The sequence below is a fragment of the Streptomyces qaidamensis genome, assembly GCF_001611795.1.
GTDB classification, from domain to species: domain Bacteria; phylum Actinomycetota; class Actinomycetes; order Streptomycetales; family Streptomycetaceae; genus Streptomyces; species Streptomyces qaidamensis.
This window is the reverse complement of sequence record NZ_CP015098.1, coordinates 964,119-1,194,804: the sequence shown is the minus strand read 5'-3', so window position 1 is coordinate 1,194,804 and position 230,686 is coordinate 964,119. Positions and strand designations below refer to the sequence as shown.

Below are 230,686 nucleotides of genomic sequence, written 5' to 3'. Positions count from 1 at the left end.
CGCTCGCCGTCCCGCAGAACATCACCACCGAGGCGGCCCTGTCCTACCTGGGCGTCGGCGTCATCCCGCCCAACCCCGACTGGGGTGCCCTGCTGTCGGACGCCTCCCAGTTCTTCCTGCAGGACCCGATGTACCTCTTCGTGCCCGGCGTCCTGCTCCTCGTCCTGGTCCTGGCGCTCAACCTCCTGGGGGACGGCGTCCGGGACGCCCTGGACCCCCGCGCCCGACGCGGCTGACCCGAGCCACCCCCCCCGAGTATCGGCCAGGCGGCCCCACGAACGGCCGCCGAGCCCGTAGCAAGAAACGGAGTTTCCTCAATGACGCGCAGCACGCGCAGATCGCGCACGGTCGCTCTCACGGCCTCAGCCGTGATGATCGCCCTGGGGGCCACCGCATGCGGAGGGTCCTCCGGCAGCAGCGCCGGCGGCGCCCCCGGCAAGGGCGGCACGCTGACCATCCTCGACAAGGCGGACTTCGACCACCTCGACCCGCAACGCGTCTACACGACCGAGGGTTCGAGCATGGACGAGGAGATCGTCCGCACCCTCACCGGCTGGGACGAGACGGGATCGGCCCCGAAGCTGGTCGGCGACCTCGCGACCGACACGGGAACGCAGTCCAAGGACGCCACGGTGTGGACCTTCCACCTGCGGCACGGAGTGAAGTACCAGGACGGCACGGAGGTCACCGCGCCGGACGTGAAGTACGGCGTGGAGCGGTTCTTCTCCTCCGACATCAACGGAGGCCCGCCCTACGCGGCCCAGTGGCTCGTCGGCGGCTCCGACTACAAGGGCCCCTACAAGGGCAAGCAGCTGGCCTCCATCCAGACGCCGGACAAGTACACCATCGTCTTCCACCTGAACCAGCCGGTGGCCGACTTCAACGAGACCACCGCGATGCCCGGCTGGTCCGCCGTTCCCAAGGCCCATGACACCGGCTCGACGTACGACACCAAGGTGTGGTCCGACGGCCCGTACATGATCAAGTCGTACACGAAGAACAAGGAACTCGTCCTCACCCGGAACAAGTACTGGTCCCAGTCGACCGACCTCATCCGGCAGCAGAACGTCGACGGGATGGACGTCAAGTTCGGCCAGGACGAGTCGGCCATCGACCAGCAGATCAAGGCCGACGCGGGCACCGCCCAGACGTCGATCCAGCAGTGGCCGATCGCGGGCTCGGACCTGGCTCAGTTGGCCAACGACCCCTCACTGAAGAGCCGTTACTACAAGATCCCCGCCCCCGGTATCAACTACCTCGCCATCAACACCACCCGCGTCAAGAACCTGAAGGTCCGTCAGGCGATCGAGTACGCCGTCGACAAGACCACGGTCCGCGGCGCCTTCGGCGGCTCCGCGTACGGCGACTACGCCACCACCATGCTGAGCCCCGGCATCGGCGGCTACAAGAAGTTCAACCTGTACAGCGCCAACCCGGCGGGCAACCTGGCCAAGGCCAAGGAGCTGATGAAGCAGGCGGGCAACCCGAAGCCGACGATGTCGATCGCGGTGGAGAACACCCCCACCCACGAGCACTTCGCCGACGCGGTGAAGAACGCGCTGGAGCGCATCGGGATCCACGTCAACATCTCCCCGATCGACGCGTCGAGCTACTTCAGCACCGTCAACAACACGAAGAACCAGTACGACCTGACCTGGGGCGACTGGATCGCCGACTGGCCCAACGCCTCCACCGTGCTGCCCACCCTCTTCGACGGCCGGCTCATCAAGAAGAACCCGCAGGCCAACCAGGACCTGTCCTATCTGAACGACCCGAAGGTCAACGCGCTCATCGACAAGGCCGCCAAGATGACGGACGTCAAGCAGCGGAATGCCGCCTATGGGCAGATGGACCAGCAGATCCTCAAGGACGCCGCCGTGGTCCCGCTGACGTACATGAACTTCAGCGACATGTCCGGCTCCAAGGTCGGCGGGGTCATCCCCGACACGATCCTGGCCGAGCCGAGCCTGGTGCACGTCTACGTCAAGCACTGACGCCCCTCCTCTAGACCCCGCCGGCGGCCCCGGCCGCCGGCGGGTATCCCACTCACGTCAGGTCCCGGCACCCCATGTTTCGTTACCTCATCAGACGCCTGCTGGCAGCGGCCCTGATCATGCTGGTGATCACCACGATCACCTTCTTCATCTTCTTCGCGCTGCCGTCCGACCCCGCACTCCTGGCCTGCGGAAAGACCTGCTCGCCCTCGCGCCTCGCGGAGATCAAGCACTCGCTGGGCCTGGACCAGAGCTACCTGACCCAGTACTGGGAGTTCCTCAAGGGACTGTTCGCCGGCCGTGACTTCGGTGACCAGAGCGTGCGCATCCACTGCGGCGCGCCCTGTCTCGGCGTCTCCTTCCAGACCGACACCCCCGTCCTGACCACCCTCCTGTCCGACTTCCCGGCGGACCTCTCCCTCGGTCTCGGCGCCGCGGTGGCCTTCCTGGCCCTGGGCGTCGGCCTCGGCACCGTCGCCGCGGTGCGCCGGGGCAGGGCCGCCGACAAGGCGGCGGTGGGACTCGCCCTGTTCGGCGTGTCGGTGCAGATCTACTTCATCGGTCTGCTCCTGCTGTACCTCTTCGTCGACAAGTTCCAGATCCTGCCGACCTCCGGCTACACCTCGATCACCGAGGACCCGGCCGGCTGGTTCAAGGGCCTGATCCTGCCGTGGACCACCCTCGTCATCGTCTACCTCGCGATGTACACCCGGCTCACCCGCTCCTCCATGCTGGAGGTCTTCGCCGAGGACTACATGCGCACCGCCCGCGCCAAGGGCCTGCCGGCCGCCACCGTCGTCCTCAAACACGGCCTGCGGGCCGCCATCACCCCCATCATCACCATCTTCGGCATGGACGTCGGCTCCCTGATCGGCGGCTCCGCGGTCATCACCGAGTCGGTGTTCGGCATCAACGGCATCGGCAAGCTCGCGGTCGACTCCGTGCAGAACTCCGACCTGCCGGTCATCCTCGGCACCACGCTCTTCGCCGCGACGTTCGTCGTCCTCGCCAACGTCGTCGTCGACCTCGTGTACGGCCTCGTCGACCCGCGCGTGCGCCTCGCCTGAGCCCTTCTTCGTCCTTAGGAACACCCGTGTCCGTTCAGACCTCACCGCAGCCCGCGGACGTCGCACCCGCGCCCGCACCCTTCCTCGACGTACGCGACCTGAAGGTGCACTTCCCGACCGAGGACGGCCTCGTCAGGTCCGTCGACGGCGTCTCCTTCACCCTGGAGAAGGGCAGGACCCTCGGCATCGTCGGCGAGTCCGGCTCCGGCAAGTCGGTGACCTCACTGGCCCTGCTCGGACTGCACAAGGGCACCCGCGCCCAGGTCAGCGGCGAGATCTGGCTGGAGGGCAGGGAACTCGTCGCCCTGCCCGAGGCCCAGATGCGCGCCCTGCGCGGTCGCACGGTCTCCATGATCTTCCAGGACCCGCTCTCCGCGCTGCACCCCTTCTTCACCGTCGGCTCGCAGATCGCCGAGGCCTACCGGGTGCACCACAAGGCCTCCAGGAAAGAGGCCAGGGACCGCGCGGTGGAGATGCTGAAGCGCGTCGGCATCCCGCAGCCCGAGCGCCGGGCCGGGGACTACCCGCACCAGTTCTCCGGAGGCATGCGCCAACGCGCCATGATCGCCATGTCGCTGGTGTGCGACCCGGAGCTGCTCATCGCCGACGAGCCCACCACCGCCCTGGACGTCACCGTCCAGGCGCAGATCCTGGACCTGATCCGCGACCTCCAGGAGGAGTTCGGCTCCGCCGTCGTCATCATCACGCACGACCTCGGGGTGGTCGCCGACGTCGCCGACGACATCCTGGTGATGTACGGCGGCCGCCGCATCGAGTACGGCACGACCCGCGACGTCCTCAAGGACCCCCAGCACCCCTACACCTGGGGCCTGTTGCAGTCGATGCCGCACCTCAGCGGCGACGTCGGCGAACGGCTCAACCCGATCCCCGGCACCCCGCCGAGCCTGATCAACCTGCCGGACGGCTGCGCCTTCCACCCCCGCTGCGCCTACAAGGGCTGGGTGCATCAGGGCCGTTGCACGGCCGAGCGGCCCGAGCTGCGAGTCGTCCCCGGCAGCGATCGGCACCTCGCCGCGTGCCATCTCAGCGACGACGCCAAGCAGGAGATCCGCGGCGGGGACGGTCCGGACGACCGGGGCGCCGCAGCCGCACGGGCCGCGCAGTGACGGCGGCGGACGAAAGGGAACATGCCGTGAGCACCACCGAGCCCCGCACCGGGCAGAGCACCGACCGCCCTGCCGCCGAGAACACCGGCGAGAATCTGCTGGAGGTGCGCGGTCTGCAGAAGCACTTCCCCATCCGGCAGGGCATCATCTTCCAGCGTCAGGTCGGGGCCGTGCGGGCCGTCGACGGCATCGACTTCTCGGTCGGGCCCGGTGAGTCGCTGGGCCTGGTCGGCGAGTCCGGCTGCGGCAAGTCGACCACGGGCCGGCTGATCACCCGGCTGCTCGAACCGACCGGCGGCTCCGTCGTGTTCGACGGCGAGGACATCACGCACCGGTCGCCCGGGCGGATGCAGGAGGCCCGGCGCAACCTCCAGATGATCTTCCAGGACCCGTACTCGTCGCTGAACCCCCGGCACACCGTCGGCACCATCATCGAGACGCCGATGCGGCTCAACGGCATCAACCCGCCCCAGGGGCACAAGAAGCGCGCCCAGGAACTGCTGGAGACGGTGGGCCTCAACCCCGAGCACTACAACCGCTATCCGAACGAGTTCTCCGGCGGCCAGCGCCAGCGCATCGGCATCGCCCGCGCCCTCGCCCTGCGGCCGAAGCTGATCGTGGCCGACGAGCCGGTGTCGGCGCTGGACGTCTCCATCCAGGCGCAGGTCGTCAACCTGCTCCAGGACCTCCAGCGGGAGTTCGGCATCGCCTTCGTCTTCATCGCACATGACCTTGCCGTGGTACGGCACTTCTCCGAGCGGGTCGCCGTGATGTACCTCGGCAAGATCGTGGAGGTCGCCGGACGGGAGTCGCTCTACACCCGGCCACGGCACCCCTACACGCACGCGCTGCTGTCCGCCGTACCCGAGGCCGACCCGGACGCCGTGAAGCGGCGCGAACGCATCCGGCTGGCCGGGGACGTGCCGTCCCCCATCGACCCGCCCTCCGGCTGCCGCTTCCGCACCCGCTGCTGGAAGGCCCAGGACAGGTGCGCCACCGAGGAACCGCCCCTGGCCCGGGCCGAGGGCAGCCCCACGGGCCATCTCACCGCCTGCCACTTCCCCGAGGAGCCCACGGTCGCGGCGCGCGAGGAGGACATCGTCCTGGACCCGGCGCTCGGCTAGCCGCCGGTGCGGGCGAGGGCCTGGGTGCGTCCAGGTCGGACACCCCGGGCATCAGCGTGCCGTCCGCGGAGAAGGGCCCCCGTCCGAGGACGAGGGCCTTTCCGGCGAGGGCGGAGCGGTCAGCCGGCCGCGTAGTTGCGCAGGAACAGCGCCTCCGCCACCGACAGCCGCTCCAGCTCGTCGGGGGACACGCTCTCGTTCACCGCGTGGATCTGCGCCTCCGGCTCGCTCAGCCCGATGAGCAGGATCTCCGCACGCGGGTAGAGGGCGGCCAGCGTGTTGCACAGCGGAATGGAACCGCCCTGCCCCGCGTACTGCATCTCCTGGCCCGGGTAGGCGACGGCCATCGCCGTCGCCATGGCCTGGTACGCCGGGCTGCCGGTGTCGGCGCGGAACGCCTGGCCCTCACCGATCTGCTCGGTGCTCAGCCGCGCACCCCACGGCGTGTTCGCCTCCAGGTGCGCCTGGAGCAGCTTGGTCGCCTCGCCCGCGTCCACCCCCGGCGGCACCCGCAGACTGACCAGTGCCCGGGCACTCGCCTGCACGGACGGGGTGGCCCCGACGACCGGCGGGCAGTCGATGCCGATGACCGTGACGGCCGGGCGCGCCCAGATGCGGTCGGCGACCGTACCGGACCCGATCAGCTCCACACCGTCGAGCACCTTGGCGTCCTGCCGGAACTGCTCCTCCTCGTACTCCAGCCCCTCCCAGGCAGCGCCCCCGGAAAGCCCCTCGACGGTCGTCGAGCCGTCCTCGGCGCGCAGCGAGTCCAGGACCCGGATCAGCGCGGCCAGCGCGTCGGGCGCGGCGCCGCCGAACTGGCCCGAGTGCAGGTTGCCCGCGAGCGTGTCGATCCGTACGCGGACGAGGGTCATACCGCGCAGGGTGGAGGTCACCGTCGGCAGACCGGCGCGGAAGTTGCCCGCGTCGCCGATGACGATCGTGTCCGCCGCGAGCAGCTCAGGGCGGGCCTCGGCGTACCGCTCCAGACCGCCCGTGCCCATCTCCTCGGAGCCCTCGGCGATCACCTTGACGCCGACGGGGATCCCGCCGTTCGCCTTGAGCGCGCGCAGCGCCAGCAGGTGCATGATCAGACCGCCCTTGCAGTCGGCGGCCCCGCGCCCGTACCAGCGCCCGTCCCGCTCGGTCAGCTCGAACGGCGGCGTCGTCCAGGCGGCCTCGTCCAGCGGCGGCTGCACGTCGTAGTGGGCGTAGAGCAGGACGGTCTTCGCGCCGGCCGGGCCGGGCAGGTAGCCGTAGACCGACTGCGTGCCGTCGGGGGTGTCGAGCAGGGCCACGTCCTGGAAGCCCTCGGCGGTGAGCGCGTCCGCGACCCAGCGGGCTGCGCCCTCGCTCTCGCTCTTCGGGAACTGGTCGAAGTCCGCCACCGACCGGAAGGCCACCAGTTCGGTGAGCTCTTCCTTCGCCCTGGGCATCAGCGAGGCGACGGTCTCGGCGACCGGATTCGACGACATGGGCACGCTCCTCGTGGGTGCGACGTTGTACGGATGCGTACTTCTCGGTACGCGGTGATCGTGTGGTGTGGGCGCGGCCCGTGTACGGGCCACCCACGTCGCCGATCCTCCCACAGCGGCCTGCGGTGACCGCCGCCGTAGGATGCGGGAGACAGCGGCAGGCGGCTTGATCGGGAGCAGTAGACCATCGTGAGCAGCGAGAACTCTTCGGCGGACGACGTGCGGCAGGTGTGGGACGTCGTCGTGGTGGGCGCGGGACCCGCGGGCGCATCGGCCGCCTATGCGGCGGCAGTCGCCGGCAGACGCGTGCTGTTGCTGGAGAAGGCCGAACTGCCGCGGTACAAGACGTGCGGCGGCGGCATCATCGGCCCCTCGCGCGACGCCCTGCCGCCCGGCTTCGAGCTGCCGCTGAGGGACCGGGTGTACGCGGTGACGTTCTCCAACAACGGCCGGTTCACGCGCACGCGCCGCTCGAAGCAGATGCTGTTCGGGCTGATCAACCGGTCCGAGTTCGACCAGCAGCTGGTCGAGCACGCGCAGAAGGCGGGCGCCGAGCTGCGCACGGGCGTCACGGTCCAGCGGGTGGAGCAGCACGGCTCGGTGGTGCCGGACCGGCGCACGGTCGCCGTGGTCCTGCAGGGTGGCGACGTCGTGCTCGCGCGGGCCGTCGTCGGGGCGGACGGCAGTGCCAGCCGCATAGGGGCGCATGTCGGGGTCAAGCTCGGTCAGGTGGATCTCGGCCTGGAGGCGGAGATCCCGGTGCCGGAGACCGTCGCCGAGGACTGGAAGGGCCGGGTGCTCATCGACTGGGGCCCCATGCCCGGCAGCTACGGCTGGGTCTTCCCCAAGGGCGACACCCTGACGGTCGGGGTGATCTCGGCCCGCGGCGAAGGCGCCGCGACCAAGCGGTACTTGGAGGAGTTCATCGGGCGGCTCGGCCTCGCCGGCTTCGAACCGAGCATCTCGTCCGGGCACCTGACCCGCTGCCGCGCCGACGACTCGCCGCTCTCGCGCGGGCGGGTGCTGGTGTGCGGTGACGCCGCGGGGCTGCTGGAGCCGTGGACCCGTGAGGGCATCTCCTTCGCGCTGCGTTCCGGCCGGCTCGCGGGGGAGTGGGCGGTGCGGATCGCCGAGGCGCACGACGCCGTGGACACGCGCCGGCAGGCTCTCAACTACGCGTTCGCCGTCAAGGCCGGGCTCGGGGTGGAGATGAGCGTCGGCAAGCGGCTGCTGACGGTGTTCGAGCGCCGTCCCGGCCTGTTCCACGGGGCGCTGACGGGCTTGCGCCCGGCGTGGAGGGCGTTCAAGGAGATCACGCAGGGCTCGACGTCGCTGGGCGAGATCGTCCGCACGTATCCGGTGGCCCAGCGTGCCCTGGCCGCGCTGGACCGCCGTCCCGCCGCGGGCGGCGAGGTCAGTTCGCCGGAGTGATTTCGAAGACCGGGTGGTCGGGGGCGATGCGGCGCAGTTCGGCGTCCGGGGATTCGGGGCCGACTCCGTTGAAGAAGACCCCGACCTCCGCCTTCCAGCGCTTGAGGTAGGCGCGCAGGACCGGGGTCTTGTCGTCGTCGCCCACCTCGGCCGCGGTGAAGGTGTCCACGCGCTTGCCGAGGTGCAGTTCGCCGCCGCCCGCGGCGCGCATGTTGTGCGTCCACTGCACATGGCCGCGAGGGGCGACCAGGTACTGCTTGCCGTCGAGGGTCAGCAGGTTGACCGGGGTGGTGCGCCACTGGCCGCTCTTGCGGCCGCGGACGGCGAGGACACGGGAGCCCCAGACGCTGATGCCGCGGCGGGTCATCCAGGCCACGATGCGGTTGAAGACGTTGACGGTGAACCAGCCGGGCTTCTGGACGTGCGTGGACATGGGGCCCCCTCGGGTGGCGGCGAACCGGTGCTCTCTTCTGTGAGCACTGCTCTCGCACTCTCTGGCGCCAGTGTGCACGAGTTTGCCCTCTCCTTGCAAGAGCACTGCTCACATTTCAGTTCACTGCTCTGCTCTGTGTGCACTGCTCCGTTCTCATGGGAGACTGCCCGGCATGAGCACCGCACAGGGCGCCCGTGCCCGGGCCAGGATCGAAGTCACCGCGGCCATCAAGGACGAGGCCCGCAGACAGCTCGCGGCGGAGGGTGCCGCCCGGCTCTCCCTGCGGGCCGTGGCCCGTGAACTCGGCATGGTCTCCTCCGCGCTGTACCGCTACTTCCCCAGCCGTGACGACCTGCTGACCGCTCTCATCATCGACGCCTACGACTCCCTCGGGGAGAGCGCCGAGGCGGCCCACGAGACGGCGGCCCCGCCCTTCGAGCGCTGGATCTCGGTCTGCGAGGCGGTGCGGGGCTGGGCGCTGGACCATCCGCACGAGTACGCGCTGATCTACGGATCGCCCGTCCCCGGCTACACGGCCCCCGACGCCACCGTCCCGGCCGCCGCCCGCGTCGGCCTGCTGCTCATCGGCATCGCCCGCGACGCCCACCAGGGCCGGGCTCTCGGCCGGCCCGCTCTGGCGGACGACCTCCGCCCGGAGGCCGAGCGCCTGGCCGCCGACCTCGCCCCCGACCTCCCTCCGGAGGTCGTCACGGCCCTCGTCGCCTCCTGGGCCCAGCTGTACGGACTGGTCGGCTTCGAGCTGTTCGGCCAGTTCAACCGGGTCGTGGAGGACCGGGAGGCGTTCTTCCGGCACGCCGTGGGACAACTCGCACAGGGGGTGGGGCTGGTTCCCGGGCCCCGGTAGCCCACCGGGCCGTTGACCGGGCGTACTTCCCGGGGAGTACGCGTGACCACCTCGCCGGGGTGACGCGGCTGCGGCGGCGTGGCGTCTAGCGTGGCCGGTATGGACGAGCAGCGCGCGCGGAGCGGTCCGCCGCAGGGGTGGCGGCACGGGCCCCCGCCGTGGGACCGGTGGGAGCGGCCCGCGACGCGATGGCCCTGGCGCTCCACGGTCCTCGTGACCGTGTTCGTCCTGGTCGGTTCGGGCTTCGCCGCCCACGGACAGCAGGGCGAGCGGGCGGAACTGGATCTCTTCGCCCGGGTGCTGCTGCTGGTGGCCGCGGGGCTGCTGCTGTGGCGCAAGCGCTATCCGGTGGCGGTGGTGTTCGGCACGGCGGCCGCCGTCATGGTCTATCTGGGGGCCGGGTATCCCTACGGGCCGGTGCTCTTCACCGTCGCCCTGGCCTGCTTCAGCGCCGTCGTCGCCGGGCACCGCCGGGCGGCCTGGGCCGCGATGGGCATGCTCTGGGCCGGGCACGTCCTGGTGGCGCACTGGCTCTACCGGTGGCTGCCGCCGCCGGGCGACTCGGCCGTCTCCTGGGGCGAGGAGATCGTCGTCGCCACCTGGCTGGTGGCCATCGCGGCGGTGTCGGAGCTGTTCCGCGTCCGGCGCGAGCAGTGGGTCCGTGAACGGGCCGAGCGGGCCGAGGCCGCGCGGCGGCGGGCCGACGAGGAGCGGCTGCGGATCGCGCGGGAGCTGCACGATGTCCTCGCACACAGCATCTCGGTCATCAACGTGCAGGCGGGAGTCGGCCTCGCGCTCCTCGACACCGACCCCGAGCAGGCCCGCACGGCCCTCACCACCATCAAGGACCAGAGCAAGGAGGCGCTCGGCGAGGTGCGTCAGGTGCTCGACACCCTGCGCGCACCCGGTGACGCGCCGCGCACCCCCGCGCCCGGGCTCGACCGGCTGCCCGAACTGGTGGAACAGGCCGCGGGCGCGGGCCTCACGGTCGATGTCGAGGGGAAGCCGCCGCGCCTCGCCCCCGGCACGGACCTCGCCGCCTTCCGGATCGTCCAGGAGGCCCTGACCAACGTCGTACGGCACTCGGGTTCGCGGCACGCGCGCGTGCACCTGGCGCACGACGAGCGGGTGCTGCGGCTGCGCGTGGACGACGACGGGCCCGCGACCGGGGACGACGCGGGCGGCAGTGGCAACGGGCTCGCCGGGATGCGGGAGCGGGCCGCCGCCCTGGGTGGCACCATCGAGGCGGGCCCCCGCCCGGACGGCGGATTCCGGGTGCTCGCCGTACTGCCGCTCACGTCGTCCGCCCACACGTCTCCCGGACCGACACAGGAGGACCGGTGATCCGCGTACTGCTCGCCGACGATCAGTCACTGGTACGGGCGGGGTTCCGGGCGCTGCTCGACGCGCAGCCCGACATCGAGGTGGCCGCGGAGGCCGCCGACGGTGCTCAGGCCGTGCGCCGCATCCGCGAACTGCGGCCCGACGTGGTCCTGATGGACATCCGCATGCCCGCCCTCGACGGCCTCGCCGCGACCCGGCAGGTGACCGGCGACCCCGGGCTGAAGGACGTCAGGGTCGTCATGCTCACCACCTTCGAGCTCGACGAGTACGTCTTCGAGGCGATCCGGTCCGGCGCCTCCGGCTTCCTGGTCAAGGACACCGAGCCGGACGAACTCCTGCGCGCCGTAAGGGCGGTGGTCGCCGGTGATGCCCTGCTGTCGCCGGGCGTCACCCGGCGGCTGATCTCCGAGTTCGCCTCCCGCTCCAAGGAACCGGCGGCGGCCGGCGCCCTGGCCCGGCTCACCGAGCGGGAGCGGGAGGTGATGGCGCTGGTCGGGATCGGCCTGTCCAACGAGGAGATCGCCCGCCGCCTGGTCGTCAGCCCGCTCACCGCGAAGACCCACGTCAGCCGCACGATGGTGAAGCTCGGCGCCCGCGACCGGGCCCAACTGGTGGTGCTCGCCTACGAGTCGGGGCTGGTGCGGCCGGGCTGGCTGGGCTGACCGGCCTTCCGGAACCGGACCAGCACACTGACCACCCGGACGGCGAAGAGCGCCGGCGCGAGCACCAGACCGGCGAGCGGCAGCAGGCGCTCCGGCGTCTCCGGCAGGTCGAAGAGCAGCGCGGGCCCGGCCACGGCCCCGAACACCACCGCCGCAGCGAACGCCGCGCTGCACAGCGCGTACCCGATCTCGACGGTGATCGCATCCCGTTCGGCCTGACTGCGCCGTCCTCCGTGACTGGTCATACGGCGAGTGAAACAGGGGTGCGCCCGGCGGGCAAGGCAGCCCGCCGGGCGCACGGTCGGAGGCGTTCCCCCCGGTCGCGCTAGTCGCGGACGGCGACGCGCTCCGCCTCCTGGGCAGTGGACTTGGCGACCACCACGGACGGTCCGGAGGACGGGCGGCCCCGGCGGGGACGCAGACCTGTGAGGGTGATCAGCAGGCCCGCGAAGGCGACGAGCGTCACGACCACCAGGCCGGGCCGGTAGCTGTCGAGGACGGCCTGCGGGGAGGGGTTGCCACCCTCGGGGGAGTTCGCGGTGACCACGGCCGTCACCACGGCGAGGAAGATCGCACCACCGACCTGGACCGAGGTGTTGAGCAGCCCGGAGACCATGCCCTGCTCGTGCTCGTCGACGCCGTTGGTGGCCTGGACGTTGAGCGACGGGAAGGTCAGCGCGAAGCCGGAGCCGACCAGCAGCATCGTCGGCAGGATCACGGCCGCGTAGACCGGGTCGAGGTCGATGCGCAGGAACAGCACGTATCCGGTGACCATCAGCGCGAAGCCCAGCACCATCAACCGGGCCGTACCGAAGCGGTCGATGACGGCTCCGACCTTCGTGGCGGACAGCGCCACCAGCGCGCCCGCCGGCAGGAACGCCAGGGCCGTGTGCAGCGCGGACCAGCCGAGCAGCTGCTGCATGTACAGCGTGACCAGGAACTGGAAGCCGATGTAGCTGCCGACGAACGTCAACGCGCCCAGCTGGGCCCGCACTTGCGGCCCGGAGCGCAGCACGCCGAGCCGGACCAGCGGGCTGGGGCTGCGCCGCTCGACGGCGACGAAGGCCGCCAGGAGAACGGCCACCGTGGCGAAGGACAGGACGGTGCGGACCGAGCCCCAGCCCACCTCGGGCGCCTCGACGACGGTGAAGACGAGCAGCAGCATCGAGGCGGTGCCGAGGACGGCGCCGGGGACGTCGTAGCCGCCCTTGCCGCGCTCGCGCTCGGTGCGCGGCAGCAGCTTCATGCCCGCGAACAGGGCGATCAGCGCGACGGGGGCGGGCAGGAGCATGGTGAGCCGCCAGCTGGCCTCCGTGAGCAGGCCGGAGAAGACCAGGCCCATCGAGTAGCCGGTGGCGCCGCAGGTGGTGTAGATGGCCAGGGCGCGGTTGCGCAGGGGGCCTTCGGGAAACGTCGTGGTGATGATCGACAGGCCGGCGGGTGCCGTGAAGGCCGCACTCAGGCCCTTGACGAAGCGGCTGGCGATGAGCAGCGGCCCCGAGTCGACGAGACCGCCGAGCAGCGAGGCGAACGCGAAGACGCCGAGGGCCACCAGGAAGACCTGGCGCCGGCCCAGCAGGTCGGCGGCGCGGCCGCCGAGGAGCAGCAGACCGCCGTAGCCCAGGATGTAGCCGCTGACGATCCATTGCAGCGCCGATGTCGACAGGCCGAGGTCGGCACCGATCGACGGCAGGGCGACGCCGACCATGGACACGTCCAGGGCGTCCAGGAACATCGCGGCGCAGAGCACGAGCAGGGTGCCCCAGAGCCGTGGCGTCCAACGCCCTTCGGACGTGGGGGAGATGAGCGGAGAGGTCATATCGGGGACACTACATGCGTATGCATGAGATGCAAGCGCATTTAATTCAGGTGCAACAATCTTGGTTCTCTGCTACGGTGCGGCGCATGGCGGCTCAGCAGGCCGAGCAGGCGCTCGTGGAACAGTGGCGGGACATTCTGGCGCTGCATGCCCGTACGCAGTGCGAACTCGACCGTGCGCTGCACGGCCACGGTCTGTGCGCCAGCGACTTCGAGGTGCTCGACGTCCTCGCCGGGTGCCGCACCCCGAAGGGCACGCCGTCCTACCGCGTCCAGGAGATCTCCGAGCGGGTCCATCTGAGCCAGAGCGCGCTGTCGCGGCTGATCGCCCGGCTGGAGAAGGAGGGGCTCGTCGAGCGCGGCATGTGCCCCGAGGACCGGCGCGGGGTGAAGGTCTGCCTCACGGCGAAGGGGCGCGCGCTGCACGGCGAGGTGCTTCCCGTGCAGCGCGCGGTGCTGGCGCGGATGCTCACCGAGGGCTGATCGCCCGTCGGCGGCTGCTCAGATCGCCGATGCCTCCCGCCACAGCGCGGCGAGCGCCTGGTCGCCCGTGGCTTCCGTGAGCGGAGCCCGGTTCCACAGCGCCAGGTACAACTCCTCGGCCGGACCGGACAGTTCGCACTCGGCCTCGCCGGAGGCGTCCCGCGTCGTCACGGGCGGCTCCGGCGACAGCCGTACCGTCCACACCGCGCCGGTGTCCTTGGCGCGGACCCGCAGAACGCGCGGCTCGGGGGTGCGTACCCGGCTCCTGGAGCGGGCGTGGAAGCCGCGCAGCAGTTCGTCGATGCCGTCGGCGGCGAACTCGGGGGTGACGCCGGTCGGGCTGCCGCCGCGCGCGGACTCGGCGTCGACCCGGTGCACGGCCGTCTCGTGCGCCTGTCGACGGGCCCAGAAGGCCAGTGGTGACGGCGCGGGCAGGAAGGTGAAGCACTCCACGTCAGGCGAGGCGCCGGCCAGTGTGCCGACGAGGTGCCGGTGGCTGTCGCGGTACCAGGCCACGAGCTCCGCGCCGTCCAGGTCGGTGGGTTCGACCGGCGGACGGGGCTCGGTGAGCTGCTCCGCGACGAACGCGGCGGCCCAGCGGTGCACGGCGCCCGTGTGCCGCAACAGGTCGCGCACCTGCCACCCGGGGCACGTCGGCACCTTGGCGTCGGTCCCGGCCTCCTCGGCGGCCGCGGCCAGCAGCCTGCCTTCCGTCTGCAGTGCCTGAAGGAACTCGGCGGTCTCCATGGCGCCGAGTCTGCCGCATGAAGCGCTCTCGAAGCCCGGGTATTTGCGGCGGCTGCCCGGGGGCTACGGCAGCGGTGTCCCGCCCGTCGCGTTGACGATCTCGGCGGTGATGTAAGACGCCTCCTGAGATGCCAGGAAAACGTATGCGGGAGCCATCTCGGCAGGCTGGGCTGGCCGCCCGATGGGGGCCTGCTTGCCGAACGACTGGGTGTCCGGGAGGGTCGCCGGGATCAGCGGCGTCCACACCGGGCCCGGCGCCACCGCGTTGACGCGGATGCCCTTCTCGATCAGCATCTGCGCCAGCCCCTGTGTGAACGTGACGATCGCGCCCTTCGTCGTCGCGTAGTCCAGCAGATGCGGACTGGGCTTGTACGCCTGCACCGACGCGGAGTTGATGATGCTGCCGCCCTCCGGGATGTGCGGCAGGGCCAGCTTGCACAGCCAGAACATCCCGTACAGGTTGGTGCGCAGCACCCGGTCGAACTGCTCGGTGGTGATCGCCTCGATGCCGTCGGGCTGGGACATCTGGTACGCGGCGTTGTTCACGAGGACGTCGATCCGGCCGAACTCGTCCACGGCACGCTCGATCAGCGCCCGGCAGTTCTCCTCCTCCCGCACGTCGCACGAGACGGGCACCGCACGGCGGCCCGCCGCCTCGACGAGCCGGGCGGTCTCGGCGGCGTCGTCCTTCTCGTCATCCAGATGGGTGAAGAGCACGTCGGCTCCCTCACGGGCGAACGCGAGGGCGACCGCGCGGCCGATACCGGAGTCCCCACCGGTGATCACGGCCTTGCGGCCGGCCAGCCGGTCACTGCCCCGGTAGGACTCCTCTCCGTGGTCCGGAGGCGGGTCCATCGGCCCCGTCCAGCCGGGGTGCGGCTGGTCCTGGGAGGGAAACTCCGGGGTCGGGTGCTGTTCGCCGGGGTGCTGCTGTTCGGTCACGGGTCTGCCTCCTTGGGCACGTCGTACGGCCCGGTGATCACAACGGGCGTGGCCACGGGTACCCAGGATCACCGGCATCCCTCCTGGCAGCTTCGCCCCTTCAGCCTCCGGCCGCGCGCCGGGTGGCCACCCCCACCAGCGCCCCTACGACCGCCGCCACCGCCGCCAGCACCGCCACGCTGGTCAGCGCGACCGGCAGGGTGAACCAGTCCGCCATGAAGCCGATCGCGGGCGGCCCGAGGAGCATGCCCCCGTAGCCGAGCGTCGAGGCCGTGGCGACGCCGCCGGGGCCGGCGAGTGCGCCCGCGCGTTCGACGGCCACGGGGAAGAGGTTCGCGAGGCCGATGCCCGTGATCGCGTAGCCGAGGAGGGCCGCCCAGAGGGAGGGGGCGAGGGAGCCGAGCAGCATTCCGGCCGCCGCGGTGGTCCCGCCGGCGACGACGGTCCGGGTCCGCCCGAGGCGTTCCAGCAGCGTCGTGCCGGTCAGGCGCCCCACCGTCATGGCGAGCGCGAAGCAGGAGTAGCCCGCGGCCGCGGCCCCCGCCGAGGCGTTCAGGTCCTGTTCGAGGTGCAGCGCGCCCCAGTCGGCCAGCGCCCCCTCGCCGTACGCGGTGCACCCCGCGATCACGCCGAAGACGATCACCAGCCCCCGGGTGCGGCGGTCGAGGCGGCGCGGGGCGTCCTCGGCGGGCAGTTCCCGCTCCGGAGGCGCCGGCGGCTCGTGCCGCAGGAGCGTGGGGCCCGCCGCGGCGGTCACGACCAGGCCGACGAGGGTGAGCAGCAGCAGGTGCCGCGTGGGGGAGAGGACCCCCGCGACCAGACCGCCCAGCCCCGCTCCGACCATGCCGCCCAGACTGAACGCCGCGTGGAAGCTCGGCATGACCGGCCGCCGCAGCGCGGCCACGAGCTCGACCGCCGCACTGTTGAAGGCGACGTTGATCCCGCCGTACGCGGCCCCGAAGAGCAGCAGGACCAGGCCCAGCGCGAGCGCCGAATGGGTCAGCGGGGGCAGGGCGACGCTCAGGGAGAGCAGGACGGCGCAGACGACGGTGACCCGGTGGTTCCCGAAGCGGCGGCACAGGCGCCCCGTGAGGGTCATGGTGACGACCGCCCCGGCGGAGACGCCCAGGAGGGCGAGGCCGAGGGCGCTGGCGGAGGCGCCGGTCTGCGCCTTGATGGAGGGGATGCGCACGACCCAGCCGGCGAAGACGAAGCCGTCGAGGGCGAAGAAGACGGTGAGGGCGATCCGGAGCCGGGTGAGGGAGTTGCTGTGGCCCGGCACGTCATTGTGCGTTCGGGGTTTGTTTATTTGCGGCACAAACTCAGGCTAGGTGGGTGCGGTGTCGGGGACAAGGTGCGACTCTGGGACGAGACCATCCGCTGAGGTGCGGACGTATCCGCCCCAGGAGCGCGCAGGAGGGCACATGGGACGTGACGTGCCGGCCCTGGTGTTCACCCGGGAGGACCGTCGTCGCTACCGGGAGAAGATGCACACCGACCTCGAAGTGCTCGCCCGGATGCTCCACGAGTCGGGGTTCGAGAGCGAGCGCCCCCAGGTCGGGCTGGAGATAGAGCTCAACCTGGTCGACGACGCCGGACTGCCCGCGATGCGCAACACCGACGTGCTCCAGGCGATCGCCGACCCCGCCTGGTCGAGCGAGCTGGGCCGCTTCAACCTGGAGATCAACATCCCGCCCCGGCGGCTGACCGCCGGCGGCCCCGGCTCCTGGGAGCAGGCGATCCGGGACGCCCTCAACCACGCCGAGGATCGCGCCGCCGCGGTGGGCGCGCACCTGATCATGGTCGGCATCCTGCCGACCCTGGGCGAGTCGGACGTCAGCGAGTCCGCGCTCTCCGGCGACCCGCGCTACCGGCTCCTCAACGAGCAGATCTTCGCGGCCCGGGGCGAGGACCTGCGGATCAGGGTCGACGGCGTGGAGCGCTTGTCGACGTACGCCGACACGATCACTCCCGAGGCGGCCTGCACCAGCACCCAGTTCCATCTCCAGGTCGATCCGAAGGAGTTCCCGCACTACTGGAACGCGGCCCAGGCCATCGCGGGCGTGCAGATCGCCCTCGCGGCGAACTCGCCCTTCCTGTTCGGCAAGGAGCTGTGGCGCGAGACCCGCATCCCCCTGTTCGAGCAGGCCACCGACACCCGCCCCGAAGAGATCAAGGCCCAGGGCGTACGGCCCCGGGTGTGGTTCGGTGAGCGCTGGATCACCAGCGTCTTCGACCTCTTCGAGGAGAACGTGCGCTACTTCCCGGCCCTGCTGCCCCTGTGCGAGGACGAGGACCCACAGCAGCAGCTGGACAGCGGCGGCGTCCCCCAGCTGGGCGAACTGACCCTCCACAACGGCACGATCTACCGTTGGAACCGCCCCATCTACGCGGTCACCGACAGCGGCCCGCACCTGCGCATCGAGAACCGGGTACTGCCCGCCGGCCCCACCGTGGCCGACATCATCGCCAACGGCGCCTTCTACTACGGCCTGACCCGCGCCCTGGTCGACGAGGACCGGCCGGTGTGGACGCGGATGTCCTTCTCGGTCGCCGAGGAGAACCTGCACACCGCCGCCCGCGACGGCATCGACGCCCGCCTGTACTGGCCCGGCGTGGGCGAAGTGCCGGTCACGGAACTGGTGTTGCGGCGTCTGCTGCCCCTGGCCCACCGGGGACTGGAGCTGACCGGCATGGACGCCGCGTGGCGCGAACCCCTGCTGGGCATCATCGAGCAGCGCTGCGTCACCGGCCGCAACGGCGCCCTGTGGCAGGCGGAGATGGTGCACCACCTGGAGAAGGCCGGCATCTCCGACCGGCGGGAGGCACTGCGGCAGATGACGAGGACGTACATGGACTACATGCACATGAACGCGCCCGTGCACACCTGGCCCGTGGACTGACCTCACGCGGGCCGGCCGTGCCACTGCTCGGCACTCGTCAGCGGCACGGGTGCGGGCACCCGCGCCGAGGTCGTCAGCTCGATCCGGCGTCCCTCGGCCGCCGAACACAGCAGCGCGGTCATCGTCTCCAGTACGTGCAGGGCGAGTTCACCGTCGGCGCGCGGCGCCCGCGACGCGTCGGCGGTGAGGAAGTCGAGCAGACCGAGGCCGCGGGAGCCGTCCGCGTAGCCCGCGGACACCGGCAGGGCCCGCCACCTCGTGTCGCCGAGCGCGTGGAGGCGTACCTCGCCGTCGAAGCGGTTCGGGTCGGGCACCGACAGGGTGCCGCTCTCGCCGTGCACCTCGATCGGGGCGGCCGTGGTGGCCACGCCGTCGAAGCTCGTCGTGAGCGTCGTCAGCGTCCCGTTCACGTGCTCCAGCACTCCGGATACATGGCTGTCCACCTCGACCGGTATGTGCTCGCCCGCGCGCGGCCCGGAACCGATCACGCGCTCGGCGCGCAGCCGCCCGGCCGCCCCGGTCACGGCACGCACCGGCCCCAGCAGATGGACCAGGGACGACAGGTAGTACGGCCCCATGTCCAGCAGCGGGCCGCCGCCGGCCGTGTAGTAGAAGTCGGGGTGGGGATGCCAGCGTTCATGCCCCGGGGTGACCATCACGGCGGAGGCGAACTGGGGGCGTCCGATACTCCCCGCCTCCACGGCCGCCCGGGCGGTCTGAACTCCCGTGCCCAGGACGGTGTCCGGGGCACAGCCCACCCCGGTGCCCGCCCGCGCGGCGGCTTCCAGGACGGACCGGGCGTCCTCCAGGTCCGCCGCCAGCGGCTTCTCCCCGTAGACGTTCTTGCCGTGCCGGATCGCCCCGAGGGCTATCCCGGCGTGGGCCGCCGGGGTGGTCAGGTTCAGCACCGTGTCCACGTCCGGGCTGCTCAGCAGTTCCTCGACCGACAACGCCCGGGCGCCCGGCAGTTCGGCGGCGGCCGCGGCCGACCGGGAGGCATCGAGGTCGGCGACCGCGGTGACGCGCACCCCGGGATGGCCGGCGAGTGTGTCCAGGTACGCGCGGGAGATGACGCCGAGTCCTACGACCCCGACGCGGTGCGCGTCGCCCACAGCATGCCCCTCTCGATGATGGTGCGGACGTGGGGGTGCTCCAGCACGTCGACGCTGTGCCCCGGCGTGGTCACCACGATCCGCCCGGCCCCCCACCGGCGGGTCCAGACCGCCGGTGAGGTGACCGGCCGGTGCCAGGGCTGCCACGGCCGGGTGGGATGCGTGGTGGTGGCCAGGACGTCGATGAGGTCGTCGTGGAGCACCCAGTACTGCTCGGTGTCCAGGGCGAAGTCCTCGATGCCCGCGGTGACCGGGTGCGCGCGGCCGGCTTCGGTGAGCGTGATGGTGTGCGGCAGGAAGTTGTCGTCCGCCGCACCCCGGCGCTCGCACGGTTCCTTGCCGGGGTGCGTGGCGAACTGGCCGCCCACCAGGTGCAGATAGTCCGAGGAGGCGCGGAACGAGTCGGCGATGCCGCCGTGCCAGCCGGTGAAACCGGTGCCGGCCACGACCGCGGAGGTCAGCCCCGCCAGCTGCTCGCGCGTGATCTCCGACATCGTCACGCACTGCACGACCAGGTCGGTCGCGGCCAGTTCGACGGCGTCCGCGTAGATCTCGGTCGACTCCTCGACCCGGACGGCGTACCCGTTGCTGCGGAGGAAGGGCAGGAACAGTTCCGTGGCCTCGACCGGCTGGTGCCCTTCCCAGCCGCCCCGGACCACCAAGGCTCTCTTCTGCGTCATCGTGATCTCACTATGCGCCGGTCGCCGCCGCTCGGAAAAGAGGGCCGGACCTCACGAAAGTTTCGCGGTGGCGGCCCGGGCCGAGACCATCCAGCAGGCCGCGGTGTAGCGGACCTGGGCGCCCTGCACGAAGGGGTCGAAGGCCGGGCGGACCGCCTCGACGATCTCCGCCCGGGTCCGCTCGTCGGCCCCGGGCAGGACCACGCCGAGCGGACCGAGCCGCGTGAAGTAGGTGACGAGGTCCGTCTCGGGCAGGGCGCAGACCACGTCGACCGGCTGGATGTCGATCCCGGCCCAGCCGCTCCCGGCCAGGACGCGGTGGACGCGCTCCGGGTCCGCGAACGCGAACTGGCCCGGCTGGTCCGGCCGACGGGCGGGCAGGTCCGGCAGGAACGGGGCCGCGGCGCGTTCGGCCGTCGTCATGAACGGGTTCTCCTCGGGGCCCCGCCACACGACGCACCGCAGCCCGGCCCCGTCCCGCACCGTGCTCCGCAGATTGCCGAAGGCACGCACGGGGTCGCTGAAGAACATGACGCCGAAGCGCGACACGACGGCGTCGAAGGCTCCGGGTTCGAACGCGTACTCCTGCGCGTCGGCCTGGATGAAGGACGCCGTTACGCCCTCCCGCTCGGCGTGTGCCCGGGCCGCCTCGATCATCGGCCCCGAGATGTCCACACCGACGCAGTGACCTGCCCTGCGGGCGACGGCCCGGGTGACGCCGCCCGTGCCGCAGCCGACGTCGAGCACACTGCCCGCGTGTTCGGCGGCCACCGCCTCGACGAGCAGTTTCTCGAACGGCCTGAACATCTCGTCCAGCAGCTCCTGGAGATCCACCCATGCGCTGCCGGCGGGCCCGTTCCAGCGGGCGGCCTGCTCGTCGTCGGACCTGTGCGAGGCGTTCATCATGGTCTCTCCCTCTGCTTGCCTTCGTCGGGACGGGATGACAGCGTTCTACTTCAAGTCGACTTGAGGTCAAGACAATGACAGACCTGGACATCGCCGAAGTGGCGCACCGCGCCGGTGTGCCCGCCTCGACACTGCGCTTCTACGAGGAGAAGGGGCTGATCGTCTCGACCGGCCGCCGCGGGCTGCGGCGTCAGTACGACCCCGGAGTGCTGGAGCGGCTGGCGCTGATCGCGCTGGGGCGCACGGCCGGGTTCTCGCTCGACGAGATCGCGCAGATGTTCGCCCCGGACGGGCAGCCGCGGATCGACCGGCGGATGCTGTCCGCCAAGGCGGACGAACTGGACCGCAGGATCCGCGAACTGGGCGTCCTGCGGGACTCGCTGCGGCATGCCGCAGCCTGCCCCGCACCCAGCCATCTGGAGTGCGGCACCTTCCGCCGCCTGATCGACGCGGCGGCGTCCGGCGGTGTCGCCACGCCCGGACGGCAGGTGCCCGGCCGCCGTTGACGGATCGTCGTGATCTTGGCCCAAAACTGGCTCGTGCTTTGCCCGAATCCCGTCGCCGCGTCCCTAGCCTCGGCTGCGGACTTCGGGAGGCAATGGTGCTGAAAACCGTGACAGGGCAGGCCGCGGGTCTGACCAAGGACCAGCGCAACGCCTTCGTGGCCGCCTACCTCGGCTGGGCCATGGACGCGTTCGACTACTTCCTGGTCGTGCTCGTCTACAGCGAGATAGCGGACGACTTCCATGTCTCCCTCACCGACATGGCCTTCCTCACCACCGCGACGCTGGTGATGCGGCCGGTCGGCGCGCTGCTCTTCGGCATGTGGGCGGACCGCCGGGGCCGCCGCGTCCCGCTCATGGTCGACGTCGTCTTCTACTCGATCGTCGGCTTCGCCTGCGCCTTCGCGCCCGACTACACCGTGCTGCTGGTGCTGCGCCTGCTCTACGGCATCGGCATGGGCGGCGAATGGGGTCTGGGCGCGGCCCTGGCCATGGAGAAGATTCCCACCGAACGGCGCGGATTCTGGTCGGGCCTGCTGCAGAGCGGCTACTCGCTGGGGTATCTCCTGGCCGCCGTGGCGTTCTTCGTCATCGAGCCCGTCTTCGGCTGGCGCGGCCTGTTCGCGTTCAGCCTGCTGCCCGCCCTGGTCGCGCTGTGGGTGCGCAGCAGGGTGGAGGAGAGCGAGGTGTGGGAGAAGAGCGTCGCGCTCAACCGCACCCCCGCGCACCAGGTGTTCAGGAACCCCGCGGTGCTGCGGCGCTTCGTCTACCTGGTCGCGCTGATGACCGCCTTCAACTGGATGTCGCACGGCACTCAGGACATCTACCCGACCTTCGTGAAGAAGGGCCTCGACCTGTCGGCGAACACGTCGATCGCGATCGCGGTGGTCTACAACATCGGGGCCATGATCGGCGGAGTGGTGCTCGGTGCCTACTCCGAGCGGCTGGGCCGCCGCCGGACCATCATGATCGCGGCGGCCGCCGGCCTGGTCGTGGTGCCGTTCTTCGTGCTGTCCACCACCGTCGGCTGGCTGATGCTGTCGTCCTTCCTCATGCAGGTGTGCGTGCAGGGCGCGTGGGGCGTCATCCCGGCGCATCTGACCGAGATGAGCCCGGACGCCGTGCGGGGCTTCTACCCCGGCGTCACCTACCAGCTCGGCAATCTGATCGCCGCACTCAACCTGCCGATCCAGGAGGCCCTCGCCGAGCGCCACGGCTACCCGTCGGCCATGGCATGGACCATCGTGCCCACCCTGGCCGTGGTGATCCTGCTGAGCGCGCTCGGCAAGGAGGCCAAGGGGATCCGCTTCGGGGGCGGCTCGACGACGGCGCCGGGCGGTGCGGCGACCGGCACGGTGCACTCCTGACCGGAAGGGTTCTGCCCGGCCCGCGATTTGGATCAGTCCTTCTCCCGCGCTGCACGAGCGTTGTACGGGCGCTAACCGGCCCCCCACGAGAGTGGAATCACCGCTTCCCACCAGGGAGGGCGGCGACCGAAAGGGGACGGCCACATGGGTACCGCCAAGACACCGCAGCGCAGGGCCATACTCACCGGTGGGCTGGCTGCCGGCGCAGCGCTGCTCACCGCCTGCTCGTCGAAGGGCACCGCCGGCACGGGCAAGGCCGCGGCCGCGGCGGGCACGCCCTCGCCCTCTCCCGCGGCGGCCGCGCGACCGGACTCGCCCTGGTCCGCGTTCGCTCGGCTGATGGACGGCAACAAGCGCTGGGTGGACGGCACACTCCAGCACCCCGACCGCGATCCGCAGCGGCGCGAGTTCGTCGCCGAGGCGCAGGACCCGTACGGCGTGATCCTCTCCTGCATCGACTCCCGCGTGCCGCCGGAGCTCGTCTTCGACACGGGCCTCGGCGACCTGTTCGTGATGCGCACCGGCGGGCAGGTCGTCGGACCGGTCGTCGTCGGTTCGGTGGAGTACGGCCCGATGACGTCCGGCACGCCGCTCGTCGTGGTCCTCGGCCACCAGCGATGCGGCGCGGTCAAGGCGGCGTACGAAGCACTGAAGGACCACAAGCCGCTGCCCGGCAACCTCCGGTCGATCGCCGAAGCCCTGCGGCCGGCCTACCGGGAGACCGTCAAGCGGCAGCACGCCGACCCCGTCGACGCGATGGTCCGGATCCACGTCAAGCAGACCGCCGCCGACCTGCGGACCAACAAGGACCTCGCGCCACTGGTGAAGAAGGGCGAGCTGGCCGTCGTCAGCGCCTACTACTCGCTCGACACCGGCCGTGTGGAGGTCCTCACCGGCGCGCCCTCCGCCTGACCGGGGGCCCTGGGGGCCGGGCGGCCAAAACGTTCCACGTCCGGTCACGGTATACGTGCGGCGCCCATGAAGGCCATCGTCGTGCCTGGTCGCGCGGCCGCAACAGCGAGGGGGCGGACGCCGTTCCGGCACGCCCCGCCCGCATCCAGGACGTCGCAGCCGCCGCCGGTGTCTCGGTGTCCACGGTGTCGAACGTGCTCAACCGGCCCGAGCGGGTCACCGCGCAGACCGCCGAGCGCGTCCGCGTCGCCGCGCTCGACCAGTCCCCCACCCGGGAGCCGCCGGTCTGCGCACCGGTCACTCCTGCGCGATCGGGCTGGTCCTGCCCGACGTCACCAACTCCTTCTGCGCGCATCACGCGGGGCGCCGCCGACGCGGCCTGCGACCACGGCCACTCGCTCGTCCTGTGCCACAGCGGAGACGCCCCCGAGCGGGAGCAGGGCGACTTCAGCATGCTCGTCGAGCAACGGGCCGTCGGCGTCGTCGTACCGCTCAGCGCCGACCCGGGCCGGCTGGCCGGGCTGCGCGAGCGGGGCATCCCGCTGGTCCTGGCCGACCGCGCGATGCCCGGCCGGGAGGGCTGCTCGGCCTCCGTCGACGACATCGCCGGCGGCCGCATCGCCGTACAGCACCTCCTCGACAGCGGGGCCCGCGACATCCTCGTCGTCAACGGCGAGCGCGGCATACGCCAGTGCGCCGACCGCTGCCAGGGCGCCCGGCAGGCCGTCCGCAGTCGCCGCGAGGCCCGGCTCGGCCAGGTCGTCGCCGAGCGGATGACCGTCGCCTACGGCACGGAGATCGCCCGCGGGCTGTAGGACCCGCCCGACGGGGGTTCTGCACCCACGACTTCCTCGCCGCCGGCCTGTGCCGGGGGCTGACCGAACGCGGCGTGCGCATCCCCGAGGACGTGAACGCGGCGTGCGCATCCCCGAGGACGTGCAGGTCGTCGGCTACGGCGACCTCGACGTCGCGACCTTCGGGGCGACGACCCTGACGCTGGTCCGGCAGCCCGTCGAGGACCTCGGCCGCGCGGCGGTGGAGATGCTGCTCGACGAGATCGAGGCTCGCGCGGACCACCTCCACGAGACCCGCGTCTTCGCCCCCGGCCTGGTCCTGCGCGCCTCCACCCGGCCGCTCTCCGACGACTAGAGGGCCTGTCGTTCGGTTGACGCCAGGGGCCTTTTGCGGACACGACCCAGGCCTGCCCGGCGAGGGGAAGCCTTCACGTCTCGGCGCGGCGGAGCTTACGGTTTGTGGGTCACCCAGAGCAGTTCCGCCGGCCAGCGGTGTGCCCAGTCGGGTGGGTCGGTTTCGTTGTAGCCGTTGGGTGTTCCGAGTTCGGGCCGCGGCTCGATGAGGTCGTCGATGACGAGACCCGCGCCGCGCAGGACCTTGACCCAGTCGCCGTAGGTGAGCTGGTAGCTGGTCGCGCCGTCGTCCTCGGCGATGGTGTTCAGCCCGAAGTAGTCCTGCCGCAGCGTCGTGGTCACGCGGCCGGCGGCTTCGTCGTAGCACGCTTCGAACCATGGGCTGGCGACGTTGAACACCAGGCGCCCGCCTCGGCCCAGGACGCGTGCGGCCTCCGGGACGGCCAGGTGCGGGGGCGCCCAGCTGAGCCCACCGAAGTCGCAGAAGACCAGGTCGAAGCTGTCGGCGGCGAAGGGGAGTTGTTCGGCGGCACCTTGCACCAGCGGGTAGCGGGCCGCTCCCATCGCGCGGGCCGCTGCGGCGAGTTGGGCTTCGGACAGGTCGAGCCCGACCACGGTGGCGCCCTCGGCGGCGAGTGCCCTGGACCACTGGCCGGCGCCGCAGCCGAGTTCGAGGACGCGCTTGCCGGTGACGTCGCCCAGGGCGTGCAGGTGCGCGTCGGGGACGGAGTACATGCCCCACAGCCGGGGCGCGGCGCCGATTTGCGGGTCGTGCTTGTGCTGGTAGGCGCTGCTGATCCGGTTCCAGAGCCGCCGGTTGGCGGGGATGCTGTCCACGTGCCGACTCCAGCACTGCCTGCCGGGGGCGGTCAAGACGATCAGGGCACTGGCCGGCCCTCGCCTCGGTCCGCCCCTGGTTCGGCCCATGATCCGCCGGACGAGCCCTGACCCCCGGACGGAACCCGCAGCGTCACCGGCCCCCACAGCCCCGACGGCAGCTGCGACGGGAAAGCCCAGGCGGTTGGCGTGGCCTCCGCGAGGTACGGCGCCGGCGTGCCCCGGACCGTCGCCTCCAGCCGGACGGTCCGCCCCGCCGCACCGCGCAGCGGGAAGCGGTACGGCGCGCAGAACGCCTCCCCGGCGAACTCCCCGTCGACCGACACCTCCACACTGCCCCGAACCCGCCCCAGGTCCAGCACGGGGTCGGGCCCGGGCGGCACCTCCACCGCCCGTGCGTACGTCACGCCCCCCTCCAGCCGCCGAGCCGCTCCAGCCGCCGAGCCCCTGCTCGCGCCGGTCGCACAGTGCCAGCGGTGCCGGCACCGTCCGCACCCGGACCGGCCCGAGCCAGGCGGAGCCACCCCGCAGGACGGCCGTGGGCCCGGTGACCACCTCGACCCGGGTGGGTGCCGGGAGCGGCGCATGGAGCGTCGACCGGTCGCCCCTCTCCGAACACCCCCTTGTCGTCCCGGCGTTCATGAGGGTCGGCCACCGGGAAGAATGGGCATGGGGCCCGATGGCGTAAGCCGTTGGAGGAGGGAGAAGCTGAAGCCCTGGTGAGACAGCCGCGGCCGGCCGCACCGGCGCATCGGCAGCCCGTCTCCCTCCGCACCGCCGCAGGATCCGCCACCCCAAAACTTGTCATGATCTCGGCCGTGCCTGCCTCGAAGCGCTCGGGTTCCGGGAAGGAGAAGCCGTGCCCCCCTCCGAAGACCACCGCCTCGTCGATCTCGAAGCACGACTCGAGCAGGAGGACCCCCGGTTCACCCGGGCCATGAGATCCGGCCGCCCCGCCCGGCCCCGGGAGTACCGGCGTACCGGCGCCTGGTGGGGGCTGGCACTCGGCGTCGTCGTGCTGGCCTGCGGCATCGCCCTGGCTCAGGGGCTGCTCATCGCGGGCGGGCTGGTCCTCGTCGGCATGGCGGCCCAGCTGGCCGATCCGGACCCGGTCCGCATGGCGCACCGGGGCTTCGGACGGCGCTGACGGGGAGGGGTTTCCGAGTCCTTCCAGCGCCCCCGGAACACCGGGGCGTTCCGCCGTCGGAGTGCCGTCGTAACCCGTGTGTACGCCCTGGATGGTGGGGCTGTCCGGCATGAATGACCGTGGTTCACGTCGGGGCCGGGTCTCGTGAGCTGGCGAGGCGTCAGCTGCCCGGGTCGCGACGGAAGGACTCACCGATGCGCTCTGCCCGCATGCTGCTCGCGACGGCCACGGCCACGGCCGCCCTCGCGATCACCGCGCCCGCCGCCTACGCCGAGGCGATGGGTGACTGGGACAACGACTCCAGTTCCTACAGCAAGGAGCACCACAAGGACGGCAAGCACGACAAGCCACACGGCGGGATGCACACCGGTGGCGGAGCCCTGACCGCGGTGTCCTCGGACGACGAGTGGGACGGCGACAAGGGCGACCAGGAGGGCAAGGAAGAGGAGCACGGCAAGGAGAAGGGGCACGAGAAGGGCTCCTGGAAGGGCAAGCACGACAAGCCGCACGGCGGGATGCACACCGGTGGCGGAGCCCTGGCCGCGGTGTCCTCGGACGACGAGGGGGACGGCGACAAGGGCGACCAGGAGGGCAAGGAAGAGGAGCACGGCAAGGAGAAGGGGCACGAGAAGGGCTCCTGGAAGGGCAAGCACGACAAGCCGCACGGCGGGATGCACACCGGTGGCGGAGCCCTGGCCGCGGTGAACTCCGACGACTGGGACAACCCCAAGCACGACCCGGACACCTACAAGGAGGACGGCGACTGGGGCGGCAAGCACGGCGAGCACGACAAGGGCTCCTGGGAGGGCAAGCACGGCAAGCACGACAAGCCGCGCGGCGGCATGCACACCGGTGGCGGCGGGCTGGCCTCCGCGCCGGGCGTGACCGCGGGCGGGATGGCCGTGCTGGCGGTGGCCGGCACCGGTCTGTTCGCGCTGCGACGCCAGAAGGCCTCGCGCGGCACCGCGTGACCGGCGCCTGACCTCACAGCAGCCGTGGCCGCCGCACGTGCACATCGCGTCGCGGCGGCCCGGCTCGTCGTCCCGCGTGCCGTGCCCGAATGAGGTGGTCCTTGATGGCAGCCAGTCCCCCCGCTCTTCCCGACCCCGGCCCCGAACCGTCGAAGCGGCGGCTGCGCACCGTCGTGTCGGTGCTGTGGGCGGTGGTCGCCCTCGTCCTGACCGTGAGCCTGGTCGGCGGCCGCGGCGGGTCGTCCGACGCCGCCGGCCCGCCGCACGCTCCACCGGCCGTGGCCGCGAGCCCGGCCGTCCCCGACCAGCCCGGCACACCACCCGGGTCCGCCGCGCCGCGCCGGACCGCCGCGGCCGGCGCAGGCCCGCATCTACCGCGGTCCCGGCCGGTCCGCCTGCTCATCCCCAAGATCTCGGTCGACGCTCCCTTCACCGACCTCGCCATCGGCAGCTCGGGCCAGCTGGAGCCCCCGCCTGCGCACGACACCAACCTCGTCGGCTGGTACGCCAAGGGCCACACCCCCGGAGAGGCGGGTACCGCGATCATCGCGGGGCACGTGGACACCGCGACCTCCCCAGCCGTCTTCGCCGGGCTCAGCGAGCTGAGGAAGGGCGACCGGTTCCAGGTGGCGCGGGCCGACGGCGGCAAGGCGACCTTCGTCGTCTACGCCACGGAGTCGTTCGAGAAGGACGCCTTCCCCAGCGACCGCGTCTACAGCGACACACCGGACGCCCAGGTCCGGCTCATCACCTGCGCGGGTGCCTACGACCGTCGGGCCCGGGACTACACCGAGAACCTGGTCGTCTTCGCCCGTCTCGTCTGAGTTCCGGGGACCCGGCCTGACTTGGTGTTTTACAGTGACATCCAGTTCAGGCGACTGTGGACCTGTGAGGGATTCGCGAACCATGACGACCGAAACGTTTGAGTTCCAGGTAGAGGCGCGTCAGCTGCTCCAGCTGATGATCCACTCGGTCTACTCGAACAAGGATGTCTTCCTGCGGGAACTCGTCTCCAACGCCTCCGACGCGCTCGACAAGCTGCGTCTGGAGAAGCTGCGGGACGACGCGCTCGACGCCGATGTGTCGGACCTGCACATCGAGCTCGACATCGACAAGGAGGCCCGCACCCTCACGGTGCGGGACAACGGCATCGGCATGTCGTACGACGAGGTCGGCCGGCTCATCGGCACCATCGCCCATTCGGGTACGGCCGCGTTCCTGGAGGAGCTGCGTGAGGCCAAGGACGCGGCCGGGGCCGAGGGGCTCATCGGCCAGTTCGGCGTCGGCTTCTACTCCGGCTTCATGGCGGCGGACGAGGTGACGCTGGTGACCCGGCGTGCCGGGGAGGGCCAGGGGACCCGCTGGACGTCGCGCGGCGAGGCCACGTACACCCTGGAGAGGGTCGACGACGCGCCGCAGGGCACGTCCGTCACGCTCCACCTCAAGCCCGCCGACCCCGAGAACCAGCTGCACGACTACACCTCCGAGTGGACGATCCGGGAGATCGTCAAGCGCTACTCGGACTTCATCACCTGGCCGATCCGGATGGTCCCGGAGGCGAAGGACGGCGAGGGCGCGCCCGAGCCCGAGACGCTGAACTCCATGAAGGCCCTGTGGGCGCGTTCGCGCGACGAGGTGTCCGACGACGAGTACCACGAGCTGTACAAGCACATCAGCCACGACTGGCGCGAGCCCCTGGAGACGATCCGGCTCCAGGCCGAGGGCACCTTCGAGTACCAGGCCCTGCTCTTCGTCCCCTCCCACGCCCCGCACGACCTGTTCACGCGGGACTTCAAGCGCGGCGTCCAGCTGTACGTGAAGCGCGTCTTCATCATGGACGACTGCGAGGCGCTGCTGCCGCCCTACCTGCGCTTCGTCAAGGGCGTCGTCGACGCGCAGGACCTCTCGCTCAACGTCTCCCGCGAGATCCTGCAGCAGGACCGGCACATCCGGATGATGCAGCGCAGGCTGACGAAGAAGGTGCTGTCCACGGTCAAGGAGTTCCTCGCCAAGGACGCGGACCGCTACCGCACGTTCTGGCGCGAGTTCGGCACCGCCCTGAAGGAGGGTCTGGTCACCGACTCCGAGAACCGTGACGCGATCCTCGCCGTGTCCTCGTTCGCGACCACCCGCTCCGACGACGAGCCGACGACGCTCGCGCAGTACGTGGAGCGGATGAAGGACGGTCAGGACGACATCTGGTTCATCACCGGTGAGTCCCGGCAGAGCATCGAGAACTCCCCGCACATGGAGGCGTTCCGGGACAAGGGCATCGAGGTCCTGCTGCTCACCGACGCCGTCGACGAGGTCTGGGTCGACGCCGTCGGCGAGTACGAGGGCAAGAAGCTGCGGTCCGTCACCAAGGGCGAGATCGACCTCGACGGCGAGGGCGGGGAGAAGGCCGGCGAGGAGCGCGAGAAGCAGGCCGAGGAGTACGCCGGGCTGCTCGGCTGGATGCGCGAGCAGCTCGACGAGGACATCAAGGAGGTCCGCCTCTCCACGCGGCTCACGGTCTCCCCGGCGTGCGTCGTCTCGGACGCGCACGACCTGACCCCGGCCCTGGAGAACATGTACCGGGCGATGGGCCAGGAGGTGCCGCGCACCAAGCGGATCCTGGAGCTCAACCCCGGCCACCCGCTGGTGAAGGGCCTGCACGAGGCGTACGGGGCGAGCGAGGACCGTACGGAGCTCGCCGAGTCAGCCGAGCTGCTGCACACCCTGGCGGTGCTCGCGGAGGGTGGCCAGCCCAAGGACCCGGCGCGCTTCGTCAGGCTCGTGTCCGACCGCCTGGAGCGCACGCTGTAGACATGGGCGGATCAGGGGTGGTCCGGGGCGTCCGCCGCCCGGGCACCGGGCGGGGTCGTGCCGGTGCCCTGCGGGACGATCTCGCCCTGGACCACCCGCGGCGCGGGGGCCGTCCCGGCCTCCTCGTCCTTCGCCGCGCGGGCCTCGGCCTTGAGGATGCGGGCCGCCTTGCCGGCCGAGCGGGTCAGCTCGGGGAGCTTCTTCATCCCGATGACCGCTATGACGACGATGAGAATGATCGCGAACTCGCTCAGTCCGAACATGGTGTCCTGTCCTCTCTCGCCCGGGCCGGGCACGGCGAGAGCGTATCGGGCGGCGAGCACGGTGTGATCGCCGTATCGGGATGCGGCAGCAGGTGCCGGCGCAGGTGCGGCAGCATTCCGCGGTCGAGCAGCTCCTGCCGCCAGACCAGCCGGGCGTGCTCCGCCTGTTCGGCGGCCGGGGGCACGCCGCGCCCGCGCAGGGCCGTGTGCAGCAGGGCGGCCAGGGTTCCGAGGCCGGTCACGGCCGCCACGAGCGCCAGGGTCCAGCCGGCCGCGACGAGCGATCCGGGCAGCGGGCCGAGGGCGTCGGCGAGGTGCAGCAGGCCGCCGGTCAGGAGCAGCGCCGCGGCGGACGTGCCCGCCACGAGCGGTGTGAGCACCGCGAGGGCCGGCAGCAGGTCGCCCGTGCCGAGCAGGCGCCGCTGTTCCCGCCGGGCGGCCCTGCGCACGGCGAGGTAGGAGCGGTACGGCACCTCGGCCGCCGCGGCGATCTCGTCGGCGTGGGCGAGCGCGTGGGCGCGCAGGTGCGCGGCCGCCCGGCCGGCCGGGTCGGTGCCCAGGGCGCCACGGATCTCCGCGGTGCCCAGCGCGTGGTGCAGTACGGCTTCGAAGTCCGCGCGGTCGTCCGGGCGGAGGCGGGACGGGTCGGCCACATGGTCTCCCGGTCGGTTGCTGATGCGGGCGCCGGGCCCGGCCACACGCGGTCGGGCCCGGCGGCGCGGTGGTCCGTGTCAGACGTTGACGCCGAAGTCGGCGGCGATACCGGCGAGACCCGAGGCGTAGCCCTGGCCGACCGCACGGAACTTCCACTCGGTGCCGTGCCGGTAGAGCTCGCCGAAGACCATCGCGGTCTCGGTCGAGGCGTCCTCCGACAGGTCGTAGCGGGCGATCTCCTGGCCGCCCGCCTGGTTGACGACCCGGATGAAGGCGTTGCGGACCTGCCCGAAGCTCTGGCCGCGGTTCTCGGCGTCGTGGATGGACACCGGGAAGACGATCTTGTCGATCTCGGCCGGCACGGCGGCGAGGTTCACCTTGACGGACTCGTCGTCGCCCTCGCCCTCACCGGTGAGGTTGTCGCCGGTGTGCTCGACCGAACCGTCCGGGCTCTTGAGGTTGTTGTAGAAGACGAAGTGCTGGTCCGAGGGGACCTTGCCGGAGGCGTCGAGGAGCAGGGCGGAGGCGTCGAGGTCGTAGTCGGTGCCGGTGGTCGTGCGGACGTCCCAGCCCAGGCCGACCAGGACGGCGGTCAGGCCGGGCGCCTCCTTGCTGAGCGAGACGTTGCCGCCCTTGGACAGGGAAACTCCCACGGGGTACTCCTTCTTGAGCGTTGACGTGTGCGGTGTGATGCCACTGCGGATGTCACTGCGGATGTCACTGCGGATGTCACTCTGAATCTACAGCAATGTAGAAGCAGGCGGCATCGGTCCGGCGGATCTATACGATGTCCGCAAGGGCAACGCAGGGCGGTGAGAGGGAGGCGGGGCGGTGACGGGTCCTGGGCAGCGTCCCCGGCGGGGACAGGGCGAGCTGGAGGCGCTGGTGCTGTCGGCGCTGCGGGAGGCGGACGGCCCGGCCACGGCCGGCTGGGTGCAGGAACGCCTCGGCGGTGACCTGGCGTACACGACGGTGATCACGATCCTGACCCGGCTGCTGGGCAAGGGCGCGGTCACCCGGGAGCGGGTCGGCCGGTCCTTCGCCTGGACACCGGCCTCCGACCAGGCGGGCCTGGCCGCCCGCAAGATGCGCAAGGTGCTGGACGCCGAGAGCGACCGCGGGGCCGTGCTCGCCAGCTTCGTCACCGGCCTCGGCCCGGACGAGGAGCGGCTGCTGCGCGACCTGCTGGATCAGGCCCAGAGCGAAGGGGAAGACTGAAGCCTCATGGGGGTCTTCGTCTTTCTGCCACTGATCCTGCCGCTCACCGCCTGGCCGGTCGCCCGCCTCGCCGAACAGCATCTGCATCCGCGCACCGCGACCCGGCTGCTGACGGTGCTGGCCGTGGTGCTGTCCCTGTGCAGCACGGTCTGCCTGGCGCTGGTGATGGTGGTCGGCACCGCCCAACTGCCCGGCAACCCGCTGCCGGACGGCTGGTCCGACGCCGAGGTGCGGGCGGCGGTGCCGTACGACGAGGTCGTGGGCAAGGCCGCGATCCCCGCGCTGTGTGCGGTCGTCGTCGCCTGTGTCCGGACGGTGCGGCGGCACGGGCGGGTACGTCGTCAGGCGCATCGTGCCCTGGCCGGGCTGCGGGAGACGGAGGTGGCGGTGCTGCCCGACGCCGTGCCCTACGCGTACGCCCTGCCGCCCGGCGGGCGCCGGACCGGCGGTGGGGTGTCGAGCGCCGGTACCGGGCGGGGCCGTGTCGTGGTGACCACGGCCCTGCTGGACCGGCTCCGGCCGGCCGAGCGCCGGGCCTTGTTCGCCCACGAGCGGGCACACCTCGCCGCACGGCACGACCGCTACCTGCTCGCCGTGCAACTGGCGGCCCGCGCCAACCCGTTCCTGCGACCGCTGCGTACCGCCGTGGCGTACACGGCGGAGCGGTGGGCGGACGAGGAGGCGGCCCGGGTGATCGGCAGCCGCCGCACGGTGGCGAGGGCGATCGGCACCGCCGCGCTCGTCTCGCGGGGCACCCCGCTGCCCACCCTCGCGGGACTCGCGGCTCCCGGCCCGGTGCCGCGCCGGGTGGCGGCGCTGCTCGGCCCGGCCCCAGCCGTGCGCCCTTGGCCGCCGGCGTTCACGGCGGTCGGAGCGGCGGCGTGGGGCGCGGCCGCCGGGACGGCCATCTCGGCGATGTCGTCCGCGAACTCGGCGGTCACGATGGTCCTGATCCTGCACGCGGCGACGCCGCTCTGACCAGCGCGTCGGAGCGGTGGGGCGTGCTCTGAGGGGCGCGGGGGACTGCGCGACAAGCCGCAACGGCGCCGCACCCGGAGGGTGCGGGCGGAGGGGGTCGCGCCGCGCGTCCCCACGTGGCGGGATTGGCCGAAAAGGGATCACCCTCGACGCGACGGTGCCGCAGCCCGCCTCCACGGCGGACTGCGGCACCAGGGCCCGCTGACCTGGCGTCAGCAGTTGCGTCGCTCAGCCCACGACCCGGCCCAGCTCGATCCGGTCGATGTTCGGCGCCCAGGCGGTGGTGTTGCCGAACGTCACCTTGTTCGCGCCCTTCGCCAGATCGACCGGGACGCCGACCGTCCAGTAGTCGTCCCAGCTCCAGGTGTTCTTGAACGTGACCTTCTGCGGTGGGGCGCCCCCGACCCTGATGTCGGCCGTACGGGACATGATGTCCGTGTTGTAGGCGTGGCCGTTGTCCCGGCGGTCGTTGTGGGCGTAGTGGACGACCATCACATAGCGGCCGGACCTCGGCGCGGTCACCGTGAACTCGGCGGTGCTGGAGGGGCTGTTGCCGAGCCAGCCGATGTACGAGCCGGCGGACGCGTGCGGGCTGTCCACGAGCTTCGCGCCACCCGCGAGCGTGGCCGAGGCCCCCTCGTAGGAGAGGGTGCCGGACGTCGAGCCGTCGCCGGAGACGTCGAGGGAGCGGACGGCGGCGTGCCCCGACGTCATCGCGACCCGGTTGTTGCCCGCGACGAGGTACAGCCGCAGCGGGCGGCCGGGCGCCGCCGTGACCTTCTCGCCGTGCAGGGCGAGTCCCACCGCCGCCGAGGTTCGCGGGGTCACCGTGTAGTAGCCGTCGCGCGGGGCGTACACGTCGAAGACGGCCTTGTCTCCGGAGCGCAGCACCAGGGCACCCGTGCCCACACCGGCCGAGGACGAGTAGTCGTACGACGGCTTGCCGCTGATGTCCGCCAGGGTGGCCTCGTACGACGTCAAGGCCGCGCCGGTGTCGCTCGTCAGGTCGATCCGGTCGAGCGTGACCTCGGCGTCGCCCTTGGCCAGCACCAACTGGTGCGTCCCCGCCTTGAGTCGGACGCGTACGTCGCTCTTGGCGCGGTAGGTCCAGTTCTCGGTCGAGGGGTAGGTGACCGTTACCGGGTCGGCGCCGTCGACGGTCAGCTTCTGCGTGGCGGGACCGCCGGACTGGTTGCCGTACAGGACCGCGAGGTCGTATGTGCCGTCCTTCGGCACCTCCACCGTGAACGCGACCTTGCTGCCCGGCTGGTTGAGGGAGCCGACGTCCTTGGTGCCGGAGGCGGCGTAGCCGTTGGCGTTGCTCACCGTGCCCTGGGTGTAGACCTTGCCGTCGGTGATGGCGGCGTCCTCGGCCTCGTACGACGCCGACCACGGGACGGAGGCGGCAGCCGGGCTGCCCGAGCCGCCGGGGGTGAGGACGATCCGGTACGCCGACATCTTGTGCAGGCCGCGCAGCGGGACCGTCGCCGAGCCGTCGCCCGCGACCTTCACCTTGGTGCGCGCCAGGACCCGCGGAGCCGCGTGCTGCCCCTCGTAGCCGGACCAGGAGGCCTCGGCCACCGTCGCGGTGACCGTACGGCCGAACACCGAGCGCGGGACGTTCTTCACGACCACGTCCGAGTCGCCGTCCGCGCCTCCGAGCAGCACCTGGGCCTGGCGGCGGGAGGTGTCCAGGGAGGCGAGCCCCTGCAGGGTGTCGACGGTGTTCGGCTGCGGCGGCGTCACCTTCACGGTGTTCCCGGTCAGGCCCGCGTACCAGCGGAACAGCCACCAGCCGCCGTTGGGGATGTTGGAGCGCACCACATGGCCGCTGAGATTGCCGGCGGCGTCCCAGTACGCCATGTTGGCGAACACCTTGTTGCGTTCGAACATCGACACCCACTGCACGAGCTGCCCGGGCACGGACAGGTCGCGGCGGTTGGCGTACTCGTCGATGTTGATCTTCAGCGGGGCGATGCCCGCCTCGCGCTCCAGCTTGCGGTATTCGTCGTAGTGGGCCTGGAAGTCGCGCAGGGAGCCGGAGCCGAGCTCGTGCCAGGTCATCACCTGGGGCACGACGTTCTCCCGCTTGGTGAAGGCGAGGAAGTCCTTCAGCAGACGCGTGTGATAGGCGGCTTCGTTGGGTCCGGCGATGCGGGCGTCCGGGTCGATCGCGCGGATCCGCTGGTACACCGTCTTCCAGTCCTTGAAGAACCGGTCGCGGTTCTTCTCGTACTGGGCCTGGTCCTTTACGTCGAGCTTGTACCAGATCTGGTCGGGCTCGTTGAAGGGGATGTAGACGAAGCGGTCGCTGTTCTGGTCGGCCGATATCTCCTTGACGATCTTGTCGACCTTGGGGAGGTAGTCGTCGATGCCGAGGTCCTCGTAGGGCCACTTGGCGTAGATGTCCTGCATCATCACGTTGATCTCGCCGCCGCCGGTGCGGAAGAACGACTTCGAGACCGTGAGCGCGTCGCCGTTGGGGTGCTGGGCGCCGCCCTCCGGCTTCTGCGAGACGCTGGTGATCTTCAGGGGCTCCATCACGGCGTCGCTGGGCACCCCGTCGTCGCTGAGCCCGTAGAGGGAGCCGTTGGCGCCGAGCATCACCGGGCCCTCGGAGGCGTCGAGGTCGACGGTGAGGCGTTGCGGATCGGCTGCGGCTGCCGCGGGACCGGCCGCGGGAAGGGTGGCTGCCATGGCGGCTGCTCCAAGTAGTGCTGCGAACAGGGCGGTTCTGGTACGGGATCTCGTGCGGGTGGGGGTGATCACGCTGCTGGACCTCCAGTCACTTGACGGCTCCACTGGTGATTCCGGACACGATCTTTCGCTGGCCGACGAGGAACACGGCGACCATGGGCAGGCTCATCACCACGACGTACGCGAAGACGAGATGCCAGTTGTTGAGGTAGAGCTGGGCGCTGGCGACCTGGTAGAGGTTGAGCGGCAGGGTCGCCCGGTCTCCGCCGCCGAGGACGAAGAACGCGTAGAAGACGTCGCTCCAGGCATAGAGCATCACCATGATCGTCGCCGTGGCGATGACCGGCCGGAGCAGCGGCAGGACGATCCGCCAGAAGATCCGCGACGGTGTCGCCCCGTCCATCCGGGCCGCCTCCTCCAGTTCCGTGGGGATGGCGCGGATGAAGCCGGTCATGAAGAAGATCGACGTCGACAGATACATGCCGGTGTAGACGGCGATCATGCCGGGGCGGGTGCCGGCCAGGCCCAGCTGGCGCAGCTCCATCACGATGGTGATGACGGCGGGCGGCAGCAGCAGCCCGCTGATGCACAGCGCGTACGCCGCCGACACCAGCCTCGACTTCCGCCGCGCGAAGACCCAGGCGGCACCCGCGCCCAGGATCAGCACCAGGACCACGGAAGGCACCACGACCAGCAGGGAGTTGAGGAAGCCGCGCAGCATCTCGCCCTCGCCCAGGGCGTCCGCGTAGTTGGCGGCGGGCTGCCAGTGCCGGGGCAGGTCCAGGTTCGGCTTGATCGCCTCCGCCTGCGGCTTGGCCGAGGTGACGGCGACCAGCCACAGCGGCACGCCCACGGCCAGCCCGGCCAGCAGCAGGACCAGGGCGGGACGGCCGTAGCGCCACACCGGGGTCACAGCAGCTGCTCCCTTCGCCGGAGCCCCACGACCAGCGGGATCGCCACGGCGACCACGACCAGGAAGAGCACGAGACTCATCGCGGAGGCCTGCGCGTACAGGCCCTGCCCGAAGATCCGGAACATGTAGATGTTGAAGACCTCGGTGGAGGCCGCGGGCCCGCCGCCGGTCGTGGCCTGCACGATGTCGAAGGTGTTCATCGAACCGATCAGCGCCGTGGTGACGTTGAAGGTGACGGCCGGCGCGAGCATCGGCCAGCGCACCGACCAGAACGTCCGCCACGGCCCGGCCCCGTCGATCCGGGCGGCTTCGAGCATGTCGCCCGGGATGCCCTTCAGACCCGCCAGATAGATCAGCATGGCCAGGCCCATCCACTTCCAGCCGTGGATCAGGGTGACGATCACCAGCGTCCAGGTCGTCGAGCCCAGCCACGGGATGTCGGTGCCCAGCACGGAGTTGACGGCTCCGTCCTGGTCGAGGAGCGCCTGGAAGACGTACCCGGTCGCGAGGGCCGAGATCAACACGGGCAGGAAGAAGACGGCCCGGAAGAACCGGTTGAAGCGGCTGTCGTCCTCCAGCAGCAGCGCCAGCACCAGCCCGAAACCGTTCTGGAACAGCGCCGCCAGCAGCGCGTACACCAGCGTCGTGCGGATCGCGCGCAGCAGCGAACCGTCGTCGGCGATGGTCCGGAAGTTGTCCAGGCCCGTGAAGGCGATGTCCGCGTGGTACGACGACCAGTCGGTGAACGGGTAATAGAAGTTCAGCAGGTTGGGCACCAGGAAGAACCCCGCGAAGACGGCGATGGCGGGGAGCGCGAACCACCAGGGGTGGTGCACCGCGGCGCGCGGGAGCCGCCCCACGCTCCTCGGCGGGCCGGCTGCCGATGGCTGCTTGCGTGTCCGTACGACCGTGTCCGCCATCGTCAGAACCCGGGTGCGCCCTGGGCCTTGGCCACCTGCGCGAACTGGTCCTGGATCGCCTGCGCGACCTGCTGCGGGCTCTTCTTGCCGAAGATCATGTCGGCCAGGTAGAGGTGCGTGTCGGGGGCGACGATGGCCTTGGCCTGGAACACGCCGATGGCCTTCGGCAGGGCCGCGACCTGGGCCTTGGACGTCTCGGGCAGACCGCCGGGAGTGGGTACGGACGGCTGCACGGACGGGATCTTCATCGCCTTGATGTAGTCCGGGTAGTCCGGGCCGAGCCAGAAGGCGAGGAACTGCCGGGCCGCGTTCTGCCGCTTCTCGTCACCCGTCTTGAAGGCGACGACCCCGTTGGTCTGGTCGGGGGAGTACAGGCCGGTCGCGGAGGAGTTGGCGACCGGGAACCAGCCGATCCTCTTGTCGATCTCGGCGGTGGAGTACTTGGCCTGCAACTGGCTCTGGAAGGAGGTGACGTTGAGGACCATGCCGGCCTCGCCCTTCCACAGGGCGTCGGCCTGCCCGGTGAACGTACCCGTGCGGTAGTTCTTCTGGGCGAGCCCGGCGTCGAGCAGCTTGTCCTTGTACTTCTTGATCGCGCCGACCACGACCGGGTCGGTCCACTTCTTCTTGCCGGCGTTCAGGTCCGCCCACCACTGCTGGTCCAGATCGGTGAGCTGGACCTGCATCTGCCACTGGAGCGGCCACTTGTCGCCACCGGCCTCGTAGAAGGCGGCCGCGTCGGTCTTGTCGGTGACCTTGTGGCCGAGGGCGAGCAGTTCGTCGTAGGACCGGGGGAAGTCCTTTTCGGCGATGCCCGCCTGCCTGAAGACGTCCTTGTTGTAGTAGACGCCGAGCATGGCCGGGCTGGTGACGATCGCCGCGTAGCGCTTGCCGTCGATGACGCCGAGGGACTTCTCCGTGTCACCGAGCTCGGAGACCCAGGGCTCGGCGTCGAGCGTGAGGAGGTTCTGCTGCGGCTGGACGAACGGCAGGGTGGAGATGGACGGCTGCCAGAACATCAGGTCGGGGCGGTCGCCGGAGGCCAGTTTCGTCGGCACGTTCTGCTCGTAGAGGTCCGGGATCGCCTGGGTGTCGACCTCGGCTCCGGTGGCCTTCTCGAAGGCGTCGATGACCTGCTTGGGTGCGTTGACCGTGTTCTGCGCGGTCCACATGGTCAGCTTCACGCCCTCCAGCCGTGCGGTCGGGTTCACCGCCGTCTGCCCGGCGTCGTCCCCACCGGAGTCCCCGGCGGTGGGATCACTGCACGCGGTGGCGGCCAGTCCCGCGGCACATATCAGTGCCAGGGCGGGGAGAACTCTTCTGTTCATCACGTGCCTTTCCGAGCAGGGTTCGGTTCAGGAAGCGGGACTCACAACTGCGGTGTTCACGGGGGACGTTCAGGTCCCGGAGGGCGGAGGGCCCGAGCTCTCCCGCACCACCAGTTCCGGTACCGACACGGGGTGCGGGGCGACCGGCGCGGACTCCTCCAGCGCCCCGTGCAACAGGGCGAACGCGGCCCGGCCGAGGCCGGTGAAGTCGAGGCGCACGGTCGTCAGGGACGGGGTGAGGAAGGCGGAGTGCGGGGCGTCGTCGAATCCCGCCACGCTGACCTCGCCCGGCACCGCGCGGCCCGTCTCGTGCAGGGCGCGGAGCACGCCGAGCGCGAGGTCGTCGTTGCCGCACAGGATCGCGGTGACGGACGGGTCCCGCGCCAGCTTCAGCGCCGCCGCGTGACCGCCCGCAGGTCCCCAACTGCTCTGCACCGGGCGGGGTTCCGGGGCGCCCGACTCCTTCAGCGCCTGCCGCCAGCCGCTGGTGCGGGCGCTGGTGCGGCGGGTGCTGGAGGGGATGGCGACGTAGTGCACGGTCTCGTGGCCGAGGGAGAGCAGATGCCGGGTCGCCTGGTAGGCGGCCTCGCGGTCGTCGGTCCACACCCAGGGGCTCTCGCCGCCGGGCGGGCTCGCCGGGGTCTCGACCACGCCCACGACCGGCAGCCCGTCGGGCACCGCTCCCAGCGCCCGCACACCGGCCGGATCGTAGGCGATCACGACGATCCCGCCGCCGGCGTCCGTCGCGCGCTGCACTTCGGCGGCGACGGCCGCTGCCTCGGCGGATTCCAGTACGCCGATGCCGACCGCGTACGAAGCGGCCCGGGCGGACTCCTCGATGCCCTGGAGGATCGAGGCGTAGCCGTAGTGGGTGGTGTTCGCGGTGAGCACGGTCACGGTGCGGGTGCGTCCGCTGGCCAGGGCGAGGGCCGTGGCGTTGCGCCGGAAGCCCAGCTCCTCGATGGCGACCAGCACCCGCTCGCGGGTGGCCGGCCGGACGCTGGGATGGCCGTTGATCACCCGCGAGACCGTCTGGTACGAGACCCCGGCGGCCGTGGCGACGTCCCTGATGCTCGCCGGGCGCCTTGTGTGACCGGTCACATTCATGCGAGGATTGTGACCGGTCACACTTGGGTCGTCAAGAGACCGTAACGAGGGATTCACGCGGACCTCCGCTCCCCGGCAACGGGGCGGGGCCAGGAGGGGGAGCACCTTGACCGGCACGGCGGATGCGGCGCACATGGTCTCCAACCAGCGGCACGGCGAGTTCACTTGGGGGCACGAGACACTCGCTGCCCGGTTCGCCGTCGCCGCCGACGGGACCCTGCGACTGGTCCGGCTGGCGCACCCCGGCGACGACCGCGAAGCCGCCCCCCAGTGCGCGCTCCCGCTGGTGGAGCTCACCGCCCTCGGCCACGGCAGCGGCTGGTCCGGCCCCCGCTTCACCGGCACTGCCTTCGGCGCGCGGCTCGCCTACCGGAACCACCGGACCGGCCAACGCGACGGCTGGGAGTGGTGCACCGCCGAACTCCACGACCCGGCGACCGGGTTGACGGCCTTCGTCGAACTCACCTCACCGGCCGGCCTGCCCGTCCTGCGCTCCCGCGTCCGGCTCCGCAACGACGGCCGTGCCCCCTTGGTCGTCCAGTCCGTCAGCAGCCTCCTGCTCGGCGCACTGCCCGCCCCCGACGCCCTCGACGTGCACCGGGCCCGCAACGACTGGCTCGCCGAGTGCCGTTGGTACGCCGAGCCGCTGCGCGCGTCCGTCGCCGACATCAACACGGACGTCCACGAGCACGACAGCCGGGCAGCCCTCGCCCTCACCGGGCGCGGCAGCTGGCCCACCGACGGACATCTGGCCATGGGCGCGCTGACCGAGCGGGGCGGCGGCCGGGCCTGGGCATGGCAGGTCGAGTCCCCGGCCGGCTGGCGCTGGGACCTCGGCGAACGCGCGCACGGCACCTACCTGGCGCTCAACGGCCCCACGGACGCGGAGCACCAGTGGCGGATCCGCCTCGAACCGGGCGAGGAGTTCACCACCGTCCCCGGCGCCCTGGCCCTCGGCCCGGACCTCGACGCCGCGCTGGGCGCCCTCACCTCCTACCGCCGGGCGATCCGCCGCCCGCACCCCGACCACGCCGCCCTCCCCGTCGTCTTCAACGACTACATGAACACCCTCATGGGCGACCCGACCACGGCCAAGCTGCTGCCGCTGATCGACGCCGCCGCCGACGCGGGCGCCGAGTACTTCTGCATCGACTCCGGCTGGTACGACGACGACACCCGGGGCTGGTGGGACAGCGTCGGTGCGTGGCAGCCCTCGCCGCGTCGTTTCCCCGACGGCGGCATCCGGGCCGTCCTGGACCGGATCCGGGAGCGCGGCATGGTGCCCGGGCTGTGGCTGGAGCCGGAGGTCGTCGGGGTGCGCAGCCCCGTCGCGGCCGAGCTGCCGCCCGAGGCGTTCTTCCAGCGTGACGGTGTACGCCTCACCGAACAGGGCCGCCACCAACTGGACCTGCGGCACCCGGCGGCCCGCGCCCACCTCGACAAGACCGTCGACCGGATCGCCGGCGACTGGGGCGTGGGCTACCTGAAGCTCGACTACAACATCGTCGTCGACCCCGGCACCCAGGCCCCCGGCGACCTCGCACCGGGAGCGGGCCTGCTCGGGCACGCCCAGGCCTACCTGGACTGGCTCTCCGGAGTCCTGGACCGCCACCCCGGCCTCGTCGTCGAGAACTGCGCCTCCGGCGGCATGCGCATGGACGGCGCCACCCTCGCCGCCGTCCAGCTCCAGTCCACCAGCGACCAGCAGGACCCGCTGAGCTACCCGCCCATCGCCGCCTCGGCGCCCACCGCGGTCCCGCCCGAGCAGGGCGCCGTCTGGGCCTACCCGCAGCCCGAGTACGACGACGACCTGATCGCCTGGACCCTCGGCGGGGCCCTCCTCGGCCGCATCCACCTCTCCGGTCACCTGAACCGCATGTCGGACCACCAGCGCGCCCTCGTCCGGGACGCCGTCGACGTCTACAAGTCGATCCGCGGCGACCTCGCCCGGGCCCTGCCGTTCTGGCCGCTGAGCCTGCCCGGCTGGACGGACGAGTGGCTGGCCCTGGGGCTGCGGGTCCCCGGTGACGGCACGGCGTACCTCTCGGTCTGGCGGCGCGGCGGACCGGACGAACTCCACATCCCCGTCCGGCACCTGGCGGGCCGGATCGTCCGGGCGGAGATCCTGCATCCGTCGTCGCCGGCGGCGGGGGAGCGCGGGTTCGGCCGGGCCGTCTGGGACGGGGAAGGGGTGACGGTGTCCGTGCCGCGCACGCCCGGGGTGCTGCTGATCCGGCTAGGTCAGGAGCCGTGAGACGGTCCGCTCACGCGCGTACGGCGCTTTGCTCCCGCGCCCGACCGCCCGTGTTCCGGCGGAACGCCCACGCCATGTCGGGCTCCATCACCCAGCGGAAGACCCGTCGCACCGGCGGGGTGCACAGTGCGGTCACGAGCACCGCGGCGGCGACCGTCACGAGGATCTCGCCCAGGGGCCGGTGCACCCACGCCGGCTCGTACCAGCCCCAGAACTTGGACCCCTGTGCGACGAAACCGTGCAGCAGGTAGCCGTAGAGCGTGCCCGCGCCCAGCGCGGTGAACCAGGTGCGGCGGCCGGGCACCCAGGCGAGGAAGCAGGCGACCAGCGCCAGCGAGCAGCCGAAGGTCGTCAGCGTCATGACGGGCCCGTACCAGGAGGGGGCGGCCAGCTCCTCGGCGCTGTCGCGATGGTAGAACCAGGCGCCGCTCATCCGCGGCACCGCCCAGTAGGCCACCGCGAGCGCGCCGGCGAAGACCGGCACGGCCAGGATCCGCGCCGCGCGGCGCCGCACCCGGTGGAAGTGGTCGGGCCGCAGCAGCAGACCGAGGACGAAGTACGGCAGGAACTGCAGCGTGCGCTGCAGATCGAGGTCGTTGCCGATGGACGGCGAGAGCGTCGCCAGCATCGCGACGACCAGGGCGATCGGCAGCGGCCACCGCACAAGCTGCCAGATCGGTGTGGTCAGTCGCCAGATGAACAGGGCCGCCAGGAACCAGGTCAGGTAGAGGGGATCCAGCAGGCTGACCGGCCGGTCCGGCTCCTGGTCGGTCCACCGGGTGAACAGGGTGTAGGCCGTCTCGAAGACGACGTACGGCACGGCGAGCCCGGTGACCAGGCGCCTGATCCGCCCCGGGCCCGCGTCGAAGGAGCGCGAGAAGTAGCCGGAGATGACGATGAACGCCGGCATGTGGAAGGAGTACACCACCATGTAGAGCGCGTCGGCCGCCCGGCTGCCGTCCCGCAGCGGCTCCCAGGCGTGCCCGATCGCCACCAGCACGATCGCCAGGTACTTGGCGTTGTCGAAGAACGCGTCCCGTCGGCCGGCCGGTTCCGGCACGGGCTGCGGCGCTCTCCGTTCCGCTTCCCCGCCGGTCGTGACCGCGCGCATGCGCAGGGTGTCCTCGCTCATCACGCCTCCCGCGCGGGGTTCGGGGAGCCCGGACGGGTGCCTGCGCGTTGTGCCGGTGGTGCGGCGGTGGGGTGCCGGTGCGACATCCCCGCCGCCTGACCACTGCGGAGCGACGTAAACCGCCTTCCGTGCTGCTGTAGCGCGGATCACATTGATGGCGGTGCCGCCGTGCCCGGAGCACGACGGCACCTTCGCACACGCCCGCAGTCAGCTCACGGAGCAGTCGGCACCGTTGAGAGTGAAGGCCGTCGGGCTGGGGTTCGCGGCCGACCGGGTGGCCGTGAAGCCGAGGGTGACCGAGCCCGACGCGGGGATCGTCGCGGTGTACGAGGCGGCCGCGACGCTCACCTCGGAGCCGCTCTGGGACGCCGTACCGCCCCACAGGTTGGTGATGCGCTGGCTGTCCGGGAAGGTCCAGCGCAGCGTCCAGCCGTTGATCGCCGACGTGCCGGTGTTGCGGAGGACGATCTCGCCCTGGAAGCCGCCCTGCCAGCTGCCCGTCACCCGGTAGCCGACACCGCAGGCCGACGGTGAGCCGCCGGGGGAGGTCGTGACCGTCACCGTGCCCGAGCGGGGCGAGCGGTTGCCGGCGGCGTCGCGGGCGTAGACGGCGAAGGTGTGGGCGGTGGCGGGGGACAGGCCGGTGAGGGTGGCGGTGGTCCGGGTGCTGCTGGTGACGGCCGTCTCGGTGCCGCCGCTGATCCGTACGACGTCGTAGCCGGTGACGCCGGTCGCGTCGGAGGCGGCGGCCCAGGTCAGGGTGGCCGACGAGGAGGTCACCCCGGAGGCGGTCGGGGTGCCCGGAGCGGTCGGGGGAGTGGTGTCGCCGCCGTTGCCGGAGTAGACCGCGGCCTCCTTGGCGGTGGCGGCGATGCCGTTGACGCCGTTGAAGAGCCGCCGGCCCCAGCTGGTCAGCTGGTTCGGGTCGAAGTTCGTGACCATGTCCAGGTACTCGACCCCGCCGCCGTTGCCGCTCCACGACCAGCCGAGGTAGCCGAGGCGGAGCTGCTGGGCGACGGCCAGGATGGTGTCCTCGTCGGGGTTGCCGTCCGAGTGGTCATGGCCGAACTCGCCGACGACGATGGGAAGTTTGGCAGTGACGAAGCGGTTCAGGTAGTCGGTGATCTCGGCGGCGGTGTCGAAGACGCCGTACATGTGGATCGAGAAGACCGTGTTGGCGTCGGGGTCTGCGGCGAAGACCGAGGCGGCGTTGTCGCGCATCGTGAACGCCCAGTCCTGGCCCCAGTTGGGCGCGTCGACCATGATCGTGTGGTCGAACCCGGCGTTGCGGAGCTTCTGGATCGCGGCCTTGGTGTCGGCCGTCCACGCCGTGTAGTTGGTGTTGCCGTACGGCTCGTTGCCGATGTTGACGATGACGTAGTCCTCCTGGCCGGCCAGGGCGCTCTGCACGCTGATCCAGTAGTCGGCCGCGCGGGAGAGGGTGGTCGCTCCGCTCTGCTCGCCGTAGCCCGTGGTGTCGTGCACCTCCAGGACGCAGATCAGCCGGTTCTGCTTGCACTGGGAGATCACGTTCGTCACGTCGGCGGCGTCGTTGCGGGTCCAGCGGTCACCGTTGGAGAGGACCACGCGAACGGTGTTGGCGCCCTTGGCCTTGATGTGGGCGAGGGAACTGATCCGGTCCGGAAACCAGGTGTGGGCATGGTTGACGCCCCGCATCACGAAGTCGTTCCCGCCGGCCTCCAGCAGCCGGCCGTTCTGCACCCGGAAGCCGGTGGGGGCGGCCTGGGCCGGCGGGGTGAGGACGAGGAAGGACAGGAAGAGGGCGAGCAGGGTGGCGGCCACGGTGGCCAGGCGTGGCGGGGGGGGGGGGGGGCGGACTCTCATGACGGCTCCATCGGTGGGGGTCGGTCGGGGCACGTTGTCGGTCGCGCTGTCGTGCGCCGTGCTGAACGGGTCCTGCCGTCGGGCCCGTTGCGGAGAGGTGCGTCGCCGGGGCATCCGGCCCGGGACGGCTGTCATGCGGCCGGTGTCGTCCCTGTGCAGGTGACGGTCGCCGCAGGGTTGCCGGCCGTTGCCGGGGCGGTGGCGACGAAGCCGAAGGTGGCGCTCGCGCCGGGGGCGAGGGTGCCGTTCCACGCCGCGTTCCTGACGGTGGCCGTGCCGTTGGCGGCCGTGGTGAGGCTGCCGTTCCAGAGCTGGTCGAGACGCGCTCCGTTCGCCGGTACGACGGTCGCGGTCCAGCCGCTGACGGCGGAGGCCGATGTGTTCGTCACCGTCACCTCGCCCTGGTAACCGCCCTGCCAGGAGGAGACGGCGCGGAAACGCGCGGTGCAGGCCGCGGGGTCCCCGCCCGGGTCACCCGGATCGCCCGGGTCCTGCGGGACGCCGGCGTCGAGGACCGCCGACAGGGCCGGGAACCAGCGGGCGGCGATCTTGGCGTCACCGGAGGCGTTGGGGTGCACGCCGTCGTAGGTGTCGGCGGCCGTGCTGAAGCCGGTCCACTGGTCGACCACGGTGACCGGGGAGCGGTCGGTGCCGGTCGCCCGGGCCCAGCCGGGAATCCGCGCGTTGAAGTCGACGACCCGCTGCGCGCAGCCCGCGCAACTGCTCGGGTTCATGGGGATGAGCTGCGCGACGAGGATCCGCATGTCCGGGTTGGAGGCCCTCATCTGCGCCACGAGCTTGGTGTAGGCGGCGAGGATGCGGTCGGGGGCGATGCTGCTCCACACGTCGTTCGTGCCGAAGTGCATGACAACGATGTCCGGGCGGGTGGAGGCCAGCCTGCCCGGCAGCAGGTTCTGGTCCGCCACGTTGGTGACCAGTTCGCCGCCGTGCCCCTCGTTGTCCCCGTCGTGCGCCTGTCCGCAGCCCTGCGGGGGGAGGGTGCCGACGAAGTCGATGTCCTTGTATCCGCTGTCGACCAGCCGGTTCCACAGCACGGCCCGCCAGCAGCCCGGCGAGCCGGTGATCGAATCGCCGAGCGGCATGACGCGCACGGGGTCCGCCGTGGGCGCGGCCAGCGCGCCCGGGGCGAACGTCATGCCGAGGGGGAGGAGCAGGGCGGCCAGGAGGCCGAGAACCGACATGACGCGTAAGTGCGGGGACGAGTGGGGGGTTCTGTGCATGGTGGTCCCTTCCCTTGATGAGGTGGGAGCGCTCCCACCTCATCAAGCCACTGTTGTCATTGACGCGTCAAGGGGTGTGGCGTGCGAAGGGGTGGCCCGGGTCCCTGAAGGAGCTGCCGGTAGTGGCGCGGCGGTGAAGTCGGCGCAGATCAGGGGGGTGCCGGTCGTCTCCTCGTAGAAGTGCCGGGCTTCGCCGGGCCGTCCGCAGGTCAGGACCATGCGGTGCGGAGAACCCGCCAGGTGGGCGGGAGCCTCCAGCCGGGGAAGTGGTGCCGCTGCCAGAGGGAGAAGGTGTGCCCACCGGGTCGATCAGTGTCGCGATGCGGCCTTGGTCGCCCGCGTCGAAGGGAGGAATGGCGAGGCGAGCGCCCTGGGCAGTCGCCGCTTCGGCATGGCGATCGATGTCGTCGACCGCCAGGTAGTAGGCGATGTGGGCGAGTGTTCCCGGCGGATAGACCCGGTTCGCCAAGTCTCTGACACCACCGATCAGTTGGCCGTCGACGGTCATCTTGATGGCCTTGCGTCAGCCCTTCTCGTCCACGGCGAGGCGCCGGCCCGGCGTCCTGGACGGGAGGGCGGCGGCGCCGGCCGGGTCGCGGGTCTTGAGGTCCATCCAGCAGTACTCGTTCAGAACCCAGACGGGTCGTCATCCCGTGCTCCCTGTCGTCCCGATGCTGGACACCGCGTGCCCGGACGGCTCCACGAGGGGGTTTCAGCCGTGACGCGGACGTGCCGTCGGAGAACGCCCCGCCCGCTGGCCGGAAACCGTCAGGACTTTTGCCGGGCCATGAGGCATTCATGACCGGATGCCCAGAGAGTCGAGTCCATGATGGTCGGCGTCGGTAAGGCATGCCTTGGCTAACCCGCCTGTGCGGGGCCGGGCGTTGGGCCGGGAGGGCCGGTACATGTGGGACGACGCGTTTCCGAGCTTTCTGATCGGGCTGAGGGAAGGACTCGAAGCCGGGCTCATCGTCTCCGTGCTGGTCGCCACCCTCGTACGGGCCGGTGCCAGGTCGCGGCTGCCGCAGGTGTGGACCGGCGTGCTGGCGGCGATCGCGCTGTCGATGAGCTTCGGTGCCGTCCTGACCTTCACAGCGGCCTCCCTGTCCACCACAGCGCAGGAGGCCTTCGGCGGCACGCTGAGCATCGTCGCCGTCGCCTTCGTCACCGCGATGGTGTTCTGGATGCGGCGATCCGCCCGCGGCTTCGCGGGCGAGATCAAGGAGAAGGTCACCGGGGCCCTGGCCCTGGGCGCCGGTGTCCTGGTCCTCACCTCCTTCCTCGCGGTGGGGCGTGAAGGCCTGGAGACCGCGCTGTTCCTGTGGACCACGGCCCGCGCGGCGAACGAGTCGGCCGGGCCCCTGACCGGCGCCGGCATCGGTCTCGTCCTGGCCGCGGCCCTGTGCTGGGGGCTGTACCGGCGGGTCCTGCGCATCAACCTCACCCGCTTCTTCACCGCCACGGGCGTGGTGCTCATCGTCATCGCGGCCGGCGTACTCGGTTACGGGCTGCGCGACCTCCAGGAGGGCAGGGTCCTGCCCGGTGGGACGGCCTACGCCTTGGACCTGAGCGGCAGCGTCGACGCGGGAGCCTGGTACAGCACGCTGCTCCAGGGCGTTCTCAATCTGACCCCGACGATGACCTGGCTCCAAGTGGCCGGGTACGTCGGGTATCTCGCCGTGGTGATGACGCTGTTCGTGCGGGGAGTGCGGGAACAGTCGGGTGCGGGTTCGGGTTCGGGTGCCGCTGGTGCTGCCGCTGGTGCTGCCGCTGGTGCTGCCGCTGGTGCCGGTGCCGGTGCCGGTCAGGGTATGGGCGCCGGCGCCGGTGGGGCGATCGCGGCCGGGAAGCGTGCGGTCACCCCACCGGCCGCCTCACCGGCCGCCCCACCCTCCGCCACCGAGCCGCCGTCCACCCTCACCCCCGCACCCACCCGCCGCCGCCCCGACTGGCTGATTCCCGTCGCCGTGGTCGCCGTCCCGGCTCTCCTGGCCGGCCTCGTCGTCGCCCTGTCACACCCCAGGCCCGCCGCGGCCGAGACCGTCGCCGTCTCCGAAACGGCCTGCGGGCAGGGCTTCACCGCGCCCGAGCCCGGGCGGCAGGACTTCCTGATGCACAACACGGGGAACCAGACCTCCGAGGTGTATCTGATCGACCCGTCCTCGAACGCGGTCTACGGCGAGATCGAGGGGCTGGCCCCCGGCACCACCCGAGACCTGGTCGCCACTGTGGCGGGCGGGACATACGCCTGGCGCTGCGTGCCGGCCGACGGCAAGGCCGTCACCTCGAAGGCGGTCCGGGTCGTCGGCGCCGCCGGTGCCCACGCCGTCGTCCCCGTCTCCGAGCGGGATCTCGCCGCGCCGCTCAAGGCGTACCGGGCGTACGTGGACCGGGGGCTGGCGACGCTCGTCAGCCAGACCCGGAAGCTCAGTGAAGACATCCACGCCGGACACCTGGGCACCGCCCGCACCGACTGGCTGACGGCCCACCGCACCTACGCCTCCCTCGGGGCCGCCTACGGCACCTTCGAGGACTTCGACCAGAGGCTCGACGGACGTCCCGACGGTCTGCCGGACGGCGTGCACGACAAGGACTTCACCGGCTTCCTCCGCATCGAGTACGGGCTGTGGCACGGTGAGCCGGCGGCCGGACTCAAGGGCGTGGCACAGCAGTTGGCCGAGGACAGCGCCGGACTGCGAAAGGCCTTCCCGCAGCAGGACTTCGACGCCTCCGACCTGCCCCTGCGTGCCCACGAGATCCTGGAGAACACCCTCCAGTTCGAGCTGACCGGCGACACCGACCAGGGCAGCGGCACCTCACTGGCCACCGCCGACGCCAACCTCGCCGGCACACGCGAACTGCTCGCCGTACTCGAGCCGTTGATCACCACGCGCGCCCCGCGTCTGCTGCCCACCGTCGACGCGGACATCGCGCGACTGCAGAAGCTGCTCGACTCCGCACACCACGGGAGGGGCTGGACCCCCGTCGACCGGCTCGACCGCGCGGCGAAGGCCCGGCTCGACGGGGTTACGGGGCAGCTCCTGGAAGACCTCTCGCCGGTGCCGGACCTGCTCGAAGTCAGGAAGTCCGCATGAGAGCCCGGCGACGCAACCACCCCGCAGAAAACTCCGAAGGGAACCCCCTCATGCCGTCCGCCGACACGCCGCCCCCGGGCTGCCCCGCCCACGCCGGCCGCCGCTCCTTCGTGAAGGCGGCCCTGGGCGCCGGGGCGGCCGGTGCCGTCCTGGCCGGGGGCGGAATCGCACTCGCGGGGAGCGGCGGCGCGAGAGCCCATGCGGCCGAGCAGCAGAGCGCCGCCCCGGTGGCCTTCCACGGCACCCACCAGGCCGGGATCCTCACCCCCGCGCAGGCCGCGGCGGCCTTCGTCTCCTTCGACGTCATCGCCGACGGCCGCAAGGGCTTGACCGAACTGCTGCGGACGCTCACCGAACGGGCCCGCTTCCTCACCTCCGGCGGCCCGCCCGAGGACCTCGGCGTGGGTGCCCCGCCCTCGGACAACGGCATTCTCGGCCCGGTCGTCCCGGCAGACGCGCTCACCGTCACCGTGGGGGTCGGCGCCTCCCTGTTCGACGGCCGGTTCGGACTCGCCCGGGCCAAGCCACGCCGGCTCACGCCCATGCGGACCTTCCCCAACGACAACCTGAACCCCGCCGAGTGCCACGGCGACCTGTCCCTGCAGATCTGCGCGGCCCGCCAGGACACCGTGCTGCACGCGCTGCGCGACATCGCCAAGCACACCCGGGGCGCGCTCCAGATCCGGTGGCGCGTCGACGGGTTCCAGAACGTGCCCCGGCCCAGCGGCACCCAGCGCAACCTGCTGGGCTTCAAGGACGGCATCGTCAACCCGGACGTCGCGTCGGCCCGGGAGATGGACCACCTGGTGTGGGTCGGCGAGGGACAGGGCGAGCCCTCCTGGGCGGCCGGCGGCAGCTACCAGGTCGTCCGGATCATCCGGATGCTCGTGGAGTTCTGGGACCGGGTCTCGCTGTCCGAGCAGGAGCTGATGATCGGCCGGCGCAAGGACACCGGTGCCCCGCTCGACGGTGCCGAGGAGACCGACAGCCCCAACTACGCCAAGGACCCGCACGGCACGGCGATCCCGCTCGACGCGCACATCCGGCTCGCCAACCCGCGCACCGCGAAGACCGGCAACTCCCGGATCCTGCGCCGCGGCTACAACTACGACCGGAGCGTCGACAGCGTCGGCGACCTCGACATGGGGCTGGTCTTCTGCTGCTACCAGCAGGACGTGCGCCGCCAGTTCGAGGCCACGCAGACCCGGCTGATCGACGAGCCCCTCGTCGACTACATCTCGCCGACCGGCGGGGGTTACTTCTTCGCCCTGCCCGGCGTGCGGGACTCCTCCGACTGGCTCGGCAGGGGGCTGCTCTCGGCCTGACGCGTCAAGGCGCGGCCCGAAGTCCCGTCCGTGCCGGAGGTGTTGACCGCGCATTGAAAACGTTTTAGCTTCCCTTCACCGGACACGCCGACGTGAGGGGGAACCGTGGCAACTGGCTTACGGGAACGAGCAGGTGCGAAGGGGGTGAGTCACAACCGCCGCCCCTCCGGAGGGGGGAAGGGTGAGCGTAAAGGTTTTCAGAGCCGTCAGATCCGTCATAGCCGGACGCTTTTCCTGCTCATGCTCCCCGGTGTCGCCTACTTCCTGCTGTTCCACTACGGCGCGCTCGTGGGCAACGTCATCGCGTTCAAGGAGTACGTGCCGTTCGACGGCCTGTGGGGCAGCCCCTGGGTGGGGACCGGCAACTTCCGGCGCATGTTCGAGGACGAGGCCTTCTGGGACGCGGTCCTCAACACCCTCTGGATCGCCGTCCTCCAGCTGGTCTTCTACTTCCCGGTGCCGCTCGGCCTCGCCCTGCTGCTGCACACCCTCACCTGGAGCTCGGTGCGCCGGTTCGTGCAGTCGGTGGCGTATCTGCCGCACTTCATCTCGTGGGTGATCGTCGTCGCACTGTTCCAGCAGGTGCTCGGCGACACCGGCCTGCTCAACAGCGGCCTGAGCGGGGCCGGTCTGCACACCGTCGACATCATCGGCGACCCGGACGCCTTCAAGCCGCTCGTCGTCGCACAGGTCATCTGGAAGGACGCCGGCTGGGGCACGATCATCTTCCTCGCCGCCCTCGCCCAGGTCGACGAGCAGCAGTACGAGGCGGCCGCCATCGACGGCGCCGGGCCCTGGCGGCGCTTCTGGCACGTCACCCTGCCCGCCATCCGCCCGGTGATCGTGCTGCTGATCATCATGCGGCTCGGCGACATCCTCTCCGTCGGCTTCGAGCAGATGCTGCTGCAACGCGACGCGGTGGGCCCCGAGGCGGCCGAGGTCATCGACACCTTCGTCTACCACCAGGGCATCGTCGGCGGCGACTACGGATTCGCGGCGGCTGCGGGCCTGTTCAAGGGGCTCATCGGCGCCCTCCTCGTCTACGCGGCCAACAAGGTCGCCCACCGTCTCGGCGAACAGGGGGTCTATCGGTGAGCGCGTCCGTCCGGCCCGGCTGGATGGAGAAGCCGCGGCCCCTCACCCAGGCCGCCAAGGCCCTCGCCCTGACCGCGGTCGTGCTGCTGGTGTGCGTACCGTTCCTGGTGATCGTGTCGACCTCCCTGGCCTCCACCCAGGAGGTCGTCGACAACGGCGGCTGGGTGCTGTGGCCCAGCGAGCCCACGCTCGACGCCTACCGCGACATCTTCGACGGCGGCATCGTCACCCACGCCCTCGGCGTCAGCGCCGGCGTGACGATCGCGGGCACGCTGCTCAGCCTCGCCTGCACGGTGACCCTGGCCTACGCGCTGTCCCGGCCCGGCGTCTTCGGCGGCAAGCCCGTGCTGCTGCTGGTGCTGTTCACGTTCCTCTTCCCGCCCGGCATGATCCCGAGTTTCCTGCTGGTCAAGGAGCTCGGCCTGCTCGACTCCTACGCCTCACTGGTCCTGCCCGTCCTGGTCAACGTGTTCAACCTGGTCGTCCTGCGCGGCTTCTTCCAGTCGATCCCGGAGGAGCTGTACGAGGCGGCCCGGCTGGACGGGGCGGGGGACTGGCGGGTGCTGGTGTCGGTGGTGCTGCCGCTGTCCAAGGCCGCGCTCGCAGTCGTCGGCCTGTTCTACGCCGTCGCCTACTGGAACTCGTGGTTCTACGCGTCGCTGTACCTGGAGAGCGACCACTGGCCGCTCCAGCAGGTGCTGCGCACCTATGTGGTGGCCGGGGCCGGGCTCACCGACGCGACCACCGGCGAGGCCACCGTCACCGCACCGCAGACCGTGCAGATGGCGGTGCTCGTGATCGCCACCGTGCCGATCCTGCTGGTCTATCCCTTCCTGCAGAAGTACTTCACCAAGGGCGTGCTCACCGGCGCCATCAAGAGCTGACACGAGGTGGTTCATCCATGCCCAGCATGTCCCGACGCACCCTCCTGCGCTCCATGGCGGTGGGCGGCGCCGCCGTCTCCGTCCCCGGTCTGCTGACCGCGTGCTCCTCGGACTCCGGCGACGGCGACGTCTCCAACGCCGGGAAGAAGCTCGCGCCGTGGCCGGCCCACCGGCCCGCGACGGGCCCGAAACCCGATCTCGCCCCCACCGGCGCCGGAGTCCAGGCCGGCTACACCTCCTACCCCTCCGACCTGGTCAAGTCCGTCTCCCGCACCCCCGGCGACGGCTCCACCGTCCGCGTCATGACCGTCTCCTTCGGTACGCCGCCCAAGCCCGCCTCCGCGAACCGGTTCTGGGCGGCCGTCGAGAAGGCCCTCGGCGTGAAGATCGAGTACACGATCATCTCCCAGGCCGACTACCAGAAGAAGATGGCCACGGTGATGGCCGGCGACGCCGACGCCCTGCCCGACATCATCAACATGTTCGCCGGCTTCACCCTGCCCAGGGAGGCGCAGTTCGTGCAGCGCCGCGCCGAGGACCTCACGCCGTACCTGTCGGGCGACGCGATCAGCGACTACCCCAACCTCGCCAACATCCCCACCCACGCCTGGCGCGACATGGGCCGGATCGGCGGGCGCATCTACGGCATCCCGCTGGAACGCCCGCTGCCCGGATCGACCCTGTGGATCAACCAGGACATGTTCGCCGACTCGGGCATGAAGGAGGGCTGGAGCGCCGAGGACTTCACCGCCGTGGCGAGGAGGGGCACCCGCGGGAAGACGTACATGCTCGGTGCCGCCAACTTGTCGCTGTTCGGCAACGCCTTCCACTCCGCCGCCCACAACGCACCCCAGCGCTGGGCCGTCACCAAGGACGGCACCTTCCTGACGGCAGCGGCCGACGAACGCTACAAGGCATCGATCGCTTTCCAGGCACAGCTGCGCAAGAACGGCTCCTACCACCCCGACGCCACGTCCATCTCCCAGATCGACCTGACGACCCTCTACTACAACGGCACCGTCGGCTCCATGCAGGACGGGTTCGGCGCCTACCTGCCCAAGTACCGTGAGTCACGCGGCAAGATGAATCCGGCAGCCGCCCTTCCGTACAGCGTCGGCGGCGAGCCCGGCGGCGTCGTCGCCGCCCGCCGCTCCTTCGGCTACACGGTCCTGAAGAAGGCGAAGAAGGAACGCGTCCAGCTGCTCCTGCGCATCCTCGACTACCTCGCCGCGCCCTTCGGCAGCGAGGAATGGGAACTCGTCCACTACGGCGTCGAGGGCGTCCACTTCACCCGCGGCAAGGACGGCTCGCCCGAGCCCACCCCGCTCGGCGAGGTCGAGAACAACACCAACCTGCCGCTGAAGTACCTCGCCGAAGGCCCCCAGGTGCTGTTCGTGCCCGGCATGCCCGACGCCGTACGCGCCCTGCACACCTGGCAGCGCAAGGTCGTGCCGCACGCCATCCGCGACGCCTCCTTCGGGCTCCAGTCCGCGACGAACAACTCCCAGGGCGCCACCCTCAAGACCTTCCTCGACGACACCGTCACCGGGATCGTCGCCGGGCGCCTGCCGTTGTCCGAGTGGGACGCGGCGGTGAAGAAGTGGCGGAGCCGGGGCGGCGACAGAATGGCCGAAGAGTACGCGAAGGACTACGCGGCCAACACCTGAACAGCGGTGGGCCGAAGAGGAGACGCGGGGGATGGGGAACGACATGGGGTCCAAGGGGCGGGTCACGATCCGCGAGGTCGCCGAGCGGGCGGGCGTGTCCACGGCGACCGCCTCCCGCGCGCTCAGCGGCAACCACCCGGTGCCCCCCGCGACCCGGGCCCGGGTCCTGCGCGCCGCCCGCGACCTCGACTACGTCGCCAACGCGCACGCCCGCGCCCTGGTCGGCGGCGGCCGCAAGATGGCCGCCGTCGTGGTCCGCCAGGTCACCAGCCCCTTCTACGCCCAGGTCGCCGAGGGGGTGGAGGCCGAGGCCGCCGACCGCGGCTGGCTCTGCGTGGTCGGCGCCACCGGCGGCGACGCACAGCGCGAGATGGAGTTCGTGCAGCTCATGCGGGAGGAGGGCGCCCGACTGGTGATCCTGGTCGGCGGGGTCGTCGAGGACGACGCCTACCGCGAGCGCGTCGCCCACTACGCCCACGCCCTCGACTCCTCCGGAGCCCGGCTCGTGCTCTGCGGCCGGCCCGCACCCGGCCCCGAGATCCCCGCACTGGTCGTGGAGTTCGACAACGAGGCCGGAGCCCGCGCCGTCACCGGCCATCTGCTGTCGGCCGGGCACCGCGGGATCGTCTTCCTCGGCGGCCTGCCCGGCAACACCGCCCTCGACGCCCGCGTCACCGGCTACCGGGCCGCCCTCGCCGAGCACGGGCTGCCACCGGAGGCCGCGCAGGTCGTCGACTGCGGACTCGGCCGCGCCGCCGGCCACCGGGCGATGACCGATCTCCTCAAGACGACACGGGAGTTCACCGCGGTCTTCGCCGGGGACGACATGGTCGCCGCCGGTGCCCTGCGCGCCATCGCCGAGGCCGGGCTGAGCGTCCCCGGTGACATCTCCGTCGTCGGCTACAACGACATCCCGCTCGCCGAGGACTTCCACCCGCCGCTCACCACCGTCCGCACCCCCGCCGAGGAACTCGGGCGCGCCGCCGTGCGCATCGCCCTGCGCGACCCCGAGCACGCCGCCGGGGCCCACCACCTGCTCGGCACCCACATCGTCGTCCGCGACAGCGTCGGCCCGCCCCCGCCCGGGCGCGCCCTGTGACCAACGGAGGAACCGCACCCCCATGAGCGCGCCGCACGTGTCGCTCCCCGACCCGACGCACCTCCCCAACCTGCCCCGCCTGCCCCCCGCCGACCCGTTGACCTCGCCCGTCACCGGCTGGACCCGCGCCCACTGGGAGGCCGTCGCCGACCGCCTCCTGGACGCCCTGACGCCCTACGCCTCGCCGGGCCTGGCCCAGTACCGCCTGCCCGGGCGGCCCAGCCACTCCGGGGCCTGGTCGGACGGGCTGGAGGGCTTCGCCCGCTCCTTCCTGCTGGCCGCGTTCCGCATCGCCGGTTCGGCCGGGCGTCAGACGCCCGGCCTGATCGAGCGGTACGCGGCCGGGCTGGCGTCCGGCACCGACCCGCACAGCCCCGACCACTGGCCGCCCGTCACCGACCGGAGCCAGCCCATGGTCGAGGCGGCCTCCGTCGCGATCGCCCTGCACGAGACCCGCCCCTGGATCTGGGACCGGCTCGACGACCGCGTACGGCAGCGGACCGCCGACTGGCTCGGCGGCTTCCTCGGAGCGGTCGTCAACGACTCCAACTGGCGGCTGTTCCAGGTCATCACCGAGGAGTTCCTCGCCTCCGTCGGCGCCCCGCACCGCCGCGCCGAGATCGACGCCGGGCTGGCCCGCCTGGAGGACTGGTACCGGGGTGACGGCTGGTACACCGACGGCGACGGCCGCAAGTTCGACTACTACAACGCCTGGGCCCTGCACCTTTATCCGGTGCTCTGGGCCCGCATCGCCGGACCGCGCGCCGACTCCCGGCTGGTGGCGGAACACCGGGCGCGCCTGCGGTCGTTCCTCCACGACCACCAGCACTTCTTCGGCGGTGACGGCGCCCCGGTCCACCAGGGCCGCTCCCTCACCTACCGGTTCGGTACGACAGCGCCCCTGTGGGCGGGCGTCCTCGCCGACGCCACTCCGCTCCCGCCCGGCCGCACCCGCCGCCTCGCCTCCGGAGCGCTGAAGCACTTCGCCGAGCGGGGCGTGCCCGACGAGCGGGGGCTGCTCACGCTCGGCTGGTACCGGCCCTTCCTCCCCGTGACGCAGCGCTACTCGGGCCCCGCCTCCCCGTACTGGGCGAACAAGGCATTCCTCGGCCTGCTCCTGCCCGCCGACCACCCCGTGTGGACCGCGCATGAGGAACCAGGCCCGGTCGAGACGGGCGACGTCCGCCTCGCGTTACCCGCCCCGGGCTGGCTGCTGCACTCCACCGCGGCCGACGGGATCGTACGGCTGGTCAACCACGGCAGCGACCGCCTGCCGCCCCCGCCGGCGACACCGGACGACAGCCCGCACTACGCCCGCCTCGCCTACTCCAGCGCCACCGCCCCCGAGACACCACCGGCCCCGCGCCCCGGCCCCGACAACCACATCGCCCTGCTGGCCCCCGACGGCACACCCACCCGGCGCGGCCGGATCCACCCGCTCGCCGTCGAGGGCGCCCGTGCCGCCTCCTGGCACCGGGCCGTGTTCCCCGGCAGCGGCGAAGGGCATCGCATCGAGTCGGTCAGCGTGGTGCACGGCCCGTGGGAAGTACGCGTGCACCGCGTCGACGCGCCACCCGGCACGCCCGTCCGCGAAGGGGGATGGGCGATCGCCGACGACACCGGGCCCCCGCTCGGCAGGACCGGCCCGGGCCGGGCGCTCGCCCGGCGCGCGGACGGGCTGACCAGCACGATCGTGGGATTGCACGGGTGGCGGGACGCCGGGGCGGCGGTGGCCCAGGCGGCCGGCGCCAACGCCTACGGCCACCACTCCGCGACCCCGCACCTCACCCTGCCCGCCCACCCGGGCGGCACCCACCTCCTGGTCACCCTCGTCGTGCTGAGCGCCGATCCGAAGGTGAACGGCGACCTGAAGGCGAACGGCGACCCGGAGACGAACGGCGACCGTAAGACGAACGGCGACCCGTACGCGCGAGGTTCAGGAACGCGCGTACGGGTCGCCGTGTCCGGAGAGGTGGAGATCCGCTTCCCGGACGGCACCCGCGAGCGGGTGCCGCGATGACCGGGTCAGGCCGCCTCGGCGCGGCCCCGCGTCACCGCCTTCCTCAGCAGCGGCCACACCAGCAGCAGCACGATCACCGCGTACACGGTCACCGCGAACGGCGTGTTGACCAGCCCCGTGACACTGCCGTCGCTGATCTGCAGGGCACGCCGCAACTGCTGCTCGGCGTTCGGGCCGAGGATCACGCCGATCACGGCGGGCAGCACGGGCAGCCCGTAGCGGCGCATCCCGAAGCCGATCAGACCGATGATCAGCAGGATCACCAGGTCGATCACCTCACCGCCGACCGCGTACGCGCCGACCGCCGCGAAGAACATGATCCCGGCGTACAGGTAGGGCCGGGGGATGCGCAGCAGCTTCGCCCACACCGGCGCCAGCGGCAGGTTCAGCGCGAGCAGCAGCACCATGCCGACGAAGAGCGAGGCGATCAGGCCCCACACCAGGTCGGGTTCGCGCTCGAAGAGGAGCGGGCCGGGCTGGATGCCGTACTGCTGGAACGCGGCCAGCATCACGGCCGCGACGGCCGTGGTCGGCAGGCCCAGGGTCAGCATCGACACCAGGGTGCCCGCCGCCGAGGCCGACGCCGCCGACTCCGGGCCCGCGACGCCCTCGATGGCACCCTTGCCCCACTCGTCCTTGTGCTTCGACAGCCGCTTCTCCGTCACGTACGACAGGAAGGTCGGGATCTCCGCGCCGCCCGCCGGGATCGCGCCGAAGGGGAAACCGATGAACGGGCCGCGCAGCCACGACTTCCAGGTCCGGCTCACGTCGGAGCGCCCCAGCCACGGACGCCCCACCGGGATCGGCTCAGGCGGCCTGCGCCGCAGATGCGCCGCCACCCACAGGGCCTCGCCGATCGCGAAGAGACCGACCGCGACGATCACCACGTCGATGCCGTCGGCGAGTTGGAGCGAACCGAACGTCAGGCGCTGCTGGCCGGTCATCTGGTCCAGGCCCACCAGCCCCAGGGTGAGGCCGATCAGCAGGGAGGCGAGACCTCGGATGCGGGAGGAGCCCAGCACCGACGTCACCGCGATGAACGCCAGCACCATGATGGCGAAGTAGTCCGGCGCGCCGATGTCGACGGCCAGCTTCGCGACCGTCGGCGCCAGCGCCACCAGCAGCAGCGTGCCGATCAGGCCGCCCGCGAAGTGCCCGACGGCGGCCGCCGCCAGGGCCTGGGCCCCGCGCCCGGATTTGGCCATGGGGTTGCCCTCCATGGCCGCCACCACCGCCGCGCTCTCCCCGGGCGTGTTGAGCAGGATGGAGGTGGTCGAGCCGCCGAACATCGCGCCGTAGTAGATGCCGGCGAACATGATGAACGCGCCGATCGGGTCGAGCCCGTACGTCACCGGCAGCAGCAGTGCGACCGCCATCGCCGGGCCGATGCCCGGCAGTACACCGATCGCCGTGCCGAGCAGCACTCCGATGACGGCCCACAGGAGGTTGACCGGCGTGAGGGCCGTACCGAAGCCGTCCAGAAGGGAGTTGAAGGCATCCATGTCACAGCACTCCCATCAGCGGACCGCCGGGCAGGGGCACTCCGAGCAGGTTGTTGAAGACGGTGTAGGTGACGAGGGACAGCCCGGCCGCTATGAGCGGATCGCGGTCGATCCTGCGGCTGCCCAGCGCGAAGGCCGCACCCCAGAAGAGCAGCGCGCCCGCGATGGGGAAGCCGAGCGGCTCGATCAGCACGGCCGCGCCGAGGAACACCCCGGCGAGCAGCAGCACGGTGCGCCAGTCGGCGGGCTCGGACAGGTCGATGTCCTCACCGCCCTCGGCCTGGCCCCGGCCGCCCCGCAGCACGTCCAGGGCGAGCAGGGCGGCGATGACCAGCAGGCCGGCGCCGACCACGACCGGCACGGTCTTCGGGCCGACCGGGCCGCGCTGGGCGATGTCGACGTCCATGGTGAGCGCGTCGGTCAGGACGAGGACGCCCAGGGCCAGCAGCAGTACGCACACGCCGAGTTCGGAGTGCTCCCGCAGCCACGAGTGCCGTGTGCCGCCGCCCTCGGCGGGGGGAATGTCGGTCTGCGTCGTCACAGTCCCAGCTCCTTCAGCACCGAAACCACGCGCTTGTCCTCGGCGTCGAGGAACGCGCCGAACTTCTCGCCGGTGAGGAAGGCGTCGTCCCAGCCGTTCTGCTCCAGGGACCCCCGCCACTCGTCCGAGTCGTGGAGCTCCTCGACGAGCTTCACGAGCTTGTCGCGCTCCGCGTCGTTCAGGCCGGGCGGGGCGACGATGCCGCGCCAGTTGGTGAAGTTCACGTCGTAGCCCGCCTCCTTCAGCGTGGGCGCGTCGAGCCCGTCGACGCGCTTCGGGCCGGTGACCGCGAGGAGGCGCAGCTCGCCCGCCTTGATCTGGTCCAGGTACTCGCCGACCCCGGAGACACCGAAGGCGACCTTGTTGCCGAGGATCGAGGCGAGCAGTTCGCCGCCGCCGTCGAAGGGGATGTAGTTGACCTGCTTCGGGGAAATCCCGGCCGCCCTTGCCATCAGCATCGGCGCGAGGTGGTCGGGTCCGCCGGGCGACGAGCCGCCGCCCACCGGCAGCTTGCCGGGGTTCTCCTTCCAGGCGCCGATCAGGTCGTCGATCGTCTTGTACGGCGAGTCCTTCGCCACGACGACCACGTCCTGCTCCTCGGTGAGCCGGGCGATCGGCGTGGTGTCCCCGAGCGTCTTGGGCGCGTCGTTGGAACGGACGGCGCCCACGACTCCGAGACCCATGGACATGGCGAGCTTGCCGTTGCCGTGCTCGCTCACCAGCCGGCTCAAGCCCACCGTGCCGCCGGCACCGGGCAGGTTGAACACCTCGATGTTGTGGGTGAGTCCGGCGTCCTCGGCGTTCTTCGCGGCCGTGCGGGCCGTGATGTCGTAGCCGCCGCCGGGGGTGTTGGGGACCATGAAACGCAGGCCCGGGATCTGCGTGCCGGTCTCGGAGCCGCTGCCGGTGGTCAGCAGCGGCGGTCCGACGAGCACGAGCACGGCGGCCCCGAGCAGGGCGAGGGGAGTGCGCAGGCGCACGAGTGCCACCACCTGTCGGTACGTCGATGCGGGTAGGGATACGCCCTGTGGGGGAGGGTGACGTGGGCCACATGGTGCCCGGACCCCGGCGAGCTGTCTCCCTTGCGGAACCAACGGAGGTTTTGGTCTTTGCGGTCAGTGGGGCGTTCTCGCCGTGGCGAAGGCGCGCCGGGACAACCGGATGGCCCCGGCGCCGGCGCGCCAGGGCCATCACGTGCGTGGCGGTTCGCTGTCCCCTACGAGGTGTGGATCTCCAGGGCGGCCCGCACGGCGGACTCCAGGGCCCCCTCGATCCACGCCGGCTTGACGGACGTGTGATCACCGGCGAAGTGCAACGGCCCCTCATGCACGGGAATGGCCGGCAGCAGCTCCGTGTGCTGCCCGGGCAGGAGCACGGAGGCCTCCCCGTAGGCGTACGGGTCGCGCAGCCAGCTCTGTGTACGTCCCGCGCCGGTGTAGAAGACCTCGATGCGCTGGCCGTAGACCTGCTGGAGGCCGCACAGAGCGTGTGGGTACCGCGCGTCGTCGTCCAGGGAGTCCCAGCGCAGCGCGTCGTCCGCCCAGCTGTAGGAGGCCAGCACGACACCTCCCGCGCTGCCCGGAACCGGATGGGAGGGGTGGAACATGAACCGGTTGGCGTTGTCCGACACCGAGCCGCCGCCGAAGACGCCGGCCGCCTCGGGCTGGTCGCGTGCGCTCGCGCGGTTGGCGGCGTAGTGGGTGCGCTGACCGGCTGTGATGTGCCCGTCGGGCACCGAGGGGTGGGCGCCGAGGAGACTGCCGTCCCCGGCGGCGCGGCCGGTGCGGTACGCGTCGTACAGGCCCGGGTCGACGGCGTTCAGCTCGCGCTTCCAGTCGGCCTCGTCGAACTCCCACCAGCGGCGGCTGAACTCCAGCAGCACTTTGGTCGCGCTGTCGTAGTGCAGTTCGCAGACCGCGCGGCGCTTGCCGTAGGACAGGGGCGGGTCGATCTGTACGTGGCGCAGGCCGGAGAACGGCACCGTGACCACGGCGACGTCCGCGGTGAACTGCTCGCGCACGACCGGGCCGCCACGGCCCTCGGACACGGTGTCCACCCATACGTGCGGGCCCTTGCCCCGGACGTGCCCGCCGTCCGGCGCGGGGCGATCGGGGTGGTGGTACTCGATGCGCGTGACCCGGCGGTCGAACCGCACATCCTCGCGCACGCGTTCCAGCAGGGCGTCCGGCAGTACGGCCGTGCCGCCCTCCAGCTCGTAGAACGGGGTGTCGGGGCTGATGAGGGAGGAGCCGATGAAGCTGTGGATGAAGGACAGCGGGAGGCGTGAGGTGAGGTTCTCCAGGGTGCCGATCAGGTCGATGGTCCGCTCGTCCAGCCCGGCGTGCTCGGTGAGGAAGCGGAACATCGACCAGTCACCGAACCGCCGCATGACGCGGGCCCAGCCCCGCAGCCGCTCCGGGAGCGGCTTGTCGACCCGCTTGCCGTCGGCGTTGACGTAGCTGAACTCGTCGCGCACCGGGTCCAGCGCGGAGCGCAGGATGGCGGCGGCCGGGGTGTCCCAGCGGGCCTTCGGGACGCCGAAGGACCGGTTCACGCGCCGGGGCGCGCGGGCGTAGTCGGTGCGCCGCACACGGATGCCGTTGACATGGATCCAGGTGCGGCCGGCGGGACGCCCCTCGGCGTCGACGTCGACGTAGTGGAAGCGCCGCTTCTTGAGGTCGAACTGGTCGATCAGTTCCATCACCAGGGGGTGGCTGCCGGGGATGCGCATCGCGCCCGCCTCGGCGTACTGACGGGGGTCGGCGAAGGGCTGCGCGGCGTCCTCGTGGCCGCCGCTGCGGAAGGTCTTGATGCGTCCGCCCGCCCGGTTGCCGTTGGCCTCCAGAACCGTCACCCGGTGACCGGCCTTCTTGAGCAGCCAGGCGGCTACCAGGCCGGCAGGACCGGCGCCGATGACGAGGACGTTCCTGGGGCGTGTCCGGCGCTGAGCCGGCAGCCCCTTTTCGAGGACGCGCTGGTAACGGGGGACGAGGGGGCGGTCGGCGGAATCCAGTACGAGCAGTGCGCGGGCGACGGCGAGGCACCTGTCGAAGCCGGCGCCCCGCTTGTCCCCCGGGGCGGCCGGGGCAGCCGGTGCGGGCAGAGCTGTGGCGGCACCGCCGGTCAGAGCCGTCGCCACCGTGGCCGTGCCGGCCACCGCCGCGAAACTCCTCCGGGAGAAGCCGTCGTCCGAGCGCACCACCGCGTGATCTTCAGTCATGGCGGCCTTTGTACTGGCGCCCTCGCCCGGCCGCCGCTCTTCGTCCGGGCGTTGACCCGAAGGAGCGAAACCGGCTGGAAACCCTGACGTCAGAGCAGGTTCTCCGCCGTCGGTGCCCGCAGGCAACCCGAAGGAATGAATGCGGAGCGAACCGCGTCCGCCACCGCGATCGAGCCCGCACACTGCGACATGCGGATGCACATCCGTGCTCCCCGGCCGTCGCCGCACCCGGCGCATCGCGTGCGGGGCGCCGACCGGCCGCGCGAAGAGTGCGGGCGACGGAGGGGGGAAGGGTGGGGCAGCGGCGCGCTCCGTGGGGTGACCGGGCCCGTTACTGGTTCGACAGCACGCTGGCCCGCGGTGCCTCGGCGATCGTCGGCTGGATGGCGCTGCTGTGTCTGGCCGTCGTCGTCCCGGCCAGCGCGGTGGTGGTGTGGACCGACCCGGACGCGCCGGAGTCGCTGCCCGACCGGCTGGCGGCGGTGTGGCACCTCACCGGCGAGACCCTCCGGCTGGGCGGCGCGACGGGTGCGCCGCTGCGCGTGACGATGTCGGTGCTGCTCGCCCTGGTCGCCCTGCTGTACGTCTCGACGCTCGTCGGCCTGATCACGACGGCGCTCACGGAGCGGCTCACCGCGTTGCGACGGGGCCGCTCCACCGTGCTGGAACACGGGCACGTCGTGGTCCTGGGCTGGTCGGAGCAGGTCTTCACAGTGGTGAGCGAACTGGTGGCCGCCAACGCCAACCAGCGGCGCGCGGCGGTGGCAGTGCTGGCCGACCGGGACAAGACCGCCATGGAGGAGGCCCTGAGCACCAAGGTGGGCCCCGTCGGCCGTACGCGGCTGATCTGCCGCAGCGGCCCCACCACCGACCCGGCGGTGCTCACCCTGACCAGCCCTGCGACGGCAGGCGTTGTGCTGGTCCTGCCGCGTGACGAGCCGGACGCCGATGCCGAGGTGGTCAAGACGCTGCTGGCGCTGCGGGCTGCCCTGCCCGGGGAAGGCGTTCCCCCGCCCGTCGTGGCAGCCGTCCGGGACGACCGCTACCGGCTGGCCGCCTCACTCGCCGCCGGACCGGGCGGCATCGTGCTGGAGAGCGACACCGTCACCGCCCGGCTGATCGTCCAGGCCGCCCGCCGCCCCGGGCTCTCGCTCGTCCACCAGGAGCTCCTCGACTTCGCCGGCGACGAGTTCTACCTGGTCACCGAACCGACCCTGACCGGACGTCCGTTCGGGGACGCGCTGCTGTCCTACCCGACGTCGAGCGTCGTCGGGATCGTGCGCGGCGAGACCCCACTGCTCAACCCGCCGCCCCAGACGCCCCTCGCCGAGGACGACCTGCTCGTCGTCATCTCCCGGGACGACGACACGGTCTGGCCGGCCGACTGCGCGGACTCGGTCGAGAAGGCGGCGATGGCGTCCGGCCCCGTGACCCCGGCACGGCCCGAGCGGATCCTCCTGCTGGGCTGGAACCGCCGAGCTCCGCTCATGGTCGACCAGTTGCGCCGCCGGGCCCGGCCCGGATCGGCGGTCGACGTGGTGGCGGACGGCGGTGAGGAGACGGTCCGGGGGGTGAGCGAGGCCGACGCGCACCACGGCACCGACCTGCGCCTGACCCTGTACCCCGGCGACGTCACGAGTCCGGAGACCCTGCGGGGTCTGGACGTGCACTCCTACGACAGCGTGATCGTGCTCGGCCAGGACCCCGCTCCCGGGCAGCCGCCGGACGAGCCCGACAACCGCACGCTCGTCACCCTCCTGCTGCTGCGCCGGCTGGAGGAAGCCTCCGGACGCGAACTCCCCGTCGTCACGGAACTGGTCGACGACCGCAACCGGGCACTGGCACCCCTGGGCCCCGGAGCAGACGTGATCATCAGCGGCAAGCTCATCGGCCTGCTGATGGCGCAGATCTCCCAGAACCGGCACCTCGCAGCGGTGTTCGAGGAACTGTTCTCCGCCGACGGCACCGGCATCCGCCTGCGGCCGGCCGGCGACTACGTGCTGCCCGGCTGTGAGACGACCTTCGCCACGGTCGTGGCCGCGGCGCGGCAGCGCGGTGAGTGCGCCATCGGCTACCGGAGCCACGACGACGCGTCGACGAGTCCGGGTTATGGCGTGCGGATCAACCCGCCCAAAACCGGGCGACGCAGATGGACGGCCGACGACGAGGTGATCGTCGTGGGCAGGGACTGAGACGGCTCCTCCATGGTGCTGATCGCCTTGAGCACGCCCCCGGAGGCGCCGGGCCAAAAGTGTTCCAAGTGCCCGTGATCCATGTGAAGAAACATTGAAATTCGTCTGTGTGTTCGCTTACTGGCGGGGCAATCGGAGGAGCGGAGGTTGATAACTATGGTTCCCCTGCTTCTCGTCCTGCTGCTGGCCCTGGTCCTTTTCGGTGCGGGCTTCGCACTGAAGGCCCTGTGGTGGATCGCGGTAATCGTGCTGGTCCTGTGGCTGCTCGGCTTTGTGATGCGTACCGCGGACAGCGGTGGCCGTAAGGGCCGCTGGTATCGCTGGTAGACAGGCAGGCCGTCGCCTGTGGCGAGCAAAGCGTCAGGAATGGGGTAAACGAGAGTGGCCCGATTCTCTCCTAGGAAAGGCGTTCCTTTTCCATGGCCGACAAACAAGACGTCGTAGAACTCATTCTTCAGGACCACCGGCGCATGGAAGACCTCTTCCGGCGGATGCGCAGCGTCGAGGACGACCGGGCGGGTGCCTTGCGGGAGTTCGCGGACCTGCTGATCGCGCATGCGCAGGCCGAGGAGGCCGAGGTCTACCCGGCGCTGAAGCGGTACAAGAACATCGATGACGAAGAGGTCGAGCACGGCGAGCACGAGCACGACGAGGGCAACGAGGCCCTCCTGGAGCTCCTGCAGGTCGAGGAGGTCGGCTCCGAGGAGTGGGACTCCAAGCTCGAAGAGCTGGTGGAGGCCGTCACCCACCACGCCGACGAGGAGGAGCGCACCATCCTCAACGGCGCGCGGGAGAACGTGGCGATGGAGCGCCGGGAGGAGCTCGGCCGGGCGTTCGTGCAGGAGCGTGAGCGTCAGCTGAAGGCAGGCTGCGGCTCCGTGGAGAACGTGCGCAAGATCGTCGAGTCCTGACTCGACCATGCCGGCCCTGATGGCCACCGCTCGCGGGCGGTGACCATCAGGGCCGGTTGCCGTCGCGGACAGCACACTCAGCCGGTGCCGGCCGCCGCGCAGCCGATGTCCCGTGCGGGCAGCCGCCCCGTGGCGAGGTACGCGTTGACCGCGTCGTCGGTACACGGCGGCCCGCCGTCCGATCACTCCGACTGACAGCCGGTTCGTGGTGGGGCGGGCACCGGCGGCGAGGCGGGGGAATGCCGTTTCCGTGGTGGGGGCAGCAACCCGAAACTCCGCCCCAAGCTGGGACAATGCTCGGGAAGACCTTGTGCAGGTCGCCGCAGGGGGGTTGTCCAGACATTCTCTCGCGCCTAGGGTCCCTGCTGAGTGCAAGCGCTTTCCAAGCGCGTGTCCGCAGGCTGTCCGAGGAGCGCCGCATGTCGTTGTCCCCCACCCGCCGCCGCGTGGCCGTCGTCGGCACCGGAGCCATCGTCGGCGGCAGCCATCTGCCCGCGCTGCGAGCCCACTCCGACCGGGTGGAACTGGTGGCCGCCGTCGACGTGGACCAGGAGCGCCTCGACGCCTTCCGCGAGCTGGCCGGTGAGCAGGTCGCCGGGTACACCTCGATGGACGCGATGCTGGACGCCGTACGCCCCGACCTGGTCCTGATCGGGACGCCGCCCTCCCTGCACCGCGACCAGACGGTGGCCGCGCTGAAGGCGGGCGCCTGGGTGCTGTGCGAGAAGCCGCTGACCCTGTCGCTCGCCGAGTACGACGAGATCGCCGCGGCCGAGGAGGCCTCCGGCGCCTACGCGGCCGTCGTCTTCCAGCACCGCTACGGCTCCGGCGCCGTGCACGCCCGCGAGCTGATCACCAGAGGTGAGCTGGGCGCCCCGCTGGTCGCGCACTGCCAGACGACCTGGCACCGGGACGCCGCGTACTACGCGGTGCCGTGGCGCGGGAAGTGGGCCAGCGAGGGCGGCGGGCCGACCATGGGCCACGGCATCCACCAGTACGACCTCCTCCTGCACCTGCTCGGCGAGTGGGAGGAGATCCGGGCCATGGCCGCGCGCCTGGTCCACGACACCGAGAGCGAGGACGTCTCCACCGCCCTGGTGCGCTTCCGCAGCGGCGCCCTCGCGACCGTCGTCAACAGCGTGCTCTCCCCGGACGAGGTGAGCCGCATCCGCATCGACTGCGCGGACGCCACGGTCGAGCTCACCCACCTGTACGGCCACGGCAACGACAGCTGGGCCTACACGCCGGCCCCGCACGTGGCCTCCGAGCGCGCCACGGCCTGGCGCACCCCCGCGGCCGACGTGCCCAGCTCGCACACCGCCCAGCTGGGGACACTCCTCGACGCGTACGACAACGGCACCCGGCCCCCGGGCAGCGGCCGCGACGCCCGCGCCACCCTGGAGTTCGCCGCCGCCCTGTACAAGGCGGCGTTCACCGGCAGCTCCGTGCACGCGGGGGAGATCGGTCCCGGTGACCCCTTCTACGAGGCGATGCACGGCGAGTACCCCGACTGGGCCCCCAAGGAGCGCGCATGACCATCCGCGTCACCCACACGCACGGCGAGAACATCGCCGTCACCGCAGGCGGCACGGAGATCCTCCGCTACGTCTACCGCCCCGACCCGGACCCCTTCGAGTCGCGCAAGCCCTACGCCCACCCGGTGCGCACCCTCTCGGGCCGCACGGTCACCGGCTACCGCCCGAACGACCACCGCTGGCACAAGGGCCTGCAGATGACCGCGAGCCATCTGTCCGGCCAGAACTTCTGGGGCGGCAACTGCTACGTCCACGGCCAGGGTTACCTCCGCCTGCCCGAGCGCGTCGGCTCGATGCGGCACGACGGCTTCGCGGACTTCACCGTCGAGGACGACCGTCTCGCCTTCACCGAGAACCTCACCTGGATCGAGAACGGCGGCGAGGAGTGGGCGCGCGAGGTGCGCGGCCTGACCGTGCACTCGGTGGACGAGGAGGCCGGTTCGTGGGCCCTGGACTGGTCGATCCGCCTCACCAACACCCGTGCCGAACCGCTGGTCTTCGGCTCCCCGACGACAGCGGGCCGTGAGATGGCCGGCTACACCGGACTCCAGTGGCGCGGCCCGCGCGACTTCACCGGCGGCACGGTCTTCGCCCCGGGCACCGACGCCGACGCGGGCAAGCTGATGGGCACCCAGGGCCCGTGGCTCGCCGTCACCACCGAGCACGACGACGTCGACGGCCACTCCACCCTGGTCTTCGCGCACGCGCCCGAGAACCTCGACGAGGCCTCCCCGGTCCACGAGTCGCACTGGTTCGTCCGCTCCGAACCCTTCCCCACGGTCGCGTTCTCATGGGCCTTCTTCGAGGAGTTCGAGCTGCCGCCGGGCGAGTCCTTCGCCTACCGCTACCGGCTGGTGGTCGCCGACGGCGCCTGGGACCGCGACCGGGTCGGCACCCACCTGGAGGGCCTGGCATGGTGAGCGAACCCGGGCAGGCCGGCCCCCCGCACCCGCTGCCCGGCGCGATCGGCCTGTCGCACCTCAGCGCCTACGACTGGGAGGCCGCCGACGGCGTCTGCGGCGGCAGCCCGCACCTGCATCTGGTGTGCACGGAGGCGTACGTCGTCACCGGCGGCCGGGGCGCGGTCCAGACGCTGAGCCCCGACGGCTACCGGGACATCCCCCTCGAAGCAGGCTCGATCGCCTGGTTCACGCCGGGCACCGTGCACCGCATGGTGCAGGGCGGCGATCTGCGCATCACCGTGCTGATGCAGAACAGCGGCCTGCCCGAGGCCGGGGACGCCGTGTTCACCTTCCCGCCCGAGGTGCTCGCCGACCCCGACCGGTATGCCGCGGCGGCTGCCCTGCCGCCCGGCACCGGGCCGGAGACGGCGGCGGCCGCCCGGCGTCGCAGGGACCTCGCCGTCGAGGGCTACCTCGGGCTGCGCGAGGCTCTCGTGAACGGCGACAACGGTCCGTACCTGGAGTTCCAGCGGGCCGCCGCCCGGCTCGTGCGCGACAAGGTGCCCACTTGGCGCGCCCTGTGGCGGGCGGGCGCCCTGGCCACCGCCGAGCGGACCGGCGCCCAGCTCGACGCCCTCGCCGACGGCGAACCCGCCTACCTGGGCAAGGCCACCGCGTACGAGACCGTGCCCACCCGGCTCGGCGGCTTCGGCATGTGCGGCCGGCGTGACGAGTACGCGCTGCCGGGCACCACGCTGCCGCACCAGGAGGAGTAGCAGCAGGGGGCGCGAGGGGAGCGGAGACCCGAGGGGGATCCAAGGGGGATCCGCAGGGGGATCTGAGGGGGGCTCAACCGAAACTCCGTATCGAGGGGAGTGACCTCGGCATGCCCGGAAACAGGACAAAGGGGTTCTGCGCGTCGGCCGTCGCACTGGCACTGTGTGCCGTGCTGGCGGGCTGCGGAGGATCCGGGGAGTCCGCCGGCGGCGGCAAGGTCGTGCTGCGCTACACGTGGTGGGGCAACCCCGACCGCGCGGAACGCACCGAGCGGGCCGTCGCGCTGTTCGAGAAACAGCACCCGGACATCGACGTGGCGACGTCGTTCTCCGGCTACGACGCCTACAAGCAGAAGCTCGCCACCCAGGCCGCCGGCGGTGACGCCCCGGACGTGATGCAGCTGGACTACCGTCAGATCGACCAGTACGCCTCCGGCGGAGTCCTGCTCGACCTCACGCGACAGAAGTCCGTCCTGCGCACCTCCGAGATCGACCCGGGCCTGCTCGCCACCGGCCGCGTCGACGGTGTCCAGTACGCGATCCCGCAGGGCCGCGGCACCGAGACCGTCGCCTACGACGTCCGGACCTGGAAGAACTCGGGCGTCCCGCTGCCCGGCGAGAGCTGGACCTGGAGCCAGTGGGCCGACACCATGCGGGCCCTCGCGAAGAAGACCGGAAAGCCCGGGGCGACCGACCCCGGCCAGAGCGAGGACGCCTTCGAGGTCTGGCTGCGCGGCCAGGGCAAGACCCTCTACTCGAAGGACGGCGGGCTCGGCTTCACCACCGAGGACCTCACCCGCTGGTGGACCTTCACCGACGAGCTGCGTCGCGAGGGCGCCGTCTCGCCCGCCGAGCAGACCACCCAGCTCGACGGCTCCGTGGAGAACACCCCTCTGGGACGCGGAACGTCCGTCACCGACGCCAACTGGGACGCCCCCGCGAGCGGCTTCGTCGCCCTGATACCGACCGGCGTCGCCCTCGCGCCCATGCCGTCCGGCGAGGACGGCACGCCCGGCCAGTACTTCAAGCCGTCCATGTTCCTGGGCGTCTCGGCCGGCACCGGCCACCCCAAGGAGGCGGCTCAGCTCGTCGACTTCATGATCAACGACCGGGAGGCCGCGATGATCCTCGGCGCGAGCCGCGGCATCCCCGTCAACGAGACGATCCGTGCCGAGATCGGCCCGCGGCTCAAGGACTTCGACAAGACCATCGCCGCCTTCCAGGCGTCCCTGGAGGGCAAGCTCAAGGATCCGCCGCAGGCCCCGCCCTCGGGCGACAACGCCCTGCAGAGCACCTTCCAGCGCGACTACGACCAGGTGTCCTACGCGCGCATGTCGCCCCGCGAGGCGGCCGAGAACTACGTCACCGAGGCGAAGGCGGAGCTGAGGTCATGACCACCACCGCGATCCCAGCGGAGGCGAGGAGCGCCCCCGCGACCGCCCCGAAGCGCCGCCCCAAGCGCGAACGCGAGGGCGCCGCCTGGGTGTTCCTCTCACCATGGGTGCTCGGCGCGATCGTCCTGACACTGCTGCCGATGGCCGTGTCGCTGTACCTGTCGTTCACCGACTACGACCTGTTCAACCCGCCCAAGTGGGTGGGCCTGCGCAACTACGTGCAGATGTTCACCGAGGACCCGCGCTACTGGCGTTCGGTCGTGACGACCCTGACGTACGTTCTCGTCGCCGTGCCCCTGCAACTCGCCCTCGCCCTGGTCGTCGCCCTGGCCCTGAAGGGCATGAAGCGCGGCAAGGGCTTCTACCGCTCCGCGTTCTACGCACCGTCCCTGCTCGGCGCGTCGATGTCCATCGCGCTCGTCTGGCGGGCGGTCTTCAACGACGGCGGCACCGTGGACAACCTGCTCGGCACCGGCGGCTGGGTCAACAAGCCCGGCTGGGCACTGCTGGCCGTGGCCCTGCTGACGGTGTGGCAGTTCGGGGCGCCGATGGTCATCTTCCTCGCCGGGCTCCAGCAGATCCCCGCCGAGCTGTACGAGGCGGCGGCGGTCGACGGGGCCGGGAAGTGGCGGCAGTTCCTGTCCGTCACCGTGCCGATGCTGTCCCCGGTGCTCTTCTTCAACCTGGTCCTGCAGACCATCCAGGCCTTCCAGGTGTTCACCCCCGCCTTCGCCGTCAGCGCGGGCAAGGGCGGACCGGCCGACTCGACGCTCGTCTACACCATGTACCTCTACGACCGCGGCTTCGTCGCCTCCCACATGGGCTACGCCTCCGCCATGGCCTGGGTGCTGCTGCTCGTGATCGGCGTCGTCACGGCGGTGCTGTTCCGCACCTCGCGCTCCTGGGTCTTCTACGCCTCCGAGGGGGACCGATGACCTCAACCGCCGTTACGCACAAGCCCGTTCGCTGGGGCCGCGTCGCCCTGCACGTCGGCTGCCTGGCCGCCTTGCTCGTCATGCTGTACCCGCTGGCCTGGCTGCTGGCCACCTCCCTCAAACCGGCCGACGAGGTCATCGCGAGCCTCGACCTGATGCCCAGTCACCTGGAGTGGTCGAACTACAAGACCGCGCTGGACGGCGTCAACGACGTCTCCATCTGGCGGCTGCTCGGCAACTCCCTGCTGATCGCGGGCGGCGCGGTTCTCGGCAACGTCATCAGCTGCTCGCTCGCCGCCTACGCCTTCGCGCGGCTGCGGTTCCGCTTCCGCGGGCCGCTGTTCGCTTTCATGATCGCGACGATCATGCTGCCGCACCACGCGGTGCTGATCCCGCAGTACATCATCTTCAACCAGCTCGGTCTGGTGAACACCTACTGGCCGCTGATCCTGCCGAAGTTCCTCGCCACCGAGGCGTTCTTCGTCTTCCTCATCGTGCAGTTCATGCGCGGCCTGCCGCGCGAGCTGGAGGAGGCGGCCCGCATCGACGGCTGCGGACCCTTCCGCAGCTTCTTCCAGGTCGTCCTGCCGCTCACCCGGCCGGCCCTGATCACCACCGCCATCTTCACGTTCATCTGGACCTGGAACGACTTCTTCACCCAGCTCATCTACCTCTTCGACCCGGACAAGTTCACCCTCACCCTGGCGCTGCGCTCCTTCGTGGACGCCTCCAGCACCTCCGCGTTCGGCCCCATGTTCGCCCTGTCGGTGATCGCGCTGCTGCCGATCGTGCTGTTCTTCCTCGCCTTCCAGCGGTTCCTGGTGGAGGGCATGGCCAGCTCCGGGGTCAAGGGGTGAGCGGGATGCCCCCACGCGAGGCGGGCGAGGTGTTCGGCCCGCGCATGACCCTGTTCGCCGACGTGCTGAGCGTCGGACTCGCCACGGCCGCGGCCAGTCTGCCCCTGGTCACGGTCCCGGCCGCGCTGTCGACGGCGTGCGCCGTGCTGCGCGGGGCGGGACAGGGCCGGCCCGTCACGGCGGGGCGGTACTTCGCCCTGCTGCGGCGCCGGCTGCGCCCGGGCGACCTTGCGGCGGGAGCCGTCGCCCTGGCGGGCCTGCTGCTGCTCGCCGCCGACCTGGCGTTGGCCGGGGCCGGGCTGCCGGGGGCGCCGCTGTTCGCGGTGGCCGCCGCGGTGATCGGCGCGTGCGCGGTGGTGATCGGCCTGCGGGCCTGCGGGCGCCCCGAGTCGCTCACCGACTGGCGTGGGGCGGTGCGCGGGGCGGGCCGGGACGCCGTAACCGACATGGGCGGCAGCGGCCTGGTCCTGCTCGCCGTGGCGACGGCCGCGCTGTGCGCCTGGATGCTGCTGCCGCTGGCCTTCCTCGCCCCCGGGCCGCTGGCCCTGGCGCTCAGCGCCGTGGACGTGCGCCGGTCCACTGCCGGTCCGACTCACTGACCGGCGATTTCAGGGGCAGTTGGGGCTCCTCAAGGGCCGTGGGCACCTTCAGCGCCGACAAGTCCCGGCTCGACAGCGCCTTCTACGAGGACCTCCAGAGGGTCTGTGCTGCGTACAGCGGCGGTACCAAGACCTCCTGCGACGGCACGGCCTGGACGTACTACCAGGCTGTCAGGGCCTACGGCTCGTCCTTGCGGTGGGCGCCGGGCCCGGGGGTGAGTCCCCGCGCCCGGCCGGCCCGCGACTCACCGGCACAGAGCGCCGCCGATGCTGATCCGCGGCCAGGAACGGGCCGCCGTGAGAAGGGCCTGTGTCTTCGCCGAAGGGGTCGCCGCTGCCGCCGCCAGGGCCGCCGCAGCGCTCGCGATGCCCAGGACCGCGCCGGCAGCCACGTCGCCCGGGTAGTGCACGCCCGTGTGGACGCGCGAGTAGCCGACGGCGCTCGCCAGCGCCCCGAGCGGTACCGCCGCGGGCGGCAGGACCACGCCGACGGCGGTGGCGAACGCGACCGCCGACGCCGTGTGCCCCGAGGGGAACGAGGCCGAGGTCGGCATCTTGACGTGCCGGTCCACCGTCACCCGCGCGGCCTCACGGTCGGGCCGCGCCCGGCGCACCAGGCGCTTGCCGAGCAGATTGGCGGAGGCCGATGCCACGGCGATCGCGCCGACGCCGGCCAGGGCGGCCCTGCGTGGCCGCTTCCCGCTCAGGGCCAGGACCGTGGCGATGCCGAACGAGATCTTGGAGTGATCGGCCGCGTGGGACAGGTGGCGCAGCGTCCGGTCCAGAGTCGGCGTGGGAGTGGCGGCCACCGCCGCGTACAGGGCGCCGTCCACGGCCCTGAGATCGCCGAACACGGCGCTCAGGAGCCGGCCGGCTCCGCCGGCGGAGTCCCGGGCGTTCCGGAGCGGACGGGGGGCGTCCGCGTCTGTGATCGTCGGATCGGTCATGTGCTTCTCCCCGCAGTGGCCTTCCCCAGCAAGGTACCGGCTCACGCCCGGCGCACGCTCGGCGCCCCTGCGAGCCGGTACCTGCCGAGTGCCCGGACGGCCGACGGCCACCCCCGTGAGCCGCGACACTGAGCACATGTCACCTCTGCCCCGCCGGGTCCTGCGCGCGCTGGAGCGTTTTCACGCCGCCCGCCCCTGGGACCACAACGCCCACTTCCACCGCTGGATCCTGCGGCAGCTTCCCGGGCGGGCGGGCAGCGCCCTGGACGTGGGATGCGGCACCGGAGACCTGGCCCGGCTGCTGGCCCTGCGGGCGCGGCGGGTGCACGGCATCGACGCCGACCCGCAGATCACGGCCCGGGCGCGGGAGCTGACCTCGACGGCGGCCCCGGTGACGTACACGGCGGCCGACGCGCTGACCGGGCTCGGCGAGCGGTCGTACGACGTCATCACCTGCGTCGCCGCAGTCCACCATCTGCCCTTCGAACGGGCGCTCACGACCTTCCGTGACCATCTGGCCCCCGGCGGCACCCTGGTGATCGTCGGTGTGGCCCGGGAGCGGACGCCCGTCGACCATCTGCTCGGCATCGCGTCGATCCCGCTCAACGTCGTCATGGCGCTGCTGAAGAGCCGGGGCCGCCCCGTGCCCCGGCCGGTCTCGATGACTGCCCGCACCCGTCCGGCGGAGCTGACCTTCACCGAGATCGCGCGCGAGGCCCGGGCCGTCCTTCCCGGCGTCCGCCTGCGCCGCCGTCTGCTCTGGCGCTACACGCTGGTGTGGCGCCGCCGGTGACCCGCCGGCACCTCAGCCGGCGGCCCGGAAGGTGCGCAGTCGCAGCGAGTTGCCGACCACGAAGACCGACGAGAACGCCATGGCCGCCCCGGCGATCATCGGGGTGAGCAGGCCGGCCGCGGCCAGCGGCAGGGCCGCCACGTTGTAGGCGAAGGCCCAGAACAGGTTCGAGCGGATGGTGCCGAGCGTGCGGCGGGCGAGCCGGATGGCGTCCGCCGCGGCCCGCAGGTCGCCGCGGACGAGGGTCAGGTCACCGGCCTCGATCGCGGCGTCCGTGCCGGTGCCCATGGCCAGTCCGAGATCGGCCTGGGCGAGGGCCGCCGCGTCGTTGACGCCGTCGCCGACCATCGCCACCGACCGGCCCTCGGCCTGGAGCCGCTTGACGACGTCGACCTTGTCCTGCGGGAGCACCTCGGCGATGACCTCCTCGATACCCACCTCGCGGGCGACCGACCGGGCCACCGCCGCGTTGTCCCCGGTCAGCAGGATCGGCGTGAGCCCGAGCGCCCGCAGCCGGCCGACCGCCTCCGCGCTCGTGTCCTTCACCGCGTCGGCCACCTCCAGCACCGCACGCGCCGCACCGTCCCAGGCGACCGCGATGGCCGTGCGCCCGGCCTCCTCGGCCGCCGCCCCGGCCCGGGCCAACTCCTCGGGAAGCCCCATCGCCCAGTCGGCCAGCAGCCGCTCCCGGCCGACGAGCACCGCGTGGCCCTCGACGACGCCCTGCACACCGAGCCCGGGCACATTGGCGAAGTCCTCCGGCGCCGGCAGCTCACCCAGCTTCTCCAGCGCCCCGTCGGCGACGGCCCGGGCGATCGGGTGCTCGGAGGAATGCTCCAACGCCCCGGCCAGCCGCAGCACTTCGGCCTCGTCCGTGCCGTCGGCGGTGTGTACGGCCAGCAGGGTCATACGGCCGGTCGTGACCGTGCCGGTCTTGTCCAGCACGACGGTGTCGACCCGGCGCGTGGACTCCAGAACCTCCGGGCCCTTGATGAGGATGCCGAGCTGGGCGCCCCGCCCGGTTCCCACCATCAGCGCGGTCGGCGTGGCCAGCCCCAGGGCGCACGGGCAGGCGATGACGAGGACGGCGACCGCCGCGGTGAAGGCGGCCGTCAGTCCGACGCCGTTGCCCAGCCAGAAGCCCAGCGTGCCCAGCGCGAGGGCGATCACCACCGGCACGAACACGGCGGAGATACGGTCCGCGAGCCGCTGCGCCGCGGCCTTGCCGTTCTGCGCGTCCTCCACGAGCCGGGCCATCCGGGCCAGCTGCGTGTCGGCGCCCACCCGCGTGGCCCGCACGACGAGCCGTCCACCGACGTTGATCGTGGCACCGGTGACCGGGTCGCCCGAGCTCACCTCCACGGGCACGGACTCGCCGGTGAGCATCGAGGCGTCCACGGCGGAGGACCCCTCGATGACCGTCCCGTCCGTCGCGATCTTCTCGCCGGGCCGGACCAGGAAGTGGTCGCCGGCCTTCAAGTCGGTGACGGGAACGGTCTCTTCACGGCCGCCGTCCCGCAGCACCGTGACGTCCTTCGCGCCCAGTTCCAGCAGCGCCCGCAGCGCCGCGCCCGCCTTGCGCTTGGCACGGGCCTCGAAGTAGCGCCCGGCCAGGATGAAGGCGGTCACGCCCGCGGCGGCTTCCAGGTAGATGTTCCCGGCGCCGTCCGTGCGCTCGATGGTCAGCTCGAAGGGGTGCGTCATGCCCGGCGTGCCGGCGGTGCCGAAGAACAACGCCCACAGCGACCACAGGAACGCGGCCGAGGTGCCCACCGAGATCAGCGTGTCCATGGTGGCCGCGCCGTGCCGCGCGTTGGTGAACGCCGCCTTGTGGAAGGGCCACGCCGCGTACGTCACGACGGGCGCGGCCAGGGTGAGCGACAGCCACTGCCAGTACTCGAACTGCAACGCGGGGATCATGGCCATGGCCACGACGGGGACCGACAGCACCACGGCCGTGACCAGTCGCTCGCGCAGCGGCCGCAGCTCGTCCGACTCGGGAGCCTCGGCGGTCCGCTCCGCGGGAGGCGCGGGCTCCTGCGCGGTGTACCCGGTCGCCTCGACGGTGGCGATGAGGTCGCCGACGGAGACGCCGCCGGAGTAGCTGACCTTCGCCTTCTCGGTCGCGTAGTTGACGGTGGCGGTGACCCCGTCCATGCGGTTGAGCTTCTTCTCGACACGCGCCGCGCAGGAGGCGCAGGTCATGCCGCCGATGGAGAGCTCCACCTCGGCGTCCGTGCCGGTCGTCGTACCGGTGCTCATGGCTCAGATCCTCCCGGTCAGCTCGTAGCCGGCCTCGTCGACGGCCTCCGCTATCGCGGCGTCGTCGGGCTCGGCGGAACCGGTGACGGTGACATGGCCACTGCCGAGGTCGACCTCGACACCGCTGACGCCGTCCAGCTCGCCGATGACCTTGGTCAGCGTCGCCTTGCAGTGGCCGCAGGACATTCCGGAAACGGCGTAGGTGGTGGCGGGCATCGGGTGCCTCCTCTGGGTGAATCCAACAGATGCGGAGATACGGGGCGGGGGTATAGCCTCGCCGACTGCATGTATACCCCTGAGGGGTATATGGTGCAAGCGCGAGAATAACTTGACTTGATACCCCCTAGGGGTATGGTGAGCTGTATGAAGGCCCCGCATCCGAGCGGGAGGCCCGGTACCTGAAGGAGCCGAAGGCCATGAACACCGGACTGAGGATCACCACCTTCGCCGCCGCGCTGGCAGCGACCTTCGGCGCCGCCTACGGCGTCGGACAGGGCGTCGGCCCCGTCGTCGCCGACAACCCGCCGAAGCACGAGGGCGAACACACCCGGCCCGCGCCGGAAGGCAAGAAGGGCGGCGGTCACGCCGGCCACGACACACCCCCGGCCGGCGGGCTGCAGATCTCCGAGGGCGGCTACACCCTCGACCTCCAGACCCCGCGTGTCACCGCGGGCGAACAGGCCGACCTGCGCTTCACCGTCCGCGACGCCGGCGGCCGCGCGGTCACCGCCTACCAGCGCGAGCACGACAAGGAACTCCACCTCATCGTGGCCTCACGCGACCTGGCCACCTACCGCCATCTGCACCCCACCCGCGCCGCCGACGGAACCTGGAGCACCCCCGTGGACCTGCCCCGCGCGGGCGGCTACCGCGTCTTCGCCGACTTCACCCCGGCCGGGAAGGACGCCGAGAACCTCACCCTGGGCGCGGACCTCGCCGCCTCCGGCCCCTACCAGGCCCGGCAGCTGCCCCCGGAGAGCACCACGGCCCGGGTCGACGGCTACGAGGTGCGGCTGACCGGCGCCCTGCGCCCGGGCAAGGCGGGCGAACTGAAGCTGAAGGTCTCCCGCGACGGCAAGCCCGTCACCGACCTCCAGCCCTATCTCGGCGCGTACGGCCACCTGGTCGCCCTGCGCTCCGGCGACCTCGCCTACCTGCACGTCCACCCGAACGGCGAACCCGGCGACGGCACGACCAGGCCCGGACCGGACATCTCGTTCACCGCCACGGCACCCAGCTCCGGCTCCTACCGCCTCTTCCTCGACTTCCGGCACGACGGCAAGGTCCACACGGCGGCGTTCACCGCTCGCGCCGGGGGAGCGGCGCCCGAGTCCGCAACCCCCGAGGGGCATGCGGACGACGGTCACGGGCACTGAGCGTCAGCCGAGCGCCCGGTCCAGATTGAAGGCCGCGCTGATCAGCGCGAGGTGCGTGAACGCCTGCGGGAAGTTGCCCTGCTGCTCCCCGGTGTGGCTGATCTCCTCGGCGTACAGGCCGAGATGGTTGGCGTACGTCAGCATCTTCTCGAAGGCCAGGCGCGCCTCCTCGATCCGCCCGGCGTGCACCATCGCCTCGACGTACCAGAACGAGCAGATGGAGAACGTGCCTTCGTCGCCGCGCAGCCCGTCGGGGCTGGAGCGGGGGTCGTAGCGGTAGACCAGCGAGTCGGACACCAGCTCCTCGGTGAGCACGTCCAGCGTCGACAGCCACTTCGGATCGGTGGGGGCGATGAACTTGGTCAGCGGCATCATCAGCACCGCTGCGTCCAGCACGTCACCGTCCTCGTGCTGGACGAACGCCCCGCGCTCCTCGCACCAGCCCCGGCTCATGATCCGCCGGTAGATCGTGTCGCGGCACTCCCGCCAGCGTGGCAGGTCGGCGGGCAGGCCGCGCCGGTTGGCCATCCGGATGGCCCGCTCGATCGCCACCCAGCACATCAGCCGCGAGTACAGGAAGTTCCTGCGCCCGCCCCGCGTCTCCCAGATCCCCTCGTCGGGCTGGTCCCAGTGCGCGCACACCCAGTCCACCAGCGCGCACACGTCGTCCCAGTGGCCGCTGGAGATGGGCTTGGCCCACTTGTCGTAGAGGTAGATCGAGTCGATCAGCGCGCCGTAGATGTCCAGCTGGAGCTGGTCGGCCGCCGCGTTGCCGACCCGTACCGGCGCCGAGCCGTGGTGTCCCTCCAGATGGCCGAGGGTGCGCTCGGGCAACTCGGTGCGTCCGTCGATGCCGTACATGATCTGCAGCGGTCCGGAGGCCTTGCCGTCACCCGGGCTGATGTGCCGGGTCACGAAGTCCATGAACGCCTCGGCCTCCCCGGTGAATCCCAGCCGCAGCAGCGCGTAGACGCAGAAGGCCGCGTCGCGCACCCACACGTACCGGTAGTCCCAGTTGCGTTCCCCGCCGAGCTCCTCGGGCAGACTCGTCGTCGGCGCGGCCACGATCGCCCCGGTCGGCGCGTAGGTGAGCAGCTTCAGCGTCAGCGCCGAGCGGTGCACCATCTCCCGCCAGCGGCCCTTGTACCGGGACGCCGACAGCCAGCGCCGCCAGTACGCCACCGTCGCCCCGAACTGCTCCTCCGCCTCCGTGCGGGCACAGCGCCGGGGCGTCACATCGCCGCCGACCTTGTCCAGCGCGAACACCGCCGAGTCGCCCTCGAAGAGCTTGAAGTCGCCGCACACGTCCGGCCCGTCGGCCTCCAGAGGCACGGTCGCCGTCAGCGCGAGCGTCAGCCCCGCGGTCGTGAACTCCGCGGTGTCACCGGTCAGCCGGACGGTGTGCGGCAGGGAGCCGTAGTCGAACCGGGGTGCCACCCGCGTACGGAACGGGATCGAGCCGCGCACGCACACCACCCGCCGGATCAGCCGGTGCCGCTCCGCCTCGGCCGGCCCGCCGCCGACCGGCATGAAGTCCTGCACCTCGCCGACCCCGTCCTCGGTGAAGAACCGGGTGATCAGGACGTTGGTGTCGGGAAAGTAGAACTGCTTGGTCCGGGCCGGCACGGTCGCCGCCAGCTCGAAGCAGCCGCCGCGCTCCGCGTCCAGGATCGAGGCGAACACGCTCGGCGCGTCGAAGGCCGGACAGCAGTACCAGTCGATCGTGCCGTCGGTCCCCACCAGGGCGACGCTGCGCAGATCGCCGATCAGCCCGTGGTCGGCGATCGGTACGTACCGCCGGCCGCCCGGCACGCCCCGGTCCTGTGCCGTTCCGCCCATGACAGCCTCCCTGCCGGTAGGCGCCTCAGCCCCAGCCTAGAACCGCCGGCGGATCACCGCCGTCAGACGGTGACGACCCGCAGCCCGGCCTCCTCGAAGCGCCGCACCGCCTCCGGGTGGGCGGCCGTGTCCGTGACCAGGGTGTCCACCGCCTCGGCCGCGCAGATCCGGGCGAAGGCCCGCTGCCCCAGCTTGCTGGAGTCGGCCGCGACCACCACCCGTTCCGCCCGCTCGCACAGCAGCCGGTTGACCGCCGCCTCCGCCTCGTCGTGCGCCGCGGCGCCGTACGTCACGTCGAACGCGACGACACCGAGCACCGCCACGTCGACGGTGATCTGCCCGAGCACCCCGTCCGCGAGCGGCCCGACCAGCTCGTACGACTGGGCCCGCGCCCACCCTCCGGTCAGCACGATCTTGAACTGGGGCCGCACGACCAGCTCGTTCGCGATGTTCAGCGCGTTCGTCACCACGGTCAGCGCGGGCGCCCCGGACACCAGATCCCCGCGCACCGCCAGCGCTCGCGCCACCTCGGTCGTGGTGGTCCCCCCGGTCAGCCCGACCGCCTCGCCCGGCGCCACCAGATCCGCCACCGCCTTGGCGATGCGCTGCTTCTCGGAGGCGTGGCGGGCCGTCTTGTAGCGCAGCGGCAACTCGTACGACACGCCGTGCACGACCGCACCGCCCCGGGTGCGCACCAGCATCTGCTGCTCGGCGAGTCCGTCGAAGTCACGGCGGATCGTAGCCGCCGACACCCCGAGCTCGGCCGCCGCGTCCTCGACGTCCAGCCGGCCGCGCTCCACGAGCAGTTCCAGCAGCGCCTTCCAGCGGGCGTCGCGCGACATCCGCACCTCCACGTCCTCGATCTCCCGGCGACCCTAGCGCAACCGAAGCCGCCGAATGCTTGATGATGCTCGAATACTGGCACTATCTTGCAGGAACAATCAGAACGGAGGGTGCGGGATGACGCATGTCGAGGACGAGCTGACCAGCCAGCCCGAGTGCTGGGCACGCGCCGCGTCGCAGGCGGCCCACCACGCGAAAGTGCTGCCCGCTCCGGGAGAGCGGGTCGCGATCGTCGGCTGCGGCACCTCGTACTTCATGGCGCGGGCCGCCGCGGCCCTGCGCGAGGGCGCGGGCCAGGGCGAGACCGACGCCTTCGCCGCCTCGGAGTTCCCTCACGGCCGCCGCTACGACCGGGTCGTCGCCCTCACCCGCTCCGGCACCACGACCGAGATCCTGGACCTGCTGGGCCGGTTGAAGGACGCCACCCGCACCACCGCCATCACCGCCGACCCGGACACGCCCGTGCGGACGGCCGCCCGGGACCTCGCCGTCCTGGACTTCGCGGACGAACGCTCCGTCGTCCAGACCCGGTTCGCGACCACGGCCCTCACCCTGCTCCGCGCCCACCTCGGCCTCCACCCCGACGCGGCCGTCACCGACGGGCGCACCGCCCTGACGGAGCCGCTGCCCGAAGGACTGGTGGAGTGCGGCCAGTTCACCTTCCTCGGGCGCGGCTGGACCGTCGGCCTGGCCGACGAGGCCGGACTGAAGATGCGCGAGGCCGCGCTGGCGTGGGCGGAGGCCTACCCGGCGATGGAGTACCGGCACGGCCCCATCAGCGTGAGCACCCGGGGCACGGCGACCTGGATGCTGGGCGACGCGCCCGGCGGACTCGCCGAACAGGTCCGGGACACGGGTGCGTTGTGGATCGCCGGGCGCCTCGACCCGCTCGCCGAACTCGTCCGCGTCCAGCGGCTTGCGGTCGCCGTCGCCGCGTCCCGCGGACTGGACCCCGACAGCCCGCGCCACCTCACGCGCTCGGTGATCCTCGCGCCCTGACTCAGGGCCTCGTCCGGATCACGCCGCCGCCGCGAAGCGTGCCCCGCGTCGTCGTCCGCCGCTGCGAGGCGTGCCCCGCGTCGTCGTCCGCCGCCGCGAGGTGCCCGCGTCGTCGTCCGCCGCCGGCTCCCGCACGCCCGGCTGCGCTCGCACGGGAAGGGACCGCCACCGCCCTGCACGCACCACGCCCCGCTCGGGCCGGCCGGGAGACGCAGTCCCTCTCGGCCGGCCTGATCCGAACGACAGGCCCCAGGAGATTCCGTGCCTCTGACCACCACCGGCGACCTCGTCACCCGCGCCGCCGCGGCCGGCTCGGCCGTCGCCTCCTTCAACGTCATCACCCTGGAGCACGTCGAGGCCGTCGTCGCGGGCGCCGAGTCGGCGTGCGCCCCCGTCGTCCTCCAGGTCAGCGAGAACGCGGTGAAGTTCCGCGCCGGACAGCTGCTCCCGCTCGCCCGCGCGGCCGTCGCCGTGGCCGAACGTGCCGCCGTGCCGGTCGCGTTGCACCTCGACCACGTACAGAGCGACGCCCTGCTGCGCCGGGCCGCGGACGCCGGCTTCAGCTCCGTGATGTACGACGCGGCCCGCCTGCCCTACGCCGAGAACCTCACCGCGACCCGGGCGGCGGTCGACTGGGCACACGCCCAAGGGCTCTGGATCGAGGCGGAGTTGGGCCAGATCGGCGGCAAGAACGGCAGACCCCCGCTGGACGCGCACGCCCCTGGCGCCCGCACCGACCCCGACGAGGCGCGGGCCTTCGTCGCGGACTCGGGCGTGGACGCCCTGGCCGTCGCCATCGGCAGCTCCCACGCCATGACCACCCGCACGGCGGCCCTCGACCACGCCCTGCTCAAACGCCTGTCGGCCGCGCTGGACATCCCGCTCGTCCTGCACGGCTCCTCCGGCGTCCCGGACGACGAACTCAGGGCGGCCGTCGCCGGAGGCATCACCAAGGTCAACATCGGCACGGCCCTGAACATCGCACTGACCGGAGCGATCCGGGACTTCCTCACCGAACGCCCCGAGGCGGTCGACCCGCGCGGCTACCTGACCCTCGCCCGGGAGGCGATGACCCGGACCGTCGCCAAGACCCTCCAGACCCTGGGCTCCGCTACCGCTTGACGGCCTTCAGCACCACGAACTTCGGATCGCTCGCGACGAGCCGGCTGTTGCCGAACAACTTGCGCAGCTTGACGTGGTAGCCCAGATGCCGGTTGCCCACCACCCACAGCTCCCCGCCCGGCCGCAGTGTGCGCCGCGCCCCGGTGAACATCCGCCAGGCCGTGGCGTCCGTCGTCGCCTGGTGGGAGTGGAACGGCGGGTTGCTGAGCACCAGATCGACACTGCCGGACGGCACGCCCGCCAGACCGTCCCCGACCCGGAACTCGGCATGCCCCGGCGCGCCGTTGGCCTTGTACGTCGCCTCCGCCGAGGCCACGGCCTGGAACGACTCGTCCACGAACAGCACCTCGGCGTCCGGGTCGGCCAGTGCCACCGACGTCCCCACCACGCCGTTGCCGCACCCCAGGTCCACCACCCGGCGGCCCCGTCCCTGCGGCAGATGTCCGAGGAAGAACCGCGTCCCGATGTCGAGCCGGTCGGCGCAGAAGACCCCCGCGTGATTGACGACGGTGCCTCGCGCGGCGGGGCCGATGCCGTCCGGCAGCGTGTAGACGTACGGCCACGGGCTGGCGGGCCGCTCCAGCACCGGATCCGGCGTGCAGAAGACCAGGCGGGCCTTCTTCTCGGCGAGCGAGGTGCGGGTCGGGCCGAGGATCCGCTCGAACAACTGCAGCGTCGAGGTGTGGATCTCCTTCACCATGCCCGTCCCCAGGACGACGGTCCCCGTGTGCACGGCAGGCGCAAGCCGCAGCAACTGATCCTCCAGCAGCGCCAGGCTCTTCGGCACCCGCACCAGCAGCACGTCGATCCGCTCCGGCGGCGGGTCCTGCGTGGTGAGCAGCCGCACCGCACCCGGCTCGGCACCCGCCCGCGCGAGGTTGGCGCGGGTCGCCTCCTGCGCGAGGAAGGAGTCGCTGATCTGCACCGGCCGGTGCGCCGCGAGCGCCGTGACCAGCGCGCCCCACCGGTCCCCGACGACCACGACCGTGCCGTCCAGCGGCACCCGCTCCGCGGCCAGGTGCCTCAGCAGGTACTCGTCCGAGGCGTCCCAGGCGCGCAGCCTGTCGCGCGGGTCCTCGGGGAATCGGGTCAGCGCCGGCTCGCCCCACGGCGTCGTCATACGGTCGTTCATCGTGCGACCAGGCTAGCCGAGCCGCAGCTCAAGGCCTGTCGGGCACCATGGAGGGCATGGACGCCGAGCTGTTCCCCAGGCCGCGAGCGCAGATCGCGCCCAGCGCGGTCCACCTGCCCGGCTGGCTGGACGCGGAACACCAGCGGGAACTGCTCGACGCCTGCCGCGAGTGGGCCCGGCCCCCCGCCGGCCTGCGCACGGTCCGCACCCCCGGCGGCGGCACCATGACCGCCCGCCAGGTGTGCCTGGGCTGGCACTGGTACCCGTACGCCTACGCCCGCACGGTCGCCGACGGGGACGGCGCGCCGGTGAAACCGTTCCCGCGACGGCTCGGCGAACTGGGCCGCCGGGCGGTCCGCGACACCCTCGCAGGACCCGCGCCGGACTACGACATCGCCCTGATCAACTTCTACGACGCCGACGCCCGCATGGGTATGCACCGCGACAGCGACGAGAAGTCCGACGCACCGGTGGTGTCGCTGAGCCTCGGCGACACCTGCGTCTTCCGCTTCGGCAACACCCGGACGCGCACCCGGCCCTACACCGACGTCGAGCTGCGCAGCGGCGACCTGTTCGTCTTCGGCGGCCCGTCCCGACTGGCCTACCACGGAGTCCCCCGCGTCCACGCGGGCACGGCACCGCCCGGGCTCGGCCTGACGGGACGTCTCAACATCACGCTCCGGGTCAGCGGCTTCCGGCACCCCGCCGAGCGGGGCCCCGCCGCTCCGTGACGCCCGGCGGGCAGACTCGGCCCCTCCCGGCGGATCATGGGAGACTCGCCCTCATGAGCGGGAAGGCGGACCCCCGGCACGCGGGGGACGGGAGCACCTCGAGGACGCGGCTGGACCGGGGGCGCGCAGCGCTCGGACCCGCGCTGGAGCTCGTCCACACCGGACGCGCGCCGACCCGGGCCGTGCTCACCGCCGAGCTCGGGGTGACGCGTGCGACGGCTGGCGCGGTCGCCGCCGAGCTGGAAGCACTCGGGCTGATCCGCGTCGACGCCCGGCCCGGCGCCGCGGCCGGATCGCAGGGCAGGCCCTCCCACAAACTGGCCGTCGCCGACGACGGCCCCGTCGCGCTCGCCGCGCAGGTGCACGCCGACGGCTTCCGGGCGGCGCTGGTCGGACTGGGCGGCCGGATCGTCGCCACCGCGCCCGGCTGCGAGGTCGTCGACGCCGACCCGGCCAAGGTGCTCGCCTCCGTCGTCACGGCCGGCGCCGAGCTGCTGCGCGAGACCGGGCTCCGGTGCGTGGGCGCGGGCCTCGCCGTCCCCTCCGCCGTCGCCGAACCCGAAGGTCTGGCACTGAACCCTCTCCACCTGGCCTGGCCCGCCGGCGCGCCCGTGCGGGACATCTTCGCCGAGCAGGTGCGCGCGGCCGGCATCGACGGGCCCGCGTTCGCCGCGAACGACGTCAACCTCGCCGCGCTGGCCGAGCACCGGCACGGCGCCGGCCGAGGCGCCCGGGACCTGCTCTGCGTGGCCACCGGCCACCGCGGTGTCGGCGGCGCGCTCGTCCTCGACGGCCGCCTGCACCGGGGCAGTTCGGGCCTCGCGCTGGAGGTCGGGCACCTCACCGTGCACCCCGAGGGCCGCCCCTGCCACTGCGGCAGCCGCGGCTGCCTCGACGTGGAGACCGACCCGCTGGCCTTCCTCACCGAGGCCGGACGCGAACCGGGACCCGAGGTCTCCCTGCTCCAGCAGTCCATCGACCTGATCCGCCACCACTACGACGACCCGGCCGTCCGCACCGCCGCCGAGGCCATCGTCGACCGCCTCGGCCTCGGCCTCGCGGGCCTGGTCAACATCCTCAACCCGGACCGCATCATCCTCGGCGGCCTCCACCGCACCCTCCTCGACGCCGACCCCGCCCGTCTGCGCGCGGTCGTCGCCGACCGCAGCCTGTGGGGCCAGAGCGGCGGCGTCCCCATCCTGCCCTGCACCCTCGACCACAACAGCCTGGTCGGCGCGGCGGAACTGGCGTGGCAGCCGGTGCTGGACGATCCGCTGGGAGCACTGACCGCGCGGGGCTGACCCGGCCTCCCGCGAGACCGACCCCACCGGTATCAGGCTTGAGCGCGCCGCTTCCGGGCAGGCGCGCCGCTGAGCGGGCAGGCTGGGGCGCGGGCAGTCCGCCCGCGAAACGCACCACCGAGGAAGTTGACGCAATGACCCACAAGCTCACCGTGAGCGTCCTGGGCACCGGCATCATGGGTGCCGCGATGGCCCGCAACCTCGCCCGGGCCGGTCACACGGTCCACGCCTGGAACCGCACCCGGGCCAAGGCCGAGCCGCTGGCCGCCGAGAGCGTGCGGATCGCCGACAGCCCCGCGCAGGCGGTGCAGGACGCCGACGTCGTCCTGACCATGCTCCACGACGGCCCCGTCGCCCTGGACACGATGCGCCAGGCCGCCCCCGCCCTGCGCCCCGGCACGGCCTGGGCGCAGTCCACCACCGCGGGCCTCGACGGTATCGCCGAGCTGGCCGCATTCGCCCGCGAGCACGGCCTGGTCTTCTACGACGCCCCCGTCCTGGGCACCCGCCAGCCCGCCGAGGCCGGGCAGCTGACGGTGCTCGCGGCCGGCCCCGTCGAGGGGCGCGAGAAGGTGACGCCCGTCTTCGAGGCGGTCGGCGCCCGTACCGTCTGGTCCGGCGAGGACGGAGCGGAGGGCGGGGCCACCCGCCTCAAGCTCGTCGCCAACAGCTGGGTCCTCGCCGTCACGGCCGCCGCCGGGGAGGCCCTCGCCCTGTCGAAGGCCCTCGGCGTCGACCCGCATGGCTTCTTCGACCTCGTCGCCGGCGGCCCGCTCGACATGGGTTATCTGCGCGCCAAGTCGGATCTCGTTCTCGAAGGCAAGCTCACACCGCCCCAGTTCGCTGTGAGCACCGCCGCCAAGGACGCCCGGCTGATCGTCCAGGCCGGCGCCGACAACGGCGTCCGGCTGGACGTCGCCGAAGCCGCCGCCGCCCGCATGGAGCGTGCGGCCGCACAGGGTCACGCCGACGAGGACATGGCCGCCGCCTACTTCGCCAGCTTCGACGGGAAGACCGACTCCTAGGAGGTTCCCTCATGTCCAAGCCGCCGCTGCCGCCCGAGGCCGAGGCGCTGCTGAGCCGGCCCAACCCGTGCGTCATGGCCACGCTGCGCTCTGACGGCGCACCGGTCTCCACCGCCACCTGGTACGCGTGGCAGGACGGCCGGGTCCTGGTCAACCTCGACGAGGGCCGGGTACGTCTGAAGCATCTGCGCCGCGACCCGCGCGTCACCCTCACCGTCCTCGCCGCCGACGACTGGTACACCCACGTCACCCTCATCGGCCGCGTGAGCGAGATGTACGCCGACGAGGACCTGGCCGACATCGACCTCCTCGCCCGCCACTACACCGGCAAGCCGTACCCCGACCGCGTCCGCCCCCGGGTGAGCGCCCGGATCGAGGTCGACCGCTGGCACGGCTGGGGTTCGATGAAGGACAGCGACCAGGCCGGCGGCTGAGGCAGGGGACCAGGCGGGTCAGGGCCACTCGGCCCCGAACGCCCGTCCCGGATTCTCCGTGAGGATGCGCCTCACCAGCTCCTCGCCCACGGCGTGCACGAGCCGGGGCCGCACCCGGCGCAGCAGGTAGGGCATCCCGGGGCCGCCGTCCACCGAGCGGGCGGCGGCCGTCGTGGTGTCCGCGCCCAGCAGCAGCCGGTCGCCGAACCCGGCGTCGGCCAGGGACCGTACGGCGTCCGGCATCCGCCAGTCCGTGGCGTGGTGGGCGAGTGACGGCCCGTCGAAGGCCAGATAGCAGCCGGACTCGGCCGCCTGCCGGTGGACCACGAGGTCGGGGGAGCGGTTGAGGTGCCCGAGCACCACCCGGTGCGGCGGCACCCCCAACTCCCCGCACAGCAGGTCCAGTACGTCCAGCGCCCCGGTCCCCAGCTCCAGGTGCACGGCGATCGCCGCGCCCGTGGCGTGCTGCGCCTCGGCCGCCGCCGTCATGGTCCAGCGGGCGTGCGCGTCCAGGGTGTGGAAGCCGCCCGCGACCTTGACGAGCCCCGCCCGCACCCCCGATGTCCCGATGCCCTCGGTGAGTTCACAGACGAAGACCTCGGCGAGCCGGCTCCGCAGCCCGGCGAGCGTGTCCTCGTCGTAGTGCACGGCCTGGTGCAGGCCGGTCGCGGCCACCACGTGCACACCCGTCTCCCGGGAGAGCGGTGGCAGATCGGCGGCCCGCCGCCCGAGCCCGTACGGCGTCCACTGCACGACGGTCCCACCGCCGTGCTCCCGGAACGCCACCAGCTCCGCCCGCGCCGCCGCCACGCTGCGCAGCTCCTGGCCGGGCAGCCGGGGACTGCCGAAGAACAGGTGGTCGTGGGCGTCGCACACACCCAGCTCTGCGGGGGACACGTCCCCCAGCACCGTGCGGACCGCGCTCACCACCGGCGTCCCCGGGGCAGCCGGTCCCGGCCCGGCGCGGACAGGTGCAGTACCTCGAACACCTCGCCGTCGGCCTGGGGCGTGTCATGATCCCAGCGCTCCCAGAGGGAGAAGTGCACCAGCTCCCAGCGGCTCGTGTCGACGGCCGCGGCGGCGAGCACGGCCCCGTCCTCCACGGCCAGCCGCCGGGCCTCGTCCACCGCGTCCGCCGCGGCGTCGGCCAACGGCCCGCCGTCCGGCACCGGTTGGCGCCGCCGTACCGCGAACCGCGGGTGCGAGCCGCCCCCTTCCTCGTATGCGAGCCCCGTCCACTGCCGCACGGACGGCCGCCCGAAGTCGTCACTGACCCCCTGGAACCCGCCGCCCCACAGGAAGGCGTTCATGCCGTGCACGGTGTTCCAGAGGTAGAAGGGCGCGTACTGGTCGACCCGTGAGCCGAGCAGGCCGCGCTCGCGTATCAGGTAGGCCTTGAGGCCGAGCCCGTCCCAGTCGTCGAGCAGGTGCCCCCGGCGGGCGACGCGGTCGCGGATGAGGCCCATGTCGTAGCCGGCGGGCAGGGTGAGCTCGTACTGCATGGCGTGCAAGGAGTCTCCTCAGGAAGTCCGGGGTGCCAGCAGGGAGAGGAGCCCCCGGACCCCCGCGTCGAACGCGGCGGAGGAGCCGGAGGCGCGGGCGAGGACGTAACCGCCCTGGACGGTCGCGACGACCGCCGCCGCGATCTCGCCGCCGTCCAGTCCGGGCGCGAACTGGCCCTGCGCCTTGCCTTCCTCGACGATCCCGGCGATCCGCCCGCGCAGCCAGTCGAGCGTCTCGTCGACCGGCGCGCGCAGCTCGGCGCTCGCGACGACGTCCGGATCCATCGTCAGCCGGCCGACCGGGCAGCCCCGGAGCACCTCCCGCTCGCGCCGCAGATACGCCTCGATGCGCTCGTACGGCGTGCCCGGGCCGTCGAGTACTCCCGCGGCGATGGCGCGCATCTCCTCTGCGGTCCGGCGGATCGCGGCCAGTGCGAGATCGGGCTTGCCCTTGAAGTGGTGGTACATGCTGCCCTGCCCGGCGTCCGCGCGTTCCAGGATCGCCTTGGGGCTGGTGCCCACGTAGCCACGCTCCCACAGCAGTTCGCGGGTGGACTCGATCAGCCGTTCCGGGGTGCTCATGCCCGTACTGTACATACCAGTAGTTACAGAAGTCGAGCAGCGCGGCGCGATGGAGATCCGCCCCTCTACTCCCCACGGGGTACGGACGGTGTCGCCGGCCGTGCGACGACCCGGGGCCCCTGCCGGGGGACTCTCGAAAGCGACACAAGCCATCGGGCGATCAAGGGAGTCGGACGACATGCAGACCCTGGCGAACTTCGGCGACGGCGGCGGGCCAGGCCCGTGGATCCTGCTCTTCCCGGTGATCTGGGCGCTGGTGATCGGCGGCGGCGTCGTGCTGCTGCGCCGCTCCGTGTGGCGTGGCCGCCGCGGCGGTCCCCGGCGGCAGTGGGCCGCCAGGGACGACTCGCCCATCGCCGTACTCGGCCGCCGCTTCGCCTCCGGCGAGATCGACGAGGACGAGTACTGGCGCCGACTGTCCGTACTGAACGAGGAGTTCGGCCGCGAGGGAGGTGTGGCGCAATGATGACCGCCGCGACGCACGGCCCTGGTCGTCGAGGCCGTGGGGGAGTCGCGGCCGGCGCCCTCGCTGTGCCGCTTCCGGTCCGGCGCGCGCCGGACCCGAGCGTGCTCCGGGCGATCGCCACGGGGTGACGTGCGCCCCCGGGGCGGCCCCTGCGGTGAACGCCCCCGAGGCCCCCGAGGGGACGGTGGTCACCGCCCGGTCAACCGGCAACGGCGGACCGGGCGGGAGCATGGTCGGGCCGGAGCCCGTCGGTGGAAGCCCCGACCTCGGCGAACCGGCGCGCGGGCTTGTCCAGGACCGTGCGCCGCGCGTGGAGCGACGGCGCCGCAACCGCCGGGGCGGACGTGGGCAGGGTGAACCACACGACCTTGCCGGACTCGCCGTCCGGCCGGACGCCCCAGCTCTCGCTCATGGCGGCCACCATCGCGAGCCCGCGCCCGCAGGTCGCCAGCGGTTCGGCGTCGTCGACCACGGGCATCCGAGGGTCGCCGTCGCGCACCGAGACGGTGAGCCGGTCGAGCAGCAGCTCCATCTCCACGGTGCACGTCTTGTCGGGCTGGGCATGGCGGTGGACGTTGGACAACAGCTCCGTCACGCCGAGCGAGGCCCGGTCGATCAGGGGATCCAGATGCCAGTAGCGCAATTGCGCAGATACGATTCTGCGGACCTGGCCGATCCGCGACGGCAGGGCTTGGAGCTCCACCGTGCAGTGCCTGCTTGGGTAGCTGATCACGGCTGCGACTCCCCGACGTGAGGTCCGGAAGAACACGGAGTTCGGATCCAGCAGGGCGCCTGCGTGACACTGCCGCCTGCTGTCGTGGCCGGCGGGCTGGTTCGCAGCGTTATCGCCGGTAAACCCAGAGTGACGTGAGACCAGAGTGGCGCAGGGGATGAAGTACCGCAACTCGCGGACATCTCAGTCGCCACGCCCCGCTGCCCTGCGCACGGCTTCGATGAAGCGCCGCGCGGCCGGCGGGCCCGGCTCCCCCGGGGCAGGGTCGTGGTCGCCCAGGGTGAGCAGGTACCGCTGGCCGTTGAAATCCGCCGTGGCCCGGTCATCGGGGCCGAACCAGGGCTTGGAGGCGCGCACGGCCTGCACCGGCGCGCTGTCGATCTCACTGCCGTAGCTGGTCAGCAGTTGGAGCCGGCCGTCGCTGATCCGGACCTGCCCGGCCCGGGTGAGCGAACGCAGCCGCTTTCCGATCCGCACGCCCGTGGCCCTGAACTCCGGCTCTCCCATGCCACCCGCCCCCTAGTGCGCGTCGGTGTACCGGCCCGCTCCGCGCGGTGCCCGGTACGGGCTCGTGTCCTGATCCAGTGTGCCCCGTCCGGACGAAGGGTCCCCTCCGGGGCGGTGCGCCCGCCCGGTCCGGACCCGGCCCGGCCGTGCGGTGTGGCCCGCCGGCCAAGGGTGGTGCCCGTGCCCGAAGCCTGCCCCGGGAGGCGGTCGTACCCTGTGCTCACCCCGTCCGGGGCCTTGGTCCCGCCGAGCAGTCTGCCCCCGCCCGGCATCGAGCACCAGTGCCCGCGCTCCCCTCTCCGGGGGCGCCCGCAGCACACTCGCCCATGCGCTCCCTGGACCGCGCGCCCCCTTGCCCCGGGCCCTGCCCCTGGGGGCGCTTTGGGGGGCTCAAAGATGCGTTTATGCAGGTGAGGAGCGGTCGCAAGGTGCTTATGATCGGTGTGCCGGCCGTGCGCCCCCCCTTGCCGGCGCGCAGCGTTAGGAGCCCCCCGTGAGTACCCCCCAGCAGACCCGGACCGGTGTGACCCTCGACGTCGACCACAGTGACACCGACTACCGGGCGTGGCTCAAAGAGGCCGTCCGCAGGGTCCAGGCGGACGCCAACCGCTCGGCCGACACGCACCTGCTGCAGTTCCCTCTGCCCCAGCGGTGGGGCATCGACCTGTACCTGAAGGACGAGTCCACCCACCCCACCGGCAGCCTCAAGCACCGGCTCGCCCGCTCCCTCTTCCTGTACGGCCTGTGCAACGGCTGGATCCGGCCGGACCGACCCGTCATCGAGGCCTCCAGCGGCTCGACCGCCGTCTCCGAGGCGTACTTCGCGAAGCTGATCGGCGTGCCCTTCATCGCCGTCATGCCGCGCACGACGAGCGCCGAGAAGATCCGCCTCATCGAGTTCCACTCCGGCCGATGTCACTTCGTCGACGACCCCCGCACGATGTACGAGGAGTCCGCCCGCCTCGCGGCCGAGACCGGCGGCCACTACATGGACCAGTTCACCTACGCCGAACGGGCCACGGACTGGCGCGGGAACAACAACATCGCGGAGTCCATCTTCCGCCAGCTGCGCCTGGAGCGGTTCCCCGAGCCGGCGTGGATCGTCGCCACCGCGGGCACCGGCGGCACCTCCGCGACCCTCGCGCGCTACGTCCACTACATGCAGTACGACACCCGCGTCTGCGTGGCCGACCCCGAGAACTCGTGCTTCTTCGAGGGCTGGACCACCGGCGATCCGGACGTCACCTGCGACTGCGGCTCCCGTATCGAGGGCATCGGCCGGCCCCGCATGGAACCGAGCTTCGTGCCCGGCGCGATCGACCGGATGATGAAAGTGCCCGACGCGGCCAGTGTCGCCGCCGTACGGGCCCTGGAACGCGCCATCGGCCGCAAGGCCGGCGGCTCCACCGGCACGGGCCTGTGGAGCGCGCTGAAGATCGTCGCGGAGATGGTGTCCGAGGGCCGGCAGGGCAGCGTCGTGACCCTGCTGTGCGACCCGGGCGACCGGTATCTCGACAAGTACTACTCGGACGCCTGGCTGGCCGCCCAGGGGCTGGACATCCAGCCGTACACGGCCGCGATCGACTCACTGCTGAGGACGGGCGTCTGGCCGCACTGAGCCCCCGGGTCTCAGGCGTTCAGTCGCCGGTCCAGCGCCCGCACGGCGTCCCGGAACGCGCGCGCCTGGCCTCCGCGCGCCACCTTCACGGCCAGCCGGTACGCAGCGGTCCCGTCGGTGGCGAAGGTCCACCGCACCCGGGTACCGCCGCCGGCCGGCGTGAGCCGCCACTCCTCGGCTATCGCCCGCACGCCCGGCAGATTGGTGACGTCCACGCGGTAGGCGTACAGCTCGGGTCCCTTCGCCGCGATGACCGTCTCGCGGAACCGGATGCCACCGGTGAGTGTGATGTCCCGTCCCGCGCCGGCGCCGACCGGGCGGGCGGCCGACACCTGAGCGAACCACTCGGCCCAGCCGGGCACATCCTCCAGGGCGCCGTACACCGCCTCCGGCGGAGCGGCCATGTCCCGCTCGAAGACATGCCGGACGGGAGCCGTCGCCACGAAGTCGGGTTCCACCGGGCGCAGTCGACGGGGCATGGGCGGGGCCCTCCTGGAAGGGAGCGGGCGATGACCGGATGCGCCACCCTAGCTGAGCCGCCGTCAGATGTCTGCGCCGTCCTCGGGCTCCCCGGCCACCACCAGCCGCCGCAGATGCTCCGCGACGACCCCGCGCGCGTCGTCGGGCAGACCGGCGTCCGTCACGAGCGTGTCGATCCGCTCCAGCGAGGCGAACGAACTCAGCCCCACCTTGCCCCACTTGGTGTGGTCCGCGACCACGACCACGCGGCGGGCCGACTGCACGAGCCGCCGGTTCGTCTCGGCCTCCGCGAGGTTCGGCGTCGACAGACCGGCCTCGACCGATATGCCGTGCACCCCGAGGAACAGCAGGTCGAAGTGGAGCGCCGCGATCGCCTGGTCGGCCACCGGCCCCACCAGGGAGTCGGAGGGCGTGCGCACCCCGCCCGTCAGCACGACCGTGGCCGCGCCCTGCCGCGGACCCGAGGTGCGCTGCGCCGCGTGGAACACATCGGCGACGCGCACCGAATTGGTGACCACCGTGAGGTCCGGGACGTCCAGCAGCTGGTGCGCCAGCGCGAAGGTCGTCGTACCGCCCGACAGGGCGATCGCCGCGCCAGGGGCGACCAGCTTGGCCGCGGCGCGTGCGATGTCCTCCTTGGCGGTCAGCTCCAGGCCGGACTTGGCCTCGAAGCCCGGTTCGTGCGTGCTCGCCTCGACCACCGGGACCGCGCCGCCGTGCACCTTCTCCAGCACGCCCTGGCGGGCGAGCGCGTCGAGGTCACGGCGGACCGTCATGTCCGACACGCCGAGCTTGCGGGTCAGCTCGTTGACCCGGACACCGCCCCGGCGGCGAACCTCGTCGAGGATCAGGGATCGCCGCTGCTCCGCGAGGAGGTTCTGATTCTCGCTCACGTACGCTCCGGTCCTTTCGCCTCAATGCCGTCCGACACCCCCCGCACCGGCTCCGACTAGGACATTCTCCCGGGCTGCGGTGCGAGGACGCCCCATCCTCGCATGTCGCGGAGCGGAGAGCGCCACCACGCCCACTCGTCGCGCGCATGCCACCGGTGGCTCAGCCCTCACAACGGTTCATCACGGATCGGGGAGATTCCGTGACAGGAGGTGTGCGACGCCGCGGAAGTGGAGATCCTGTGCCCGCACGGACAGAGCCGACGGCGTGTCACGGGGGAAGTGCGAAGCAGTGGAACGTGCGCAGGAACATGCGTCGACCGGCGGGCCCGACGGTCCCGCCACGCGGCCCGGCGAGCCCGGGACCGCCCTGGAACTCCTGGTCCACGGCGTGGGCGGCACCACGCCGCAGGAGATGCTCAACGATCCGCGGACGGTACGCATCACCGGCGACGACACGGCGGCCGTCTTCCGGCGCGCCGACGACGTCGACGCCGAGCACACCCCCGACGACCGCCGCCGTGAAGGGCCGGTGCCCGAGGCCTACGTCTGGTGCAACCTCACCTCCGGCGACGGCACCCGCGCCCTGTGGCTGTTGCTGCTGCCGTTCATGGTCGTCAACCTCGCCCACTGGATGCGCCCCTCCGCCCACGGCCGCCGCCGCACCGTACGCCTCTACGGCCTCCTGCTACGGCTCGTGGCGCTCACGCTGACGGTGCTGCTCGTCGCGGCCGCCTGCGAGGTCGCCCTCGACCTGGCGGCCTGGCAGTGCGCGGGCACCACCGCCTGCGCCGACCGCCACACCTGGCTGGGCTTCCTCTCGCCCACCGTCTCGGACGGCGGCTGGTGGAGCGCCCCCGGCCGCAGGCTCGCCCTCGCCGCCGTCGTGCCCACCGCCCTGACCGTCCTGCTCTGGTACCTGTCCCGGCGCACGTGGAGCGACTACGAGTCCCAGCAGCCTGTCGAACGGGCCCCCGAGCCCGAAGGCGGCGGCGGCCCGACCGCACTCGGCCGGCCCGGGTTCTGGTACGGGCGCCGGCTGGTGGCCCGGCTGCGCGCCGCGCACACCGCCGCCGGCCTGATCACGGTCGCCGCCGCGGTCGGCAGCGCCGCCGCCCGCTTCGACCGGCGCCCCGGCGGCCCCGCCGTACTCGACGTCCTGGGCCTGGTCCTGGAGGCGGCCCTCGCGGCCTGCGCGGTCGCCGTGGTGTGGGTGGTGTGCCGCCGCGGCCGCAGCGAGCGACGGCTGGACCGGAAACTCGACGAGCGTTTCGTACGACGCCTGCCGCTCGTCGCGCTCGTCCTGCTCGCGCTCGCCCTGCTGTACGCCGGATGGGAGCGCCCGGGGTGGACGTCGGAAGGCCGGCTGCCGGGTGATGCGACCTTCGGCGGGATCGCCCTGGTCCAGGGCCTGCTGGTGATCGTCCTCGGCGTCGTCGCCCACGTCCTGCACCGTACCGACCCCGACCGGCGGGCGGTGCTGCGGGGCCTGGGCGGACCGGCCGTGGCGATGCTGGCCTGCGCGCTCGGCGGCGTCATGTCCGGCGGCGTGTCCCAGCGCGTGTCCGACTGGCTGGACGGGACGGGAGCGTCGATCAAGGGGCCGCCGGTGCTGCTGACCTGGCAGGCGTCGGTGATCCCGCCGCTGATCGTCGTGCTGCTCGGGCTCATCGGCTGGCTGGCCCACCGCGCCTGGCAACTCGCCCGCGCCGAGCGCGCCGCCGTGGCACTCGACTACCCGGACGAGGACCTCGACCCCGCCCGCACCCGCCGTATCGCCTACACACGGGCGATGGCCGCGCTCACCGACCGGGGACCCCGCATCGTCGCCGTCACCTCCGGCGTCACCCTGCTGCTCGGCGCCGGAGCCCTCGTGGGCGCCCTCACCACCGACGAGACCCCCGGCGAGGCCGCGCAGGGCGCCTACCCCGTCGTCCACGGCGCCGCCGAGACCTCCCAGGCCCTCGGTTCCTGGCTGATCGGCCTCGGCTTCCTGCTCTTCGTCACCTGGGGCCGGCGCGCCTACAAGGACGCCTCGGCCCGCCGCACCATCGGCATCCTGTGGGACGTCGGCACCTTCTGGCCACGCGCCTCCCACCCCTTCGCCCCGCCCTGCTACGCCGAGCGCGCGGTACCCGACCTGACCTGGCGGATGGCCACCTGGACCCGCGCCACCGGCGGACGGCTGGTGATCTCCGGGCACTCGCAGGGCAGCGTCCTCGCCGCCGCCGCGGCCTGGCAACTCGCCCCGTCCGCCCGCAAACGCGTCGCGCTGCTGACCTACGGCTCCCCACTGGAGCGCCTCTACGGCCGCTGGTTCCCGGCACACTTCGGACCCGCCGCGCTCAGCTCCCTGCACCGGGACGTCGACTGCTGGCGCAACCTCCACCGGCTCACCGACCCCATCGGCGGCCCGATGCGCCTGCCCGGCGCCCAGGTCGACCACGCCCCCCTGATGGACCCCCTCGCCTACGGCCGTACCGATCTCCTGCCGCTGCCCGCGCCGATCCTCGGTCACTCCGACTACCAGGCCGATCCGGTCTTCGCCGAGGAACGCCGCAAGCTGCTGGCGCGGCTGCGGCCGGAGGACCCGGCGGCCGGGGAGGTGCCTTCGCCGCGCAACCGGCCCGAGCCGCCCGCCGCGTAGCCGGATCCTCAGAGCAGCTCGGGCAGATCCTCGGCGTAGAGCAGAGTCAGGTCGTCCGTGCTCGGCTCCGGAAGCTGGGCGACCCGGCTCGCGTGCCGCTCGACCATGGCCTCGAACGTCTGCCGTGCGGTACGGCCGTTGCCGAACGCCGGGCCCTTGGGCAGCACCGTGAAGTACTTCCGCAGGGCCTCCGACGCGCCCGGCGCCAGCCGGTACTCGTGCTCCTCGGCCTGCTGCTCCACGATCCGCAGCAGGTCCTCGGGGCCGTAGTCGCTGAAGGTGATGGTCCGGGAGAAGCGGGACGCCACGCCCGGGTTGACCGACAGGAAGCGCTCCATCTCGGCCGTGTAGCCCGCGACGATCACCACGACCGCGTCCCGGTGGTCCTCCATCAGCTTCACCAGCGTGTCGATGGCCTCCTTGCCGAAGTCGCGGCCCGCGTCCTCCGGGGACAGCGCGTACGCCTCGTCGATGAACAGCACGCCGCCGCGCGCCTTCTCGAAAGCCTCCTGGGTACGGATCGCCGTCGAGCCGATGTGCTCGCCGACCAGGTCGACCCGGGACACCTCGACCAGGTGGCCCTTCTCCAGCACGCCGAGCGAGGCGAGGATCTCGCCGTAGAGCCGCGCGACCGTCGTCTTGCCGGTGCCGGGGGAGCCGGTGAAGACCAGGTGCCGCTTGACCGAGGCCGCCTTCAGACCGGCCTGCTGCCGGCGCCGACCGACCTCGATCATGTCGGTGAGGGCGCGCACCTCGCGCTTGACGCTCTCCAGGCCCACCAGCGCGTCCAGTTCACCGAGGACGTCCTTGGAGGTGCGGGCCGGCTGCCCGGGCTCGGCGACCGGCGCCGGGGGCTCCGGCTCGGTGCGCTGCCCCGGGACCGCGCCCAGCAGGCCGGAGGAGTGGCTCACCGTCTGCACGACCGTCGCGGGCGCCGTGGGCGCACGCAGCCCGGCGCTCTCGTCGCTCGTGCAGTCCTCGACGAGCGGGCCCGCCCCGGACGCGGCGTCCGCGCCGCTGTCCGCGAACTCGTAACCCCCGCGCGCGCACCGCTCCGTGCGGCACTTGCGCAGCGTCGTACGGCTGCCGTCGATCACGTGGAAGCCGTAGCCGCCGCTGCCCGTGACCCGGCAGTTCTGGAAGCTGCCGCGGCCGCCGGCCGAGACGTAGACGCCCGCCTCCGCCGGCGAGTCGATGGTGCAGCGCTCCACGGTCGGGTCGGCGCCCTTGGTGACGATCACGCCGGTCTGGGTGCCGTCCACCGTGCAGTTGCTGAGCGTGCCACCGCTGCCGTGGTCGCGGAACCAGGCGCCCGTCGCCGCGTCCCGGATCCGGCAGTCGTCGAGCTGCGCGGTCGCGCCGTCGCTCACCGACACCGCCGTGTTGCGTACCTGCGACAGGTCGCTGTCCACGACGTCAGCGCGCGAGCCGCGGTCGAGGACGAACAACGCGTCCGGCACGTCGTGCACCCGGCAGGAGTCCAGGACGGCGGTGGCGCCGTCGCTGACCCACACCGCCGGGTAGTCGCCCGTGCTGTCGAAGATCTCGCACTGGTTGGCGTCCACCCGCGTGCCCGGGTCCCACACCGACAGGCCGTTGCGCCCGAACTGCCGCACCGTGGTGCGCGTCAGCGTGAGAACGGAACGGGAGCGCAGGTCGACCGCGTTCTCCGGGATGTCGTGGATGCGGCAGTCGGCGAGCGTCAGCACCGCGTCCGTATCGAGCGTGACTCCGTCGGCCGTCGTGCGGTGCACGTCGCAGTCGGTGAGGTGCGCCGTGGCGCGGCCGGTGATCTGCACACCGCTGCCCCGCACTTCGTAGATCTCGCAGCCCACCGCTTCCAGCGCGGAGTTCTCCCCGGTCGCCGACAGACCCGAGCCCGAGGTGTGGTGGATCCGGCAGCGCTCAAGGCGGGGGTGGGCGCCGCCGCGCACCGCCACGCCCGCTTGCCCGGCCGCGACGACCTCGCACTCCTCGAACACCCCGCCCGCGCCGTCGAGTACGGCGATGCCGATGCCCGCCGGGTTGTCGACCGCACAGCGCCGGACCGTGGGCCGGGCGCTGCCGCGCACCTCGATCCCGGCCGCCGACCGCGTCACGACCCGCACGTCCCGCAGCTCCGGGGTGCCCTCCTCCACCAGCACCGCAGGGGCGGCGGCGTCCTGGCCCTCCACATGGAGGTCCTGCACCACCGCCGAGGCGCGCACGGTCAGCGGAACGCCGTCCACCGGCGCGATCCGCACGGAGCCGGGGGAGCCCTCGGGGCCGCGCAGGGTCACCGCGCGCTGCAGGACGAGGTTCTCCCGGTAGGTGCCGGGCGCGACGGTGAGGACGTCCCCGTCGGCCGCGGCCTCCAGGGCGGCGGCGAGCGATGCGTACTCACCCGTGCGGCGCCGCCACCGCGACGTGCCGGTGTGCGTCACCTGGACCGTGCCCTGTGCCATGGTGTAGCCGTGCCCCCACCTCGGTCGTACTGATGGCTCGTCCGCCCTCGGGGCGCGTCCCTGGGGCTCGCTCGCGCGCGGGTTGTGCCGAACGGTTCGGCCGGACCACCGTAGCGTGCGCGCGGGTGGTGGGTTGACCAGAGCCGGAAGGCCGTCAGCTGCCGGTGCCCGTCCTGCCCCAGTCCGGGCCCGCCTTGTCCCATGCCCGGTCCCAACGGGCGTACCGGCGACGGACCATGCGCCAGACGATCAGCCGTCTGCCGGCCTCGATGAGACCGCCCGTCGCCAGGGCGGTGCCGAAGCCGGCGAGGACCGCGTGCGTCGAGGCCGTCGCGGAGTCGAGCGGGCGGGCCACCATCCGGCCCTGCCGGTCGGTCCATATCCGGAACTCGTCGCCCTGCCGGGGGTCCTTGAGGCTCGCCAGGACGGGGCCCTGGTGCGGGGTGCCGTCGGGTGCGGTCCAGTCGGCGAGGACGCGGGTGCGCAGATCCCTGCCCGACGAGGTTTCCGGGTCGGCGTCCAGCGGGGAGCGGTCCAGCTTGCGGACCACGGTGGCCGTCACCAGATGCCGCGCCTCGTGCTGCTCCCGGACGGAGCGCTGCAGGGCGTCCTCCGCCGTTCTCCCGACGAGCGAGCCTGCCACGGGGGCGGCCAGCAGGATCAGCATCAGGGCGGCCAGGGCCACCCAGGCCTCGGCCAGGTCGGTCGCGCGGCACAGAGGATTGCGCCGCCAGCGCCAGAGTCCGCTGATCGCTCGCACCGCCCGCACCCCCTTCCCGCTCCGTGATACTCCCCCGGCGGAGCCGCCCACGCATGGGCCCGTCGAAGAGAGAGCGACATCACTGCTCCTCCGGGTCTCTCATGAATTTCTCACACAGGCCAACGCCCGGGCCCGTGGTGCGGTTCCCGCTCCGCCCGAAGAGCTATTCGAGGATCCTGACCTGGTCCCCGACCCGGATCGTGCCGCGGGACAGCGGCACCAGGTTCTGACCGAAGACCAGTTTGCCGCCGAGGCGGCGGTGGCGGCCCAGGCTGAACAGGGGCTCGTGGCCACGCTCGCCGGTGCCCTGGTCGGTGGTGGTCACCACGCACCGGCCGCAGGGCTTGGCCACGCGGAAGGGCACCTCCCCGACGGCGATGCGCGACCAGTCGTCCTCGGCCCAGGCGGAGGTGCCCGCCACGACCACGTTCGGCCGGAAGCGGTTCATGGGCAACGGGCCCTCGCCGGCGTGCTCGCCCTGCGCGATCAGGGAGTTGAGGGCGTCGAGCGAAGCCGTCGTGGCCAGCAGCAGCGGAAAGCCGTCGGCGAAGGAGACGGTCTCACCGGGCCGCGCGTACTCCGGGGCGAGGGGGCGGCGGGTGGCCGGGTCGTCCATGTACACCAGGCGCGCGTCGGAGCCGAGGCAGGAGCTGACCCAGGCATGCGCGGCCTCGTCCTCGGCCGGGACCGCCTCGACCTTGTCGCGGAAGATCTCCACCGGCACGGTCACGCAGGGCCGGGGAACGGGCACCGCCAACGGCGGCATGCCGGGTGCGGACAGCCGGACGCCGCCACCGGGCTGAAGCTCGGCGGCGACGAGCGCGAGGCGCGGCTGCCGGCGTTGGGTGACGACCTTTCCCCCGTCGTCGATCAGCACCCAGCGCCGGTCTCCGGCCAGGCCCCAGGGCTCCACGACGGCCTCCCGGGGCGCCAGGCCCCGGACCGCCTTGACCGGATGGATGTGAATCGAGTGCAGGTGAGCGTTCCCCATGGGGCCATCGTGCCAGCCGGCACCGGCAGCCCCCGGAGGTCGGCTCAGTACCCGCGGTACTGCTGGTTGTTGTACGGGTCCTGATAGGGAGCCGGGGCCGGCCGGGGAGCCGCGGGGCGCATCGCCTCGTAGCCCGCGGGTGCGGCCGGACGCGGCTGCTGCGGCTGGGGGCCGGGGTAGCCGCGCGGAGCGGTGGCCTGCTGCGGGATGTACGCCGCGGGCGCCTGCTGCAGCGGTGAGGGCTGCTGCGCCTGCGGATAGCCGTAGGCGGGCTGGGAGGGGGCTGCCGGCAGGGCGGGCAGCGCCGACGGGAGGGCGGGCAGGTTGCTGCCCGGCATGTCGTACTGAGCGGGGACCCGGATCGGAGCGATCTGCGGGGTGCCCCGCTCGGCGACGAGCTTGTCGTAGATCGGGGTGTCCGGGAAGGAGGCGGAGTAGTAGCCGCCGCCATAGGTGGAGCGGGGGGAGGTCATGGCACATAAGTTAAGCCCACGATGTGCTGGTTGGGGAGACCGATAAGAGGGTTGTTTTCCGTGTCCGCAGTGACCCGGGATCCCCAATGCGAGCGAACTCGGCAAAATGGGGCGCCGAACGAGGGGCTGATCGTGTAAAGGCCGAGTTCCGGACGGGTTACCAGGGGTTGGCCGCCGGTCTTCCGGCCGGCCGCCGGGGGGACTTCGCCGCGGCGAGGAATTAGGTTGTGCGCACGGAACTCGACGGACCGCCGGGACGGGCCCGGCGCGGTGACACGCAATGGGGGCGGACATGCAAATGCTGAAAGGTTCAAATACTCCGGTGCCCACCGCGGCCTTGCGGGTGGAATTGGGATGGCGGGCCGGAGCGGGCGTGCCCGACGCCGACGCCTCCGCTTTGCTGCTGGTAAGCGGAAAGGTCCGCTCGGACGCGGACTTCGTCTTCTACAACCAGCCGGCGCACTCCTCCGGCGCCATCAGCCACGAGGGAAAGCGCACCACCGACGGCCGGGTGACCGACGCGCTTCTCGTCGACCTCGCGCGCGTGGAGCCCGCGATCGAGACGGTCGTCCTCGCCGCCTCCGCCGACGGCGGCACGTTCGGACACGTTCCCGACCTGTACATCGAGGTCCAGGACGCGGCCCAGGGCACGCCGGTGGCCCGCTTCGACAACCCGGGCGCCACCACCGAAACCGCTTTCGTGCTGGGCGAGTTCTACCGCCGCCAGGGTGCCTGGAAGTTCCGCGCCGTCGGTCAGGGCTACAGCAGCGGCCTCGAAGGACTGGCCACGGACTACGGCATCACCGTGGACGAGCCGCAGCAGGCGGCCCCGGCACCGGCCGTCGTCGCTCCGGCGCCCCCCGCGGCCACACCGCCCGCCGCCTCCGCGTTCACGCCCCCGCCGACGCCGCAGCCCGCCGCCCCGCCCCCCGCGCCCGTCCGCCTCACCAAGGTGACGCTCACCAAGGCCGCCCCCTCCGTCTCGCTCACCAAGCAGGGCGGCACCTCCGGCGCGCTGCACGTGAACCTCAACTGGGAGGTGCGCAAGCAGTTCTCGGGGTGGAGCAGCAAGTTCGGGCGCCCGACCGCGATGCACTCCGACCTCGACCTCGACCTGTGCGCCCTGTACGAACTCAACGACGGCAGCAAGGGCGTCGTACAGGCGCTCGGCAACAGCTTCGGAGCGCTGCACCAGCCTCCGTACATCCACCTCGACGGCGACGACCGCACCGGCGCCGTCACGACCGGTGAGAACCTCACCGTCAACCTCGACCACAAGAACGCCTTCCGGCGCATCCTCGTCTTCGTCACCATCTACGAAGGCGCCCGTTCCTTCGCCGATCTGAACGCATCGGTCACGCTCCAGCCGCAGTACGGGGCGCCGATCGAGTTCTCCCTGGACGAGTGCACCGTCCCCTCACTCGTGTGCGCGCTCGCCCTGATCACCAACACCGGCGGCGATCTGATCGTCCAGCGGGAGGCGCGCTACCTGGTGCCCGAGCGCGGGGTGAGCCCGCAGCGCACCGTCGACCACGCCTACGGGTGGGGCATGAACTGGACCCCCGGCCGCAAGTGACCCCGGGTGGCCGTCAGCCCTCGTCGGGCAGGGCGTCCGGGCGTGTGTAGGTGCGGCCCTTCCAGGCCGCACCCCGCCCCCGGTAGTGCTGCACCGCGGAGTCGACGGTCATGAGGAGGTAGAGGAACGCGGTGAACGGCAGCAGGGGAGCGAGCCACAGCGGCTGCCGGTAGTAGCGGAGCATCGGGACGTACGTCCCCGCCATGACGAGCCACGCGAGACCGCCGAGGACCGCCGCCGGCGTACGGCCGGCGGCGAGACCCGCCAGGGCCGCCACGGGCGGGACCAGATACACCAGCGCCAGCCCGGCGACCGTCCCGGCCAGCAGCAGCGGCTGATGCCGCAACTGGGCGTACGCACTGCGCGACACCATCCGCCACAGGTCGTGCAGCCGCGGATACGGCCGCACGCTGTCCACCCGCTCGGCGAGCCCCAGCCAGACGCGGCCGCCGCCGCCCTTCACGGCCCGGGCGAGCGCCACGTCGTCGATCACGGCGTGCCGGATCGCCTCCGGGATCCGCGCCCGCTCGGCGGCCTCCGTCCGCAGCAGGACGCAGCCCCCGGCCGCGGCCGCCGTCCGGCCCTCCCCGGCGATCCGGCGGAAGGGGTAGAGCTGCGCGAAGAAGTAGACGAACGCCGGCACGACGAGCCGTTCCCAGACGCTCTCCACCCGCAGCCGCGCCATCTGTGAGACGACGTCGAACCCACCGGAACGGGCCGCCGCCACCAGCTCGCGCAGACTGTCCGGCGCATGTGCGATGTCGGCGTCCGTCAGGAGGACGTACTCCGGCTCACGCGCGCGTGCCAGCCCGAGGCCGTGGCGCACCGCCCACAGTTTGCCGGTCCAGCCCGTCGGCGGCTCACCCGGCGACCCCACCGTCAGCGGCAGCCCACCGTGCCTGCGCGCCATCTCGCGTGCCAGATCACCGGTACCGTCCGAACTGCCGTCGTCGACGAGGAAGACCTCCGCCCGCCCCGGATAGTCCTGCGCGAGCAGCGACGGCAGCGCGGCCGGCAGCACGGCCGCCTCGTCGCGCGCCGGGACGACGACGCACACCGACGGCCACTCGTCGGGCTCCTCGCGTGACGGCAGCCGCACATCGGTGCGCCAGAAGAAGCCCTGGCAGAGCAGCAGCCACAGCCAGGCGAGCAGTGATCCAGCGGCAGTCCACACAAGGGCGCTCACGCGCGCAGTCTGCCCCACCCGGCCTGCCCGGGACGGCACATCGTCTATCGTGATCGGGTGAAGATCGCGCTCATGGACTCCGGAATCGGTCTGCTGGCGGCCACCGCCGCGGTACGGCGGCTGCGCCCCGACGCCGATCTCGTGCTCTCCCTGGACCCCGACGGCATGCCGTGGGGCCCGCGCACTCCGCAGGATCTCACCCAGCGTGCGCTGGCCGTCGCCGAGGCCGCCGCCGCGCGCCGCCCCGACGCCCTGATCGTCGGCTGCAACACCGCGACCGTGCACGCGCTCACCGCCCTGCGCGCCCACCTCGAACCGGCACTCCCGGTCATCGGCACCGTCCCGGCGATCAAGCCGGCCGCGGCCGGCGGCGGGCACCTGGCCATCTGGGCCACCCCGGCCACCACCGGCAGCCCTTACCAGCAGGGCCTGATCCGTGACTTCGCCGGGGGCGTGCCCGTCACCGAGGTGCCGTGCTGGGGCCTTGCCGAGGCCGTGGAGCGCGCGGACGAGGCGGCGATCGACGCGGCCGTGTCCGCGGCCGCCGCCCTCACCCCGGACGACGTGACCACCGTCGTCCTCGGCTGCACCCACTACGAGCTGGTCGCCGAACGCATCCGGACCGCCGTCCAGCGCCCCGGCCGCCCGCCCCTCGTGCTGCACGGCTCCGCGGGAGCCGTGGCCGCCCAGGCCCTGCGCCGGCTCGGCGAGCAGCCCGCGCCGGGAGCCACACCGCACGGCACGCTCACCGTGCTGCTCAGCGGACGCGAGGGCACGCTGCCGGCCCCCGCCCTGGCGTACGCCGAAGGGCGTCTGATGCAGGCGGTCACGCCCGCCCGCTGACCGGCACCCGTCACCGACGGTCATCGCCGGACCGGATCGGCCCGGCGCCCGGCCGGCGCAGTCACACTCCGCCACAAGGTACCTGCGGAGCGAAATCTGAGTACCCTCAAAGACATGAGGGACCACCTCCACGGCGGGAACGCCCCCCACCCGCACTCGGACGTCTGGACCGGCCGTGCCACCAACCGGGTGCAGTGGCTGCTGGCGCTCGTGGGTGCCGCCTGCATGGCGCTCGGCATCGCGCTGGCCGTCGACTCGGCATGGACGTCCGGCGTCGCCCCGCTGGCCATGGCCGTCGTCGGGTGCATCGCCGCCGGGCTGCTGGTCCTGTTCGGAACGCTCGCCTTCGTGCACGTCGCCCTGCGGGTCGACGAGGAGCACCTGGAGGTGCGCTGCGGCCACATCGGCGTTCCGCGCCGCCGTATCCCGCTCTCCCAGGTGGCCGGCGCCACGTACATCTCCCACGTCACCCCTCGCCACTGGGGCGGCTGGGGATACCGATGGCGGCCCGAGAAGGGCACCGCGGTGGTCGTACGACGTGGTGAGGGTGTCGAGCTGGAGCTGTGGGACGGGCACACCTTCACGATCACCGTGGACGACGCCGAGGCGGCCGTACGGGTCATCGAGGCACGGCTGCGGCCCACCAAGCCGGGCGCTCCCGCGCACTGAGCCGCCGGCCGCTCGTCACCGGGGGTGATCGACGGCCGTGATCACCGACTGTCACCACGCGGGAGTGCGTCCCGCTCCCCGTGCCTGCCCCTGCGGAGTACGGCTCGACGGTTCGAGGGGGCGCGCCGTGGCCATGCCCGCCAGCAGGCCCGCTCCCACCGACACCGCCGTGAAGCTCAGCGCGTTGCCGATCGCGGCGATGGAGGCGAGCGCCGTCAGGGCCGCGCCGGCGGTGAGCGCCACCGGGGTCGGGCGCGGGCCACGCCACAGCGCGTACAGGACCCAGCCGAACGCCGCCGCGAGCAGAACCACGCCGACGACCCCCTGCTCGGCCGCCTGCTGCAGGGGTGCCGAGTGGGGCTTGCCGTCGGACAGCAGCGACTGGGCGGACGTCGTGCTCAGCTCCCCGAAGCGGCCCGGGCCGGCCCCCAGGACGGGGTCGTCGTCCAGCAGATGCCATGCGTCCTGCCACAGCCGCACTCGGTGCGGCGTCAGCCGCCCCTCCAGCGCGGCCAGGAACCCGCCCGGTACGGCCTGCGCGGCGACCGCCCAGACCAGACCGGTCACCACGGCGGCGACCACGGCCAGTACGGCCGTCCCGGCGCCGCGATGACGGGTGCGGCCGGCGGCCAGAGAGCACACCAGCACCGCGAGACAAGTCACGAAGCCGGTGGCCGAGCCGAGCACCGCCGCGAGCACCGCGATGCTCGCGGCCAGCAGACGGAGGGCGAACCGAACGGCCGGCACCGGCGCGGACCAGGCCGCACAGCACGCGGCACCGGCCGACAGCGTCAGGACGGCGGCCGTGCCCCCGGCGTGCCCGAGGGGCGCGGCGATCTGCGGGCCCGGAGCGAGGTGCGGAACGGCCACCGTCAGCGCGATGCCGGCCAGTGCCCCGGTGAAGGGCGCGCCGACCGGCAGCAGCGCCCCGCTGATCCGCCCGGCGGCGTACCCCGCGGCCACGGCCAGCACCGCCAGGAGAACCCCCTCGGGCCGGCCGTCGTGCACCGCCGCCGTGATCAGGGACCAGGCGGCGCAGGTGCCCAGCACCACGACACCCGCCGCGTCAGAAACGATTCGTCTCTCGCCGTCCGCGTCCGGTCCGGACACGGACGTCACCCCACTGGAACCCACCCCGCCCGCCCCCCGGCGCACCTTCGCCCCCGACTCGTGAAGACCCCGGCCGCACGGGCCGCCGAGGGCCGTACGACTGAGGCTTGGCACACGGTAACGGCTGGTGGGCGGTTTGGGGATGTGTCGTGACCAAATGAACAGGGAGTCCACCACGCCTGCCGCGCTGTCGGCCCCAAGGTCACGCGCCGTAGACTCCGGGAGTGACCGTCACCGCAACCTCCGTCGGCGAGTCGGACCAGCTGGATCCGCGGACCGCGCCCGGGGCGCGGACGTGGGCCCGGCGGCTCGTACGTCTCGCTCCGGCCGCCGCAGCCGCGCTCTCCGGCCTGCTCCTCTACGTCTCCTTCCCGCCCCGCACGCTGTGGTGGCTGGCGCTGCCGGCCTTCGCCGTCTTCGGCTGGGTGCTGCGCGGCCGCGGCTGGAAGGCTGCACTGGGCCTCGGCTACCTCTTCGGCCTCGGCTTCCTGCTGCCGTTGCTGGTGTGGACCGGAGTGGAGGTGGGGCCGGGCCCCTGGCTCGCCCTGGTGGCGATCGAGGCCCTCTTCGTCGCCGCCGTCGGCGCCGGCGTCGCGGCCGTGTCGAAGCTGCCCGGCTGGCCGGTGTGGGCCGCCGGGGTGTGGATCGCCGGCGAGGCGGCACGCGCGCGTGCGCCCTTCAACGGCTTCCCCTGGGGGAAGGTCGCGTTCGGCCAGGCGGACGGTGTGTTCCTGCCGCTCGCCGCGGTGGGCGGCACCCCGGTGCTCGGCTTCGCGGTCGTGCTGTGCGGTTTCGGGCTGTACGAGGTCGTCCGCCTCGCCGTGGAACGGCGGCGGACCGGTGAGGTACGGCGCTCCGCCGCCGCCCTGGGTCTGCTGAGCCTGGCCGTCCCGGTCGCGGGCGCCGTCGCCGCCCGGCCCCTGGTCAGCGACACGGCAGAGGACGGCAGTGCCACCGTCGCGGTGATCCAGGGCAACGTGCCCCGCGCCGGACTCGATTTCAACTCCCAGCGGCGGGCCGTGCTCGACTACCACGCTCGCGAGACGGAGCGCCTGGCCGCCGAGGTCAAGGCGGGCAAGGTCGCGCAACCCGACTTCGTGCTGTGGCCGGAGAACTCCTCCGACATCGATCCCTTCGCCAACCCCGACGCCCGCGCCGTCATCGACACGGCGGCCAAGGCCGTCGGGGTGCCCATCTCGGTCGGCGGCGTCGTCGAACGGGACGGCAAGCTGTACAACGAGCAGATCCTGTGGGACCCGGCGAAGGGCCCCGTCGACACCTACGACAAGCGCCAGATCCAGCCGTTCGGCGAGTACCTGCCGCTGCGCTCGGTCATCGGCGCGATCAACAAGAACTGGACGGCCATGGTCCGCCAGGACTTCAGCCGGGGCACCAAGCCGGGCGTGTTCACCATGGACGGCGCCAAGGTCGGACTCGTCACCTGCTACGAGGCCGCCTTCGACTGGGCCGTGCGCTCCGAGGTCACCGACGGCGCGCAGATGATCTCTGTGCCCAGCAACAACGCCACCTTCGACCGCAGCGAGATGACCTACCAGCAGCTCGCCATGTCCCGGGTACGCGCGGTCGAGCACAGCCGGACCGTGACCGTGCCGGTGACCAGCGGAGTCAGCGCGATCATCATGCCGGACGGCCGGATCACGCAGAAGACCGGCATGTTCGTGGCCGACTCACTGGTGCAGAAAGTGCCGCTGCGGTCCTCGCAGACCCCCGCCACCCGGCTCGGCATCCTGCCGGAGATCGCCCTCGTGCTGGTCGCGGCCGGCGGAGTCGGCTGGGCCGTCGGCGCCGGGCTGCGCGGACGACGCGCCGGTGACGTGTAGCCGTACGCGGGCCGCACACCGCCTGAATCGCGCAGGGGCGCCGGAAGGGGCCCATTAGGGTCGACGGCATGGCTACTCCCGACTTCATCCGCACACTCCGTGCCTCGGCCGGTCATCAGCTGCTCTGGCTTCCGGGGGTCACCGCCCTGGTCTTCGACGACGAGGGCAGAGTGCTGCTCAACCGCCGGGCCGACACCCGCAGGTGGTCCGTGCTCGGCGGCATTCCCGACCCGGGGGAGCAGCCCGCGGCCTGCGCGGTGCGGGAGGTCTACGAGGAGACGGCCGTGCGTTGCGTCGCCGAACGGGTCGTCCTCGTCCAGGCCCTGGAGCCCGTCACGTACGAGAACGGCGACACCTGCCAGTACATGGACATCACCTTCCGCTGCCGGGCCGTCGGCGGTGAGGCCCGGGTCAACGACGACGAGTCGCTGGACGTGGCCTGGTTCGACGTCGACGCGCTGCCCGAACTGAACGAGTTCGGCCTGCACCGGATCAAGCAGGCACTGTCAGACACCCCCACATGGTTCGACCCCACTGCCTCCGGCTGAACTATGGGGCGTGACCACATGGGGTGGGGCTGGGACGCTGCCTAGGGTCGACACCATGACCGCGCCCCGTGCCCTCCCGGCCCCCCACGCCTCCCCGCTCGACCTGGGCGGCCGCACCGCGCTCGTCACCGGCGCCGCCGGCGGCATCGGCCGTGCCTGCGCGCTGCGGCTCGCGGCCGCCGGGGCCAAGGTGAGAGCCGTCGACCGGGACGCCGTGGGCCTGGAGGCACTGGCCGACCGGGGGCGCGGCCTCGCCGGCGCGGTGGAGCCGCACGTCCTGGACCTCACCGACCTGGACGCCGCCGAACTCGCCGCCGCCGGCACCGACGTCCTCGTCAACAACGCCGGACTCCAACTGGTGCGCCCCATCGAGGAGTTCCCGCCCGAGGTGTTCCACACGGTGCTCACCGTGATGCTGGAGGCACCGTTCCGGCTCATCCGCGGGGCCCTGCCCCACATGTACGGGCAGGGGTGGGGCCGCGTCGTGAACGTGTCGTCCGTCCACGGGCTGCGCGCCTCGGCCTACAAGTCGGCCTATGTGGCCGCCAAACACGGGCTGGAGGGGCTGTCCAAGACCACCGCCCTCGAAGGCGCGCCCCACGGTGTCACCTCGAACTGTGTGAACCCCGCCTATGTGCGCACCCCACTGGTCGAGAAGCAGCTCACCGACCAGGCGCAGGCGCACGGCATCCCCGAGGAGCGCGTCCTGTCCGAGGTGCTGCTGCAGGACAGCGCCGTCAAACGGCTGATCGAACCGGAGGAGGTCGCCGAGGCCGTGGCGTATCTGTGCGGTCCGCAGGCGTCCTTCGTGACCGGTACCTCGCTCGTGCTCGACGGTGGCTGGACCGCCCACTGAGCAGCCCGTCCCGTCGGCCGGGGGGAGTTGTCCACAGGGCCGACGGGACGGGCCGGTCATGGTGAATCCTGTGAGCATGTCCAGCGATCACGTGCAGGTTGCCGAAACACCGTTCCTCGAGCTCCTGGCCCGGGGCGCGTCGGCCGACGCCTACGAGCAGCCGGAGCTGCTCGCGCGTGCCGAAGGGCGCCCGGCGGAGTGGATCGCCGCGCTCCGGCAGGCCAAGCCGCTCGCCCTGCGCGTACGCGCCGAGCTGGAGGGACGACGGCGGCGCGAGGCCGAGCTGTCCGCACTGTTCGAGACCGCCCACGACCTCGCCGGGCTGCGCGACCTCGACGCCGTGCTCCAGGCGATCGTGCAGCGCGCCCGCTCGCTGCTGGGCACGGACGTCGCCTACCTCAGCCTGAACGACACCGAGCGCGGCGACACCTACATGCGGGTCACCGAGGGCTCGGTCGCGGCCCGGTTCCAGCAGCTGCGGCTCGGCATGGGGGAGGGGCTCGGCGGCCTGGTCGCACAGACCGCGCGCCCCTATGTCACCGACGACTACTTCAAGGACGACCGTTTCCAGCACACCCTCACCATCGACGCGGGCGTGCGGGACGAGGGGCTGGTGGCCATCCTCGGCGTGCCGCTGACGCTCGGGCACCACGTGATCGGCGTGCTCTTCGCCGCGGACCGCCGCGCCCGGGTCTTCGAGCGGGAGCAGATCGCCCTGCTCGGCTCCTTCGCCGCCCTCGCCGCGGCCGCCATCGACACCGCCAACCTGCTCGCCGAGACCAGATCGGCCCTGGCAGGCCTGGAGCGTGCGAATGAGATCATCCGGGACCGCAGCGGCGTCATCGAGCGCGCCTCCGACGTGCACGACCGGCTCGCCGAACTCGTCCTGCGCGGCGGCGGGGTGCATGATGTGGCCGCCGCAGTCTCCGAAATCCTCGACGGCACGGTCGAGTTCACCGAGGCCGCCGCCGCGCCCGCCGGGGCCCTGGAGAAGTCCGGCGCGCAGGGGCACGCGGTGCTGCACGAGGACGACTGGATCGCCGCCGTCGCCGCCGGGGGCGAACTGCTCGGCGCACTGGTGCTGCGGGGCCACCCGGGGCTCGACCCGGTCGACCAGCGCACCCTGGAGCGTGCCGCGATGGTCACGTCCCTGCTGCTCCTGGCCCGCAGATCCGCCGCCGAGGCCGAGCAGCGCGTGCGCGGTGAGCTGCTCGACGACCTGCTGGACGCCCGTGACCGCGACCCGCGTCTGCTGCGGGAGCGTGCGGCCCGGCTCCACGCCGACCTCGACGCGCTCCACGTGGTGCTGGCCGCGCGGCTGGAGGGCGGTGCGGCCGACGCCGACCAGGAGGCGGACGCCCGCAGACGCCTGGCAGCGGCGGCGTCCCACCTGGCCGCGACCGGGCACGGCCTGGCCGCCGCCCGCGACGGCGGCACCGTCCTCCTGCTGCCCCTCGGCTCCGGCGACAGCGCCACGGACGTGGCCCGCCGTGCCGCCCGGCAGCTGGGCAAGGCGGTCCACGCACCGGTCACCGTCGGCGCGTCCGCACCGGTCGAGGACCTCGCCACCCGTCCCGAGGCCGTGGCCGCGGCCTACGCGGAGGCCCGCCGCTGCCTCGAAGCCCAGCGTGTCCTCGGCCGCTTCGGGGACGGAGCCGCCGCCGAGGACTTCGGCTTCCTCGGGCTGCTCCTGGCCGGCGACCGGGACATCCCGGGCTTCGTCGACCGCACCATCGGCGAGGTCGTCGCCTACGACCGCCGACGCGGCACGGAACTGCTGCGCACCCTCGACGCCTACTTCGCCTGCGGCATGAGCCCGGCCCGCACCAAGGACGAACTGCACGTCCATGTGAACACCGTCGCCCAGCGTCTGGAGCGCGTCGGCCGCCTCCTCGGCGACGACTGGCAGAGCCCGGCACGGGCCCTGGAGATCCAACTCGCCCTGCGCCTGCTCCGGTTGTCGGCACCGGAACAGCGCTGACCCCCGCACGCGGAACGTACGGGGGCGGGACGGCAGCGGCCCGGGCGTTCAGGCGCGGGCGTCCTCGGGAGCGGCGGCCGTCCGGTCTGCTCCCTGACCGGACGGGGGAGCGACGTCGGCCAGGTCCCGGTGGCGCGTCTCCTCGGCCGCCGCCACCGCGACGACCGTGAGCACGGCGGCGGCGATGACGTACAGGGCGATCGGCGTGGAGCTGCCGTAGTCGGACAGCAGCGCGGTGGCGATCAGCGGCGCGGGCGCACCCGCCGCGACCGAGGCGAACTGCGCACCGATCGACGCACCGGAGTAGCGCATGCGCGTCGCGAACATCTCGGAGAAGAAGGCGGCCTGTGGCGCGTACATCGCCCCGTGCAGGACCAGCCCGACGGTCACGGCGAGGATCAGGTTGCCGAAGCCGCCGGTGTCGATCAGCGCGAAGAAGGGGAACATCCACAGCCCGACACCGACCGCACCCATCAGATACACCGGCCGGCGGCCGATCCGGTCGGACAGCGCGCCCCACCCGGGGATGACGGCGAAGTGCACGGCCGACGCGATCAGCACCGCGTTGAGCGCGGTCTGCTTGGAGACACCGGCCGAGGTGGTGGCGTAGACGAGGATGAACGCGGTGATGACGTAGTAGCTGATGTTCTCCGCCATGCGGGCGCCCATGGCGACCAGGACGTCACGCCAGTGGTGCCGCAGCACGGAGACGAGCGGCAGCTTCTCGGCCTCCGCGGCCACGTCCGCCTTGCGAGCCTCGGCCTGCGCCAACGCCTGCTTGAAGACCGGTGATTCATCGACAGACAGACGAATCCACAAACCGACGATCACCAGCACTCCGGAGAGCAGGAACGGGATCCGCCAGCCCCAGCTGCCGAACGCAGCGTCCGACAGCAGGGCCGTGAGCAGCGACAGCACACCGGTGGCCAGGAGCTGCCCGGCCGGCGCGCCGGTCTGCGGCCACGATGCCCAGAACCCTCGCCGCCGCGCGTCCCCGTGCTCCGACACCAGCAGCACGGCACCGCCCCACTCACCGCCGAGCGCGAAGCCCTGGACCAGCCGGAGCACGGTGAGCAGCACCGGCGCGGCCGCCCCGATGGTGGCGTGCGTCGGCAGCAGCCCGATGGCGAAGGTGGCCCCGCCCATCAGCAACAGACTCAGCACCAGCAGCTTCTTGCGCCCGAGCCGGTCGCCGTAATGCCCGAACACCAGCGCGCCCAGCGGCCGGGCCGCGAACCCGACGGCGTACGTCAGGAACGACAGCAGGGTGCCGACGAGCGGGTCGGAGTCCGGGAAGAACAGCTTGTTGAACACGAGCGCGGCGGCGGAGCCGTAGAGGAAGAAGTCGTACCACTCGATGGTGGTGCCGATGAGGCTGGCGGCGACGATGCGCTTGAGGCTGGCGGGGGGTGGGGGAGCGGTTGCGGGGGAGGGCATCGGCACCACTTCCATACGGTTGGCGGGGACGGTTGTGTGTCGCCATACCGTAGGAATCCGCAGGTCAGTGGCGTATGTGGTGGGACACCATAGTTCCGGGGGCGGGTGTGCGTGGGGGCACCATGACGGTGCTGGCGGAGCGGCTGTGCGGGCCTCAAGTGTGCCTGCGTGAGCACTGTCCGAGTTGCGTTGTTCGGGCATGTATGGGTGGTCGGGTGCTGACTCCGGTGCTGGTTTGGTGCTGACCAAAAAGCGCACGTCATCACCTGTCCCCACCCCTGCCGTGCTGACTTGGAGCTGACTACGCTGCGTTGAAATCGGTCAGTCGGGGCTGATCGGAGAGCAGTAGTCGCCTGGTCTTGAATGAGGCTGAGGCCCGGGAACAGGGTCTGCCATGGACGGCATCACGTGGCCGCCGCGTCGAGGGCGGCTCCTCCAGTCGTTCAATTGCCGTCTCCGTCAGGGCGCTGCGGGCCGGCCACCATGCGGGTGCTGACGCCGATCCGGTTCCAGGCGTTGACGGTGGCGACTGTCATGACAAGTGCCGCCAGTTGCCGGTCGTCGTAGTGGGAGGCGGCTTCGTTCCACACGTCGTCGGGCACGCCGTCGGAGTCGAGGCGGGTAGCGGCGTCGGTCAGGGCGAGAGCGGCACGCTCGGCCTTGCTGAAGAAGGGGGACTCGCGCCACGCCACTAGGGAGAACAGTCGTTCGTCTGGTTCTCCGCCGTTCCTGGCGCGGCCACTGTGCAGGTGTACACAGAACGCGCAACCGTTGAGCTGACTGGCCCGCAGCTTGACCAACTCGCGCAGCGGTGCCGGCAGCGAACTGGACGAGAGGTAGCGCTCCAGACCCAGCATGGCCTGATAGGCAGCGGGCTCCAGCTCCGCGAGGTTGATACGTGGGTTCACGGGTGCTCCTGGTGATCGGCCGGCAGGTGTCAGCCGCTCGGCGTCGGGTGGTTTCCGGTCGGATGCGGCATCTGAACGCGCTGCCCGAACCTGACCTCGACTTCGGGGGCGAGACCGAGCTGCGGGCCGGTGAGCGGTTCGGGCACCGAGATGAGGATGTTGTAGTGGTTCGGGAAGTGGCAGGCGTCGAATCCCAGGACCGTCCCCACCAGGTTCCCGTCGGCCCAGACCTCGTCGCCCCGGTCGATGACTCCGGCGCATCCGACCTCCACGAAGCCCAGGAATCCGACGCGGTCGATCCGGGCGCCGGTGGCGGTCTCCGTGTGGTCGGTGGTCACCAACTCATGCACCTCCCCACGGCGGACGCACCGGCTTGCGAACCCCTCCAGGGTCATCCCCCGGTCGTCACGCCGGTGGGTGAGGACCTTCACCAGCCGCCCGTACACGGCACGTTTGGCACCGTCCTCTCCGGGTGTCACGGGTGGCGTACCTCCTGTCGGGGTTGGGGGCGAGCGAGGCCTTCGTACGCGTACGTGGCGGCCACCAGCTCCAGGGCGGCCAGGCCGTCGGGGCGGTTCGGGCGGCGGCCGGACAGGACGTCGGTGAAGTCCCGCAGTACGCCCACGTATTCGTGCCACAGGGAGCCCTTGAACTCCGGATGGCCGGCGAGCATGTCGGCCCGGTCCACGGTTCCGTCGGCGAGTCGCACCTCGACCGTCTTGCGCTCGCCGGGACAGGACCAGTCGAGCACCACCCGGGCCGCCGCGCCGGACGGGGCGGTCAGCAGCACCTGCGCCTGCCGGTCGACCCCCCGCGCATCGCGGTGCACGGTGGCCCCGGTCACCCGGACATCGCCGAGGAACAGGCGGACGAGATCGAACGCGTTGGGCCCGTTGTCGGCGACGCAGCCGCCGCCGCAGCGCTTCGGGTCGAGATACCAGCGGTCCCTGCCCGCGTGTTCCTCGATCGTCTCCTCGTAGTGCACCGTGAGCGACGCGATCGGCGCGCCGGAGGCGATGCGCTGGCGGAGCGCGTTCACCTCATCGTTGTAGCGGCGGTGGAAGGAGGTGAAGAGCACCGTGTCACTCTGCCGGGAGAGTCGCGCGAGGTGGTGGCCGTCGCGCGGACGCGTGGCGAGTGGTTTCTCCACGCACACCGCGCGTCCGGCCCCCAACGCGTCCCTGCACACCGGGTAGTGCAGGTCGTTGGGCACGTTGACCACCACGGCGTCCAGATCCGCGGCCCGCAGCAGCTCACGGTGGTCGCGGTAGCGCGGCACCTGCGCCGGTGCGACGCCGAGCCGTTCTTCGTCGGGGTCGCACACCGCCACCAGCTGTGCGCACGCGGCACGTTCGAATGCCGCCAGGTAGAAGCGGGAGATGACACCGAGGCCGATGAGGCCGATGCGGGGGAGTGTCATGCCGGGCCCCCCGCCGCCGAGGGCCGCACCGGCGCCGGGAAACCGAGACCGCTGTTCCGGGCCAGATCGAGCATCTCCCGGTACAGGGCCGGCTCCAGAGGGACGCCGTGAGCGCGCCGGTCGCGAGAGCGGGCGTCCTCGGGCCAGCCCGGATAGCGCACGGGTTCGTCCGCCCGGACCGGCGGGCAGCCGAGGAGGGCACCGAACAGGGCGGCCGCGTCGGTGCGGAACTCGGCCTCGGGCCTGAGGCGCCCGGGGGCGATGGCCAGCATGAGGCAGCCGATGTCGTCGTCGGGGCCGGCCGGCTCCGCCGTCTCCTCCTGTGGGCCCACTCCGGCTCCGGGGACGAGTGCGGACAGTACCTCCACCAGAAGACCGAGACCGAAACCCTTGTAGGCACCGCTGTCAGGGTCGCCGCCGAGCCAGCGCAGGTGCGCCTGGCCACGGTCGAAGGCGGCCGGATCGGTCACAGGCCTGCCGTCGTCGTCGTGCAGCCAGCCCACCGGCACGCTCTGCCCGGCGCGTGCGGCGGCTCGGACCCTGCCGGTGGGGGCGACCGTCGTGGCCATGTCCAGGACGAACGGCGGCCGGTCGCCTGCCGGGGCGGCCAGCGCGAGGGGATTCGTGCCCAGCATGGGGGCCCGTCCGCCGACCGGGCGGACGATCCGCTGGCGGCCGCAGTTGGCGGTGACGAGGCCCACCATGTGGTGCCGCACCGCGCGCAGGGCATGGTGGCCCGCACAGCCGAAGTGTGTGGCTCCCCGCACCGAGACCATGCCGACGCCGTACCGGCGGGCGCGCTCGACCGCCAGGTCCATCGCCTCCGTGGCGGCCCACAGCCCGAGCGCCCGGCGGGCGTCGAGGAGCACCGACGCACCGTGGTCGGTGACGATCCGCGGTTCCGCCCGTGGATCGCATCGGCCCGAGTCGAGCAGCGGGAGGTAGAGCCGGGTGAGGTTGGTGATGCCGTGACTGGTGAAGCCCGTCAGGTCGCCGTGGCACAGTGCCTCGGCGGCGGTTCCCGCACGGTGCTCGGGCAGTCCTCTGGCGCGGAGGACATCGGCCACGAAGCCGAGGAGGCCCCGGTACGGCACCCGTACGCCGGTGTCGCCGTCGCTGCCTGAGGCCTCGGGCGGGACGACGCGCGGTCCGGGCCGGGGCGTCACGGCGGTCGGTGCGGCTGCGTCCGCCGACGCCGTAGGAGTGGTGGGGGTCGTCGAGGTCATCGCAGGGGGTTCCTGTCCGCGGCCGCGCCGGGCGCGGCCGCTGAGTGAGCGTGACAATCGCCGGCACCGTCGCCGGGCGGCCCGTGGCGGACTCGGGCGACGAGAATGCGGGCGATTTCGTCGGCGTACCGGTCCAGGTCGTCCAGGTCGACGTACTCGCCGGCGGCGTGCGCGTGGTTGGTGTCCAGGTCTCCGGGGCCGAAGACCGCCGTGTAGCTGTCGGGCAGGCCGGCCATCCAGATCGCGTCGCAGGTGAAGGCGGGCTCCTCGTCGGGCCAGCGCACCAGGCCCGCACGTCCTTCCAGCAGCTCTTCGGCCCACGGCGCGCGGCCTCGGCCGTCCAGCGCGGGCAGACCGCGTTTGTGCCAGTGCAGGGACGTGATCCGTGTCGCGTCGGCGGCCGTCCTGGCCAGGTCGGGGATACCGGCGGTCCTGGAGGCGAAGTCGGTGAGCGCCTCGCGCAGTGCCTCCTCCAGCGCCGCCTCTGCGGCTCGGCCGGCCGGACGGGACCCGTAGGAGATGTTGAGCAGCAGCCGGCCGGTGCCGTAGACCCGGTTGTGCCGTTCGCCGGTGTGCAGGCCCGCCACGCACACCCTTCCGTCGCCGATCCGCGGCGGCAGGGCACGGGCCAGGTGGCTGCTGATATGCCCCAGCAGCACGGTCGCGTTGTGACCCGCGTCGGGGCGATCGTCCACGGCGTCCTCGCCCTCGACGCGGACCAGGGCCGTCATCGACGCCGTCGAACGGGGCAGGAAGCGGTGGCCGGTGGGCTCGCAGAACAGGTTCAGCCCGCCGGTGAACCCGTCCTCCACCAGCGGCCTGGTGCCGAACGTACCCATGGCACCGCCTTCTTCACCGGCGACTGCCTGGATGAGCACACCGACCCGGCTGCCCAGAGCCGGCTCGGCAGCGCGTGCGGCTCGGATGCCGGCGAGCAGGGCGACGGCGGGGCCCTTGGCGTCGATCGCTCCCCGGCCGGTGAAGCGCCGTCCGTCGAAGCGGGCGGGCCACCAGCCGGCCACCGTGTCCAGGTGGACGTTGAACATCACCGTCTCCCGCGGGGGGAGTTCGGGGCCGAGGCGCAGCACCAGGCTGGGCTGCGAGGCCAGGAACGTCTCGTCCTGTGCCGCCTTCCGGACCGTCGCCGGCACGTCGTCCCGGAGCAGCGCCGCCGGTTCCGGCGGGGCGTGTCGCAACACCCTCAGCCCGAGCGTCGCGGCGGCCTCCGCATAGGCCCGGCCGGCCTCCCACAGCCGCACGGCGGGACCGTCGCTGCCGGTCTCCAGGGGCCCGGCCGTGGGAGTACCGAGCAGGTCGAGCAGCAGGTCGTGATCGGCCGGTGTCAGCCGGGCGGGTACCGGCAGGGCCGCGGGAGGTGAGGGGGCGGCGGATCCGGCCGGGAAGGGAGGCGCCGGAACGTCAACCATGCCGCCCCCCTCCGGCGGGAGACCGGCCGGACAGGATCTCCTGCCGCACGAGCTGTTCCAGGCATCGGCCGTAGCGGACGAACGCCGCCACACCGTCGGTGCCGGTGGTGTTCTGGTCCTGGTGCGGCCGCAGGTGGGTGTGCGGTTCGATCGACCAGGCCCCGGTGTAGCCGTGGTCGATGAGGGCCCGGAGACAGGAGCGGACCCCGGACTCCCCGTCCCCCGGCAGTGTGTACGTGACCTGGCCGTCCGGTCCGGTCCGGGCGTCCTTGACATGTACGTGAGCGACGTGGTCGATGATCTCGTCCAGCAGTGCGCGGGCGTCGTAGCCGTAGGGCACTCCGTTGCCGATGTCGAACAGCAGCCGCAGCGCGGGGCCGCCGGCGCGGTCGAGGAGTTCCCTCATCCGGTCGGCGCGGCTGCCGGCCCAGCCGCTGCAGTTCTCGTGCAGCAGCACCAGGCCCTGCTGCTCGGCCCGCCGGACCAGCAGGGCCATCCGGTCCAGGGCTCGCCTGGCCCACTCCCGTTCGTCCAGACCGGCGTTGGGATAGGACATCACCCGGATGTACCGGGTGCCGAGGGTGGCGCAGCGCCGGGCCAGCTGCCGCAGCTCGCTCAGATCGTCCTCGAAGCGACCATTGATCGGGCGGCCCCAGTTGGCGATCCGGGAATCGACGCAGACGACGTCGAGACCGGCTGCCGCGATCCGGTCGGCCAGAGCGTCGAAGGCCCGGTCGTCCAGGTCGGCGATGGCGACGCCGTCGACGTTGCGCAACTCGATCGCCCCCCAGCCCAGTTGGCGCAGAGCGTCCAATTGCCCGGCCGAATCCGCCGCGGCCTCGTCCCCGATGCCCGCGAAGCGGATGCCGGGAGCAGCCCATCCGCTCTTAGGGAGGTCTTCGCTCCCCTCGCACCGGGGCTGCCGGGGACCTGTTCCGGGATGGTCAACGCCCATGCGCGATCGCCTCCTTGCGAGGGGGTGTGCCGGGGGGAGGCAGGGCCGCCAGCCGCTTCGCCTCGTCGAGCAGCTCGACCGTCCGTACGTGCAGGGCGAGGTCGTCGGCGCCGGCGCCCTCGCCGTCCTCGGCGAATCCGCGGTAGGCATGGCTCAGACATGCCATGAGCGAGTCGTCATGGATGACCTCACGCGTGGTGTGGCCGCCGCGCGTGATCTCCAACTGCGCGAAGTCGTCGTCCTGGCCGACCGCGTAGTGCCCGACGGCACTTCCGTCCTCCATGCCGAGGACGATCCGCCGCTGACGTACGGGGGCGGACAGGTCGGACAGCACCTGGCTGCGGACCCCACCTGTATGCAGCAGTTCGAGGTGCGCACCGCCCATGCGCGGCACCATGGTCGTCCCCACGCGCAGGTCGGTGCTGCGCGCGCAGCGCAGCCGCGCGTCACCCAGGAGCCGCAGGAGGACGCCGACCGCGTGCGGCGCCTCCACGTCGAAAGCGGAGGTGTGGCTGCTGCTGGCCAAGGAGCGGCGGAACCGGGGCTTGTGCTGGGTGACGGACACGGAACGCACGGCGCCGAGCCTGCGGTCGCCCACCACTTGGACCAGACGCCGGGTCAGCGCGCTGTGCAGCCAGGGCGCCACGACGGACAGGCGTAGCTCGTGTTCACGCGCGAGGTGCAGGACGTTTTGGAGCGTGTCCCGGCCATCGGCCAGTGGTTTCTCCATGAGGATCCGCGAGAATCCGAGCGCGGCGACCTCGCGGAGCACGTCGGCACGCACGGCGGGCGGAGTGCACAGATGGACGACGGTACGCGCCGGGTCGAGGAGATCGCGCGCTCGGCTCAGGGCGCCGACGGTCAGCAGATCCCGCTGCTCGGTGCCGGGGGTGCCCCCGGGGTCCACCCCCACGATCGGGTGATCGGCAAACGTACCGGGGACGTGGGAGCGCGCACGCAGCAGCACCGGCACATGCAGTCCCAGGCCCGCGCGGCCCAAGCCGACGATCAGCGTGCACAGCACGGCTCGACCCCCCTTGTACGCTCTTTTCGAACGTCGCACACAGGTGTGAATTCGCACGCAAATATGGCGTCGAATGGACTGGGAACAGGTTGGCGGATCGGCTCGAAATTATTCTGCATACCCATCCCGTCTTCCCCTGAAACGCACGCAATTGATTGCTCTGATGGTGCGGCGAATGGGGCGCAGGTTGCGTTATCGCGGCCACGGCGCATCGTATCCGATGGCAGGTGTTCATAGTGCTTGCTTGCCGCTTCTGTACTGGACGGGAAGATGGCCGGAACGCGTGTCGAGGGAGGCCGTGGTGTGCAGTCGGCCCGGCTGGCGCCGCCCAGGGAGGCCGATTCCGATTTCGTGACCGAACCCACGCGCGAAAACAATCGGCCGTGCGGGGGTGGCGGCCCGTGCGGAAGAAATGTTTCTGCGGCTTTCGGCCCGTCGTACCCGCCGTTGACAGGTCCCTAGGGGTGCTAGTACTCATGTACCTTGCAGCGAGGCATAGAATGTTCGCCTGGCGTGGGCGGTCGATCGCTCGGACCTGTGCTCGGGTTTTCAATTCCCCCTCAAGGATTCCGAAATGATGAATCCTTCGGTTTCTCATGGTTTCGGGTGCGAGGCAGCCGGTATTCATCCCAGCTTTTTCGGCAACGAGGAGTGAGATGTCCAACAAGTCTGCCCAGACCGAGCGTCTCCGGCAGCGCTTCGCGCTGTACGACACCAACGGGGACGGACGTGTCGGCCGTGGCGACCTGGAGGCGGAGGCCCGGCGCATCGTCGAGGCCTTCGGGGAGCCGGAGGATTCCCCCAAGGCTCAGGCGCTGCTGCACGCGTACCCGCACATGTGGGACTACATGATGCAGCGGGCCGGCCGTGACGCCGGTCAGGACCTGTCGGTCGAGCAGTTCGTCGAGATCGCCGACGCCCAGATGCTGAGTCAGGGCGCGGTCGGCTTCAGCAACATGCTCCGGCCCAGCATCCGCGCGATGGTCGACCTGTGCGACGTCGACGGCGACGGGCAGGTCGATCCGCAGGAGTTCCGGAAGTGGCTCGCCGCCATCGGCAACGACCGGATCGACGCCGACGAGGTGTTCAGGCAGGTGGACGCCGACGGAAACGGGCAACTGTCCGTCGAAGAACTCGTGGCCGCGGTGGGCAAGTACCACGCGGGCGAGCTCGACGCGCCGCTTCTGGGTGTCTGAGTCGCAGACCGACGGCAGGGGTCCCTCCGAGTGCGAGTCGCTCGGAGCGACCCCCCGGCCGCCGACACTGACGGCCCGCGCGGGCCCCGGGGCCGGGCTCCTGCGCGGAGAGTCAGGCGAAACCGGTCGACGCACCGATGTGGCAGGGCCGGCGCCCGAGACCAGGCTCCTCCCGGTACGCGCCGCGCTGGTGCTGCTGTCCCTGGGGCAGGGGGTGCCCGGAGCATGGGCTCTGCTCGCGCCACGATTCTTCTACGACGGGTTCCCGCTCCCGTCTCTCGCGTGGGTGACCAAGTTCCCGCCGTACAACGAACACCTGGTCCGCGATCTGGGCGCCCTGTCGCTCGGCCTGGCGGCGGTCCTGCTGATGGCCGCTGTGTCCCCCGAGCGGCGCCTGGTGCGGGCGGCAGCCTTCGGCGTCCTCGCCTTCACGGTTCCCCACCTGATATTCCACGCGGCGCATCTCGGACGCTTCGACACCGTGGACGTGGTCGGGCAACTCATTTCCCAGGTGGCCCCGATCGCCGTATCTGTAATGGTTCTCGTGCTGAGTCGGAAAAGTCATCTACAGGACACGTAGAATCGCATGCAAACCAGAGGGAAATAGCCTTCCGGTGCACTTGTGAGCTTCTCTTCGTAGCCGCTCCGGATCCAGTCTTCCGGGGCGGCTTGGATGCGTGCCCGTACCCACCGCCCACGTGAAGTTCTCGGTCAAGCGCAGAATCTTGTGGCGCGATTCTTTGTCACTCGTAAGAGTGGGTTAGCGCTGCCTGTTCCGGTAAGTATCTGAGTCGCAGGTGCCGAGAAGGAAAGAGCGAAAGGAAGAAGCGTGACCACTTCCGTACAGGAGCAGCGACTTCGTCGCCGTTTCGACATGTGGGACAAGAACGGCGACGGCACCATCGATCGCAGTGACTGGGCAGGTGAGGCAAAGCGCATTCTGCTCTCCTTCGGGGAAAGCGAGAGTTCCCCGAAGGGCCGGGCCCTCGCCGACGCGTACCTCGGCATGTGGGAGTACGTGGCGGGTCAGGCCGGAGTCGGCGTCGACGGCGCGTTGGGCTTCGAGGAGTTCAGGAACGTGGCGGCGGAGCAGGTGCTCGACCGCGGGCAGGCCGGCTTCGACCAGGTGCTGCGTCCGACGATCAGCGCGATCGCCGACCTGTGCGACACCGACGGTGACGGACAGGTCAGCCCTCAGGAGTTCCAGCGCTGGATCGGTGCCATCGGCAGTGACGAGTCCACGGCGGGCACGGCGTTCAAGCTGATCGACACGGACGGCGACGGTCAGCTGTCGATCGAGGAGCTGATCGAGGCCGTACACCGCTACCACTCAGGTGAGCTGGAGTTCTCCCTGCTCTGACCGCCTGCGATCCACGCGGTTCTGCGTCCGGCGCTCCCGGCACAAGGGGGAGCGCCGTCGTAGTCCGCCCGCCGACGCCCCGGTTCGCTTTCGCCGCCACCGCCACGAGAGGACACATGCACAACGCATCCTTAGGACCGAGGAACGGCAGGCGCGGCATGACGACCGGCACCGCGGACGGCACCTGGGGACCGGTGCCCTTCTTCACACAGGCCCGGACCTTCGAGGAGCTCTGGCCGGACATCCGGTCCCGGCTGACGGAAGTCTTCGAGGACGGCAAGTTCTCGCACGGCCGGCAGGTCGCCCGGTTCGAGGAGGCGCTGGCCCGGTGGACCGGCGCACGCTACGCGGTGGGCGTGAACAGCGGCACCGACGCCCTCGTGCTGTTGCTGCGGGCCTGCGGCCTGGAACCCGGCGACGAGGTCATCGTCCCCGCCTTCACCTTCGTGGCCTCGGCCTCCTCCGTCGTACTGGCCGGCGGCCGCCCGGTCTTCGCCGACATCGACCCTGTCACCTACGCGATCGATCCCAAGTCCGCGGCCGACGCGGTCACTCCACGCACCCGTGTGATCATGCCCGTCCACCTGTTCTGCCAGATGGCCGACATGGATGCGCTGCTCGACGTCGCGCACCACCACCGGCTGACCGTGGTGGAGGACAGCGCCGAGGCCATCGGCATGCGGTGGCACGGCGTCCATGCCGGGCTGCTCGGAGCCGGTGGTGTGCTCTCGTTCTTCCCCACCAAGACCCTGGGGGCCATCGGCGATGCCGGCGCGATCCTGACCGACGACCCTCAACTCGCCGAGGCGGCAGCGGCGTTGCGCCACCATGGGCGCTACGGCCGGACGCTGGGCCACTTCCCGGGCATCAGCAACGAGACCACAGTGAACGGCGTCAACAGCAAGATGGACGACATCCAGGCGTCCGTCCTCCTCGCCAAGCTGACCCGGCTGCACGAGGACATCGCCCGCAGGGCCCGGCTCGCCGCCGCCTACACCGAACGGCTGGCCGGCACGCCCGGCGTGCTCCGGCTGCCCACCGTGGTGCCCCGCACCGCCCGGACCGACCCCGTCTTCTACGTGTACCTCGTCGAGGTCGAGCGACGTGACGAACTGGCCGGGTACCTGGCCCGGCACGGCGTGGGCACCGAGACGTACTACCCGGCCCCGCTGCACCTCCAGGAATGCTTCGCCCATCTGGGATACCGGCGGGGCGACTTCCCGCACGCCGAGAGGGCCTGCGAGCGGACGATCGCCCTCCCGCTCTACCCCGACATGAGCCTCGACGACGTCGACACGGTGTGCGCCCTCGTCCGCCGCTTCACGACGAGGAGGCCGGCGTGACGGTTCCCTTCTTTCCTCCGGACCTCTTCGAGGACGACCGGCAGGTGCTCATGGACCTCGTCCATGACATCGGCACCGCACCGGAGCAGAGGTTCCTGCTCGGCGAGCACACCGCCCGCTTCGAGGAGGTCCTGCGCGACTCGCTCGACGCCGCCGACGTCGTGGCCTGCTCCAGCGGCACCTCCGCGCTGACACTCGTCCTGCACGCCATGGGGATCGGACCCGGCGACGAGGTCGTCGTACCGGCGTACGGCTGTGCTCCGTTGGCCAATACCGTGGCAGGACTGCGGGCGACGCCGGTGTTCGCGGACATCGACCCGTGGACGATGGTGGCCGACCCGGGCGAGGTGGAACGGGCGATCACCGACAGGACCAGGGCGATCATGCCGGCGCACATGTTCTCGGTGATGGCCGACATGCCCCGCATGCGCGAGATCGCCCGGCGTCATGGCGTGCGCCTGGTCGAGGACTCGGCGGTCGCCCAGGGTGGCGTCCTCGACGGCCGCCCCGCCGGGACCTGGGGGGAGGCCGGAGTCTTCTCCTTCGTCCAGGTCAAGACCTTCGGGACAGCCGGCGAGGGCGGCGCCGTCGTCACCATGGACCCCGAACTCGGATGCGCCGTCCGGTCGTTGCGCAACCACGGGCAGAGTGAGCGGTTCGTCTACCCGCGCACCGGCTACAACAGCCGGTTCGACGAAGTGCTCGCGGCCTTCCAGCTCCACCGGCTCCGCCGCTTTCCCGAGCTGCTGGAGCGCCGGGCCCGCATCGCCGACTACTACACCGAACGTTTCACGCCGCTCGGCGAGCGTGGTGTGCTGCCCCCTCCGCCGGGCCGCAACGGCCGCTGTGCCTACGTGTACTCGCTGCTCGTGGACGAGCGGGACGAACTGAAGCGGTATCTGGCCGACCGAGGGGTGGAGAGTCACGTCTACTACCCCCTCCCACTGCCGTACCAGGCCGCCTTCACCCGGTTCGCGCCCGCGGGCCGGAGCTGGCCGCACGCGGAGAGCGCGAGCCGACGCCAACTGGCCATCCCGGTCCACCCGCGCCTCACCGATGCCCAGGTGGAGCACATCGCGGACACCGTCTGCGCCTTCGCCGGGCTGAGCGGCAGCCGCTGACCGAACACACCTGAAGGAGCGGAGCAGATGACGACCCGCACCGAAACCGGACCGTTCACGTCCGGGACGGCACGTCCCGAGAGCAAGCTGCGCAGCTACGCCCGGCTGGGCAAACTCGACGTCTACGACTACTACCCGAGCGTCGCCGTGGCACTGTCCGCGGTACTGCTGCCCGTCTCCGGTCTCCAGCCCGCGACGATCGTGACGCTCACCCTGTTCCTCCTCGGCGCGGTCTGCGTCATCGTCGCGATGGTCGCCCTCGACGACGTGACCGGCTATCGCGACGGCAGCGACGCCGCGAACTACGGCCCGGACGACCCGCTGCGCAACAAACTCCGCAAGCCACTCGTCGCGGGCACCCTGACCCTTCGCGAAGCACTCGGTTTCGGGTGGGCCACCGCCGCCGCCGGCGCCGCCCTGTGGGCCGCCGCCGTGTCGACCGCCCCGCACCGGCCCACCTGGGCCGTGGTTCTGGTCGTGGTGCTGTTCGTGGTCTCCGTCCAGTACTCCTACGGGCTGAAGATCAGCTACCACGGCTTCCAGGAGATCTTCCTCGCCGGGCTGGGCGCGGGGTTGGTGATGGGGGCGTACGGGCTCGCGGCCGGCCAGTTCTCCGGATTCGTGCTGGTCCAAGGCGTGCTGTTCGGCTTCGGACCGCTGCTGTTCGGCGTGTACTCCAACACCAACGACATCCCCGGGGACCGGGCCGTCGGGCGTCGCACCGTTGCGTGCCTGGTCTCGGCGAAGGGCAATGCGCTCTTCATCGGTGCGCTCTGCGCGGCGGAGTTCCTGACCGGTGCGGTCGCCTCCGCCGTCGGGATCGCCCCGTGGTGGTTCGTGTTCCTGATGCTGCCCGTCACGGCGCTGCGGGTGCGGCAGTACCTCACCGGCTTCCGCCACGGGGACATCATGCGCGCCCGCAGGCTCGGCTTTCCCGCGCACCGGGTCAGCACGGTGCTGCTGATCACGGCGAACCTGATCGCCGGTGCGGGGGCCGTCGGATGAGTCCCGATCTCGATGTGGCCGTGGTGGGCGCGGGCATGGCCGGGTTGACCGCCGCGCATGAACTGCGGCGTGCGGGCCTCGACGTGCGGGTCTTCGAGCGGCAGGAGCACGTCGGCGGCAGGATGCGCAGCTTCCGGCACGACGGCTACACCATCGACGAGGGTGCCGAACAGATCTCGGAGCACGGCTACCGCGCGACCTGGGAACTGCTGTCGCGGCTGGGCGTGCCGCGAGGCGACGTGCCGCTTATCGGAAAGTCGGTCGGTGTGTGGCGCGGCGGACGGGCCCACCCCGGCGTGGCGGACCCCACCGCGGTGCTCACCGGTGCCGGGCTCTCGCCCCGCGCCCGGTTCGATCTCGCCCGGATCCTGGCCTGGACGGGGTCGCACCGCCGGGAGTTCGACGCCGACCACCCCGAACGGACCCCCGCAGGGGCCCTGACGGTCAGGGAGTTCGCGCGCCGGTACCACAGGGACGTCCACGACTACCTGCTCCAGCCGGTCGCCGGCAGCTTCTTCGGCTGGGACACGGCGCGCTCCGCCGTGGCACCGATGCTCAGTCTGCTGCTGGAGGTGGGTCCGGCCGCCGGTTGGCGGACGTATCGCGAGGGCATGGACCTGCTCGCCCGACGGCTGGCCGACGGACTCGACGTGGTCACCGGCGCTGAAGTGCACGAGGTCGTCACCGAGGACGGCTTCGTGCGGCTGCGCGTCGGGAGCGACAGTGTCACGGCGCGCTCGGTGGTCCTCTGCGTGCCCGCCCCGGTCGCGGCGCGGCTGCACGTCAACGCCCCCGCCGACGAGCTTCCGTTCCTGTCGGCCTGTACCTTCACCCCCACGCTCAAGGTCAGCGTCCTGCTGGACCGGCCGCTCGCGCCCCCCTCCCGCAAGCCGCTGTACGTCCTGCTGACGCCGGACGCGGAGGACGAGGTGCTCTCCGCGATCATCGTGGACCATGCCAAGCACCCGGACCGGGCGCCTGCGGGCAAGGGGCTGCTGACCCTGATGGCCGACGCCCGCAGCATCCCCGACCTGTTGACCGCTCCGAAGCGGCAGACGGCCGACCGGCTCGTACGGGCGGCCACCCGGTACGTCCCCGGCCTGGAGAGCACCTCCGGGCGCCGCTTCGTGCACGCCTTCGCCCATGGTCTGCCCGAGGCGACTCCCGACGCCCTGCGCAGACGCGGGCCGTTCATGGCGCGTGCCGCACGGCCCGTCGAGTACGCCGGGGACTGGGTGATGCTGCGGCCGGCCAGCGAAGGTGCCGTGCGCTCGGGCGCGCTCGCGGCTTCACGGGTCCTCAGCCGGCTGCGGCCGGCCCGCTCGGTCGTCCGGACCCGCCCGGCAGCCCGCCCCACCGAGGAGAACGTCTCGTGAAACCGCACGACATGGGCGTCCTGTTCGACGAGTGCGCCGAGCACCGGATCGGCACGCGGGTCCACCTGGACCGGCCGTTCGACATCGACGCGAGCGCACGGACCCACCACACCCTCCCTCAACTCGCCACGCTCGTAAGGGAGGCGGCCGGCTGGCTGGCCGCGGCCGGGGCCGGCCCCGGCGACCGGGTGGCGATCGTCAAGGACAACCACTGGGATTACGATCTGCTGGCCTGCGCCGCCGTGCGCATCGGCGCCGTACCCGCGCAGCTGTCGGCGCACCTGTCCGGCGAGGTGCTGGGCACGCTGCTGGCCCGGCTCGGGCCCGCCCTGCTCGTCACGACGGCACAGGTGCTGGAACACGGCCGGAAGGAGGGCACCGACCTGGCCACGGCGGCACGGGCCACCCTGGTACTGGACGACGCCGTGCCGGGCACGCTGGGCATGGACGACGTGCGCGGACACATCGCCCCCGGACCCCACCGCAGACACGACGACGAACCCCTGGTGATCCACCACACGTCGGGGACCACCGGTGTGCCCAAGCTGGTGGTGCACTCGACCCGCACGATCATCGGCAAGCTGGCCCGGTTCGAGAGCGTGCGGCTGCCGCACATCGGTCTGCGACGCGGCGACGTCCTGGCCAACGCGAGCTCGTTCGCCCACGGCAGGACCTTCTGCTGGACCGCGAGCACCCTGTGCATGGGCCCCGCGGACATCTCGATCATCACCACGCAGGACCCGAACCTCGCCGATCCCGTACTGCGCGCGCATCCGCCGACCGTCCTGGAAGCGCTGCCCGCCTCGTTCGTGCGCTTCCAGCCACTGACCGAAGGGCTGGACAACCCCTTCCGGCGCGTCCGCGTGGTCATCAGCACCTACGACGCCGTGCATCCCCCCACCGTCCGTGCCTACCTCAGGGCGAGCCGGCACCGCCGGCCCGTGTGGGTTGAGGGGTGGGGGCAGACCGAGACGGGGCCACTGACCTTCCGCTTCCACACCCGACGGTCCGCCGACCGGGCGTCGGGCGGCGCCGGCACCCGGAACCTCGGACGCCCGGTGCCCGTGAAGACACGGCTGCGGGTGGTCGATCCCGACACCTTCCGGCCCCTGCCGTCCGGGCAGGCGGGTCTGGTACTGGCCAGGACCACCGCCTGCGCCCTGGGCTACGTCGGAGAGGACGACCGCTGGTCGGCCAAGCGCCACGGCACCTGGTGGAACACCGGCGACATCGGCGCCCGCAACCGCGACGGCAGCATCGAGTTGCTCGACCGCGAGGTGGACCGCACGCCGCAGCTCAGCTGTCTGCGGACCGAGGACCTGATCGAGGCACGGTTGCCGCAGGTCCTGGAGTGCGTCGTCCTCGCCGAGTCGGGCCGGGACCCGCTGCCCGTCGTGGTCACCGCCGACGGCGTGCTGGACCAGGACCGCTGGAAAGAAGCGGTGCGTGACCTGCCGCCCCTGCGCGAACCGGTCGCACTCACCTGGGACCAGGTGCCGCGCACCGGCACCGGCAAGGTCCGGCGCCGCGAACTGTTGCACCGCCTCACCGGACGTACCGACACCTACGGCTCCGGCCGGTGGACCTGAGACCCGACCAGGGGGATACGACATGCGCGAGAGCCAGGGCCCGGCCCCGGGCTACGCCTTCGACAACGACAGCGCCCACAGCGACGAGCTGCACCGCTGCCTCACCGACGCCTACGACCCCATGACCTTCGCAAGGCTCGCCGAGACCGGCGTCACGACCGGGTGGCGGTGCCTGGACGTCGGCACGGGGAGCGGGAGTGTGGCCCGGTGGCTCGCCGAACGCATCGCCCCCACCGGCGAGGTCATGGCCACCGACGTCAAACCGCACCACATCCAGGAAGGGCCGTGCCTGACCGTGGTCGAGCACGACGTGGTGACCGATCCGCTCCCCGAAGCCGCCTTCGACCTCGTCGTCGCCCGTCTCGTCCTCCAGCACCTGCCCGAGCGGCTCGCCGTCCTCGACAAACTGGTGCGCGCCCTCAAACCCGGAGGATGGCTGCATATCGAGGAGTTCGACACCTCCTACGAACCGCCCCTGCTCACCCCGGACGAGGAATCCGCGCGGCTCTACACGGCCTTCCTCGATGCCAAGCGCACCGTCATGCGGGCCGGTGGGGGAGACCCCGACTGGGCCCGGCGCGCGCCTGCCGCCATGCGTGCCGCGGGGCTCGTCGACATCGACCCGCGGCCCCGCATCGAACTGCGCACCGCGGGGTCACCGGGGCTGCGGATGCAGCTCAACCACACCTACCACCTGCGGGACGGACTCCTGGCCGCCGGCCTGACCGAGGCGCAACTGGCGGACGTACGGGCGCTGATGCGGGACCCGTCGTTCTGCGCCGCGTCGAGTGTCGTCTACGCGGTACACGGCCGCCGCCCGCAGGCCGGTGAGGCGGGAGACGGCCTGCGGCCACACCCGGAGGACGCCCGATGACGCTGTGTGTGCCGCGCGCCGGAGCCCCGGCCACAGCGCCGGTTGCCGTCGCGGTCGCCGCCCACCTCCTCGACCTGGTGGGCGAACCCGACACCGCCTCTGTCGGCTGGGAGATCGACTGGCAGGGCCCGCTCACCGTCCCCCTGGCCGATGAGCGTGCCGTCCAGGCGGCCTGCGGCATCATGCATGTCCACGGCCGGGCGGCAGGACGCCCGGCCCCGCTCGCCGTCGACTACGCCTCCACGGTGGCGGGCGTCCTGGCGGCCCAGGGAGTCTGTGCGGCACTCCTCGCGCGGGCCGCCGGCGCCGACGTGAAGCGGGTGCGGACGTCGGTGGGCCAGGCCGCGCTGCTGGCCCTCGCCCAGTACCTCGCGGCAGCGACCGCCGACGGCGACGACCCGGGCGACGGCCTGCCCTCACCCGCCGGCGCGGGGGGAGGGCACGCGCCCACCGGCTGCCCGTTCGTGTCCGCCGACGGCGTGCGCTTCGAACTCGAAGCCCTCGACGCCGAGCGATGGCTGGACTTCTGGCAACTGCTCGGCGCGGACCGTGCCGACACCGGGCGCGGGTGGCGGTCCTTCCAGCAGCGGTTCGCCACCGCCACCTGCTCCCTGCCCCTCGCGCTGTCCGCGACCGTGCGGCGTGCCCCGTTCACGGCCGTCCAGTCGGCGGCGGACCGGTCGGGAGCCGCTGTCCTGCCCGTACGGGAAGACCCCCTGCCGCCCACCGTGACGTCGCCGTGGACGCTCACGCCGTTCTCCGGCCCGGGCGGCACCACGATCGGCAGGCCCCGTACGAGCACGGACGGGGCACCTCTGAGAGGCCTGCGGGTCGTCGAGTCGGCGCGACGCGTCCAGGGGCCCATGGCCGGCCACGTCCTGAGGCTCCTGGGCGCCGACGTCGTACGGGTCGAACCGCCGGGCGGTGACCCGATGCGTGGCATCCCCCCGATGGCAGGCACGACGTCGGCCCGCTTCAGCGCCCTCAACGCCGGCAAGGCCGTCACGGAGGTCGACTTCACCACGGACGCGGGACGGCAGGCCGTCCGTGAACTCGTGTCCGAGGCCGACGTCTTCCTGCACAACTGGGCGCCGGGCAAGGCGGCCCGGCTCGGGCTGGACGCCGACGACCTGCGGCCGGTGCGGCCAGGGCTGGTGTACGCGTGGGCATCAGGCTGGGGTGACGCCCTGGGGCCGGAACCACCCGTGGGGACCGACTACCTGGTCCAGGCGCACAGCGGCCTCGCCGCGGCCGTACGGCCCGTGGACGAGCCGCCCGCGCCCTCTTTGATGACGCTCACCGACGTCCTCGGCGGGCTGGTCTGCGCGCATGGCGTACTGGCGGCACTGCTGGCGCGCCTTCGCACCGGCAGAGGCGGCCGCGTGGACTCCTCTCTGTACTCCGCTGCCACCCTCGTTCCCCGAGGGCCGGGCGGGCCCGTGGCGACGGACCGCCCGCTGCGCACGAGGGACGGCTACATCGCCCTGGGGCCGCAGGCCCGGGAGCGACCGGGGCTCCTCGCGCGGGCGCTCGGCCTCGGGCCCTCGGCGGGTGCGGACACGATCGCCTCCCGGGCCCGGACCCGGCCCACCACGGACTGGCTGCCCGGGCTGGCGGCAGCGGGCGTGGCCGCCACGCCGGTGTGCACCAGCCTCGCGGACCTGGCCCGCGATGCGCGGTTCGCTCCGGCGTTGGTCGTGGCGGACCACGCCGCTCCCCGCGCGCCCTGGGAGTTCTCATGAGGGCCGGATGGACATCGAACGCCGGCGTCGAGATCCGTGACCTGGTGCCGGCCCGGGTGCGGCGCGCCTGGTCCGAACAGGGCCTCTGCCCCGACCGGGACCTGTACACGCTCTTCTCCGGGCAGGTGCAGCGGCACCCCGACCGGACGGCCGTCATCGACTCGGCGGGTTCGGTGGACTACGCGGAGCTCGACGCCCGGGCACGGCACATCGCCGCGCGCCTCGCCGAAAGCGGCCTGGGCGAAGGGGACATCATCGCCGTACGCGTGCCGAACGGGCGCGACGCGGTGGCCGCGGAACTCGCTGTCTCCGCCATCGGAGCGGTGGCACTGCCGTATCCGCCGGGGCTCGGCAGCCGGGGGCCGGCGAGCCTGCTCGCCCGCGCCCGCGCCCGCGCGATCATCGTCAGCCATCTCTCCGACGCCGTCCCCGGCGCTCATCTCCCCTGCCTCGAAGCGGTCTTCACCCTCGGTGAGGGCGGTGAGGGCGGTGAGGGCGGTGAGGGCGGTGAGGGCGGTCAGGGCAGTCAGGCCGCTCAGTCACTCGCGGCGCCCGCGCGGCAGCCCTTCCTGCCCCGGCCCGTCGACCCCGAGGCTCCCGCACGCATTCTGGTCTCCTCCGGCTCCGAGGCCGAACCCAAGATGGTCGCCTACTCCCACAACGCGATGGCCGGCGGCCGCGCCACCTACGTACGCGCCCTGCACGCCGGGGACGGCCCGATGCGCAACCTCGTCCTCGTCCCGCTGGCTTCCTCCTTCGGCTCGTGCGGCACATCCGTCACGCTCGCCGCCCTCGGCGGCACGCTGCTCCTGCAGGAGTCCTTCGACCCGGACGCGGCGCTTCGCATGATCGTCGAACACCGTCCCACGCACGTCTTCGGCGTGCCCACGATGCTGCATCGCCTCGCCGAACAACCACCCGCACCCGGGGAGGACTTCACCGGTCTCCAGGCCGTCGTCTCCAGCGGCGCGGACCTCCCGGACGCCACCGCCGAGGCGTGCCGCGCCCGGTTCGACCGCCGAGTCATCACCGTCTACGGATCATCCGACGGCGTGAACTGCCACACCGCCTCCACCGGGCCCGGCCCCGAGGCGGGCACCGGTCTTCCCGACCCGGCCGTGGCGCGCATCCGCATCATCGACGAGACCGGTGCCGCCGTACCGACCGGACAGCCCGGTGAGATCTGTGCCAGGGGTCCGATGACGCCGCTGTGCTACGTGGCCGACCCCGGTCTGGACGCCCGGTACCGGACGTCGACCGGCTGGGTCCGCACGGGCGACCGCGGGCTCCTGGACGAACACGGCAGGCTCCATGTACTGGGCCGCATCAAGCAGATCGTCGTACGAGGCGGCTACAACATCAGCCCGGCGGAGGTGGAACGCGAACTCGCCGCGCATGCCGCCGTGGCCGAGGTGGCCTGCGTCGGTGTGCCCGACCCGGAACTGGGGGAGCGCCTGTGCGCATGCGTCCGCGAGACGCCGGGCGCGCCCGCCCCGGACCTGCGGGAACTCACCGTGTTCCTGGAGTCCCAGCGCGGCCTCGAACGCCGGAAACTCCCCGAACTCCTGCTGCGGGTCCAGGAGATGCCGCTCGGTCCCACCGGAAAGATCTGCCGCAGGACCCTCGCCCTGCTGGCTGCCCGCGAGACCTCAGGCATCCGCTGACCGCCCCCCCCGCACGAAGGAGGGGTTGTGCACGGGCCTCAAGGCGTCGTTGCCGGAGGGCTGTCGGAGAGGAGTCTCGACCATCTGGTCATCGCCTGCGAACGCGTGCGGTGGCGGAGCGGCGCGCCCAAGCCCTTCCCACCGACGCCCTGCATCCAGGGAGCGATATGAACAGCGTTGCCGTCATCGGACTCGGCTACACCGGGCTCCCGCTGGCCCGGGAGGCGTGCCGCGCCGGCATGCGGGTCACAGGGATCGATGAGAACCCGTCCGTCACCGCATCCCTGAACTCGGGCCACTCACACGTCCCCGACGTCACCGATGCCGACCTCACCGCCATGCTGGATGCCGGTTTCCGGGCGTCCGTCGACGAGAGCCCGCTGGCGGAGGCCTCGGTTGCCGTGATCTGCGTCCCCACCCCACTGGACGGCGCGGGCAGACCCGACCTCTCCCATGTGCGACGCGCCGCCTCCGGTCTCGGGGATCGCCTGAAGCCCGGCACCCTCGTCGTCCTGGAGTCCACGTCCTTCCCAGGCACCACGGACGACGTCGTCCGTGGCATTGTGGAGCAGGCCTCCGGACTCAGTGCCGGAACGGACTTCTCCCTCGCCTTCTCACCCGAGCGCATCGACCCGGGCAACCAGACCTTCGGTGTACGGAACACCCCGCGCGTCGTGGGGGGCTGCACCCGACGGTGCACGGCGGCCGCGGCCGACTTCTTCCGGCACTTGTGCGACCGGGTCGTCGAGGCGGGCTCCGCACGCGAGGCCGAACTGGCAAAGCTCCTGGAGAACACCTACCGCAGCGTGAACATCGCCCTGGTCAACGAACTCGCGGTCGCCGCCCGGGCACTGGGAGTCGATGTGTGGGACGCGCTCGACTGCGCGCGCACGAAACCATTCGGTTTCCAGGAGTTCCGGCCGGGACCAGGGGTGGGTGGCCACTGCATCCCGGTCGATCCCGTCTACCTCACGCACTGGGCGCGCACCGGCGGGACCCCGCTGCGGCTGGTCGAGCTCTCGCAAGAGGTCAACACAGGGATGCCGGCACACGTCGTGCGGCGTGCCGAGTACTTGCTCAACGAGCGGGGGAGCGCCCTGCGGGACGCACGGGTGCTGCTTGTCGGAGTGACCTACAAGCGCAACAGTACGGACCTGCGGGTCACGCCGGCCGCCGCGATCGTCCAGCTGATGCGACAGAGCGGCGCAGGCGTCGCGTACCACGACCCGTTCGTGGACACCTGGGCGCCGGGCGGCGAACCGGTGAAGCGGTCCGTCGACGCACTGGCTGCCGCCGCGGACGCCGACCTCACGATTCTGGTGCAGGACCACGACTCCGTTCCGCTTGACCGGTTGCCCGAGCACGCCCGACTGCTGCTGGACACCCGGGGCCGGCTGCGCGGCACCCGCGCCCATCAACTCTGAGATGTGCGGGTGCGGGCACCACGACGGAGGCCGGGGAGGGGGGACATCTGCTTACCGGTACAGCGCATCTGCGAAGAACAGCCTTGCACCGCTCTGGTGCTGCGCCGGAGGGGCGACGGTGGGTGAGCGAAGGCTGGGTCAGCGACGCTGCGTAACGGCTTCCCGGTGCCGTCGGCCCTTTCGGTGCGTGCCGCGAAAGCAGGTGGGACAGGACCGCGTCAGCATGCCTGCGACCCAGTGCTGGCTCCGTGTCGGCGTGGGCGCCCGGACCATGAAGAACCGCAGCTCCTAGCCCCGATCGAATGAGGTGTCGTACCACTCGATGGTGGTGCCGATGAGGCTGGCGGCGACGATGCGTTTGAGGTTGCCCTGGGGTGGGGGAGTGGTTGCTGCGGAGGCCATGGGCGCCACTTCCTCGTGTGCCGTGAGGACGGGTGCGTGTTGGCACACGGGAGGAACGTGCAGGTCAGGGGTAAAGCGTTGTCGGAGGCCGCTCGGGCGAGTGCCGCGGCCTCGGCCCCTGGGGAGCGGCGGGAGCCGGGACGCGCTGCGGTGAGCAGCCTGACTCCAGGCGTCGGCCGAGCGGGCCACGCGGGAGGCGACGCGACCGCGGTCCAGGTCGGCAGCGCCGAGGAGGAACGTATGTCCGCGTCCGGCAGGGTGGCAGGGTGGTGAGAGCGGAGAAGAACCTCTCGCCGGAGAAGGCGACTTCGCCGACCAGGTCGGCGTCGCCGGTGTCGAAGAACCGGCCGGATCCCCGACGCGGCCGTCAGGCGAGGTCGAGGCAAAGGCCGTCGGCGGTCGGCGCGTGGTCGATCGGAGGGTCGTGGTCCACGGTGCTGCCGATCAGCGTGGCGTCGTGGAGGGGCTGTGGGAGGGGGTCGGAGTGGTGCTTGGGGGGGGGGTCGGAGTGGTGCTCTGGGTGGGGGCGCCGCTCTTGTCGGGGGCCTTTTCCTTGTCGTTGGTGCCGCATGCGGTGAGGGCGGTCGCGAGTGCGAGTGCCGTCACGCCGGCCCTGAGGGCGCGTCGACGCGAAGTTCCGTGAGTGCGGGACGTCTTGGTCATGCGTCACTTCCTTTGCCGAAGGGAGCCCGGGTGCACTCCAGCCTACAGATCAGGAACGACAACCTTCTGAATTCGGCCATTCTTCGGCGGCGCCCTGCTCACTGCTGTTCCAGCGTCGCCCATCGCTCTGCGGGGAGAATGAACTGGCTGATTTCCACGTGTGTTTGTTTCTGCCGGTCGAAGAATCCGTGCTGTCGCGTGTACGTGAAGCCGAGGTGCTCCAGCAGGCGCGCGGAGCGCGTGTTGCGTGCGTCGCACTCGGCCACGGCCGCCCGCAGCCCCTGGCCGAACAGCGTGGCCAGTACGCCGCGGACGGCCTCGGACGCGTAGCCCTGGCGTTGCCGGGCGCGGGCGATGCTGAAACCCAGCTCGGCTTGCGCGCCGCCCGGATGCCGGTTCACGGCGATGTCGCCGATGAGGTGCTCGTCCTGCTTCAGCTCGATCGCGTAGGGAAACCAGCCCGGCCGGGCGGGATCGCGGCGGGAGTATTCGTCCACCAAACGACGTGCCGCCGGGAGGGGCAAAGGGAAATCCCAGTTCTGGTAGCGGGCGACTTCGCGATCCGAGCGGTAGGCCGCGAAATTCGGGACGTCGCTGGGAAGGAAACGCCTGAGGCGGAGCCGGGAGGTTTCGATCTGCATCCCGGAAGAATCCAAGGGTTGTGCGGCCCCTGGATAGAGCGTGTATCAGCCATCCGTCCAGCTGTGTTCCTTCGCGAACCGGGCCAGTCCGGCGCGCGCCTGCAGGATCTGCTCGCCGGTGAGCGACGGGACCGACGTCAGGAGGACCTCGGTGACCTCCCGGAGGAACTCCTGCGCGCTGAGGACGTCGCACAGGGAGTCGTCGAAGGGGGCCGCCGGCCTGCTCTCCGTGCCCGGGGCGAGGCGGACCGCGGACGCCTTCGGTCCGCGGTCGCCGTTCTCGATCTCGAACTCCACCTTCACGCCGGGACGCACGTATTCCTCGGCCACGTGCATGTCGTTCACGTGCAGGAACACGTCGTCCCCGCCGCTCTCCGGCGATATGAATCCATAACCCCGCACACTGTCAAAACGCACTACACGACCAGCAACCATGACATCTCCCGTCGGAATCAGGCCCCTTGCCTGTAGGAGCCCCTTGCCCGAGGATTCCGGTGGGAAAGGGTAGTGGCGACCGTGCCGTCGAGGCGAGGCCGCCGATTGAACGGCCCGTCGCGTCAGTCGCCGCAGCGGTAGAGGGTGCCTTGGACGTCCTTGTCGTTGCCGCCGAAGGTGGTGGCCGGTACGGCAGTGCAGTCGGCTCTCACCCATGCGCGTACCGCGTCGACGGCCGTGTTCCTGCGGCCCTGGGTCTGCGCGTAGCCCTGCCAGCCGTCGGCGCTGAGCAGGACGAAGCGCAACTCCCCTTCGGAAACGAGTCTCTTGATCTCGTCCGGTGCGGGCGTCGGCGAACCGCCGCTGAATCCCCCCATCGGCAGCACGGTGGCGCCGGTGGCGAGAATGTAGTTCCAGGACATGACGGCGGAGTCGTTGGCGAACACGAACTTCGCGCCGTCGCCGTGCTGTCGGGCGTACGCGAGCAACTGGTGCTGGCTGTCGGTGAGGACGTCCGACTCGTTGAGCGACGCCGAGGCGGCGGCCGTGCCGCTCGGAGCGTTGCCCACCCCCACGACGTTGGCCGCCCGTCGAACCGCGTTGCCGCCCGTGGCGAACGGGCCGGCTGACGCGTCCATCGCGCTGCCGGCGTACGTCGGGTCGAGCACCGACAGGGACCAGGCCGCGGGTCCGGCGAACATGGTGACCAGTCCGGCCGCCAGCCCGACCAGGGCCAGTCTGCCCCTCCGCCGGTCCTTGCGGTGGGCGACGACGAGCGAGGGTACGGCGACCAGGCCGGCCAGAATGAGCAGCCACGGCAGCCACGGCAGGAAGTCCGGATACAGGAAGCAGAGGAAGGCGCTCCACACCAGTTCCACAGCGATCACCGCGGGCAGCACCCGCACGCTCCGGCCTTCCAGGTACGCCTTCCAGAAGGCCGCGAGACCGGCCCCCGACAGTGCCGCGAGGGCGGGCGCGAGCATGGCGACATAGGCGGTGTGCGGCACTTCGATGGCGCTCAGCACCAGGGCGCTGATGGCCAGCCAGCCTCCCCACAGCACGAATCCCCCGCGCAATCGGTCGGTGCGCGGGACTTTACGCCGCCAGCCGGCGCAGAGCACCAGACTCGTCAGCGCCAGCGGGTACAGCCAGCCCACCTGTGGGGCGAAACGGCTGCCGAGGAGCTTGCCGGGGACCGACCCGCCGCCGGAGGGGTGGGTGTCCGGCGATGAGCCGAGTGCGCCGGCCGGGTTCGGCGCGCCCGCCTGGTCCGGTACGCCCGCCTGCTCCGGCGCGCGCTCGCCCTGCGGCGGTCCGACCGTGTCGTTCATCTGGCTGACGGAGCCGGGGATCAGGTCGCGGGAGAACCGGTTGAGGCCGTTGTAGCCGAAGACCATGCTGAACGCCCTGTTGTCGGTGGTCCCGTCCACGTAAGGCCGTTCCGAGGCCGGGACGAATGTCAGGACCGCGACCCAGGACAGGGAGACCGCGAGGGTGACCGCGCCCGCGGTCAGCACGTGGACCACCCTGCGGCGCAGCGGCGCGGGTGCGACCACGAGATAGCCGACCGCGAGGGCCGGCAGGATCAGCCAGGCCTGCAGCATCTTGGCCTGGAAGCCAAGGCCGATCCACACCCCGGCGAGCAGGAGCGGCCGCAACCGGGCGCTGAACATGGCACGTTGGCAGGCGTCGGCGGCCAGGACGAGACACATGGTCATCGCCCCGTCGCCCATGGAGTGCCCGAACATGGATGCGACCGCGGGGGTCAGCGTCATGATGCCGGCCGCCAGCAGGCCCGGTACGACGCCCGCCCAGAGGCGTACGACCCGATACAGCACGAGGACGCTGATCACGCCTTCGATGGCCTGGGGGAGCGTCAGTGACCAGGCGTGGAACCCGAAGAGGCGCGCGGACAGGGCCTGCGGCCAGAGGAAGCCGCCGAGTTTGTCGAGGGTGAGGGTGGCGCCCGGGTCGAGGGCGCCGAAGAAGAACGCCCGCCAGCTCTCCGACATGCTGCGGGCCGCGACCGCGTAGAAGGGGGCGTAGCCGCTCGTGGTGATGTTCCAGGAGTAGAGCAGGGCCGCGAGGGCGGCGATGCCCAGCAGCGCGGGTCTCGCCCAGCGGGGCTGATCCGCGGGGGACTTCCACACCTCCCAGCGTCTGTGCCGGCCGGGCGGGGCCGGTTCGCGCTCCGGCGAGGGGGCGTCGGTGGTGAGCGGCGCGGCACTCATCATCGGCCGCATCCGCGGCAATATGTGTCCATGACAAGAAGCTAGGGTGTTCGTCACGCCGAAGACCACGCCGAGCGGGATCCGGGGGATACGGATTCGGCCGATCAGCGTCCCCGCCACTTCGGTTCGCGTTTTTCGGCGAACGCGCGGGGGCCTTCGACCGCGTCCGCGCTGTGCATGCGCCGCTGTTCCCAGGGATATCCGGCCGCGAAAGCCTCCTCCAGGGACAGACCGGCCGACCGGGTCGCCGCCTCTTTGATGGCGCGGACCGACAGAGGGGCGCTGCGCACCAGGTCGGCCACCCACGTCTCGGCGCAGCCGTCCAGATCCCCTGACGGTACGACCTCGTTGACGAGGCCGAGTTCGTACGCCCGCACCGCGCCCATCGGGCGTCCGGTCAGCAGATGACCCATGGCCGTCTTCCACGGCAGCTGCCGCGTCAGCCGGAACACGCCGCCGGCCCCCGCGATCAGCCCGAGAGCGGCCTCGGGCAGAGCGAACCGCGCGTCCTCGGAGGCCACCACGATGTCGCAGGCCAGCGCCAGTTCGAAACCACCGCCCAGCGCGTGACCGCGTACCTTCGCGACCACCGGCTTGGTCAGGTCGAAGCGCTCCGTGAGCCGAGGCCAGCCGGGCTTCCCCCGGCTTCCGAACGTCGAGGGCGCGGCGAGGCCGGCCCGCTCCCGGGCGGCCAGCTCCTTCAGATCCTGCCCCACGGAGAAGGCGCGGGTGCCCTCACCGGCGAGCAGGGCCACCCGCATGTCGTCGTCAGCCTCGAAATCGTCCCATATCTCGCCGAGTTCCTCGTGCATACGAAGATCCATCGCATTGAGGACCTCGGGCCTGTTCAACGTAATTCGAGCGACGTGATCAGCCTTTTCGTAGCGCACCCGCGACAGATTCATCATGGCGTGCACTGTAGATATCCATGTTCAACCGGAGCGCGGCCGCAGTTGAACGTATCTGTCGCCGGCCGGGCCGAAGATTGATGTCCGGCGCACGGCCGGGCCATAGTGCAACGGCGAGCGCGATTCGCGCTTTCGGTTCCTGTCCCCGTGTGATGCGAAAAATGTGCAGGAGGGGCCGTGCTTCAGCTCACCGATGGTGACGTGGAGAAGCTCATCGAGACGGTCGATGTCGTGGATGCCGTACGTGAGGTGTTTCTCGCCCGCGCGGCACAGCGCGCGGTGCTCCCGGAGGAGAGCTGCCTGCGGTGGACCAACGACCATGGTGAGTCCTGTCGCAGTCTCAACATGCCCGGTCTCGTCGAGATCGGCGGCAGACGATTCGCCGGCACGAAGATCATCAACGCGAGCCTGGGCAACCCGGACCGCGGACTGGCGCGTGCCGACGGCCTCGTCCTCCTCTTCGACCTCACCACCGCCCGGCCGGTCTGCCTCATGCCGGCGGCCCGCGTGTCGGCCGCCCGTACCGCGGCGGTGAGCGTGCTCGCGACCGAGCTCAGCTGGGCCCACCCCACCCGCTCCGTCGCGGTCGTGGGCGCCGGAGCGCTCGCCGACGCCCATCTCGGGCTGGCGCTGCGCCGATGGCCGTCCCTGCGGACCGTACGGCTCCACGACCGGGTCCCCGAGCGGGCGGCGCTCCTCGCCGAACGCCTGGGATCCGCCCACCCCGAGGTCGCCTTCGACGTCACCGGTACGGCCGAGGAGGCCGTACGCGGGGCGGAGCTGGTCATCCCGGCCACGACGACGACCACCGGGTACATCCCCGCGGAATGGATCGCGGAGGGAGCCGTCGTCGTCAACGTGTCCCTGGACGACCTGCTGCCCGATGTGTTCACGAGCGCCGACAAGGTGATCGTGGACGACTGGAGCCTCGTCGCCGCCGACACCACACGGCTGCTCGGCAGGATGTACCGCGCCGGCGACGTCCTGCCGCCGCCGCGCGCACGTGCCGCTGACGCCGCCGGGCCCCACGGTGTGGAGGTCGCCGCCGAACTCTGCGACATCATCAGCGGCACCGCCTCGCCCCGCACGTCCGCCGCCGACCGCGTCGTGATCAACCCGTTCGGGATGTCACTGCACGACGTGGCGGTCGCGGGCCGGATCCACACAGCACACCTCGGCACGACGCCGTCTCCCCTCGCGGGAGCCGCCGTGACGTGACCCAGCCAACTCCTGCTTTGACCGGCGATCTCACTGCGCAGACGCGCCCATCGCCCGGTGAGGAGTGCGAACCAGCGTTCGCTGCGGCAGCGCAGAGCACACAGCAGCAATCCCATGTGCGGATGTCGATGTCGAAGGATCGCGACCAGCGGTGCCCCTGAGGCGCCGCTCGGCCAGCACCTTCTCAACGGGCCGGAGAGAACTCCTCGATGGCGTATCCGAAATGCAGTCATCCCTGAAAAGCACGGAGAGGCAGTTCCACCATGGAAAAACTGACACTCGACGCGGCCGAAATCGGCGCGGTCGACGAGATCCTCGACACGTTCGAGGGGGAGCTCGAAACCCTCGATTCCGAGGACGCGCTACACCGCGCCACCCTGCTCGCCCACGAACTGCCCCGCCGGATCAGGCACCACCTCAACGCCTTCCGGATGGAACAGCTCTCCGGAGTGCTGTGCATATCCGGATACCAGGTGGACGAGAAGCGCCTCGGGCGCACCCCCGCGCACTGGCGCGGACAGGCGCAGCCGTCGCCCAGCCACCGTGAGGAACTGCTCCTCCTGATGTACAGCTCCCTGATCGGCGACCCCTTCTGCTGGGCGACCCAGCAGGACGGACGGCTCATCCACGACATCATCCCGATCCAGGGCCACGAGCACGAGCAGCTCGGCTCCAGCAGCGAGGCACTCCTGACCTGGCACACCGAGGACGCCTTCCACCCGCTCCGGGGCGACTTCCTCACCTTCGCCTGTCTCAGGAACCCCTACCAGGCGGCGACCACCATCGGATACGCCGACGACCTGCGCCTGCCCGACGACGTCAGGGACGTGCTCTTCGAGCGGCGGTTCACCATCCGCCCCGACGAGTCCCACTTCAGCAAGAACAACTCCGTCACCGATGCCGAGGCGTTCGAGGACATAGAGAAGATGCAGACCGACCCCGAGCCGGTGGCCGTCCTCTTCGGCGTCCCGGACCGGCCCTACGTCCGGGCCGACCCGTACTTCATGGACGTCCCCGAGGACGACGGTCAGGCGCGCTTCGCCCTCGATGCGCTGTGCAAGGCGATGGACGAGGCCATGTTCGACCTCGTCCTCGAAAGCGGCGACTTCTGCTTCCTCGACAACTTCCGGGTCGTCCACGGCCGCAAGCCCTTCACCGCACGCCACGACGGCACCGACCGCTGGCTCAAGCGGATCAACGTCACCGGCGACCTGCGCAAGTCCCGTGGCGCCCGGGACGCCAGGGCGATCCGAGCGGGGGCCTGAAAATGAGGCTCCGACCCGCACCCCTGGAGGACTGGCTCCGCGAGTCCTACTTCACCGCGGACATCGACATCAGCTCCAGCGGCGTCCACTCGTACTCCATGGCCGAGCTCCGCGCGCTGACCGCGCTCCGCCACGACGACCTCGACCGGCTCGTCTTCGACGACGGCTACTCCCTCGGTGCCCCCGCCGTACGGGCCGCCGTCGCCCGGCACTCCGGCGACGTCGACCCGGACCGGGTCATGACGACGAGCGGCTCCGGCGAAGCACTTGCCCTGGTGATGTCCGCACTGCTCGAAGCCGGCGACGAGGTCGTCGTCGTCCGGCCCGGGTACCACCTGCTCGTCGAGTACGCGACCGCCCTCGGCTGCACCATCAAGGACTGGCACCTCGACCCGGAGCGGGACTGGCACCCCGACGTCGACGAGCTGGCCGGCCTGATCACCGAGCGGACCAAGGCGATCATCGTCAACTTCCCGCAGAACCCCACCGGTACCACCGTCACCGAGGACGAACTGCGCCGCATCGTCGCCCTGGCGGGCGAGGCCGGCGCGTGGCTCCTATGGGACGGCGCGTTCCGCGACCTCACCTACGGAACGCCGCCGCTGCCCGACGTCACCACGCTCTATGAGCGGGCCGTCAGCTTCGGCAGCTTCTCCAAGGCGTTCGGACTGCCCGGACTCCGCTTCGGCTGGTGCGTCGCACCCACCGAGCTGCTGACGGACTGCGTCCACATCCGCGACTACACCACGCTCCACGTGTCGCCGCTCAACGAACTGCTCGCCCAGGCCGTACTGGAGAACGCCCCAGCCTTCGTCCAGCCGCGCCTCGACCAGGCCCGCCACAACCGCGAGCTCCTGCTCGACTGGGCCGCCGCACACTCCGACCTGGTTTCGCTCGCCGCGCCGGCCGGCGGTGTCAGCGCGTTCCCCCGGCTCGTCGGCGTCCCCGACGTCGACGCGTTCTGCGACGCGCTGTTCAAGAAGAGCGGAGTGCTCGTCATCCCCGGCTCGTGCTTCGACAGCCCGCAGCACATCCGGGTGGGCTTCGGCGGCCGTACGGACCAGCTGACCCAGGGCCTCGAACGACTCGCGAACGCCCTCAAGGAGACGCGTCGCTAACCGTGCACCACCCTCCTCCCTCGTGCGAGCGACACCCCGTCCCTCGCACGAGGGAGCACCTGATCACCGCACGGAGGGACGGCCGCGCACAGGGCCGACCACCATAATGACGGGTGTGAACCGTGCGAGTGCCTTGCGTGACAGCTGGACCGGAGTGCTGCGGCGGGCCTCGGTCCTCCCCCGCAACGCCGTGTTCGTCGTCACGCTGGGCGGGCTCGCGATCGCCGAATCGCTCGCCGAACTGGTCGCCGAGCGCGGATCGATCCCCCGGATGTTCGCGGCTACCACGCAGAACGCCACCGAGAATGTCGGCAGCATCCAACTCGCCATGGTCATCGGCATGTTATGCCTCTGCACCGCCCTGCCGCTGGCCCTCCTGCGCCCCGTCCTCGCCGGATTCACGGTCACCGCGGCGAGCTTCGGCTCCCTCACGATCTTCCACACGCTGACGCTGGCGGGCTTCGCCGCCCAACTGCTCGCCCAGTACCGGCTCGGCCGCCGCGGACACCTCATCGCGGCGATGCTGTTCAGCGTGCCGTTCCTCGCCCTCGCGCTCGAGGTCGCGGGCACCGGATCCGCGGACACCGCCGACTACCGCGTGCGCGCCGTCCTTCTCGCCGCGCTGGCCCCCATGGCCGCCTTCGCCGGACTCGCCGGCCGCGCACGACGGGGCGACCGGGAACACGACGCCACCCGCGAGGTCATGGCCGGCAGCCAGTGGGAGAACGCCGCCCGCGAGGAACGCGCCCGCATCGTCCGCGAACTTCACGACGTCGTCGGCCACCACGTCTCCATGATCGCCGTGCAGGCCGAGACCGCCCGGGTAGCCACCCCCGGCATGCCCGCCGCCGGCAGCGAACGGCTCCTCAGCATCGGTGACACCGCCCGCGCCGCCCTCACGGAGATGCGCCGCCTGCTCGGCGTACTGCGCGACGACGACGAGCCCCCCGCCGGTGCCGAGCGCCGGCCGCAGCCCGACCTCACCCAGCTCGACGACCTGCTCGACGAGGCCCGCAAGGCCGGCACCGCCACCATCCGGCTCATCCTCAGCGGCAGCCCGCGCCCCATGGGACCCGGCATCGAGCTGGCCGCGTACCGCATCGTCCAGGAGTCCCTCACCAACGCCCGCAAACACGCGACGGGCGCCCCCGTCGACGTGGAACTGCACTACGCCCACGACGCCCTGCACGTCAGCATCCGCGACAACGGCCCCGGAGCGCCGCCCGCGCCGCCCGGCAGCGGCGGCCACGGCCTGCTCGGCATGCGGGAACGGGTCGCCGCCGTGGGCGGTCAGATCAGCACAGGTCCGGCGGCCGCCGGTGGATTCCTCGTCAAAGCCAGTTTCCCCGCCAAGCCAGAACGGACCCCATGACCACCCCGCCGACCCCGATCCGCGTCGTCGTCGCGGACGACCACCTCGTCGTCCGCACCGGATTCGCCGCGCTCCTCGACTCCCAGCCGGAATTCACCATCGTCGAGACCGCCACCAACGGTGTCGACGCGGTCCGGGTCTGCCGCGAGGTGTCCCCGGACGTCGTCCTCATGGACATCCGCATGCCCGAGATGGACGGCATAGAGGCCACCCGGCAACTCCTCGGCGACGCGCCCGACGGAGCGGACGTCCCCCGCGTCCTCATCCTGACGACCTTCGACCTCGACGAGTACGTCTACGACGCGCTGCGCGCCGGCGCCAGCGGCTTCCTGCTCAAGGACGCCACCGCCGAGCGGCTCTTCGACGCCGTCCGCGTCGTCGCCGCCGGAGAGGCCCTGCTCGATCCCGGGGTCACCCGCCGACTGATCAGCGAGTTCACGAAGCTGCCCGCCGGCACTCCGGCCGCCAAGCCCGCGTCGTCGACCCTCGACACGCTCACGGCCCGAGAGACCGAGGTCCTGCTGCTCGTCGCCGACGGCATGTCCAACGGGGAGATCGCCGCCCGCCTCCACGTCACGGAGGAAACGGTCAAGTCACACGTCAGCCGGACCCTGACGAAACTCGGCCTGCGCGACCGCACCCAGGCCGTCATCACGGCGTACGAAACCGGCCTCGTCGTCCCGGGACTGCGCCGCACCGACTGAGCCCCAGCGGCTGAACGCATCCGGTAGCCCTCTGGTGGTCAGCGCCGTCGCTGACGTATAAGCGGCGGCGCTATTCACGCGTTCTTCCCCAGGGGGTGTTCCGGGGGCGTTCAACTGCGGCATCGCGTCAGTTGAAAGCCCCCTCTCCCGCCCGTCCCGGCACCACCGCCGGACACCATTGCCTCTTCAGGGCGCTCTCATGGATGCTTGCGGCCGAGCGAAGCTGTGCCGCGTAGAACACCGTGCGGCAATTTCCGTGAGGAGAAGTACGCTGTGAGAGTGACGGTGCGGGCGCCGGACGACGGAGAGTTCCCTGACCCGTCGGAGGAAGGCATTCGAGGCGGTGGTCCGGAAGGACACAAAGGAATTCGTCCCGGTACCATCCAGAGAATTTTCCCGTACGCAAAGCGGTATCGCTTACTGCTTTCCTTTCTCGTAGGTGCCTCCGCGCTCAGCGCACTCGTCACCGCGGCAAGCCCGCTGCTGTTCGGCATCGTCATCGACAAGGGCATCATGCCCGGCAACATGGACGTCGTCGTCTGGGTCGCCGCCGCGCTGCTCGCCCTCGCACTGGTCGACGCCCTGACGCAGTACTTCCAGGCGAAACTCTCCGCCCAGATCGGCGAAGGCCTCGTCTACGACCTGCGCACCCAGGTCTTCCGGCACGTCCAGGCGCAGCCGATCGGCTTCTTCACCCGAGCCCAGACCGGGTCCCTCGTCAGCAGGCTGAACACCGACGTCATCGGCGCTCAGCAGGCCATCACCGTGCTGATGGCCGAGACGGTCAACACCGTGCTGACCCTGGTCCTGGTGCTCGGCGCGATGTTCTACCTGTCCTGGCAGCTCAGCCTGGTGGCCCTGCTGATCGTCCCGATCTTCCTGATCCCGGGTAAGGCCATCGGCCGGCGCATGCAGCACCTCGCCCGCGGGAGCATGCAACTCAACGCAGAGATGGGCTCGTTGATGAACGAGCGCTTCAACGTCGCGGGCGCCATGCTCAACAAGCTGTTCGGAAACCCGGTCCGTGAGACGGAGCACTTCGCCGAACGAGCGGGCGCCGTACGGGACATCGGCGTGAAGACCAACGTCACCGCCCAGATGCTCGGCATCATCATGGGAGTCACCGCCTCCGTGACGCTGGCCCTGCTCTTCGGGTTCGGCGGAGCCCTGGTCATCAACGACGTCATCGCCGTCGGCACCCTCGTCTCCCTGGTCACGCTCGTCGGCCGGCTCTACACGCCGATCCAGCAGCTGTCCAGCATCCAGGCCAACGCCATGACCGCCCTCGTCAGCTTCGACCGGGTCTTCGAGATCCTCGACCTCGACCCGCTCGTCAAGGAACGGCCCGGCGCGGTCGACCTGCCGCCCGACCCCGCCGACGCGGCACCGGAGGTGCACTTCGACGGCGTCTCCTTCCGCTACCCCACCGCCGGCGAAGTCGCCCTGGCCTCCCTGGAGTCCACCGACCACGCCCGCGGCCCGGAGCGCAGCGACGAGGGATGGGTCCTCGACGGCATCAACTTCCTTGCACCCGCAGGGAAACTGACCGCCCTCGTCGGCCGGTCGGGCGCAGGCAAGACGACCATCACGAACCTGATGCCCCGGTTCTACGACCCCGTCTCCGGAACCGTGCGCATCGGCGGCCACGACCTCCGCGACCTCACCATGCAGTCCCTTCAGGACACGATCGGCGTGGTCACCCAGGACGCCCACCTGTTCCACGACACCATCCGGGCCAACCTCCTGTACGCCCGCACCGACGCCACCGAGCCGGACCTCGTCGAGGCCTGCCGGGCCGCGCAGGTCTGGGACGTCGTCGAAGCCCTCCCCAACGGCCTGGACACGGTCGTCGGCGACCGCGGATTCCGGCTGTCCGGCGGAGAGAAGCAGCGCATCGCCCTGGCCAGGCTGCTTCTGAAGGCGCCCTCCGTCGTCGTCCTCGACGAGGCCACCGCGCACCTGGACGCCGAGTCCGAGGTCGCCATTCAGCAGGCCCTCAGGACCGCGCTCAAGGGCCGTACGTCCGTGGTGATCGCCCACAGACTCTCCACCATCCGAGAGGCCGACCAGATCCTCGTCATAGACGACGGCCGGGTCCGCGAACGCGGCACGCACGAGCAGCTGCTGGCAGCCGGCGACCTCTACGCCGACCTGTACTACACGCAGTTCGCCCGGCAGGTCGTGGGAGAGAGCGGCGACGACGTGGTGCTCGGCGCCGCCGGGCCGACCAACTGACCCTCGGCGCCGCTACCACTGCCACTGCGACCCTCTGTTCGCCCTGACCTTCCCATTCCTTCCCGGAAACGCCTGAAGAGGAGACAGCCATGCGTACCGTCACCTTCGACTTCGAGAACGACGAAGCCCGGTTCAAGGTGCTCATCAACGACGAGGAGCAGTACTCGATCTGGCCGGCCGACCTGGCGGTCCCCGGCGGCTGGACCGAGACCGGCGTCAACGCCTCGAAGGCCGAGTGCGACGCCTACCTGGAGGAGACCTGGACCGACATGCGGCCCAAGAGCCTCCGCCTCGCGCTCGACGGTGAGTAAGGGGCCACACGGACATGCCGCACGTATTCACCAACGGCATTCGACTTTCCTACGAACGGTCGGGCCGCGGTGAACGGGTCCTCATGATCATGGGGTCCTCGGCCGCAGGACGGGTCTGGACGCTGCACCAGACCCCCGCGCTGAATGCGGCCGGCTACCAGACCATCACGGTCGACAACCGGGGAATCGCCCCCTCGGACATCCCCCCGGGGAAGTACACACTCGACGACATGGTCGCGGACACCCAGGGCCTCATCGAGGCCCTGGACGCGGCGCCCTGCCGCATCGTGGGTGTCTCCCTGGGGGCGATGATCGCGCAGGAACTGGCGATCCGCGCGCCGCACCTCGTCCGGTGCGCCGTACTGATCGCCACGAAATCGCGTTCCGACGTCACCCGTGCCGCGCTGGGATCCGCCGAACGAGCCCTGCTGCAGAACGGGACAAAGCTGCCCGCCGACCACCAAGCGGCCGTGTCGGCGCTGCAATGGCTCTCCCCTTCCACCCTCAACGACGACAAGGCCGTCTCGCTGTGGTTGGAGACTTTCCGGCTCTCCGGCGGCGAAAGCTCCGTCGGGCAGTCGTGGATCAACACGGACGCCGACCGCAGAGAAGCACTGCGGGACGTGTCCGCACCTTGTCGTGTCATCGCTTTCAGCGACGACTTCATCACCCCGCCACATCTCGCGGCCGAGGTCGCCGAAGCGATCCCGGACTGCGACTACGTGGAAATTCCCAAGAGCGGTCACTTCGGATATCTGGAACGTCCCGACGAGGTGAACGCGGCAATCATCGAATTCCTGGACAAGAACTAGCGGAACCGCGTGGGGGGCGTCATGAACGGTGAACTGGACAACAGGCGTGACCGATCGACCGATCTGCCGGCACTGAAATTGCCTACGGACCGGCCGTACACGCCGAACCGGCTCACCGAGGTGGCAACCGTCGGATTCGCAGTGCCGGCGCCGACCGTGGACCGGTCGCGCGCACTGGCCGACGAACACGGCGCGACGCTTCCTCAGACACTGCTCGCTGCGCTCATGGTGCTGATCGGGCGGTACAGCGGATCGGACGTTGTGGCAGTGGCGCTGGAGGGCTCCGGCGCGACGGTCCACCGCACGGACCTGTCCGGCGATCCGTCGTTCGCGGAGCTGCTCGAGCAGGTACGGCGAGGCGGATCGGATCGGGACCTCGGCCAGGACATGGACCTGTCGTCCGATGAAGCGCCGGCCATTGTGGCGGTCAGGGTCGGGGACACCGGTGAGGGTCTGGCGGGTGAGGTCCAGTACAGCACCGCGCTGTTCGACGCGGCGACGGTCGAGCGTCTCGGTGCGCATCTGGTGACGGTGCTGGAGGCGGTGGCCGCGGATGCGGGTCAGCGGGTGGGTGACTTGTCGGTGCTGGCCGTGGGTGAGTGCGAGGAGTTGGTGGCGGGTGGTGATGGTGGGTGTGTGGCGTTGCCGTTGGTGGGTGGGGTGCATGGGCTGATTGCGGAGTGGGCGGTTGCGGTGCCTGACGCTGTGGCTGTGGTGGCGGGTGGGGAGTCGGTGACGTATGGCGGGTTGATGGTTCGGGCGAATCGTCTGGCGCATCTCCTGCGCGGTATGGGTGTGGGTGCGGAGTCGGTGGTGGGGCTGTGTCTGCCGCGTGGGGTGGACATGGTCGTGGCGGTGCTGGCGGTGTGGCAGGCGGGTGGTGCGTATCTGCCGTTGGATCCGGAGTATCCGGCTGACCGTCTTGAGTTCATGCTCGCGGATGCGGGTGTGCAGGTGTTGGTGGGTGAGCGGTCGGTGGCCGGGGGGCTGCCGGTGGATGCGGTGCATGGCCGTGTGGTGTGGCTGGACGATCCGGCTGTGGTGGGTGTGCTGGATGAACTCCCTTCGGCGGCACCGGACGTGACGACCGTTGCTGACCAGCTGGCGTATGTGATCTATACGTCGGGTTCGACGGGGCGTCCGAAGGGTGTGCAGGTCGCGCAAGGTGGTGTGGTGAATCTGGCGCTGGCGTTGCGGTCGGCGCTGGGTGTCGAGCCGGGTGTGCGGGTGTTGCAGTTCGCGTCGCAGAGTTTCGATGCGGCTGTGCTGGATGTGGTGGTGACGTTGGCCGGTGGTGGGGCGCTGGTGGTGGCGTCGTCGGAGCAGCGTCGGGTGCCGGCGGAGCTGCAGGGTCTGGTCCGTGCTGAGGGTGTGGTGTCGGCGAGTGTTTCGCCGTCGCTGCTGGGTGTGCTGGACGAGGCGGCGCTGGCGGGTGTGGGCAGTCTGTTCGTGGGTACGGAGCGGGTCGGTGAGGCGGTTGTGCGGGAGTGGGCTCCGGGCCGCAGGTTCTTTGTCGGGTATGGGCCGACCGAGATCACGGTCATCGCCTGTGCGGGCCTTGCGGATCCTGATGCTCAGGGTGCGCCGGCGATCGGCAGGCCGCTGGCGAACACGCAGGTGTATGTCCTCGATGCGCAGGGTTTCGTTGCTCCGGTCGGGTCGACGGAAGAGCTCGTCGCCGGCGTCTGGGCCGGGGTACTGGGGCTCGACCGGGTCGGTGCGGACAGCTTCTTCGAGCTGGGCGGGCTGCTTGCGACGCAGGTGATCTCGCGGATCCGCGAGGTCCGTCGAGCTCGCCATGTCGGTGGTTCGATCAGCCGACCGTGCGGGGCCTGGCCCAGGGTCGCCCAGGCGTCGGGAACGGTCGCGCCGCCCATGACGGTCGCCGACCGCGCCCAGCCGCTGCCGGGTGAGCTGTGGTTCCTCGACCAGTTCCACCGGATACAACCTGCCCATGCCGATCCGGCTGGACGGCGCGCTGGACCTGGCCGCCCTGACTACCGCGCTGGATGCGATGGTCGCGCGGAAGTGCTGCGGACGCGTCTGGTGGCGGACGCGGACGGCGTACCGCATCAAGTGATCGACCCGCCGGGCCTTCCCGCTCGCGGTGGTCGATGCGTCCGGCGAGGCGGACCCCGACACGTACGCGGCGGAGCTGCTGCGCGCCGATGCGACGCAGCCGTTCGTGGCGGACGGCCCGTGGTTCGAGCCACCCTGACCAAGGTGGCCGACGAGAAGTACGTCCTGCTGCTGACGGCGCACCACGTGATCTTCGACGAGTGGTCGGACCACCTGTTCCAGCATGAGCTGTCGGGGTGCGGGCGAGCCGAACCCGCTGCCTCCTCTGCCCGTGCAGTACGCCGACTTCTCCGTCTGGCAGCGCGCATGGATGTCCGGTGACGTCCTGGACGGCCAGCTCGCCTACTGGCGCGACGAGTTGGCCCATGCGCCGGTACTCGACCTGCGACCGGCCGCGTCCGGCGGTTCGTTCCTCCGCGGGTGCGGTGCAGGCGTTCAGCGTGCCGGCGCGGACGACTGAGGCGCTGCACGACCTGTCGCGTGCGACGCGTCGGTGACGCTCCTCGCCGCCTTCGACGTGCTCCTCGGCCGCTACGCGGGCTCGGAGGACGTGGTGGTGGGCACGCCGGTCGCCAACCGGAACCGTACGGAGACGGAGGGCCTGATCGGGTTCTTCGTGAACACGCTGGTGCTGCGGACGGTTCCGGCGACCCTGCGTTCCGCGAGGTGCTGGCGCGCGTGCGGGAGACGGCTCTGGGCGCTTACGCGCATCAGGACGTGCCGTTCGAGCAGCTCGTGGACGAGCTGGTCACGGAGCGGGACCGGTCGCGCACCCCGCTGTTCCAGGTCCTGTTCAGCTATGTCGCCGACGGCGGCGTGTACACCAACCCGGACGGCGTCCTGCCGTCGAAGTTCGATCTGTCGGTCCGGATCGAGGGCAGCGGCGACACCCTGTCGGGGCAGATCGAGTACAGCACCGCGCTGTTCGACGCGGCGACGATGGAACGCCTGGCGGGTCATCTGGTCACTCTGCTGGACGCCGTTGTGCTCGACCCCGGGCAGCGGGTGGGTGAGCTGCCGGTGCTGTCGGCGGGTGAGCGTGAGCTGGTGGTGGAGGGGTGGAACGCGTCGTCGGTCGAGCTGCCGGCGGTGGCCGGCGTGCATGAGCTGATCGCGGAGTGGGCGGTTGCGGCGCCTGACGCTGTGGCTGTGGTGGCGGGTGGGGAGTCGGTGACGTATGGCGGGTTGATGGTTCGGGCGAATCGTCTGGCGCATCTCCTGCGCGGATGTCGGCGCCGAGTCGGTGGTGGGGCTGTGTCTGCCGCGTGGGGTGGACATGGTCGTGGCGGTGCTGGCGGTGTGGCAGGCTGCGTACTGCCGTTGGATCCGGAGTATCCCGCTGACCGTCTTGAGTTCATGCTCGCGGATGCGGGTGTGCGGGTCGTGGTGGGCGAAGGTCGTGGAGGGGCTGCCCGTCGAGCAGGGTGTGTGGCTGGATGATCCGGCCGTACGGGACACCCTTGCGTCCCTGAGATCGCCGGAGGTGACGACTTCGGCCACTGACCAGCTGGCCGTGATCTACACGTCGGGTTCGACGGGCCGCCGAAGGGTGTGCAGGTCGCGCACGGCAGCGTGGTGGGCATGGTGTCGGCGCTGGCTCCGGTCCTCGAAGCGGGTGCGGGGGTGCGGATGCTGCAGTTCGCGTCGTTCAGTTTCGACGCGGCTGTTCTCGACGTGGCGGTGACGCTCGCTTCCGGCGGCGTCCTGGGGTGGCGACGTCGGAGGAGCGGGCCGGGGCGGCGCTTCTGACGTCGATGCTTCGGATCGTCGTCTGAGCGGCCTATGTGGTTCCGGTGGTGATGGGAACACGTACGGGCCGACGGAGTCGACGGTCATGGTGATGCGGCGTGGTGGAGCCCGAGGGCTCGACGGGTGCGCCCGCGATCGGTGCGCCGGTGGCTGCCCGGGACGTGCTCGACGACCGGCTGAACCCGGTACCCGTGGGTGTGGCCGGTGAGGTGGGCGGTCCGCAGGTCGCCCCGGTTATCGAGGTCAGCCTGGTCTGACGGGCGAGCGGTTCGTCGCCGATCCGTTCGCCGCGGACGGCACGCGCTTGTACCGGTCGGGCGACCGTGCCCGCTGGCTGCCGGACGGGCAGCTCGAATTCGTCGGCCGGGCCTGGTCAGGTGAAGGTCCGCGGCTTCCGGATCGAGCCGGGTGAGATCGAGGCGGTCCTGACCGGCCACCCCCAGATCGGCAGCGAACGGCGACGTCGAGGACCGCCGCCTGGTCGTCTACCTGGTCCCCGCCGGCCAGACGGGCGGCATCCCGTCGGTCGCCGGCTCCGCGCGTACGCCGGCAGTCGGCTCCCCTCCTTCGCCGTCCGTCTTCGTGGAGCTCGCGGCCCTGCCGCTGACCCCGAACGGCAAGCTGGACCGTGCCGCCCTCCCCGAGCCGGGAGGCGGCGGCCCGAGGGACGCGTTCGTGGCCCCGGTCACGGCCACCGGAGGAGCTGCTCGCCGGTGTCTGGGCACAGGTGCTCGGGCTGGACCGGGTCGGTGCGACGGACAGCTTCTTCGAGCTGGGCGGGCACTCATTGCTGCACGCGACGTCAGGTGATCTCGCGGATCCGGGAGGCTGATCGGGGTCGAGATCGCCGCTGTCACCTGCTGTTCGACCAGCCGACCGTGTGCGGGCCTGGCCAGGCCGCCGTGGAGAGCGCCGACCGGGCGAACGCCGCGCCGCCCGTCGGCGTGGCGGACCGTACGCAGCCGCTACCGCTGTCGTTCGCGCAGCAGCGCCTGTGGTTCCTGGACCAGCTGGACCCGGGGCCGCCGGAGTACAACGTGCTCTGCCCGTCTGGCTGCGCGGAGAAGCCCCTGGTGGGCGCCCTGGCCGCCGCTCTCGGCGCCGTCGTCGCGCGGCACGAGGTACTGCGCACCCGCTGGTCGCCGGTGCGGACGGCATCCCGTACCAGGTGATCGACCAGCCGGCTGACACCTTCCCGCTCGCGCTCGTCGACGTCTCCGCGGAGCGCGACCCGGTGGCCGCCGCCGCGAACTGGTCGCCGCCGATGCGGTGCTGCCGTTCGCCCTGGCGGACGGCCCGCCGATCGAGCGCCATGCTGATCCGGGTGGCTCCCGACGAGCACGTCCTGATGCTGTCGGTGCACCACGTCGTCTTCGACGAGTGGTCGGATCAGGTGTTTCCAGCGTGAGCTCGCCGCCCTCTACGAGGCGTTCCGCGCGGGCGTGCCGAATCCGCTCCAGCCGCTGGCCCTGCAGTACGCCGACTTCGCGCTGGCAGCGGCAGTGGCTCTCCGGTGACGTACTGGACGGCCAACTCGCCTACTGGCGCGGCACTTGGCGGGCGCGCCGGTACTGGAGCTGCCCACCGACCGGCCCCGGCCGGCGGTACGTCCACCCAGGGTGCGGCGCTCCGGTTCACCGTGCCCGCGCATACGGCCGAGGCGCTGCGCGTCCTGTCGCGTGAACGGGACGACGATGTTCATGACGCTCCTCGCCGCCTTCGACGTCCTGTTGAGCCGCTACGCGGGCTCGGAGGACGTGGTGGTGGGTACGCCGGTCGCCAACCGGAACCGCGCCGAGACGGAGGGCCTGATCGGATTCTTCGTCAACACGCTCGTCATGCGACGGACCTGTCCGGAGACCCTTCTTTCGCCGAACTCCTCGGCCGCGTGCGCGAGACGGCTCTCGCGGCTTACGCGCACCAGGACCTGCCGTTCGAGCAGCTCGTGGACGAGCTGGTCGGTGAGCGGGACCGGTCCCGGACGCCGCTGTTCCAGGTCTGTTCACGTACGAGTCCCGGGAACCGGGAGCCCTCCCGGGCCGACGGTGACCTCTTCGGCCCGGACGCTCTCGCGACCGACTTCCTCGCGGGCAGTCTCCCGGCGAAGTTCGACCTGCTTCTCGCTGGGCGACAGCGACAGCGACGGTTCCCGCGCCGGCCACGGTGGTCTCGTCGGCGAGCTGCAGTACAGCACCGCGCTGTTCGACGCGGCGACGGTCGAGCGGATGGCGGGGCACATCGTCACCTGCTGGGACGCCGTGTGCTCGACCCCACGCGACCGGTGGTGAGCTGCCGGTGCTGTCGGCGGGCCGAGCGTGAGCTGGTGGCGGAGTGGAACGCGTCGCGGGTCGAGCTGCCGCGGTGGGGGTGCATGAGCTGATCGCGGAGCGGGCGGCGCCTGACGCCGACGCGGTGGCTGTGGTGGCGGCGAGCAGTCAGCTCGTATACGCGGAGTTGATGGTTCGGGCGACCGTCTGGCGCACTCCTGCGGTATGCCGGCGTGGCCCCGGAGTCGGTGGTGGGGCTGTGCCTGCCGCGTGGGTGGACATGGTCGTGGCATGCTCGCGGTCTGGCAGGCCGGTGGCGCGTACCTGCCCTGGACCCGGAGTACCCGGCCGACCGGCTCGAGTTCATGCTCGCCGACAGCGGCACGAAGGTGGTGGTGGGCAGCAGCATCTCGTGGACACTGCCGTCGTACCCGGTGATGGCTCGACAGGCGGACGCCCGGGGCGCCCTTGCTCGTCGTCGACGACCCCGGCACCGTCGCCGAGATCCGCCGGCTGCCGCCAGGCGCCCGAGGTGACGACTTCGGCCGGGACCAGCTGGCGTACGTGATCTACACGTCGGGCTCGACGGGCCGCCGAAGGGTGTCCAGGTCTAACGTGGGGCCTCCTCGCGGCGTGGCCGGAGACCTTCGGCGGGTGCGGATGCTGCAGTTCGCGTCGTTCAGTTTCGACGCTCCGACGGTGACTGATGCTTCCGGCGGCGGCGTGGTCGTGCACCGGCGGGGTGGAGCGCGGCGAGCCGCGGAGACTGGTCGCGGACGTGCGCCTGGACCGCGGTGCCGACATGGTCACTGCCATGCTCGCGTCTGGCGGCGGCGGCCGCTACCTCTCCCCGACCCGGCGCACCCGTCACGAGCGGCTCGCCTTCATGCTGGGCGACAGCGGCACGAAGGCGTGGTGACGCCGCAGCATCACGCGGCGACACTGACCGACGTACTCACCGATGTGATGACCGGCGTACAGGCGGACGCGACGGTCGCGCCGTTGCATGGAGGCCGTCGTCGACGACCCCGGCCCGTCGCCGAGCCGGGCCCTCGTACTGGACGAGCACCTCATGCCCGTACCCACCGGTGTGACGAGCTGTACACGTGCGGCACCGGTCGTCGCGCGCGGGCCGCCCCAAGGGTGTCCACGTCGCCGCACGCTAACGTCCCGTTCGCCGCCGACGGCACGCGCTTGTACCGTCGGGTCGACCCCGCCCGCTGGTGGCCCGTGATCCAGCTCGAATTCGTCGGCCTTCTCCGACGGTCAGGTCTGGTCCGCGGCTTCCGGATCGAGCCGGGCGAGATCGAGGCGGCGCTCACGCCGCCGAGCGGCGGTCGTGACCCGCGCCACTCCGGAACTGTTCCGACCGACCCGCGCGCCCACCGACCTGCGGTTCGGCGTCTTCGGCGGCGCCGACCTGCGGCGAGCTCCACGCTCGGCTGCCTACATGGTCCCGGACATCCTTCGCCCGAGTCAACATGCTGCCGCTCACGGACGAACGGCAAGCTGGTCGTGCCACCGGATCGAGCCGGGAGACATGGAGCCCGATCCGAAGCTGTCATCGGCCGCCGGGCCTCCCCGGCGGAGGGGCCCTCGCGGTGTCTGGTCCGAGGTGCTCGGGTTGGACCGGATCGGCGCCCACGACAACTTCTTCGAGCTGGGCGGCACTCGCTGCTCGCCACCCGTCGGTCGCGTCGGGGCTGATCCACGTGGATCGCGTCGGACCTCTTCGACCACCCGACGCCGCGGCGGGCGGCCGCCCGCCCCGTGCATGGCGGACCGTACGCAGCAGCTACGCACGCAGCAGCTTGACCGGCGAGGTCGCCGCGTTCGCCGAGGTCGCCGGGCACCTGGCCGAGGGACAGCGGTTCTACGGGTTGCAGGAACGCGGCCTGACCGGCGAGGACGCGCCGCCGTCGTCCGTCGAGGAGATGGCGACCACGTACATCGGCGAGATGCTGCGGGTGCAGAAGGAGGGCCCCTACCTGCTGACCGCGCAGTCCGGGAGCTCCTACGTAGCGCGACGGCTCACGGCCCTCGCCGGCGCCTCATCGCGCCGCCGCGCAGCCCTTCGCCTGGCGGTCGACTCGCGCGTTCGCCTGCGACACGAGAGCTGCGGTGGTCTTCGACGCGTCGCCGACTCGCCGCGGCAGGCGTTCCGCCCTCGAGCCGCTGGCCCTGCAGTACGCCGACTTCGCGGCATGGAGCGAGTGGCTCTCCGGTGACGTACTCACCCCCGGACCCGAGACCGGCCCCGGCCGCTCGTAGTCCACCCAGCTCCGGCGACGATGTTCATGACGCTCCTCGCCGCCTTCGACGCCTGGAGCCGACGGAGGAGATCGCCAACCGGAACCGCGCCAAGCGTCTGCGGTCATGCGCGCCCTCGTTCGGACCACCTTCTTTCGCCGACTCCGCGCCGCGTGCGCGAGCCTCTCGGACTACTTCGCGCACCAGGTGATCGAGAGCCCGGTGAGCGGGACCTCGCGGACGCGCCCAGGTCATGGTCCCGAGGCCGAACCGGGCGGCACTCGCCCCTGAGGCCGTGGGCGCGTACCTGAGCGCCGAGATCACCCGCAACTCCGCATGACGGGGCAGACCAGCACGTACGAACTCCCCAACGGGCGCAGGATCACCTGCGTCAGCCCGGCGCCAAGGTCCTGTGGGCGGAGGCCGTGGACGCGGGGCTCTACAAGTCGGCCGCGGACGCGCTGCGGCCCGGGACACCGTCCTCGACATCGGGGCGAACATCGGAATCGTCTCGCTGATGTTCGGCTGGGAAGCGCCCGATCTCAGGATCGTGTCCGTGGAACCCGCGCCGACCACGTTCTCCTGTCTGGAGGCGAATCTGCGCAGCCATCTGCCGGGCGCCGTCGCCGTACGCAGTGCGGTGGCCGACCGGGCCGGCGAGGCGACATTCACCTATTACCCGAGGTCGACCGGAAACTCCGGGCTGTTCGCCGACCAGCAGGCGGACGACGAGAACACCCGCGTATTTCTGCGCAACACCGGAATCCCGGAGGAATACATCGGCGAGATGGTCAAGGATCTGCACCGCGGTATCGACATGTCCGTGCCCACGCTCACCGTGTCCGATCTGATCAGGGCCCACGACCTGCCGGAGGTCAGCCTGTTGAAGATCGACGTGGAGCGCGCGGAACACCTGGTCCTGGCGGGAATCGAGGACGACCACTGGCCGCTGATCGGCCATATCGTCGCCGAGGTCCACGACCCGGCAGGCTCCGGACCCTGACCGACCTCCTCGAACGGCACGGCTTCACCGTCGCGGTGAACCAGCAGCCCAAGCTCGCCGGAACGGATCTGTACGAACTCGCCGCCACGCGGCCGTAAGGCGGGACAGGGCGCGAGAGGCCGCCGCGGCCCGCTGCGGACAGCGCCCCGGGAGCGCGCGACAGTGCGTTCAAACGCCGCCGCGCAGCAGTTGAACACGGTGCCGGAATAACTGCCGGTGACCGCACGCCACATACGCCACGACGCCGCTGGATCAATGATCCAGCGGTGTGCCATGGTGAGGCGGGGGCTTCTCCCGACGACGCACCGTCATGCGCACATTCAGCTTTCTCATTGCAGGGGACAACTGATGCTTTCTGACGCCAAGCGGGAATTGCTGAAGCGACGCCTCAGGGGAGAGCAGGTATCGCGCCGTGCATGGGAGCCGCGTCCCGACGGGCCCCTTCCGCTGTCCTTTGCCCAGCAGCGCCTGTGGTTCCTGGACCAGTTGGTGCCCGGGGCGGTGGAGTACGCCCTGCTGTCACCCGTGGCATGGAACGGGCCCCTGGACGTGGCCGCTCTGGGCGCGGCGTTGGGCGGGGTCGTGGCGCGGCACGAGGTGCTGCGGACGCGCCTGGTGGCCGGTGCGGACGGTGTGCCGCATCAGGTGATCGACGAGCCGGCGCCGTTCCCGCTGCCGGTCGTGGACGTGTCCGACTGCCTCGACCCGGCGGAGTCCGTACGGGAGCTGGCGGCCGTGGACGCGGCCGTGCCGTTCGACCTGGCGGCGGGACCCCTGGTCCGGGCCACTCTGTTCCGGCTCGGCGCGGAGGAGCACGTACTGGCGCTGGCGATCCACCACGTCGTCTTCGACGAGTGGTCGGACCGGATCTTCCACCGCGAACTCGGGACCCTGTACGCGGCGTTCCACGCCGGCGAGCCCGACCCGTTGCCGCCGCTCGAAGTGCAGTACGCGGACTTCGCCGTGTGGCAACGGCAGTGGCTCGACGGCGAGCTACTCGAACGCCAACTCGGCTACTGGTCCCGACGGTTGGACGGCGCTCCCACCCTGGACCTGCCCACCGACCGGCCCCGGCCACCGATCCGGTCGACGGTCGGCGCGGTGACCAGGTTCGAGATTCCGCAGGAGACGGTCGAGTCGCTGCGTGAGCTGTCGCGCGAGTGCGGTGTCTCGATGTTCATGACGCTGTTGTCGGCGTACGCGGTGCTGCTGGGTCGGCATGCGGGGTCGGACGATGTGGTGGTCGGCACGCCGGTGGCGAACCGGAATCGTGCGGAGACGGAGGGCTTGATCGGGTTCTTCGTGAACACGTTGGTGATGCGTACGGATCTGTCGGGTGATCCGTCGTTCCGTGAGGTGTTGGGTCGGGTGCGGGAGACGGCTCTGGGTGCGTATGCGCATCAGGATGTGCCGTTCGAGCAGGTGGTGGAAGCGTTGGTGTCGGAGCGGGATCGCTCGCGGACGCCGTTGTTCCAGGCACTGTTCAACTACGACTTCGTGGAGAGCGAGAGCGAGAGCGAGAGCGAGAGCGAGGGCGGTGGCGCTGGCGACGCGGCCGGCGGTCCGGTGGATCGGTCGGTGGACCGTACGGGCAGCGCTGCGGAGCGGGTTGTCGCGAAGTTCGATCTGCGTCTCGTGCTGAGTGACAGTGGCGCGAGGCTGGGTGCCGAGTTCGAGTACAGCACCGCGTTGTTCGATGCGGCGACGGTGGAGCGGCTGGGTGGTCATCTCGTGACGCTGCTGTCGGGGGTGGCGGCGGATGCTGATCAGCGGGTGGGTGCGCTGCCGGTGTTGTCGGCCGGTGAGCGTGAACTGTTGGTGGGCGGTTCGGGTGTGGAGGGCCTGGGCCTGCCGGCTGTGGGTGGGGTGCATGGGCTGATCGCGGAGCGGGCTGTTGCGGTTCCGGATGCGCTGGCGGTTGTTGCCGGCGGGGAGGCGTTGTCGTATGGCGGGTTGATGGGTCGGGCGAATCGTCTGGCGCATTACTTGCGGTCGGTGGGTGTGGGGTCGGAGTCGGTGGTGGCGCTGTGTCTGCCGCGTGGGGTCGACATGATCGTGGCGATTGTGGGGGTGTGGCAGGCGGGTGGGGCGTATTTGCCGTTGGATCCGGAGTATCCGGTGGAGCGGCTGGGGTTCATGCTGCGCGACAGCCGGGCGACGGTGCTGGTCGGTACCGAGGATTTGGTGGACGAGTTGCCTGTCGGGCGGCTGCGGACGGTCGTTGTCGATGACGCGGGGGTTTCCTCGGTGCTGGCGGGGCTGCCCTCTTCCGCTCCCGTCGTGAACACCGATTCCGGGCAGTTGGCGTATGTGGTTTATACGTCGGGTTCGACGGGGCGGCCGAAGGGTGTTCAGGTCACTCATGGTGGTCTGGCGAGTTATGTGGTTGCGGTGGGGGAGCGTGCCGGGTGGGGCGTTGCGGGTGGCCGGTTCGGATTGTTGCAGCCGGTGGTGACGGACCTGGGCAACACGGTGGTGTTCGGGTGTCTGGTGTCGGGTGGTGTGCTGCATGTGGTGGATGGCGATGTCGCGGTGGACGGGCGTGGGGTGGCGCGGTTCGTGCGGGAGTCGGGCGTTGATTTCGTGAAGGTGGTGCCGTCGCATCTGGCGGCGCTGGTGGCGGGGTGTGGTGGTGAGTTCGCTCCGCTGGTTCCTCGTCGGGGTCTGGTGCTGGGTGGTGAGGGCGCGTCCGCGGGGTGGTTGCGCGCTTTGGTGGAGGCGGCTGGGGACCGGGTGGTGGTGAATCATTACGGGCCGACGGAGACGACGGTCGGTGTGATCGCCGGTGAGCTGGTCGAGGGCGTGGGTGGTCTCGCGGATGGTGTGGTGGGTCTGGGCCGGCCGCTGGGGAATGTGCGGGTGTATGTGCTGGACGGGTTTTTGAACCCGGTTCCGGTGGGTGTGGTCGGTGAGTTGTTCGTTGCGGGTTCGCAGGTGGCGCGGGGTTATGTCGGCCGTGCTGGTCTGACCGGTGAGCGGTTTGTCGCTGATCCGTTCGCCGGGGATGGTGGGCGGATGTATCGGACGGGTGACCGGGTCCGGTGGCTGGCTGATGGCCGGCTGGAGTTCGTGGGTCGTGCGGACGGTCAGATCAAGGTGCGTGGGTATCGGATCGAGCCGGGTGAGGTCGAGGCCGCGCTGGTCGGTCACGCATTGATTGCTTCCGCGGTGGTGACCGCCAGTGGCGTGGGTGCGGAACGTCGGCTTGTGGCGTATCTCGTCCCGGGTGATGGGGAAACCGGGATTCCCGCGGTCGGGGAACTGCGCGGATTCCTTGGTGACCGGCTGCCGGAATACATGGTCCCGTCCGTTTTCGTGGAACTGAGCGAACTGCCGCTCACCGCCAACGGCAAACTCAACCACGCCGCACTGCCCGAACCGCAGGTTCACCAGGCCGACGTCGAGGAATTCGCGGCCCCGGTCACCACCACTGAGGAACTTCTGGCCGACGTCTGGGCAGAGATCCTCGGTGTCGAGCGGGTCGGCGTGGAGGGCAACTTCTTCGACCTGGGCGGGCACTCGCTGGTCGCCACGCAGGCGGTCTCCCGTATTCGCGAGGTGTTCGGCGTCAAGATTCCGCTGTCTGCGCTCTTCAACGAGCCGACGCTGCGGGGCTTCGCCGCGGTCGTCGAGGGCGCGGCGCGTGACACCGCTCCGCCGGTGACGCGGATCGATCGGGACCAGGCCCTGCCGCTCTCCTTCGGCCAGCAGCGCCTGTGGTTCCTCGATCAGTTCGATCCGGGATCGACCGAGTTCATCTCCCCGCTGCACCTGCGCCTGCGAGGCGCCCTGGACGTGGCGGCGTTGCATGCGGCGCTGGGTGGTGTGGTCGCGCGGCACGAGGTGCTGCGGACGCGCCTGGTGGCCGGTGCGGACGGCGTGGTGCACCAGGTGATCGACGAGCCGGCGCCGTTCGACCTGCGGGTCGTGGAGGTGCCGGCCGGGGCGGACCCGGTGGTCGCCGTACGGGCCGTGGTGGCCTCGGACGCGCAGGTGCCGTTCGACCTGGCCCAGGGGCCGCTGCTGCGCGCGACGCTGGTGAGGGTGGCGGCGCAGGAGCATGTGCTCGCGCTGTCGATGCACCACGTGGTGTCGGACGAGTGGTCAGGGCGGGTCCTGCGGCGCGAGCTGATGGCGCTGTACGACGCCTTCCGGACTGGTGGCCCGGACCCGCTGCCGCCGCTGCCCGTGCAGTACGCGGACTTCGCGGTGTGGCAGAGGCAGTCGCTGACGGGCGACGTCCTCGACGCCCAGCTCGCGTACTGGCGGGACCGGCTCGGCGGCCTGCCGACGCTGGAACTGCCCACCGACCGCGCGAGGCCCGCGGTCCGCTCGGCTGACGGCGGAGTGGTGGAGTTCGCCGTGCCGGCGCAGACGGCGGGGCGGTTGCGTGCCCTCGCCCGCGCGCATGGCGTGACCATGTCGATGATGTCGCTGGCGGCCTTCAGCTTGCTGCTGGGGCGCTACGCCGGCACGGACGACGTGGTCGTGGGCACCCCGATCGCGAACCGGAACCGGACCGAGACCGAGGGTCTCATCGGCTTCTTCGTCAACACCCTCGTCATGCGCACCGACCTCTCCGGCGACCCGACGTTCGCCGAACTCCTCGGCCGCGTACGGGAAACCGCCCTCGGCGCGTACGCACACCAGGACCTGCCGTTCGAGCAGCTCGTGGACGACCTCGTCGTGGACCGCGACCGCTCGCGCAGCCCCCTCTTCCAGGTCCTCTTCAACTACGACACGGCGGACACCGCGGCCGGCACGGCCCAGCGGAAGGCCGACCTCCTGTGGGAGGGCGGAGCCGAGCTCACCGCGGACTTCTCGGCCGACCGGCCGATGCTCATAGGCGTCGACCTGGCGGTCAGGGTCGGGGACACCGGTGAGGGTCTGGCGGGTGAGGTCCAGTACAGCACCGCGCTGTTCGACGCGGCGACGATGGAGCGTCTCGGTGCGCATCTGGTGACGGTGCTGGAGGCGGTGGCCGCGGATGCGGGTCAGCGGGTGGGTGACTTGTCGGTGCTGGCCGTGGGTGAGTGCGAGGAGTTGGTGGCGGGTGGTGATGGTGGGTGTGTGGCGTTGCCGTCGGTGGGTGGGGTGCATGAGCTGATCGCGGAGCGGGCGGTTGCGGTGCCTGACGCTGTGGCTGTGGTGGCGGGTGGGGAGTCGGTGACGTATGGCGGGTTGATGGTTCGGGCGAATCGTCTGGCGCATCTCCTGCGCGGTATGGGTGTGGGTGCGGAGTCGGTGGTCGGTCTGTGTCTGCCGCGTGGGGTGGACATGGTCGTGGCGGTGCTCGCGGTGTGGCAGGCGGGTGGCGCGTATCTGCCGCTCGACCCCGAATACCCGTCTGATCGTCTTGAGTTCATGCTCGCGGATGCGGGTGTGCAGGTGTTGGTGGGTGAGCGGTCGGTGGCCGGGGGGCTGCCGGTGGATGCGGTGCATGGCCGTGTGGTGTGGCTGGACGATCCGGCTGTGGTGGGTGTGCTGGCCGGGCTTTCGGCGAGTGCGCCCGAGGTGACGACGGCGTCGGATCAGCTGGCGTATGTGATCTATACGTCGGGTTCGACGGGGCGTCCGAAGGGTGTGCAGGTCGGGCACCGGGGTGTGGTGAATCTGGCGTTGGTGTTGCGGTCGGCGCTGGGCGTGGAGCCGGGTGTGCGGGTGTTGCAGTTCGCGTCGCAGAGTTTCGATGCGGCTGTGCTGGATGTGGTGGTGACGTTGGCCGGTGGTGGGGCGCTGGTGGTGGCCTCGTCCGGGCAGCGTCGGGTGCCGGCGGAGCTGCAGGGTCTGGTCCGGGCTGAGGGTGTGGTGTCGGCGAGTGTTTCGCCGTCGCTGCTGGGTGTGCTGGACGAGGCGGCGCTGGCGGGTGTGGGCAGTCTGTTCGTGGGTTCGGAGCGGGTCGGTGAAGCGGTCGTGCGGGAGTGGGCTCCCGGGCGCAGGTTCTTTGTCGGGTATGGGCCGACCGAGATCACGGTCATCGCCTGTGCGGGCCTTGCGGATCCTGATGCTCAGGGTGCGCCGGCGATCGGCAGGCCGCTGGCGAACACGCAGGTGTATGTCCTGGACGAGCAGCTGCGTCCCGTTCCGGTGGGTGTGGCGGGTGAGCTGTTCATCGCGGGCGCGGGTGTCGCTCGTGGTTATGGGGGTCGTCCGGGGCTGACGGGTGAGCGGTTCGTTGCTGATCCGTTCGCTGCGGACGGCAGTCGGATGTACCGGTCGGGTGATGTGGTCCGCTGGCTGGCGGACGGGCGGCTTGATTTCGTGGGCCGTGCGGACGATCAGGTGAAGGTGCGGGGTTTCCGGGTCGAGCCGGGTGAGATCGAGGCGGTTCTGGCCGGTCATCCGCAGGTCCGCACGGCCGTGGTGGCGGCGTTCGGTGATGGTTCGGATCGTCGTCTGGCGGCCTATGTGGTCCCGGCCGATGGGGTGGTCGGTATGCCGCCGGCGGGCGAGCTGCGGGAGTCCGTGAGCGGGCGGCTGCCGGAGTTCATGGTCCCGTCCGTCTTCGTCGAGCTGGCCGGGCTGCCGCTGACGGCGAACGGCAAGCTGGACCGTTCGGCCCTTCCCGCCCCGGAGGTGCAGCAGTCCTCGGGCGAGGGTTTCGTCGTTCCGGTCGGGTCGACGGAAGAGCTCGTCGCCGGCGTCTGGGCCGGGGTACTGGGGCTCGACCGGGTCGGTGCTACCGACAGCTTCTTCGAGCTCGGCGGCCACTCACTGATGGCCACGCAGGTGATCTCGCGGATCCGCGAGGTACTGGGCGTCGACGTTCCCGTGGCGGCCATGTTCGACCAGCCGACCGTACGAGGCCTGGCCGCGGTGGTCGAGGACACGGTGCCAGGGCCCCTCCTGGAGCCGGTCAGGCCGATCGACCGTACCCAGCCGCTGCCGCTGTCGTTCGCGCAGCAGCGCCTGTGGTTCCTCGACCAGCTCGAGCCCGGGTCCACCGAGTACAACCTGCCGCTGCCCATCCGCCTCGACGGCAACCTGGACGTGGACGCGCTGCGTGCCGCGCTGGACGCGGTCATGGCTCGCCATGAGGTGCTGCGTACGCGCCTGGTGGCGGACGCGGACGGCGTGGCCCACCAGGTGATCGACCCGCCCGCCGAGTTCCCGCTGTCGATGGTCGACGTGTCCGGCAGCGAAGATCCGTTGCGAGCGACGGAACAGCTGGTCGCGAAGGACGCCATGGTGCCCTTCGATCTCGCGACCGGTCCGCTCGTCCGGGCCTGCCTGATCCGGCTCGCCGCTGACGAACACGTCCTGGCGCTGTCGATGCAGCACGTGGTGTTCGACGAGTGGTCGGGCCGCGTCCTGCGGCGTGAACTCACCGCCCTGTACCAGGCGTTCCACGTCGGCCGACCGAACCCGCTGCCGCCGCTGCCCGTCCAGTACGCCGACTTCGCGGTCTGGCAGCGGACGTGGCTGGACGGCACGGAACTGGAACGGCAACTCGACTACTGGCGCGCCCACCTGGCCCGGCTTCCGCAGCTGGACCTGCCGACCGACCGGCCCCGTCCGCCCGTGCGCCGGTCCGAGGGCGCGGCAACGCGCTTCACGGTGTCGGCGGAAACCGCGGACGCGCTGCGCGCGGTGGCCCGAGAGTCCGGCGCCACGATGTTCATGACGCTCCTCGCCGCCTTCGACGTACTGCTCAGCCGGTACGCGGGCGCGGAGGACGTGGTCGTGGGCACGCCGGTCGCCAACCGGAACCGTGCCGAGACGGAGGACCTGATCGGGCTCTTCGTCAACACACTCGTCATGCGCACCGACCTCTCCGGCGACCCGACCTTCGCCGAACTCCTCGGCCGGGTCCGGAACACGGCCCTGGGCGCCTACGCGCACCAGGACCTGCCGTTCGAGCAGCTCGTGGACCACCTTGTCACCGAGCGGGACCGGACCCTCAGCCCGCTCTTCCAGGTGTTCTTCACCTACGCCGCGGAGGAGGCCCGCGACAGCGCGCGCCTGCTCGCGCAGGGCACTAGCGAGGCCGAGGGCGAGAGCCGGCCGAGGGAGGACATACGGATCAAGGGGACGGACGCCGGAACGCGGACCGCCCTCTTCGACCTGACCCTCAGGTTCGGCGACACCGGCGAGGGCGGTCTGTCCGGCGAGCTCGAGTACAGCACCGCACTGTTCGACCGGGCGACGGTCGAGACCATGGGCCGTCACCTCGTCACGGTGCTGGACGGCGTCGCCCGCGATGCGGACGTGCGGGTGGGTGAGCTGCCGGTTCTGTCGGCGGGTGAGCGTGAGCGCTTGGTGGCCGATGGCGACGGCGGCGAGGTGGCCCTGCCGGCGGTCGGAGGTGTGCACGAGCTGATCGCCCGGCACGCGGTGGTGTCTCCGGACGCGGTGGCGGTGGTGGCGGGTGAGGAGTCGCTGACGTACGGCGGGCTGATGGCTCTGGCGAGCCGTCTGGCGGGCCACCTGCAATCGGTGGGCGTGGGTGCGGAGTCGGTGGTAGGGCTGTGCGTGTCCCGGGGCGTGGATTCGGTGGTGGCGATTCTCGCTGTGTGGCTGGCGGGTGGGGCCTATCTGCCGCTGGATCCGGAGTATCCGGTGGAGCGGCTGGAATTCATGTTGGCCGACAGCGGGGTTGAGGTTCTGGTCGGGGAACGGAGGGTCGTCGGGGATCTCGGTTTGGACCGTTCCGTGGGTTCGGTGGTGTGGCTGGAGAACGTTTTCGGTGAGGCCACAGAGCAACACCCGCTGGTTTCTCCCTCGGTCGTTTCCGGTCAGTTGGCGGGTGTGATCTATACGTCGGGCTCGACGGGGCGTCCTAAGGGGACGTTGGTTTCTCACGGTTCTCTGGTGGCGTTGTTCGCGGGTTGGGAGGTGGCTCACTTCGATGGGGAAGGGTTGAGGTGGCTGTCGGTCGCGAGCGCCAGTTTCGACGTGTTCACCGGCGATGTGGTGCGGTCGCTGTGTTCGGGTGGAGCGCTGGTGTTGGGCCGCGTGGGCCTGCAGGTCGACGTGGACGAGTGGGTGGACGTCCTGGCCGGCGCCGGTGTGAACGCGCTGGAGTGTGCGCCGCGGTACGCGGACGAGCTGGTGGGGTTCGTCGAGGATGGCGGTTCGGCGGCGGGGCTGGGCCTGGGTGGTCTGCGTCTGGTCGTGGTGACGACGGACGTGTGGCGGTGGGGCTCGGTCGCGCGGGCTCGGGGTGTGTTCGGTGACGGCGTGCGGTTGTTGTCGGCGTACGGTGTGACAGAAGCGTCGGTCGACTCGACGTTCGGTGTGTTGACGCCCGTGCCTGACGGCGTCGGTGAGAGTGCGGTGCCTATTGGCGGCCCGCTGCCGAATACGCGGCTCTATGTGCTGGATGGGCTCCTGAATCCGGTACCGGTCGGTGTCGTGGGCGAGTTGTTCATCGCGGGTCCGCAGGTCGCTCGCGGCTATGGGGGCCGGCCCGGTTTGACGGCGGAGCGGTTCGTCGCGGATCCGTTCGCCGCCGACGGCAGCCGCATGTACCGGTCGGGCGACCGTGTGCGGTGGCCGGCCGGTGGCCGGCTGGAGTTCCTGGGCCGTGGCGACCAGCAGGTCAAGGTCCGGGGCTTCCGGATCGAGCCGGGCGAGATCGAGGCGGTCCTCGCCGGCCACCCGCAGATCCGCACCGCCGTCGTGACAACCTTCGGCGACGGTTCGGACCGTCGACTGGTGGCCTACGCGGTGCCGGCCGAGCCTGGTGCGGGTCTTCCGCCGGTGAGTGAGCTGCGGGAGTTCGTGGGCCGGAGCCTTCCCGGCTTCATGGTTCCTTCCGTGTTCGTCGAGTCGGCGGGCCTCCCGTTGACGCCGAACGGCAAGGTCGACCGCGACGCGCTGCCCGTTCCGGACGGTGTGCGCCCCGAGCTGGAGGAGTTCGTCGCGCCGTCGAACGCGACCGAGGAACTCCTCGCGGGTGTCTGGGCGCAGGTCCTGGGCGTCGACCGGGTCGGAGTGCACGACAACTTCTTCGAACTCGGCGGTGACTCCGTCATCAGCATCCAGGTCGTGGCCCGGGCGCGGGAGCACGGCATCCATGTCACCGTCGCGCAGCTCTTCGACCACCAGACGGTGGCCGGCCTCGCCTCGGTGGCCGAGGCGCAGAGCGCAGCCCAGGCCGAACAGGGCCTGGTGACAGGTGACTTCGAGCTGTCCCCGATCCAGCGGTGGTTCTTCGCGCAGGGTCTGGACCGGCCGGATCACTTCAACCAGTCGATGCTCCTCGACGTCACCCAGCCGGTGGACCCCGACCTGATGCGCGCCGCCGTGGCGGCCGTGCTCGAACAGCACGACGCGCTGAGGTCCCGGTTCGTCCGGGAGACCGAAGGGGACGGCGAGGAGGGCGGCACCTGGGTCGGCCGGATGACGGCCGCCGAGCGGGCCGACCGCGTCCAGGTCATCCGGAGCTCCGGCCTGGACGACGAGGAGGAGTGGGCGTTCCTGAACGCCCGCGGCAACGAGGCGCAGGCCGGCCTCGACCTGGCGGACGGCCCGCTCCTGCGCGTCGTGGTGTTCGACCGCGGTGACCGCGGACAGCTGCTGTTCCTCGTGGCCCACCACCTGGTCGTGGACGCCGTGTCCCTGGCCGTGATCCTCGAGGACCTGGCATCCGCCTACGGCCGGATCGAGCGCGGACTCCCCGTGAAGCTGCCGGCGAAGACGACCTCGTACATGAGCTGGACCCAGCGCCTGACGGAGCTGGCGGCGTCCGCCGAACTCGCCGCGGAAGCCCCGTACTGGCGGGCCGCGGAGGCGGAGGGCGGCACGATGCCGCGCGACCGCGACGGCGCGAACACCCTCGCGTCCGTCCAGGAACTGTCGGTCACGCTCGGCCCCGACCAGACCGAGCGCCTGCTGCGCGAGGTGCCGAGCGCGTACGGGACGCAGATCAACGACGTGCTCCTGAGCGCGCTGGGCACCGTGCTCACGGAATGGTGCCAGGCCCCGTCGGTGGTCGTGGACCTGGAGGGCCACGGCCGCGAGGACGTCGGAAGCGACATCGACATCTCGCGGACCGTCGGCTGGTTCACCAGCGTGTACCCCGTGGTCCTCGGCGGTACTTCCGGCGGATCCCTCGGGGACGGACTCCGCCGCACGAAGGAGTACCTTCGGGAGATTCCGCGCAAGGGCCAGGGCTACGGCCTCCTGCGCCACATGACCGACTGGACCCCGGGGGCGGGCGCGGAGCTCGCCTTCAACTACCTCGGTCAGACGGGCCAGGCGGTCGGCCGGGCCGACGGCTCCGGCGGACGGTTCGCACCGACCGGCCGGGCGCTCGGCGACTCGCAGCCGGCGCAGGGTCTCCGCACCCACCTCATCGAGATCAACAGCCAGATCGCGCTGGGCCGGCTCGAGCTGGTCTGGATGTACAGCGATCAGGTGCACGACCGTGCGACGGTGCTCCGCCTCGCGCAGCGCTACCTCAAGGTTCTCGACGACCTCATCGAGTACTGCTGCCGCCCCGAGGCCGGCGGATACACGCCGTCCGACTTCCCCCTGGCCGACGTCGACCAGGACCTGCTCGACCTCATACGACAGCGCTTCGACTCACCCGACCACACCGGTGAGATCGCCGATTCCGGAGGTGCGTGATGACGGCATTCGACGCGGCTGCAGGCCGAAGAGGTCGGGCGATCGAGAACATCTACCCGCTGACCGCCCTGCAGCAGGGCATGCTCTTCCACACCGAGCTGGCCGACGAGCCCGGCATGTACTGGGTGCAGGACGGCATGCTCCTGGAGGGCGAGCTCGACCAGGACGCCCTGCGCCGGGCGTGGGAGCTCATGTTCACCCGGCACGAGGTGCTCCGCACCACCGTCGTACGCGAGGGCGCGGCGACGCCTCTCGCGGTGGTGTCCCGGTCGGTCCCGCTGCCGCTCCGGTTCATCGACGTGTCCCACCTGGACGAGGCCGACCGCCAGGAGGCGGTCGACTCCTACCTCACCTCCGACTGGGAGAGCGGCGCCGACTTCGCCGCCCCGACCCTGGTACGGATCGCCGTCATCGCCCTCGCCGCCGACCGCCACCAGCTGGTGTGGAGCTACCACCACATGCTCCTCGACGGCTGGAGCGCCCCCATCGTGGCAGCCGAACTGATGGACGCCTACCGCGCGTTCCGCGCGGGCGGCGAGCCGTGGCTCCCGACGCGCAGGCCCTTCCGGGACTTCGTGGGCTGGGTGTCCCGCCAGGACCTCGACGCCGCCCGTGCGTACTGGCGCGAGCGCCTCGCCGGCATCACCGAGGCGACGTCCCTGGGCATCGAGCACGCCACCGGCGACCAGGGACCCGGCGAGGCCCTCATACCGCTGTCCGCCGAGGTGGCCGGCACCGGGCTCACCGAGTTCGCGCGCCGCCACCGACTCACACCGAACACCGTCGTGCAGGCCGCCTGGGCCATCGTCATGTCCCTGTACTCGGGCGGCGACGACGTCATGTTCGGCGTCACCACGTCGGGCCGCGACGGCCAGCTCGACGGCATGGAGTCGATGGTCGGCATGCTGCTCAACACCACACCCGTCCGGATCCGCGTCGACCGCGACGAGCTGCTCACGGCCTGGCTGACCCGCCTGCAGGACGAGCAGGTACGGGCCCGGCAGTTCGAGCACACCCCACTGGTGACGATCGCGTCCTGCAGCGAACTGCCCGCCGGCAAGCCCCTGTTCAACAGCCTCTTCGTCTTCGAGAACTTCCCGGTCCAGGACCTGGAGGAGGAAGAGCGGAACGCGGCGGCGAGCGGCCTGCGCGCCGGGATGAACTACGGCCGCGAGCAGGCCAACTACCCGTTGAGCGTCACCGCGAGCTCCGGCCGTGAGCTGCAGATCAAGGTGTCCTACGACCGCTCCCAGGTCGACGCCGACGCGATCGACCGGATGGCCGGCCACATCGCGCGCGTCCTGGAGTCGATCGTCGCCGATGCGGGTGTGCGGGTGGGCGAGCTGTCGGTTCTGTCTGCGGCCGAGCGTGAGCTGGTGCTGGAGGGGTGGAACGCGTCGTCGTCGGTCGAGCTGCCGGCGGCGGGTGGCGTGCACGAGCTGATCGCCCGGCATGCGGTGGTGTCTCCGGATGCGGTGGCCGTGGTGGTGGGTGAGGAGTCGTTGACGTACGGCGGGCTGATGGCTCGGGCGAATCGTCTGGCGGGGCACCTGCGGTCGGTGGGTGTGGGCGCGGAGTCGGTGGTGGGTCTGTGCGTGTCGCGCGGCGTGGATTCGGTGGTGGCGATTCTCGCTGTGTGGCTGGCGGGTGGGGCGTATTTGCCGCTGGATCCGGAGTATCCGGTGGAGCGGCTGGAGTTCATGCTGGCGGACAGCGGGGTTGAGGTTCTGGTGGGGGAGCGGGGGGTTGTCGGGCCTCTTGGTCTGGGCGATGTGGTGAATTCGGTGGTGTGGCTTGAGGACGTGGCAGGGGAATTCCCGGTGGATTCCGGTGCGGTGGAGGCTGTGTCCGGTGGCCAGTTGGCGGGTGTGATTTATACGTCGGGATCGACGGGGCGTCCCAAGGGGACGTTGGTTTCTCATGGTTCTCTGGTGGCGTTGTTCGCCGGTTGGGAGGTGGCTCATTTCGGTGGGGAGGCGTTGAGGTGGTTGTCGGTGGCGAGTGCGAGTTTCGATGTGTTCACCGGCGATGTGGTGCGGTCGTTGTGTTCGGGTGGGGTGCTGGTGCTGGGTCGGGTGGGCCTGCAGGTGGATGTGGACGAGTGGGTGGACGTCCTCGCGGGCGCCCGGGTGAACGCGCTGGAGTGTGCGCCGCGATATGTGGACGAGTTGGTGAGGTTCGTCGAGGGTGGCGGTTCGGCGGCGGGTCTGGGGCTGAGCGGGCTGCGCTTGGTCGTCGTGACGACCGATGTGTGGCGGTGGGGCTCGGTCGCGCGGGCTCGGGGTGTACTCGGCGACGGGGTGCGGTTGTTGTCGGCGTACGGGGTGACCGAGGCGTCGGTCGACTCGACATATGGTGTGCTGACCCCTGCCGCAGGCATTGACGAGGGCGCGGTGCCTATTGGTGGGCCGCTGCCGAATACGCGGCTTTATGTGCTGGACGGGTTGATGAATCCGGTCCCGGTCGGTGTCGTGGGTGAGTTGTTCATAGCCGGGCCGCAGGTCGCTCGGGGTTATGGGGGTCGTCCTGGTTTGACGGCGGAGCGCTTTGTTGCCGATCCGTTCGCGGGCGACGGTTCGCGAATGTATCGGTCGGGTGACCGGGTGCGGTGGCAAGCCGATGGCCGGCTGGAGTTCCTGGGCCGGGCGGATGACCAGGTCAAGGTGCGTGGTTTCCGGATCGAACCGGGTGAGATCGAGGCGGTCCTGACCGACCACCCGCAGATCCGTACCGCAGTCGTTTCGACCTTCGGGGAGAGCGCGGATCGCCGGTTGGTGGCATATGTGGTGCCGGCCGACGAGGCTGAGGGTGTTCCGGCGGTGGGCGTGCTGCGGGAGTTCGTGGGGCGGAGCCTGCCGGGATTCATGGTTCCCTCGGCGTACGTCGAACTGGCGGCGCTGCCCCTCACGCCGAACGGCAAGGTCGACCGCGACGCCCTGCCGGTTCCGGAGGGCGTACGGCCCGAGCTCGAGGGATTCGTCGCACCGGCGAACGCGACCGAGGAACTCCTGGCCGGAGTGTGGGCGCAGGTCCTCGGTGTCGACCGGGTCGGGGTCCACGACAACTTCTTCGAACTCGGCGGACATTCACTGCTCGCCACCCAGGTCGTCTCGCGCATCCGGTCCGTGTTCGCGACCGAGGTCCCCCTCTCGGCGCTGTTCGACCGCCCCACGGTCCGCGAGCTGTCCGACGCCGTCGTCAGCTCGGACGAAGCGGTCACCGCACCGCCCATCACGGCGACGAGCCGGGACCACGACCTCCCGCTCTCCTTCGCGCAGCAGCGCCTGTGGTTCCTGGCCCAGCTGGATCCCGGATCCACCGAGTACAACGTGCCCCTGCTGGTGCGCCGGCCCGGCGACCTCGACATCGAGGCACTGACTGCTGCCCTGGACGCGGTCGTGAAGCGGCACGAGATCCTGCGGACCAGGCTGGTCCCGGGCACCGACGGCGTCGCGCATCAGGTGATCGACGAGCCGACCCCCTTCGTCCTCCCGCTCGCCGACGTCTCGGGTCACGACGACCCGGCCGCGGCCGCCCGGAAACTCGTGAACGCGGAGGTGATGGCCCCCTTCGACCTGGCCCGCGGACCGCTGGTCCGGGCCACCCTGATCCGGACGTCCGCCGACGAGCACGTCCTGGCTCTGGCCGTGCACCACGTGGCCTTCGACGAGTGGTCGGTACGCATCCTCCGCGAGGAACTCACCGCCCTGTACGAGGCGTTCCGGGCCGGCGAGCCGGACCCGCTGCCGCCGCTGGCCGTGCAGTACGCGGACTTCGCGGTGTGGCAGCGGCAGTGGCTGACCGGCGACGTGGTGGACACCCACACGGCGTACTGGCGCGACCAGCTGGCCGACCTGCCGGCGCTGGAACTGCCGACGGACAGGATGCGCCCGCCGGTACGGTCCACCGACGGCGCGGCGGTCGACTTCTCCGTCCCCGCACCGGCCGCGGACGCCTTGCGGGCGCTGTCCCGCAAGAACGGCGTGACGATGTCCATGACGCTACTCGCCGCGTTCGACGTGCTCCTCGGGTGGTACACGGGGTCGGACGACGTCGTGGTCGGCACCCCGGTCGCCAACCGGAACCGCGCCGAGACGGAGGACCTGATCGGGTTCTTCGTGAACACGCTGGTCATGCGGACCGACCTGTCGGGCGACCCGACCTTCACCGAACTCCTCAGCCGGGTGCGGAAGACGGCCCTGGCCGCGTACGCGCACCAGGATCTGCCGTTCGAACAGCTGGTCGACGAGCTGGTGACGGAGCGGGACCGGTCCCGGACCCCCCTGTTCCAGGTGTTCTTCAACTACACGCCCGAGGGAAACCCCGGTCAGGGCGACGGCCAGGAGCGGCCCGACGCGCACGAGGGCGACGCCGATACGTCGTCGGTCGACGCCCTGGCGGCGACCTCCGTCAACTTCGACCTGGCCGTCGCGCTGGCGGACCACGACGGCGCCCTGGCGGGGCAGATCGAGTACAGCACCGCGCTGTTCGACGCCGCGACCGTGAAGCGGATGGCCGGCCACCTGGTCGCGTTACTCGAAGCCGTCGCCGCGGACCCCAAGCAGCGGGTGGGTGAGCTGCCGGTTCTTTCGGCGGGCGAGCGTCAGCTGGTCGTGGAGGGCTGGAACGCGTCGTCGGTGGAGCTGCCGGCGGTGCGTGGGGTGCAGGAGCTGATCGCCGAGCGTGCCGTGGCGACCCCGGATGCCGTGGCTGTCGTCGCAGGCGGGGAGTCCTTGACATACGGCGGGCTGATGGCGCGGGCGAATCGTCTGGCCCATCACCTGCGGTCGGTGGGTGTGGGTGCCGATTCGGTGGTCGGTCTTTGCCTGCCGCGTGGGCTGGACATGGTGGCCGCAATGGTCGGCGTGTGGCAGGCCGGTGGTGCTTACCTGCCGCTCGATCCGGAGTACCCCGCCGATCGGCTGGAGTTCATGCTGGCGGACGCGGGTGTGCAGGTCGTGGTGGGTCAGCGGGCCCTCGTGGACGGTCTGCCGGTCGGCCAGGCCGTGTGGCTGGATGATCCGGCCGTACGGGAGGTCCTGGCCGGGCTGCCGCCGGAGGCACCCGAGGCGACTCCGGCCGCTGACCAACTCGCCTACGTGATCTACACCTCCGGTTCCACCGGCCGCCCGAAGGGCGTGCAGGTCGCGCACGGCAGCGTCGTGGGCATGGTGTCGGCCCTGGCTCCGGTCCTCGACGCCGGTCCGGGCGTACGGATGCTGCAGTTCGCCTCCTTCAGCTTCGACGCGGCCGTCCTCGACGTGGCGGTGACGCTCGCCTCGGGTGGTGTCCTGGTGGTGGCGACGTCGGAGGAGCGGGCCGAGGGGGGCCTGCTCACGTCGATGCTGCGGGCCGAGGCTGTGCGCGCGGCGAGCGTCGTCCCGTCCCTCCTGGGTGTCCTGGACCCGGAGGAAGTGCCCGGCGTCCAGACCCTGCTGCTCGGTGCGGAGCGCCTCACCGAGCCGGTGGCTCGTGCCTGGTCGTCCGGCAGGCGCCTCGTGAACACGTACGGCCCGACCGAGTCGACCGTCATGGTGACCGCCGGCGCCGTCCCCCCGGATCTCCAGCGGATGCCGGCGATCGGTTCCCCGGTCGCCAACGCCCGGCTCTACGTCCTGGACGGGTCGATGAGGCCCGTGCCCGTCGGCGTCCCCGGCGAGCTGTTCATCGCCGGTCCGCAGGTCGCTCGTGGCTACCGCCGGCGTCCCGGTCTGACGGGCGAGCGGTTCGTCGCCGACCCGTTCGCCGCCGACGGCACACGCATGTACCGCTCCGGCGACCGTGCCCGCTGGCTGCCGGACGGCCGGCTCGACTTCGTCGGGCGGGCCGACAGTCAGGTCAAGGTGCGTGGCTTCCGGATCGAGCCGGGTGAGATCGAGGCGGTCCTGACCGACCACCCGCAGATCCATTCCGCCGTCGTCGCCGCCTTCGGTGACGTCGAGGACCGGCGCCTTGTCGCCTACCTCGTCCCCGCCCACCAGACCGCCGGCATCCCGTCCGTCGGCGAGCTGCGGGAGTACGCGGCGAGATGGCTGCCGGCCTTCATGATTCCGCCGGCCTTCGTGGAGCTCGCGGCCCTACCGCTGAGCCCCAACGGCAAGCTCGACCGTGCGGCCCTGCCCGAACCGGACGGGGAGAGGCCGGAACTCGAGGAGTTCGTGGCTCCGTCGGGTGACGCGGAGGAGGCGCTGGCCCGGCTCTGGGCCGAGGTGCTCGGGGTGGACCGGGTCGGCGCCACGGACAACTTCTTCGAGCTGGGCGGGCACTCGCTGCTCGCCACGCAGGTGACCTCGCGCATCCGGGAAGCCTTCGAGCTCGAGATCCCACTGTCGGCCCTCTTCGACCACCCCACGGTGCGGGGCTTGGCCGCCGTGGTCGAACAGCTCATCTGGTACGAGATCGACCACATGCCGGAAGACGAAGTCGTCCAGAGCCTGGACAGCTACCCGCAGGGTGCAGAGTCCGACGAGAACGGGGTTCTCTGAATGTCCATCTCCCCTGCGGGGCTCCTGCAGAAGCTTGAGAACATCGGCGTCCGCTTCAGTGTCGTCGACGGAAGGCTGCGGATCTTCGCGCCCAAGGGCGTGCTCACCGAGGAGCTCCGGACCCAGCTCCAGGCCTGCCGCGACGAGGTCATCGCGCTGCTCGTCAACCGAAAGGCGGAGTCGACGGCCGCGGCCGACCAGGCGCCGCCGATGACCGTCGCCGACCGCAACGAGCGGCTGCCGCTGTCCTTCGCGCAGCAGCGCCTGTGGTTCCTCGACCAGCTCGACCCCGGATCGGTCGAGTACAACGTACCCATGCCGATCCGGCTCGGCGGGGTGCTGGACATGCCCGCGCTCGGGGCCGCCCTGAACGCGATCGTCGCCCGGCACGAGGTGCTGCGTACGCGACTCGTGGCCGGCGACGACGGTGTGCCGCACCAGGTGATCGACCCGGCGGCACCGCTGCCGCTGCCGGTGGCCGACATGTCGGGCGCGCAGGACCGAGGTTGGGCTGTGTGGGCGCTGATGGCCGCGGACGCGGCGCAGCCCTTCGACCTCGCGGGCGGCCCGCTGATCAGGGCTCTGCTGATCCGGCTGGCTCCCGACGAGCACGTCCTGGCCCTGTCGATGCACCACGTCTCCTTCGACGAGTGGTCGAAGCGGATCTTCCACGACGAACTCCTGCTCTCCTACGAGGCGTTCCGGGCCGGGCGCCCGAACCCGCTGCCGCCGCTGGCCGTGCAGTACGCGGACTTCGCGGTGTGGCAGAGGCAGTGGCTGGACGGCGAGGTCCTGGACGGACAACTCACCTATTGGCGACGGCAGTTGACCGGAGTTTCGCCTCTCGACGTGCCCACCGACCGGCTGCGGCCGGCGGTCTGGTCGCCGGCCGGTGCCATGGTGCAGTTCACCGTGCCCGCGCGGACGGCCGACGGCCTGCGCGAGCTGAGCCGGCGCAGCGGCACGACGATGTTCATGACCCTGCTGGCGGCCTACGACGTCCTCCTCGCCCGTTACGCGGGCACGGACGACGTGGCGGTGGGCACGCCGGTCGCCAACCGGAACCGTGCCGAGACCGAGAAACTGATCGGCTTCTTCATCAACACCCTCGTCATGCGCACCGACCTGTCCGGTGACCCGACGTTCGAGGAACTCCTCGCCCGCGTACGGGAGATGGCCCTCAACGCCTACGCGCACCAGGACCTGCCCTTCGAGCAGCTGGTGGACGAGCTCGTCACGGAGCGGGACCGGTCGCGCAGCCCGCTGTTCCAGGTGCTGTTCAACTACTTCACCGAGGACGGCCGGCAGGGCGGGGGCCGTGACTCGCGCGACCCGTCCCACGACCGCCCGCGCGACGCGGGAGAGGACGGCACGGACGACGGCCTGGCCCTGGGGCGCGTCGCGGGCGACGTCGTCGCCAAGTACGACCTCCGGCTGATGCTGACGGACGGTGGTGGCGCGCTGTCGGGCGTGATCGAGTACAGCACCGCTCTGTTCGACGCCGTGACGGTCGAGCGGATGGCCCGACACCTGCTGTCCGTGCTGGACGCGGTGGTCGACGACGCGGAACAGCGCGTGGGCGAGCTGCCCGTGCTCACCGCCGACGAGCGCGACGTCCTGGTGGACGAGTGGAACGCGACGGCTGAGCCGCTGCCTGTGGCGGGTGGCGTGCATGAGCTGATCGCCGCGCGGGCTGCGCGGACGCCGGATGCTGTGGCTGTGGTGTGTGGTGAAGATGCCGTCGTCTATGCGGAGTTGATGGGCCGGGCGAATCGTCTGGCGCACTACCTGCGGTCGGTGGGTGTCGGCTCGGAGTCGGTGGTGGCGTTGTGCCTGCCCCGCGGGATCGACATGGTCGTGGCCGTGTTGGCGGTATGGCGGGCGGGCGGGGCGTATCTGCCGCTGGATCCGGAGTACCCGGCGGAGCGGCTGGGGTTCATGCTGCGCGACAGCCGGGCCACGGTGCTCGTGGGCACCGAGGAGCTGGTCGACGAACTGCCGGTCGGGCGTCTGCGGACGGTGGTCGTCGATGCTCCGGCGGTCGTGGCCGCGCTGGCGGAGCTTCCGGCGAGTGCGCCCGGGGTGACGATGTCTCCCGACCAGCTGGCGTATGTGATCTACACGTCGGGTTCGACGGGCCGTCCGAAGGGTGTGCAGGTCGGGCACCGGGGTGTGGTGAACCTGGCGCAGGCGCAGGCTCGTGCGTTCGGGGTCGGTGAGGGGGACGGGGTGTTGCAGTTCGCCCCGTTCGGTTTCGACGCTGCCGTGTCCGAGGTCGTGGTGACGTTGGCGGCCGGTGGCCGGCTGGTCGTGGCGACGGCGGAGGAGCGGGGCGAGCCGCGGGCGCTGGCCGGGCTGGTCCGGGAGAAGGATGTGCGGGTGGCGACGCTGCCGCCGTCGCTGCTGGCCGTGCTTGAGCCGGCCGATTTGGCCGGTCTGAGGACTCTCGTCACCGCCGGTGAACGGCTGGAGGAGGCCGCGGCCGCGCGCTGGCGCGGCGAGTACCGGCTGCTGAACGCGTACGGTCCGACCGAGGCGACGGTCTGCGCGAGCATCGCCGTCCTCGACCCGGAGGAGGAGGGCGTGCCGCCGATCGGTGCGCCGATGGCCAACACCCGCGCCTACGTCCTCGACGGTCAGCTGCGTCCGGTGCCGGTCGGCGTACTGGGTGAGCTGTTCATCGCCGGTGTGGGCGTGGCGCGGGGGTACGGGCGCCGGGCGGACCTGACGGGTGAGCGCTTCGTCGCCGACCCGTTCGCTGCGGACGGGTCGCGGATGTACCGCACCGGTGACCAGGTCCGGTGGCTGGCGGACGGACGGCTGGAGTTCGTGGGCCGGGTGGACGACCAGGTCAAGATCCGAGGCTTCCGCATCGAGCCGGGTGAGATCGAGACGGTCCTGGCCGCGCACGCCGCGCTGCGGACGGCGGTCGTCACGGTCGAGGGCGTGGAAGGGGACCGCCGGCTGGTGGCACATGTGGTGCCGGCGGACCAGGAGGAAGGAATCCCTGCCATCGGTGAGCTGCGGGCCTTCGTGGGCGAGCGGCTCCCCGGGTTCATGGTTCCCTCCGTGTTCGTCGAGCTGGCCGCGCTGCCCCTCACGCCGAACGGCAAGGTCGACCGAGCCGCGCTTCCGGCTCCGGACGCCTTCCGTCAGGGCATGACCGGCTTCGTCGCGCCCGCGAGCGTGACGGAGCAGCTGCTGGTCGAGGTCTGGGCCGCGGTGCTGGGCGTGGACGAGATCGGCGCGGCCGACGACTTCTTCGAGCTGGGCGGGCACTCGCTGCTCGCCACCCAGGTCGTCTCCCGCATCAGGGAGGTGTTCGCGGCCGAGATCCCGCTGGCCGTGCTGTTCGACCACCCGACGGTACGAGAGCTGGCCGCGGTGGTCGACCGGGCCGGCAACCAGATGGTCGCCGCCGTGCCGCCCATGACGGTGGCCGACAGGGACGAGCCGCTGGCGCTGTCGTTCGCGCAGCAGCGCCTGTGGTTCCTCGACCAGATGGAGCCCGGCTCCGCCGAGTACAACGTGCCCCAGGCGATCGTCTGGGCCGGCGACCTGGACATCGCCGCCCTGAGCGAGGCGCTGACCGCGGTGGTGACCCGGCACGAGGTGCTGCGGACGCGCCTGGTGGCCGGTGCGGACGGCGTGCCGCACCAGGTCATCGACGAGCCGAAGCCGTTCCCGCTCGTGCTCACGGACGTGTCCGGCGACGCCGACCCGCTCGCCTCGGCCCGCGAGGTGATGCTCGCGGACGCCGTCACCCCATTCGACCTGGCCGTCGGGCCGCTGATCCGCGCCACGCTGATCCGCGTACGGCCCGACGAGCACGTCCTCGCGCTGACCATGCACCATGTCGTCTCCGACGAGTGGTCGGGCCAGATCCTGCGACGCGAGCTGGCCGCCCTGTACGACGCCTTCCGCGCGGGAGAGCCGGACCCGCTGCCGGCGCTGAACGTGCAGTACGCGGACTTCGCGGCGTGGCAGCGGGAGTGGTTGACGGGCGATGTCCTCGAAGCCCAGCTCTCCTACTGGCGCGCCGCGTTGGCCGACGTGCCCGAGCTAGAGCTGCCCGCCGACCGGCCGCGTCCGGCGGTCCGTTCCTCCGCGGGTGCGGTGCGGCGGTTCAGTGTGTCGGCGGGGACGGCCGAGGCGCTGCGGGAGCTGTCGCGTGAGTGCGGCGCGTCGATGTTCATGACGCTGCTGGCGGCATTCGACGTGCTGCTGGGGCGGTACGCGGGGTCGGACGACGTGGTGGTCGGGTCGCCGGTCGCGAACCGGAACCGTGCCGAGACGGAGGACCTGATCGGGTTCTTCGTGAACACGTTGGTGCTGCGGACGGATCTGTCGGGTGATCCGTCGTTCCGCGAGCTGGTGGGCCGGGTGCGGGAGACCGCTCTGGGGGCGTACGCGCATCAGGATGTGCCGTTCGAGCAGCTGGTGGACGAGCTTGTCACGGAGCGGGACCGGTCCCGGACCCCGTTGTTCCAGGTCCTGTTCAGCTACGTGGCCGGGGAGCCGGACGGCACCACCGAGGAGGCGGCGGGCGAGGGCCCCGGCGGTCGGGCCGACGCCGCGGACGACCTGGGCGCGAGCGAGCTGCCGGTGAAGTTCGACCTGGCGCTGACGATGAGCGACGCCGACGGAAGCCTGACGGGCACGATCGAGTACAGCACTGCGCTGTTCGACGGCACGACGGTGGAGCGGTTGGCCGGTCACTTGGTCACGCTTTTGGAGGCCGTGGCTGAGGAAGCGGACTGCCGGGTGGGTGAGCTGCCGGTGCTGTCGGCGGGTGAGCGTGAGCTGGTGGTGGAGGGGTGGAACGCGTCGGCGGCGGAGCTGCCGGTGGTGCGTGGGGTGCATGAGCTGATCGCTGAGCGGGCCGTCACGTCCCCGGATGCGGTGGCTGTGGTGGCCGGTGGGGAGTCGCTGACGTACGGAGGGCTGATGGCGCGGTCCAACCGTCTGGCGCATCTCCTGCGGTCGGTGGGTGTGGGTGCCGAGTCGGTGGTGGGGCTGTGTCTGCCGCGTGGTGTGGACATGGTGGCGGCCATGGTCGGTGTCTGGCAGGCGGGTGGCGCGTATCTGCCGTTGGATCCGGAATATCCGGCTGACCGGCTTGGGTTCATGCTCGCGGATGCGGGTGTGCGGGTCGTGGTGGGCGAGCGTTCCCTCGTGGAGGGGCTGCCCGTCGAGCAGGGTGTGTGGCTGGATGATCCGGCCGTACGGGACACCCTTGCGTCCCTGCCGGCGGAGGCGCCGGAGGTGACGACTTCGGCCACTGACCAGCTGGCGTATGTGATCTACACGTCGGGTTCGACGGGCCGGCCGAAGGGTGTGCAGGTCGCGCACGGCAGCGTGGTGGGCATGGTGTCGGCGCTGGCTCCGGTCCTCGAAGCGGGTGCGGGGGTGCGGATGCTGCAGTTCGCGTCGTTCAGTTTCGACGCGGCTGTTCTCGACGTGGCGGTGACGCTCGCCTCGGGTGGTGTCCTGGTGGTGGCGACGTCGGAGGAGCGGGCCGGGGCGGCGCTTCTGACGTCGATGCTGCGGGCCGAGGCTGTGCGCGCGGCGAGTGTCGTCCCGTCCCTGCTGGGTGTCCTGGACCCGGAGGAAGTGCCCGGCGTCCAGACGCTGCTGCTCGGTGCGGAGCGCCTCACCGAGCCGGTGGCTCGTGCCTGGTCGTCCGGCCGACGCCTTGTGAACACGTACGGGCCGACTGAGTCGACCGTCATGGTGACCACCGGTGTCGTGGACCCGGACCTTCTCACCGGTGCGCCCGCGATCGGTGCGCCGGTGGCCAACGCCCGTCTGTACGTGCTCGACGATCGGCTGAACCCCGTGCCGGTGGGTGTGGCCGGTGAGGTGTACATCGCCGGTCTCCAGGTCGCCCGCGGTTACCGGGCTCGCCCAGGTTTGACGGCGGAGCGGTTCGTGGCCGACCCCATCACCGCCGACGGCACGCGCATGTACCGCTCCGGCGACCGGGCGCGCTGGCTGCCGGACGGGCAGCTCGACTTCGTCGGGCGGGCCGACAGCCAGGTCAAGGTCCGCGGCTTCCGTATCGAGCCGGGTGAGATCGAGGCCGTCCTGGCCGACCACCCGCAGATCCGCACCGCCGTCGTCGCCGCCTTCGGCGAGGTCGAAGACCGACGCCTGGCGGCCTACCTCGTTCCCGCCGACCAGACGACCGGTATTCCCTCCGTCACCGACCTGCGCGCATACGCCGGCAGTCGGCTGCCCGCCTTCATGGTCCCGTCCGTCTTCGTGGAGCTTGCGGCCCTGCCGTTGACTCCGAACGGGAAGCTCGACCGTGCCGCCTTGCCCGACCCTGACAGCGCGTGGGCGGGTGTGGCGGGGGAGTTCGTCGCGCCGCGTTCCGGGGTGGAGCGGGTCCTGGCGGAGGTGTGGGCTGAGGTTCTGGGTGTGGTGCGGGTTGGGGTCGAGGACAACTTCTTCGAGCTCGGCGGGGATTCGATCGTGAGTATCCGTGTGGTGGCTCGGGCGCGTGAGCTGGGTGTTCACGTGACGGTGGCGCAGCTGTTCGATCATCAGACGGTGGCGGGGCTGGCGTCGGTGGCGTCGTCCGGGAGTGGGGTTGTTGCCGAGCAGGGTTTGGTGGTGGGTGAGTTCCCGCTCACTCCGATTCAGCGGTGGTTTTTGGGGCGGGGGTTGCCGCAGGCGGGGCATTTCAATCAGTCGACGGTGGTGGAGGTCGAGGGGCGGGTTGATGTCGGGTTGCTGCGGTCGGCGGTGGGTGCGCTGGTCGGGCAGCATGATGCGTTGCGTTCCCGGTTCGTGCGGCGGGAGGGGGCGTGGGTCGGGCATGTGGTGGCCGCTGAGACGTCGGACGTGGTCACGGTCGTCGACGCGAGGGGCGTCGCAGGTGAGGAGGAGGCGGAGTTCCTTGAGGCGCGGGCCACCGAGATCCAGGCGGGCCTTGACCTGGAGCAGGGACCACTCTTCAGGGTGGCGGTCTTCGAGCTCGGTGGTCGGGGGCAGATAGTCCTGGTCGTCGCTCATCACCTGGTTGTGGACGCGGTGTCCTGGCCGGTGTTGCTTGAGGATCTGGCGTCGGCGTATGCGCAGGTCGAGCAGGGTGTTGGCGGCGTGGAGCTGGTGGCGAAGACGTCGTCGTTCGTGGCGTGGGCGAGGCGTCTGGAGGAGTTGTCGGGTTCGCCGGAGGTCGTGGCGGAGGCGGGGTTCTGGCGGGCCGTCGAGGCGGCGGCGGAGCCTTTGCCGCGGGTTTTCGAGGGCGGGGCGAACCCGGTGTCGGGGGCGCGGCGTGTGTCGGTGGTCCTGGATGCCGTGCTGACGGAGCGGCTGCTGCGTGAGGTGCCGGCGGCGTTCCGGACGCAGATCAATGATGTGCTGCTGAGTGTGCTGGGTGCGGTGTTCACCGAGTGGACCGGGTCGCGGTCTGTCGTGGTGGACGTGGAAGGTCATGGCCGTGAGGACGTCGGTGCGGATCTCGATGTGTCCCGTACGGTGGGCTGGTTCACCAGCGTCCACCCGGTGGAGCTCACCGGCCTGGTCGACGGTGACCTGGGTGCGCTCCTGCGCCGTACGAAGGAGTACCTGCGGGGCGTCCCTCGGAAGGGTCTGGGTTACGGTCTCCTGCGTCACCTCACCGACTGGGTCCCGCAGGGCCATGCCGAGGTCGGCTTCAACTACCTCGGACAGTCCAGCCGCCGACCGGACGACACCGATGAGGCCTCCGACGCCGGACGCACACAGGAAAGGCGGGGCGGTCGCTTCCGGCCGCTGCCCGGCTCCCTCGGCGAGGGGGAGTCGTCGCAGAACGAGCGCTCGTACCTGATCGACGTCAACAGCCAGGTGGCCGACGGTCGCCTGGAGATGGTGTGGACGTACGGCGCCGAGGTGCACGACGAGGCCACGATCACCGGGCTCGCGGAGCGGTACGTCGAGGTGCTGGCCGAGCTGATCGAGTACTGCTGCCGCCCGGAGACCGGCGGGTACACGCCGTCCGACTTCCCGCTCGCGCAGATCGACCAGGCCGCGCTCGACCGTGTCGCGCAGAGCCTGCCGACCGAGATCGAGGACATCTACCCGCTCACGCCCCTCCAGCAGGGCATGCTCTTCCACACGCGCCTCTCGGCCGACCCCGGCATGTACTGGGCGCAGAACGGCCTGATGCTGGAAGGCGATCTGGACCTCGACGCCCTGAAGCGGGCGTGGGAGGTGGCGTTCTCCCGGCACGAGGTGCTGCGCACCGCGGTCGTCTCGGACGGCGTGCCGCAGCCGCTCGCGGTAGTCTCCCGCTCCGTACCCCTGCCCCTGGAAGTGCTGGATCTCGCCCACCTCGACGAGGAGGAGCGGCGCCACGCGATCTCCGCTCACCTGGAGGCCGACTGGGCGCGTGGTGCGGACTTCGCCGCGTCGACGCTGGTTCGTCTGGCGTTGGTGCGTTTGGGTGAGGGCCGGCATCAGTTGGTGTGGAGCTATCACCACCTGCTGTTGGACGGGTGGAGTGTGCCCATCGTCCTGGGCGAGGTCCTGGAGGCCTATCACGCTTTCCGCGCCGGGCGGCGGCCTGAGTTGGGTGCGCGGGCGCCGTTTCGTGAGTTCGCGGCGTGGGTGGCGGGTCAGGACGAGGAGGCTGCGCGGGAGTACTGGGCTGGGCGGCTGGCCGGGTTCGGCGAGGTGACGTCGCTGGGTGTGGAACGGGCGACCGGTGAGGAGGGCCTGGAGGAGCTGCATCTGCGGTTGCCGGCGGCGGTGGCGGGTGAGGGGCTCGCGGGGTTCGCGCGGCGTCATCGGCTGACGTTGAACACGGTGGTGCAGGGTGCCTGGGCGCTGGTTCTGGCGCTGTATGCAGGTTCGGACGACGTCGTGTTCGGTGTGACGTCGTCGGGTCGTGGTGGTCAGATCGACGGCATGGACGAGATGGTCGGTCTGCTGCTGAACACCACCCCGGTACGGGTGCGGGTGGAGCGTGACCGGCCGGTCGCGCAGTGGCTGGCGGGGCTGCAGGACGAGCAGGTCCGGGCGCGGCGCTTCGAGCACACGCCGCTGGTCACGATCGCCGACTGCAGCGAACTCCCGGCCGGGCAGGCGCTGTTCAACACCCTCTTCGTCTTCGAGAACTACCCGGTCGAGGAGCTGGAAGCGGGTCAGGCGGACTCTGCGGAGAGCGGCCTGCGCACGGGCTTCAACCACATGCGCGAACAGGCCAATTACCCCCTGACCGTGGCCGCCAGTTCGGCGCACCACCTCGCACTCCGACTCTCCTACGACCGTGCCCAGTTCGACGCGGCGACGATCGAGCGTCTCGGTGCGCATCTGGTGACGGTGCTGGAGGCGGTGGCCGCGGATGCGGGTCAGCGGGTGGGTGACTTGTCGGTGCTGGCCGTGGGTGAGCGCGAGGAGTTGGTGGCGGGTGGTGATGGTGGGTGTGTGGCGTTGCCGTCGGTGGGTGGGGTGCATGGGCTGATTGCGGAGTGGGCGGTTGCGGCGCCTGACGCTGTGGCTGTGGTGGCGGGTGGGGAGTCGGTGACGTATGGCGGGTTGATGGTTCGGGCGAATCGTCTGGCGCATCTCCTGCGCGGTATGGGGGTCGGTGCGGAGTCGGTGGTGGGGCTGTGTCTGCCGCGTGGGGTGGACATGGTGGCGGCCATGGTCGGGGTCTGGCAGGCGGGTGGTGCGTATCTGCCGTTGGATCCGGAGTATCCGGCTGACCGTCTTGAGTTCATGCTCGCGGATGCGGGTGTGCAGGTGTTGGTGGGTGAGCGGTCGGTGGCCGGGAGGCTGCCGGTGGATGCGGTGCATGGCCGTGTGGTGTGGCTGGACGATCCGGCTGTGGTGGGTGTGCTGGCCGGGCTTTCGGCGAGTGCGCCCGAGGTGACGACGGCGTCGGATCAGCTGGCGTATGTGATCTATACGTCGGGTTCGACGGGGCGTCCGAAGGGTGTGCAGGTCGCGCAAGGTGGTGTGGTGAATCTGGCGCTGGCGTTGCGGTCGTCGCTGGGCGTGGAGCCGGGTGTGCGGGTGTTGCAGTTCGCGTCGCAGAGTTTCGATGCGGCTGTGCTGGATGTGGTGGTGACGTTGGCCGGTGGTGGGGCGCTGGTGGTGGCCTCGTCGGAGCAGCGTCGGGTGCCGGCGGAGCTGCAGGGTCTGGTCCGTGCTGAGGGTGTGGTGTCGGCGAGTGTTTCGCCGTCGCTGCTGGGTGTGCTGGACGAGGCGGCGCTGGCGGGTGTGGGCAGCCTGTTCGTGGGTTCCGAGCGGGTCGGTGAAGCGGTCGTGCGGGAGTGGGCTCCCGGGCGCAGGTTCTTCGTCGGGTACGGGCCGACCGAAATCACGGTCATCGCCTGTGCGGGCCTTGCGGATCCTGATGCTCAGGGTGCGCCGGCGATCGGCAGGCCGCTGGCGAACACGCAGGTGTATGTCCTGGACGAGCAGCTGCGTCCCGTTCCGGTGGGCGTGGCGGGTGAGCTGTTCATCGCGGGCGCGGGTGTCGCCCGCGGCTATGGGGGCCGTCCGGGGCTGACGGGTGAGCGGTTCGTTGCTGATCCGTTCGCTGCGGACGGCAGTCGGATGTACCGGTCGGGTGATGTGGTCCGCTGGCTGGCGGACGGGCGGCTTGATTTCGTGGGCCGTGCGGACGATCAGGTGAAGGTGCGGGGTTTCCGGGTCGAGCCGGGTGAGATCGAGGCGGTTCTGGCCGGTCATCCGCAGGTCCGCACGGCCGTGGTGGCGGCGTTCGGTGATGGTTCGGATCGTCGTCTGGCGGCCTATGTGGTTCCGGCTGATGGGGTGGTCGGTATGCCGCCGGCGGGTGAGCTGCGGGAGTTCGTGGGCGGGCGGTTGCCGGAGTTCATGGTTCCGTCGGTCTTCGTCGAGCTGGCGGGGCTGCCGTTGACGGCGAACGGCAAGCTGGACCGTTCGGCCCTTCCCGCCCCGGAGGTGCAGCAGTCCTCGGGCGAGGGTTTCGTCGTTCCGGTCGGGTCGACGGAAGAGCTCGTCGCCGGCGTCTGGGCCGGCGTGCTGGGGCTCGACCGGGTCGGTGCAACGGACAGCTTCTTCGAGCTGGGCGGGCATTCTCTGCTTGCGACGCAGGTGATCTCGCGGATCCGCGAGGTCCTGGGGGTCGAGCTCGCCATGTCGGTGCTGTTCGATCAGCCGACCGTGCGGGGCCTGGCCCAGGCCGTCGCCCAGGCGTCGGGAACGGTCGCGCCGCCCATGACGGTCGCCGACCGCGCCCAGCCGCTGCCGCTGTCGTTCGCGCAGCAGCGCCTGTGGTTCCTCGACCAGCTCGACCCCGGATCCACCGAGTACAACGTCGCACTCCCCGTCCTCCTCGACGGCGTGCTGGACATCGCGGCCTTGGGCGCGGCCCTGGGCGCGCTCGTCGCGCGCCACGAAGTGCTGCGTACCCGACTCGTCGCAGACGCGGACGGCGTGGCCCACCAGGTGATCGACCCGCCCGCCGAGTTCCCGCTGCCGGTGATCGACGTGTCCGGCAGTGACGACCCGCTCGGCCTCGCCGAGCGGATGGTCGCCCAGGGCATGACCGAGCCGTTCGACCTCGCGGCCGGGCCCCTGTTCCGCGGCACCCTGATCCGGCTCGGAATCGGCGAGCACGTCCTGTCGCTCGCCATGCCCCACGTCGTCTCCGACGAGTGGTCTGCGCGGATCATCCACCGGGAGGTCGCGGCGCTCTACGAGGCCTTCCGCGCCGGTGAGCCGGACCCGCTGCCGCCGCTGCCCCTGCAGTACGCCGACTTCGCGGCCTGGCAGCGCGAATGGCTCAGCGGCGACGTCATCGAGGGACAACTCGATTACTGGCGTGGCCAGTTGGAGGGTGTGACCGAGCTGGAGCTACCGCTCGACCGGACCCGCCCGCCCGTCCGGTCGTCGGTGGGGTCGAGCACGCAGTTCACCGTACCCGCCGAGACGGCGGAGGCGCTGCGCGGGCTGTCCCGCGAGAGCGGCACGACCATGTTCATGACGCTCCTCGCCGCCTTGGACGTCCTCCTCGGCCGTTACTGCGACACGGAGGACGTCGCGGTCGGCACGGCCGTCGCCAACCGGAACCGGGCCGAGACCGAGAGCCTCATCGGCTTCTTCGTCAACACGCTCGTCATGCGCACCGACCTCTCCGGCGACCCGACGTTCGCCGAACTCCTCCACCGGGTCCGGCAGACCGCGCTCGGCGCCTACGCCCACCAGGACCTGCCCTTCGAGCAGCTCGTGGACGACCTCGTCACCGAGCGGGACCGGTCCCGGACGTCCCTGTTCCAGGTCTACTTCAACTACGTACGCGACGGAGCCGGAGCGGCGGACGCCCCCGAAGCCGACGGACAGGACCATGGCCTCGACGAGCACCGGGGACTGGACGAGCACCAGGGGCTGGACGAGCACCAAACCCATGACCAGCACCGGACCCAGGACGCGGCGCCCGCCGACGCCCCCGCCGACGCCACCGCCCCCGCCGAGGCCGGTTCCGCCGTCCCCGGCCCCGCCATGACGCGCGACCTCACCCTCTCCGACCTGTCCCTGACCTTCCGGGACAGCGGCGACGGCGCCCTGTCCGGCGAGATCGAGTACAGCACCGCGCTGTTCGACGCCACGACGATCCAGCGCATGGCCGGCCACCTGGTCGCCCTCCTGCGGGGCGTCCTCGATCCGGAGCGCCGCATCGGCGCCCTGGACCTGCTCGGCGACTCCGAGCGCTCGACGCTGCGGCAGCTCGGCACCGGCACCGAGACGGACACGGAAGGACACCCCGTCCACCTGCTCGTCCAGGAGCAGGCGCACCGCACCCCGGACGCCGTCGCCGTCGTGGAGGGGGACCGCCACCTCACGTACGGCGCGTTGAACGCGCAGGCCAACCGGCTCGCCCACCGGCTCGTCGCGGAGGGCGTCAGCCGCGAGGACGTCGTCGGTGTGTGCCTCGCCCGCAGCCTCAGGACGGTCGTGGCCCTGCTCGCCGTCCTCAAGGCCGGCGCCGCCTACCTGCCCTTCGACGCGGACCAGCCCGTCCAGCGGCTGGAGCACATGACCGAGTCCTCCGGCGCGGCGCTGGTCATCACCGAAGCCGCACTGGACGAGCGACTGTCGACCGTGTCCGCGCCCCGCCTCCTCATCGACGCGGAGCGTCCGGACGCCGCCGTAGGCGCCACCACGGCCGGGCCCGTCGCCACCGACGACCCCCAGGTCGACGTCACGCCGCAGAACCTGGCGTACGTCATCTTCACCTCCGGCTCGACCGGGCTGCCCAAGGGCGTGCTCGTCCAGCACCACTCGTGGAGCCTGCAGCTACAGGAGATGGGCCGGCGGTACGGCCTGACCTCGTCCGACGTGACCCTCCAGACGGCCTCCCTCACCTTCGACGCCGCGCAGGAGCAGCTCTTCGCGACCCTGCTGCTCGGCGGACGTCTCGTCCTGCGTGGAGCGGAGCAGTGGGCACCGGAGCGCGTGCTGCGCGAGATCCGGGAACAGGCCGTGACCTCCGTGGAGATCACCCCCGCACTCTGGGAGATGATCATTCCGGGCCTGGCGGCCGGCGTCACCCTCGGCCCGGACTTCCGCTGGCTGATCCTGGGCGGCGAAGCGGTGTCGCCGCAGGCACTCGACCAGTGGTTCGCGCAGACGTCCGTGCCCATCTACAACACGTACGGGCCGACCGAGACGACCATCACCTGTGTCGCCTCCGAACTGCGGGGGCCGGTGCCGTTCGTGCCGATCGGGCTCCCGATCGCGGACACGAAGGTGTACGTCCTCGATGCCCGGTTCAAGCCGGTGCCCTTCGGCATCCCCGGCGAGCTCTACATCGGCGGCGCGGGCGTGGCGCGCGGCTACGGCGGCCGCCCCGCGCTGACGGCCGAACGGTTCGTCGCCGACCCGTTCGCAGGTGACGGAGCGCGCATGTACCGCTCCGGTGACCAGGTGCGATGGCTGGCGGACGGGCAGCTGGAGTTCCTCGGCCGCGCCGACCACCAGATCAAGGTGCGCGGTGTCCGCATCGAGCCGGGTGAGATCGAAGCCGCCCTCGCCACCCACCCCGGCGTCCGGTCGGCGGTCGTGACCGCCTTCGGTGACGGCATGGCCCGCCGCCTCGTGGCGTACGTGGTCCCGGCCGACCTCGGCGCCGGCATCCCGCCGGTGGCCGAGCTCCGTGACCACCTGCGCCAGAGCCTGCCCGATTTCATGACCCCCGCGGTGTTCGTCGAGATCACCGAGCTGCCCCTGACGCAGAACGGCAAGCTCAACCGCGCCGCGCTCCCGCAGCCCGGCCCCGCCGCCCATGCGGACACCCACCAGTACGTGGCCCCCGAAGGTGCCACCGCGCAACTGCTCGCCGGGATCTGGGAGCAGGTGCTCCGAGTGGACGGGATCGGCGCCGACGACGACTTCTTCGGGATCGGCGGCCACTCGCTGCTCGCCACTCAGGTCATCTCCCGCGTGCGCGAGGTCTTCGGGACCGAGGTGCCGCTGTCCGCGCTGTTCGACCGGCCCACGGTACGCGGCCTCGCCGAGGCGATCGACGCGTCCGGCACGGGGGTGACGGTGCCGCCGGTGACCCCGGCAGACCGCGACGAACCGCTGCCGCTGTCGTTCGCCCAGCAGCGCCTGTGGTTCCTCGACCGGTTGGAGCCCGGTGCGCTCGGTCACGTACTGCCGACACCGATGCCCTGGACCGGCGACCTGGACGTGGCCGTCCTGGGCGCGGCACTGAGCGGCGTGGTCGCCCGGCACGAAGTACTGCGCACCCGCCTCGCCCCGGACGCGGACGGAGTGCCGCGGCAGGTCATCGACCCGCCGGCGCCCTTCCCGCTGCCGGTCGTGGACGTGTCCGAGGCGGCGGACCCGGTGGGCGCGGCACGCGCCCTCGTGGCCGCGGACGCGGCCACCCCGTTCGACCTGACGAACGGCCCCCTCGTCCGAGCCGCCCTCATCCGCATGGCCCCGGACGAGCACGTCCTGGCGCTCACCATGCACCACGTCGTCACCGATGAATGGTCGGAGCGCATCTTCCAGCGCGAACTGACCGCCCTCTACGAGGCGTTCCGGGCCGGCGAGCCCGACCCGCTGCCGCCGCTGGCCCTCCAGTACGCGGACTTCGCCGTCTGGCAGCGACAGTGGCTGTCCGGCGACGTACTGGAGTCGCAACTCGCCTACTGGCGCGACTGGTTGGGCGACGCCCCGGCGCTGGAGCTGCCGACAGACCGGCCGCGTCCGGCCGTACGGTCATCGGCGGGCGCGCAGACCGCGTTCACCGTGCCGGCGTCGGCGGCGGAGGCGCTGCGGGAGCTGTCGCGTGAGTGCGGCGCGTCGATGTTCATGACGCTGCTGGCGGCATTCGACGTGCTGCTGGGGCGGTATGCGGGGTCGGACGACGTGGTGGTCGGGTCGCCGGTCGCGAACCGGAACCGTGCCGAGACGGAGGACCTGATCGGGTTCTTCGTGAACACGTTGGTGCTGCGGACGGATCTGTCGGGTGATCCGTCGTTCCGCGAGCTGGTGGGCCGGGTGCGGGAAACGGCCCTGGGTGCGTACGCGCATCAGGACGTGCCGTTCGAGCAGCTGGTGGACGAGCTGGTCACGGAGCGGGACCGGTCCCGGACCCCGCTGTTCCAGGTCTTCTTCAGCTATGACACCGAGGGCGCTCCGGAGGCGCCGGGACAGGGCGCCGGCGAGTCGTCCGCCCATGTCGATCGCACGGTGCAGTTCGACCTGGCGCTGCGGCTCGGCGACAGCGAGAACGGCGGGCTGTCCGGCCAGATCGAGTACAGCACTGCGCTGTTCGACGGCACGACGGTGGAGCGGTTGGCCGGTCACTTGGTCACGCTTTTGGAGGCCGTGGCTGAGGAAGCGGACTGCCGGGTGGGTGAGCTGCCGGTGCTGTCGGCGGGTGAGCGTGAGCTGGTGGTGGAGGGGTGGAACGCGTCGGCGGCGGAGCTGCCGGCGGTGGCCGGCGTGCATGAGCTGATCGCCGAGCGGGCGGTTGCGGCTGCGGATGTGGTGGCTGTGGTGGCGAACGGGGAGTCGGTCACGTATGGCGGGCTGATGGTTCGGGCGAATCGTCTGGCGCATCATCTGCGCGGTATGGGGGTCGGTGCCGAGTCGGTGGTCGGTCTGTGTCTGCCGCGTGGGGTGGACATGGTCGTGGCGATGGTCGCGGTGTGGCAGGCCGGCGGGGCGTATCTGCCGTTGGATCCGGAGTACCCGGCTGACCGGCTTGGGTTCATGCTCGCGGACGCGGGTGTGCAGGTCGTGGTGGGCGAGCGTTCCCTCGTGGAGGGGCTGCCCGTCGAGCAGGGTGTGTGGCTGGATGATCCGGCCGTACGGGAGGTCCTGGCCGGGTTGCCGTCGGAAGCGCCTGAGGTGGAGCGTTGCGCCGAGCAGCTGGCGTATGTGATCTACACGTCGGGTTCGACGGGTCGGCCGAAGGGTGTGCAGGTCGCGCACGGCAGCGTGGTGGGCATGGTGTCGGCGCTGGCTCCGGTCCTCGAAGCGGGTGCGGGGGTGCGGATGCTGCAGTTCGCGTCGTTCAGTTTCGACGCGGCTGTTCTCGACGTGGCGGTGACGCTCGCCTCGGGTGGTGTCCTGGTGGTGGCGACGTCGGAGGAGCGGGCCGGGGCGGCGCTTCTGACGTCGATGCTGCGGGCCGAGGCTGTGCGCGCGGCGAGTGTCGTCCCGTCCCTGCTGGGTGTCCTGGACCCGGAGGAAGTGCCCGGCGTCCAGACGCTGCTGCTCGGTGCGGAGCGCCTCACCGAGCCGGTGGCTCGTGCCTGGTCGTCCGGCCGACGCCTTGTGAACACGTACGGGCCGACTGAGTCGACCGTCATGGTGACCACCGGTGTCGTGGACCCGGACCTTCTCACCGGTGCGCCCGCGATCGGTGCGCCGGTGGCCAACGCCCGTCTGTACGTGCTCGACGATCGGCTGAACCCCGTGCCGGTGGGTGTGGCCGGTGAGGTGTACATCGCCGGTCTCCAGGTCGCCCGCGGTTACCGGGCTCGCCCAGGTTTGACGGCGGAGCGGTTCGTGGCCGACCCCATCACCGCCGACGGCACGCGCATGTACCGCTCCGGCGACCGGGCGCGCTGGCTGCCGGACGGGCAGCTCGACTTCGTCGGGCGGGCCGACAGCCAGGTGAAGGTGCGTGGCTTCCGTATCGAGCCGGGTGAGATCGAGGCGGTCCTGGCCGACCACCCGCAGGTCCGCACCGCCGTCGTCGCCGCTTTCGGCGATGAAGAGGACCGACGGCTGGCGGCCTACCTCGTCCCCGCCGATCAGACGACCGGTATCCCCTCCGTCACCGACCTGCGCGCATACGCCGGCAGCCGGCTGCCCGCCTTCATGGTCCCGTCGGCGTTCGTGGAGCTCGCGGCCCTGCCGTTGACCCCGAACGGCAAGCTCGACCGCGCGGCCCTGCCCGACCCGGTGCAGAACGCGCGGGCCGAGGGCGACTTCGTGGCGCCGGGCACGGCCACCGAGGTGCTGCTCGCCGACATCTGGGCCCAGCTCCTGGGCCTGGAGCGCGTCGGCGCGACGGACGACTTCTTCGCGCTGGGCGGGCATTCGCTCCTCGCGACCCAAATCGTGTCCCGCGTCCGGGACGTGTTCGGCACCGAGATCCCCGTAGCGGCGATGTTCGACCACCCGACGGTCGCGGGCCTGGCCGATGTCCTCGCCGCCGCTACGCCCGGTGCGACCGCCCCGGCATGGACGGTCGTCAGCAGGGACGACGCGCTGCCGCTGTCGTTCGCGCAGCAGCGACTGTGGTTCCTGGACCAGCTCGAGCCCGGATCGGTCGAGTACAACCTCCCGATGTACCTCCCCTGGGACGGCGACCTGGACGTCGCGATCCTCGGCAAGGCGCTCACCGAAGTCGTGACGCGACACGAGGTGCTGCGGACCCGTCTGGTGGCGGACGCGGACGGCGTTCCTCACCAGGTGATCGATCCGCCCACCGAGTTCGTGCTGCCCGTGGTGGACCTCTCCGGATGCGCGGAGCCGGTGCGCGAGGCCGAGCGGCTTGCGTTCCTGGACACGATGGCACCGTTCCGTCTCGCCGACGGCCCCCTGGTCCGGGCCACCCTGATACGGCTCGGAGAGGGGCAGCATCTGCTGGCGCTGATGATGCACCACGTCGTGTCCGACGAGTGGTCGGCGCGAATCCTGCGACGTGAACTCGTCGCGCTGTACGAGGCGTTCCGCGCCGACGGGCCGAACCCGCTGCCGCCGCTGGCCGTCCAGTACGCGGACTTCGCGGCCTGGCAGCGCGAATGGCTCGACGGCGAGGTCCTCGAAGGACAACTGGCCTACTGGACCGAGCAGCTGGCCGACGCACCCGTACTCGACCTGCCCACTGATCGTCCGCGCCCGCCGGTGCGGTCGACCGAGGGAGCGATGGCCCCGTTCACCGTCTCGGCCGAGACGGCGGAGGCGCTGCGCGCGCTGTCCCGTGAGCGCGGCACGACGATGTTCATGACGCTGCTGGCGGCCTTCAACGTCCTGCTGGGGCGGTACGCGGAGGCGGACGACGTGGTCGTGGGCACGCCGGTGGCGAACCGGAACCGTGCCGAGACCGAGGACCTGATCGGCTTCTTCGTCAACACCCTGGTGCTGCGCGGCGACTTGTCGGGCAGCCCGTCGTTCACGGAGCTGCTCGGTCGGGTGCGCCAGACCGCCCTGGGCGCGTACGCGCATCAGGACGTGCCGTTCGAGCAGCTGGTGGACGAACTCGTCACGGAGCGGGACCGGTCCCGCACACCGCTCTTCCAGGTCTTCTTCAGCTACGGGACCGGCGAGGGCGAGGAGGTCCGCGGTACGGCCGACGCCGAGGAGCACCTCGGCAGCGCTCCCGGTCAGGTGGCCGCAGTCTTCGACCTGTGGCTGATGCTGGAGGAGTCCGGCGACGGCACGCTCACGGCAGGCATTCAGTACAGCACCGCGTTGTTCGACGCGGCGACGGTGGAGCGGATGGCGGGGCATCTGGTCACGCTGCTGGACGCTGTCGCAGCGGATGCGGATCGGGAGATCGACGAGCTTCCGGTGCTGACGGCGGGTGAGCGGGATGCGGTGGTGCGGGGCTGGAACGACACGGATGTGGAGGTGTCCGGGCTCGGCGGTGTTCATGGCCTGATTGCCGCGCGGGCCGCCTCGGCTCCGGACGTGGTGGCTGTGGTGGCCGGCGGGGAGTCGGTCACGTACGGCGGGCTGATGGTTCGGGCGAACCGTATGGCGCGTCACCTGCGTTCGACCGGTGTGGGTGCCGAGTCCGTGGTCGCGGTGTGTGTGGAGCGCGGCGTGGACATGGTCGTGGCGGGCCTTGCGGTGTGGCTGGCGGGGGGTGCGTACCTTCCGCTGGACCCGGAGTTCCCGTCCGACCGACTGGAGTTCATGCTCGACGACAGCGGCGCGGCTGTGCTGGTGGGCCACCAGTCCGTGGCCGGCGGGTTGCCACTGGAGTCGGTGGAGTCGGTGGTCTGGCTGGACGACGCGGAGACGCAGTCGATGCTGGAGAGTCTCTCGTCCACCTCCCTCGCTGTGATCTGCGCTGCCGATCAGCTGGCGTACGTGCTCTACACGTCTGGTTCGACCGGTCGCCCGAAGGGCGTCCTCGTGGCCCAGGCGAGCCTGGTGAACTTCCTCGCCGATATGGCACAACGCCCGGGAATCGACTCGGACGACGTGCTCCTGGCGGTGACGACCTGGGGCTTCGACATCGCGGGTCTGGAGCTGTGGCTGCCGCTGGTGGTGGGTGGCCGTGTCGTGGTCGCCGATCGGGAGATCGCGGCCGATCCGGGCGCGCTGGCGGGTGAGCTGGAGAGCTCGGGCGCGTCGGTGATGCAGGCGACCCCGGTGACCTGGCAGATGCTGATCGCCGACGGGTGGGCCGGCCTGCCTGGCCTCGTCGCCCTGTGCGGTGGCGAGGCGCTCCCGGACGGCTTGGCACGTGCCTTGGTGGAGCGCGTCGAGGGCGTCTGGAACATGTACGGGCCGACGGAGACGACGATCTGGTCGACGTGCGAACAGATCACGCGGGATGGGTCGTTGGGCATCGGGTCACCGGTGGCGAACACCCAGGTGTACGTGCTGGACGGCCGTTTGGAGCCGGTGCCGGTGGGTGTGGCGGGTGAGCTGTTCATCGGCGGTGCCGGGGTGACCCGCGGATACCTGGGTCGTCCGGACCTGACCGCGGAGCGGTTCGTGGCCGACCCGTTCGCTGCGGACGGTGCGCGGATGTACCGGACGGGCGACCGCGTGCGGTGGATGGCGGACGGCTGGCTGGAGTTCATGGGCCGCGCCGATGAGCAACTGAAGGTGCGCGGCTTCCGGATCGAGCCGGGCGAGATCGAAACGGCTCTCGTCGGCCACCCGGCCGTCGGCTCGGCAGTCGTCGTCGGTCACGGCCACGGTGTGGAACGCCGGTTGGTGGCGTACGTCGTTCCCGCCGACCAGGCTGACGGTGCTCCGTCGACCGGTGAGCTGCGGGAGTGGCTGCGCGCCGGCCTGCCGGAGTACATGGTGCCGTCGGTGTTCGTGGAGCTGGCGGCGCTGCCGCTGACCCCGAACGGCAAGATCGACCGGAAGGCCCTGCCCGAGCCGGACGGACGGAGTCCCGACTGGGAATCCCGATTCGTCGCGCCCGTCACGGCCTCGGAGGAGCTGCTGGCAGGCATCTGGTCGCAGGTGCTGGGCCTGGAGCGGGTCGGTGTCACCGATGGCTTCTTCGACCTGGGCGGTCACTCGCTGCTCGCGACACAGGTGATCTCCCGGATCCGGGAGGCGTTCGGGGCCGAGGTGCCGCTGTCGGCGCTGTTCGACCGGCCGACGGTGCGCGGCCTGGCGGCCGCGATCGAGACCTCCGCCGGAGACGCCGCGCCGCCCGTCGGCTTGGCGGACCGTACGCAGCCGCTCCCGCTGTCCTTCGCGCAGCAGCGCCTGTGGTTCCTGGACCAGCTGGAGCCGGGCTCGACGGAGTACAACATGTCGACCCGTCTCCGTCTCCACGGTGACGTCGACCTGGAGGCCCTGAGCGCGGCGCTGAACGCGGTAGTCGCCCGGCACGAGGTACTTCGCACCCGCCTGGTCGCCGGCCCGGACGGGGTCGCGTACCAGGTCATCGACCCGCCGGCTCCCATGCCCCTCCCCGTCCTCGACGTCTCCGGGAGCGTGGATCCGAAGGGCGCAGCGAACGACGTGGTCACGAAGGATGCCCTGACGCCGTTCGATCTGGCGAACGGCCCCCTGCTGAGGGGCATGCTCGTACGGATCGATCCGGACGAGCACGTCCTGTCCCTCGTCATCCACCACGTCGTCTTCGACGAGTGGTCGGACAGGGTCTTCCAGCGCGAGCTGGCAGCCCTCTACGAGGCGTTCCGCGCGGGCGGGCCGAACCCGTTGCCGCCGCTAGAGTTCCAGTACGCGGACGTCGTCGCCTGGCAGCGGCAGTGGCTGACCGGTGACGTACTGGACAGCCAACTCGCCTACTGGCGCGGCAAGCTGAGCGGCGCGTCGGAACTGGAGCTGCCCACCGACCGGCCGCGGCCGGCGGTGCGCTCCACCGATGGCGCGGTGGTCCGGTTCGAGGCGCCCGCAGGTACGGCGGAGGCGCTGAAGGCGCTGTCGCGTGAGCACGGCACAACGATGTTCATGACGCTGCTGGCCGCCTTCGACGTCCTCATGGGCCGCTACGTCGACTCCGACGACATCGTCGTGAGCACGCCGGTCGCGAACCGGAACCGCGCCGAGACCGAGGGCCTGATCGGCTTCTTTGTCAATACCCTCGTGATGCGCACGGACCTCTCGGGCGACCCGACGTTCGCCGAACTCCTCGGCCGGGTACGCGAGACCGCCCTCGGTGCGTACGCGCACCAGGACCTGCCGTTCGAGCAGGTGGTGGACGCCATCGCCGATGTACGGGACCGTACCCGTGGCCCCCTCACCCGCGTCTCCTTCAACTACGCGGCCGAGGCGGCCGGAACCTCGCCCTCCGACCGGAGGAGGGCCGACGGGGCCGGCATGGGCATCGAAACCGGCACGGGTCTGCTGCCGGTCCAGTTCGACATGGTCGTGGCGCTGGGGGAGGACGACGGTGCCCTGACCGGAGAAATCCAGTACAGCACCGCGTTGTTCGACGCGGTGACGGTCGAGCGGATGGCGGGGCGCATCGTGACGTTGCTGGGAGCTGTCGGCGCGGATGCCGAGCGGCCGGTGAGTGAGCTGCCGGTACTGACGGCGGCCGAGCATGACCAGGTCGTACGTGAATGGAACGCGACGGCGGAGTCGTTGCCGTCGGTAGGTGGGGTGCACGAGTTGATCGCCGAGCGGGCGGCGCGGACGCCGGACGCGGTGGCGGTGGTGTGCGGTGAAGTCTCCGTCGAATACGCGGAGTTGATGGCCCGGGTGAGCCGTTTGGCGCACTACCTGCGGTCTGCCGGCGTGGGCTCGGAGTCCGTGGTGGCGCTGTGCCTCCCGCGTGGCGTGGACATGGTGGTGGCGATGCTCGCGGTCTGGCAGGCCGGTGGCGCGTACCTGCCGCTGGACCCGGAGTACCCCGCCGACCGGCTCGGGTTCATGCTGCGCGACAGCCGGGCCACGGTGCTCGTGGGCACCGAGGAGCTGGTCGACGAGCTGCCGGTCGGGCGTCTGCGGACGGTGGTCGTCGATGCTCCGGCGGTTGTGGCCGCGCTGGCGGAGCTGCCGACGAGTGCGCCCGAGGTGACGACGACGCCCGACCAGCTGGCGTACGTGATCTACACGTCGGGCTCGACGGGCCGTCCGAAGGGCGTCCAGGTCGCGCACCGGGGTGTGGTGAACCTGGCGCAGGCGCAGGCTCGTGCGTTCGGGGTCGGCGAAGGCGACGGGGTGCTGCAGTTCGCGCCGTTCGGGTTCGATGCCGCTGTGTCCGAGGTCGTGGTGACGTTGGCGGCCGGTGGCCGGCTGGTCGTGGCCACCGGGCAGGAGCGCGGCGAGCCGCGCGCCCTGGCCGCGCTCGTACGGGAGAAGGGCGTACGGGTGGCGACGCTGCCGCCGTCGCTCCTGCCCGTGCTCGAACCCGACGACCTGGCCGGTCTGAGGACCCTCATCACGGCCGGCGAGCGACTGGAGGAGGCCACAGCGGCACGCTGGCGCCGCGAGTACCGCCTCCTGAACGCCTACGGTCCGACCGAGGCGACGGTCTGCGCCAGCATCGCCGTCCTCGACCCCGACGGTGACAGCGTGCCGCCGATCGGCGCACCGATGGCCAACACCCGCGCCTATGTCCTGGACGACCAACTGCGCCCCGTCCCCGTCGGGATGACGGGCGAGCTGTACATCGCCGGCACCGGCGTCGCGCGCGGCTACCTGGGCCGCCCCGACCTGACCGCCGAACGCTTCGCGGCCGACCCCTTCGCCGCCGACGGCACCCGCATGTACCGCTCGGGTGACCAGGCCCGCTGGAGGACCGACGGCCGGCTGGAGTTCGTCGGCCGGGCGGACGACCAGGTCAAGATCCGCGGCTTCCGGGTCGAGCCCGGCGAGATCGAGGCGGCGCTCGCCGCGCACGCCGCCGTACGCACGGCGGTCGTGACCGCGTACGGGGAGGCCGCCGACCGCAAGCTGGCCGCCTACCTGGTGCCCACCGACCACGAGGAAGGCGTACCGGACTCCGCCGACCTGCGGGAGCTGCTGCTCGGGACCCTGCCGGAGTACATGGTCCCGGCGGCCTTCACCGAGATGTCGAGGCTGCCGCTCACCACGAACGGCAAGGTGGACAAGGCGGCGCTGCCGGAGCCCAAGACGGTTCGCCCCGCCGGCACCGAGTACATCGCGCCGGCCGGTGAAGCGGAGGAGCTCCTCGCGGAGATCTGGTCCGAGGTCCTCGGGATCGAGCGGATCGGCGCCCACGACAACTTCTTCGAGCTGGGCGGCAACTCGCTCCTCGTCACCCAGATCGTCGGCCGTATCCGCGGCGCGGGCCACGACATCAGCGTCGGGGACCTCTTCGACCACCCGACCCTCGCGTCCGCGGCGCCGCTGATCCAGATCCGGGCGGAGGACCCGAAGCTCCGCTCGGTGGTGACCATACGCGCGGGCCGGACCAGCCCCGCGATCTTCGCCGTGCACACCTTGACCGGCGAGGTCGCCGCGTTCGCCGAGGTCGCCGGGCACCTGGCCGAGGGACAGCGGTTCTACGGGTTGCAGGAACGCGGCCTGACCGGCGAGGACGCGCCGCCGTCGTCCGTCGAGGAGATGGCGACCACGTACATCGGCGAGATGCTGCGGGTGCAGAAGGAGGGCCCCTACCTGCTGACCGCGCAGTCCGGGAGCTCCTACGTAGCGCTGGAGATGGCGCGCCAGCTCACCGCCATGGGCAAGGAGGTCGGCGGCGTCTTCCTCATGGCGCCGGCCCGCCAGCCCTTCGCCTGGCGCATGCCGACCCACGCGTTCGGCCGGTCCGACAAGAAGCTGCTGGCCGCGATCGAGGCAGCCCTCGACGGAGCCGAGGGGACGAAACTCCCCCGAGCCGACGAGAAGAAGCTGCTGAAGCTCGGAGCGCCGGACGACGAGATCGCCAAGGGCGTCCGCGAGGGCGACAAGCACGCCCTGCGGATCATGCGCGCCCTCGTCATCAACCACCTCGCCTACTCGTACTACGGCGAGCTCATGCACCGCGGCATGCGGAACTACGACGGCCGGGTCGTGCTCCTCATGCCGCGCGACGACAAGCCCAAGCCGTACAAGTGGACCCTCGAGCAGTGGCAGATCCCCGTCACGCGCGGTCCCGAGGTCGTGGACGTGCCGGGCGAGCACTCGACCGTCTTCTACGGCGAGAGCGCCGAGGCCGTGGGCGCGTACCTGAGCGCCGAGATCACCCGCAGCGGCCGGCGGGACGGAGGGGTGTCCGCATGACGGGGCAGACCAGCACGTACGAACTCCCCAACGGGCGCAGGATCACCTGCGTCAGCCCGGCGGAGGCCAAGGTCCTGTGGGCGGAGGCCGTGGACGCGGGGCTCTACAAGTCGGCCGCGGACGCGCTGCGGCCCGGGGACACCGTCCTCGACATCGGGGCGAACATCGGAATCGTCTCGCTGATGTTCGGCTGGGAAGCGCCCGATCTCAGGATCGTGTCCGTGGAACCCGCGCCGACCACGTTCTCCTGTCTGGAGGCGAATCTGCGCAGCCATCTGCCGGGCGCCGTCGCCGTACGCAGTGCGGTGGCCGACCGGGCCGGCGAGGCGACATTCACCTATTACCCGAGGTCGACCGGAAACTCCGGGCTGTTCGCCGACCAGCAGGCGGACGACGAGAACACCCGCGTATTTCTGCGCAACACCGGAATCCCGGAGGAATACATCGGCGAGATGGTCAAGGATCTGCACCGCGGTATCGACATGTCCGTGCCCACGCTCACCGTGTCCGATCTGATCAGGGCCCACGACCTGCCGGAGGTCAGCCTGTTGAAGATCGACGTGGAGCGCGCGGAACACCTGGTCCTGGCGGGAATCGAGGACGACCACTGGCCGCTGATCGGCCATATCGTCGCCGAGGTCCACGACGAGGCCGGCAGGCTCCGGACCCTGACCGACCTCCTCGAACGGCACGGCTTCACCGTCGCGGTGAACCAGCAGCCCAAGCTCGCCGGAACGGATCTGTACGAACTCGCCGCCACGCGGCCGTAAGGCGGGACAGGGCGCGAGAGGCCGCCGCGGCCCGCTGCGGACAGCGCCCCGGGAGCGCGCGACAGTGCGTTCAAACGCCGCCGCGCAGCAGTTGAACACGGTGCCGGAATAACTGCCGGTGACCGCACGCCACATACGCCACGACGCCGCTGGATCAATGATCCAGCGGTGTGCCATGGTGAGGCGGGGGCTTCTCCCGACGACGCACCGTCATGCGCACATTCAGCTTTCTCATTGCAGGGGACAACTGATGCTTTCTGACGCCAAGCGGGAATTGCTGAAGCGACGCCTCAGGGGAGAGCAGGTATCGCGCCGTGCATGGGAGCCGCGTCCCGACGGGCCCCTTCCGCTGTCCTTTGCCCAGCAGCGCCTCTGGTTCCTCAGCCAGTTGGAACCCGGTTCGACCGAGTACAACCTGTCGATGCGCGTGCGGTGGGACGGCACGCCCGATGTGGCGGCGCTGGGCGCCGCGTTGAGCGGCGTGGTGGCGCGGCACGAGGTGCTGCGGACGCGCCTGGTGGCCGGTGCGGACGGCGTGCCGCATCAGGTGATCGACGAGCCGGCGCCGTTCCCCCTGCCGATCGTCGACGTCTCCGACAGCACTGACCCGGCCCGGGCCGTACGGGAGTTGGCGGCTGCCGACGCGCAGGTGCCGTTCGACCTGTCGACGGGACCGCTGCTCCGCGCGACGCTGCTGCGCGCGGGCCAGGGCGAGCACGTCCTCGTGGTCGCGCTGCACCACGTGGTCTTCGACGAGTGGTCGGACTCCGTCTTCCACCGTGAACTCATGGCCCTGTACGAGGCGTTCCGCGCGGGCGAGTCCGACCCGTTGCCGCCGCTCGAAGTGCAGTACGCGGACTACGCGGTGTGGCAGCGGCACTGGCTGCAGGGCGACGTCCTGGAACGGCAGCTGTCCTACTGGCGCGACCGACTCTCCGGCGCGGCGGAACTGGACCTCCCCCTCGACCGCCCGCGCCCGCCCCTGCGTTCCTCCGCCGGCGCGACCATGGGCATCCACATCCCGGACGACGTCGCCGACGGCCTGCGTGAGCTGTCGCGCGAGTGCGGTGTCTCGATGTTCATGACGCTGTTGTCGGCGTACGCGGTGCTGCTGGGTCGGCATGCGGGGTCGGACGATGTGGTGGTCGGCACGCCGGTGGCGAACCGGAATCGTGCGGAGACGGAGGGCTTGATCGGGTTCTTCGTGAACACGTTGGTGATGCGTACGGATCTGTCGGGTGATCCGTCGTTCCGTGAGGTGTTGGGTCGGGTGCGGGAGACGGCTCTGGGTGCGTATGCGCATCAGGATGTGCCGTTCGAGCAGGTGGTGGAAGCGTTGGTGTCGGAGCGGGATCGCTCGCGGACGCCGTTGTTCCAGGCACTGTTCAACTACGACTTCGTCGAGGGCGGCTCGTTCGAGAGCGGCAGCGGTGACGACGAGGTCGATGCGAAGTTCGATCTGCGTCTCGTGCTGAGTGATAGTGGCGCGAGGCTGGGTGCCGAGTTCGAGTACAGCACCGCGTTGTTCGATGCGGCGACGGTGGAGCGGCTGGGTGGTCATCTCGTCACGCTGCTGTCGGGGGTGGCGGCGGATGCTGATCAGCGGGTGGGTGCGCTGCCGGTGTTGTCGGCCGGTGAGCGTGAACTGCTGGTGGGCGGTTCGGGTGTGGAGGGCCTGGGCCTGCCGGCTGTGGGTGGGGTGCATGGGCTGATCGCGGAGCGGGCTGTTGCGGTTCCGGATGCGCTGGCGGTCGTTGCCGGCGGGGAGGCGTTGTCGTATGGCGGGTTGATGGGTCGGGCGAATCGTCTGGCGCATTACTTGCGGTCGGTGGGTGTGGGGTCGGAGTCGGTGGTGGCGCTGTGTCTGCCGCGTGGGGTCGACATGATCGTGGCGATTGTGGGGGTGTGGCAGGCGGGTGGGGCGTATTTGCCGTTGGATCCGGAGTATCCGGTGGAGCGGCTGGGGTTCATGCTGCGCGACAGCCGGGCGACGGTGCTGGTCGGTACCGAGGATTTGGTGGACGAGTTGCCTGTCGGGCGGCTGCGGACGGTGGTCGTCGATGACGCGGGGTTTCCTCGGTGCTGGCGGGGCTGCCCTCTTCCGCTCCCGTCGTGAACACCGATTCCGGGCAGTTGGCGTATGTGGTTTATACGTCGGGTTCGACGGGGCGGCCGAAGGGTGTTCAGGTCACTCATGGTGGTCTGGCGAGTTATGTGGTTGCGGTGGGGGAGCGTGCCGGGTGGGGCGTTGCGGGTGGCCGGTTCGGATTGTTGCAGCCGGTGGTGACGGACCTGGGCAACACGGTGGTGTTCGGGTGTCTGGTGTCGGGTGGTGTGCTGCATGTGGTGGATGGCGATGTCGCGGTGGACGGGCGTGGGGTGGCGCGGTTCGTGCGGGAGTCGGGCGTCGATTTCGTGAAGGTGGTGCCGTCGCATCTGGCGGCGCTGGTGGCGGGGTGTGGTGGTGAGTTCGCTCCGCTGGTTCCTCGTCGGGGTCTGGTGCTGGGTGGTGAGGGCGCGTCCGCGGGGTGGTTGCGCGCTTTGGTGGAGGCGGCTGGGGACCGGGTGGTGGTGAATCATTACGGGCCGACGGAGACGACGGTCGGTGTGATCGCCGGTGAGCTGGTCGAGGGCGTGGGTGGTCTCGCGGATGGTGTGGTGGGTCTGGGCCGGCCGCTGGGGAATGTGCGGGTGTATGTGCTGGACGGGTTTTTGAACCCGGTTCCGGTGGGTGTGGTCGGTGAGTTGTTCGTTGCGGGTTCGCAGGTGGCGCGGGGTTATGTCGGCCGTGCTGGTCTGACCGGTGAGCGGTTTGTCGCTGATCCGTTCGCCGGGGATGGTGGGCGGATGTATCGGACGGGTGACCGGGTCCGGTGGCTGGCTGATGGCCGGCTGGAGTTCGTGGGTCGTGCGGACGGTCAGATCAAGGTGCGTGGGTATCGGATCGAGCCGGGTGAGGTCGAGGCCGCGCTGGTCGGTCACGCATTGATCGCTTCCGCGGTGGTGACCGCCAGTGGCGTGGGTGCGGAACGCCGGCTTGTGGCGTATCTCGTCCCGGGTGATGGGGAAACCGGGATTCCCGCGGTCGGGGAACTGCGCGGATTCCTTGGTGCCCGGCTGCCGGAATACATGGTCCCGTCCGTTTTCGTGGAACTGAGCGAACTGCCGCTCACCGCCAACGGCAAACTCAACCACGCCGCACTGCCGGCTCCGGACAGCGTGCTCCAGGACCAGACGGGCTTTGTCGCGCCCCGGACCGAGGTGGAGCAGATCCTGACCGAGGTGTGGGCGCAGGTTCTGGGCATCGACGAGATAGGCGCGGAGGACAACTTCTTCGAGCTGGGTGGCCACTCCCTCCTCGCCACCCAGGTGATCTCCCGCGTTCGCGAGGTGTTCGGCGTCGAGGTGCTGCTGTCGGCGCTCTTCGACGAGCCGACCGTGCGCCAGTTCGCCGCCGTGATCGAAGGCGCCGGCACCGCCGCCGTGGCCCCTCCGGTCGTGGCCGTGGGCCGCGACCAGGCCCTGCCGCTCTCCTTCGGCCAGCAGCGCCTGTGGTTCCTCGACCAGCTGGAACCGGGTTCGTCCGAGTACAACCTGGTGACGTCCGTGCGCTGGGACGACGACGTCGACAGGGAGGCGTTGCGTGCGGCGCTGGGTGGCGTGGTCGCGCGGCACGACGTGCTGCGCACGCGTCTGGTCGCGGACGCGGACGGCGTCGCGCACCAGGTCATCGACGAGCCCGCGCCGTTCGACCTCCGGATCGTGGAGGTGGAGACGGGAGCGGACCCGGTCGTCGCCGTACGGGCTGTCGTCGCCGCGGAGGCACAGACCCCGTTCGACCTGGCGCGCGGGCCGCTGCTGCGTGCGACGCTGGTGAAGGTGTCGGCGCAGGCACACGTCCTGGCGCTGTCGATGCACCACGTGGTGTCGGACGAGTGGTCGGGCCGCATCCTGCGGCGCGAGCTCCTGGCGCTGTACGACGCCTTCCGCGCGGGCGCCCCGGACCCGCTGCCACCGCTGGCCGTGCAGTACGCGGACTTCGCCGTCTGGCAGCGGCAGTGGCTGTCCGGTGACGTCCTCGACGCCCAGCTCGCGTACTGGCGCGACCGGCTCGGCGGCCTGCCGACCCTCGAGCTGCCCACCGACCGCCCGCGCCCCGCGATCCGCTCCACCGACGGCGGTTTCGCCGAGTTCCGCGTGCCGGCGCAGACGGCGCAGCGGCTGCGGGCCATCTCCCGCGAAGCCGGCGCCACCATGTCGATGACCCTGCTCGCGGCCTTCAACGTGCTGCTGGGTCGTTACGCGGGGTCGGACGACGTGGTCGTCGGCATGCCGATCGCGAACCGCAACCGGGCCGAGACCGAGGGACTCATCGGCTTCTTCGTCAACACTCTCGTCATGCGCACCGACCTGTCCGGCGACCCGACGTTCGCCGAACTCCTCGGCCGGGTACGCGAGACCGCCCTCGGTGCGTACGCACACCAGGACCTGCCGTTCGAGCAGCTGGTCGACGAGCTCGTGACAGAGCGCGACCGCTCGCGCAGCCCGCTCTTCCAGGTCCTCTTCGACTACGACAACCGCCAGTCCGGCGACGCCGGTGAGCCCGCCGCCGCGCGCGAGCCCGAGAACGCCGCCGAGCCGCAAGGGCCGGTGCCGGACGCGCTGCCGGTGCGGTTCGACCTGGTGCTCACGCTGGGAGCCTCGGGCGACGAGCTCTCGGGAGAGTTCCAGTACAGCAGCGAGCTCTTCGACCCGACCACGATCGAACGGATGGCAGGCCACCTGGTCACCCTCCTCGACGCTCTCGCCGAGGACGAGGTCCTGCCGATCGGCGACCTGCCGGTACTGACCGAGACCGAACGGTCCCGGCTGCTGCACGAGCGCAACGACACGGCCGAACCGCTGCCCGCGGTGGGCGGCGTGCACGAACTGATCGCGGCACGCGCCGCCGAGCACCCGGACGCCGTGGCAGTGGTGTGCGGTGACGCCTTCCTGGAGTACGGGGACCTCCTGGCGCGCGCGAACCGCCTGGCCCACCATCTGCGCGCTGCCGGCGCCGGTGCGGACACCGTGGTGGCCCTGTGCCTGCCGCGCGGCATCGACATGGTCGTGGCTGCGCTGGCGGTCTGGCAGGCGGGCGCCGCCTATCTGCCGCTCGACCCCGAATACCCTGCCGAGCGGCTGGAGTTCATGCTCGCCGACAGTGGCGCCAAGGTGCTCGTCCGCGCGGGCGCGATGGTCGAAGGTCTCGGGGCGGAGACCGTGATCAGGCTCGACGAGCCGGCGGTCGTGGTCGCGCTGGCGGAGCTGCCGGCGAGTGCGCCCGGGGTGACGACGACGCCCGACCAGCTGGCGTACGTGATCTACACGTCGGGTTCGACGGGCCGTCCGAAGGGTGTGCAGGTCGGGCACCGGGGTGTGGTGAATCTGGCGCAGGCGCAGGCTCGTGCGTTCGGGGTCGGTGAGGGGGACGGGGTGTTGCAGTTCGCCCCGTTCGGTTTCGACGCTGCCGTGTCCGAGGTCGTGGTGACGTTGGCGGCCGGTGGCCGGCTGGTGGTGGCGACGGCGGAGGAGCGGGGTGAGCCGCGGGCGCTGGCCGGGCTGGTCCGGGAGAAGGATGTGCGGGTGGCGACGCTGCCGCCGTCGCTGCTGGCCGTGCTTGAGCCGGCCGATCTTGCCGGTCTGCGGACGCTGGTGACCGCGGGCGAGCGGCTGGAGGAGGCCGCGGCGGTGCGTTGGCGTGGCGAGTACCGGCTGCTCAACGCATACGGTCCGACCGAGGCGACGGTCTGCGCGAGTATCGCCGTCCTCGACCCCGACGGTGAGGGAGTCCCCTCCATCGGTACGCCGATGGCCAACACCCGGGTCTATGTCCTGGACGACCGGCTGCGCCCCGTCCCGGTCGGTGTGGCCGGTGAGCTGTACATCACCGGTGCGGGTGTGGCCCGCGGCTACCTCGACCGGTCCGCGCTCAGCGCCGAGCGCTTCGTCGCCGACCCGTTCGCCGCGGATGGCACGCGCATGTACCGGTCGGGCGACCGGGTGCGCTCGCTGCCGGGCGGGGAGCTGGAGTTCCTGGGCCGGGCGGACGATCAGGTCAAGGTGCGCGGGTTCCGGATCGAGCCCGGCGAGATCGTCTCGGCGCTGGCCACCCACCCCGCCGTACGCACCGCCGCGGTGACCCCCTTCGGGACCGGGAACGAGCAGCGCCTCGTCGCGTACGTCGTTCCCGAGTCCCAGGCCGAGGGCATCCCCGCCGTCGGCGATCTGCGGGACCATCTGAAGCGGTCCCTGCCCGCCTTCATGATCCCGTCGGCGTTCGTGGAGCTTGCGGCCCTGCCGTTGACTCCGAACGGCAAGCTCGACCGTGCCGCCTTGCCCGACCCTGACAGCGCGTGGGCGGGTGTGGCGGGGGAGTTCGTCGCGCCGCGTTCCGGGGTGGAGCGGGTCCTGGCGGAGGTGTGGGCTGAGGTTCTGGGTGTGGAGCGGGTCGGGGTCGAGGACAACTTCTTCGAGCTCGGCGGGGATTCGATCGTGAGTATCCGTGTGGTGGCTCGGGCGCGTGAGCTGGGTGTTCACGTGACGGTGGCGCAGCTGTTCGATCATCAGACGGTGGCGGGGCTGGCGTCGGTGGCGTCGTCCGGGAGTGGGGTTGTTGCCGAGCAGGGTTTGGTGGTGGGTGAGTTCCCGCTCACTCCGATTCAGCGGTGGTTTTTGGGGCGGGGGTTGCCGCAGGCGGGGCATTTCAATCAGTCGACGGTGGTGGAGGTCGAGGGGCGGGTTGATGTCGGGTTGCTGCGGTCGGCGGTGGGTGCGCTGGTCGGGCAGCATGATGCGTTGCGTTCCCGGTTCGTGCGGCGGGAGGGGGCGTGGGTCGGGCATGTGGTGGCCGCTGAGACGTCGGACGTGGTCACGGTCGTCGACGCGAGGGGCGTCGCAGGTGAGGAGGAGGCGGAGTTCCTTGAGGCGCGGGCCACCGAGATCCAGACCGGCCTCGACCTGAACGACGGGCCGCTGGTCCGCGTCGCCCTCTTCGAGCGCCGTGACCGCAGCCAGCTGCTTCTCCTGGTGGTGCACCACCTGGTCGTGGACGCGGTGTCCTGGCCGGTGTTGCTTGAGGATCTGGCGTCGGCGTATGCGCAGGTCGAGCAGGGTGTTGGCGGCGTGGAGCTGGTGGCGAAGACGTCGTCGTTCGTGGCGTGGGCGCAGCGTCTGGAGGAGTTGTCGGGTTCGCCGGAGGTCGTGGCGGAGGCGGGGTTCTGGCGGGCCGTCGAGGCGGCGGCGGAGCCTTTGCCGCGGGTTTTCGAGGGCGGGGCGGATCCGGTGGCGGGGGCGCGGCGTGTGTCGGTGGTCCTGGATGCCGTGCTGACGGAGCGGCTGCTGCGTGAGGTGCCGGCGGCGTTCCGGACGCAGATCAATGATGTGCTGCTGAGTGTGCTGGGTGCGGTGTTCACCGAGTGGACCGGGTCGCGGTCTGTCGTGGTGGACGTGGAAGGTCATGGCCGTGAGGACGTCGGTGCGGATCTCGATGTGTCCCGTACGGTGGGCTGGTTCACCAGCGTCCACCCGGTGGAGCTCACCGGCCTGGTCGACGGTGACTTGGGTGTGCTCCTGCGCCGTACGAAGGAGTACCTGCGGGGCGTCCCTCGGAAGGGTCTGGGTTACGGTCTCCTGCGTCACCTCACCGACTGGGTCCCGCAGGGCCATGCCGAGGTCGGCTTCAACTACCTCGGACAGTCCGGCCGCCGATCGGACACGGCCGGCGACGCTGCCGCCAAGGACAGCAGCCGCGTCCGCTTCAGGCCGTCCGGTGATCCGCTCGGCGCGGCGCAGTCGGCCGAGGGCGAGCGCCCCCACCTCATCGAAGTCAACAGCCAGGTGGCCGACGGTCGCCTGGAGATGGTGTGGACGTACGGCGCCGAGGTGCATGACGAGGCGACGATCGCGCGCCTCGCGGAGCGGTACGTCGAGGTGCTGGCCGAGCTGATCGAGTACTGCTGCCGCCCGGAGACCGGCGGGTACACGCCGTCCGACTTCCCGCTCGCGCAGATCGACCAGGCTGTGCTCGACCGTGTCGCGCAGAGCCTGCCGACCGAGATCGAGGACATCTACCCGCTCACGGCCCTGCAGAAGGGCATGCTCTTCCACGGGCAGCTGTCCGAGGACTCCGGCATGTACTGGGTCCAGAACGGTCTGCTCCTGGAGGGCGACCTGGACCTCGACGCCCTGAACCGGGCGTGGGAGCTGGCGATCTCCCGGCACGAGGTGCTGCGCACCGCCGTGGTGTGGGAGGGAGTGGCCGAACCGCTCGCCGTGGTGTCGCGATCCGTACCGCTGCCTCTGCGCGTGGTGGACTTCGCGCACCTCGACGAGGAGCGGCGGCAGGAGGCGTACGAGCAGTTCCTCGCGGAGGACTGGGCGCGTGGTGCGGACTTCGCCGCGTCGACGTTGGTTCGTCTGGCGTTGGTGCGTCTGGGCGAGGGGCGGCATCAGTTGGTGTGGAGCTATCACCACCTGCTGTTGGACGGGTGGAGTGTGCCCATCGTCCTGGGCGAGGTCCTGGAGGCCTATCACGCTTTCCGCGCCGGGCGGCGGCCTGAGTTGGGTGCGCGGGCGCCGTTTCGTGAGTTCGCGGCGTGGGTGGCGGGTCAGGACGAGGAGGCTGCGCGGGAGTACTGGGCTGGGCGGCTGGCCGGGTTCGGGGAGGTGACGTCGCTGGGTGTGGAACGGGCGACCGGTGAGGAGGGCCTGGAGGAGCTGCATCTGCGGTTGCCGGCGGCGGTGGCGGGTGAGGGGCTCGCGGGGTTCGCGCGGCGTCATCGGCTGACGTTGAACACGGTGGTGCAGGGTGCCTGGGCGCTGGTTCTGGCGCTGTACGCGGGTTCGGACGACGTCGTGTTCGGTGTGACGTCGTCGGGTCGTGGTGGTCAGATCGACGGCATGGACGAGATGGTCGGTCTGCTGCTGAACACCACCCCGGTACGGGTGCGGGTGGAGCGTGACCGGCCGGTCGCGCAGTGGCTGGCGGGGCTGCAGGACGAGCAGGTCCGGGCGCGCCGTTTCGAGCACACGCCGCTGGTCACGATCGCCGACTGCAGCGAACTCCCGGCTGGGCAGGCGCTGTTCAACACCCTCTTCGTCTTCGAGAACTACCCGGACCAGGCCCTGGTCGAAGGCCGGGAACTCTCCTCCGAGAGTGGACTGGAGACCGACCTCAACCACGTCCGGCAGCAGGCGAGCTACCCGCTGAGCGTGACCGCGGGCGCCGGTCGCCGACTCAAGATCAAGTTGTCGTACGAGAAGTCCCGGTACGATGCGGCGACGGTCGAGCGGCTGGCAGGTCACCTGGTCACCGTGTTGCAGGCGGTGGCCGAGGAGGGCGACTGCCGGGTCGGCGAGCTGCCGGTGCTGTCGGCGGGCGAGCGCGACCTCGTGCTGGAGGGCTGGAACGCGTCGGCGGCGGAGCTGCCGGCGGTGGCCGGCGTGCACGAGCTGATCGCCGAGCGGGCCGTCACGTCTCCGGATGCGGTGGCGGTGGTGGCCGGCGGGGAGTCGCTGACGTACGGCGGGCTGATGGCGCGGTCCAACCGCCTGGCGCATCACCTGCGCGGTATGGGGGTCGGTGCCGAGTCGGTGGTGGGGCTGTGTCTGCCGCGTGGCGTGGACATGGTGGCGGCCATGGTCGGGGTCTGGCAGGCCGGTGGCGCGTACGTGCCGCTGGACCCGGAGTACCCGGCCGACCGGCTGGAGTTCATGCTCGCGGATGCGGGCGTGCAGGTCGTGGTGGGTCAGCGGGCCCTTGTGGAGGGGCTGCCCGTCGAGCAGGGTGTGTGGCTCGACGACCCGGCCGTACGGGACACCCTTGCGTCCCTGCCGCCGGAGGCACCTGAAACGACCGTATCTGCCGAGCAACTGGCGTACGTGATCTACACGTCGGGCTCGACCGGCCGCCCGAAGGGCGTCCAGGTCGCACACGGCAGCGTCGTGGGCATGGTGTCCGCGCTCGCTCCGGCCCTCGACGCCGGTCCGGGCATGCGAATGCTGCAGTTCGCCTCCTTCAGCTTCGACGCTGCCGTCCTCGACGTGGCCGTGACGCTCGCCTCCGGCGGCGTCCTCGTCCTCGCGACCTCCGAGGAGCGGGCCGAGGCGGCCCTGCTCACGTCGATGCTGCGGGCCGAGGCTGTGCGCGCGGCCAGTGTCGTCCCGTCCCTGCTGGGTGTCCTGGACCCGGAGGAAGTGTCCGGGCTACAGACCCTGCTGCTCGGCGCGGAGCGCCTCACCGAGCCGGTCGCCCGCGCCTGGTCGTCCGGCCGACGCCTTGTGAACACGTACGGGCCGACCGAGTCGACCGTCATGGTGACCACCGGTGTCGTGGACCCGGACCTCCTCACCGGCCCGCCCGACATCGGTGCGCCCGTGGCCAACGCCCGTCTGTACGTCCTGGACGACCGGCTGAACCCGGTCCCGGTGGGCGTCGCCGGTGAGGTGTACATCGCCGGTCCCCAGGTCGCCCGTGGCTACCGCGGTCGCCCTGACCTGACCGCCGAGCGGTTCATCGCCGACCCCATCACCGCCGACGGCACGCGCATGTACCGTTCCGGCGACCGGGCGCGCTGGCTGCCGGACGGCCGGCTCGACTTCGTCGGGCGGGCCGACAGCCAGGTCAAGGTCCGCGGCTTCCGGATCGAGCCGGGTGAGATCGAGGCCGTCCTGGCCGACCACCCGCAGATCCGCACCGCCGTCGTCGCCGCCTTCGGCGACGAAGACGACCGACGCCTGGCGGCCTACCTCGTCCCCGCCGACCAGACGACCGGCATCCCCTCCGTCACCGACCTGCGCGCATACGCCGGCAGCCGGCTGCCCGCCTTCATGATCCCGTCGGCGTTCGTGGAGCTTGCGGCCCTGCCGTTGACCCCGAACGGCAAGCTCGACCGCGCCGCCCTCCCCGACCCCGACAGCGCGTGGACGGGCTCGGCGGGCGAGTTCGTCGCGCCGCGCTCCGAGGTCGAGCGGATCCTGGCCGAGGTGTGGGCCGAGGTCCTGGGCGTGGAGCGGGTCGGGATCGAGGACAACTTCTTCGAGCTCGGCGGCGACTCCATCATCAGTATCCGCGTCGCCGCGAAGTGCCGCGAGCTCGGTGTCCACGTGACGGTGGCGCAGCTGTTCAGCCACCAGACCGTCGCCGCCCTGGCCTCGGTCGCCACGAGCGAGAGCCTGACGGAAGCCGAACAGGGGCTCGTCGTCGGCGACTTCCCGCTCACCCCGATCCAGCGGACCTTCCTTGACCGCGACATGCCGCGGCCGGCGCACTTCAACCAGTCGGTCGTCCTGGAGGCCACCGGGCCCGTCGACCCCGACGTCCTGCGCCGGGCCCTGGGCGCGCTGGTCGAGCAGCACGACGCGCTGCGTTCCCGGTTCGTGCGGGAGGGAGACCGGTGGACGGGCCGCATCCTGGCCGCCGAGCCGGCCGACCTGCTCTCCACGATCCACGCTCCCGGCACGGACGCCGACGCCGAACGGCAGCTCCTGGATGCCCGCGCCACCGAGATCCAGGCCGGCCTCGACCTGACCGACGGCCCCCTTCTGCGCGCGGCGCTCTTCGACCGCGGCGATGGTAGCGAGCTGCTCCTCGCCGTCCACCACCTCGTCGTGGACACGGTCTCCTGGCCCGTGCTCCTGGAGGATCTCGAGACCGCGTACCGGCAGGTCGAGCAGGGTGCCACCGTCGTGGAGCTGCCCGCCAAGACGACCTCGTTCCTGCACTGGTCGCAGCGCCTGGCAGAGCTCGCGGCGTCGCCGGAGCTCGCGCTCGAAGCCCCCCACTGGCGGCAGGCGGAGGCAGCGGTCGTCCCGCTGCCGCGCGACCACGACGGCCCGAACCGGAACGCCTCGGTGCGCAACCTGCGCCTGTCCCTGGACGCCGAGCTGACCGAGCAGCTGCTGCGCGAGGTCCCGGCCGCGTACCGGACGCAGATCAACGATGTGCTGCTGAGCGTGCTGGGCGCGGTGTTCACCGAGTGGACCGGGACGCGGTCCGTCGTGGTGGACGTCGAAGGCCACGGCCGTGAGGACGTCGGCGCCGACATCGACGTGTCCCGTACGGTCGGCTGGTTCACCAGCGTCCACCCGGTGGAACTCACCGGGCCGGCGGCCGACGGTGACCTCGGCGCGCTCCTGCGCCGCACCAAGGAGTACCTGCGGGGCATCCCGCGCAAGGGCCTGGGCTACGGCCTCCTGCGCCACCTCACCGACTGGGCCCCGCAGGAGCGCACCGAGGTCAGCTTCAACTACCTCGGCCAGTCCAGCCGCCGACCGGACGACACCACCCAGGCCACCGAAGGCGCCCACGGACACGCCGCCGGCGCCCCCGCCCTCCGCTTCCGCCCCACCGGCCGCTCCCTCGGCGAGTCCCAGTCCCAGGACGGCACCCGCGCGTACCTGATCGAGGTCAACAGCCACGTCGCCGACGGCCGTCTGGAGATGGAGTGGACGTACGGCGCCGAGGTGCACGACGAGGCGACCGTCGCGCACCTCGCGCAGCGCTACGTCGACGTCCTGGCCGACCTCGTCGCGTACTGCTGCCGCCCCGACACCGGCGGGCACACGCCCTCCGACTTCCCCCTCGCGGCGCAGCTCGACCAGGCCACGCTCGACCGGGTCGCGCAGAGCCTGCCCACCGAGATCGAGGACGTCTACCCGCTCACCGCCCTCCAACAGGGCATGCTCTTCCACACCAGCCTGTCCTCCGACCCCGGCATGTACTGGGCGCAGAACGGCCTCCTCCTCGAAGGCGAACTGGACCTCGACGCCCTCACGCGGGCGTGGGAGCTGGTGTTCTCGCGGCACGAGGTGCTGCGCACCGCCGTCGTCTCCGAGGGTGTGCCGCAGCCGCTCGCGGTCGTCTCCCGCGCCGTGCCCGTCCCCCTGGAACTGCTGGACCTCTCCGCGCTCGACGAGGAGGAGCGGCGGCACGCGATCTCCGCATACCTGGAGGCGGACTGGGCGCGCGGCGCGGACTTCACCGCGCCCACGCTCGTGCGGATCTCGGTGATCAGGCTCGCCGACGAGCGGCACCAGCTCCTCTGGAGCTACCACCACCTGCTCCTCGACGGCTGGAGCATCCCCATCGTCCTGGGCGAGGTCCTGGAGGCGTACCGCGCCTACCGCGCGGGCGAGGAGCGGCCGGTGCTCGCCGCGCGTGCCCCGTTCCGGGACTTCGTCTCCTGGGTCGCCGGACAGGACCTGGACGAGGCCCGCGGGTACTGGCGCGACTACCTCGCCGGGGTCACCGAGCCGGTCGCCCTCGGCGTGGAGCACGCCACCGGGCAGCAGGGGCGGGACGAGCGGCAGGTGCCGCTGCCGGCCGAGGTCGCCGGATCGGGCCTCGCCGACTTCGCGCGTCGCCACCGGCTCACGCTCAACACCGTGGTGCAGGGCGCCTGGTCGCTGGTGCTCGGCCTGTACGCGGGCTCCGACGACGTCGTGTTCGGCACGACGTCCTCCGGCCGTGGCGGACAGATCGACGGCATGGACTCCATGGTCGGTCTGCTGATCAACACCACGCCCGTACGGGCCCGGATCGACCGCGACCGGTCCGTGGTGGAGTGGCTGGCCGGGCTGCAGGACCAGCAGGTGCGGGCCCGCAAGTACGAGCAGACGCCGCTGACCACGATCACCGAGTGCAGTGCGCTCACCCCGGGACAGGCGCTCTTCAACACGCTGTACGCGTTCGAGAACTACCCCGACCAGGCACGGGTCGAGGGCGGCGAGGGCGGGGAGTACGCCGACGGCGACGGGCTGCGGGCCGGCGCCAACTACGGGCGCGACCAATCCAATTACCCCCTGGGTGTGATCGCCTCCTCCGCGCGGGAGCTGGTGGTGCGCCTGTCGTACGACCGTGCGCACTTCGACGACGCCACCATGGAGCGGATGGCCGGCCACCTGGCGACGGTCCTGACGGCCGTCGCCGCGGACTCCGGGCAGCGGCTCGGCGACCTGCCTGTCCTGACCGAGGCCGAGCGTGACCGGCTGGTGCGGGAGTGGAACGACTCCGCCGGACCCGTGTCCGCCGCGGCCGGAGTCCACGAGCTGGTGGCCGAGCGGGCAGCGGCGGATCCCGACGCGACCGCCCTCGTGTCCGGTGAAGTCGCCCTCAGTTACGCGGAGTTGAGGGCGCGTGCCGCCCGCCTCGCCCGTCACCTGCGGGGCGCGGGGGTCGGGGCCGAGTCCGTGGTCGCCGTGTGCCCCGCGCGCGGCGTCGACATGGCCGTCATGGTCCTCGCGGTGTGGCAGGCCGGAGCGGCCTACCTTCCGCTGGACCCGCAGTACCCCGCCGAGCGCCTGGAGTTCATGCTCGCCGACAGCGGCGCCACCGTGCTCGTCGGCCACCGTTCCGTCGGGTCCGAGCTCGCGGCCGCGGCCGGGCTCGACACCGTCGTGTGGCTGGACGACCCGGACACCCGTACGGCGCTCGCCGCGCTGCCCGCCGCACCGCCGGCGGTGCCGGTCCTGGCGGACCAGCTCGCGTACGTGATCTACACCTCCGGTTCCACCGGCCGGCCGAAGGGCGTCCACCTGTCCCACCGCGGGCTGGTGAACCTCGTCGCGGCGCAGCAGGCGGTGCTGGGTACCGGCCGCGACGACACCGTGCTCGGTTTCGCGCCGTTCAGCTTCGACGCCTCGGTGTGGGAGCTGGTCATGGCGCTGGCCGTCGGCGCGACCCTGGTCGTGGCCGAGGCGCCGGACCGTGCCGACCCGGCCCGGCTCGCGTCCCTGGTCACCCGCAGCGGGGTGAGCGTGGCGACCGTACCGCCGTCGCTGCTCGAGGCGCTCACGCCCGGCGACCTGGACGGCGTGACCACGCTGGTGACCGCGGGCGAGCGGCTCGACGCCGGCCTGGCCGCCGCGTGGCGGCAGCGCCACCGGCTGTTCAACGCCTACGGGCCGACCGAGACCACGGTCTGCGCGAGCGTCGCCGAGGTCGAGGACCCGGCCCTGAAGGGCGCGCCGCCGATCGGCGCCCCGATCCTCAACGCCGGCGTGTACGTCCTGGACGCGTCCCTGCGCTGCGTGCCCATCGGGGTTCCCGGTGAACTGTTCGTCGGCGGACCGCAGTTGGCGCGCGGCTACGGAGGACGCCCGGCCATGACCGCCGAGCGGTTCGTGGCCGACCCGTTCGCCGCCGACGGCTCCCGGCTGTACCGGACCGGCGACCGGGTGCGGTGGTCGGCGGACGGGCAGCTCGAGTTCCTGGGCCGCGCCGACGACCAGCTGAAGGTGCGCGGCTACCGGATCGAGCCGCTGGAGATCGAGGCGGCGCTCACCGCGCACCCGGGCGTCCGGACGGCGGCCGTCGTCGCGTTCGGGGACGGCTCGGACCGCCGGCTCGTCGCCTACGCCGTCCCGGCCGACCACGCGGAGGGCCTGCCGCCCGTCGCCGAGCTGCGCGCCTTCGCGGGGGAGCGGCTGCCCGAGTTCATGGTCCCGCCGGTGTTCGTGGAGCTCGCCGAGCTGCCGCTGACCCCGAACGGCAAGACCGACCGGGCGGCGCTGCCCGAGCCCGCCGGATTCCGGACCGGGAGCGGCGGCCGGTACGTCGCCCCCGCCACGGCCACCGAGGAACTGCTCGCAGACGTGTGGGCGCGCGTGCTCGGCGTGGAGCGGGTCGGTGTCCTCGACGGCTTCTTCGAGCTGGGCGGCCACTCCCTGCTGGCCACCCAGGTCGTCTCCCGGGTCCGCGAGATGTTCTCGGTGGAACTCCCGCTGGCCGCCCTGTTCGACCGGCCGACGGTACGGGGCCTGGCCGCGCTCGTCGACGGCGCCGCCCGGGACGCCGCGCCGCCGGTGACGCCCGTGGCGCGGGACGCGGCCCTGCCGCTGTCGTTCGCGCAGCAGCGCCTGTGGTTCCTGGACCAGCTGGAGCCCGGCTCGGTCGACTACAACATGTCCACTCGTCTGCGGTTCGCCGGCGAGCTGGACGCCGCCGCCCTCGGCGCCGCCCTGGACGCGCTCGTGGCCCGCCACGAAGTCCTGCGGACCCGCCTCGTCGCCGGTGCGGACGGTGTGGCGCAGCAGGTCGTCGACCCCGCGGCCGGTCTGCCGCTGCCGGTCGTGGACGTGTCCGGCGCCGCCGACCCGCAGGACGCCGCCGACCGGTTGATCGGCGCCGACGGCCTCACGCCCTTCGACCTGGCGAACGGCCCCCTCGTCCGCGCCACCCTGCTGCGCCTGGCCCCGGACGACCACGTCCTGAGCCTGGCTATGCACCACGTCGTCTTCGACGAGTGGTCGGACCGGATCGTCCGGCGCGAACTGTCCGCGCTGTACGAGGCGTTCCGGGCCGGCGAGCCCGACCCGCTGCCGCCGCTCGCCGCCCAGTACGCGGACGTCGCGGCCTGGCAGCGGCAGTGGCTGACCGGCGACGTGCTCGACGAGCAACTCGACTACTGGCGGACCCAGTTGGACCGGGCCCCGGTCCTCGAGCTGCCCACCGACCTGCCGCGCCCCCAGGTGCGTTCCACCGCGGGTGCCGTCACCCGCTTCAGCATCGCGCCGGACACCGCGGAGGCGCTGCGCGCGCTGTCCCGCGAGAGCGGCACGACGATGTTCATGACGCTGCTCGCCGCGTTCAGCGTCCTCCTCGGGCGCTACGGCGACACGGACGACGTCGCGATCGGCACGCCGGTCGCGAACCGCTCGCTCGCCGAGACCGAGGACCTGATCGGCTTCTTCGTCAACACGCTGGTCATGCGCACGGACCTGTCCGGCAACCCGTCCTTCGCCGACCTCCTCGTACGGGTGCGGGAGATGGCACTCGGCGCGTACCGGCACCAGGACCTGCCGTTCGACCGGCTCGTCGACGCGCTCGTCGCCGAACGCGACCGCTCCCGCAACCCGCTGACCGACGTCATGTTCAGCTACGTGCCCCGGGAGCCGGGCGACCCCGGTGACCAGGGCTCCGGCCTCGCGCGGACGGCCGTCACCGGAACCGGCCCCGAGCCCGTCCCCGTGAAGTTCGACCTGGTCCTGACCCTGGCCGACGACAACGGCGCGCTGACCGGTGAACTCCAGTTCAGCACCGCGCTGTTCGAGGCCGCGACCGTCGAGCGGATGGCCGCGCACCTGATCACCCTCCTCGAAGGCATCACCGCCGACGCGGGACAGCACGTGGCCGAGGTGACGCTGCTGCCCGAGGCGGAGCGCCGGCTGCTCGTCGAGGAGTGGAACGACACCGCCGCCGACCTGCCGCCCACCGGCGGCCTGCACGAGCTGATCGCCGCGCAGGCGGCCGCGACGCCCGACGTCGTGGCGGTCCTGGCGGGCGAGCAGTCCCTCACGTACGGCGCGCTGATGGCCCGCGCGAACCGGCTGGCCCACCGCCTGCGCCTGGCCGGGGCGGGACCGGAGTCCGTCGTCGCGCTCTGCCTGGACCGCTCCGCCGACATGGCGGTCGCCTCGCTGGCGGCCTGGCAGGCCGGGGCGGCGTACCTGCCCCTCGACCCCGCCTACCCGCTGGAGCGGCGCCGGTTCATGATGAGCGACACCGGCGCGTCGGTGCTCGTCGCCCACGAGGCGGTGGCCGCCGACCTCGCCACCGACGGCACCGTGGACACGGTGCTGCTCCTGGACGACCCGGCGACCTTGGCGGAGCTCGACACGTTCCCCACGACCCCGACGGAGGGACGCTCCCTGCCCGACCAACTGGCGTACATCATCTACACGTCCGGTTCGACGGGACGGCCGAAGGGCGTCCACGTGCCCCACCGCGGTGTGACGACCCTCGCCGAGGCGATGCGCCCGCTCCTGCAGGCCGGCCCGGGCGACCGCGTCCTCGCGTTCGCGTCCTTCAGCTTCGACGCCTCCGTGTGGGAGGTGGTGATGGCGCTGCCGACCGGCGCGACCCTGGTCGTGGCCGAGCGGCAGGACCGCACCCCGCCCGAGCGGCTGACCTCGATGATGCGACGGACCGCCGTGGGCCTCGCCTTCATGACACCCACGCTGCTCGGGGTGCTGTCCCCGGACGACCTCCCCGACCTCGCCGCGGTGCTGGTCGGCGGCGAGCGCGTGGAGGCCGCGCTCACCGCCCGGTGGCGCCGGCGGCTGAAGCTGCTGAACGTGTACGGGCCGACCGAGACCACCATCGCCACGACCGGCGGACAGGTCACCGCGGACGGCACCCCGCCGATCGGCACCCCGTTCATCGACGAGCGGGTCCACATCCTCGACCCGGCGCTCAACCCCGCCCCGGTGGGCGTCGCCGGTGAACTGTTCATCGCCGGCGCCGGCGTCACCCGCGGCTACGGAGGCCGGGGCGCGCTGAGCGCCGAGCGCTTCATCGCCGACCCGTTCGCCGCGGACGGCAGCCGCATGTACCGCTCGGGCGACCGAGCGCGCCGGCTCGCGGACGGGCGTCTGGAGTTCGTGGGCCGCGCGGACAACCAGGTGAAGGTGCGCGGCTTCCGCATCGAGCCCGGCGAGATCGAGGTCGTGCTCGCCGGCCACCCCGGCGTCAGGACCGCCGTCGTGACGGCGTACGGCAGCGGTGCGGAGCGCAAGCTCGTCGCCTACCTCGTGCCCGCGGACATGGCCGAGGGCATCCCGCCCGTCGCCGAGCTGCGCGCCTTCGTCGGCGAACACCTGCCCACGTTCATGGTGCCGGCGCTGTTCACCGAGATGGCCGGCCTGCCGCTGACGAGGAGCGGGAAGATCGACCGCGGCGCCCTTCCGGCACCGGACGGGGCGAGCGTGGCGGCGGCGGGCACGTATGTCGGGCCACGCACCGAGGTGGAGCGGATCCTCGCCGAGGCATGGGCGGAGGTTCTGGGTGTGGAACGCGTCGGGATCGAGGACAACTTCTTCGACCTCGGCGGCGACTCCATCATCAGCATCCGCGTCGTCGCCCGCGCCCGCGACTTCGGCGTGCACGTGACGGCGGCGCAGCTCTTCGACCACCAGACGGTGGCCGGTCTCGCCACGGTGGCGGCGAGCGAGAGCACCGCCGACGCCGACCAGGGCGTCGTGGCGGGCGGCTTCACGCTCTCGCCGATCCAGCGGTGGTTCCTCGGCCGTGAGCTGCCGCAGGCGGCGCACTTCAACCAGTCCACGGTCCTGGAGGCCGACGGCCCGATCGACCACGACCTGCTGCAGGTGGCGGTGCGCGCGCTCGTCGAGCAGCACGACGTGCTGCGCTCCCGGTTCGTGCGGGAGGACGGGGAGTGGACCGGGCACCTGGTGGCTGCCGAGACGGCCGATCCGGTGTCGGTGATCGACGTCTCCCACATGGACGACGCCATGGACGAGGCCGCGTACCTGGAGACACGCGCCACGGAGGTCCAGGCGAGCCTCGACCTGGAGCGGGGGCCGTTGTTCCGGGTCGCCGTCTTCGAGCGCGGTGACCGGGACCCGCTGGTCCTCGTGGTGGCCCACCACCTCGTGGTCGACGCGGTCTCCTGGCCGGTGCTGGTGGAGGACCTGATCTCCGCGTACGCGCAGGCCGAAGCGGGCGCCGCGACGGTGGAGCTGCCCGCGAAGACGACGTCCTTCCCGCGGTGGACCCAGCGGCTCGCCGAGCTGGCCGGCTCGGCCGAGCTGGCCGCGGAAGCCCCGTACTGGCGCGCTGCCGAGGCCGCCGCCGCCCCCGTGCCGCGCGACCGCGCCGGGAGCAACCGCGCGACCTCGGCCGGCGAGGTCGTGGCCACGCTCGACGCGGACCTCACCGAGCAGCTCCTGCGCGAGGTGCCGAGCGCCTTCCGCACCCAGATCAACGACGTCCTCCTCGCCGCGCTCGGCTCGACCCTGACGTCCTGGGCCGCAGCTCCGTCCGTCGTCGTCGACCTGGAGGGCCACGGCCGCGAGGACGTCGGCGCCGACATCGACGTGTCCCGTACGGTCGGCTGGTTCACCAGCGTCTACCCGGTGGTGCTCACCGGCGCGGCCGACGGCGACCTCGGCGCGCTGCTGCGCCGTACGAAGGAGTATCTGCGTGGCGTCCCGCGCAAGGGCCTGGGCTACGGCCTGCTGCGCCACCTCACGGACTGGAGCCCGCAGGGGCACGCCGAGGTCAGCTTCAACTACCTGAGCCAGAACGCCGCGCGCACCGGCGACCGCACGCCCGCCATCACGCGGGGCGCGGCGGGCCGGCTCCGTCCGGGCAAGGGATCGCTCGGCCGCGCCTGGTCGACGGAAGGCGACCGAACACACCTGCTCGACGTCAACTGCCGCGTTTCCGATGGTCAGTTGGAGATGGTGTGGGCGTACGGCGCCGAGGTGCACGACGAGGCGACGATCGCGCGCCTCGCGGAGCGGTACGTCGAGGTGCTGACCGAGCTGATCGAGTACTGCTGCCGGCCGGAGACGGGCGGTCACACGCCGTCCGACTTCCCGCTCGCGCAGCGGCTCGACCAGGTCGCGCTCGACCGTGTCACGCGCAGCCTGCCGACCCGGATCGAGGACATCTACCCGCTGACCGCCCTCCAGCAGGGCATGCTCTTCCACACCCGGCTCTCCGGCGACCCCGGCATGTACTGGGTGCAGAACGGGCTCTCCCTGGAGGGCGAGCTCGACTTCGACGCCCTGAAGCAGGCCTGGGAACTGGTCGTCTCCCGGCACGAGGTGCTGCGCACCGCCGTCGTCTGGGACGGCGTGCCCGAGCCGCTGGCCGTCGTCTCCCGCTCCGTACCGTTGCCCCTGGACGTCCGGGACGTCTCGCACCTGGACGAGGAGGCACAGCAGCGGGCGATCCGCGAGCACCTGGAGGCCGACTGGGCGCAGGGCGCGGACTTCTCCGCGCCCACCCTGATGCGGATCACCGTCATCAGCCTCGCCGACGACCGGCACCAGCTGGTCTGGAGCTACCACCACCTGCTCCTCGACGGCTGGAGCCTCCCCATCGTCATGGGTGAGCTGCTGGAGGCGTACGACGCCTTCCGCACCGGCCGGGCCCGGCCGGACCTGACCCAGCGTGCGCCCTTCCGGGACTTCGTCGCCTGGGTCCACGGCCAGGACCTGGACCAGGCGCGCGCCTACTGGCGCGAGCGGCTGGCCGGGATCACCGAACCCACCACGCTCGGCGTGGAACGGGCCACCGGTGACCAGGGCCGTGCCGAGGCCCAGGTCGCGCTGTCACGCGCGACCGCCGAGTCCGGCCTCGCCGACTTCGCCCGCCGTCACCGGCTGACGGTGAACACGGTCGTCCAGGGCGCGTGGGCGCTCCTCCTCGCCCTGTACTCCGGCACGGACGACGTGGTGTTCGGCGTGACGTCGTCCGGGCGCGGCGGCCAGGTCGAGGGCATGGACACGATGGTCGGCCTCCTGATCAACACGACTCCGACGCGCATCCGCGTCGACCGCGAACAGGCGGTCGTGGATTGGCTGGTCGGGCTGCAGGACGAGCAGGTGCTGGCCCGCCAGTACGAGCAGGTTCCGCTGGTGACCATCGGCGAGTGCAGCGAACTGCCGCCCGGGCAGGCCCTTTTCAACAGTCTGTTCGTCTTCGAGAACTTCCCGGACCAGACCCTGACCGAGGGCCGGGGGACCTCCGCCTCCAACGGCCTGCAGGCCGACCTCAACTACGGCCGCGAACAGGTCAACTACCCGCTCCACATCACCGCCGGCGCGGGACGCGACGTCAGGATCAAGCTCTCCTACGACCACGCCCACTTCGACGCCGAGACGGTCGCGCGCATGACCGGCCACCTGGCCACCCTCCTGGACGCCCTCGCGGCCGACGAGGGCCGGCGCGTGGGCGAGCTTCCGGTGCTGACGGCGGGTGAGCGGGATGTCGTCGTTCGGGGGTGGAACGACACGGATGTGGAGGTGTCCGGGGCTGGTGGAGTGCAGGGGCTGATCGCCGGGCGGGCGGCTACGGCTCCGGACGTGGTGGCTGTGGTGGCCGGCGGGGAGTCGGTGACGTACGGCGGGTTGATGGTTCGGGCGAACCGTCTGGCGCGTCAGCTGCGGTCGGTGGGTGTGGGCGCTGAGTCCGTGGTCGCGGTGTGTGTGGAGCGCGGCGTGGACATGGTGGTGGCGGGGCTTGCGGTGTGGCTGGCGGGGGGTGCGTACCTTCCGCTGGATCCGGAGTTCCCGTCGGAGCGGCTGGAGTTCATGCTCGCGGACAGTGGCGCGGGGGTGCTGGTGGGGCATCGGTCGGTGGCCGGTGGGCTGCCGATGGAGTCGGTGGGTTCGGTGGTCTGGCTCGATGACGCGGAGACGCGGTCGACGCTGGAGAGTCTTTCGTCCGCGTCCCTCGATGTGCCCTGCATCGAGGACCAGTTGGCGTATGTGCTGTACACGTCTGGTTCGACCGGTCGCCCGAAGGGCGTGCTGGTGGGCCAGGGCAGCCTGGTGAGTTTCCTGGCTGGTATGGCCGTGCGTCCGGGGCTCGACTCGGACGATGTGCTGCTGGCGGTGACGACCTGGGGCTTCGACATCGCGGGGCTGGAGCTGTGGCTGCCGCTGGTGGTGGGCGGTCGTGTCGTGGTCGCCGATCGTGAGGTGGTGGGCGACCCGGGCGCGCTGGCCGGCGAGCTGGAGCGCTGGGGCGTCTCAGTGATGCAGGCGACGCCGGTGACGTGGCAGATGCTGGTCGCCGACGGCTGGACCGGACGGCCTGGGCTGCGGGTGCTGTGCGGTGGTGAGGCGCTGCCGGGCGGGCTGGCCGCGGCCCTGGTGGGGCGTGTCGACGAGGTCTGGAACATGTACGGGCCGACGGAGACGACGATCTGGTCGACGTGCGAACAGATCACGCGGGATGGGGCGTTGGGCATCGGGTCGCCGGTGGCGAACACCCAGGTGTACGTGCTGGACGGCCGTTCGGAGCCGGTGCCGGTGGGTGTGGCCGGTGAGCTGTTCATCGGCGGCCTGGGGGTGACCCGTGGCTACCTCGGCCGGGCAGGGCTGTCGGCCGAGCGGTTCGTGGCCGACCCGTTCGCTGCGGACGGTGCGCGGATGTACCGGACGGGCGACCGCGTGCGGTGGATGGCGGACGGCCGGCTGGAGTTCCTCGGCCGCGCCGATGAGCAACTGAAGGTGCGGGGTTTCCGGATCGAGCCGGGCGAGATCGAGGCGGCCCTGGTCGGGCATCCGGCCGTCGGCTCGGCGGTCGTCGTCGGCCACGGGCAGGGCGTGGAGCGCCGCCTGGTGGCGTACGTCGTTCCCGCCGACCAGGCGGAAGGTGCCCCGTCGGCGAGCGAGCTGCGGGAGTGGCTGCGCGCCGCCCTGCCGGAGTACATGGTTCCCTCGGTGTTCGTCGAGCTGGCCGCGCTGCCGCTGACCCCGAACGGCAAGATCGACCGCAAGGCCCTGCCTGAGCCGGCCGAGCTGCGCGGCGAACCGGACACCTCCTTCGTCGCTCCGGCCACGGTCTCGGAGGAGTTGCTGGCAGGGATCTGGTCGCAGGTGCTCGGAGTGGACCGCGTCGGTGCCACGGACTCCTTCTTCGAGCTCGGCGGTCACTCGCTGCTCGCGACGCAGGTGATCTCCCGGATCCGGGAGGCGTTCGGGGCCGAGGTCCCGCTGTCGGCGCTGTTCGACCGGCCGACCGTGCGCGGCCTGGCGGCCACGATTGAGACCTCCGCCGGAGACGCCGCGCCGCCCGTCGGCTTGGCGGACCGTACTCAGCCGCTTCCGCTGTCGTTCGCGCAGCAGCGCCTGTGGTTCCTGGACCAGTTGGAGCCGGGCTCGACGGAGTACAACATGTCGACCCGTCTGCGTCTGACCGGGGACACGGACGTGGTGGCTCTGGCTGGGGCCCTGGACGCGATCATCGACCGCCACGAGGTCCTGCGGACCCGCCTGGTCGCGGGTGCGGACGGAGTGGCGTACCAGGTCATCGACTCGCCGACCGCCGTGCCCCTGCCGCTCGTAGACGTGTCCGGGAGCAGCGATCCGGAGGGCGTCGCCGACGACCTGTTCGCCGAGGACATGCTGACGCCGTTCGACCTGGGGAACGGGCCTCTGGTGCGGGCCGTGCTCGTACGGATCGCTCCGGACGAGCACGTGCTCTCCCTCGTCATCCACCACGTCGTCTTCGACGAGTGGTCGGACCGTGTGCTCCAGCGCGAGCTGGCGGCCCTGTACGAGGCGTTCCGGGCGGGCGAGGCGAACCCGCTGCCGCCGCTTGCCTTCCAGTACGCGGACGTCGTCGCCTGGCAGCGCCAATGGCTGACCGGCGACGTACTCGACGGCCAGCTGGGCTACTGGCAGCGTGCGCTGGCGGATCTGCCGACGCTCGACCTGCCGACCGACCGGCCGCGGCCGGCGGTGCGCTCCACCGACGGCGCGGTGGCCCGGTTCGTCGTTCCGGCCGACACGGTACGGGCGCTGCGCGCGCTGTCCCGTGAGCGCGGCACGACGATGTTCATGACGCTGCTGGCGGCCTTCAACGTCCTGCTGGGGCGGTACGCGGAGGCGGACGACGTGGTCGTGGGCACGCCGGTGGCGAACCGGAACCGTGCCGAGACCGAGGACCTGATCGGGTTCTTCGTCAACACGCTCGTACTCCGCACGGACCTGTCCGGCGCGCCCACGTTCGCCGAACTCCTCGGCCGGGTGCGTGACACCGCCCTCGGTGCGTACGCGCACCAGGACCTGCCGTTCGAGCAGCTGGTGGACGCTATGGACGTCGAGCGGGACCGCTCGCGCAGCCCGCTCTTCCAGACGCTCTTCAGCTACGTCGCGGGGGACCCGGGCGAGCTGCCGCAGGAGGTCGGCGACAGCGCAGCCGGCACCGCGAGCAGGTCGACCGCCGACGCGGCCTCGCACAGCGGTCCTGTGCCGGTGAAGTACGACCTGGCGCTGGCCCTGGCGGACGCCGAGGGCGCACTGGCCGCGGAGATCCAGTACAGCACCGCGTTGTTCGACGCGGCGACGGTGGAGCGGATGGCGGGGCATCTGGTCACGCTGCTGGACGCTGTCGCGGCGGATGCGGATCGGGAGATCGACGAGCTTCCGGTACTGACGGCGGGTGAGCGGGATGTGGTCGTTCGGGGGTGGAACGACACGGATGTGGAGGTGTCCGGGGCTGGTGGGGTGCAGGGGCTGATCGCCGGGCGGGCGGCTACGGCTCCGGACGTGGTGGCTGTGGTGGTCGGCGGGGAGTCGGTGACGTACGGCGGGTTGATGGTTCGGGCGAACCGTCTGGCGCGTCAGCTGCGGTCGGTGGGTGTGGGCGCTGAGTCCGTGGTCGCGGTGTGTGTGGAGCGCGGCGTGGACATGGTGGTGGCGGGGCTGGCGGTGTGGCTGGCGGGGGGTGCGTACCTTCCGCTGGATCCGGAGTTCCCGTCGGACCGGCTGGAGTTCATGCTCGCGGACAGTGGCGCGGGGGTGCTGGTGGGGCATCGGTCGGTGGCCGGTGGGCTGCCGATGGAGTCGGTGGGTTCGGTGGTCTGGCTCGATGACGCGGAGACGCGGTCGACGCTGGAGGGTCTTTCGTCCGCGTCCCTCGATGTGCCCTGTATCGAGGACCAGTTGGCGTATGTGCTGTACACGTCTGGTTCGACCGGTCGCCCGAAGGGCGTGCTGGTGGGCCGGCGGAGCTTGGCGAACTTCCTTTCCGGCATGGCGACGCGTCCGGGGCTGAGCGCGGACGACGCGCTGCTGGCGGTCACCACCTTCGGCTTCGACATCGCGGGGCTGGAGCTGTGGCTGCCGCTGGTGGTGGGTGGCCGTGTCGTGGTCGCCGATCGGGAGATCGCGGCCGATCCGGGCGCGCTGGCGGGTGAGCTGGAGAGCTCGGGCGCGTCGGTGATGCAGGCGACGCCGGTGACGTGGCAGATGCTGGTCGCCGACGGCTGGACCGGACGGCCTGGGCTGCGGGTGCTGTGCGGTGGTGAGGCGCTGCCGGGCGGGCTGGCCGCGGCCCTGGTGGGGCGTGTCGACGAGGTCTGGAACATGTACGGGCCGACGGAGACGACGATCTGGTCGACGTGCGAACAGGTGACGCCGGATGGGGCGCCGGGGATCGGGTCGCCGGTGGCGAACACTCAGGTGTACGTGCTGGACGGCCGTTTGGAGCCGGTGCCGGTGGGTGTGGCGGGTGAGCTGTTCATCGGCGGTGCCGGGGTGACCCGCGGATACCTGGGTCGTCCGGACCTGACCGCGGAGCGGTTCGTGGCCGACCCGTTCGCTGCGGACGGTGCGCGGATGTACCGGACGGGCGACCGCGTGCGGTGGATGGCGGACGGCCGGCTGGAGTTCCTCGGCCGCGCCGATGAGCAACTGAAGGTGCGTGGTTTCCGTATCGAGCCGGGCGAGATCGAGGCGGCTCTCGTCGGGCATCCGGCCGTCGGCTCGGCGGTCGTCGTCGGCCACGGCCACGGTGTGGAACGCCGGTTGGTGGCGTACGTCGTTCCCGCCGACCAGGCGGAAGGTGCCCCGTCGGCGAGCGAGCTGCGGGAGTGGCTGCGCGCCGGCCTGCCGGAGTACATGGTGCCGTCGGTGTTCGTGGAGCTGGCGGCGCTGCCGCTGACCCCGAACGGCAAGACCGACCGCAAGGACCTGCCCGAACCCTACGGATCCCTTGGTGGTCTGGAGGGGCTCTACGTTCCTCCCGCCACGGTCTCCGAGGAGCTGCTGGCGGGGATCTGGTCGCAGGTGCTCGGTGTGGACCGGGTCGGTGCCACGGATTCCTTCTTCGACCTGGGCGGTCACTCGCTGCTCGCGACGCAGGTGATCTCCCGGATCCGGGAGGCGTTCGGGGCCGAGGTGCCGCTGTCGGCGCTGTTCGACCGGCCGACGGTGCGCGGCCTGGCGGCCGCGATCGAGACCTCCGCCGGAGACGCCGCGCCGCCCGTCGGCTTGGCGGACCGTACTCAGCCGCTTCCGCTGTCGT

At 71.5% G+C, this 230,686-nt stretch carries 154 protein-coding genes and 5 pseudogenes (2 of these 159 only partly in view); 100 read left to right on the top strand and 59 right to left on the bottom strand.

The annotated features are described in order from the left end of the window. The 5 genes from A4E84_RS04990 to A4E84_RS04970 form a co-directional block, all read left to right on the top strand. On the top strand, positions 1-236 hold the end of the coding sequence (locus A4E84_RS04990; protein ID WP_062925371.1) for an ABC transporter permease. 796 nt of this gene lie to the left of the window's left edge; only the last 236 of its 1,032 coding nucleotides appear in the window; the start codon falls outside the window, past its left edge; its stop codon occupies positions 234-236. Positions 237-317: 81 nt separating this feature from the next. After that, positions 318-1,994: an ABC transporter substrate-binding protein gene (locus A4E84_RS04985; protein WP_062925370.1), complete on the top strand. Its 1,677-nt coding sequence runs from the start codon at positions 318-320 to the stop codon at positions 1,992-1,994. Between the two features lie 74 nt (positions 1,995-2,068). Further along, positions 2,069-3,061, top strand: a complete 993-nt coding sequence (locus A4E84_RS04980) for an ABC transporter permease (protein WP_062925369.1) — start codon at positions 2,069-2,071, stop codon at positions 3,059-3,061. Positions 3,062-3,087: 26 nt separating this feature from the next. Beyond that, positions 3,088-4,188, top strand: coding sequence for an ABC transporter ATP-binding protein (locus tag A4E84_RS04975; protein ID WP_062925368.1), 1,101 nt, complete (start codon positions 3,088-3,090; stop codon positions 4,186-4,188). 26 nt (positions 4,189-4,214) lie between these two features. Further along, positions 4,215-5,312, top strand: coding sequence for an ABC transporter ATP-binding protein (locus A4E84_RS04970; RefSeq protein ID WP_062925367.1), 1,098 nt, complete (start codon positions 4,215-4,217; stop codon positions 5,310-5,312). Between the two features lie 119 nt (positions 5,313-5,431). On the opposite strand, the gene A4E84_RS04965 is transcribed toward A4E84_RS04970, so the two are convergent. Continuing rightward, on the bottom strand, positions 5,432-6,787 hold the full coding sequence (locus A4E84_RS04965; RefSeq protein WP_062925366.1) for a dipeptidase: 1,356 nt from the start codon (positions 6,785-6,787) through the stop codon (positions 5,432-5,434). Positions 6,788-6,976: 189 nt separating this feature from the next. Here A4E84_RS04965 and A4E84_RS04960 point away from each other — a divergent pair, with 189 nt between their 5' ends. Next, entirely contained in the window at positions 6,977-8,218 is a 1,242-nt protein-coding gene (locus A4E84_RS04960; protein WP_062925365.1) for a geranylgeranyl reductase family protein, read from the top strand. Here A4E84_RS04960 and A4E84_RS04955 read toward each other — a convergent pair. After that, on the bottom strand, positions 8,202-8,651 hold the full coding sequence (locus A4E84_RS04955; protein ID WP_062925364.1) for a nitroreductase family deazaflavin-dependent oxidoreductase: 450 nt from the start codon (positions 8,649-8,651) through the stop codon (positions 8,202-8,204). The two genes, A4E84_RS04960 and A4E84_RS04955, sit on opposite strands and share 17 nt — an antisense overlap. Before the next feature lie 172 nt (positions 8,652-8,823). On the opposite strand from A4E84_RS04955, the gene A4E84_RS04950 reads away from it, so the two are divergent. The 3 genes from A4E84_RS04950 to A4E84_RS04940 all read left to right on the top strand — a co-directional run bounded on the left by A4E84_RS04950 (position 8,824) and on the right by A4E84_RS04940 (position 11,522). Further along, positions 8,824-9,516 (top strand): TetR/AcrR family transcriptional regulator, encoded by a 693-nt coding sequence (locus tag A4E84_RS04950; protein ID WP_062925363.1) that lies wholly within the window; start codon positions 8,824-8,826, stop codon positions 9,514-9,516. A 99-nt stretch (positions 9,517-9,615) separates the two neighbouring features. Then, positions 9,616-10,860, top strand: a complete 1,245-nt coding sequence (locus tag A4E84_RS04945; RefSeq protein WP_107308271.1) for a sensor histidine kinase — start codon at positions 9,616-9,618, stop codon at positions 10,858-10,860. Then, on the top strand, positions 10,857-11,522 hold the full coding sequence (locus A4E84_RS04940) for a response regulator (protein ID WP_062925361.1): 666 nt from the start codon (positions 10,857-10,859) through the stop codon (positions 11,520-11,522). Before A4E84_RS04945 ends, A4E84_RS04940 begins: the two co-directional genes overlap by 4 nt. Here A4E84_RS04940 and A4E84_RS04935 read toward each other — a convergent pair. Together A4E84_RS04935 and A4E84_RS04930 are read right to left on the bottom strand one after the other, a co-directional pair. After that, positions 11,483-11,767 carry a DUF6332 family protein gene (locus A4E84_RS04935; protein ID WP_062925360.1) on the bottom strand — a complete coding sequence of 95 codons (285 nt, stop codon included), beginning with the start codon at positions 11,765-11,767 and terminating at the stop codon, positions 11,483-11,485. The genes A4E84_RS04940 and A4E84_RS04935 overlap by 40 nt on opposite strands. Before the next feature lie 80 nt (positions 11,768-11,847). Continuing rightward, positions 11,848-13,341, bottom strand: a complete 1,494-nt coding sequence (locus A4E84_RS04930; RefSeq protein WP_062925359.1) for an MFS transporter — start codon at positions 13,339-13,341, stop codon at positions 11,848-11,850. An 86-nt stretch (positions 13,342-13,427) separates the two neighbouring features. On the opposite strand from A4E84_RS04930, the gene A4E84_RS04925 reads away from it, so the two are divergent. Beyond that, on the top strand, positions 13,428-13,823 hold the full coding sequence (locus A4E84_RS04925; RefSeq protein ID WP_062925358.1) for a MarR family winged helix-turn-helix transcriptional regulator: 396 nt from the start codon (positions 13,428-13,430) through the stop codon (positions 13,821-13,823). An 18-nt stretch (positions 13,824-13,841) separates the two neighbouring features. Here the strand turns inward: A4E84_RS04925 and A4E84_RS04920 are convergent, their stop codons facing one another. The 3 genes from A4E84_RS04920 to A4E84_RS04910 form a co-directional block, all read right to left on the bottom strand. Then, positions 13,842-14,570, bottom strand: a complete 729-nt coding sequence (locus A4E84_RS04920) for a maleylpyruvate isomerase family mycothiol-dependent enzyme (RefSeq protein ID WP_062925357.1) — start codon at positions 14,568-14,570, stop codon at positions 13,842-13,844. Positions 14,571-14,633: 63 nt separating this feature from the next. Further along, a complete protein-coding gene (locus A4E84_RS04915; RefSeq protein WP_062925356.1) occupies positions 14,634-15,512 on the bottom strand; it encodes an SDR family oxidoreductase in 879 nt (292 codons plus the stop codon). 100 nt (positions 15,513-15,612) lie between these two features. Continuing rightward, positions 15,613-16,794, bottom strand: coding sequence for an MFS transporter (locus A4E84_RS04910; RefSeq protein ID WP_062925355.1), 1,182 nt, complete (start codon positions 16,792-16,794; stop codon positions 15,613-15,615). A gap of 142 nt (positions 16,795-16,936) precedes the next feature. On the opposite strand from A4E84_RS04910, the gene A4E84_RS04905 reads away from it, so the two are divergent. Continuing rightward, positions 16,937-18,415 (top strand): glutamate-cysteine ligase family protein, encoded by a 1,479-nt coding sequence (locus tag A4E84_RS04905; protein WP_062925354.1) that lies wholly within the window; start codon positions 16,937-16,939, stop codon positions 18,413-18,415. Between the two features lie 2 nt (positions 18,416-18,417). On the opposite strand, the gene A4E84_RS04900 is transcribed toward A4E84_RS04905, so the two are convergent. Genes A4E84_RS04900 through A4E84_RS04890 form a run of 3 tightly spaced genes read right to left on the bottom strand, consistent with a single transcriptional unit; the run spans position 18,418 to position 21,113 of the window. After that, positions 18,418-19,527 carry a Gfo/Idh/MocA family protein gene (locus tag A4E84_RS04900; protein ID WP_062925353.1) on the bottom strand — a complete coding sequence of 370 codons (1,110 nt, stop codon included), beginning with the start codon at positions 19,525-19,527 and terminating at the stop codon, positions 18,418-18,420. After that, positions 19,497-20,207 carry a ThuA domain-containing protein gene (locus A4E84_RS04895; protein WP_062925352.1) on the bottom strand — a complete coding sequence of 237 codons (711 nt, stop codon included), beginning with the start codon at positions 20,205-20,207 and terminating at the stop codon, positions 19,497-19,499. Before A4E84_RS04895 ends, A4E84_RS04900 begins: the two co-directional genes overlap by 31 nt. Positions 20,208-20,258: 51 nt before the next feature. Further along, a complete protein-coding gene (locus tag A4E84_RS04890) occupies positions 20,259-21,113 on the bottom strand; it encodes a class I SAM-dependent methyltransferase (protein WP_335340822.1) in 855 nt (284 codons plus the stop codon). 74 nt (positions 21,114-21,187) lie between these two features. Here A4E84_RS04890 and A4E84_RS04885 point away from each other — a divergent pair, with 74 nt between their 5' ends. The 5 genes from A4E84_RS04885 (at position 21,188) to A4E84_RS44325 (ending at position 25,044) form a co-directional block, all read left to right on the top strand. Further along, entirely contained in the window at positions 21,188-21,619 is a 432-nt protein-coding gene (locus A4E84_RS04885) for a helix-turn-helix domain-containing protein (protein WP_062925351.1), read from the top strand. A gap of 95 nt (positions 21,620-21,714) precedes the next feature. After that, positions 21,715-22,983 carry an MFS transporter gene (locus A4E84_RS04880; protein ID WP_062931316.1) on the top strand — a complete coding sequence of 423 codons (1,269 nt, stop codon included), beginning with the start codon at positions 21,715-21,717 and terminating at the stop codon, positions 22,981-22,983. Between the two features lie 144 nt (positions 22,984-23,127). Then, positions 23,128-23,895, top strand: a complete 768-nt coding sequence (locus A4E84_RS04875) for a carbonic anhydrase (RefSeq protein ID WP_174569405.1) — start codon at positions 23,128-23,130, stop codon at positions 23,893-23,895. Between the two features lie 194 nt (positions 23,896-24,089). Further along, positions 24,090-24,710 (top strand): type 1 periplasmic-binding domain-containing protein, encoded by a 621-nt coding sequence (locus tag A4E84_RS44330; RefSeq protein WP_237304838.1) that lies wholly within the window; start codon positions 24,090-24,092, stop codon positions 24,708-24,710. Between the two features lie 103 nt (positions 24,711-24,813). After that, entirely contained in the window at positions 24,814-25,044 is a 231-nt protein-coding gene (locus A4E84_RS44325; RefSeq protein ID WP_237304835.1) for a substrate-binding domain-containing protein, read from the top strand. Positions 25,045-25,139: 95 nt separating this feature from the next. Here A4E84_RS44325 and A4E84_RS04865 read toward each other — a convergent pair whose 3' ends face one another. Together A4E84_RS04865 and A4E84_RS40375 are read right to left on the bottom strand one after the other, a co-directional pair. After that, on the bottom strand, positions 25,140-25,880 hold the full coding sequence (locus A4E84_RS04865) for a class I SAM-dependent methyltransferase (protein ID WP_062925350.1): 741 nt from the start codon (positions 25,878-25,880) through the stop codon (positions 25,140-25,142). Between the two features lie 41 nt (positions 25,881-25,921). Further along, on the bottom strand, positions 25,922-26,287 hold the full coding sequence (locus A4E84_RS40375) for a hypothetical protein (RefSeq protein ID WP_062925349.1): 366 nt from the start codon (positions 26,285-26,287) through the stop codon (positions 25,922-25,924). A 452-nt stretch (positions 26,288-26,739) separates the two neighbouring features. On the opposite strand from A4E84_RS40375, the gene A4E84_RS04855 reads away from it, so the two are divergent. From A4E84_RS04855 to htpG, 4 genes are all read left to right on the top strand, one after another. Beyond that, positions 26,740-27,027 carry a DUF3040 domain-containing protein gene (locus A4E84_RS04855; RefSeq protein ID WP_062925348.1) on the top strand — a complete coding sequence of 96 codons (288 nt, stop codon included), beginning with the start codon at positions 26,740-26,742 and terminating at the stop codon, positions 27,025-27,027. A gap of 194 nt (positions 27,028-27,221) precedes the next feature. After that, positions 27,222-27,998 carry a hypothetical protein gene (locus tag A4E84_RS04850; RefSeq protein WP_062925347.1) on the top strand — a complete coding sequence of 259 codons (777 nt, stop codon included), beginning with the start codon at positions 27,222-27,224 and terminating at the stop codon, positions 27,996-27,998. Positions 27,999-28,102: 104 nt separating this feature from the next. Then, the gene (locus A4E84_RS04845; RefSeq protein WP_079128872.1) at positions 28,103-28,822 is read left to right on the top strand and encodes a class F sortase; all 720 of its coding nucleotides are present in this window, start codon (positions 28,103-28,105) and stop codon (positions 28,820-28,822) included. 82 nt (positions 28,823-28,904) lie between these two features. Beyond that, positions 28,905-30,803, top strand: a complete 1,899-nt coding sequence (gene htpG, locus A4E84_RS04840) for a molecular chaperone HtpG (protein ID WP_062925346.1) — start codon at positions 28,905-28,907, stop codon at positions 30,801-30,803. An 11-nt stretch (positions 30,804-30,814) separates the two neighbouring features. On the opposite strand, the gene A4E84_RS04835 is transcribed toward htpG, so the two are convergent. The 3 genes from A4E84_RS04835 to A4E84_RS04825 all read right to left on the bottom strand — a co-directional run bounded on the left by A4E84_RS04835 (position 30,815) and on the right by A4E84_RS04825 (position 32,373). After that, the gene (locus tag A4E84_RS04835; protein WP_062925345.1) at positions 30,815-31,066 is read right to left on the bottom strand and encodes a twin-arginine translocase TatA/TatE family subunit; all 252 of its coding nucleotides are present in this window, start codon (positions 31,064-31,066) and stop codon (positions 30,815-30,817) included. Beyond that, entirely contained in the window at positions 31,054-31,719 is a 666-nt protein-coding gene (locus tag A4E84_RS04830) for a hypothetical protein (RefSeq protein ID WP_062925344.1), read from the bottom strand. Before A4E84_RS04830 ends, A4E84_RS04835 begins: the two co-directional genes overlap by 13 nt. A 78-nt stretch (positions 31,720-31,797) precedes the next feature. Then, entirely contained in the window at positions 31,798-32,373 is a 576-nt protein-coding gene (locus A4E84_RS04825) for a TerD family protein (RefSeq protein ID WP_062925343.1), read from the bottom strand. A gap of 178 nt (positions 32,374-32,551) precedes the next feature. On the opposite strand from A4E84_RS04825, the gene A4E84_RS04820 reads away from it, so the two are divergent. Next, complete coding sequence (locus A4E84_RS04820) at positions 32,552-32,938, top strand: BlaI/MecI/CopY family transcriptional regulator (protein WP_062925342.1); 387 nt, start codon at positions 32,552-32,554, stop codon at positions 32,936-32,938. A gap of 6 nt (positions 32,939-32,944) precedes the next feature. Continuing rightward, on the top strand, positions 32,945-33,916 hold the full coding sequence (locus A4E84_RS04815; protein ID WP_062925341.1) for a M56 family metallopeptidase: 972 nt from the start codon (positions 32,945-32,947) through the stop codon (positions 33,914-33,916). 228 nt (positions 33,917-34,144) lie between these two features. Here the strand turns inward: A4E84_RS04815 and A4E84_RS04810 are convergent, their stop codons facing one another. The 5 genes from A4E84_RS04810 to A4E84_RS04790 form a co-directional block, all read right to left on the bottom strand. Further along, a complete protein-coding gene (locus A4E84_RS04810) occupies positions 34,145-36,613 on the bottom strand; it encodes a carbohydrate-binding protein (protein WP_062925340.1) in 2,469 nt (822 codons plus the stop codon). Between the two features lie 88 nt (positions 36,614-36,701). After that, the gene (locus tag A4E84_RS04805) at positions 36,702-37,526 is read right to left on the bottom strand and encodes a carbohydrate ABC transporter permease (RefSeq protein ID WP_062925339.1); all 825 of its coding nucleotides are present in this window, start codon (positions 37,524-37,526) and stop codon (positions 36,702-36,704) included. Next, positions 37,523-38,446, bottom strand: coding sequence for a carbohydrate ABC transporter permease (locus A4E84_RS04800; protein WP_062925338.1), 924 nt, complete (start codon positions 38,444-38,446; stop codon positions 37,523-37,525). Before A4E84_RS04800 ends, A4E84_RS04805 begins: the two co-directional genes overlap by 4 nt. A gap of 2 nt (positions 38,447-38,448) precedes the next feature. Then, positions 38,449-39,774 carry an ABC transporter substrate-binding protein gene (locus A4E84_RS04795; protein ID WP_062925337.1) on the bottom strand — a complete coding sequence of 442 codons (1,326 nt, stop codon included), beginning with the start codon at positions 39,772-39,774 and terminating at the stop codon, positions 38,449-38,451. Between the two features lie 69 nt (positions 39,775-39,843). Next, positions 39,844-40,881, bottom strand: coding sequence for a LacI family DNA-binding transcriptional regulator (locus A4E84_RS04790; RefSeq protein ID WP_062925336.1), 1,038 nt, complete (start codon positions 40,879-40,881; stop codon positions 39,844-39,846). Between the two features lie 133 nt (positions 40,882-41,014). Between A4E84_RS04790 and A4E84_RS04785 the strand changes: the two genes are divergently transcribed. Continuing rightward, positions 41,015-43,135 carry an alpha-galactosidase gene (locus tag A4E84_RS04785; protein ID WP_062931313.1) on the top strand — a complete coding sequence of 707 codons (2,121 nt, stop codon included), beginning with the start codon at positions 41,015-41,017 and terminating at the stop codon, positions 43,133-43,135. A gap of 10 nt (positions 43,136-43,145) precedes the next feature. Here A4E84_RS04785 and A4E84_RS04780 read toward each other — a convergent pair whose 3' ends face one another. The 3 genes from A4E84_RS04780 to A4E84_RS04770 all read right to left on the bottom strand — a co-directional run bounded on the left by A4E84_RS04780 (position 43,146) and on the right by A4E84_RS04770 (position 47,353). After that, a complete protein-coding gene (locus A4E84_RS04780) occupies positions 43,146-44,267 on the bottom strand; it encodes an acyltransferase family protein (protein WP_418082173.1) in 1,122 nt (373 codons plus the stop codon). 207 nt (positions 44,268-44,474) lie between these two features. Beyond that, on the bottom strand, positions 44,475-46,112 hold the full coding sequence (locus A4E84_RS04775; RefSeq protein WP_062925335.1) for a cellulase family glycosylhydrolase: 1,638 nt from the start codon (positions 46,110-46,112) through the stop codon (positions 44,475-44,477). Positions 46,113-46,243: 131 nt separating this feature from the next. Next, entirely contained in the window at positions 46,244-47,353 is a 1,110-nt protein-coding gene (locus A4E84_RS04770; protein WP_062925334.1) for a GDSL-type esterase/lipase family protein, read from the bottom strand. Positions 47,354-48,258: 905 nt separating this feature from the next. On the opposite strand from A4E84_RS04770, the gene efeU reads away from it, so the two are divergent. The 7 genes from efeU (at position 48,259) to A4E84_RS04735 (ending at position 58,538) form a co-directional block, all read left to right on the top strand. After that, the gene (efeU, locus tag A4E84_RS04765) at positions 48,259-50,448 is read left to right on the top strand and encodes an iron uptake transporter permease EfeU (RefSeq protein ID WP_062925333.1); all 2,190 of its coding nucleotides are present in this window, start codon (positions 48,259-48,261) and stop codon (positions 50,446-50,448) included. Positions 50,449-50,498: 50 nt separating this feature from the next. Beyond that, entirely contained in the window at positions 50,499-51,773 is a 1,275-nt protein-coding gene (gene efeB / locus A4E84_RS04760) for an iron uptake transporter deferrochelatase/peroxidase subunit (RefSeq protein WP_062925332.1), read from the top strand. Between the two features lie 240 nt (positions 51,774-52,013). Then, positions 52,014-52,868, top strand: coding sequence for an ABC transporter permease (locus A4E84_RS04755; protein ID WP_062925331.1), 855 nt, complete (start codon positions 52,014-52,016; stop codon positions 52,866-52,868). Further along, positions 52,865-53,752: a carbohydrate ABC transporter permease gene (locus A4E84_RS04750; protein ID WP_062925330.1), complete on the top strand. Its 888-nt coding sequence runs from the start codon at positions 52,865-52,867 to the stop codon at positions 53,750-53,752. The genes A4E84_RS04755 and A4E84_RS04750 overlap by 4 nt, the downstream gene beginning before the upstream one ends. 17 nt (positions 53,753-53,769) lie before the next feature. Further along, positions 53,770-55,419 (top strand): extracellular solute-binding protein, encoded by a 1,650-nt coding sequence (locus tag A4E84_RS04745; protein ID WP_062925329.1) that lies wholly within the window; start codon positions 53,770-53,772, stop codon positions 55,417-55,419. A gap of 43 nt (positions 55,420-55,462) precedes the next feature. After that, positions 55,463-56,518, top strand: a complete 1,056-nt coding sequence (locus tag A4E84_RS04740; RefSeq protein WP_062931311.1) for a LacI family DNA-binding transcriptional regulator — start codon at positions 55,463-55,465, stop codon at positions 56,516-56,518. Between the two features lie 22 nt (positions 56,519-56,540). After that, entirely contained in the window at positions 56,541-58,538 is a 1,998-nt protein-coding gene (locus tag A4E84_RS04735; protein WP_079128871.1) for a DUF2264 domain-containing protein, read from the top strand. A gap of 5 nt (positions 58,539-58,543) precedes the next feature. Here the strand turns inward: A4E84_RS04735 and A4E84_RS04730 are convergent, their stop codons facing one another. The 4 genes from A4E84_RS04730 to A4E84_RS04715 form a co-directional block, all read right to left on the bottom strand. Continuing rightward, a complete protein-coding gene (locus A4E84_RS04730) occupies positions 58,544-60,040 on the bottom strand; it encodes a tripartite tricarboxylate transporter permease (protein ID WP_062925328.1) in 1,497 nt (498 codons plus the stop codon). A gap of 1 nt (position 60,041) precedes the next feature. Continuing rightward, positions 60,042-60,581 (bottom strand): tripartite tricarboxylate transporter TctB family protein, encoded by a 540-nt coding sequence (locus A4E84_RS04725; protein WP_062925327.1) that lies wholly within the window; start codon positions 60,579-60,581, stop codon positions 60,042-60,044. Continuing rightward, positions 60,578-61,561, bottom strand: a complete 984-nt coding sequence (locus A4E84_RS04720) for a Bug family tripartite tricarboxylate transporter substrate binding protein (protein WP_062931309.1) — start codon at positions 61,559-61,561, stop codon at positions 60,578-60,580. Before A4E84_RS04720 ends, A4E84_RS04725 begins: the two co-directional genes overlap by 4 nt. 236 nt (positions 61,562-61,797) lie before the next feature. Beyond that, positions 61,798-63,801, bottom strand: a complete 2,004-nt coding sequence (locus A4E84_RS04715; RefSeq protein ID WP_062925326.1) for a flavin monoamine oxidase family protein — start codon at positions 63,799-63,801, stop codon at positions 61,798-61,800. 293 nt (positions 63,802-64,094) lie between these two features. Here A4E84_RS04715 and A4E84_RS04710 point away from each other — a divergent pair, with 293 nt between their 5' ends. From A4E84_RS04710 to A4E84_RS04700, 3 genes are all read left to right on the top strand, one after another. Continuing rightward, a complete protein-coding gene (locus A4E84_RS04710; protein WP_062925325.1) occupies positions 64,095-65,993 on the top strand; it encodes a CASTOR/POLLUX-related putative ion channel in 1,899 nt (632 codons plus the stop codon). A 156-nt stretch (positions 65,994-66,149) separates the two neighbouring features. Next, the gene (locus A4E84_RS04705) at positions 66,150-66,320 is read left to right on the top strand and encodes a DUF5670 family protein (RefSeq protein ID WP_062925324.1); all 171 of its coding nucleotides are present in this window, start codon (positions 66,150-66,152) and stop codon (positions 66,318-66,320) included. A 92-nt stretch (positions 66,321-66,412) separates the two neighbouring features. Continuing rightward, complete coding sequence (locus A4E84_RS04700) at positions 66,413-66,904, top strand: hemerythrin domain-containing protein (RefSeq protein WP_062925323.1); 492 nt, start codon at positions 66,413-66,415, stop codon at positions 66,902-66,904. Positions 66,905-66,981: 77 nt separating this feature from the next. Here A4E84_RS04700 and A4E84_RS45450 read toward each other — a convergent pair. Next, a pseudogene (locus tag A4E84_RS45450) lies at positions 66,982-67,068 on the bottom strand (hypothetical protein); the annotation flags it as partial. 255 nt (positions 67,069-67,323) lie between these two features. On the opposite strand from A4E84_RS45450, the gene A4E84_RS04695 reads away from it, so the two are divergent. From A4E84_RS04695 to A4E84_RS42045, 8 genes and pseudogenes are all read left to right on the top strand, one after another. After that, a complete protein-coding gene (locus A4E84_RS04695; RefSeq protein WP_062925322.1) occupies positions 67,324-68,439 on the top strand; it encodes a Gfo/Idh/MocA family protein in 1,116 nt (371 codons plus the stop codon). Further along, the gene (locus tag A4E84_RS04690; RefSeq protein ID WP_062925321.1) at positions 68,436-69,359 is read left to right on the top strand and encodes a DUF6807 domain-containing protein; all 924 of its coding nucleotides are present in this window, start codon (positions 68,436-68,438) and stop codon (positions 69,357-69,359) included. Before A4E84_RS04695 ends, A4E84_RS04690 begins: the two co-directional genes overlap by 4 nt. Continuing rightward, positions 69,353-70,117 carry a cupin domain-containing protein gene (locus A4E84_RS04685; RefSeq protein ID WP_062925320.1) on the top strand — a complete coding sequence of 255 codons (765 nt, stop codon included), beginning with the start codon at positions 69,353-69,355 and terminating at the stop codon, positions 70,115-70,117. The genes A4E84_RS04690 and A4E84_RS04685 overlap by 7 nt, the downstream gene beginning before the upstream one ends. Positions 70,118-70,227: 110 nt before the next feature. Next, entirely contained in the window at positions 70,228-71,511 is a 1,284-nt protein-coding gene (locus tag A4E84_RS04680; protein ID WP_062925319.1) for an ABC transporter substrate-binding protein, read from the top strand. Next, positions 71,508-72,446 (top strand): carbohydrate ABC transporter permease, encoded by a 939-nt coding sequence (locus A4E84_RS04675; RefSeq protein ID WP_062925318.1) that lies wholly within the window; start codon positions 71,508-71,510, stop codon positions 72,444-72,446. The genes A4E84_RS04680 and A4E84_RS04675 overlap by 4 nt, the downstream gene beginning before the upstream one ends. Further along, positions 72,443-73,303: a carbohydrate ABC transporter permease gene (locus A4E84_RS04670; protein WP_062925317.1), complete on the top strand. Its 861-nt coding sequence runs from the start codon at positions 72,443-72,445 to the stop codon at positions 73,301-73,303. The genes A4E84_RS04675 and A4E84_RS04670 overlap by 4 nt, the downstream gene beginning before the upstream one ends. 5 nt (positions 73,304-73,308) lie before the next feature. Further along, complete coding sequence (locus tag A4E84_RS42050) at positions 73,309-73,902, top strand: hypothetical protein (RefSeq protein WP_062925316.1); 594 nt, start codon at positions 73,309-73,311, stop codon at positions 73,900-73,902. A gap of 32 nt (positions 73,903-73,934) precedes the next feature. Next, positions 73,935-74,087, top strand: a pseudogene (locus tag A4E84_RS42045) (phospholipase A2); the annotation flags it as partial. Positions 74,088-74,147: 60 nt separating this feature from the next. Here A4E84_RS42045 and A4E84_RS04660 read toward each other — a convergent pair. Continuing rightward, complete coding sequence (locus A4E84_RS04660) at positions 74,148-74,849, bottom strand: phosphatase PAP2 family protein (protein WP_062925315.1); 702 nt, start codon at positions 74,847-74,849, stop codon at positions 74,148-74,150. A gap of 136 nt (positions 74,850-74,985) precedes the next feature. On the opposite strand from A4E84_RS04660, the gene A4E84_RS04655 reads away from it, so the two are divergent. Beyond that, positions 74,986-75,642: a class I SAM-dependent methyltransferase gene (locus A4E84_RS04655; RefSeq protein WP_062925314.1), complete on the top strand. Its 657-nt coding sequence runs from the start codon at positions 74,986-74,988 to the stop codon at positions 75,640-75,642. Between the two features lie 12 nt (positions 75,643-75,654). Here the strand turns inward: A4E84_RS04655 and A4E84_RS04650 are convergent, their stop codons facing one another. Next, a complete protein-coding gene (locus tag A4E84_RS04650; RefSeq protein WP_062925313.1) occupies positions 75,655-77,904 on the bottom strand; it encodes a heavy metal translocating P-type ATPase in 2,250 nt (749 codons plus the stop codon). Positions 77,905-77,907: 3 nt separating this feature from the next. Further along, complete coding sequence (locus A4E84_RS04645; RefSeq protein WP_062925312.1) at positions 77,908-78,120, bottom strand: heavy-metal-associated domain-containing protein; 213 nt, start codon at positions 78,118-78,120, stop codon at positions 77,908-77,910. Between the two features lie 200 nt (positions 78,121-78,320). Here A4E84_RS04645 and A4E84_RS04640 point away from each other — a divergent pair, with 200 nt between their 5' ends. Beyond that, positions 78,321-79,280 (top strand): hypothetical protein, encoded by a 960-nt coding sequence (locus A4E84_RS04640; RefSeq protein ID WP_062925311.1) that lies wholly within the window; start codon positions 78,321-78,323, stop codon positions 79,278-79,280. Between the two features lie 3 nt (positions 79,281-79,283). On the opposite strand, the gene A4E84_RS04635 is transcribed toward A4E84_RS04640, so the two are convergent. Together A4E84_RS04635 and A4E84_RS04630 are read right to left on the bottom strand one after the other, a co-directional pair. Then, the gene (locus tag A4E84_RS04635; RefSeq protein WP_062925310.1) at positions 79,284-81,119 is read right to left on the bottom strand and encodes a glycoside hydrolase family 15 protein; all 1,836 of its coding nucleotides are present in this window, start codon (positions 81,117-81,119) and stop codon (positions 79,284-79,286) included. A gap of 62 nt (positions 81,120-81,181) precedes the next feature. Then, a complete protein-coding gene (locus A4E84_RS04630; protein WP_062931308.1) occupies positions 81,182-81,961 on the bottom strand; it encodes a DeoR/GlpR family DNA-binding transcription regulator in 780 nt (259 codons plus the stop codon). A gap of 118 nt (positions 81,962-82,079) precedes the next feature. On the opposite strand from A4E84_RS04630, the gene A4E84_RS04625 reads away from it, so the two are divergent. Both A4E84_RS04625 and A4E84_RS04620 read left to right on the top strand, forming a co-directional pair. Then, a complete protein-coding gene (locus A4E84_RS04625; RefSeq protein WP_062925309.1) occupies positions 82,080-82,961 on the top strand; it encodes an SIS domain-containing protein in 882 nt (293 codons plus the stop codon). 261 nt (positions 82,962-83,222) lie between these two features. Further along, complete coding sequence (locus tag A4E84_RS04620; protein WP_062925308.1) at positions 83,223-84,083, top strand: class II fructose-bisphosphate aldolase; 861 nt, start codon at positions 83,223-83,225, stop codon at positions 84,081-84,083. Here the strand turns inward: A4E84_RS04620 and A4E84_RS04615 are convergent. Beyond that, positions 84,073-85,203: a methyltransferase gene (locus A4E84_RS04615; protein ID WP_062925307.1), complete on the bottom strand. Its 1,131-nt coding sequence runs from the start codon at positions 85,201-85,203 to the stop codon at positions 84,073-84,075. The two genes, A4E84_RS04620 and A4E84_RS04615, sit on opposite strands and share 11 nt — an antisense overlap. A gap of 68 nt (positions 85,204-85,271) precedes the next feature. On the opposite strand from A4E84_RS04615, the gene A4E84_RS04610 reads away from it, so the two are divergent. From A4E84_RS04610 to A4E84_RS04595, 4 genes are all read left to right on the top strand, one after another. Beyond that, the gene (locus A4E84_RS04610) at positions 85,272-85,946 is read left to right on the top strand and encodes an alpha-ketoglutarate-dependent dioxygenase AlkB family protein (protein ID WP_062925306.1); all 675 of its coding nucleotides are present in this window, start codon (positions 85,272-85,274) and stop codon (positions 85,944-85,946) included. Between the two features lie 53 nt (positions 85,947-85,999). Then, on the top strand, positions 86,000-87,247 hold the full coding sequence (locus tag A4E84_RS04605; protein WP_062925305.1) for an ROK family protein: 1,248 nt from the start codon (positions 86,000-86,002) through the stop codon (positions 87,245-87,247). A 134-nt stretch (positions 87,248-87,381) separates the two neighbouring features. Then, positions 87,382-88,272 carry an NAD(P)-dependent oxidoreductase gene (locus A4E84_RS04600; protein WP_062925304.1) on the top strand — a complete coding sequence of 297 codons (891 nt, stop codon included), beginning with the start codon at positions 87,382-87,384 and terminating at the stop codon, positions 88,270-88,272. A gap of 11 nt (positions 88,273-88,283) precedes the next feature. Next, positions 88,284-88,706, top strand: coding sequence for a PPOX class F420-dependent oxidoreductase (locus A4E84_RS04595; protein ID WP_062925303.1), 423 nt, complete (start codon positions 88,284-88,286; stop codon positions 88,704-88,706). An 18-nt stretch (positions 88,707-88,724) separates the two neighbouring features. On the opposite strand, the gene A4E84_RS04590 is transcribed toward A4E84_RS04595, so the two are convergent. From A4E84_RS04590 to A4E84_RS04580, 3 genes are read right to left on the bottom strand one after another with little or no spacing between them, the layout of a single operon-like run. Beyond that, complete coding sequence (locus A4E84_RS04590; RefSeq protein ID WP_062925302.1) at positions 88,725-89,633, bottom strand: phosphotriesterase family protein; 909 nt, start codon at positions 89,631-89,633, stop codon at positions 88,725-88,727. Then, positions 89,630-90,217, bottom strand: coding sequence for a DUF4865 family protein (locus tag A4E84_RS04585; RefSeq protein WP_062925301.1), 588 nt, complete (start codon positions 90,215-90,217; stop codon positions 89,630-89,632). Before A4E84_RS04585 ends, A4E84_RS04590 begins: the two co-directional genes overlap by 4 nt. Before the next feature lie 9 nt (positions 90,218-90,226). Then, positions 90,227-90,805, bottom strand: coding sequence for a TetR/AcrR family transcriptional regulator (locus tag A4E84_RS04580; protein WP_079128870.1), 579 nt, complete (start codon positions 90,803-90,805; stop codon positions 90,227-90,229). A gap of 163 nt (positions 90,806-90,968) precedes the next feature. On the opposite strand from A4E84_RS04580, the gene A4E84_RS04575 reads away from it, so the two are divergent. Further along, complete coding sequence (locus tag A4E84_RS04575; protein WP_062925299.1) at positions 90,969-91,256, top strand: SHOCT domain-containing protein; 288 nt, start codon at positions 90,969-90,971, stop codon at positions 91,254-91,256. A 199-nt stretch (positions 91,257-91,455) separates the two neighbouring features. On the opposite strand, the gene A4E84_RS04570 is transcribed toward A4E84_RS04575, so the two are convergent. Both A4E84_RS04570 and A4E84_RS04565 read right to left on the bottom strand, forming a co-directional pair. Continuing rightward, positions 91,456-91,989: an ATP-binding protein gene (locus tag A4E84_RS04570; RefSeq protein ID WP_174569404.1), complete on the bottom strand. Its 534-nt coding sequence runs from the start codon at positions 91,987-91,989 to the stop codon at positions 91,456-91,458. Between the two features lie 183 nt (positions 91,990-92,172). After that, a complete protein-coding gene (locus tag A4E84_RS04565; RefSeq protein ID WP_062925298.1) occupies positions 92,173-92,496 on the bottom strand; it encodes a hypothetical protein in 324 nt (107 codons plus the stop codon). A 493-nt stretch (positions 92,497-92,989) separates the two neighbouring features. Here A4E84_RS04565 and cds1 point away from each other — a divergent pair, with 493 nt between their 5' ends. After that, positions 92,990-94,114 carry an L-cysteine desulfhydrase Cds1 gene (gene cds1, locus A4E84_RS04560; protein ID WP_062925297.1) on the top strand — a complete coding sequence of 375 codons (1,125 nt, stop codon included), beginning with the start codon at positions 92,990-92,992 and terminating at the stop codon, positions 94,112-94,114. A gap of 11 nt (positions 94,115-94,125) precedes the next feature. On the opposite strand, the gene A4E84_RS04555 is transcribed toward cds1, so the two are convergent. Further along, positions 94,126-94,593 carry an SRPBCC family protein gene (locus A4E84_RS04555; protein WP_062925296.1) on the bottom strand — a complete coding sequence of 156 codons (468 nt, stop codon included), beginning with the start codon at positions 94,591-94,593 and terminating at the stop codon, positions 94,126-94,128. A gap of 63 nt (positions 94,594-94,656) precedes the next feature. Beyond that, entirely contained in the window at positions 94,657-95,487 is an 831-nt protein-coding gene (locus tag A4E84_RS04550; RefSeq protein ID WP_033307013.1) for a DeoR/GlpR family DNA-binding transcription regulator, read from the bottom strand. Positions 95,488-95,776: 289 nt separating this feature from the next. Between A4E84_RS04550 and A4E84_RS04545 the strand changes: the two genes are divergently transcribed. Beyond that, positions 95,777-98,131, top strand: a complete 2,355-nt coding sequence (locus A4E84_RS04545; protein WP_062925295.1) for a hypothetical protein — start codon at positions 95,777-95,779, stop codon at positions 98,129-98,131. Positions 98,132-98,139: 8 nt separating this feature from the next. On the opposite strand, the gene A4E84_RS04540 is transcribed toward A4E84_RS04545, so the two are convergent. The 4 genes from A4E84_RS04540 to A4E84_RS04525 all read right to left on the bottom strand — a co-directional run bounded on the left by A4E84_RS04540 (position 98,140) and on the right by A4E84_RS04525 (position 102,799). Continuing rightward, positions 98,140-100,575, bottom strand: coding sequence for a right-handed parallel beta-helix repeat-containing protein (locus A4E84_RS04540; RefSeq protein WP_062925294.1), 2,436 nt, complete (start codon positions 100,573-100,575; stop codon positions 98,140-98,142). Between the two features lie 154 nt (positions 100,576-100,729). Beyond that, positions 100,730-101,335 (bottom strand): Rv1733c family protein, encoded by a 606-nt coding sequence (locus A4E84_RS04535; protein ID WP_062931306.1) that lies wholly within the window; start codon positions 101,333-101,335, stop codon positions 100,730-100,732. 163 nt (positions 101,336-101,498) lie between these two features. After that, positions 101,499-102,326 (bottom strand): MOSC domain-containing protein, encoded by an 828-nt coding sequence (locus tag A4E84_RS04530; RefSeq protein WP_062925293.1) that lies wholly within the window; start codon positions 102,324-102,326, stop codon positions 101,499-101,501. A 44-nt stretch (positions 102,327-102,370) separates the two neighbouring features. Continuing rightward, complete coding sequence (locus tag A4E84_RS04525) at positions 102,371-102,799, bottom strand: DUF6643 family protein (RefSeq protein WP_062925292.1); 429 nt, start codon at positions 102,797-102,799, stop codon at positions 102,371-102,373. Between the two features lie 298 nt (positions 102,800-103,097). Here A4E84_RS04525 and A4E84_RS04520 point away from each other — a divergent pair, with 298 nt between their 5' ends. Next, complete coding sequence (locus A4E84_RS04520; RefSeq protein WP_079128869.1) at positions 103,098-104,375, top strand: TerD family protein; 1,278 nt, start codon at positions 103,098-103,100, stop codon at positions 104,373-104,375. A gap of 13 nt (positions 104,376-104,388) precedes the next feature. On the opposite strand, the gene A4E84_RS04515 is transcribed toward A4E84_RS04520, so the two are convergent. Further along, entirely contained in the window at positions 104,389-105,579 is a 1,191-nt protein-coding gene (locus A4E84_RS04515; RefSeq protein ID WP_062931304.1) for a glycosyltransferase, read from the bottom strand. A gap of 39 nt (positions 105,580-105,618) precedes the next feature. On the opposite strand from A4E84_RS04515, the gene A4E84_RS04510 reads away from it, so the two are divergent. Together A4E84_RS04510 and A4E84_RS04505 are read left to right on the top strand one after the other, a co-directional pair. Beyond that, positions 105,619-106,404: a glutamate racemase gene (locus A4E84_RS04510; protein WP_107308269.1), complete on the top strand. Its 786-nt coding sequence runs from the start codon at positions 105,619-105,621 to the stop codon at positions 106,402-106,404. Between the two features lie 114 nt (positions 106,405-106,518). Beyond that, complete coding sequence (locus A4E84_RS04505; RefSeq protein WP_062925291.1) at positions 106,519-107,073, top strand: hypothetical protein; 555 nt, start codon at positions 106,519-106,521, stop codon at positions 107,071-107,073. 51 nt (positions 107,074-107,124) lie between these two features. On the opposite strand, the gene A4E84_RS04500 is transcribed toward A4E84_RS04505, so the two are convergent. Further along, complete coding sequence (locus A4E84_RS04500) at positions 107,125-108,183, bottom strand: O-antigen ligase family protein (RefSeq protein WP_062931302.1); 1,059 nt, start codon at positions 108,181-108,183, stop codon at positions 107,125-107,127. A gap of 224 nt (positions 108,184-108,407) precedes the next feature. Here A4E84_RS04500 and lnt point away from each other — a divergent pair, with 224 nt between their 5' ends. The 4 genes from lnt (at position 108,408) to A4E84_RS04480 (ending at position 113,409) form a co-directional block, all read left to right on the top strand. Then, a complete protein-coding gene (gene lnt, locus A4E84_RS04495; RefSeq protein WP_062925290.1) occupies positions 108,408-110,024 on the top strand; it encodes an apolipoprotein N-acyltransferase in 1,617 nt (538 codons plus the stop codon). A gap of 68 nt (positions 110,025-110,092) precedes the next feature. After that, complete coding sequence (locus tag A4E84_RS04490; RefSeq protein ID WP_062925289.1) at positions 110,093-110,572, top strand: NUDIX hydrolase; 480 nt, start codon at positions 110,093-110,095, stop codon at positions 110,570-110,572. A gap of 55 nt (positions 110,573-110,627) precedes the next feature. Continuing rightward, on the top strand, positions 110,628-111,428 hold the full coding sequence (locus tag A4E84_RS04485) for a 3-hydroxybutyrate dehydrogenase (protein WP_062925288.1): 801 nt from the start codon (positions 110,628-110,630) through the stop codon (positions 111,426-111,428). 76 nt (positions 111,429-111,504) lie between these two features. After that, entirely contained in the window at positions 111,505-113,409 is a 1,905-nt protein-coding gene (locus A4E84_RS04480) for a helix-turn-helix domain-containing protein (RefSeq protein ID WP_062925287.1), read from the top strand. A 48-nt stretch (positions 113,410-113,457) separates the two neighbouring features. Here A4E84_RS04480 and A4E84_RS04475 read toward each other — a convergent pair whose 3' ends face one another. The 8 genes from A4E84_RS04475 to A4E84_RS04440 all read right to left on the bottom strand — a co-directional run bounded on the left by A4E84_RS04475 (position 113,458) and on the right by A4E84_RS04440 (position 121,806). Next, positions 113,458-114,846: an MFS transporter gene (locus tag A4E84_RS04475; protein WP_062925286.1), complete on the bottom strand. Its 1,389-nt coding sequence runs from the start codon at positions 114,844-114,846 to the stop codon at positions 113,458-113,460. Positions 114,847-115,289: 443 nt separating this feature from the next. Then, on the bottom strand, positions 115,290-115,754 hold the full coding sequence (locus tag A4E84_RS04470; protein ID WP_062925285.1) for a carboxymuconolactone decarboxylase family protein: 465 nt from the start codon (positions 115,752-115,754) through the stop codon (positions 115,290-115,292). 29 nt (positions 115,755-115,783) lie between these two features. Next, positions 115,784-116,233, bottom strand: coding sequence for a DUF6917 domain-containing protein (locus A4E84_RS04465; RefSeq protein WP_062925284.1), 450 nt, complete (start codon positions 116,231-116,233; stop codon positions 115,784-115,786). Next, entirely contained in the window at positions 116,230-117,174 is a 945-nt protein-coding gene (locus A4E84_RS04460; protein WP_062925283.1) for a Gfo/Idh/MocA family protein, read from the bottom strand. Before A4E84_RS04460 ends, A4E84_RS04465 begins: the two co-directional genes overlap by 4 nt. Beyond that, the gene (locus tag A4E84_RS04455; RefSeq protein ID WP_062925282.1) at positions 117,171-118,400 is read right to left on the bottom strand and encodes an Ldh family oxidoreductase; all 1,230 of its coding nucleotides are present in this window, start codon (positions 118,398-118,400) and stop codon (positions 117,171-117,173) included. The genes A4E84_RS04460 and A4E84_RS04455 overlap by 4 nt, the downstream gene beginning before the upstream one ends. Continuing rightward, the gene (locus tag A4E84_RS04450; protein ID WP_237304833.1) at positions 118,397-119,827 is read right to left on the bottom strand and encodes a M20/M25/M40 family metallo-hydrolase; all 1,431 of its coding nucleotides are present in this window, start codon (positions 119,825-119,827) and stop codon (positions 118,397-118,399) included. The genes A4E84_RS04455 and A4E84_RS04450 overlap by 4 nt, the downstream gene beginning before the upstream one ends. Next, complete coding sequence (locus tag A4E84_RS04445) at positions 119,820-120,782, bottom strand: sugar phosphate isomerase/epimerase family protein (RefSeq protein ID WP_079128867.1); 963 nt, start codon at positions 120,780-120,782, stop codon at positions 119,820-119,822. The genes A4E84_RS04450 and A4E84_RS04445 overlap by 8 nt, the downstream gene beginning before the upstream one ends. Next, complete coding sequence (locus A4E84_RS04440) at positions 120,772-121,806, bottom strand: Gfo/Idh/MocA family oxidoreductase (protein ID WP_062925281.1); 1,035 nt, start codon at positions 121,804-121,806, stop codon at positions 120,772-120,774. The genes A4E84_RS04445 and A4E84_RS04440 overlap by 11 nt, the downstream gene beginning before the upstream one ends. Before the next feature lie 656 nt (positions 121,807-122,462). Here A4E84_RS04440 and A4E84_RS04435 point away from each other — a divergent pair. The 12 genes from A4E84_RS04435 to A4E84_RS04380 all read left to right on the top strand — a co-directional run bounded on the left by A4E84_RS04435 (position 122,463) and on the right by A4E84_RS04380 (position 136,500). Beyond that, entirely contained in the window at positions 122,463-123,002 is a 540-nt protein-coding gene (locus tag A4E84_RS04435) for an EF-hand domain-containing protein (RefSeq protein ID WP_062925280.1), read from the top strand. Between the two features lie 139 nt (positions 123,003-123,141). Continuing rightward, on the top strand, positions 123,142-123,582 hold the full coding sequence (locus A4E84_RS04430; protein ID WP_062925279.1) for a hypothetical protein: 441 nt from the start codon (positions 123,142-123,144) through the stop codon (positions 123,580-123,582). Between the two features lie 249 nt (positions 123,583-123,831). After that, entirely contained in the window at positions 123,832-124,362 is a 531-nt protein-coding gene (locus A4E84_RS04425; protein ID WP_062925278.1) for an EF-hand domain-containing protein, read from the top strand. 158 nt (positions 124,363-124,520) lie between these two features. Continuing rightward, positions 124,521-125,705, top strand: a complete 1,185-nt coding sequence (locus tag A4E84_RS04420; protein WP_062925277.1) for a DegT/DnrJ/EryC1/StrS family aminotransferase — start codon at positions 124,521-124,523, stop codon at positions 125,703-125,705. After that, the gene (locus tag A4E84_RS04415; protein ID WP_062925276.1) at positions 125,702-126,826 is read left to right on the top strand and encodes a DegT/DnrJ/EryC1/StrS family aminotransferase; all 1,125 of its coding nucleotides are present in this window, start codon (positions 125,702-125,704) and stop codon (positions 126,824-126,826) included. Before A4E84_RS04420 ends, A4E84_RS04415 begins: the two co-directional genes overlap by 4 nt. Positions 126,827-126,853: 27 nt before the next feature. Further along, positions 126,854-127,831: a UbiA family prenyltransferase gene (locus tag A4E84_RS04410; RefSeq protein WP_062925275.1), complete on the top strand. Its 978-nt coding sequence runs from the start codon at positions 126,854-126,856 to the stop codon at positions 127,829-127,831. Further along, complete coding sequence (locus A4E84_RS04405; RefSeq protein WP_062925274.1) at positions 127,828-129,207, top strand: protoporphyrinogen/coproporphyrinogen oxidase; 1,380 nt, start codon at positions 127,828-127,830, stop codon at positions 129,205-129,207. Before A4E84_RS04410 ends, A4E84_RS04405 begins: the two co-directional genes overlap by 4 nt. Positions 129,208-129,218: 11 nt before the next feature. Beyond that, entirely contained in the window at positions 129,219-130,796 is a 1,578-nt protein-coding gene (locus A4E84_RS04400; protein WP_062931299.1) for an AMP-binding protein, read from the top strand. A gap of 22 nt (positions 130,797-130,818) precedes the next feature. Further along, positions 130,819-131,670, top strand: a complete 852-nt coding sequence (locus A4E84_RS04395; protein ID WP_062925273.1) for a class I SAM-dependent methyltransferase — start codon at positions 130,819-130,821, stop codon at positions 131,668-131,670. Continuing rightward, positions 131,667-133,412, top strand: a complete 1,746-nt coding sequence (locus tag A4E84_RS04390; protein ID WP_062925272.1) for a CoA transferase — start codon at positions 131,667-131,669, stop codon at positions 133,410-133,412. The genes A4E84_RS04395 and A4E84_RS04390 overlap by 4 nt, the downstream gene beginning before the upstream one ends. Beyond that, positions 133,409-135,076: a class I adenylate-forming enzyme family protein gene (locus tag A4E84_RS04385; protein WP_062925271.1), complete on the top strand. Its 1,668-nt coding sequence runs from the start codon at positions 133,409-133,411 to the stop codon at positions 135,074-135,076. The genes A4E84_RS04390 and A4E84_RS04385 overlap by 4 nt, the downstream gene beginning before the upstream one ends. Before the next feature lie 167 nt (positions 135,077-135,243). Continuing rightward, a complete protein-coding gene (locus A4E84_RS04380; RefSeq protein ID WP_062925270.1) occupies positions 135,244-136,500 on the top strand; it encodes a nucleotide sugar dehydrogenase in 1,257 nt (418 codons plus the stop codon). Between the two features lie 1,163 nt (positions 136,501-137,663). Here the strand turns inward: A4E84_RS04380 and A4E84_RS04375 are convergent. From A4E84_RS04375 to dpgD, 4 genes are all read right to left on the bottom strand, one after another. After that, positions 137,664-138,206, bottom strand: coding sequence for a GNAT family N-acetyltransferase (locus A4E84_RS04375; RefSeq protein WP_079128866.1), 543 nt, complete (start codon positions 138,204-138,206; stop codon positions 137,664-137,666). Between the two features lie 45 nt (positions 138,207-138,251). Further along, positions 138,252-138,641 carry a cold-shock protein gene (locus A4E84_RS04370; protein WP_062925268.1) on the bottom strand — a complete coding sequence of 130 codons (390 nt, stop codon included), beginning with the start codon at positions 138,639-138,641 and terminating at the stop codon, positions 138,252-138,254. Positions 138,642-138,763: 122 nt separating this feature from the next. Then, a complete protein-coding gene (locus tag A4E84_RS04365; protein ID WP_237304829.1) occupies positions 138,764-140,875 on the bottom strand; it encodes an ArnT family glycosyltransferase in 2,112 nt (703 codons plus the stop codon). Between the two features lie 101 nt (positions 140,876-140,976). Then, entirely contained in the window at positions 140,977-141,777 is an 801-nt protein-coding gene (gene dpgD / locus A4E84_RS04360) for an enoyl-CoA-hydratase DpgD (RefSeq protein WP_079129336.1), read from the bottom strand. A 180-nt stretch (positions 141,778-141,957) separates the two neighbouring features. Between dpgD and A4E84_RS04355 the strand changes: the two genes are divergently transcribed. From A4E84_RS04355 to A4E84_RS45135, 29 genes and pseudogenes are all read left to right on the top strand, one after another. Continuing rightward, a complete protein-coding gene (locus A4E84_RS04355) occupies positions 141,958-142,998 on the top strand; it encodes an ornithine cyclodeaminase family protein (RefSeq protein WP_062925266.1) in 1,041 nt (346 codons plus the stop codon). Positions 142,999-143,261: 263 nt separating this feature from the next. Continuing rightward, positions 143,262-144,263 carry a guanitoxin biosynthesis L-enduracididine beta-hydroxylase GntD gene (gene gntD, locus A4E84_RS04350; protein WP_063827490.1) on the top strand — a complete coding sequence of 334 codons (1,002 nt, stop codon included), beginning with the start codon at positions 143,262-143,264 and terminating at the stop codon, positions 144,261-144,263. A gap of 2 nt (positions 144,264-144,265) precedes the next feature. Then, positions 144,266-145,381, top strand: a complete 1,116-nt coding sequence (gene vioD / locus A4E84_RS04345) for a capreomycidine synthase (protein WP_062925265.1) — start codon at positions 144,266-144,268, stop codon at positions 145,379-145,381. Between the two features lie 115 nt (positions 145,382-145,496). Further along, positions 145,497-146,753 (top strand): sensor histidine kinase, encoded by a 1,257-nt coding sequence (locus A4E84_RS04340; protein WP_237304827.1) that lies wholly within the window; start codon positions 145,497-145,499, stop codon positions 146,751-146,753. Further along, positions 146,750-147,457 (top strand): response regulator transcription factor, encoded by a 708-nt coding sequence (locus A4E84_RS04335; RefSeq protein WP_062925263.1) that lies wholly within the window; start codon positions 146,750-146,752, stop codon positions 147,455-147,457. The genes A4E84_RS04340 and A4E84_RS04335 overlap by 4 nt, the downstream gene beginning before the upstream one ends. A gap of 273 nt (positions 147,458-147,730) precedes the next feature. Then, positions 147,731-149,692, top strand: coding sequence for an ABC transporter ATP-binding protein (locus tag A4E84_RS04330; RefSeq protein ID WP_335340821.1), 1,962 nt, complete (start codon positions 147,731-147,733; stop codon positions 149,690-149,692). Positions 149,693-149,781: 89 nt separating this feature from the next. Continuing rightward, complete coding sequence (locus A4E84_RS04325) at positions 149,782-150,003, top strand: MbtH family protein (RefSeq protein WP_062925262.1); 222 nt, start codon at positions 149,782-149,784, stop codon at positions 150,001-150,003. 14 nt (positions 150,004-150,017) lie between these two features. Further along, positions 150,018-150,815 (top strand): alpha/beta fold hydrolase, encoded by a 798-nt coding sequence (locus A4E84_RS04320; protein ID WP_062925261.1) that lies wholly within the window; start codon positions 150,018-150,020, stop codon positions 150,813-150,815. Between the two features lie 21 nt (positions 150,816-150,836). Continuing rightward, positions 150,837-153,215, top strand: a complete 2,379-nt coding sequence (locus A4E84_RS04315) for an AMP-binding protein (RefSeq protein ID WP_159029556.1) — start codon at positions 150,837-150,839, stop codon at positions 153,213-153,215. After that, a complete protein-coding gene (locus A4E84_RS42850; RefSeq protein ID WP_159029555.1) occupies positions 153,205-153,354 on the top strand; it encodes a hypothetical protein in 150 nt (49 codons plus the stop codon). The genes A4E84_RS04315 and A4E84_RS42850 overlap by 11 nt, the downstream gene beginning before the upstream one ends. A gap of 33 nt (positions 153,355-153,387) precedes the next feature. Further along, positions 153,388-153,878, top strand: a pseudogene (locus A4E84_RS45445) (condensation domain-containing protein); the annotation flags it as partial. Continuing rightward, positions 153,879-154,334 carry an AMP-binding protein gene (locus A4E84_RS45440; RefSeq protein ID WP_335340850.1) on the top strand — a complete coding sequence of 152 codons (456 nt, stop codon included), beginning with the start codon at positions 153,879-153,881 and terminating at the stop codon, positions 154,332-154,334. Between the two features lie 141 nt (positions 154,335-154,475). Continuing rightward, positions 154,476-154,643 (top strand): hypothetical protein, encoded by a 168-nt coding sequence (locus A4E84_RS04300; protein ID WP_159029554.1) that lies wholly within the window; start codon positions 154,476-154,478, stop codon positions 154,641-154,643. Between the two features lie 98 nt (positions 154,644-154,741). Beyond that, positions 154,742-154,900 (top strand): hypothetical protein, encoded by a 159-nt coding sequence (locus A4E84_RS42840; protein WP_159029553.1) that lies wholly within the window; start codon positions 154,742-154,744, stop codon positions 154,898-154,900. A 371-nt stretch (positions 154,901-155,271) separates the two neighbouring features. Next, entirely contained in the window at positions 155,272-155,475 is a 204-nt protein-coding gene (locus A4E84_RS45435) for a phosphopantetheine-binding protein (RefSeq protein WP_079128863.1), read from the top strand. 46 nt (positions 155,476-155,521) lie between these two features. Then, positions 155,522-155,815 carry a condensation domain-containing protein gene (locus A4E84_RS42835; RefSeq protein ID WP_159029552.1) on the top strand — a complete coding sequence of 98 codons (294 nt, stop codon included), beginning with the start codon at positions 155,522-155,524 and terminating at the stop codon, positions 155,813-155,815. Continuing rightward, entirely contained in the window at positions 155,812-156,051 is a 240-nt protein-coding gene (locus A4E84_RS42830; protein ID WP_062925255.1) for a hypothetical protein, read from the top strand. Before A4E84_RS42835 ends, A4E84_RS42830 begins: the two co-directional genes overlap by 4 nt. 145 nt (positions 156,052-156,196) lie before the next feature. Then, positions 156,197-156,481: pseudogene (locus A4E84_RS45675) on the top strand (condensation domain-containing protein); the annotation flags it as partial. A gap of 207 nt (positions 156,482-156,688) precedes the next feature. After that, positions 156,689-156,931, top strand: a complete 243-nt coding sequence (locus A4E84_RS44315) for a hypothetical protein (protein WP_237304825.1) — start codon at positions 156,689-156,691, stop codon at positions 156,929-156,931. A 197-nt stretch (positions 156,932-157,128) separates the two neighbouring features. Then, a complete protein-coding gene (locus A4E84_RS45670) occupies positions 157,129-157,446 on the top strand; it encodes an AMP-binding protein (RefSeq protein ID WP_107308262.1) in 318 nt (105 codons plus the stop codon). Positions 157,447-157,456: 10 nt separating this feature from the next. Beyond that, positions 157,457-157,521: pseudogene (locus tag A4E84_RS45940) on the top strand (AMP-binding protein); the annotation flags it as partial. A gap of 1,200 nt (positions 157,522-158,721) precedes the next feature. Further along, positions 158,722-159,138 carry a thioesterase domain-containing protein gene (locus A4E84_RS04275; protein ID WP_062925252.1) on the top strand — a complete coding sequence of 139 codons (417 nt, stop codon included), beginning with the start codon at positions 158,722-158,724 and terminating at the stop codon, positions 159,136-159,138. A gap of 434 nt (positions 159,139-159,572) precedes the next feature. Continuing rightward, positions 159,573-160,163 carry an FkbM family methyltransferase gene (locus tag A4E84_RS04270; protein WP_257784333.1) on the top strand — a complete coding sequence of 197 codons (591 nt, stop codon included), beginning with the start codon at positions 159,573-159,575 and terminating at the stop codon, positions 160,161-160,163. 348 nt (positions 160,164-160,511) lie between these two features. After that, positions 160,512-171,737, top strand: a complete 11,226-nt coding sequence (locus tag A4E84_RS04265) for a non-ribosomal peptide synthetase (RefSeq protein WP_159029550.1) — start codon at positions 160,512-160,514, stop codon at positions 171,735-171,737. Next, the gene (locus A4E84_RS04260; protein WP_062925249.1) at positions 171,737-178,222 is read left to right on the top strand and encodes a non-ribosomal peptide synthetase; all 6,486 of its coding nucleotides are present in this window, start codon (positions 171,737-171,739) and stop codon (positions 178,220-178,222) included. The genes A4E84_RS04265 and A4E84_RS04260 overlap by 1 nt, the downstream gene beginning before the upstream one ends. After that, positions 178,223-203,089, top strand: coding sequence for a non-ribosomal peptide synthetase (locus tag A4E84_RS04255; RefSeq protein WP_062925248.1), 24,867 nt, complete (start codon positions 178,223-178,225; stop codon positions 203,087-203,089). Further along, on the top strand, positions 203,086-203,859 hold the full coding sequence (locus tag A4E84_RS04250) for an FkbM family methyltransferase (RefSeq protein ID WP_062925247.1): 774 nt from the start codon (positions 203,086-203,088) through the stop codon (positions 203,857-203,859). The genes A4E84_RS04255 and A4E84_RS04250 overlap by 4 nt, the downstream gene beginning before the upstream one ends. A gap of 250 nt (positions 203,860-204,109) precedes the next feature. Then, positions 204,110-205,975: a condensation domain-containing protein gene (locus A4E84_RS45140; protein WP_062925246.1), complete on the top strand. Its 1,866-nt coding sequence runs from the start codon at positions 204,110-204,112 to the stop codon at positions 205,973-205,975. Continuing rightward, positions 205,972-230,686: the 5' portion of a non-ribosomal peptide synthase/polyketide synthase gene (locus tag A4E84_RS45135; RefSeq protein ID WP_159029549.1), read on the top strand. The gene runs 6,416 nt beyond the window's last position; only the first 24,715 of its 31,131 coding nucleotides appear in the window; the start codon lies at positions 205,972-205,974; the stop codon falls past the right edge of the window. Before A4E84_RS45140 ends, A4E84_RS45135 begins: the two co-directional genes overlap by 4 nt.

Excerpts from the sequence above, each read along its gene's own strand:
- A4E84_RS04985 (WP_062925370.1), top strand. The coding sequence starts at position 318 with ATGACGCGCAGCACGCGCAGATCGCGCACGGTCGCTCTCACGGCCTCA.
- A4E84_RS04980 (WP_062925369.1), top strand. The coding sequence starts at position 2,069 with ATGTTTCGTTACCTCATCAGACGCCTGCTGGCAGCGGCCCTGATCATG.
- A4E84_RS04965 (WP_062925366.1), bottom strand. The coding sequence starts at position 6,787 with ATGTCGTCGAATCCGGTCGCCGAGACCGTCGCCTCGCTGATGCCCAGG.
- A4E84_RS04955 (WP_062925364.1), bottom strand. The coding sequence starts at position 8,651 with ATGTCCACGCACGTCCAGAAGCCCGGCTGGTTCACCGTCAACGTCTTC.
- A4E84_RS04950 (WP_062925363.1), top strand. The coding sequence starts at position 8,824 with ATGAGCACCGCACAGGGCGCCCGTGCCCGGGCCAGGATCGAAGTCACC.
- A4E84_RS04945 (WP_107308271.1), top strand. The coding sequence starts at position 9,616 with ATGGACGAGCAGCGCGCGCGGAGCGGTCCGCCGCAGGGGTGGCGGCAC.
- A4E84_RS04935 (WP_062925360.1), bottom strand. The coding sequence starts at position 11,767 with ATGACCAGTCACGGAGGACGGCGCAGTCAGGCCGAACGGGATGCGATC.
- A4E84_RS04930 (WP_062925359.1), bottom strand. The coding sequence starts at position 13,341 with ATGACCTCTCCGCTCATCTCCCCCACGTCCGAAGGGCGTTGGACGCCA.
- A4E84_RS04925 (WP_062925358.1), top strand. The coding sequence starts at position 13,428 with ATGGCGGCTCAGCAGGCCGAGCAGGCGCTCGTGGAACAGTGGCGGGAC.
- A4E84_RS04920 (WP_062925357.1), bottom strand. The coding sequence starts at position 14,570 with ATGGAGACCGCCGAGTTCCTTCAGGCACTGCAGACGGAAGGCAGGCTG.
- A4E84_RS04905 (WP_062925354.1), top strand. The coding sequence starts at position 16,937 with ATGGGACGTGACGTGCCGGCCCTGGTGTTCACCCGGGAGGACCGTCGT.
- A4E84_RS04895 (WP_062925352.1), bottom strand. The coding sequence starts at position 20,207 with ATGACGCAGAAGAGAGCCTTGGTGGTCCGGGGCGGCTGGGAAGGGCAC.
- A4E84_RS04890 (WP_335340822.1), bottom strand. The coding sequence starts at position 21,113 with ATGATGAACGCCTCGCACAGGTCCGACGACGAGCAGGCCGCCCGCTGG.
- A4E84_RS04885 (WP_062925351.1), top strand. The coding sequence starts at position 21,188 with ATGACAGACCTGGACATCGCCGAAGTGGCGCACCGCGCCGGTGTGCCC.
- A4E84_RS04875 (WP_174569405.1), top strand. The coding sequence starts at position 23,128 with ATGGGTACCGCCAAGACACCGCAGCGCAGGGCCATACTCACCGGTGGG.
- A4E84_RS04850 (WP_062925347.1), top strand. The coding sequence starts at position 27,222 with ATGCGCTCTGCCCGCATGCTGCTCGCGACGGCCACGGCCACGGCCGCC.
- A4E84_RS04845 (WP_079128872.1), top strand. The coding sequence starts at position 28,103 with ATGGCAGCCAGTCCCCCCGCTCTTCCCGACCCCGGCCCCGAACCGTCG.
- htpG (WP_062925346.1), top strand. The coding sequence starts at position 28,905 with ATGACGACCGAAACGTTTGAGTTCCAGGTAGAGGCGCGTCAGCTGCTC.
- A4E84_RS04835 (WP_062925345.1), bottom strand. The coding sequence starts at position 31,066 with ATGTTCGGACTGAGCGAGTTCGCGATCATTCTCATCGTCGTCATAGCG.
- A4E84_RS04815 (WP_062925341.1), top strand. The coding sequence starts at position 32,945 with ATGGGGGTCTTCGTCTTTCTGCCACTGATCCTGCCGCTCACCGCCTGG.
- A4E84_RS04810 (WP_062925340.1), bottom strand. The coding sequence starts at position 36,613 with ATGGCAGCCACCCTTCCCGCGGCCGGTCCCGCGGCAGCCGCAGCCGAT.
- A4E84_RS04800 (WP_062925338.1), bottom strand. The coding sequence starts at position 38,446 with ATGGCGGACACGGTCGTACGGACACGCAAGCAGCCATCGGCAGCCGGC.
- A4E84_RS04795 (WP_062925337.1), bottom strand. The coding sequence starts at position 39,774 with ATGAACAGAAGAGTTCTCCCCGCCCTGGCACTGATATGTGCCGCGGGA.
- A4E84_RS04790 (WP_062925336.1), bottom strand. The coding sequence starts at position 40,881 with ATGAATGTGACCGGTCACACAAGGCGCCCGGCGAGCATCAGGGACGTC.
- A4E84_RS04785 (WP_062931313.1), top strand. The coding sequence starts at position 41,015 with ATGGTCTCCAACCAGCGGCACGGCGAGTTCACTTGGGGGCACGAGACA.
- A4E84_RS04780 (WP_418082173.1), bottom strand. The coding sequence starts at position 44,267 with ATGAGCGAGGACACCCTGCGCATGCGCGCGGTCACGACCGGCGGGGAA.
- A4E84_RS04775 (WP_062925335.1), bottom strand. The coding sequence starts at position 46,112 with ATGAGAGTCCGCCCCCCCCCCCCCCCGCCACGCCTGGCCACCGTGGCC.
- A4E84_RS04770 (WP_062925334.1), bottom strand. The coding sequence starts at position 47,353 with ATGCACAGAACCCCCCACTCGTCCCCGCACTTACGCGTCATGTCGGTT.
- efeU (WP_062925333.1), top strand. The coding sequence starts at position 48,259 with ATGTGGGACGACGCGTTTCCGAGCTTTCTGATCGGGCTGAGGGAAGGA.
- efeB (WP_062925332.1), top strand. The coding sequence starts at position 50,499 with ATGCCGTCCGCCGACACGCCGCCCCCGGGCTGCCCCGCCCACGCCGGC.
- A4E84_RS04755 (WP_062925331.1), top strand. The coding sequence starts at position 52,014 with ATGCTCCCCGGTGTCGCCTACTTCCTGCTGTTCCACTACGGCGCGCTC.
- A4E84_RS04745 (WP_062925329.1), top strand. The coding sequence starts at position 53,770 with ATGCCCAGCATGTCCCGACGCACCCTCCTGCGCTCCATGGCGGTGGGC.
- A4E84_RS04740 (WP_062931311.1), top strand. The coding sequence starts at position 55,463 with ATGGGGTCCAAGGGGCGGGTCACGATCCGCGAGGTCGCCGAGCGGGCG.
- A4E84_RS04735 (WP_079128871.1), top strand. The coding sequence starts at position 56,541 with ATGAGCGCGCCGCACGTGTCGCTCCCCGACCCGACGCACCTCCCCAAC.
- A4E84_RS04730 (WP_062925328.1), bottom strand. The coding sequence starts at position 60,040 with ATGGATGCCTTCAACTCCCTTCTGGACGGCTTCGGTACGGCCCTCACG.
- A4E84_RS04715 (WP_062925326.1), bottom strand. The coding sequence starts at position 63,801 with ATGACTGAAGATCACGCGGTGGTGCGCTCGGACGACGGCTTCTCCCGG.
- A4E84_RS04705 (WP_062925324.1), top strand. The coding sequence starts at position 66,150 with ATGGTTCCCCTGCTTCTCGTCCTGCTGCTGGCCCTGGTCCTTTTCGGT.
- A4E84_RS04700 (WP_062925323.1), top strand. The coding sequence starts at position 66,413 with ATGGCCGACAAACAAGACGTCGTAGAACTCATTCTTCAGGACCACCGG.
- A4E84_RS04695 (WP_062925322.1), top strand. The coding sequence starts at position 67,324 with ATGTCGTTGTCCCCCACCCGCCGCCGCGTGGCCGTCGTCGGCACCGGA.
- A4E84_RS04690 (WP_062925321.1), top strand. The coding sequence starts at position 68,436 with ATGACCATCCGCGTCACCCACACGCACGGCGAGAACATCGCCGTCACC.
- A4E84_RS04685 (WP_062925320.1), top strand. The coding sequence starts at position 69,353 with ATGGTGAGCGAACCCGGGCAGGCCGGCCCCCCGCACCCGCTGCCCGGC.
- A4E84_RS04680 (WP_062925319.1), top strand. The coding sequence starts at position 70,228 with ATGCCCGGAAACAGGACAAAGGGGTTCTGCGCGTCGGCCGTCGCACTG.
- A4E84_RS04675 (WP_062925318.1), top strand. The coding sequence starts at position 71,508 with ATGACCACCACCGCGATCCCAGCGGAGGCGAGGAGCGCCCCCGCGACC.
- A4E84_RS04670 (WP_062925317.1), top strand. The coding sequence starts at position 72,443 with ATGACCTCAACCGCCGTTACGCACAAGCCCGTTCGCTGGGGCCGCGTC.
- A4E84_RS42050 (WP_062925316.1), top strand. The coding sequence starts at position 73,309 with ATGCCCCCACGCGAGGCGGGCGAGGTGTTCGGCCCGCGCATGACCCTG.
- A4E84_RS04660 (WP_062925315.1), bottom strand. The coding sequence starts at position 74,849 with ATGACCGATCCGACGATCACAGACGCGGACGCCCCCCGTCCGCTCCGG.
- A4E84_RS04655 (WP_062925314.1), top strand. The coding sequence starts at position 74,986 with ATGTCACCTCTGCCCCGCCGGGTCCTGCGCGCGCTGGAGCGTTTTCAC.
- A4E84_RS04650 (WP_062925313.1), bottom strand. The coding sequence starts at position 77,904 with ATGAGCACCGGTACGACGACCGGCACGGACGCCGAGGTGGAGCTCTCC.
- A4E84_RS04645 (WP_062925312.1), bottom strand. The coding sequence starts at position 78,120 with ATGCCCGCCACCACCTACGCCGTTTCCGGAATGTCCTGCGGCCACTGC.
- A4E84_RS04640 (WP_062925311.1), top strand. The coding sequence starts at position 78,321 with ATGAACACCGGACTGAGGATCACCACCTTCGCCGCCGCGCTGGCAGCG.
- A4E84_RS04635 (WP_062925310.1), bottom strand. The coding sequence starts at position 81,119 with ATGGGCGGAACGGCACAGGACCGGGGCGTGCCGGGCGGCCGGCGGTAC.
- A4E84_RS04630 (WP_062931308.1), bottom strand. The coding sequence starts at position 81,961 with ATGTCGCGCGACGCCCGCTGGAAGGCGCTGCTGGAACTGCTCGTGGAG.
- A4E84_RS04625 (WP_062925309.1), top strand. The coding sequence starts at position 82,080 with ATGACGCATGTCGAGGACGAGCTGACCAGCCAGCCCGAGTGCTGGGCA.
- A4E84_RS04615 (WP_062925307.1), bottom strand. The coding sequence starts at position 85,203 with ATGACGACGCCGTGGGGCGAGCCGGCGCTGACCCGATTCCCCGAGGAC.
- A4E84_RS04610 (WP_062925306.1), top strand. The coding sequence starts at position 85,272 with ATGGACGCCGAGCTGTTCCCCAGGCCGCGAGCGCAGATCGCGCCCAGC.
- A4E84_RS04605 (WP_062925305.1), top strand. The coding sequence starts at position 86,000 with ATGAGCGGGAAGGCGGACCCCCGGCACGCGGGGGACGGGAGCACCTCG.
- A4E84_RS04600 (WP_062925304.1), top strand. The coding sequence starts at position 87,382 with ATGACCCACAAGCTCACCGTGAGCGTCCTGGGCACCGGCATCATGGGT.
- A4E84_RS04595 (WP_062925303.1), top strand. The coding sequence starts at position 88,284 with ATGTCCAAGCCGCCGCTGCCGCCCGAGGCCGAGGCGCTGCTGAGCCGG.
- A4E84_RS04580 (WP_079128870.1), bottom strand. The coding sequence starts at position 90,805 with ATGTACAGTACGGGCATGAGCACCCCGGAACGGCTGATCGAGTCCACC.
- A4E84_RS04575 (WP_062925299.1), top strand. The coding sequence starts at position 90,969 with ATGCAGACCCTGGCGAACTTCGGCGACGGCGGCGGGCCAGGCCCGTGG.
- A4E84_RS04565 (WP_062925298.1), bottom strand. The coding sequence starts at position 92,496 with ATGGGAGAGCCGGAGTTCAGGGCCACGGGCGTGCGGATCGGAAAGCGG.
- A4E84_RS04555 (WP_062925296.1), bottom strand. The coding sequence starts at position 94,593 with ATGCCCCGTCGACTGCGCCCGGTGGAACCCGACTTCGTGGCGACGGCT.
- A4E84_RS04540 (WP_062925294.1), bottom strand. The coding sequence starts at position 100,575 with ATGGCACAGGGCACGGTCCAGGTGACGCACACCGGCACGTCGCGGTGG.
- A4E84_RS04530 (WP_062925293.1), bottom strand. The coding sequence starts at position 102,326 with ATGGGGAACGCTCACCTGCACTCGATTCACATCCATCCGGTCAAGGCG.
- A4E84_RS04525 (WP_062925292.1), bottom strand. The coding sequence starts at position 102,799 with ATGACCTCCCCCCGCTCCACCTATGGCGGCGGCTACTACTCCGCCTCC.
- A4E84_RS04520 (WP_079128869.1), top strand. The coding sequence starts at position 103,098 with ATGCTGAAAGGTTCAAATACTCCGGTGCCCACCGCGGCCTTGCGGGTG.
- A4E84_RS04505 (WP_062925291.1), top strand. The coding sequence starts at position 106,519 with ATGAGGGACCACCTCCACGGCGGGAACGCCCCCCACCCGCACTCGGAC.
- A4E84_RS04490 (WP_062925289.1), top strand. The coding sequence starts at position 110,093 with ATGGCTACTCCCGACTTCATCCGCACACTCCGTGCCTCGGCCGGTCAT.
- A4E84_RS04485 (WP_062925288.1), top strand. The coding sequence starts at position 110,628 with ATGACCGCGCCCCGTGCCCTCCCGGCCCCCCACGCCTCCCCGCTCGAC.
- A4E84_RS04480 (WP_062925287.1), top strand. The coding sequence starts at position 111,505 with ATGTCCAGCGATCACGTGCAGGTTGCCGAAACACCGTTCCTCGAGCTC.
- A4E84_RS04475 (WP_062925286.1), bottom strand. The coding sequence starts at position 114,846 with ATGCCCTCCCCCGCAACCGCTCCCCCACCCCCCGCCAGCCTCAAGCGC.
- A4E84_RS04460 (WP_062925283.1), bottom strand. The coding sequence starts at position 117,174 with ATGACACTCCCCCGCATCGGCCTCATCGGCCTCGGTGTCATCTCCCGC.
- A4E84_RS04455 (WP_062925282.1), bottom strand. The coding sequence starts at position 118,400 with ATGACCTCGACGACCCCCACCACTCCTACGGCGTCGGCGGACGCAGCC.
- A4E84_RS04450 (WP_237304833.1), bottom strand. The coding sequence starts at position 119,827 with ATGGTTGACGTTCCGGCGCCTCCCTTCCCGGCCGGATCCGCCGCCCCC.
- A4E84_RS04445 (WP_079128867.1), bottom strand. The coding sequence starts at position 120,782 with ATGGGCGTTGACCATCCCGGAACAGGTCCCCGGCAGCCCCGGTGCGAG.
- A4E84_RS04435 (WP_062925280.1), top strand. The coding sequence starts at position 122,463 with ATGTCCAACAAGTCTGCCCAGACCGAGCGTCTCCGGCAGCGCTTCGCG.
- A4E84_RS04420 (WP_062925277.1), top strand. The coding sequence starts at position 124,521 with ATGACGACCGGCACCGCGGACGGCACCTGGGGACCGGTGCCCTTCTTC.
- A4E84_RS04410 (WP_062925275.1), top strand. The coding sequence starts at position 126,854 with ATGACGACCCGCACCGAAACCGGACCGTTCACGTCCGGGACGGCACGT.
- A4E84_RS04405 (WP_062925274.1), top strand. The coding sequence starts at position 127,828 with ATGAGTCCCGATCTCGATGTGGCCGTGGTGGGCGCGGGCATGGCCGGG.
- A4E84_RS04400 (WP_062931299.1), top strand. The coding sequence starts at position 129,219 with ATGGGCGTCCTGTTCGACGAGTGCGCCGAGCACCGGATCGGCACGCGG.
- A4E84_RS04395 (WP_062925273.1), top strand. The coding sequence starts at position 130,819 with ATGCGCGAGAGCCAGGGCCCGGCCCCGGGCTACGCCTTCGACAACGAC.
- A4E84_RS04390 (WP_062925272.1), top strand. The coding sequence starts at position 131,667 with ATGACGCTGTGTGTGCCGCGCGCCGGAGCCCCGGCCACAGCGCCGGTT.
- A4E84_RS04385 (WP_062925271.1), top strand. The coding sequence starts at position 133,409 with ATGAGGGCCGGATGGACATCGAACGCCGGCGTCGAGATCCGTGACCTG.
- A4E84_RS04380 (WP_062925270.1), top strand. The coding sequence starts at position 135,244 with ATGAACAGCGTTGCCGTCATCGGACTCGGCTACACCGGGCTCCCGCTG.
- A4E84_RS04375 (WP_079128866.1), bottom strand. The coding sequence starts at position 138,206 with ATGCAGATCGAAACCTCCCGGCTCCGCCTCAGGCGTTTCCTTCCCAGC.
- A4E84_RS04370 (WP_062925268.1), bottom strand. The coding sequence starts at position 138,641 with ATGGTTGCTGGTCGTGTAGTGCGTTTTGACAGTGTGCGGGGTTATGGA.
- A4E84_RS04365 (WP_237304829.1), bottom strand. The coding sequence starts at position 140,875 with ATGATGAGTGCCGCGCCGCTCACCACCGACGCCCCCTCGCCGGAGCGC.
- dpgD (WP_079129336.1), bottom strand. The coding sequence starts at position 141,777 with ATGAATCTGTCGCGGGTGCGCTACGAAAAGGCTGATCACGTCGCTCGA.
- gntD (WP_063827490.1), top strand. The coding sequence starts at position 143,262 with ATGGAAAAACTGACACTCGACGCGGCCGAAATCGGCGCGGTCGACGAG.
- vioD (WP_062925265.1), top strand. The coding sequence starts at position 144,266 with ATGAGGCTCCGACCCGCACCCCTGGAGGACTGGCTCCGCGAGTCCTAC.
- A4E84_RS04335 (WP_062925263.1), top strand. The coding sequence starts at position 146,750 with ATGACCACCCCGCCGACCCCGATCCGCGTCGTCGTCGCGGACGACCAC.
- A4E84_RS04325 (WP_062925262.1), top strand. The coding sequence starts at position 149,782 with ATGCGTACCGTCACCTTCGACTTCGAGAACGACGAAGCCCGGTTCAAG.
- A4E84_RS04320 (WP_062925261.1), top strand. The coding sequence starts at position 150,018 with ATGCCGCACGTATTCACCAACGGCATTCGACTTTCCTACGAACGGTCG.
- A4E84_RS04315 (WP_159029556.1), top strand. The coding sequence starts at position 150,837 with ATGAACGGTGAACTGGACAACAGGCGTGACCGATCGACCGATCTGCCG.
- A4E84_RS42850 (WP_159029555.1), top strand. The coding sequence starts at position 153,205 with ATGTCCGGTGACGTCCTGGACGGCCAGCTCGCCTACTGGCGCGACGAG.
- A4E84_RS04300 (WP_159029554.1), top strand. The coding sequence starts at position 154,476 with ATGGTGTCGGCGCTGGCTCCGGTCCTCGAAGCGGGTGCGGGGGTGCGG.
- A4E84_RS04265 (WP_159029550.1), top strand. The coding sequence starts at position 160,512 with ATGCTTTCTGACGCCAAGCGGGAATTGCTGAAGCGACGCCTCAGGGGA.
- A4E84_RS04260 (WP_062925249.1), top strand. The coding sequence starts at position 171,737 with ATGACGGCATTCGACGCGGCTGCAGGCCGAAGAGGTCGGGCGATCGAG.
- A4E84_RS04255 (WP_062925248.1), top strand. The coding sequence starts at position 178,223 with ATGTCCATCTCCCCTGCGGGGCTCCTGCAGAAGCTTGAGAACATCGGC.
- A4E84_RS04250 (WP_062925247.1), top strand. The coding sequence starts at position 203,086 with ATGACGGGGCAGACCAGCACGTACGAACTCCCCAACGGGCGCAGGATC.
- A4E84_RS45140 (WP_062925246.1), top strand. The coding sequence starts at position 204,110 with ATGCTTTCTGACGCCAAGCGGGAATTGCTGAAGCGACGCCTCAGGGGA.